Here is a 230,686-nt window from a genome sequence, read left to right on the forward strand (position 1 = left end):
GCTGGGCGTGGCGCGGGGCGACGGCGTCTACATTGCGAATGCGGTGAAGTGCCGGCCGCCCAACAACCGCACACCGGAAGCCGACGAGATCGAGGCCTGCTTTCCGTTCCTGCAACGCCAGATCGCATTGATCCAGCCGCGGGTGATCGTTGCGCTGGGGCGACCGGCGGCGCAGGCGCTCTTGAAGCAGGAAATCCGCATCGGTGCGGCGCGCGGCAAGCCATTCAGTTTCGGGGATATCCCGGTCGTGGTGACCTACCACCCGGCCTATCTGCTGCGCAATCCGGCCGACAAGGCCAAGGCGTGGGAAGACCTGTGTCTGGCGCGGCGGACGCTGGCTGCGCAGCCAGCGCGTCCGCAGGGTGCTGCACTCAGTGGTGACAGTCTTCCAGTTGGCTGACCGTATCCCGCTCGCGCTGGTTGGCTTCGTGACGCAGCTTGACCAGGTAGATGGTGCTGGCCACGAAGAGACCGAACAGCACGATCACCGTGTGCACCGATAGTCCGCCCCAGATCAGCAGGGCGTAGAGGCCGGTCATCGCAAGGATGCTCAGGTTTTCATTGAAGTTCTGAACCGCGATCGAATGGCCCGCACCCATCAGGATGTGGCCGCGATGCTGCAGCAAGGCGTTCATCGGCACGACGAAGAATCCGGCCATTATTCCGATCACCACCATCAGGAACATGGCGACCTTGATGTCGTAGACGAACACCATCACGTTCACGACGACGCCCATTGCGATGCCGATGGAGAGCACCTTGACCGAGCGGCGCATCGAGACGAATCGGGCGGCCAATACGGACCCCAGCGCCACGCCCACTGCGAAGACACCCTGGATCATCGATGCCTTGGATAGGCTCAGCCCGAGGTTCTGTTCGCCCCACTTGATCACGATGAACTGCAGCGTTGCGCCGGCTCCCCAGAACAGGGTTGTTACGGCCAGCGAAATCTGGCCAAGTCGATCGCGCCAAAGCAGCTTGCTGCAGTGGATGAATTCATGGACGAGGTACGAGGGGTTGCTGCGCAGCGGTTTGTGGTCGACGCCCGTGTCCGGAATGCGCAGGTTGATCATCGCCGCGACGAGATAGAGCACGCCGATCGTCGAGATCGCGAGTTCCGCCCGCGTATCGATGCCGGTATCGATGCCCGGCATGTCGAAGGCCAGCAACTTGTCGGCAAAGGCGGGTTCAATGAGTAGGCCGCCGAGCAGCGTGCCAAGCACGATCGCACCGACCGTGAGGCCTTCGATCCAGCCGTTGGCGATGACGAGATAGCGCGCCGGTAGCAGTTCGGTGAGGATGCCGTACTTCGCCGGCGAATAGGCCGCCGCACCAAGCCCGACGACTGCGTAAGCCAGCAGGGGATGCGCGTCGTAAAACATCATCGCGCAGCCGATCATCTTGATCGCGTTGCTGATCATCATCACGCGCCACTTCGGCATCGAATCGGCAAACGCGCCGACGAACGCGGCGAGCACGACGTATGAAACGGTGAAGAAGAGCTTCAGCAGCGGTTCATAGGCCGCAGGCGCGTGCATGTCACGCAAGATGGAAATTGCCGCAATCAGCAGGGCGCTGTCGCCAAGCGCAGAAAAGAACTGCGCGGCCATGATGATGTAGAAGCCTGGGGTCATCCGCTTACTTTGTTGTGGCCCCGAAGGGACCCGGCTTTATATCACGAACCTGCGTCAGTGCCGTGGCAGCCGGCCAGCCACGGCGTGCTCGCTGGCGGCCCTGCGCGATTTGTGATGCAATCGTGCGCTGCAAAAACCCCATTTGACGGGCATCTCGAAGGTATCGGCCGCGGCGCAGAACGTCGCATCCCGACCAAGGTGCCGGTCCGGAGCACTCACCATGGCAACCATGGCCGATCGCCGGCTTCAGGTCTTCCTGGCCGTCGCGAAACACCGATCTTTCACCCGTGCCGCCGAAGCGCTATACATGACGCAGCCGGCCGTCACCTTCCAGATCAAGCAGCTCGAAGAACACTTCAATACCCGCTTGCTCGATCGCGGCTATGGCAAGGTCACGCTGACCCCCGCGGGCGAAATCGTCCTCGACTACGCAGAGCGAATCCTCGGCATGAGCGCCGAGATGGAGGATCAGGTCGCCGGCCTGACGCAGGAGCCTAACGGTGTCGTGTCGGTCGGCTTGTCGCCGACCATCGCCTCGTACTGGTTGCCATCATTGCTCGATGGCTTCAAGCGGCAGTACCCCAAGGTCGTGCCGCGCGTGTTCGTCGGCAACTCGGAGTGGGTCGAGCGCCGCGTGGCAGACAAGGAACTGGATGTCGGCCTGGTCGAGATCGAATCGACCGACGCTGGTATCGAGTGCCGCGAGGTGGGTCGCGACGAGCTGTTCGCAATCGTGCCGCCGGGGCATGTGCTGGCGCGACATGTGCGCGTGCGTGCCGATGATCTGGTCGGCTTGCCCTTCATCGATCGGGACCCTGGTGCGGCGATCCGCGAGGCAGCCGAGCGCTTCTTCCGCGACGCCGGTTTCCCGCCGGAAAACCTCGATGTGACGGCGGAGCTGTCCAGCTTGTCGACCATCAAGCATCTGGTGCAGCAGGGCGTGGGCTTCGCCATCGCGGCCCGTGCGTCGATCGACAAGGACATCCAGAGTGGCCGGCTCGTCGCGCTGCCGCTCGAGCCGAATCTTTACGAGACGCTGTCGGTGCTGCTGCCCAAGGACAAGTTCCGCTCGCGCGTGGTCACCATCTTTGCCGATTTCGCGACCGAACACCTCAAGAGCAAGGGGTTCAAGCGCGATGCCTAGACCGATCCGCGCCGCGATCGATGTGGCGGCCTTTCGGCATAACTACCTGCGCGCGAAAGCGGCGGCGCCCGGGGCCCGTGCCTGGGCGGTGATCAAGGCGAACGCGTACGGCCACGGGCTGCTGCGCTGCGCACGCGCCGTCGAGACCGTGGCCGACGGCTATGCGATGCTCGACTTTGCCGAGGCGGCGACGCTGCGCGAAGCGGGCATACGGCAGCCGATACTGATGCTGGAAGGTGCGTTCGATCCGGCCGATGTGCGCCTTGCCGGCACGCTTGGGCTCGGGCTCACCGTGCACGATGCTGAGCAAATCCGCCTGCTCGAACTCGAAGTGCTTGCGCAGCCGCTGGACGTATTCCTCAAGCTCAACACCGGCATGAACCGCCTCGGTTTTGCGCCCGAGCGGGCGGGCGAGCTGGCTGCGCGACTCAAATCGATTAGCAATGTCGCCAGTGTGACGCTGATGACCCACTTTGCGCGCGCCGACGATGAAGTCGGTATAGCGGATCAGCTCGCGCGCTTCGATGCTGCCGCCAGCGGGCTTGGATTGCCGCAAAGTGTCGCCAACTCGGCCGCCTTGCTGCGCTTTCCTCAAGCGGCGCGAGACTGGGTGCGCCCCGGCATCATGTTGTACGGGGGCTCACCGATGCCCGGGCTTGCAAGCGCCGACGCGCTGGGTTTGCAGCCGGCGATGAACCTCGAATCGCGCCTGATTGCCGTGCAGACGCTGGCGCCGGGTGAAGCGATCGGCTATGGCGGTCGTTTCGTTGCGGAGCGCCCGACACGGGTCGGCATCGTCGCCTGTGGCTATGCCGACGGCTATCCGCGTCATGCGCCCAGTGGCACGCCGATCCTGGTCGCTGGCCAGCGCACTGGCACGCTCGGCCGCGTCTCGATGGACATGCTGGCGTGCGATCTCTCGGCGCTACCCGATGCGGGCGTCGGTTCGCAGGTCGTGCTGTGGGGCCGCGGCCTTCCTGCCGACGAGGTGGCGACCGCGGCCGACACGATCAGCTACGAGCTTTTCTGCGCACTGGCCAACCGCGTCCCGGTGACCGTCGTCGGCGCTGATTGATGGCGAAGATCAAGTCGGTCTACCAGTGCACCGAATGCGGCGGGCAGGCGCCGCGCTGGCAAGGGCAATGCCCGGGCTGCGGGCAGTGGAATACGCTGGTGGAAACCATCGCGACGCCCAGTGGCGCGGGCGCCAGTCGTTTCGCAGCACTGGCGGGCGAGGTAGGCCGGATCAAGAAGCTGGCCGACTTCACGCCACAGGAACATTCGCGTTTCGCTACCGGCATCGAGGAATTCGATCGCGTGCTGGGCGGGGGACTGGTCGCCGGCGGTGTCGTGCTGATTGGCGGTGACCCCGGTATCGGCAAATCGACGCTGCTGCTGCAAGCCTTGGCCAGCATGTCGCAGCAGTGCAGGGCGGTGTACGTCAGTGGCGAGGAGTCTGGCGAGCAGGTGGCGCTACGGGCGCAACGGCTTCAACTCGACGCTGGCGCCCTCGAACTGCTCCCTGAGATCAACCTTGAGCGCATTCTCGACACCCTGCGCGCCCAGAAGCCGCGCCTCGCGGTGATCGATTCGATCCAGACCATTTACTCCGAAGCCCTGCAGTCGGCGCCCGGTTCCGTCGCCCAGGTGCGCGAGTGTGCGGCGCAACTCACCCGATACGCGAAGCAGAGCGGGTGCGCGCTGGTGCTGGTCGGGCATGTGACCAAGGACGGCTCGCTCGCGGGGCCGCGAGTGCTCGAGCACATCGTCGATGCAGTGCTCTACTTTGAAGGCGATACCCAATCGAGCTTCCGGCTGGTGCGCGCGTTCAAGAACCGCTTTGGCGCGGTGAACGAGCTGGGTGTGTTCGCAATGACCGACAAGGGCCTGCGGGGGGTCAGCAACCCTTCCGCGATATTCCTGTCGCAGCACGAACAGGATGTGTCCGGCGCCTGCGTGCTGATCACCCAGGAGGGCACGCGGCCCCTGTTGGTCGAGGTGCAGGCGCTGGTCGATCCGGCGCATACGCCGAGTCCGCGGCGCCTCAGCGTCGGGCTGGAGCAGAATCGCCTGGCGATGCTGCTGGCGGTGCTGCATCGCCATGCGGGGCTGGTCTGCGCTGATCAGGATGTTTTCGTGAACGCTGTCGGTGGCGTGCGGATCGGCGAGCCGGCAGCGGACCTCGCGGTCTGCCTTGCGATCGTGTCCTCGCTGCGCAACAAGCCGCTGCGGCGCGATCTGGCGATGTTCGGAGAGGTCGGGCTCGCGGGCGAAATCCGCCCCGCGCCACGCGGGCAGGAACGTCTGAAGGAAGCCGCCAAGCTTGGTTTCAAGATCGCGCTGGTGCCCAAGGCGAACCTGCCCAAGCATGCGATAGCAGGGCTCGAAGTGATCGCTGTCGATCGCATCGAGACGGCGATTGCCAAAGCGCGCGAGCTTGAGGCCTAGCATCCCGAACAGGCGATTTGATCTGGCGGGTGTCGCTTCGCAACACGGCCCACTAAAATCGAATACTTTCCCCCTGCCGGCGCTGAGCCGGAAAATCGAAAACAAGGAGTTCCCATGCGCAAGACCTACGTCATCGGCAACTGGAAGTTGAACGGCTCGAAAGCCGCCAACAAGGCGCTGCTCGACGGCCTCAAGGCCGGTGTTCCCGCCGTCAAGGCCGGCGTTGCCATCGCCGTGTGCCCGCCGTTTGCCTATCTGGAATCGGTTGTCGCCGAAACCGCCGGTTCGGCGATCGGCGTTGGTGCGCAGGACGTGTCCGATCAGGACAAGGGCGCCTTTACCGGTGAAGTCTCGGTGTCGATGCTGAAGGACGTGGGGGCGACGTACGCCGTGATCGGCCATTCGGAGCGCCGTGCCATGTTTGGTGAAACCGACGCCTGGGTCGGCAAGAAGACGGCAGCGGCGCTTGCCGGCGGCCTGGTGCCGGTGGTGTGCGTGGGCGAAACCGAAGCGGAACGCGTCGGCAACCAGACTGAAGCGGTGCTGGCGACGCAACTCGACGCGATTCTCGCCGCGATCCCGAATGCCGCCCCGGGTAGCATCGTGATCGCCTACGAACCGGTGTGGGCCATCGGTACCGGCAAGACCGCGACGCCGGAAATGGCGCAGGAAACCCACGCCTTCATCCGCAACTACATCAAGAAGGCCGGCGAGGCGTTTGCTGCGGAAACGGCGATCCTTTACGGCGGTAGCGTCAAGGCCAGCAACGCGCTGGGACTGTTCGCAATGCCCGATATCGACGGTGGCCTGGTGGGCGGCGCGTCGTTGATCGTTGAAGAATTCGTTGGTGTGTACAACGGGGCTGCTGAAGCCTTCGCCAAACGCTGACGCAGAGGCGGGCTGTAACAAGAACGGGGCGCTCGTCAGCACGACGGGCGCCCCGTTTCATTGGCAACGGTGCTGGTTCAGGTCCCGGCGGATAGACGCTCAGCGTTGGCCAGCATGCGGCCCATCAGGCTGCGGAGCAGATCCACTTCTTCTACCGAGAATCCCTCGAAGTGCTGATTGAGCACATGTGCGGCGTATTCCGGCAGCTTCTTGTTCACCTCGGCGCCGCTTTCAGTCAGATGCAGGTACGCGGCACGACGGTCGTGATCGCTGCGGGCACGGCGGATCAGCCCTTTCTCTTCCAGGCGATCGAGCATGCGGGTCATCGATCCGGTGTCGTAGTGCACGCGGCGGCACAAGGCGGCCGCGGTAACGCCCGGTGTTTCCGCGACTTGTACCAGCACCGCCCATTGGGCGCTGGTGATGCCCAGGGGCGCGAGTTCCCGGTCCATCACCGCCATCATCCGCGCACGCAGCGCGTTGATCATGAACCCGAAGCTGTCCTGCAATCTGTATGTCTCCGCCGTGAACATCGGCGCTTCGTTCGCCATCGTTTCAGCCTTTCCTTGTGGTTGTGTTTTTTGCCTGCTCGTAAAGCGGCATGACTTCCGGGAGGCGACGCTCGATTTCCCGGATGCGATCCTTCCCTGCGGGGTGAGTGGATAGCCAGGCAAAGCCGCCGGAATCTCCAGCCTTTGCCATCTTCTGCCACAGTGAAACGCCGGCGCGCGGATCGTATCCGGCGCGCGCGGCAAGGTCGAGACCGACGACATCTGCCTCGCTCTCGTCTTCACGCGAGAATTTGAGCGTCAGCAGGTTGCCGCCGATGTTGAAGGCGTCGGCGTACTTGCCCTGGCCGACGAACTGGCCGAGCAGGCCGACGCCAAGTTGCGTCAGCTGGGTTTTTGCGATGCGTTCGCGGGCATGCTCGCGCAGCGCGTGCGCGATTTCGTGGCCCATGACGATCGCAATCTCGTCGTCCGAGAGCTTCAGACCATTGGTGAGGCCGGTGTAGAAAGCGATCTTGCCGCCAGGCATGCAGAACGCGTTGGCCTGTTTCGATCCGATCAGGTTGACTTCCCACTGCCATTGGCTGGCGCGCGGGTTGAAGCGCGGCGCGAAGGGAATGATGCGGCCGGAAATGCGTCGCAGGCGGAGCAGTTCCGGGTGGCCCTCCGGCGCGAGCGCGCGTTGTGCGTTCGCGCTGCGGAGCATCTGCGCGTACTGCTGGCGCGCCGAGTCCTCGAGTTGTTCGGCGGGTACCAGGCTACGCAGGCGTGAGGCCTCGCCGACGTTGACCCCGTCCGCACGCACGCCGGGTGCGGCCAGCAGCAGGGTCAGCAGCGCGGAGGTGGCAAGGCGACGGAGCATCTACAGTAACAGTCAGGGCAGTCAGCACGAGCGGCCGATCATACCGCCGCTCCGGGCGCAGGACTACTGTCGTGTGGGCTCAGCGCCGGTGCTTCGCGTGTTTTGAGCTGCGGGTGTGTGCCGACGATCGGGACTTGCTCGCGCCGTGTTTGCCCAGCCGCGGCGTCGGGGCCGGCGTCTGCGAGGCAAAAGCAAGTTTCGGCGCCAGCACCGGGGCGCTCTCGGCCATGGCGATCGCCTCGCCGGTCGGTACCAGCAGCGTGTAGCCCGGGCCCGGCCGCACGCGCGGTGCCAGTCCATTCACCTCGCGCAGCTTCGCGACGCTGATGCCAAAACGCGACGCCACCTGTTCGATGCGTTCGCCATGCTGCATGGCATAGGTCCGCCAGCTGAGCAATGGCCGGTCGTGGTTTTCGAGGTTGGCGACGAAGGCGTCGGCCTTTTCCTTCGGCACGATTACCTGATGGCCGGCCTGGCCGGGAATCACCGGGCGGTTGAACGAGGGATTGAGCTCGAGAAACTCTTTCATCGGCATCTCGGCCAGCTGCGCGGCGGTATGCAGATCCATGCCCACGGCCGTATTGATCGGCACGAAGTAGGGTTCGTTCGGAATTGGCGGCAACTTGAAACCGAACAATTCCGGATTGGCAATGATGTTCTTCAGCGCCTGCAGCTTCGGTACGTAGTAGCGCGTCTCCTGCGGCATCGAGAGATAGGCGAACTCGGTCGGCAGCCCCGCGGCCTTGTTCTTGGCGACCGCGCGGGCGACCGCATTCTCGCCCCAGTTGTACGAAGCCAGCGCCAGATGCCAGTCGCCGTGCATCTCGTAAAGCGCCTGAAGATAGGTGAGGGCGGCATTGGTCGACGCAAGGACGTCGCGGCGTTCGTCTACCCACCAGTTCTGGTCGAGATTGAAATCCTTGCCGGTCGAGGGGATGAATTGCCACAGGCCCGATGCCCGCGCGGGCGAATACGCCATCGGGTTGTAGGCACTCTCGACCAGCGGCAGCAAGGCCAGTTCGGTCGGCATGCCGCGCTTTTCGAGTTCTTCGACGATGTAGTACAGGTATTTGCGACCGCGCTCGAGCATCGTGCGCAACGCGCCCGGGCGGGCGAGGTACCAGATCTGGCGATCGGTGACCAGATCCATGGTCAGGTCGCGCATGGCAAAGCCCTGCCGCATGCGTGCCCACAGGTCGGACGATTCGGAGGTCAGATCCACGGTCGCCACCGAAGGCGTGCCGAGCTTCGAGAGATCGATGCTGGAGACTGCAGCGAGACCCGCGCCGGTGGTCGCGGCCACTGGCGCAGCGCCGGCGGTTTTGGCGGCGCCCGGCGGATCCATGTCGTCAGCGACGGCGATCCCGGTGGAAATGAGGGCCAGAGCGGCTGCAAAACAGAAGAGCGCAGCTGCCCGGCGCGCGATAGACTGCATGGGAAACGCTCGGCGACTTGCAAAGGCGCGATTGTATCGGGCTGCGGGTGTTAGGGTCAAAATGCTTTTGTATCATGGGCTTGCGGCGGAGTTTTGCAATCCGGTAGAACGGTGCCGGGAGGGGCGCGATGTCTGGGTCGGGTGAAGGCGGGCCATTTTCCCGTCGGGATGGCGGGATGAAAGCGCTGCTGATCGAGGATTCTCTGACCAGCGCAACACTGATCGCGCACCAGTTGCGCGCCATCGGTATCGAGCCCTTGCTGGCGCGCGAAGGCGAAGAAGGCATCGAGCTCTTCAAGGCCCATCGCCCGGATCTGGTGCTGCTTGACGTGATCCTGCCCGGCATGGACGGCTTCGAGGTCGCCAAGCGCATCCGGCAACTGGAGCAACACGGCGAGTGGACGCCGATCATCTTCCTCTCTGCCCGTACCGGCGACGACGACCTGCAGCGCGGCATCGAAGTCGGTGGTGATGACTACCTGTTCAAGCCAATCAGTTCCATCGTGCTGGCCGCCAAGGTGCGAGCGATGCAGCGCATCTCGCAGATGCGCTACTCGCTGGTGGTGCTGACGCGGCGCCTCGATGACGCGAATCGAGAGCTACAGCGGCTTTCTTCGATCGACGGGCTGACCGGCATTGCCAACCGGCGCCAGTACGACGCCGTGCTGATCCGCGAATGGCGGCGCGCGCAACGCCGCAGCGCACCGATTGCCTTGGTCGTGTGCGATGTCGATTACTTCAAGCGTTACAACGATCACTTCGGTCACCAGGGTGGCGACGAGTGCCTGCGGCAGGTCGCACGTGCGCTTGCGGGGCAGGCGAAGCGCCCTGCGGATCTGGTGGCGCGCTACGGCGGTGAGGAATTCGCGGTGATCCTGCCGGACACCGATGCCGAAGGCGCGCTGCTGGTTGCCGAGGGCATGCGGATCGCCGTCAACGAGCTGGAACTGCCGCACGCGCCGGCAGCGGGCCAACCCTTCGTGTCGATCAGTCTCGGTGTCGCTGCCGCCGTGCCGCCACGCGAGGCGCCAACGCCGGGCAGCCTGATGTCCGCCGCGGATGCTGCGCTTTACGAGGCCAAGCGCCTCGGCCGTAACCGCGTGCTGCTGGCCCAGCCGCTGCAGGCGTGAGCCTGCATCAGCGAAAGTCGTTCTTCCAGCCGCGCAGTGCGGCGAACACGCTCACAGGATCTTCCAGCGCCTGTTGTACGTAATGCGCAACGCTGCGCTGCACGCTCGCCTGGTCGCAACGCAGGAACGGGTTGATCGCACGCTCACGCCCGATCGTCGAGGGCAGCGTTGGCACGCCTGCTGCCCTCAAGGCGCGACAACTCGCGTGGTACGCCTGGGTCGCGGCGTTGTCGGGTTCCACGGTTTCGGCGAAGCGCAGGTTTGCCAGCGTGTATTCGTGGGCGCAGTACACCGCGGTGTCTTCCGGTAGCGCGGCAAGCTTGTCGAGCGAAGCGTGCATCTGCGCCGGCGTGCCTTCGAACAGGCGCCCGCAACCGGCCGAGAACAAGGTATCGCCGCAGAAGAGCGCGCCGTCCGCCACGTACGCAATGTGGCCGGCAGTATGGCCGGGCACATCCAGCACCGAGAGGCGCAGCGCGCCGTTCAGCAGGTTCAGACTTGATCCTTCTTCGACGCGCCGGGTCAGGCCGTCGATCGCCTCGTGCGCGGGGCCATAAATGACTGGCGAGCTGGTCTTCGCCAGTCGCATCAGTCCACCGACATGGTCGCCGTGGTGATGCGTCACCAGGATCGCATCCAGCGCGAGACCGCTTGCCTGCAGAAAGTGTTCGACCGGCGCAGCATCGCCCGGGTCGACGACAACGCAATGCCCGTCCGAGACGATCGCCCAGATGTAGTTGTCCGAGAAGGCAGAAAGCGGAACAATCTCCATCCCCGCAATTCTCGGCGCATGACTCACGATGTCAATTCCCGGATGTGCCGCGTGGCTTGAATCGCCATTGGGCCGCTACCTGATCGAGTGGGAATTGGCGCTGGTCGATGCGCGGGTGGCCGATGTCTTCGGTTTCCACGCGATCCAGATCGGTCTTCCCGAACGCGACTACCTCAGCCACAACCGCATCGGCTACAAGCTGCGCTGCGCCCGTTCCGGCGATGTAAAGCTGATCAGCGAGACTTTCGAGTTGCCGATCGCGTCGCAAAGCGTCGACTTGGTGGTGTTACCGCATGTGCTCGAATTCTCCGATCAGCCTCACCAGGTGCTGCGCGAAGTCGAACGGATCCTGGTGCCGGAAGGGCAGGTCGTCATCACTGGATTCAATCCGTTCAGCCTGTGGGGCATACGGCGCCTGATGGCGTCGAGCACGGGCGACTTTCCGTGGCAGGGTCAATTCCTCACCGTCAAGCGCCTCAAGGACTGGCTTGCGCTGCTCAGTTTCGAGAGCCAGCCCGCGAGCTTTGGCGCCTATGTGCCGCCGCTGACGGTTGCGCGCTGGATCGAACAGTGGGGATTCATGGACAATGCGGGCCCCCGTTGGTGGCCTTTCGCCGGCGGGGCCTATGTGATCCAGGCCACCAAGCGCGTGCGTGGCATGCGGCTCGTGGCGCCGGCGTGGCGCGATCGACTCGCGCGCGCCAAAGCCTTCGCGCCGGTTGCCCAGCGCGATCCGGTGCATACAGAACGAACGGGAACGAATGACTGATTCGATAGTGGACATCTATACCGATGGCGCCTGCTCCGGAAATCCCGGCCCCGGCGGATGGGGCGCCATCCTGCGCGCGGGCGGGCACGAGAAGGAGCTGTTCGGTGGCGAAGCCTCGACCACCAACAACCGCATGGAAATGACCGCCGTGATCCGCGCGCTGCAGGCGCTGACGCGGCCGGTGCAGGTGCGGGTGCATACCGACTCGCAGTACGTGCAGAAGGGCATTTCCGAGTGGATCCACGGCTGGAAGCGTCGTGGCTGGAAAACGGCCGACAACAAGCCGGTGAAGAACGATGACCTGTGGCGCGAACTCGACCAGCTCGCGGCGCTGCACAAGATCGAGTGGCTGTGGGTCAAGGGCCACGCCGGCCATCCCGAGAATGAACGTGCCGACGAACTGGCGCGCCGAGGCGTCGATCAGGTGAGGGGCAAGTGATGCGGCAGATTGTTCTCGATACCGAAACCACCGGCCTCGACTGGCGCAGCGGCGACCGTGTGATCGAAATCGGTTGCGTCGAAATGGTCGCGCGCAAGCTCACCGGGCGCCACTACCACGTCTACATCAATCCCGAGCGCCTGGTCGACCCGGGGGCGATGGCGGTGCACGGCATCACCGACGAATTCCTCGCCGACAAGCCGAAGTTCAAGGACGTGGTGGCCGATTTCGAGGCCTTTGTCGCTGACGCCGAGCTGATCATCCACAACGCGCAGTTCGACGTCGGTTTCCTGAACATGGAACTCGACCGCATCGGGCGCCCAAAGCTGGATGTGCTGTGTGGCGGCGTGATCGACACGCTGAAAATGGCCAAGGAGCAGAACCCGGGCAAGAAGGCCTCGCTCGACGCGCTGTGCCAGCGCTACGAGATCGACAACGGCCACCGCGAACTGCACGGCGCGCTGCTCGACTCCGAACTGCTCGCCGAGGTCTACCTCGCGATGACGCGCGGTCAGGACAGCCTGATCATGGATCTGGACAGCGAGCCCACAGTAGCGGCCGGCAGCGATGAGGCCGGCGCCCCGCTGGAGCGGCGCCCGCTGCGCATCCTGCGCGCTTCGCCCGAAGAACTGGCGGCGCATGATGAAGTGATCGCCGCGATCGCCAAGGCCAACAAGGGTAAGTGCCTGTGGCTGCCGCCGGAGCCGCCTGCCGCCTGATGCGTTTCCGCGTTCATCCGGTGACGATGTCGCTGACGCGCGCCGCTATGGCGAGCGATGCGGTCAGCCCCGGCGATTCGATGCCGAACAGGTTGATGACGCCCGCGACGCCATGGCTTGCCGGCCCGTCGATGCGGAAGTCCGCGGCGGCAGCTTCCGCCCCACCCAGTTTCGGACGCACGCCGGCATAGGCCGGTACCAGCCGTCCATCCGGCAAGCCCGGCCAGTATTGGCGGATCGCGCGTGCGAAGGCGTCGGCGCGCTCGACCGGCACAGTGTAGTCAGGCTGCTCGATCCAGGCGACGTCCGGCCCGAAACGAGCGCAACCGGCAAGGTCGAGCGTCAGGTGAATCCCCAGGCCGCCCGGTTCCGGCACCGGGTAGATCAAGTGGCTGAAGGGGCTGCGGCCGCTCAGCGAAAAGTAGTGGCCTTTGGCAAAGTGCAGCGCCGCAATATGCGCAGCCGGAAAGCCCGTTATCGCTGCCGCCAGCGGCTGCGCGCCAAGCCCTGCAGCATTGATCAGCCAATCCGCCCGAACTCGGTAGGGTGCAGCCCCCCCAACGTGCAGCGTGACGCCGCGTGCCGCGCACTCGCCATGCAGCACTGGCGCCGCAAACACCAGCATCGCACCGGCAGCCTCTGCGTCGTCGGCATAGGCCTGCATCAGCGCATGGCTGTCGATGATGCCGGTGTCCGGCGACCAGAGCGCGGCGCAGCAGTTCAGCGCGGGCTCCATCTCGCGCGCCGCTTCGCCGGTGATCAGTCGTGCGCGCTCGACGCCGTTGCCGCGTGCCTGGGCGGCGATGCGTTCGAGTGCTGCGAGGTCATCGGCGCGGGTCGCCACCACCAGCTTGCCGGTGCGGCGGTGTGCGACGCCGTGCGCCGCGCAGTAGGCGTAGAGATCGCGCGCGCCGGCTACGCACAGGGCAGCCTTCAGCGAGCCTTGCGGGTAGTAGAGCCCGGCGTGGATCACCTCGCTGGAGCGGCTGGAAATGCCCTGGCCGAAGCTGTGCTCACGTTCGAACAGGGCGACCTGCAGGCCACGCTCGGCGAGCCGTTTGGCGCAGGCCAGCCCGACCACGCCAGCGCCGACGATGGCGCAGTCGACGCGGACCTCGTCAGAGGCGGAGCAGTCCATCACCTTCCGCGGCCTGCAGCACCATGCGTTTCACCAGCCCGCGCAAATCGAGGCCTGTGTCGCGCCGCAGCGCCTCGGCGCGCAGATGCAATTCTTCGAAGCGCAGGGCGATCGCCTCGCCGGCATTGGCGATGGCGATGACGTTGCCCGTCTCGCATTGCGGCAGCGCGATCGCGCGGTCGTCGAAAGCGGCGCGTATGCGGCCAAAGCCCTCGCTGAAGCCCTTGCGGTGGCCGAACAGGTTGCTGACCATCAGCCCCTTGTCGTTCAGGGCCGCACGCGCCGCGGCGTAGAACGGCGCCTTGTCGAGCATGCCGGCGCGGGCATGGGCGTCGAAACCATCGACCAGGATCGCGTCCCAGTGCTGGCTGTCGCGGGTCACGATTTCGGCCCCGTCGGCGATCACGACGCGCAGCCGAGCATCTTCTTCCGGCAACTTGAAGTGCATGCGGGCGACGGCGACTACGCGTGGGTCGATCTCGGCCACGGTGAGCCGGCTCTGCGGCAGATAACGGTGGAAGAACTTGGTCAGCGAGGCAGCGCCCAGCCCGATCAGCAGCACCTTGCGCGGCCAGGGCGGCTCGCGCAGCAACAGCACCGCGATCATGTACTGGGTGTACTGCAGTTGCAGCGCGTAGGGGCGGCGAACCCGCATGGCACCCTGCACCCACTTCGACCCGAAGTGCAGGTAGCGGATGCCGGCCTCTTCCGATACATCAATCGAGTGCGCCATGCCTCAATCCTCTTTGCGCAGCGGGCGTGGGCGGATCCGGATCAGTTGCTCGGCTTCGGTATCCACCGTCACCTCAAGCCAGCCGGGGATCGGTGAGCCGAACACTTCGGCGCGGCGAAAACGCTCGATCGGCGCGCCATCGCTATCGACCAGCGGCCGGTCGATGCGCATGACATGGGTGTCGCCGTGGAAGACGACGACCTCGCCTTCGAATTCCATCACCTCCGATCGCAGCGCGTACAGCAGTTCCGAATACGCGCGCGCCGGCGAGCCGGCAGCGAAGGCCTCGAAGTCGGGATCGGCATGCATGAAGATCACAATGGCCCGCGCGCTGTCGCGGCGCGCCTTGGCGAAGCCATCGCCGAGCCAGCTGCGCACCGCGCTCATGCGCTGGCGGTATTCGTTGCTCGCTTCGCGCCCGCTGCCGAAGTTATTGTCGCTGCCCGGCACATTCAAGGTCAGGAAGGCCACCGGGCCGCGGCGCCAGCGCAGGTGTTCCTGGTAGGCGCCGTGCGAGAAGTCGACGTCGCTCTGCCGCTCCACCTTGAAGGGTTCAGCTCCGAGCGATTCGGCCTTGGGCTGGAAGAGGCTGCGCAATTTGTCGAGACGTTCGAGCGCGTCGAAACCGCCGGCACTGCGCCGGGTGCAGTCCACCCACTCGTTGTCGCCCGGCACATAAACGGTAGGGAAGGGCGCGCCGGCCAGCAGGTCGCGGATGTCGGTCAGCGTGATGTCATCGCAGGGCGTGCCGCCGGTCTTGATGTCGCCGACATGCACGCCGAACACGACAGCAGCCTCACGCATCGCATCGAGCAGCAGCGGGAACTCGGCGCGCTCAGCCTCGTTGTAGGGCAGATCGCCGAAGGCCGCGAAGCTGTATCGCTCGGCGTTTGCGGCCGGCGAGATCAACACGGCGAGCAGCACTGCGAGCACACGCATCATCGCGTAAGGGCTTTCAGCGCGTAGAGCCGTTCGAGCGCTTCGCGCGGCGACAGTGCATCGGGGTCGATCCCCGCGAGTTTTTCGAGCACCGGGTGCGGCGGCGCTTCTTCGGCTTCGGGCGGCAAGGCGGAGAACAGGTCGGCCTGCGGGCCGCCGGAGGCTTCACGGTTTTCCAGCGCACGCAGGCGGCGCCGTGCTTCGCGTACCACGGGCGCGGGGATGCCCGCGAGCGCGGCGACCTCGATACCGTAGCTCTGGCTGGCCGGGCCTTCTTCCACCGCGTGCAGGAAGACGATGCGGTGGCCATGCTCGACCGCGCCCAGGTGCACGTTGGCGCATTCCGGGTGCTCGACCGAAAGCCGGGTCAGCTCGAAGTAGTGGGTCGAGAACAGCGCCAGCGAGCGGTTCTTTTCGAGCAGGTGGCGCGCGATCGCGAAGGCCAGTGCCATGCCGTCAAAGGTGGATGTCCCCCGGCCGATCTCGTCCATCAGTACCAGCGAGCGCTCGGTGCCGCTGTTGAGGATCGCCGCCGCCTCGGTCATCTCGACCATGAAGGTCGAACGCCCCGAGGCGAGGTCGTCGGAGGCGCCAATGCGGGTAAAGATGCCGTCGATCGGCCCGAGCTCGGCGCGCCGCGCCGGCACGAAGGCGCCGCAGTGCGCAAGCAACACGATCAGCGCGATCTGCCGCATGTAGGTCGACTTACCGCCCATGTTCGGGCCGGTCACCAGCAGCATGCGGCGCGTGGCGGAAAAGTCGCAGTCGTTCGAGATGAAGCTGTCGACCTGGCGCTCCACCACCGGGTGACGACCCGCTTCGATGGCCAGCCCCGCTTCGCTGCGGAACACCGGCTTGCAGTAGTCGTAGCGCAACGCGATGCGGGCGAAGCTGGTGAGGCCGTCGAGCAGCGCGATCGCGCGTGCGATGCGCTGGAAGGCGAGGATGTCGGCGGCGAGCGTTTCGAGCAGCTCGTCCCACAAGCCCTTCTCGCGCGCCAGCGCACGTTCCTGCGCCGACAGGGCCTTGTCCTCGAAGGCCTTGAGCTCGGGGGTGATGTAGCGCTCTGCGTTCTTGAGCGTCTGGCGGCGGCGGTAGTCGTCCGGCACCTTGGTGGTGTTGGCGTGGCTGACTTCGATGTAGAAGCCGTGCACCTTGTTGAACTCGACCTTCAGGCTGGTGATGCCGGTGCGCTCGCGTTCGCGCGCTTCGAGTTCCATCAGGAAGGCGCCGCAGTTGGACTGAATGCCGCGCAGCTCGTCGAGCTCCGCATCGAAGCCTTCGGCAATCACACCGCCGTCGCGCACATTGGTGGCCGGTTCCGGTGCAATCGCGCGGGCCAGCAGCGTGGTCGGCGCCAGCGGCGCGTCGAGGTCGGCATGGATCTGCGCGAGCAGCGGCGTCTCGCCGCCGGGCACATGGCTGCGCAGTTCCGGCAGGCGGGCGAGCGTGTCGCGCAGCGCGGCGAGGTCGCGCGGGCGTGCGCTGCGCAGTGCGATGCGCGCGGTGATGCGCTCGACGTCGGCGATACCGCGCAGCACGCGCGCGAGGCCTTCGCCGGTGAGACCCTGGTCGGCGATGAGCGCCTCGACCGCCGCATGGCGGTGCGCGCACGCCACGCGGTCGGAGAGTGGATGGTGCAGCGCGTGGCGCAGCCAGCGCGAGCCCATCGAGGTCTCGCACAGATCGAGCAGCGAGAACAGCGTGGGCGCGGGCTCGCCGCGCAGGGTTTCGGTCAGTTCCAGGTTGCGGCGCGTGGCGGCGTCCATGCGCAGGAACTCGGCCTCGCGTTCGACGTGCAGGCCCGAGACATGCGACAGGCTCTGGCGCTGCGTGGCGCGCGCGTAATCGAACAACGCCGCGGCAGCGGCGAGCGCGACGTCGAATTCGTCGGCACCGAAACCCGAGAGGTCGCGCGTGCCGAAATGCTCGGGCAGCACGCGGCGCGCGGTGTCGGCGTCGAACTGCCAGTCGGCGAGGCGGCGCACGGCGGGCACGCGTTGTTCAAGGCCTTCGAGGGTGATGCCGTCCGGCACCAGGGCTTCGGCGGGGCGCAGGCGTTCGAGCTGCGAGCCCAGTTGTTCCGGCGCGCATTCGAGCAGGCGGAAATCGCCGTTGGCGAGGTTCAGCCAGGCGAGCCCGAGGCGGCCGCGAAGCTGCGTCGCGGCCAGCAGCGGGGCGTCGGTCTTGTCATCGAGCAGGGCCGAGTCGGTGAGCGTGCCGGGGGTGACGATGCGCGCCACGGCGCGTTCGACCGGCCCCTTGCTGGTCGCGGGGTCGCCTACCTGTTCCGCGATCACCGCCGACTCGCCCATCTTCACCAGCTTGGCGAGGTAGGGTTCGAGTGCGTGGAAGGGCACGCCCGCCATCGCGATCGGCTTGCCGGCCGACTTGCCGCGCGCGGTGAGCGTGATGTCCAGCAGGCGCGCTGCCTTCTCCGCATCGTCGAAGAACAACTCGTAGAAGTCGCCCATGCGATAGAACAGCAGGGTGCCGGGATGCTGCGCCTTGAGCGTCAGGTACTGCTGCATCATCGGCGTGTGGCCGTCGAGATCGGCGGAAGGGGGGAGCGGGGCGCGAGTGTTCAAGATCGGAGCGTGAGTGTTGAAACCGAATCGCCCGGATTGTCGCACGGTGCCTATGCTCGACGCGACAAGGCCCGGACGGTGCCGGGCCTTGTCTCAGTTGCTGCGTGTGCTCAGGCCTGGTCGGCGGCGAGTTCGCGACGGCGGTGCAGCCTGCGCCGGCACCACTCGCCGAAGTCGTCGAGGTAGGTGTAGACCACCGGCACCACGACGAGCGTAAGCAGGGTCGAGGCGATCACGCCGCCGATCACCGCGTGCGCCATCGGGGCACGCTGTTCGCCGCCTTCACCCAGCCCGAGCGCCACCGGCAGCATGCCGAAGACCATCGCGAAGGTGGTCATCATGATCGGGCGCAGGCGGGTGCGGCCGGCGTCGATGATCGCCTGGCGGCGGGGTTCGCCACGCTTCTGCGCCTGCTCGACGAAGTCCACCAGCAGGATCGCGTTCTTTGTCACCAGACCCATCAGCATGATGATGCCGATCACCGAGAAGATCGACAGCGTGCTGCGCGCGACGAGCAGCCCGAGGAACACGCCGATCAGCGATAGCGGCAGCGAGGTCATGATCGCCAGCGGGTGCAGGAAGCTGCCGAACTGCGAGGCGAGGATCATGTAGATGAAGATCACCGCCAGCGCCAGCGCGGATACCGCATAGCCGAAGGATTCCGCCATCTGCTGGTTCTCGCCGTCTTCGACGATGCGGTAGCCGGGGGGCAGCTTGAAGTCCTTGAGCACCTTCTGCACGTCCTTGCCGACTTCACCGGCTGAACGCCCCGAAACGCCAGCCAGCACCCAGATGTCGCGCATCAGGCTCTTGCGGTTGATGCGGGTCGGCGACGTGGAAGGCACCACCTTGGCGACCTGCGACAGCGCGATCATGTAGGGCAGGCCGGTGGCTGCATCGGTGCGGTTGCTGGCCAGCCACAACAGATCCAGATCCTGGCCATTACGGCGCAGCTCCGGCGGCAGGCGCACTTTTACATCGTAGGCATCGCCGTCCGGCGCCTGCCAGGTGGTCGCCGCCTGGCCCTCGATGAAGGGGCGCAGGGTGTTGCCAACGCGTTCGACCGAGATGCCCAGGTCTGCCGCCACCGCGCGATCGACCGCGATCTCCAGCATCGGGCGGGTGTCCTCCGCGGTGGTCAGCACGTCCACCGTGTTCGGGATGGCGCGGATCCGGGCGGCCAGGTCTTGCGACAGTTTGGTGAGCACGGCGAGGTCCTCGCCTTGCAGGCTCAGCGCGATCGGGTTGTCGCCACCGCCGCCGCCTTCGCCGATGGCGAGGTTCTTGAGCTCGACGCCGCCGATTTCCTTGAGCCGCGCGCGCAGTTTGACCAGCACCTGTTCCTGCGTTGCCTTGCGTTCGCGCTTGGGCACCAGCTTGATATTGAGGCCCAACTGTTCGGGGCCTTGCGCCTGCCAGCCGGAATTCACCGTGATGTAGCTGCGCTTGACTTCCGGGAACTCGCGCAGCGCCGCGTCGATCTGCTTGGCTTTGCCGAGCGTGTAGCTGAGGCTGGATCCGGTTGGCGTCATCATGCGGCCGCCGAGTTGGCCAAAGTCGCCCTTGGGCACGAATTCCGAGCCAATGAAGGGCAGCAGCAAGAAGCTGCCGACAAAGCTTGCCGTCGCTAGTGCCAGCACCGATTTGCGGTGGCCCAGCGCCCATGCGATGACGCGGCCGTAGCGTTCGGCGAGGCGTTCCTGAAAGCGCTCGAAGGCGTCGAGCCAGCGGCCGAGCAGGCCACCGCGCTTGGCGCCGTGGGCGTGCGGGTCGTGCCACACCGACGAGAGCATGGGGTCGAGCGTGAAGCTGACGAACATCGACAGCATTACCGCCGCGGCGACGGTGAGGCCGAACTGGTAGAAGTAGCGGCCGATGATGCCGCCCATGAAGCCGACCGGCAGGAACACCGCGACGATGGTGAGCGTGGTGGCCAGCACCGCGAGGCCGATTTCCTTGGTGCCATCCAGCGCGGCGTCGTAGGGTGACTTGCCGCGCAGGGCGTGGCGCACGATGTTCTCGCGCACCACGATCGCGTCGTCGATCAGCAGGCCGATGCACAGCGACAGCGCGAGCAGCGTCATCATGTTGAGCGAGAAACCCATGGCCTGGATCATGAAGATCGAGCCGAGCAGCGCCAGCGGCAGCGTGAGGCCCGTGATCACCGTGCTGCGCCAGGAGCCGAGGAACACAAACACGATGAACACGGTCAGGATCGCACCCTCGATCAGCGTCTTCTGAACGTCCGAGAGCGAGTCGCGGATTTCGTCGGAGCCGTCGAAAATCGTCTCGAGCTGCATCCCGTCCGGCAGGTTCTTGTTCAGGTCGGCAACCGTCTTGCGCACGCCGTCGGCGACTTCAACCGTGTTCGCCTTCGATACCTTGAAGATGTCGATCGATAGCGCCGGCTTGCCATTGATCAGCGCATGCGAGGTCGGCTCCGCTTCGCCATCTTCCACCGTCGCGATGTCGCGCAGGCGGATCGGCGCGTCGCCGCGCTGCACGATCACGATGTCTTCAAACGCGTGCGGTTCTTTCAGGCGGCCCTGCACCTGTACCTGCATTTCCTGACGCAGGTTCTTCAATGCACCGGCAGGCAGCATCTGGTTTTCGCGGCGCAGGGCATCGACCACTTGCTCCACGCCGACGTACAGCGCCCGCATGCGGAAGGGGTCGAGCCTGATCTGGATCTCGCGCTTGATACCGCCGACCAGCGACGCGCGGCCGACACCCTTGACCGTCTGGATGCGTTTGAGGATCAGTTTTTCGGCGCGCTCGGTCAGCTCCCGCGTCGTATGCCGATCGGAGACCAGGCTGATCGACATGATCGGCTGGTCGTCCGGGCCGAAGCTGGAGATCACCGATTGCTTCACGTCATCACGCAGCGAGGGGCGCACCTGGGCGAGCTTGTCGCGCGCATCGGCGGTGGCCTTGTCCGCATTGACCGTCAGCTCGAATTCGACAAAGACGAGCGAGTAGTCCTGGTACGAACGTGAGGTCACGCGCTTGACGCCGGCCAGCGTGTTCATCGCCTCTTCGATCTTGCGCGAGACCTCGACTTCGACCACCTCGGGCGTCGCGCCGGGGTAGGGCGTCTCGATCGCGACGGCGGGGAAGCTGACGTCGGGGAAGGCCTCGACCGTCAGGCGTTTGTAGGCGAACAGTCCGAGCACGGCGAGGCACAGCATCATCATCGCCGCGAAGACGGGGTTCTTGACCGATATGCGGGTCAGCCACATGGTTGGCGCTCCGGAATGTCAGGCCGCCGGCTTGAGCCGGACAGCGAGGTCGTCGGTGGCGCCCTTGAGCGGCATTGCGACAACCTGCTCGCCGCCCGTCAGCCCCTTGGTGATGCGCACTTGATCGACGCTCAGGCGCTCGTACTCGACGCCACGCCACCTGAGCTTGTTGTCGGCAATCACCCACACGCCACGGCCGTTCTTCGACGATTGCACGGCGGTCAAAGGCAGTTCGATCTGCTGCCGGGCGTTGCCGGTAGAGATCTCGCCGCTGACGTACAAGCCCACGCGCAGCCTTTCGGACGGATTCTCGACCGACACATAGGCGAGCACGTTACGGGTGCCGGCCTGGGTGCTCGGGTTGATGCGGGTGAGCGTGCCTTCGAAGGTTTCATTGCCATACCCCTCGGCACGCAACTTGACCTTCTGACCGGGCACCAGTTTCGCAAGGTGCTGGCTCGGGATCGCGGCTTCGACTTCGAGCTTGCGCAGGTCGACCAACGTAAACAGCTTCCGGTTCGCTTCGACCCACTGGCCCGGCTCCACTTGCCTGCTCGAAACGGTGCCGGCAAAGGGCGCCACCACATGTGCGTCCTTGAGCGCGCGCTGCACCAGCGCGAGCTGCGCCTTCTGTGAATCCAGCGCGGCCTGGCGTTCGGCGAATCCGCCCAGCGTGTTGTCGAAGGCGTTCTTGGAAATGAAGTTCTGGTCAAGAAGGGCGCGGCTCGATACACGGTTGCGCTCGGCCACCCGCATCTGTTCTTCAGCGCTCGCGACCGCGGCGGCCCGCTCGGCAAGGCGTGCGCGAAGGTCCGACTCGTCGAAACGGGCGAGCACCTGCCCGGCCGTGACCTTGTCACCGGGGCGCGCGCCGACCTCGGCGACCCGGCCCTCGAAGGGCGCAATCATCAGGATCTGCGTCAGCGGATTCAGCGTGCCGGCCAGCAGCACTGTCTCCTGATGAACCACCTGCCGGGCCTGCAGTACATCAGTCGGGCCGAGTTCGATCAACGCTGGCTTGGCATCGCCTTCCGGCGCCTTCGGGCCGGCATCCTTGCGTCCGCTGAGGGCATACACCGAGCCGACGGAAACAACTGCGACTGCCACGCCAGCGATGATCCAGCGACGCTGCGGAAGGGCGGGTCGGAAGCTCGATTTGGACATGATTCTTGGCTCCAGAGCGTTCCGGCATCGCCGGTCGCACGGTTGGGGATGCCTTCATATTAGGCGCCGCCCTCGGGGGCAGTTTGTCGGGTTTGTGTCACTCCGACGTACGCCGATACAAAGTAGATCGAGCGCAGCAGGCAGAATTGCGCGGCAGGAACGCGGCGGGTCGTTTCCGCCATGTCATGCGCCGCGCGTCGCGAATCGGAAAAAGGGGAGTTGGGGATGGCAGGGAAAGAACCAACGGGCGATCAGCAGGCCGACAAGCCCAAGCACACGCTGTTCTGGATCATCGTCGCCGTGTTCATCGTCGCATCGATCGCCGGAATGATGATCGGCGACATGTACGGGCAGGCCCGGATGGGCGACGCGGCAAAGGTGCGAGACGCAGCCGAGCAGTGAAACGCTGAGCTTGGGGGCTGCCCTGGCACCCGCTTAAGGGCTGGTCCTCGCAGAAGCCGACTCCGATGCACTTGAGTCGGCTGTTTGAGCGCGCAAAAGCAAAAAGAAAACGGCCCGCATGTGCGGGCCGTTTGCGTGTCTGGTGCTGCTGACCGGAATCGAACTGGTGACCTACTGATTACGAATCAGTTGCTCTACCGACTGAGCTACAGCAGCGAAGCCGCGCATTTTAGACGACCGCTATGCGTATCGGCAAGTAGCGTGTTGTGTAGATTTTCGAATCGGCGACATGTTCTGCTCTGAAAGCGTCACATATCCGACATTGGCGCGCGATTCAGGGGTTCTCAAGTTCTGTGGCGGATGCACTTTCCGGTCTGGTGCATCGCACCAATGCGGTGCAGAAATATCCTGAAATGACTGGAAATAGTTGGGCTTCGGGCGCTGTTTGCATGGCACAAGTCTTGCTGAAGCTGTTGCGGCAGCGGTTTTCATCACCACTGCAGGCATCGTTTGGGCCCTTGCGGCCGTTGGTCTTCGGGTGTGGCATCGCAACATGTCGGCAGATTGACACCCGGATTGACGTCCCGTGACAATGCGTCGCCCTCGAAAGGGGGTGGCATAACAATAGTTACAAAGTGCCTCGTGAGGGACAGGCGATCCATGCGGATGCTGCGGGATAAGCCCGCGCATCGATGAGTTTGCCCGTCGGAGACCCCGACGGGTTTGATTGGTACAAATACAAGGAGAGGCACCTATGGCACTTGCACTGAGACCCGGCTACCGGGCTCTGCTCCAGGCGTTCGGAACCACGATGGCGTTCGGCATGCTGCTGCAACCGGCGCTGGCTGACGAAGCTCCCGCAAAGGTTCAGAAGATCACCGTTACCGGTTCTTCGGTAAAGCGCATCCAGGGTGAAACCGCGCTGCCGGTTGAAGTCGTGACCCGTTCTGACATCGACAAGTCCGGCGTCAATACCGCCCAGGAACTGCTCGAGAAGATCTCGTCGAACGTCAACGGCTATAACACTTCGCAAGGTGTGGGTGACTCCGGTCAGCCGGGCTTCGCCGGCGCCAACATGCGCGGTCTGGGTGCCGGTTCGACGCTGGTCCTGATCAACGGCCGTCGTGTGGCGAACTACGCCTTCAACGGCGGCGCGGTCGACCTGAACTCGATCCCGATGGCTGCGGTTGAGCGCGTTGAAGTGCTGAAGGACGGCGCCTCGGCGGTCTACGGTACCGATGCGATCGGCGGCGTGATCAACTTCATTCTGCGTAATGACTATCAGGGTGTCGATGTCAGCGCCGGCTACGAAGCGACCGAAAAGGGTGGCGGCAATTCGACGAAGGCTGCGATCACCGCGGGTTACGGCGATCTGACCAGCCAGCGTTTCAACGTGTTGGCTTCGTTCAACTACGAGAAGGTTGAAGCCCTGCACGGCAAGGACCGTGATTTCGCGGCGACCGGTATCCGTCCGGACCTCGGCTTCACGAAGACCTCGGGTAACGCTTACCCCGCGAACTTCTACGACGACGTGGATGGCACCCTGTGGAACACCACCGCATACAAGGGTTGTATCCCCAGCGCAGGCTCTTACCAGATCAACACCACGACCGGTGCGCCGCAGCCGACGCGGAAGAACTGCCGCTACGACTACACCTCGGTGCTGGACATCATGCCGCCGTCCGAGAAGTACAACGCGGTGCTGCGTGGCGTCTTCAAGATCACTGAAGACCACGAAGCCTATGCCGAGTACATGCGTTCGGATACGAAGTACACCTTTGCGTCGTCCGAAACGCCGGTCAATGATTTCTCTGGCAATGGTCCATTCATCTACCCGGCCGGCGGAAAGTACTACCCGACGACCGTGACCCTGCCGGGTGGTAAGACGGCTACACCGTCGGGCGACCTTTCGCTGGCCTGGCGTCTGAAGGACGGTGGTCTGCGTACGAACGAATCGCACGCGACCCTGGATCGTATCCTCGCTGGCGTCAAGGGCACCTTCGGCGCGTGGGATTACGACACCGCTTTCAACTTCTCGAAGAGCCACGCTACCGATTCTTACGTCGATGGCTGGGTGTCCGAGAAGAAGCTCAAGGCCGCTCTGCTGACGGGCGAGATCGATCCGTTCTCCGGCAACGCGCAGACCGCGGTCGGCCAGAAGCTGATCAACGATGCCAAGATCATTCAGAAGGTGCGTGAATCCGAAGCCAAGGTCACCTCGTGGGATGCCAAGGCCAGTCGCGAACTGATGAAGGGTCTGAGCTTTGCAGCCGGTCTGGAAGTCCGCAAGGAAGAGCTGAAGGACACGCCGGATGCCATCATGAGCTCGGGCGACATCCAGGGCGGTGGCGGTGCTCTGCCTCCGGTGGCGGCTGATCGCACGGTGCAGGGCCTCTACGGCGAGTTGAACTACGAAGTGCTGAAGGGTCTCGAGACCCTGCTGCAAGTGCGTTACGACCACTACAGCGACTTCGGTGGTACGACCAACCCGAAGATCGGCGTTCGCTATGCGCCGACCAAGAGCCTGCTGCTGCGTGGTTCCTACACCACCGGTTTCCGTGCGCCGACGCTGTCCGACATGTTCCTGCCGAACTTCAAGGGCAACACTGCGAACAACTTCAGCGACCCGAATCGCTGCCCGGGGGGAACGGTTCCGCCGGCTTATTCAGGTTTCGTGAATGCTTCGCTTGAGTGCGACGCACAGCTGAACAACCTGCAAGGTGGTAACAAGGATCTGAAGCCGGAGAAATCCAACCAGTACACCCTGGGTCTGCGCTTCGAGCCGACGAACTTGCTGTCGGTTGGTCTGGATTACTGGAACATCGAGCGCAAGGACACGATCAGCGCGCTGGGTGATACCACGATCATGGACAACTACGCCAAGTACGACAACTTGTACATCAAGCACAAGCCTGTCGATAACACGCTTGGTGTGCCGGGCGCGATCGATTACATCGTCCAGACCGCGCAGAACCTGGGTACCTACAAGACCGATGGTCTTGACGTGACCTTTGCTGCTGCACTGCCGCGTGCCGAATATGGTCGTTTCCGTTTGAATTACGACGGTACTTACATCTTCAATTACAAGTACCAGCGTGAGAACGGCGGCGAGTACATCCAGAACGTCGGCAAGTACACGGACGACAACGGTGCGATCAGCCAGTATCGTCACACCCTCGCCCTGACCTGGGACTTCCAGGACTGGAGCGCGACCGTGGCGCAGAACTTCGTGCTGGGTTACCGCGACCAGGGCGACGAGCGTGATGTGTCCGACATCAGCACCTTCGATCTGCAGGGTAGCTGGAAGGGCATGAAGGGTCTGACCCTGACCGCCGGTATGCGCAACATCTTCGACCAGAACCCGCCGCAGTCGGTGCAGGGCCGCACCTTCCAGGTCGGTTACGACCCGCAGTACGCCGACCCGCGTGGCCGTTCGTACTACCTCCGCGCCGGTTACACCTTCAAGTAATCTGACGTGAAGCAAAGGGAGGGCCCCTCCGGGGTCCTCCCTTTTTTTGTGGTTCGCCGAGCGTGATAAAATCGTCGTCTTTTCGATAGCGTCGGTCGCACTGGCGTAACGGTAGTTGCGTCCTTGCACCCGACACTAGTCGAATCGTAGCCTTCGTCGCATAAGGATTTGGGTCTTCATGGCTCGGTATCCAGTGAGATGGACGGCGTCGCCGAAGTTTGAAGTTGCACGATCGGTTTTTCCAACCCCATAACCGAATGAAGGCGTGCCTGCGAAACGCTTTGCAGGTGTACGTCGGGGGAGGGTGTCGCGATCGCCTTACAAGGGCGTGAAACGTCGGCTTCCCACATTCCATAACTCAGGAAGTTTCGAATGCTTGAAACTGTTGTTGAATCCACTGTGATGCCGATGGGGTTCGGCCTCCTGATCCCAGAGGTTTGTTCATGAGTTACGCCCAACCCGCAGCCGCAGGCCGCAGGACGGTGGGTTTTGTCGTTGTCGTGGCACTTCACCTGCTGCTTGGCTGGGCGCTCGCGTCCGGTCTCGCACGCAAGGTGGTCGAGGTCATCAAGAATCCGCTTGAGACCAAGATCATTGAAGAAGTGAAGCCGCCGGAAGACAAGCCGCCACCTCCGCCTCCGCCCAAGCTTGCTCCTCCGCCAGCATTCATTCCGCCGCCGGAAGTTCGCGTTTCTACGGCCGCTGCGCCGGCAGAATCGACCATTACCACGGTCACGCAGACCAAGCCGACCGAACCGGCGCCTGCTCCAGCACCGGCGCCCGCGCCAAAGCAGTCAACGGTTCGCCATGCCGCGCAGTTTGTCAGCTGCGACCAACCGGAGTATCCCCGCGGTGCGGCTGATGCCGGTGAGCATGGAACCACCCGACTGGCCTTCCTGATCGACACGAACGGGCGGCCATTGGAGGGTCGAATCGAAAGCTCAAGCGGTTACCGTCGTCTCGACCAAGCGGCTTACAAAGCCTTTGGCCGATGCGTCTATAAACCCGCGATTGAAAATGGCCAGGCTGTGCAGTACTGGGTCATGTTCGACTTCGAATGGAAACTTGACGAGTGAGCGCCGAATCGTCGGCTCCTTGTGAACAGATCATCAACAACCGGAATTAATCACAAATGAATATTCGAATGACTACCCGCCGCGCTCTCGCCTCTGTCGCGGCTGCATTGTTCTCCCTCGCGTTCTTCGCCACCGACGCACTCGCCCAGGGCGAGAAGGTGACCGTCGATAACCCCTACGGCCTTGGCGCACTGTGGGCGCAGGGCGACCTCGTTGCCCGTGGCACCCTGATCATCCTCGTCATCATGTCGATGGGCACCTGGTACATCGCGATCGTCAAGATCATCGAGCAGGGCAAGATCTTCAAGCAGGCCAAGGAAGCCCAGGAAAAGTTCTGGAACGCGCCGTCGGTTGAAGCCGGAATCAAGGAACTCGATGAGGACAGCGCTTTCCGCTTCATCGCTGAAGAAGGCAACAAGGCCGCGCATCACCACGGCAATTCGATGACCTCGTCGGTTGACCTGAATTCCTGGATCGGCATGTCGATGCAGCGTGCGAACGACACGATCCACGGTCGTCTGCAAGGCGGTCTGGCCTTCCTCGCAACGGTCGGTTCGACCGCGCCGTTCGTCGGTCTGTTCGGTACGGTGTGGGGCATCCTGCACGCGCTGACCGCCATCGGCGTCGCTGGTCAGGCTTCGATCGACAAGGTTGCCGGCCCGGTGGGTGAGGCGCTGATCATGACCGCGATCGGTCTGGCGGTTGCGGTGCCGGCGGTGCTTGGCTACAACTGGCTGGTTCGCCGCAACAAGGCAGCCTCCGACTACGTCCGTCAGTTCAGCGGCGAGCTGCACATGGTGCTGCTCGGCGGCAAGAAGGGTTAAGAAATGGGCATGTCCGTCCCCTCGTCGGGCGGCGACGAAGACGAGGTTGTATCGGCGATCAACACGACGCCGCTCGTGGACGTGATGCTGGTGTTGCTGATCATCTTCCTGATCACGATCCCGGTCGTCACGCAGTCGATACAACTCGAACTGCCGCAGGAAAAGAACATACCGACGCAGACCAAGCCGGAAAACGTCGTCATCTCGGTCAACAAGGATGGCGACACTTTCTGGAACATGAAGCTGGTGCCTGACAACAACGCCCTGGTCGAGAAGCTCAAGGAAGTCTCGGTGAAGGATCCGCAGCCGGAGGTTCATATCCGGGGCGACGCCGGTGCGCGTTATGAGTTTGTTGGCAAGGTTGTCGTCGCGTGTCAGCGCGCCGGTATCGTGAAGGTCGGTTTCATCACCGAACCCTCCGCCGAAGAAGTCGTTCGCTGAACGGATAGGAGAACGACATGGGAATGAACGTAGGGGGTGGCGGCAAGTCTGGCGAGCCGGAGGTGATGGTCGACGTCAACACCACGCCGCTGATCGACGTGATGCTGGTGTTGCTGATCATGCTGATCATCACGATTCCGGTGCAGACGCACGCCACGAAGCTCAACATGCCGGTCAATGCACCGCCTCCGCAGACTAGCGAGGAGCCGGTGATTTACCGGGTCGACGTCGATTTTGACGGCACCATCCTCCTCAATGGCGAGGTGGTACCGGATCGCACCGCCCTTGAGCTCAAGATGAAGACGATTGCCGACATGCCGGTGCAGCCGGAAGTGCATCTGCGTCCCCACAAGCTCGTCAAGTACGACAAGGTGGCGATGGTGATGGCGACCGCGCAGCGATTGGGCGTGAAGAAGATCGGCTTGGTGGGTGCCGAGCAGTTCATGTAAGGAAGTGGTGGCGCGGCGGGATTCGATCCCGCCGCGTTTTTTGTTTTGTGCTTTAGATCAGGGTAACGAATGATCAAGGGATATCTTGCTGCCGCGATCCTTGCCGGGGTTGTGGGCACGGGTGTGTTGGCCCCGGTGACTGCAATGGCCGAAGAAGGTGCGAAGGCGGCGTCGGTGCGGCCGGAAGTGGGCAAACCTGTCCAATCCGCGCTCGATCTGCTCAAGTCCAAAAAGACGAAAGAGGCCTTGGCCAAGCTGAAGGATGCGGAAGCCGTCAAGGATCGCTCACCCTACGAGGTGTACCTCGTCGAGCGCGTCAAGGCGCAGGTGTACGCCACCTCGGGTGATTCGCTCGCGGCTGCGCGCGCGTTTGAATCTGCTGCGGCTTTGCCGGGTGCGCCGGCAGGCGAACGAGCCAGTCTGGTCTCGGCGGCGGCAGGCCAGTATTACAGCGGGCGTGATTACGCCAAGGCTTCTGCGATTGCCGGTCGTGCGATCAAGGAAGGCGCCGCGGATGCGTCGCTGCGCACGATCTATGTGCAGTCGATGTACCTGTCAGGGGATTTTGCCAACACCGCCAAGACGCTCAGCGCTGACATCCGCGCTGAAGAGCAGGCGCAGCGCAAGCCCAGCGAAGAGCAGCTTCAGATGCTGGCGACGGCGTACCTCAAGCTCAATGATCAGGCGAATTACGCCAAGAGCGTGCAGAAGCTGCTGAGCTACTACCCGAAGAAGGAATACTGGCAGTCGGTCATCTATGAAGCCAAGCAGCACGGCGGACTTGGCGATCGTCTGGGGCTCGACCTTGCGCGTTTGCAGCGTGCGACCGGCACCATCAAGACTTCGGCAGAGTATGAAGACGCGGTCGCGCTGGCGCTGCAGGCGGGTTACCCGATCGAAGCCAAGAAGGCGCTCGACGAAGGCTTGGCGGCCAAGATCATGGGGCAGGGCGCAGATGCCGATCGCCACCGCCGGCTTGGTGACATGACCAACAAGCAACTCGCCGAGGACAAGCAGCAACTGGGCTCGCAAGATGCGCAAGCGATTGCCGCCAAGGATGGCACCGCGCAAGTGAACCTCGGGTTCAACTATGTGCTGCACGGTCAGGCTGACAAGGGCTTGGCAATGATGGAAGCAGGGATCGCAAAGGGCGGATTGAAGCGCCCGGATGATGCCAAGCTGCGCCTTGGTTATGCCTACTACCTTGCGGGCAAGAAGGCCAAGGCGGTGCAGACGATGAAGACGGTTTCTGGTACCGATGGCGCAGCCGCGCTGGCCGGGCTGTGGGCCATCTTCCTGTCGCAGAACAACTGATCGGATCGCGCAGCGGATCCACCGCTGCACGTGTATTGCCCGAACGGGGAGCCGGAAACGCCTCCCCGTTTTGCTTGACGCTGCGCCTTCCGGCGCTCGCGGTATAGTTCGCACTATGGCAAACGAACCTCTCAAGATCGCAGTCGCGCAAATCAATTGCGTTGTCGGCGATGTCGATGGCAACGGCGAACGCATTCGTCAGGCGGCGTCGCAAGCGCGCGCTGCGGGTGCCCACATCCTTGTCACGCCGGAACTGAGCCTCTGCGGCTACCCTCCCGAAGATCTGTTGTTGCGCCCGGATTTTTATCGCAATTGCGATAAGGCGCTCGCAAGGCTCGCGGCTGAAACCGACGATCAGCTCGCGATCGTCGTAGGGCATCCGCTCCTGGAAGGGGATCATCGATACAACGCCGCATCAGTGCTGCGCGCCGGTGCGATTGTGGCGACCTATCGAAAGCTGCGGCTTCCGAACTACGAAGTGTTCGACGAGGAGCGCTATTTCGACGCAGGGACTTCCGCTTGCGTTTTCGAACACGGCGGCGTGCGCGTCGGACTGAACATTTGCGCCGATGTGTGGGAAGAAGGTGCGGCCGAGGCATCGCGCGCGGCGGGCGCCGAGCTGCTGCTGGCCATCAACGCATCGCCCTACCACATGGACAAGCTGCAGATCCGCCACGAGGTCTTGCGCGATCGGGTCAGCGGCACCGGCATCCCGGTGGTGTACTGCAACCTGGTCGGCGGTCAGGACGAGTTGGTGTTCGATGGCGCTTCGTTCGCACTCGGGCGCACCGGCGGCCTGCGTTACCAGGCGCCTTCGTTCGAGGAAAGCCTCGATGTCGTGACCTACGCCGATGGTGATGTCACGAGCGGAACCTTGGCAGCGCCCCGCGAGATCGAGGCCGACGTGTGGGACGCGCTGGTGCTCGGCGTACGCGACTACATTGGAAAGAACGGCTTCCCCGGTGTGCTGCTCGGGCTCTCCGGCGGGATCGACTCCGCGCTCACGCTGTGCATCGCGGTCGATGCCCTCGGTGCCGATCGTGTGCGGGCGGTGATGATGCCTTCCCCCTATACCGCGCAGATGAGCCTGGATGACTCCAGGCTTCTGGTCGAGCGGCTTGGGGTTCGCTACGACGAGTTGATCATCGCACCGGCCATGGACACTTTCAGTGCCATCCTGTCGCCGATGTTCGCGGGCCTGAAGGCGGATACGACCGAGGAGAACCTGCAAGCGCGCATCCGCGGCATGTTGCTGATGGCGTTGTCGAACAAGACCGGTTCGCTGGTTCTGACCACCGGCAACAAGTCAGAGATGGCGGTCGGCTACGCTACGCTGTATGGCGACATGGCGGGCGGATTCGCGGTCATCAAGGACATCTTCAAGACATTTGTGTACCGGCTGGCACGGTGGCGCAATCGCAACGGTGAAGTGATCCCGGATAACATCATCACGCGCGCACCGTCGGCCGAACTGAAGCCCGACCAGACCGACCAGGACACATTGCCGCCCTACGAGGTGCTCGATGCGATCATCGAAGCGTACATGGAGCGGGACGAGAGTCCGCGTGAGATCATCGCTGCGGGCTATCCCGAGCATGATGTGCGGCGGGTGGTGGGCATGTTGAAGCGCAATGAATACAAACGCCGGCAATCGCCGGTGGGCATTCGCGTGACGCGTCGCGGGTTCGGCAAGGACTGGCGTTACCCGATCACGGCGCGGTATCAGGACGAGTACTGATCACAATCCCGGAGGAGCAGCAGATGAAGAAAATCGAAGCGATCATCAAACCATTCAAGCTCGACGAAGTTCGCGAAGCCCTGTCGGAGGTTGGCATCACCGGTTTGACGGTGACCGAGGTGAAGGGTTTCGGCCGCCAGAAGGGCCATACCGAGTTGTATCGCGGCGCTGAGTACGTCGTTGATTTCCTGCCGAAAATCAAGATCGAAGTGGTGGTGGCGGATGCCGTGGTCGATCAGGCGATCGAAGGCATCATCAAGGCGGCACGTACCGGCAAGATCGGTGACGGCAAGATCTTCGTCACCTCGGTCGAACAAGTCGTACGGATTCGTACCGGCGAGACCGACGAAGCGGCCATCTGACCGTCGTATTCGAGCCTCGTCTCCACGCAAGGCCGCCTTCAGGCGGCCTTGTTTCATTTGAGGCTCCTGAACGTTCAGGCCGAAGGTTTGGGGGCGCGCAGCAGAACCAGCACGGCGCCGTCTCCGCCGTCGTGGGGCTTTGCCTGGCAGAACGCGAGGATCTCTTCACGCTGGGCGAGCCAGTTACGCGATAGCTGCTTGAGGACGCCGATGCGCCCCGGGGAGCCAAGTCCCTTGCCATGAATGACCCGCACGCAACGTTCGCCACGCGACAAGCGTAAGGCGAGAAACTGAGCCAGCGAGGTGCGGGCTTCCTCGCGGTCCATGCCGTGCAGATCCAGTTCCGCCTGCACCACCCAGCGACCGCGCCGCAGATCGGTCAGCACCCGTCGCGGGATTCCGGCGCGGATGAACACAGCCTCGTCTCCCATGTCGAGCCGGTCTTCGAAACTCAGCGGCGCGACGATGCTGTCGGCGAGCACCTGCTGGTCGTCAGCTTCACGTTGTCGTGGTTGCGGAGCCGGAGAAGGCGGGGCGAGGTGCACGCGTCCTGTGTCACGGAGCGGCGCCGCTGGGCCCACCGCATGCCTGAACAGTGCCGCCGGATCATGTGGGTGTTCGGCGCGGTCAAGCCAGGCGGCCAGTGTGTCTGTGCCGATTTCCTGCGTCGCCGGCATGCCTGTCGGCACGCGCCGACCAAGCCTGTCCGGATCTATCCGCCCGTCGTCGCGAAGTGCTACCACATCCTTCAAAGCATCGCGAAGCGCCGCTGCGTCAGACATCGGCACCGCCGGCTTCGCGCACGGTGCTTCCGGCGCGTCTTCTGCCGGCCGGGCACGCGGTATTGGCGCAGGCTTGGGCGTCGCGATCTCAGCACGGTTGTGCGCGCGAAGCGGCTTCGCGCCCCCGACGGCCGCTGCAAAGTCGATGTCGGCGTCGTCAGATTCCGGTGTGCGCGCTTGCGGCTTCTTCCTCATCAGCGCAGGGGCGGCCGGAAGCTGGGGCTTGAGCGCGCGCAGGGCATCTAACTGCCCCGCCTTGGGTGGTCGCTTGTTCATTGTCGTCGGGGGCGGTGCGCCCCGGTCTGTGCCGGGGTCTTCGCGTCGCTTAGGCGGTCTTGCCGTGGCTGTCGAGGAAGCGCTCGGCGTCCAGTGCAGCCATGCAGCCCGTGCCTGCACTGGTCACTGCCTGGCGATAGACGTGATCCTGCACATCGCCGGCCGCGAATACGCCCTTGACCGAGGTCTGCGTGGCGTTGCCATTGCGCCCGCCTTCGGTGATCAGGTAGCCGGTCTCGTCCATTTCAAGCTGACCCTTGAAGATGTCGGTGTTCGGTTTGTGACCGATCGCGATGAAAACGCCCTTGAGTTCGATGTCCTTGCTGGCGCCGGTCTTCACGTTCTTCACGCGCATCCCGGTGACACCCGTCTTGTCGCCGAGTACTTCGTCCAGCGTGGAATCGAGTTCGAGCACGATCTTGCCGGCCGCTACCTTTTCGTGCAGCTTGTCGATCATGATTGCCTCTGCGCGGAACTTGTCGCGACGGTGCACCAGCGTCACCTTGCTTGCGATGTTGGCGAGGTAGAGCGCCTCTTCGACGGCGGTGTTGCCGCCGCCAATGACGGCAACTTCCTGATTGCGATAGAAGAAGCCGTCGCAGGTCGCGCAGGCCGAAACGCCACGCCCGGCAAATGCCTCTTCGGACGGTAGCCCGAGGTACTTCGCGGTTGCACCGGTCGCGATGATCAGCGCGTCACAGGTATAGGTGCCTGAATCGCCGATCAGCGTGAACGGCCGCGCATCGAGTTTTGCCGTGTGGATATGATCGAACACCATCTCGGTGTTGAAGCGCGCGGCGTGTTTCTCGAAGCGCGCCATCAGGTCGGGCCCCATCACGCCGTCGGCGTCGGCCGGCCAGTTATCGACATCGGTGGTCGTCATCAACTGCCCGCCCTGGGCCATGCCGGTAATCAGCACCGGCTTGAGGTTGGCGCGTGCCGCATATACGGCGGCGGTATATCCCGCAGGGCCCGAGCCCAGAATGATGAGGCCTGCGTGGCGAGTGGTGGTGCTCATGGTCGTTTCTCCCTGTCCGATAGCCAAAAATTATAGCCGAGGGGGCTGGGCGCAAGCCCTGCGTTCGATTGGCATAGTCCTTGTGCGATAATCCGCGCGCTGAACGCTACTGCCGCAATTTCCGCGCGCAGATATGCGATACGCGCTGGCATCGCGACCCGGAGAATGTCATGAGCACAAGCCAACCCGTCTCGGTAACCGCCCTGAAGACCTTTCCGATCTTCCAGGGTCTGTCCGACGAAAAACTCCAGCCGATCGCGCGATGCGCCATCATGCGCCGGGCGCCACGTGGCACAAGCGTGGTGAGTGCCGGTGACCGCACCGATTACGTTTACTTTGTCCTCACCGGCAGCCTGAAAGTTCTCGTCTCTGACGAAGACGGCCGCGAAGTGATCCTGACCATGATCGGCCAGGGCGAATTGTTCGGCGAGATGGGCGTGGTGGATGAAGAGCCGCGCTCGGCTACCGTGGTCGCAGTAACGCCTGCCGATCTGGTGACGATCTCGAAGACAGATTTCCGCCGTATCCTGCAAGAGAATTTCGAGGTCGCGCTGCATCTGATGCGCAATCTTGCCCGCCGCTTGCGCGTCGCCGATCGAAAGATCGAAAGCCTTGCGCTGATGGATGTGTATGGCCGGGTTGCACGCTTGCTGCTCGACATGGCTGCCGAAGATGGCAGCGACCGGGTCGTGCGCCGCAAGATCTCGAAGCAGGACATTGCAAAGATGATCGGCGCCTCGCGCGAAATGGTCAGTCGGGTGATGAAAGACTTGCAGGTGCAGGGGCTGATTCAGGAAACCGACGACGGCATCGTGCTGTGTGATCGCATCGACGATCTCTGATCGGCCTTGTGGCGTGCAGACGCGCGCTGCCGAGCCCATCCAACTTTCTTAGCGGTTTCAGATGCTGTTTTCCGGTTCGATGCGCGCCCCGTCCCAACCCCTGCCAGAACGCATGGCAGGTCTGGTTCGTGAGGCGCGCTGGCTGTTTTTCGGCGCGCTGTCGATCTACCTCGGCCTGATCCTGTTCGGCTATCACAAGACCGACCCGGGTTGGTCGCACGCCGTGCGTGTCGAGCGGGTGCTGAATCCCGGTGGGCGGTTCGGCGCCTGGTTTTCTGACCTGCTCCTGTCGCTGTTCGGCATGTCCGCCTGGTGGTGGGTTGCACTGCTGGCGTGGGGCATCGTTGCCGGTTTGCGGCGCTGGCGGCAGGAACTCGCGAGCAGTCGCCGATCGGCCTTTCTGATCGTCGCCGGCTTCTTTGTTGTGCTGCTTGCGAGCGCAGCGCTTGAGGCGGTTCGCTTCTATTCCCATACCGCATCGCTGCCGGGAGACCCCGGCGGTGTGATCGGCATCGAGCTGGGTCGCATCGTGACCAACGAGCTCGGCTTTACGGGCGGGACGCTGGTGCTGCTCGCAGCCTGGGCGGCGGGCTTGAGCCTCTTCTTCGGTTTCTCGTGGATCAACGCGCTCGAACGTATCGGCTACTGGGTCGAGAACGGCGGGGGGGATTTGCGTTTGCGTATCCAGGCCTGGCAGGACCGGCGCGCCGGCCAGCAGGTCGCCGTGAAGCGCGAAGAGAAGGTCAAGCGCGAGCGCAAGAAACGTGAAGATGCGCCGCCAGTGCAGATCAAGATCGAACCACCGGTGGTCGAAGTAGTGCGTTCGGAGCGTGTCGAGAAGGAACGTCAGCAGGTGCTGTTTGCCGATCCCTCGGTGGGCGGTCTTCCGGCGCTTTCGCTGCTCGATCCGGCTTCGCACGATGTCGAACCGCCGTCGGTCGAGGCGCTTGAATACACATCGCGCCTGATCGAGCGCAAGCTCGCGGACTTCGGCGTCGAGGTCAAGATTCTCGCCGCCTACCCCGGCCCGGTGGTGACACGCTATGAGATCGAGCCGGCGGTGGGCGTCAAGGGCAGCCAGATCGTGAATCTGGTGAAGGACCTGGCGCGCGCCTTGTCGGTGATGAGCATCCGCGTCGTCGAGACGATTCCCGGCAAGAGTTGCATGGGGCTGGAACTGCCGAATCCGAAACGGCAGACGGTGCGGCTGTCGGAGATCCTCGGCTCGGCGGCCTATCACAACATGCACTCGGCGCTGACCGTCGGCCTCGGCAAGGACATCGGCGGCAACCCGGTGGTGGCCGATCTGGGCAAGATGCCGCATTTGCTGGTGGCCGGTACGACCGGTTCGGGCAAGTCGGTCGGCGTCAACGCAATGATCCTGTCGCTGCTCTACAAATCCGAGCCCGACAAGGTCCGCCTCATCATGGTCGACCCCAAGATGCTGGAGCTGTCGATCTACGAAGGCATTCCGCATCTGCTGGCGCCGGTCGTCACCGACATGCGCCACGCTGCCCATGCGCTGAACTGGTGTGTCGGCGAGATGGAGCGTCGCTACAAGCTGATGTCGGCGCTGGGTGTGCGCAATCTCGCCGGCTTCAACAAGCAGATCACTGACGCACAGAAGTCCGGCAAGCCGATCACCAATCCGTTCTCGATCACGCCGGAGAGCCCCGAACCGCTCGATACGCTGCCGGCGATCGTGGTGGTGATCGACGAACTGGCCGACCTCATGATGGTGGTCGGCAAGAAGATCGAAGAACTGATTGCGCGACTCGCACAAAAGGCGCGCGCGGCCGGTATCCACCTGATCCTGGCGACGCAGCGCCCATCCGTCGATGTAATCACCGGCCTGATCAAGGCCAACATTCCGACACGCATTGCCTTCCAGGTGTCGAGCAAGATCGACTCGCGCACGATTCTCGACCAGATGGGGGCAGAGGCTCTGCTTGGCATGGGCGACATGCTCTATCTGGCGCCTGGTACAGGCGTGCCGACCCGTGTTCACGGGGCCTACGTGGCGGACGAAGAGGTCCACAAGGTGGTGGAATTCCTCAAGCAGACCGGCGCGCCAGACTATGTTGAAGGCATCCTCACTGGTGCCGATGAAAGCAGCGGTGATCTGGTCGGCGAGGCGGGCGGCGCAGAGGCGGATGCGGAGTCCGACCCGATGTACGACCAGGCGGTCGATGTCGTGCTGAAGACGCGACGTCCGTCGATCTCGCTGGTGCAGCGTCACTTGCGCATCGGCTACAACCGCGCGGCGCGGCTCATCGAACAGATGGAGAAGGCTGGCCTGGTGTCGGCCATGGGGCCGAGTGGCGGGCGCGAAGTCATCGCCCCCAATCAGCAGCGCGAAGAGTGAGTGGACGCGTCAGACGCGACACCCGATGCCGCCGCGTCTTGACTCGCAACCGTCGTGCGTGACGCATTCAAAGGATATGCATGTCTAAACTGAAGGTGGCGGTGCTTGTTGCCGCTTTTTCGTTTCCCGGCGCGCTTGCGGCCGCGGGAATGGATGATCTGAAACTGTTCCTGTCGCAGACCAAGTCCGCGAAGTCGCGTTTTGCTCAAACGGTGGTGGCTCGCAATGGCAAGACGACACAGAAGGCGTCCGGCACCTTCGTTTTCCAGCGGCCTGGCAAGTTCCGCTTTGTCTATGAGCAACCCTATGCACAGGTGATTGTGGGCGACGGGCAGAAGCTGTGGACCTGGGACAAGGATCTGAACCAGGTGACGGTAAAGCCGATGACGCAAGCGCTCGGCGCGACGCCCGCCGCATTGCTGACTGGCGATGGCCAGCTCGAACGCAATTTCGTGCTGAAGGATGCGGGGGAGTCCGATGGACTTGCCTGGGTCGAGGCGACGCCCAAACAGCAGGATGCCGGTTTTGAACGGGTGCGGATCGGCTTCGGCGCCGGTCAGTTGCGCAACATGGAAGTGCGTGACAATTTCGGGCAGACAACGCTGATCCAGTTCACGAGCTTCGAGAGCAACCCCAAGCTCGATACGGCAGAATTTCACTTCACGCCGCCCAAGGGCGCGGACGTTGTTGGCGATTGAATCCGCACTGCCTTAGATCGCTTGAGTCGTGGGGCCCGCTCGTACGCAAGGCGCCTCCGACGCCAGATGCGCATGAGAGCCGGCCGTCGTGTCCGATTCCATGAACAGACCGGGCTCCGCCGCGATCTTCGTCGAGCGGCCGGTTGATCGTTGCCACATGATCCTGGCAAGAGCTGCGCGAGGGGCAAAGCAATGAGTGCCGATCTGTTTTCTCACCCTGACGCGGACAATGCACCGCTCGCAGAACGCTTGCGGCCGCGCGTTCTCGACGAAGTCGTCGGCCAGCGTCATCTGCTGGGGCCGGGCAAACCGTTGCGCTTGGCGCTTGAGGCCGGGCGACCGCATTCGATGATCCTTTGGGGGCCGCCGGGTGTCGGCAAGACCACGCTGGCGCGCCTGATGGCCACGCATTTCAACGCGGAATTCATTGCGCTTTCGGCGGTTTTCTCGGGCGTCAAGGAGATCCGCGAGGCGGTGCAGCGCGCCGAGATTTACAAGACTCAGGGGCGGCGCACGATTCTGTTCGTCGATGAAGTGCATCGCTTCAACAAGGCGCAGCAGGATGCCTTCCTGCCCTTTGTTGAATCCGGGCTCTTCACCTTCATCGGTGCAACGACCGAGAACCCGTCGTTCGAAGTGAATTCGGCCTTGCTATCGCGGGCTTCGGTGTATGTGCTGGAGAGTCTCACCACCGACGACATGCGTGCGCTGTTCGAACGTGCGCGGCGCGAGGCGCTCGCAGGGCTGGCCTTTGACGATCCGGCGCTTGAAAGGCTGATCGGTTGGGCCGACGGTGACGCGAGGCGTTTCCTAAATGTGCTGGAAACGCTCAAGACGGCGTCGGACGCCGCTGGCGTGCAGCAGGTCGACGCGGCCTTCGTCCAGAACACGCTGGCGCAGAACCTGCGACGCTTCGACAAAGGGGGCGACGCGTTCTACGACCAGATCTCTGCGCTCCACAAATCGGTTCGCGGCTCCAACCCCGATGCTGCGCTGTATTGGCTGGTGCGCATGCTCGACGGCGGCGCCGACCCGCTCTATCTCGGTCGCCGCATTGTCCGCATGGCAGTCGAGGATATTGGGCTGGCTGATCCGCGTGCGCTGACGATGTGCCTGGAGGCGTGCCAGACCTATGAGCGCCTTGGTTCGCCCGAAGGGGAGTTGGCGCTCGCGCAGGCGACGATCTATCTCGCGTGCGCAGCCAAGTCGAATGCCGTGTACATGGCCTACAAGGCGGCGCGCAAGTTCGTCGGCGAGGATCAGAGCCGCCCCGTGCCGCTGCATCTGCGCAATGCGCCAACCAAGCTGATGAAGGAACTCGGGCACGGCAAAGCCTACCGCTATGCCCATGACGAACCAGATGCCTATGCGGCGGGCGAAGACTACTTGCCTGACGGGATGCCCGCGGTCAGCTGGTACAACCCAACTGACCGCGGGTTGGAGGCGAAAATCGCCCAGAAGCTCGCTTACCTGAAGGGGTTAGACCGCAACGCACGCGAGGCGGAGGGTCAATGAGCGAGCGGGTGCGTGGCTTTGAACCGCGCATACACGTGTGAAACGTGTTCGGCTTTATCAAGCAGGCCGCTATGCCGCGCCTGCTCGATGAGATCTTCCATCACATGATCGATCAGCACGATGCCGTCCGGCGTCTGCACCAGACCGCACGCCACATGGGCCGCAACGTCGTGGGGCAGGTGCTCGTGTTCGGCGAGCACATCGACGTCTTCCTCGGTCAGATCGCAATAGTCCAGACAATCCCGCAATGACAGCATGGCGGCTCCTCTGTTGGTGTCGGCGGATCGTCTTGGTGCGATCAAGCCATGATTAAGGCTAGGCGAGTCGCACGCCAATGCAACCCATCAATTCCTATTGCGCGTTTGTAAGTGATTGAAATTGCTAATAAAATAGTGCGCCGCACCAATCGGTGTCGCAACGCCGAATTTCCTTGCGGATCATCCTCTTGCGAGCGCTTTCTCCGGTGCCGTGCGAGCTTCGGGGCATAATTCGCCCATAGCCAAGAAACACAGGACATACACATGCTTGATATCCAGCTTCTGCGCAGCCAACTCGATACTGTGGTGCAGCGCCTCGCCGCGCGCGGCCTTGCCTTCGATGCGGCGGCCTTCCAGTCGATGGAGGATGAGCGCAAGCAACTCCAGACCCGGACGCAGGAACTGCAGGCCAAGCGCAACAGCCTTTCCAAGCAGATCGGCATGCTCAAGGGCAAGGGCGAGGACGCCTCGGCCGTCATGGCCGAGGTGGCGGGCCTGGGCGACGAACTCAAGAAGAATGAATCTGATCTGGCGACCCTGCAGGAGCGTTTGAACGACTTCCTGATGCGCATTCCGAATCTGCCTCATGAATCCGTGCCGCATGGCAAGGACGAGTCCGGCAACGTCGAAGTCCGCCGCTGGGGCACGCCGCCGGCATTCAACTTCGAGGTCCGCGATCACGTGGACATTGGCGAGCGCCTCGGATTGGATTTCGACGGCGGCGCGAAACTTGCCGGTGCGCGCTTCTCGTTGCTGAAAGGGCAGGTCGCACGCCTGCATCGTGCGCTCGCGCAGTTCATGCTCGACACCCACACCGCGCGGCATGGTTACACCGAGTGCTATACCCCGTACATCGTCAATCCGGAAGTTCTTTACGGCACAGGCCAGCTGCCGAAATTTGCCGAGGACATGTTCCGTGTTGAAAAGGGCGGCGGCGAGAACGTGGTGACGCAGTACCTGATCTCCACCTCCGAAATCCCCCTGACCAACACGGTTCGCGATTCGGTGCTTCGGGCTGATGAACTGCCAATCAAACTGACTGCCCATTCCCCGTGTTTCCGCTCGGAAGCCGGGTCGTACGGCCGCGATACGCGTGGCATGATCCGCCAGCACCAGTTCGACAAGGTCGAAATGGTCCAGATCGCCCATCCGGACAAATCCTTCGAAGCGCTGGAAGAAATGGTCGGTCACGCCGAAACCATCCTGCAGTCGCTGGGGTTACCGTACCGCGTGATCACGCTGTGCACCGGCGACATGGGGTTTTCTGCGGCCAAGACCTATGACCTCGAGGTCTGGCTCCCGGCCCAGAACACCTATCGTGAAATCTCCAGCTGTTCGAACTGCGAGGCTTTCCAGTCACGGCGCATGCAAGCTCGTTTCAAGAACGAACAGGGCAAGAACGAACTTGTGCACACCCTCAACGGTTCAGGTCTTGCGGTCGGGCGTACGCTGGTCGCCGTGCTTGAAAACTATCAACAGCAAGACGGCTCAGTGACGGTGCCCGAAGTATTGATCCCGTACATGGGCGGCCTCACGGCGCTGCGCCCGTCGGCATGATTTTCATGAAGTACTGGCGCAAATTAAAAAGCGCTGTATAATGGCGGGCTAGATTTCGAGACCGCGGAGAGGTGGCAGAGTGGTCGATTGTACCTGACTCGAAATCAGGCGTACGTGCAAGCGTACCGTGGGTTCGAATCCCACCCTCTCCGCCATAACACCTGTCAATCCCTTGTGGGGCTTGGCATTCAAAAGAGCCGCTCAGCGGCTCTTTTGCTTTGGTGTTACAGAATGGTGTTACACGGCACCGGAAGCGTTCCTTCGACACATCAGGAGACGCTTCATGGCTTACCTTGTTCAGCACCACGGCACGTTCTGGTTTTCGATCCGCGTGCCGGTCTCACTTCACGGGCGCTTCGGCCGCAAGCGATCTAAGTGCTGTTTGCCGGTGGTCCAGTTCCCGAATTCCCGGCGTACGTCCGGTTCACTGCAATGACGCGACACAGTCTCAGGGGCGTTGAAGAAGGCCGTCACCGGGAATGTGATGGGCGAGATGCCGGAATTCGTCGCGCATTATTGGTTCTTCTGTTTGTATCAGTCGCGAAGATGAAAAAAACCGCCCCGACCGGAGGTGTTCGGTCGAGGCGGGTTCCGATGCAGCGATGTTCCTCCGCTGGGCCACAGGAGGTGCCGGTAACGCTCGCTGGTTCGTTTCCGACCCGGGGTGCTTGTGGCGGGGTCGGGCGATCGGCGATCCGGCGAGACGCCGGGCGGGCGCCGATGAGCGCCCGCCGCGGCGTTTAGAGCTTGCCGCGGAGGTTCAGGTAGAACTGACGACCATTGACGTAGAACGCGGTCGGCTGGTCTTCGTTGTTGGCGTAGTACTTGAGCTTCGGATTGTTCAGGTTCATGCCATCAAGCGACACCGCAAAGTTGTCCGAGAACTTGTAGCCAAACGAGGCTGCCAGCGTTCCCACACCTGCTTGGTACTGGGCCGTGCTGCGATCTAGGCCGTTATAGAACTCGGAACGGTAGTTGTAAGCAATACGGGCGTTCAGGAAATCATTCTCGAAGTAACCGGTCAGGTTGTAGGTGTTCTTCGAGGCGCCAACCAGCGGGCCACCACCCTTTTCCTTGGCGTTGGCGTAGGTGTAGTTTGCCAGCGCGCCGAAGCCGGCTCCGAAGGGCTGCTGATAGGCGAACTCGAACCCATTGACCTTGCCATTGCTGTTTGTCGGCGAGGTAACGTCGTAAACCTCGTACTGGTTCGTCTTGATGTTCAGGAAGGATTGCTTCGTGACACCGTAGCTGACGTAGTTGTCGAGGTTCATGTAGAAGGCGCCTGCTGACAGCAGGGCTTTTGGTGCGAAGTACCACTCGATCGACAAATCTGCATTGGTCGACAGGATTGGTTTGAGGCTCGCGTTACCGCCCGAACCTGTGTGGTTCGTATCGTCAAGTGATATTGCGCCACCCAGCGCCGAAAAGTCCGGACGGGCCATCGTGCGGGTCAGGGCGGCGCGGGCCACTAGATCCTTCGATAGGTCGAACTTCAGGTTCAGGCTTGGCAGGACGTCGTTATAGGCGTTGCTGACATCGTTGCGGTAGAAAGAGCCGAACGCTGAAGTGGTGATTGCTCCTGGCACGGCGGAGCAAGGCTTGAGTGGGGCGCAAACGGATGGGTCGATGCCGACGTTCTGCGTGACCTTTTCGTCGGTGCGGACGAAGCGCAGGCCAAGATTGCCCGACCAGCCCTTGCCCTCAAGTTGCCCCATCACGTACGCCGCGGTGGCGTATTCCTTAAGACTGAATTCTCCGGGGAAGTACTCGCGCTCCAGAGGGTCGCGGTTCGAGTGCGCGTCGCCCCAAGCTTCGAGGATCGCCGGATCGAGCTGCCACGGATTCTTAATGAAGTTACCGCCGAGGGAGTTGCCGAAGTTCGACGGATAGGTCGTGCCATTCCAGGCGGGCAGGTTGTTGAACGGGTCGCTCGACCAGAGCGGGCCTTGGGCGATCCACACCGCATCGCGCTTGTGCTGTGCACCGCGGATACCGAACTTGAGGGCGGTGAGCGGGCCCATATCGACCTGATACTCGCCATCGAACTGGAACCAGTTCTCTTCGTCATTCGTGCGGGCAGGGCTCGCGCCGAAGATCCAGTCGAGTTTCGTGCCGGTGAAGACCGAGGGATTGCCCTGCAGCAGACGCGAATCCGCGGGCTGGCCGATGCCGTGCAGCGTATAGGCGGCACCTGTGTCAAACACATCGCCCTCGAAGACCGCCTGCTTCGGCGTCTCGCCCTTGCCCTTGGAAGTGCCGATCTTGCCCTTGACCGTCAGCGTGTCGCTGAAGCGGTACTTGGCATCGAAGTTGAAGAACGAGGTTTCCGAATTTGCGCCTGGGCGGTAGATGTTGTCGACGATCGCATACTGGCTGCCAGGCTGGTTTGAGAACGTAGCGCTGGTCAGGGTGCCGTTCTGCACAACATAGCCGGGATCTGGTGCTTGTCCCTTGCCACCGTTGATGATGTGACTTGGCCAGACTAGGTAGTTACGGTTGTAGTTCGTCGCGTCCATCTGCGACGTGAAGCCGGTCAGATCCAGAGTCAAGTCGGCGAAGGGTTTCCATTGCACGTCGATCAGGCCGCCGGTGCGCTTGCGCTCCTGCTCGAACAGCGCGGACCCGATGGCGTTGGGGTAATACACCCCTGCAAGATCAGGGTGAGACAGAGCCATCGGGCTGGCCGGATCGATCTTGCTGTAGCCCAGCATCTCCTGGCCGTCGCGACGCAGGTGGCGCGTTTCAGAGAAGGCCTGCAGCATGACGCCGAAGCTGTTGTCTTCGTTTTTCCAGCTCACCAGGCCGCTGAACTGTGGATCGGTCTTCTCGGGCAGGTCAGCGTAAACCGCGCCTGCGCTGACTTCGGCGCTGAAGCGCTTCTTAAAATCAAGGGGTTTGCGAGTGATGATGTCAACGGTGCCGGCGACACCCCCCTCCACGAGGTCTGCGGTGGCGCTCTTGCGGACGATGACCTGACCCACGAGTTCGGACGGCAGCAGGGAGAAGCTCACGCTGCGGCCGACCGTGCCAACCTGGTTAAGGACAAACCAGTCGCCGGAGCTGACCATGTGACCATTGATCGTGGTCTGGGTGAGGCTGGGGTTGGTGCCACGCAAACTGACGCGGTCGGCTTCATCGAAACCACCTTCGCCTGCACCGGCCGAGCTGATCGTCACGCCGGGGAGGCGCTGCAGCGAGTCGGCGACGTTCTTATCCGGCATTTTGCCGATGTCTTCGGCAGTCACAACCTCGACTGCAGCCTCGGCATTGCGCTTGGCGTTAAGGGACTTCTGTAGGGATGCACGAATGCCAGTCACAACAATGGTGTTGAGTGTTTGGTCCTTCTCAGCGCCCTTGGTGGTGGCCTTGGCTGCCTTGGCGGGTTGCTGTTCCGCGGCGACCGGTGCTTCCTGCGCGAGCGCTGCGGCGCTGGCGCCCATCATCACGAGTGCAACTGCGGTCGCGATCGGCCTTCTCTTGAAATACATCCCCATCTCCTCGATTTTTGTGTTCGGACCCGTCTGCTCGCGGTCCGCTGCGATCAACGTAACGCCCCGGCCAGAACGGGGTGTCAACTGCCTCTCTTGGCATCCATCTGGTTATAACTCCAATGTGATACCAGTTGGTGCCAGAACACTACCACCGGAGCGCTGAGCCTTGCAATAGGGTAATTGCCTGTTTGCAACATCGTGAGCGATCGCCGATTTGGTTTGCCCTACTGGCATAGTCCGGCAAGACGCTTTGGGAAAGCCCTATTGGAGCGAGTGGAGCTTTATTGGTATTATTTGTCGCACCAAGGCGGGGCAATGCATGGCCCGTCCTGGCGCATCCCCCAGAACACGCGAACTTAAGCACCGAAGACATGAGCGATTTGTCCACGATCCTGCAGCGCCTCGATCCGCAGAATAGCCTTCCTCTCTATCAGCAACTCCAGCGCGCGCTGCGAGAAGCCATAGAAACCAACGTCCTGGCGCCGGACGATGCGCTGCCCTCCGAGCGACAACTCGCAAACGATCTGGGGGTCTCGCGGATTACCGTGCGCAAGGCGATTGACGGGTTGTCCGAAGAGGGCTTGCTGGTCAGTCGGCAGGGGTCGGGCAACTTCGTTCGTGCCCGGATCGACAAGAACTTCGCGAAGCTGACCTCGTTCTCTGAAGACATGCGTTCGCGCGGCCGTGTGCCGCACAGCGAATGGCTCAAGAAGGTTCAGGGCACGGTAACGCCGGATGAAGCGATGAAGCTTGCGTTGAGCCCGGGGACGCATGTCTATCGTTATCACCGTTTGCGCTACGCCGACGAAGCGCCGATGGCGATCGAGTACGCCACGGTCGTCGCCAGCTACCTGCCATCGCTGGACGCAGTCGACAACTCTCTGTACGAAGCGCTCGAAGCGGCGGGGCATCGTCCGGTACGCGCGCTGCAGCGCCTTCGTGCGCTGCTCCTGAACAAGGAGCAGGCCCGCCTGCTCGAAGCAAAGGAAGGTGATGCCGGTCTGCTGGTGGAGCGACTGGGCTACCTGCGCGACGGTCGTGCGGTGGAAATGTGCCAGTCCTTTTACCGTGGCGACACCTATGACTTCGTTGCAGAGCTGAGCGTGCCGGGCTGAACCGGCGGCCCTCCAATCGAGCGGACCGAGCGATCGGTCCGTTTGTTCGTCTGCAGCGCGCCGGACGGCGGTTCAGGGGGCGCGCGCTTGTCCCGTTCGCTTACGCAGCGCAGTGTGCCATGCGCTGCATGTGCACGTCAGCCACCTGCGGCGAGCTCACCGCATTCCGAACGCCAACCGGTTCGGGTTGTTCGCATCGACCACAGGCCACACCGTCCGGCGCCGGGCCTCAGATGTCGCACGCAGCGGGGAGGGGCGGAGTCGGCCCTGGCACCGTATCGACGCGGGCCGCGCCCGTCTGCCGATAGCGGCTCACTTCATCGAGTACCGCCTCCGGGCTCAGCACGCTGTTGCGTGCATGGAAGACCCAGTCGATCTGCTGGGCATAGCGGCGCAGACCGGCCGTCTCTGGCAGCAGTTGCCCTTCGGAGAACCACAGGCTGAAGTTGATCGACATCGGCACGACCGGGTAGTTGCGCCCGCCGTGCGTGGCGACCTGCCGGCCGTCGAGATACCAGCGTGTCCGCCCCTCGGCGACCTGCATCACCAGCACATGCCAGCCTGCGAGCTTTCCGGCAGTTTCCGTGGGCTGGTTGTAGGCCAGCCATGGGTCGATGCGGACGGTTTGCCAGGTAATGCTGTAGAGCCGCGTCTGCGGGCTGCCCCAGCCGCCGTTGGGCAGGTATTCCCAGTCGAGTTCGCTGAACTCGGGGTCGAAAGCAAAACGCAGCGGCGCGACCGCGTAGAAGGCCTGGATCACCGCATCGCCGCTCGGGCCGCTGACAGGCACGTCCACAAAGCGCAGCCGTGCGGCGTAGGTGCCTTCGAGGAACTTGCGTGCCTGACACACCTGGGCTTGCACCGTGCCGGCGGCACTGCCATCGGTCTGCGCGGTGAGCTCCAGTAGCTGGTTGCCGCTCGCCTCGCCATCGGCCTTGAAGCGCACCGCCTCTGGTCGCCAGGTCGCGCCCGGCACGCCGGGGTGCCCCGCGGCCGCGCGGACCTGCCAGCCTGCAGCCTCGAAGGCCGCTCGGTCGGCGTAGCTGAAATCGTCGAAAAAGCGCTCGTTGGTGGCGGCGCTCACGCTGGCTGCCAGCGGCAGCAGTAGGGTGGGCAGTAGCCGCCGCATCATGCCGCTTCGCCCGCCGGCGTGCCTTGCGGGTGCCTTTCGCGGGCCGGGATGCGGACGAACCACAGCAGCAGCAGCGGTGCAAAGCCGGCGATGACGGTCCATAGGAAGAATCGTTCATAGCCCAGCGCCAGCTGGATGTCGCCGCTGATGGTCTTCGACAGGATGAAGCCCAGTTGCATCACGCCGGTGCCCAGTGCGTAGTGGGCCGTCTGGTAGTTGCCTGGCGCGACTGCCTGCATGATGTACAGGATCATGCCGACGAAGCCGAAACCGTAGCCGAACATCTCGACGCTCACGGCGGCGCCGATGTGGAACAGGTCTGGCGGCAGGGCGCTGGCCAGGTAGTAGAAGGTGAAGTTCGGCACTGCCATGCCGAGGATCAGCCACGGCATCGCGCGCTTGAGCCCCAGCCAGGACGTGAAGTAGCCGCCGAGGATGCTGCCGACGAGAAAGGCCGCGGTACCCGCGGTGCCGTAGATGCCGCCGACCTGCTCGGTGGTCAGGCCAAGCCCGCCATGGTCACGCGCCTCGATCAGGAACAGCGGCCCGATCGTCTGCACCTGTCCCTCGGCGAAGCGGAACAGGATGATGAATAGGAAGGCCAGCGCGATGCCCGGCTTCTTCAGGAAATCACGGATCACCTCGACCAGCGTGCGGCCGATGCCGGCGGCGGTCAGGTCGCCGTGCGCGGTGTTGAGCGCGCCGGGCAAGGCGAAGGCGTTATAGGTCGCGAGCAGGCCCAGCAGCACGGCCAGCGCGGCGAAGATGATCGACCACGCCGGCTGCACGCCGACTGCGCGTTCCAGATGGCCAGCCAGCACCAGCAGGCCGCCCAGCGTCAGGAACTTGGAGGCATTGAAGAACGCGCCCTGCCAGCCCGCGTAGGCAGCCTGGGTCGCGCTGTCCAGACTCGCCATGTAAAGGCCGTCGCAGGCGATGTCGTGGGTGGCAGAAGCGTAGGCGAGCAGGAACAGCACCGCGATGCTGGCCGCAAAGTACATCGGCAGTTGCAGCGCGAGCGCCATCAGCAGCAGGCCGACGGCGCCGGTGAACTGCATCGCGACGACGACCAGCTTCTTGCTGCGGGCCAGTTCGAGGAAGGGACTCCACAGCGGTTTGAGCGCCCAGGCCAGGCCCAGCAGGCCGGTCCAGCGGGCGATCTGGTCGTTGGAAATGCCCATGTTCTTGTACATCAGGCCGGCAATCAGCATGACGACAAAGAACTGCATGCCCTGCACGAAGTAGAGCGTCGGCACCCAGCGGATCGGCGAAGTCACAGCCTTGGTAGTGCTTGTCATGGTCAGACTCCGTTGCAGACGTCCAGGCGCACGGGGGCGTGTGCCGTGGCGGTGACGCGGCCTTCCAGCCAGTCGTGCATGGCTTCGAGCGCGCCGGTGGCGTAACCCCAGGTCACGACAGAGGGGGCGGGCACGTCCAGCACCTGATAGGGGTTCCACAGCACCAGATGCAGGTCTGGCCGGCATCGGCGGGCATCGGCGCCATAACGCAGTCGCTGGTTCGAGACCAGCACGGTAAAGCGGCCGTCCTGCGGCAGATCGTCCGGGCGCAAGGCGCTCAGGTCGGGCAGCAGCGCGAATTCGACGTCATCGAAGCCCTCGAACAATGCTTCGACATCGCCCGCCGTGAGGCCGGCTTCCGAGACACCGTCGCTCGCCACGCTCTGCTGGGTGATGACGCGCAGGCGAGTCCCCTTCGCGGGCGCCTGCGCACCTGCCAGGGCCACCAGGCCGCGGGCCCAGGCGTCGCGCATCAGGGCTTCGTCGGCTTCACGCTGGCGCGGGTGATAGTGGCCGGGCAGGGCCGGGAAACGCGCCGCGAGTGCATCGATCCGGGCGCAGGCTTGCGCCAGTGCGCCTTCGTCAAGCTCGCCGGAAGCCAGTGCCGCGCCGATCGCAGCGATGGCCGCGGCCTGTTCGGCGCGCGAGCCCTGCGCCAGCGGCATGTCGGCCCCGGCGGCCAGCGCCAGCACGGCGGCGCGCGCATGGCCGTAGCGCTCATGCACCGCCTTCATCATCAGCGCGTCGGTGATCACCACGCCCTGGTAGCCCAGTGCGCCACGCAGTACGCCACCGAGCACCGCTTTCGACAGCGTCGCCGGATGCTCGGAGTCGAGCTGCGGGTACACGATGTGTGCCGTCATCACGGCGGGCGCTTCATCGGCGAGCGCCCGGAAGGGGATCAGCTCCAGCGCCTCCAGTTCGGCGAGCGACTTGTCGACCGTTGGCAGCGCATGATGCGAATCGACATGCGTATCGCCGTGTCCGGGGAAGTGCTTGACGCAGCAGGCAACGCCTTCGCGCAGCGAGCCGCGCATCCAGGCGCCTGCGAGCCGGGTGACCAGCGCCGGGTCTTCGCCGAAGCTGCGTTCGCCGATCACCGGGTTTGCCGGGTTGTTGTTCACGTCCAGCACCGGTGCGAAGTTCCAGTTGATGCCCAGGCTGCGCAGGCCACGTGCGACGCCGGCGCCAACCTGCTCGGCCAGCGCTTCGTCGCCGACCGCGCCCAGCGCCATCGCGGCGGGCGCCTGCGGCAGGAAGGTGGCGCGGATCACCGATCCACCCTCCTGATCGATGCCGATCAGCGACTTCGGGCCCATGACTTCGCGCAGGTCCGCGACCAGCTTGCGCACTTCCGCTTCGGTGCCGAGGTTCTTGCGGAACAGGCAGACCGCGCGGATGCGGTATTCGCGAAGGAAGGCCGCCGTTTCCGCAGAGAGGCTGGTGCCCTCGATATCGACCATCACCAGCTGGCCGGGGTGCAATGTACTCATTGGTGCGGCGCTCAGTGGGTCTTGGTGACCTTGGAGAGGTGACGTGGCGTATCCGGGTCCATGCCGCGGGCGCGAGCCAGTGCTTCGACCATCGGGTAGAAGCTCTGGATCGCTGCGATCGGGTCGAGATCCTCGTTGCCGGCCGTCACCAGCGGCAGTTCGGCGCCCGGCGTTCCGGCCGGCGCGGCCAGCAGCACCCGCGCGCCGCGGCGGCGCATGTCGTCCGCCAGCTGCAGCAGGCCGGCCTGGGCCGGGCCACGCGGCGCGAAGATCAGCAGCGGGAAGCCGTCGCCCACCAGCGCCATCGGGCCGTGTTGCACTTCGGCGCCGCTGAAGGCCTCGGCCTGGATGCCGCAGACTTCCTTGAACTTGAGCGCCGCTTCCATCGCGATCGCAAGCCCGGTGCCGCGGCCGAGCACGAACAGACGGTCAGCATCGGCGAGTGCCTCGACCGCCGGCGACCAGTCCTGCCGGGCGGCCTGCATCAGCACTTCCGGCAGTTGTTCGATGGCGACCTGCAAGGCGATGTCGTCCTGCCAGGCGGCGACCACGCGCGCCCCGGCGACCAGCTGCGCGATGTAGCTCTTGGTGGCGGCGACACTCTTTTCGGGTCCTGCATGCAGGCCGAACACCCACTTTGCGGCGTCGGCCAGCGGCGAGGCTTGCTGATTCACGAAGGCGGCGGTGCGCGCGCCCTGCTGGGCGAGGAATTCGGTCGGGATCACCAGGTCCGGGCTCTGGCCGGACTGCGAGAAGCCGAAGGACACCAGCCCCTCGCTCTGCAGCTTCGACTGGTACAGCGTCACCAGGGACATCGGCAGCGAGGTCACCAGGCGGCCCAGGCGCGCCATGATCAGGTAGGCCATGTAATGGGCGGCATGGTCCGAGCTGCCGCGCGCAATCGTCAGCAGCGAGGTCGGCGGGTGAACGCGCAGTTCGGCGCCGAAGGCCGCGTAGGCCTCACGGTCGGCTGCCAGCTGGCGCGTAACGGCGACGGGCGCTTCACGCGCCTCTTCAAGCATTCGCGAGATCAATCTCTTCTCCTTCTACGACAACGCGCTGCAACTGCAGATCGCGATCGAAAACGACGAGGTCGGCTACCTGCCCATTCGCAAGCCGCCCGCGGTCGCCCAGACCAAGGTAGTCGGCGGCGTGGGTCGAGGTGCGGTGCGCAGCTTCTTCCAGGGTGAGGCCGAGGCCGACCAGGTTTCTGAATGCCTGATCCATCGTCAGCGTGCTGCCCGCCAGCGTGCCGTCGGCCAAACGCACGCCGCCGAGGCACTTGGTGACGGTGTGGCGACCGAGGCGGTATTCGCCGTCAGGCATACCGGCGGCGGCCGTCGAGTCGGTGACGCAGAACAGGCAGGGTACGGCGCGCAGCGCGGCGCGAATGGCGCCGGGGTGCACATGGAGCAGGTCGGGGATGATCTCGGCGTAGCGTGCATGGGCGAGCGCTGCACCGACCATGCCCGGCGCGCGGTGGTGCAGGCCGGTCATGGCGTTGAACAGGTGGGTGAAGCCACCTGCGCCGCGCTCGAGCGCCGCGACGCCATCCTCGTAGCTGCCTGCGGTGTGGCCGATCTGCACGCGGAATCCGACGGTGCGCAGTTCGGTGATCAGGTCCAGGTTGCCGGGTAACTCGGGCGCCAGCGTGATCAGCCGGATCGGTGAGAGCGCGTTCAACGCGAGGATTTCCTCGGCCGATGCGGCGCGGACGAAGTCGGGCTGCGCGCCGAGCTTGCCGGCGTTGATGTACGGACCTTCGAGGTGGACGCCGAGCACGCGCGCAGCGCCGGCTGGCCGATCCTTGCAGACCGGACCGAGCGCGGCGATCGCGGCGCGGATTTCGTTCATCGGCGCGGTCATCGTGGTCGCCAGAAACGAAGTGGTGCCGCTGCGCGCATGGGTCCGGGCGATCGCGGCCACGGCCTCACCGGCTTCCATCGTGTCGTGACCGCCACCGCCATGTACATGCGTGTCGACGAAGCCGGGCATAACGATGGGCAGCGCTGAGGCGCGTACCTGCGCTTCGTCTGCGCGTTCGCCTTCGATTCGGGTGACGCGTCCGGCCTCATGTTCCAGCGTGCCGCACACGAAGCCCTGCGGTGTCAGGATGTGGCCTTCGATTCTACGAGTCATGGTGTTCCTGTTTTGGGGGCGGTTTGCCGCCCGGCATCGGCGGATGCGGACAGCAAATGCAGGGCGCCGTCGGTCGAATCACCCATCGGTTCGACGCAGCGCGCGGTGAAATCGGGTGCAAGGCGTGGCATGAGGCGGCGGCCGATGCTGCCAAGCAGGGCTAGCGGCAGCTCGCCGGCGGCATCGAGCGCGCGTGCGATGTCTTCGATTGCCTTGATCGCTTCCGTAATCAGCATCGCGGCGACCGGGTCGGCCCATTCCGCCTCGAACACGCGGGGGGCTAGCTGGGCGTAGGCATGTTGGCCGGCGCCCTCCATCCAGGCGAGCACGGCATCGACGCGGTCGCCGGTGACGGCAAATACGGAGCGCGCAAGCGCGCCGGCCTGTAGGCGTCCGTCCAGCACACGGTGCGCATGGCGCACCGCCTGAAATCCGAGCCAGGCACCGCTGCCCTCGTCACCGATCGGGAAGCCCCATCCGCCAACCGAGATACGCTGACCGTCGCGGCGCAGCGCTTCGCCGACGCTGCCGGTGCCCGCTGCGACCACTGCGCCGGGGCGCCCACCGTGCGCGCCGAGCAGTGTCGTCGTGCCATCCGTGTCGAGTACGAGGGCCGCATAGTCGGGTGCTTCGCGCAGGAAGGCGTCGCGGCGCGAGGCGACGCTGGCGCCAGCCAGGCCCAGGCCCAGCGCAAGCTCTTGCGGCCGTGGCTGCGCCAGCCCGGCTTCGGCAAACGCGCGCGCGATGGCCTCGGTGACATGACCCCAAGCCTGGCCTATGCCCTGACCCAGCCCGGACGGCCCGGCCTGGCCGCGCGCGAGCGTACGTCCGTCTTGCGCACAGAGCTGTGCGCGCGTGCCGCTACCGCCGCCATCAATGCCGACGTAGAACGTCGCGTGAGGCACGAAAGGCGGGCGTGAATGAGAGAAGTGGTCAGCGCTCATATAGAACCAATATAACACCAGCAATACCAGGTGGAAAGAGGAATCTTGTGTTGCCGCTTCCGAGCGTGCGACGAACGAGCGAAAACGGCCAGCGCGTTTGTGCGCACTGGCCGCGTGTGGCGCGGTTCTGTCGTCTCTACGCGGCGCTTAGCTTGTGCGCCGACGTACCGGCGGTGATTTCAGGATAGCTGGCTGGACGCGAGGGTCTCGCGCAGGCGCGTCGCAATTGCCGCGAGCCGTGCTTCTGCGGCGCCCTGGCCCTGCGTCAGATCCAGCAGTTCTTGCAGCAGCGCGCGGGTGAGGTCGCCGGGGGAGGAGTCGAGTTCCTGCTTGAGCCGTGCGTGCAGTGCACGGGCTGCGTCGTAGGCTTCGTTTGCCGCATCGGTTTCGCCCGCAACCTCGGCGTAGCGCGCCAGGTCGTAGTGGAGCTGGGCGGCAAAGCGCGTCGCGCCGGCGCCGCTTCCGAGCAGGGCGATGGCCTGACGCAATGTCGCCAGCGCGCTTGCCGCGCGCCCTTCGGCGAAATCGAGTTGGGCCAGCAGTGAAAGCGCATTGGTACGCACCCAGCGGCATTCAAGGGCGGCCGCCTGGGTCTCGGCGAGCGTCGCCTGCTCACGTGCGGCGGCATGGGCGCCCTCGGCGAGTTCGAGCTCTGCCAGGCGCATGTGCGCCTCGGCGGCAAAATCGGCAAGCCCGGCGCGCTCGCTGCGCATCAACGCATCGCGCAAATGGGTGCGTGCAGGCTGTGACTGACCCAGACGCATCTGGTTCACTGCCAGGTTAATGCCGCCCTTGGCGCGCAGATAGTCGTCGCCCGGGTCGGCATGGTCGTGGGCCGCCAGGTGGTGACGCAGTGCGGCCGCATAGTCGCCCTGCGCGTCGCAGATCTGGCCGAGGCCCATGGCCGCCTCCGCGGCGATCCGTCGCGCGGCAGGCACGCCGGCGCAGAGCGCTGCGCAATGTGCCCAGCGCCGTTTTGCTTCGCGGTAGTCGCCGCTGCTGTAGGCCAGGCGCCCGAACTGTTGCTCAAGCGCAGCTTCACCGAGCGTATCGCCAGCCAGACGCGCGGCGGCCAGCGCTGCCTCGAGGGCCGCGACGCCTTTTTCTGGCCGCCCGAAATGGTCCGCGAGTCGGGCGCATCGTTCGCTCGCCGCAACCAGCGCCGTTTCATCGCCGGCCTCGCGGGCTCTCGCCAGCAGGGCTTCGCTGAGCTCACGTGCCTCGGCAGGGCGGACATGCAGCGCAGCATCGATGGCGGCAAGCGCGGCGGGAAGATCGGGAAGAGACATGGTGAGCAATCCGGGAAAGGTGTCGCAAGTGTAACGATGGTGCGGCACCCCGCACAGCGGCCAAAGCCTTTGCCGGGGTGCTGCGGCGTGCTCGCACGGGGGAAGCTGTCGCGGCGCGTTTGGCGCCCGGCGGATCGTCGCCGCGCTGAGCGTCAGCGTCGGCGACGATCCGCCGCCTTGGGAGGGGGCAGGGCCGCGCGGCAGATGCCGCGCGGGATGTCATTCGACCTGAAAGACGAAGTCCTGCGTTGCGACGACGTCGTCGGCGCCGGAGACGCACCGATACTGCATGACGGCCTGTCTGACGGCGTTATGGAAGATCCGCGGACCGGAGAGGATCTGCACCTCGATGACTTTGCCATTGCGGATCAGCGCCTGGGCCTTCACCGTGCCACCGATACCGTCATCCAGCGCGCGCTGCGGCATCTCGGGGGCGATCTGTTGCGGGCAGGCGAGGCGCAGTTCGACCTTGGGCGGCAGCGCGGGTGCGGCCGGCGGCGGCGTGATGTGCGCCGGCTCGGGCGGCGGTGTGTTGGTCACAGCGGACACCACCGCCTCGGTCGCGGTCTGCGGCACCGGAACATCGGGCTTGGGCACGTAAGGTGTCGGCTCGCTGGCGGGCGGCTGTTCCTGCTTGATCTGCTTGGGTGGCGGCGGCGGCGGGGGAGGCAACTGCACCTCCTGCACCACCGTGGCCTCAAGCGGCTTCTTGATCAGGTTGACGGCCTTGCGTGCAAGACCGCTCACCAGTGCGTAGCCGACCAGCGCGTGCAGCAGCACCACGATGACGAGGCCCCGGGCCCGGCGAGGCGATTCCTCGACCGGATTGAGTGCGAACTCCATGTCTGTGCTCCTGCAGGGCTATTCGATGAATTGCTCGCTGCCAACGACAGCGATCTTCGACAGGCCGTCGCGTTGCGCGGTCGCGAGCACATGGGCGACGAGGTCGTACTTCGCATGCTTCTCCGGCCGCAGATGCACCTCCGGTTGCGGCATGCGCGCGGCCGCTGCTGCGATCCGGTTTTCGAGCTCGAGGCGGCTGGTGATCGGTTCCCCCTGCCAGTACAGCGTGCCGCCCTGGTCGATGTCGATCTTCACCACCTCGGGCTTGACGTCCGACGGGGGTGGGTTGCCGGTCGGCATGTTGAGGTTCACCGAATGCAACTGCACCGGAATCGTGATGATCAGCATGATCAGCAGCACCAGCATCACGTCGATCAGTGGCGTGGTGTTGATGTCCGCCATCACGCCGGCGGCTTCCGGCAGCGGTTTGCGCCGTTTCATGCGCGTAAGTGCCATGTTGTCTCCTCCTCCTTCGCGCCGGGCTTAGCTGCCGCGCGCACCCGGTTCGGTCACGAAAGCGACTTTCGCGATCCCAGCACGCTGGCAGGCATACAGCACCTTGCCGACGCCGTCGTAGTCCGCCCGCAGGTCGCCGCGGATATGCACCTCGGGCTGCGGCTTGATCGTCGAGATCTTCTTGAGCCGATCGACGAGCGCCTCGGTGTTCGCCAGCTTCAGGTCGTTCCAGTGGATCGCGCCCTGCAGGTCGACTGAGACCACGATGTTCTCCGGCTTCGTTTCCCGCACTTCGACGCGCTCCTTGGGAAGCTCCACCGGCACCGAGGTACGCACCACCGGAATCGTGATCAGGAAGATGATCAGCAAGACCAGCATCACATCCACCAGCGGCGTCGTGTTGATCTCGGAGACAACGCCCCCCTGGCTACCGCCTCCGACATTCATCCCCATGGCGTCAGGCCTTGGCGCGGGTCGTGCGCAGCAGGGTGCGGTAGAGCACGTTGCCGAAGACCTGCAGTTCGTCCATCGCCGTCTTGTTGCGGCGGACCAGATAGTTGTAGCCCAGCACTGCCGGCACCGCGACGGCGAGGCCGATCGCCGTCATGATCAGCGCTTCGCCCACCGGGCCAGCCACCTTGTCGATCGAGGCCTGGCCCGCGACGCCGATCGCCGTCAGGGCGTGGTAGATGCCCCAGACGGTGCCGAACAGGCCGACAAAGGGGGCGGTGGAGCCGACGGTGGCGAGGAAGGACAGGCCGCCCTGCATCCGCGCGTTGACCTGTTCGAGCGAATGATCGAGCGATGTCGTGATCCAGGTGTTCATGTCCATGTGGTCGTCCACATCGTTGTGCGAACGTGTCGCCTCGATGCCGGACTCGGCAATGAAGCGATAGGCGCTGCGCTCATGCAGCGCGCCGGCGCCTTCCTGGACGCTCGCTGCGCTGCGGAAGCTCTGCTGGGCTGCGCGGCCGTGCTTGCGCAGACGGGCCTGCTCGAGCGCCTTCACGACGATGATGTACCAGCTGCCCATCGACATGATCAGCATCATCACCAGCACCGAGCGGGCAACGAAGTCGCCGCCCTTCCACAGCGCGTCGAGGCCATAGGGGTTGTCGACGGCATCGCCCGTGGCGGCCTTGTGGGATGTGCCGGCGCCTTGGGCCAGTGCGGTGCCGAGGTTGGTGTCGGCAGCGGCGACCTGGACCGGCGCATTGTCGGGCGCCACGGCGGTGTCGGCGGCGATGGCCGGGTGGGTGAATGCAGCGCCGAGCGCGAGGCTCAGCGTGGCGAGCAGGTGGCGGAAGTTCATGGTTGCTCCTGACTTTGACGATGGTTTGCTGGCTCGAAATCGAACCTGGCATTTATTTGGTGTGATACCAGTCTAGAACCAGCAATAAGACCTGTCAATCGCCGCATCAGAAGTCCTGATCTGTCGAGGTCAGGGCGTGCGCACGAAGCGCCGGCGCTGCCCTGCGGCTGTTGCAACCGGAAGCGGACGGGGAGGCTCCGGCGCTTGGCAAGTCGCGGTGGCCCTCAGCGGGCGCGGAGTTGGGGGGGGGGGCGGCGCGGCGCATGCGCTCGCTCAGTCCTTGGTTTTCAGGTCGGGGACGCACTCGCAGTCGGATGCCCTGATGTCGCGCCGGTTGGCCGCTGTGTAATCGCCCATTGCAGGTGTCGTCCGCCCGAACCTTGCCTTCTCGGGGTCGGCTTACGAACGGATCGGGTCGTGCCGCGGAACGGTGGTGCCAATGCATGTGCACAGGATCGCTCTTGCCTGCAGGGCCTCGAGGCGCCGGCGCTTCCTTTCCCGCTTCGACCGACCGATCACGTTCCGCCGAGTCGTTAAAGTTTGTAACCGGGCCGCCGTTAAGGCCAGTGCGCCACCCCCCAGATGCGCTGCGTGTCGGAACCCAGACTTGTTTGGCCGTCAATCCGGTCTTTCGAACCGAATCGAGTTCAATGCAGATGACTCTTGGACCTTTGCGAGTAGTGCGCCTTCTCGGTTTGATGGCGGCAGTCTGGCTCAGTGGGCACGCCGTCGACGCGCTGGCCGCGAACCTTGGCCCTCAAACCAGTCAGTGTCTGGGCGCGTCTTGTCCGGCGACCTACACGCCGGTCGGTACCTGCGGGAGCTTTACCGGGCGTGACGAGGCTTACAGCGTCGTCGTCGGGGGGCGTTACTCGGTGATATCCGGGGCGGCCGAGGCAGAAGGCCGCATCTGGGTTGGCAACGGGCTGGTCCAGAGCAAGGGCGGGATTTTCAACGTCGCGCAGGTGGGTGTTGGCGCCTGTGTGGTGCCACCCGACGCAGGGGTTGATCCGCTGCCAGGCCACCTGCTGGTGAACGGCGGCATCACCCTCGGCGCCAGCGACACGCTGCTGGTGGGCCTGCCGAACATCATCTCGAATGTGGTGCTGAGCGGTTCGGTGAGCGCGACGGGCGTGGTGTCGACGCTGGGTACGGTCTCGTCCGGCGCTACGGTGCCGGCTTCGCCGGTCAATTTTGCTGCGATGCGCACGCAGGCAAGCTACTGGGCGGGGGTGAGTGCGAATGGCACCGTGATCCCCGGCGCGACCACGGTGTTCCAGGGCGACGGCAGCTCGAGCCTGCAGAAGTTCAATCTGCCCGCCGGCGGTTTGGGTGGCGTGGTCGTCCAGTTCAGCAATATCCCCGCGACGGCGACTGTGCTGATCAACGTGCCTGATAGCGGCACGGTGACGCTCAATACGCTGGATTTCGTCGATGCGAGCGGGTCTGGCGGCTTTGCGTTCTCGACCGCGCTGACACGGCGCATCCTGTGGAACTTCCCCAATGCGTCGCAGGCGAACTTCACCGGCTTCTCGCAGTTCCAGGGGAGCGTGCTCATCCCCAACGGCAATGCGTTGATGGCGGTGCCCGGTGTGAACGGGCGTTTTCTGGTCAGCGGCGATCTGACGCAGAACGGCGCGGAATTCCACAACTACGACTTCCTCGGCACGCTGCCCAATGCGGTTGGCACCCTGGCGACGACGAAGACGCTTTCTGCGGTCAATGGCGTGGCGGTTCCGGTCGGCTACCAGGCCAGACCGGGCGACGTGCTCACCTACAGCATCGCCGTGCGCGAGACCGGCGGGGCCGCGTCGGCGAGCACAACCCTGAGCGAGACCGTACCGGCAACCACCTCGTACAGCGGAAGCGGCGAGGGCTGGACGGGCGCGTGTGCGTCGGCGGGCTCAAGCTGCACGCAGACCGTTTCGGTCGGTGCCGGCGCGACAGTGACCAAGAGTTTCTCGGTCAAGGTTGCCAGTCCGATTCCGGATAACGTGACGAGCATCGCCAACACGGTGGCCAGCAGCGCGGGAAGCTGCACGAGCTGCACTGTGACGACGCCAACCGTACCCAAGCTCGCGGTGCAGAAGAGCGGGCCTGCAAGCTTCCTTGCAGGCGGGGCTGGAACCTATACGGTGACGGTCAGCAATCTGGGCGGCAGCAACACCACGGGGACGATCACCTTTACCGATACCCTGCCAGCGGGACTGAGCTTCGGGGCTCAGACGCTGGGCGCCACCAGTCTTGCGTGCACGGCGACAGGGCCGGTCGTGACCTGCAGTGGCACCCCGACGCTCGCACCGGGGGGCAGCGTGACGGTGGCCTATACCGCCGTAGCCGGGGTTGGCATCAGCGGCACGCTGACCAACGCGGTGACGCTGACGGCGCGCGGCGGCGACCCGCGCGTGCCGAGCTGCGACAACGCGGCGCCGGCAGCCGGCAGCAACAACCAGTCGACTGACAAGCTGTGCGCCAAGGCCAGCGCCGGGTCGGTCACCGGCACGCTGGTCACCACCAAGACCCTGACCACGGTGAACGGCGGGCCGGTTCCTGGCGGCTACCAGGCACGCGCCGGTGACGTGCAGATCTACAGCATCGCCGTCCAGGAAACGGGTGGCGTAGCCTCGGCGGCGACGACGCTTGGCGAGACAGTCCCTGCAAACTCAAGTTACTCGGGCAGTGGCGAAGGGTGGAGCGCGGGCTGTGCCGCGGCCGCGACGAGTTGCACCCAATCGGTTACCGTCGGGGCCGGCGCCACCGTCACCAAGCTGTTCACGATCACCCTGGCGGCCACCCTGCCGGATAACGTCACCAGCATCGCCAACACGGTGACCAGTTCCAGCGGCAGCTGTGCGGCGTGCACGGTTACGACACCGACCGTGCCCAAGCTCGCGGTCAGCAAGTCGGGGCCGGCAACGATCGCCGCGGGCGGGACGGCCAGCTACACCGTGACGGTGGCCAACATCGGCGGTGCAACGACCAGCGGCACGGTCAGTCTGTCCGATGCGCTGCCCAGCGGGCTGTCGCTCCTCAGTCAGACCGCCGGTGCACCAGGACTGGTCTGCAGCGGCACGACCACGGTGACGTGTAGCGGCACCCCGAACATCGCGGCGGGGGCCAGCGTGGTGCTGACTTACAGCGTGAGCGCAGGGGTCGGGATCAGCGGGACGCTGACCAACGCCGTGACGCTGACCGCGCGCGGCGGTGACCCGCGTACGCCGAGTTGCGACAACGCTACTCCTGCAGTGGGCGCCAACAATCAATCGTCCGACAAGCTGTGCGCCAAGGCGAGCGCAGCCACGACCAGCGGCTCACTCACCACCACGAAGACCCTCTCCTCGGTCAACGGCGGCGCTGTGCCCGGGGGGTATCAGGCCAAAGCGGGCGATGTGCTCGGCTATACGCTTGCGATTCACGAAACGGGTGGTCTGGCTTCGGCCTCGACGACCCTCGGCGAGACCGTGCCGGCCAACACCAGCTACACCGGCGTCGCCGAAGGCTGGAGCGCCGGATGTGCAGGCCCGGGCACAAGCTGCAGCCAGGCGGTGACCGTCGGTGCCGGTGCGACCGTCAGCAAGAGCTTCACCGTCACGGTAGCCAGTCCGATCCCGGATAACGTGACCCGTATCGCCAACACGGTGACCAGCAGCAGCGGCAGTTGTGGCAGCTGCACGGTGACTACGCCGACCGTTCCCAAGCTCAGCGTCCTCAAGAGCGGCCCGGCCAGTTTCGCGGCTGGCGGCAGTGGCGCCTATACGCTGACGGTGTCGAACACCGGGGGCAGCGTCACCAGTGGTGCTGTCACCTTGAGTGACGTGCTGCCATCAGGTCTGAGCTTCAGCGCACAAACGGCGGGTGCAGCAAGCCTGGTGTGCTCTGGCACCACCACGGTCACGTGTACAGGCACCCCCAGCCTTGCACCCGGCGCATCGATCATCGTTGGCTACACGGTGGCGGCAGGGGTCGGCATCAGCGGCACCTTGACCAACGCGGTGACGCTGACCGCGCGTGGCGGCGATCCGCGTACGCCCAGTTGCGACAATGCGGCGCCGGCGGCCGGCAGCAACAATCAATCGACTGACAAGCTGTGCGCGAAGTCCTCGGCGAACTCGACCTCCGGCAGTCCGGTTGTATCGAAAGCGCTGACCACCGTGACGCGGGGCGGTACGCCGCTGAGCGGGGCAAGCCTTCCGGCAACGGTGCGCGCTGGCGACGTACTCACCTACACGATCACGTCCCAGGAAGTGAGTGGCGGCGGCGCCATCTCGGTGACGCTGAACGAGACCGTTCCGGCCAACAGCAGCTATACCGGCAGCGCGGAAGGGTGGTCTGCGGGATGCACGACGGCAGGCTCCACATGTAGCCAGACCTTCCTGCTCGGGTCGAGCGCCACGGCGACGGTGAATTTCTCCGTCACCGTGGCATCGCCGATTCCCGACTCGGTGACTGCGATCACCAACACCGTCACGACAAGCCCAGGCGTCTGCACGACCTGTACCGTGGTGACGCCCACGGTACCGAAGCTCGCCGTGCAGAAGAGCGGACCGGCCTCGATCGCGGCCGGCGGCAGCGGCAGCTACACAGTCACGGTGTCGAATCTGGGCGGGACTACGACGAGCGGTGCAGTCAGCTTTACCGACACCCTGCCGTCCGGCTTGAGCTTCGGCGCCCAGACTGCCGGGGCGGCGAGTCTGGTCTGTTCGGCCGCCGGGCAGCTTGTGACTTGCACCGGTTCTCCCAGCATCGCTGCGGGCGCGAGCGTGGGGGTGAGTTACGGTGTCACGGCGGGTACCGGACTTTCGGCGACGCTGACCAATGACGTCACGCTGACGGCGCGCGGCGGTGATCCGCGCACGCCGAGTTGCGATAACAGCGCACCGGCCGCGGGCGCGAACAATCAATCGACCGACAAACTGTGTGCGAAGGCCACCGCGGTGACGACCAGTGGCACCCTGTCGACCGTCAAGACGCTCAGCCTTGTCAATGGCGTCGCGGTGCCGGGCGGCTACCGCGCCAAGGGCGGTGATGTGCTGACCTACAGCATCGCCGTTCAGGAAACCGGCGGCATTGCGGCAGGGACGACCACGCTCGGCGAAACAGTGCCGGCGAACACCAGCTACAGCGGTAGCGCCGAGGGCTGGAGCGCAGGCTGTGGCGGCGCCGGTACGACTTGTTCTCAGGCGCTGACGGTCGCCGCGGGTGCAACGGTGACGAAGACCTTCACCGTGACGGTGGCCGCACTGATACCCGATGGCGTCACGTCGATCGGCAACACGGTGACCAGCAGTGGCGGCACGTGCGGCGCCTGCACGGTGACGACGCCGACGCTGCCCAAGCTCACGGTGCAGAAGTCGGGCCCGGCCAGCTTTGCCGCCGGGACCAGTGCAAGCTACACCGTGACGGTGTCGAACGTGGGCGGCAGCGCGACCAGCGGTGCAGTGAGTTTCACCGATACGCTGCCGGCTGGGCTCACCTTCCTTTCGCAGAGCGCGGGGGCGGCGAGCCTGGTCTGCTCGACCGCCGGACAGACCGTGACGTGTTCCGGCACGCCGGCCATCGCACCGGCGGGGAACGTCGTAGTGGCGTACTCCGTCTCGGTCGGCCTCGGCGTTTCAGGCGTGCTGACCAACAGCGTCGTGATCAGCGCCGGAGGCGGCGATCCACGCACGCCGTCGTGTGACAACGCGGCGCCTGCGGCAGGTGCGAGCAACCAGTCGAGCGACAAGCTGTGCGCGAAGTCCAGCGGCACTGCCACCACCGGGACGCTGAGCACCACCAAGACGCTGAGCGCGGTCAATGGTGGCGCGGTCCCTGGGGGTTACCAGGCCCGCGGCGGTGATGTGCAGACCTATACCCTGGCGGTTCGCGAAACCGGCGGCGTCGCCTCCGCTGCGACCGTGCTGACCGAGACCGTTCCGCTGCATACCAGCTACAGCGGCAGCAGCGAGGGCTGGACCGGAACCTGCGCGGGTGCCGGCACCAGTTGCACCCAGAACGTCGTGGTCGCAGCGGGCGCGACGGTGTCGAAGACCTTCACCGTGACGGTAGCCAACCCGCTGCCAGACGGTGTGTCGGTGATTGCCAACACGGTGAGCAGCGACAATGGCCTTTGCGCAAGTTGCACTGTGGCGCCACCAACGGTGCCGAAACTGTCGATCCAGAAGGCGGGCCCGTCGACGCTCGCCGGCGGCGGTACGGCGACCTATACGGTAACGCTCGCCAACGTAGGGGGAAGTGCGACCAGCGGCACCGTGAGCTTTACGGATACCTTGCCGGCCGGGCTGAGCTATGTCGGGCAAGTGGCGGGCACGCCTGCGCTGGCCTGCAGCGCATCGGGTGCCGCAGTGACCTGTAGCGGCGCGCCGGCCATGGCGCCGGGCGCCAGCATCGTTGTCCGTTACCAGGTGGCCGTGGCGCTCGGAACGACTGGCATCGCTACCAATCCGGTGCGCTATGTCGCCACCGGTGGCGACCCGCGCACCCCGAATTGCGACAACACTGCCGACCCGGCGGCCGGAACCGGAAACACGTCGTCCGACCGCTTGTGCGCTAAATGGTCCGCCAATGTCGTAGCGGGGTCGCCGGCGGTGTCGAAAGCGCTGACGGCGGTGGTGCGCGGCGGCACGACGCTGAGTGGCGCCAGTCTGCCTGCGGCGGTGCAGGGCGGCGATCGACTTGTCTATACGATCACGGTTCAGGAAACCACGGGCACTGGCGGGGCGACGACGGTGCTGACCGAGGCGGTGCCAGCGAACACCAGCTACAGCGGAAGCGCCGAGGGCTGGAGCGGCTGCAGCGGAGCAGGCTCGAGCTGCACGCAGTCCGTTGGCGTGAGCGCGGGGCAGTCGGTCACCCGCAACTTCACCGTGACCGTGGCCAACCCCCTGTCGGTTGGCGTTGCGAGCATCGTGAACGGGATCACCAGCAGCGCTGGGATCTGCACCACTTGCACCGTGGTCACGCCGACGCTGCCGCGTCTGGCGATCAGCAAGAGTGGGCCACCCACGCTGGCGATTGGCGGGCAGGGCGACTACGTAGTGACCGTCAGCAACAGCGGCGGCGTGGCGACCAGTGGGGCCCTGAGCTTCACCGACACCTTGCCCACCGGCCTGAGTTTTGTCGCGCAGTCAGCGGGTGCTGCCAATCTGGTCTGCACAGCTGCGGGTCAGGTGATCACATGCAGCGGCGCGCCAGCGATTCCCAGCGGTGGAAGCATTGCGGTGGGCTATTCCGTGAGTGTCGGTGCGGGTGCGGTGGCCCCGGTGGTCAACCCGGTTCGCCTCACAGCGCTCGGTGGCGATCCGCGCACGCCGACGTGCGACAACACCAACCCCGGTACGGGCAGCGGCAATCAGTCTTCCGACCAGCTTTGTGCGAAGTGGAGCGCCAGCACCGTATCCGGCAACCCGGTCGTGACCAAGTCGATCGAACGCGTCGTACGCGGCGGCGTCACGCTCTCGGGCGCGAACTTGCCCTCCAGTCTCGCTGCCGGCGATATCGTGACCTGGGCGATACGGATCCAGGAAAGCACCGGCAGCGGCGGGATCTCGACCACGATCACCGAGACCGTTCCGAACCACACCACCTATGGTGGCAGTAGTGAGGGTTGGAGCGGCTGTAGCACGGCGACGACCACTTGCGCCCAGTCGGTCACGCTGAGCGCGGGCCAGATCCGCACCCTGGAGTTCACCGCGGTGCTTGCGACGCCGCTGCCTGCAGGTGTGACGTCGATTTCCAACTCGGTGACGACGTCAGTGGGATCGTGCGCGAACTGCACCGTTGTGGCGCCGACACCACCGCGGCTTGCCGTCAGCAAGAGCGGCCCGGCGACGCTGGTAGCCGGCAGTACGGCCAGCTACAGCGTGACCCTGACAAACGTTGGCGGCAGCTCGACGGTGGGGCAGGTCGCCTTCAGCGACACGCTGCCCAGCGGGCAGACCTTCGGGGCGCAGACGGCGGGCGTATCGACCATGGCCTGCAGTTCCGCCGGGCAGGTGGGGGCTTGTGTCGGCACGCCGAATCTTGCGCCAGGCCAGTCGCTCACGATCAGCTACAACGCGAACATCGACCCGGCTGCGCGGGGCTTGCTGACGAACGTGGTCAGACCGCTGCTGCCGCTGTCGCTCGGCGGTGATCCGCGTCCGCCCGTCTGCGACAACGCAGACCCGGCAGCAGGAACTGCCAACCAGTCCAGCGACCAGCTGTGCGCAAAGTTCACCGGCACCGCGGTGGCACCGGGGCTAAACACCACCAAGACGCTCAGTCTGGTCAACGGTGCGGCTGTGCCGGCAGGCTACCGCGCACGGGGTGGAGATCGCCTGACCTACTCGATCAGCGTGGCCGAAACCAGCGGGAGCGTCGGCGGCACGGTGGACCTGACCGAGGTGGTGCCGCAATACAGCAGCTACAGCGGCAGCGCCGAGGGCTGGGCCGGTTGCACTGCCGCCGGGTCGACCTGCGTGCAGACGGTCGCGGTTGCCGCGGGTGGCAGCACCACTCGAAGCTTCACCATTACCGTCGCGAATCCCTTGCCCGATGGCGCGGCCCGCATCATCAACAGTGTCGCAGCGAGCAGCGGTGCCTGCGCCAACTGTACGGTCATCACGCCGACGCTGCCGCGCCTTGAGATTGCCAAGGCCGGCCCCGCCACGCTGAGTGTAGGGGGTACGATCAGCTACACGGTGACCGTGTCCAATACCGGCGGCAGCAGCACCAGCGGTACCGTGAGTTTTGTCGACACGCTGCCGACGGCACTGACCTTCGCCGCCCAGACGGCTGGTGCGCCCGTGCTCACCTGCGCGCCGGGTGCGGGCAACACCGTTACCTGCAGTGGTACGCCCGATCTGGCGAGCGGCGCCTCGGCCTCGGTGAGCTACACGGTCAACGTTGCGGCGACGGTCGCCGGATCGCAGGTCAACGCGGTGCGCCTGAGCGCGCTCGGCGGCGATCCTGCTACGCCCGTTTGCGATAACGGCGACCCGGCGGGCGGGGCGAGCAACCAGTCCAGTGACCGCCGCTGCGCCAAACATGCTGTCGGCGCCAACGGGGTGGCCGCGACGCTCAAGCGTGTCATAGCGGTCGCGCGCGGGTCGCAGCGCTTCACGGCGGCTGCAGGCAACTTGCCGGCTGCCGTCAAGCCGGGCGACGTCGTGACCTACGCGATCGAAGTGAGCGAGACTTCCGGTACCGCCGGGGTACGCACCACGTTGACGGAACAGGTGCCGGCCGGGACCACCTACACCGGCAGTGGCGAAGGCTGGAGCGGGTGCGCGGCTGCGCTTTCGACGTGCAACCGCACGCTTGACGTCGGCGCGGGCCAGAAGGCGACGCTCAACTTTACCGTGACGCTGGATGCGGCGATCCCGAGCGGTGCCAGCGGTGTCACGAATACAGTCGCGAGCAGCAGCGGTACATGCAACCCCTGCACTGTGACCACGCCTTACTCGGCATCGCTGTCCGGAACGGTGTGGCTGGACGCGAACCATAACCGCAAGCTCGATTCGAACGAGAAGCCGGTGGCGGGCATCTCGGTCGTGCTGCTCGACGTCGATGGCAAGGCGCTGCCTGGCGTCGCGCCCGCTGTCACCGATGCTCGCGGCCAATACACGATCAGTGACCTCACGCCCGGCGTCACCTACCAGGTGACCTTCCGCGCAACGGGCGGCAGCATGCTTTACGGCGTGCCGACCTATGATGATCAGCGCGCAGGTTCGCAGCCTGGCGACCCCGTGCTCATTGTGCCCGAGGGCACCAGTCGCATCGCCGCGACGGCGGACCGTCTGGTGGTGAGCCTGACGCCGGGGCGCAATCTGATCAATCAGTCGCTTCCGCTCGATCCGGCCGGCGTGGTGTACGACAGCGTCTCGCGCCTGGCGATCGGTGGCGCCACTGTGCGCCTCAGCGCACCGGCGGGCTTCGATCCCGACAAGCATCTGGTCGGCGGTGCCGCTGCGATGACGCAGACAACCTCGCTGACCATCGGGGTGCCGGGCAGCTATCAGTTCCTGCTGCTGCGTGCTGCCCCGGCGGGTCGTTACTGCCTCGACGCGACGGCCCCCGACTACCGCCCGTCGGCGATGCTGCCGGTGGCCGGACCCGCCTTTGCGGTCCCCGCCGGATCCGGCGTTGTATCGATCAACCGTGATGGACTCACCGGTCTGCCGCCTCCGCAGCCAGGGCAGGATACGACCCACTATGCCTGTTTCGACATCACGCCCTCGAGCGCGGTCAACATCATCAACAACCACTTGCCGCTTGATCCCGCAACGATGCCGGTACTCGTATTGAGCAAGTCGGGTGACAAGTCCAAGGCGGTGATCGGCGATCTGATGAAGTACACGGTGGTTGTCCGCGTGGCGGAAGGTCGCAATCTGGCACAACTGCGGGTGCTCGATACGCTTCCGGCCGGCATGCGCTACATCGACGGCACCGTGACCGCACAGAAGACCGGTAGTGCGACGCTTGCAGCAACGCGCCTTGCCGAACCGGTCGATCCGGCCACGGGCAAGCCCACGCATGGCCTGCCGATGCAGATCGACTTGCCGGCAGCCTTCCTGCCGTTGAGCAAGGGGGATCAGGTGACGCTGACTTATCGCACCCGCATCGGCGTAGGTGCCCTGCAGGGCGATGGCACCAACCGGGCGAGTGCTACGTCTGGTGCGATCCGTTCCAATGAGGCCCGCTTCAAGGTCGAAATCGGCGGCGGCGTCTTCGAGACGGGGGCCTGCCTGGCCGGGAAGGTGTTCGTTGATTGCAACAACAACCAGGTGCAGGACGATGAGGAGGTCGGCATTCCGGGGGTTCGCCTCTTCCTTGAAGACGGCACCTACTTTGTGACCGACGTCGAGGGCAAGTACAGCTACTGCGGCCTGAGACCAATCACCCATGTGCTGAAGGTCGATCCGCTGACCTTGCCACGCGGCTCGCGCATGGTCACGACCAGCAGCCGCAATGCTGGGGATGCCGAGAGCCTGTTCCTCGATACCAAGTTCGGCGAACTGCTGCGCGGCGACTTCGCTGAGGGCTCGTGTTCGAACCGCGTCATGGAGCAGGTGATGGCGCGTCGCGCCAAGGGTGGCACGCAGGCGGTCGAAAGTGAGCGTCGGCGCGGTCCGGCCTTGCGCTTCGACAGTCGGCCCGAAGCGATTCCGCAGGAGGGCACCATCAGTGCCGACCAGGCCGTCATCCGGCTGCGCAGTTCCGATTCTCCGGCGGCGGTGAGGGCGGTTTCGGGTCCAAGCACCGGTCAGCCGCTGGTTGAACATCCGGAGCTGTTTGATCCACCGCCTCCTCCAGCGCAACCGTCGGATGCAAAGGAGGGTCGCCATGCACACTGATCGCGTGTCGCCCGCCATGTGGCCCGATGTTTCCCGCCCATCGTCGATCAGCCGGATCGCACTGGCGGTGGCGCTGGCCTTGCCCATGTTGGCACAGGCGGACGAAGAGCCGGCGCCGCGTCTGAAGATGAGTACCGAACTGGGCGCACTGCCGCATTTCGACAGCCGCCCGGCGCCGGGCGACTCGGTTCCGCCCGTCGATGGTCGCCTTGCGTTGCGACCGGCGGTGTTCTCCGGGCGTACCGGGGGCGTTGACTACGCACCCAATGCGGTGGTCGGGAGGATCGAGGTCGATGTCGATCGCAACAACATTCCCGCCGACGGGCAGAGCAGCGCCGAAGTCGAGATCCGCGTATTCGGGCGCGACGGCAAACCGCTCAACGAGCTGGTCGTTGCAACAGTTGAAGTGCGCGGTCGCGCACGACTGCTCTTGCCGGATGCCTCAACGGATGAACTCGGGGCCGCCGGACGCGACCTCGACCGCGTCACGCCTGGCGTGCAGGTGCGGGTGAAGGACGGCCTTGCGCGATTGAAGCTCGTTGCGCCAGCCGAGCCGCAGGACGTGCTGCTGCGCGTGACGGTCGGAGCGGAGCGCGCCGGCGGCGTGGTGACCTACGTCCCCGAATTGCGCGAGTTTGTTGCGGTAGGCATCGTCGAGGGCGTCATCTCGCTTTCGTCGGTGCCGTCTGGCTCGGTGACCGAATCCGGGCTCAATGACGGGTTCGAATACGAACTGCGCCGTTGGAGCCGGGACTTCGACAATGGCAAAGGCCGTATCGAGAGCCGCGCGGCGATGTACCTGAAGGGCAAGATCTCGGGCGATGCCTTGCTGACTGCGGCCTACGACAGTGACAAGGCGACCTACTCGCGCCTGATGCGTGACGTCAATCCGGACGCGTGGTACCCGGTCTACGGCGACGCCTCGACAACCGGATTCGATGCGCGCAGTTCCAGCCCCTTCTATGTGCGCATCGACAAGGATCGCAACTACATCCTGTGGGGCGATTACGTCACCGGCGACGGGTTCTCGCAGCTCACCGGTGGGGGTAACGTTGCCCCGCTGCAAACGCGCATGCTTGGTGCCTATAACCGCATTGCTACCGGGCTGCGGGGGCATGTCGATGAGGGCGCCCTCTACGGCAATGCCTTCGCGAGTTTCGATACGCTCAGTCACGTCGTCGAGCAGTATCCGCTCAATGGCACCTCGATTCTCCCCGGCGTGAGTCGCGGCGAAGCGGTCGTGAACTCCGAACGCGTGTCCATCGTCACCTACGACAAGGACATGCTGACGCGCGTGGTGTCCACGGTGCCACTGGAGCGCTACAAGGATTACATCTTCGAGCCCTTCAACGGCCGCATCCAGTTGCTCGGCGGCGACCTCAACTACCTCGATCCGAACGGAAACCCGCGCTATGTGCGCATCGAGTATGAGGTCCGCAAGGAGAGCGGCGACAAGTTCTGGATCTTCGGCGGCGACGCACAGTACCGGCTCGGCCCAAGCCTGGAGGTCGGCGGAAACGTCGTCGACGACCAGAATCCCGATGCCCGGTTCCGACTGTACAGCGGCAATGCACGTATCAAGCTCGGCGACAACACCGCCGTCGTGCTTGAGATGGCGCGCAGCGAGGCCGACCTGTACCTGCAGGCCGACGGTCATCTTTCCACGACGCCCGGGGCCGCCGGGGTCATGCCTGAAATGGCGGGCGGCAACGCGGTGCGGGTCGAGGCGCGCCATGACAGTGACTATGCGTCGGCCAGCCTGCGCTACCAGAAGACGGATGCGGCCTTCGTCAATCCGACGGCGGCGATCCTGTCGGGCAAGACCGACATCAAGGCGCGCGTGGCGGCGAAGACCGAGCTGGGGCTGGTGCCTTTTGTCGAGGCGACCCGCCTGCAGGACGATGTCCTGCCCAACAGCCCCAAACGAGAAGTGGGCGAGGTCGGCGTAACCTGGCTCGCCAACAAGGATCTGAGCGTCACCGTGGGGGTGCGGCGCATCGAGGAAGACGCCGGCCTGACATCGACCAGTACCCTGCCGCCAAACTACGGGACGGAGTACGGCGCGACGCCCGGTTTCGGGTCGAGTTCGCCGGGCGCCCTCGCGCCGATCAGCTCGACGCCGGTTGCCAATAGTCATGACATCAAGGCAACCACGGCGCGCGTGACCGCGCTCTACAAGCTGACCGACCGTGCATCGCTGATTGGCGAGGCCGAAACCGCCATCGCGAGCGAAGGCAGCGACGTGCGGCAGTCCCGCTGGCTGGCTGGCGCAAGTTACCAGCTGGCGGAACGGACACGGCTGTATGGCCGCTACGAGAATCAGACGGGGCTGGGCTCGGCGCTTTCGCTCAACCAGGGCGATCGCAGCAACGTGTTCAGCATGGGCGTGGAGTCGAGCTACTTCGCGGGTAGCCAGCTGTATTCCGAGTACCGCCTGCGCGACGCGATTTCGGGCGAGTCGCTGGCCGTGCATGACATGCAGTTTGCCAATGGCGTGCGCAGCCTCTGGGAAGTGGCGCCGGGCGTCGCGTTCACGACCAGTGCCGAATATCTCAAGGTGATGGAGGGTGGCGCGCGCGATGCGCTCGCCCTGGGCGCTGGCATCGACTACACGGCGCACCCGCTGTGGAAGGGCGCGACCCGCGTGGATTGGCGGCGACTTGCCGATGACCCGTCAGCGCCAGGCAATCAGGGGGAAGAACAGTACATGTGGACCATCGCCGGTGCGCGGAAGATTGACCGCGACTGGACCGCGCTGGTGCGCAACTACCTGCTCTACAACCGCTATCACGACAATGCGCAGGGCCAGGCCCGCGGCGATACGGTGCAAGACCGCTTCCAGCTGGGCGCGGCATGGCGCCCGGTCGACCACAACCGCTGGAACGCGCTCGGGCGGTATGAATACAAGGTCAGTCATGACCAGTCCGGGCTCGCACAGGAGGACTACCGGGTGCATCTGGTTTCCGCGCTTGCCGACTATCACCCGAGCCGACCCTGGTGGTTAACCGGGCGAGTCGCTGCGATGGATCGCGTCGATGTCATCCCCGAAACTGGCGCGCGCGACCGCTACCAGTCCGGCCTGTTGAGCGGGCGGGTGGTGTACGACGTCACCGAGCGCTGGGATCTGGGCTTCCTGACCTCTGTCATGTACAGCCCGCAAGGGAGCACGACGCAGTGGGCGCAGGGCCTGGAAGCGGGGTACCTGATCCAGACCAATCTGTGGGCCTCGGCCGGCTACAACTGGTCGGGCTTCAACGCCGGTGATCTGGCGGGGGGCGACTATCTCAAACGTGGTTTCTTCCTCCGCCTGCGCCTCAAGTTCGACGAGAAACTCATGCTGGGCGCCGACCGCGAGGTCAATCGAACGCTCGATCGGGACGGCACGCAGCCTGCCCGCCAGGAGGGACAGAAGTGATACAAGCGCAAGTCATCCGCAATAGCGTGATCCTGCTTCTCTTCGCAACCGCCTCGGCGGCGATGGCGCAGACAAGCCTGACGACACCGGCCGGAAGGATCTCCGATCCGGCAATCCGCGCCGATCAGGAGGTCTATGCGAGCACCCAGATGCGGCTGCGACGTATCAACGAAGCGGGCACGCCGCTCTCAGACGAACGGCTCGCCAAGGCGCAGTGCTGGCTGGATGTGAGCTTCCATGAGTACAGCCGCAACGACCGCAGCGACTTCCCGCAGCGCGCGCTGACCGAATCGGTTCGACTGGCGGAAGCACTGGAAACCCGATCGACTGCGCCTTTGCCGGAGGCAGACTTCGTGACCCGCTCGCGCAGCCTGAGACCCGACCTGTGGGCGCGCCTCGCCGCAATGCGTGGTGGGGCTGGATTCGACTGCGCCGCACGTCACGCCGCGTGTGCCGAAGTCGAACTGGTCCATGCGGCCAATGAAAATGAGCAGTTGGGCTGGCGCCATGCGACGCCCTACGTGCTCATCGCTGAAGACGCGGTGGATCGTGCTGCCAAGGTCATGGCCCAGTGTGCAACGGTGGCGCCGGCACCGGTGGCGACACGTGAGGCGCCTCAGCGAAATCTCGTTCTTGAACGCATCGAGTTGTCTGCGGATGCGCTGTTTGCCTACAAGCGTTCAGGACTTGCCGACATGTTGCCCGAGGGGCGCGCCAAGCTCGACGAAGTCATCGCGAAGATTGCGGCCCATGCCGCCCTGGTCGAGAAGATGCGCGTGGTGGGACACACCGACCGGTTGGGCGGAACTGATTACAACGACCGCCTCGCATTGCGGCGTGCACAGACGGTGGCGGATTACCTCGCCAAGGGCGGCATCTCGGTTCCGATTGCGGTGGCGAGCATGGGCAAGCGCGAACAGATCAAGGCGTGCGAGGGCAACAAGCGCACGCCAGAGCTGATTGCCTGTCTGCAGCCCAATCGTCGGGTCACCATCGACATTACCCGTGCGCGCGAGTAGCGGGAGCGCTGTGGCGGCCATGCCGGCACGGACGCCGCTCGATGCTAGGGCGCAGACAGTTCAGCGTCGCTCAGCGGGCGCGGTGCTGGCGCGCCCGGCGCGAGCTTGACGATCTCGATGAACACCGTGCCGCCGCGGATCGGTGCTCCGGGAAAAGTCTGAAAGGTCGCGTACGCTGCCGGATAACCGCGTGTGCGGTAGAAGTGCGTGATCTTCGCCGCGATTTCGTTGAGTGTCGCCGCGTCGCCGGTACGTCCGATGTATTCCGCGACGCTTGATTCCAGTGTCTCGGCCGGAATGCGGACCGATCCGGCGACGCGTATCGCCTGGATCTTTTGCAGACCTTCGACGATCTCGATCGTCACCACGCCGTTGGCAGGGTTTACCGATACCGCACCGATCCACGCCGCGACGCCGCGCGCTCGATAGCGTTCAAGCACGGCGCGCTTCGCTTCGGCCAGACCGGCGGCATCAGCCGGCCTTCCAATGAGCGATGACAGCCGTGATTCGAGGTCTGGGGCGGAAACGCTTTGCGCACCGCCCAGGCGGAAACCGCTGATGGATGTACGGGCTGCGTTGCTGTCAGCGGTGGCGACATCCTTCGACGGCGCGGCGCTCACGGGGGCGCACAGCATGAGCGAGGCGGCGAGGAAGACTGACAGGGTGCGATACATGGTCATCAGGACGTGCCCGCCGCGGCGGTGGGTGCAGACGCGATGGTGACGAAGAGGCAATGTGGAATCAAGCGATGCCGGCCGCATCGGGGGGCGCTCATCGTCGCATGCCGCCTACGTCTGGCACGTACTGGAAGCGCCAGGACTGGTAGTTCTGCGCTTCGCCGAATCCGGCGAAGTCGTTGCTGAACCCCACCCGCTTGATCGGTGTTCCCGGGGCAAGACTGTAGACGCCCATGATGCCGCCGTCTGGCGAGAGCACCAATCCCCACTGATTGAGGTCGCTCATCGGGTCTGGATATCCGCGGCGCAGGTAGCGGCGCGCGAAGGGTATGCGCGGATCCTGCAACAGGTCTTCGAGCGCGCGGGGGTAGCGGCTGCCCGTCCCCGGGTAGGCGCGGTAGTAGTCGCGAATCGCATGCTGATAGGCCAGTCCGACACGCATCAGTTGTTGTTCGCGCAGGCGGCGGTCTTCGAACGATGCAATGGTCGCGACCTTGACCAGATAAACGCCGAGCACCAGCACCGACGCCAGAACCCAGGCGTATGCGAAACCGCTCTGCGCGCGACGGTCAGTAGGTCTTGAATTCCTTGCCATCACCACCCTTGCCGTCGGCACCGCTGCGCACATCGAAAACCCCTTCGCCTTTCTCGGGGCGCACGATCTGCCAGGTATCACGCCGGTTGGTGATCGGGTCGAGCGGCACCTCGCGGATGTAGCGTTGCTGCGCCAATTCGTCGAGCGACTTGGGGTAACGGCCCCGATCTGCCTGGAATTTGTCGATTGCTTCGCGCATCACCATCAGGTCGTGTCGAAGCACAGTCTCCTTGGCGGTATCCACGCGCTCGAAGTAGCGCGGCACCACGAGCGTCAGCAAGGCGGCCATGATCGCCAGTACCACGAGCAGTTCTATCAGCGTGAAACCGCGCTTACCACTGTCGATACGGAATGCCATTGCTGCCAAGATCCAGGCTGAGTGAATGCACGTCGTAGACATCGCGACCGGGTTGCGGATTATCGGCCGTGCTGGCGTAGCTTCGCACGCCCCAGGTGTCGATGTTTGAACGTTCCGGACAATCGCAGGTGGGGTCGCGCGGAATGCGACGCACAAAGAAGATGCGCGGCCCGCGATTGTCGCGCTGGTCGGTGACGCCGGTTTCCAGCACCGCAAGCGAGGGCGGATATCCGGTGTCGTCCGCCGAGCGGCGGATGCGCCCTTCCTCAAAAGCGCGTTTGTAGGCATCAATGCCGTCGCGGATCGTCCACAATGCCCGGCGCAGTTCGTTCTCGCGGCTCCGCTTGGCCGCAACCTGCGTCAGCGGCAGGGCGACGCTGGCCAGCACGGCGAGGATGGTCAGTGTGACCATCAACTCGATGAGCGTGAAGCCGCGCTGCCGGTGCAACAGAAGCCGCATCATGCTGCCTACTGTGCCGCCTGCGGACCTTGCGCCGACGCGGCCGGCGGGGCGTCCCGCAGGCGCAGCGGCTTGACGTCCGGCGACTGTTCGACGCCGCTGCTGAAGTTGCCTACGTGGCCGGGCGGCAGGTTGAGATTGCGCACGATGCGCGGCGTTATCAGCAGGATGATCTCGTCCTGGCCATCCGTGTCCTTGCGGCTGCCGAAGATGCGGTCGAGTCCGGGCAGGTTACCCAACCCGGGAATCGCGTTGGATTCGATCGAGTGCGTGCGTTCGAGCAGTCCGCCGAGGGCCTGCGTCTCGCCGTCCTTTACGCCGAGAATGGTTTCCGCGCGCCGCTGTCCGATTTCATAGGCGATCAGGCCCGTCTTCGTAGTGATCGTGTTGACGATGTTGCTGACTTCAAGCCCGAGCTTGACCGTGACCTCGCCTTCGAGACTGATGTTGGGCTCCGCACGAAAGGTCAGACCGACATCCTGGTAGTTCACCATTTCGGTGGTGACCCCGTTGTTGGTGGTCGTCGTGACGACAGGTACGCGGTTCCCGATCTGGATCTGCGCCTTCTCGCGGTTCTTCACCCGGATGTTCGGATTCGCGAGGATCTTGTTGTGCCCCTTGTTGTAGTTGGCGCTGAGCTTGAAGGCGGGCGAACCAAAATTCACCAGGGTATTGCCGCGGTTGACGTTCGCGAGTTCCTCCAGCGTGAGTACGCCGGCAATACCTGCTGGCGTCAAACCGCCGTAGCCTGAGCCATAGGGCGTGATCTCGATCGGGCTCGGATACCGCAACCCGAGGTCGAGGATGTCGTTCCGGTTGACTTCCAGTACCTGGACTTCAAGCACGACTTCGGACTGGGGCAGGTCCTGCGCCGCAACAAGGCGTTCGATCACCGCCATGGTTTCCGGGCTGTCGCGCACGACGATGGTGTTGAGCCTGTCGTCGTTGTAGATCTCCTTTGGATGCACCATCTGCCGGATCATCGGGGCCACTGCCTTTGAGTCCGCGTTCGAGAGATAGAAGGTCCGCATCACCAGTTCGCGGTATTCCTTTTCCTTCTCCGGTGTTTTCGGATAGATCAGCACCGTGTTCTGGTTGAGCGTTTTGCGTGCGAGCTGGTTTGTGCGCAGCAGCAGGTCGATTGCGTCTTCCGTCGTGGTGTCGTTACCGTAGATGGTCGCTTTCAGCGATGGAGAAACATCCTTGTCGAAGATGAAGTTGATCTTCGTGATGCGCGAAATCATGTCGAACACCGACGACAGATTCTGGTCCCGGAAGCTCAGCGAAATTGGCTGGCGAAAGGCGGTGGCGAGCTTTGCCGGCGTATTGGTGTCTTTCGCCGCGGTTGCGTCGAGGCGTTCCAGCAGGGTACGGGCCGTCTTGTTGCGCGGATTCTCGGAAAGGATTTCCTTCAGGATCGCACGCGCGCCGTCAGGGTTCGAGGCAAACATGGCATCCACGCCGGCGAGCTGGGCTTCGTGCTTGCGCGCAAGCGTCACCTTCTGCAATCCGAGCTTGCCCGCAGGTGCAGTCTCATCGGTCAGAAGGATCTGGCGGTAGAGCGCCTCGGCCGTGTCGTACTGGCCAGCGGCGACCGCGCGGTCGGCGTCGGCCGCCCAGCGCTGGACCCAGCGCTCGCGCTCGCGCAGGCTGTAGGTGCGCAGTTCGATGCTGTCCGGATTCTTCACCAGCGCGTCATCGAGCAGCTTGAAAGCGTCGGCAGGTTTGCCCGCATCCATCAGCGTGCCCGCATCCCGGATCGCCTGTTGCGCGGCGCAGCCGGCCAGCGCAAAAAGCGCGGCGGCCATGATCAGCGTTCGGACGCTCATTGCATTTCTCCCAGGGGTAAGACCTGGCGGGTGTTCTTCGGCAGGTAAGTGAAAACAATCTCGCGCGGCTCGATGGCCTCAAGGCGCCAGGTCAGCAGGGTGTCGCCGGGTACGACGCGGCCGAGTGCATCGCATTTGTGGCAAAGCAGGAACTGGCTACCTTCGCCGTTGAGCACCCAATAGCTGTCCGTGGTGTCGCGCCAGTGGCCGGCAACGACGAAGGGCAGCGTTGGCACTGCCGGCGCCGGTGGGTGCTTTGGTGCTGGCGGCGCTGGCGGGGCCCAGCCCTGCGCGGGGAACAGGTCGACGGCTTCCGGCGCGGCCTGGCCGGCGGAGCCCGGTTCGCGTCGCTCCGGTGAAGCGGGAGGAGACTGGCTCTCCGCGGCGACCTCGCGTGCAGCCGGGCTCGCAGCAGCGACCGGCTCATCCGGGGTCGCGTTGTGTTCTTTCCACGCCGCATATCCAGTCAGCGCGATGGTGATGCCCAGCGCGATCTGCAAATTGCGGTTCATGGCGACTCGATCCGTGTCAGTGCGCTGAACTGGATCTGCGCGGCGAGTTCGCGATCCCCGACCTGGCCGCGTGTGAGCTGCAGCGATTCGAGCCGCACGCCCGGCAGTGACTCCGCAGCCAGTACGAAGCGGCGCAGACGAGGATAGTCCCCTCGCAGGGGCAAGGAGATGCGGTAGCGATTGAGTTTCTTCGGAATCTCGTTGGTAACGGCGTAGTCGCCGGTCTCCAGTGTCAGCGAGGCTTCTGTGGCCAGGCGGAACAACTGTTCCTGCAGGTGCACGAAATCCTTGTCGGCCGTGAGGCGCAACTCCGGTTCCTGCGTCTTGCCACCGACGGGCATGGCAAGGCTCGCGCGGAGTACGCGTTCATCGCGCGCATGATCGGCTTCGGCCTCGGCGAGTTTTGCGTACTGCGGCAGGATGTGTGACTGGTACGCCACCAGCGCGCCCAGGGTCATGATGATGCCAAACAGCCCTGGCGTACCCAGGTGCGTCGAGGCGCGTCGCAGATGCCAGCGAACAAGCGGCTGCAGTTTCATGGCTCGTTGCCCCATGAAAGCTCGAGCGACACGGCGATCGGTTTCTGAGGGTCGGCGCTCTTGACGTTGTGGCGCGTCAAGCGGGCGTCGGCAATGCTGCCACTCGCGCGCAGCCGATCGACAAACTTGACCACATCTTCGAACGTGCGCGATTCAAGTTCGAGCAGCATCCGGTGTTCGCCGGGCGACAGGAAGAGCTGCAGCAATGCGATGTCCGGACTCCATTGCATCTCGATCGCGCGCAACTGGGTGTCGCCACTGTCGGCCTGCGCCTGCACCAGTTCGCGCAGGTGGGAACTGTCCGGAGCGACGATCCGTGCCTCGCGCTTTTCGAGTTGGCGTTTGAGGCTGTCGAGTCGGTCGGATGTGATGTCCGCCTGTCGAGTGCGTTCCTGCAGCAGCGCTTCGCGAGAGGCGATCCACCCGAGTGCGGCGAAGCCTGCCAGCAGGGCCAGCGCGCCAGCCAGCGTCGCGCGCCGCCGCACTTGTCCGAAATCGAGTGAAAGGTACGCCATGGCAAGGCCTAACGCGGCCAAAGCAGCGCATGCGCGCCGCCGTGGCGGTGGTAGTTGTAAGTGCTGCCGGCGCTTTGGTGCGCGTTGGCGGGGCGCGCCTCGCAAACATGTACGACGCGTGGTGAAGGGCTGTCGCTCAGCATGACCGCTTGGGTGACGACGTGGTCGATATCGAAGCGCGGCGCGGTTGCAAGGGTGACGGCATTGGTCCAGCGCCTGCCGGCACTGGCGAGGAACGTGGCGAATCCGTCTTCGAGCAGCAGAAGTGGGGCGCGCCGGCTGCTGAAATGCAGGCTTGAACTGTTGTAGGCGTGCATGAGCATCGGTTGGATGCTGCCGATCGAGAATCCGGTGGCCTTGCCGACGCTCTGAAGCGTATCGATCAGCGATTGCGGCACGCACGACGCCAGTGGGCCCTCGCCGTACGCACCAAGGGCTACCCGAATACGCAGGGGGCCGGAAGGAATGCCGCTGCGACGCTCGAACTCCAGCCGTGCGAATGCCTCCCACTCGGCAGCAGTGTAGAGGCCCTCCTGCCAGGGGAGCACCAGATACTGCACCCAGGGCGCGCCGATGAGGATCGAGACCGAGCGGGCGGGCATCGTCTGGCGTGGCGAGCGTCCGAGCAGATCTGCGAGCCGCTCCGGCATCTTCGTCATGTCGCCTTCAAAAGCTTCCACCCAACGTGCCACGCGCGAGGGGCGCAATCGGTCTGCGCAAGCGAGAATCAACTCGTCTGCGCAAACGGCAAGTGCGTAGTCAACCCACAACGGTGACACGGTTGATTTCCTCCAGCGTGGTTTCGCCGCGCGCCACCGAGCGCATGGCGATGCGGCGCAGCGGCGCAAACCCTGCCCGCGCGGCAGCGGCGCGCAGATCGCCGATCGGGCGGTTGGATGACAGTACCTGGCGAATCTCGTCGTTGGTCCGCAGTACTTCCGCGATCGCTTTGCGGCCAAGATAGCCGGTGCCGCGGCACTGCTCGCAGCCCTTGCCCTTGCGGAAGCGCCAGTTCGCAACGCGTTCCGGCGGAATCCCGTTGGCGCGCAGCATCTCCTCGCTCGGTGCGTCGGTCTGGACGCAATGCGGGCAGACACGACGGATCAATCGTTGGGCGACAACGCCTATCAAGGCATCGGTGAAGCTGTGACGATCGATGCCCATGTTCATGAAGCGATCCATCACCGAGAAGGCGTTGTTCGCGTGGACAGACGCGAACACCAGGTGACCCGTCTGCGCTGCCTGAATGGCAATCGTCGCCGTTTCCGCATCGCGGATCTCGCCAACCAGGATCTTGTCGGGGTCATGACGCAGGATTGACCGCAAACCGCGCGCGAAGGTAAGCCCCTTCTTGTCGTTCACGGGAATCTGAAGAATGCCCGGCAGCTGATACTCGACCGGATCTTCGATGGTGATGATCTTCTCTTCGCCAGAGTTGATCTCGCTGAGCGTGGCGTACAGCGTCGTCGATTTGCCGCTTCCGGTCGGCCCGGTGACGAGCAGAAGGCCGTATGGCTCGGCGGCGAGCGAACGGATCTGGGCGATGGTGTCGGTGTCGAGGCCGAGAATGTCCAGCCGCAGGGTTTTCCACGCATCGTCGGCGCCCTGTTTGTCGAGCACACGCAGCACCGCGTCTTCGCCATGGATGCTCGGCATGATCGAGACGCGGAAATCCACTTCGCGCCCGCTGATCACGACCTTGAAGCGACCATCCTGCGGAATGCGTCGCTCGGATATGTCCAGTTCCGCGAGGACCTTGAGGCGAGAGATCACCTGTTCGGCGATCTGCACGCCGCCGGCTTGTCCGCCTGCCAGCAGCACCCCATCGATGCGGTACTTGATCTGGATGCCGGTGACAGTGCTTTCGAAGTGGATGTCGCTCGCCTTGTTCTTCAGCGCGTCATAGAGCGTTGAATTGACCAGCTTTACCACCGGCCGGGTGTCACCTGCGAGCGAAGCGAGCGAGATCGTGGTCGAGCCCTCGTCAACCCCGACCGAGTCGTCGCCGACCTCTACCTGATCCATCGCGCGATGCTTGCGCTCGTGTTTGGCGAGAAACACACGCATGTCGTCGGGATGCGCGATTGCGACCAGATGTCGCCGGTGCAGACGGTTGGCGATCCAGTTGCGCATCTCTGCCGAGAACGGGTCAGTCAGCACGACGACCGGCATGTTCGCGGCCATCTGGTGCAGCACATCCTTCGGATCGTCCATCACCAGGCAGTTGCGTTCGTAGCACTCTGCGAAGGGCAACAGGTCGAAGCGCGGCGTCATATGCTCGAGTTCGGGCAGATGCGCGGATTTGATGCCGAACAGGCGGCTGACTTCGTGCAGATAGCTGATCGGCCCGATGCCCAGCGCATCCTGTATCAACTGCGGCAGTACCACGGTGTTGCCGGCGTTCTCGCTGCGCAGGCGTTGCACGAGGTCGAGGGTCAGCGCCGAGGTCATTGCATGTTCCCCGCGAGCTCGAAGATCGGCATGTACAGAAGAAACACGATCACGCCGATCAAGGTGCCGACGCACAACATCAGCACTGGCTCGAAAAGCCGCGTCAGCAGGTCGATTGCCTTGTCGAGTTCTTCATCGCAGAACACCGCGATACGCTCGCTCATCTGTGCCAGCTCGCCGCTCTGTTCGCTGACGCGGAGCAAGCGTTCCGCCACCGGCGTCGTCAGGTGGTGACGGCTCAACACGGTTGACAGGGGCTGACCGCTGCGCAGTTCCTCGCGGGCTCGTGCGAGGTTGATGCGCATCGCGTCTGGCAGCAGGGGTTCGGTGAGTCGCATCGCCGCGACGACGGGCAAGCCCCCGGCGAGCAGCAGCGATAACGTCCGGTAGAAGCGGGCGAGGGCAAACAGGCGTCGATACTCGGAAAGGCGCGGCAGGCGCCAGAAGTGTTCGAGCAGGAGGTTGCGGATCGCCGGGGTACGCAGCGCCCATATCGCGCCCGCGATTGTCATTGCGATGCCGAGGCCGATCTTGTTGCCATGGGCGGCGACGATGCGGCCCCATTCGAGCATCAATTGCGCGGCAAACGGCAGGTGCCGCATGTTTTCGTAGATCGCGCTGAACTTCGGAATGACGTAGAAGAGCAGGAACAGCAGGATGCCGCCGCCGATCGTCACGATCACCATCGGGTAGATCAGTGCTGAAACGATCTTCTTGCGAAGCGCGGCGAGCCGGGTGTCGTAGTGGTGATAGCGGCGCAGCGCATCGGCGAGGTGGCCGGTGCGCTCGGAGGACGACACCGTTGCAATGTAGAGCTCGGGAAAATGCTGCGACTGCTGCGCCATTGCGACCGACAGCGGTTTGCCCTGTTGCAGGGCATCGAGTACATCGCCGAGCACCTGTTGCGTGAGTGGGTCGTCACTCTTCTGGCGCAGCGTATCGACCGATTCCACCAGCGAGAGGCCCGCGGTGAGCAGCGCGATCAGTTCCTGGGTAAACAGCGAAAGCGAGAACTGCGGGCGCTTGAAACTCAGGCCGAGGCGGCTTTCGGCGGAAACCAGCGACAGGCCGCGTGCCGAAAGCATGCGTTCGAGGTCGCGCCGGTCTGCGGCTTCGATCTCGAGTTGCTGGATGGCTCCGTTCGCGAGCGCCTTGACCGTGAATTTCATCAGAAGTAGCTGATATCGGCATCCTCGCCTGTGCCACCGGCCTTGCCATCGGCGCCGTAGCTGAGCAGCGAGTAGTCATGCCCGTCCTTGCCGGGGCGGGCGTAGACATAAGGGCGACCCCAGGGATCCAGCGGCAAGCCCTTGACCAGGTAGGGACCCGCCCAGGCGGGTTCGTCCGCGGGTTTTTCGACAAGGGCTTTCAGACCCTGCTCGGTACTCGGGAAGTGACCGGTCGCAAGGCGGTAGAGGTCCATTGCATCGGCGAGTGCCTTCAATTGGGCCTGTGCGGTCTGACCCTTCGCCTTTCCGACTTCGCCGAACAGCCGCGGGCCGACGTAGCCGGCAAGCAGTGCGATGATCAGCAGGACAACCAATAGTTCGAGCAGCGTGAAGCCGCGCGAGCGCACTCGCGGGGCATGCAACGCGTATGTCGGGCGGCGATTGGCTTGCGATGTGTTCACTGGGGTGTCCTCCGGCGCAGCGTGTCGAAACGGTCCAAAGACCGATCTACCGACTCACTGCGCCTCGTTAGCGTGGATCGTGCTGCAAATAACGGACAATCGAAGCGGGAAGTAAGGGCAAATTTGCCCGGTAATTCTTCGCCTTCATGGCAGCAGCGCCGCGCCGTACGAAAACTGGCGGGCGCCTGCACATGGCCAGAGACAAGGCAGGGACGAATCGTTTCTATCCCTTGAACGGGCGGCGGCCCGCAATGGGCCGGATCGTCCAATCTTCGACCGTCTGACGGCGGCGCAACGCGGGTATGCCGCGTGTGCGATCCAGCCCCCCGGCGCACAAGACTGTGGATCAGCCGGGTGGTCGGGGGCGCGTTGAGGGCGTGAGTCGCCGTGTTCCTCTGCGGGAACACGGCGCGGCATCATCAGAGGCCGACGTTGGTGGTCGCCGTGAATTTGGCGTTGAGCCCGGTCGAAAGGTTTGCGATCGCCGATTCCAACACCGCGAAGATTCTTGCCCGGTCGGTGGTGGTGCTCAGATCCAGCGAATCGGTAGTGCTGACGCTGTTGCTGGCGAGGGCCGCCTTGAACGCCGCATCCGCCTTGGCCGCCGGGATGTAGACGTAGCCCCCGTTGGCATCGACATAGGCGAGCGTCTGGAACACCTTCGAGAACACCGTCGCCAGGGTCGTCATCGGGAAGGCGACGTGGATGTTCGACGCGGCCAGGGTGGTCGGGCTGGAAGTGGGTACCGGCTTGCCATACAACTGGTCAAGGTAGTCGCGCACCTGATACGGGTACTGCTGGTAGGTGTCTTTCGACCCCCACACGCGGCTGTACTTGTTGAGGTCTTCAACCGTCTGCGCCGTCGCCGTCGCGGCGAGCTGGCTGTATTCCTTCATCAGTGGCCCATAGGAGCCCTGGTTGTAGGCCACGTTCAGCAGGATGTCGAGAAAGTTGCCCGGAAGCGCCTTGAAGCGTTCGATCCCCTGGTCAAAGTTGGGCTGCCACGGCGTGGTCCAGCCCCCCGGGCCCTTTCCGGTCTCGATCAGCGCGAGCAGATCGGTGTAGTGGAAGTAGGCAGTGACGACCGGCCCGTAGAACTTGTTATTGAACGAGGCGGGCGTCGGCTTCTGGAACTGTGTCGCCGCATCGGCCATCTTGTAGCCAATGTTCTTCTGCAAGGCGATGTAGTTGATCAGCGAGTGACCGGCCGGGGCATAGGAGCCCGACACCATGTCTGCCGCGTAGTTGTTGATCTGGTAAGGGCCGCCCTGGCCGACACCCATCACGCTCTGCTGATCCGCCGCCGGTGCCAGCAGATCGCTGGTCGGCTCGTACATCTGGGTGGCGATGTTTTCCTGCAGCAGTTGGCCGAGGATGGAACCGTACAGATAGTCCTTGTTGAACTGGATGCCGGGGATGTGTTCGCGGATCAGATGGCCGTACAGCACACCCGCGACCATGTTGGACATGATCAGATCGGTGTAGCGCTCCCCGTCGAGCACCAGTTGGTCTTGCGGCGTGCCGGCGCCGAGCAGGTAGTGGAACTGCAGGGTGCCGGAAGACTTCACCGCGCCGGTGGCAACGACCGGCGTCGTGGCGGTGCTGCCTGTCGTCGTGTTCGTGCCGCTGCCGGCGGAAGTGCCGCTATTCGATGCCGTGGCGTTGCTGGTCGAGGTGCTGGTCGAGTTCCCGGTGGCGGTGCCGCCGGTCGCGTTCGAGCTCGTGCCGCTGGTGCCGCTCGCAGCCGCCGGGGCCACACGCCACACGCCCCACTGGCCGGACTGAGACGGCACGTCGCCCTGCGTCCACCACTCGTTCCTGTACAGCGCGCCGTTGTAGCTGACGAGCGTTCCGGCGGTGGCATAGACCGTGGAGGCGGACCACGCGGGCGCCGCGGCAGCAGCGGTGCTGCCTGAGCTGGTGCCGGTGCCTGACCCGGCGGTGCCGCCCGTGCTGGTGCCGCTGCCGATCGTGCCGGTCGTCGTGCTGCTCGTCGAGCCGGTGCTGCCGGTGGCGGCGCCGCCCGTCGAAGCACTGCAGGTGCCGCCGGCCTTCCACAAGGTCGGCGATTTGTCCGGGTACCAGTTCGAGCCGGAGTAGCTCACGAAGCCGACGAGCGCGGTGTAGCTCGCACCTTTGTAGCTGACAACGTCACCGGCTTTGTAGGTGTTGCCGGTTTGCTGCCAGACCTGACAAGTGCTGCCGGAAGATGCGGTGCTGCTGCCGCCTGTGGCGGTGGAGCCGGCCGTCGAGCCGGTGCTGGCCGTTGAACCCGTGCTGGCGGTTGAGCCCGTGCTGGCGGTTGAGCCAGAGCTGCCCGTCGACCCGGAACTGCCGGTCGATCCGGCCGGATTGCTTGCCCCTGCGGTGCTGCTGGTAGCAATTGGCGCCGAAGACCCGTTGCCGTTGTTCAGGCCCAGCACCTTGAGGCGATTGAAGAGCCAGCCATTGTCGTCAAGCGCTGACGAGAGCCCGGCAACCGAGGTGGTCGAACCGCCGCCCCAGAGGATCGCGAACACGTTGGCCGCCGCCGCGTCGGCAAGATGGCCTTTCTGCCAGCAACCGGCCGCAGTGCTCGGGCAGGCGAGGTAATCGCGCACCGTCGCCGCGTTCGAACGGTAGGTCGGGTTGGTGGCCGGGTTCGGCATCGCCGTCGTCGTGATGTAGCTCGCGACGCTGGCCAGGTTGTCAGATACCGCAGGGTTGCCGAGGAAGTAGTCCGCCTCGGTCGAGCCATGGTTGAGGCGGGCGTCGATATCGCCGCTGGTTTGCAGGTGGCCGCCCGGAATCTGCCACAGCATCACCGGGATGTTGCTGAACGCACTTGAAACGCCCTTGACGTACTTCATCATCACGTCGAGGTCCTTGGTGCTGTACAGGTAGCCGTTGGACACCCCAGCGCCGCCAAGGCCCGCGTCGAAAACGTCGCGTTCCCATTTGTCGAAGGCAACAAAGCTGGGGTTGTACGCCGCATTGGCGTTGCCCATGACGTTCATCCGCTTCAGGAAGGCGACGGTGGCATCGACATGGGTCTGGATGGCGGTCGGATCCTGATTCGCCGCTTTGTGCAACCAGCCGTGGCCGGTTTCATCGCCGGCCCAGACGTTGACCTGCCAGCCAAACGGCACGCTCGGTGCAAAAGTGCGGCTCATCCAGTTGATGGCACGCAGGTAATCCTTGATGGTCGTGCCGGAAGCAAGGAATTCCGCTGGGATCCGCGACGGATCGAGGTTGAGGTAGGCAAATGCCTGCTTCATCGCGTCCGCTAGCGGGACCGCCATTTCCGGCGACACCGGGCAGTAGTACTGCTGGCACTGCTTGTGGAGTTCGCCGAGGAAATCGGGCGATAGCAGCAGCGTCGCGGGCACCGGGTGGTAGGTGTCCTTGTAACCCTCGAGCTGCTTGGCGATGCTGATGAAGTTGATGATGTGCTTCTGCAGCAGGGTGTCCGGCGCGCTGTTGCCCAGGTCGGCCACCAGCGGGTCGGTGCCGCCGCTGCCGTTGATGTTGTAGAACACCACGGTCAGCATCTGCTTGTTGCCGGTGTTCGCCTCCATCGAGCGCATCTGTTGCACGATCTGATCGATCTTCGAGTCGCGCGTGATGATGCGGCCGGGATCGCCGTCACCGCCGATGCCGGCGTACGTGAAAAGCGAGTCTACCGGGCGTTGCTGCAGCAGCGGCAGTTCGGTACCGCCGTTGATGACGCCGCCGTGGGCGATCCGGTTGCTCGGCCATCCGGCGACCGTGTTGACGGCGCCGGCGGGCGACGCGAACGCCAGCGCGAGCGCGGTGCTCAGCGTTGAAATGGCAAAACGGGCGACACAGACGGGGGTGGCGGTGGGCATGTTGCGTGTCCTGATGTGGGTAGGCGAAGCGCGCGCGTTCGCGTCAAATTACGAATATGGCAAATTTAACAGAAACGCCATTTCACGAATACCAAATGGACACCAGCAGACACTTGATTTGACACTCTGCAATCTTCTTGGTGAATTGCAGCATAAGGCATTGCGGCCGTGCGCAATGGTTTTTCGACGAAGTTAGATCAGGAACCACTGCAATACCAAAAATATCGGTGCGGTATTGCAGTGGCGCCACCAGGGGCCGGCAAGTGTGTCGTCCGGAAAGTCAGGCCTTGACCGCACGCGGGCGCAGCGGCACCGGGATGGCCGGTGCGTCAAGCACCGGCTGCCGCGTCATCGCGGCAGAGGCGAGCGCGTCGAACCGGGTGCTCCGTGCGACCAGACGAGCGCGATTCTTCAGCAACATCGCTGCCAGCGCCGACGATGAAACGCTGGTGGCCTGTGCCGACTCAAAGCTCGTGAAGACATGATGGTCGCCGGCCTTGCTTGTCCATACCAGGCGCTGCATGACTTCGGGCGCCCCGTCATCGCGAGCGAACACGACCCAATCGCCAGGTGCGAGGTTGCCAGCGGCGGCAAGTGCCTCCCTGGCGAGGCAATCGGTGATGTCATCAGGGCTTTGGTCAGGCACTTCGGTGACCTCGAAGACGCCAATCCGCTGCGGATGCTGGCCTGGCGCCTGCATTGCCGGCATGAGTGAGGGCAGATCACTGCATCGCGTTTCGATCGGGCGCCCTTGCAGGGCACGGATTTGCACGGGCAGCAGCGCGGCGAGAGGAACTGCCCAGACCTCCGCAGGCAGGTCGCTGGCTTCGAGTTGGAGCGTCACTTCTTCGATCAGCGCGCGTAGCCCGGCGCGAATCTCGGCGCGTTCGGCATCCGTTTGCGCCGGATCCACCGTGCGTACCAGGCGCGCTGCCATGCCGTGAAGAATGCCCAGTTCGCGTTCTCGCGCTCCGGACACGATGGCGGCCTGGATGATCGGAATCCAGGCATGAAGGAGGAAGTTGCGCATCTCTTCGGGCAGTGGCCCGGCACACAGCGGTCGCAGCAGATCGGTCGCGGATTTCAGCGCCGTGGCGTCGCGCGCGTTGCGCTCGATCGTCGCCAGCAGGCTGGCCGATGCGGCGGCTTCGGCGCGGTCGCGTGCCGCGGTGAAGGCTTCGAGCGAGGCCAGCGCTTCAACAAAGTGGGCCGAGCAAGGCGCCGTATCGGCATGCAGTTGTTGAACGATTGCGTTCAGGCGTGCGCTCACCTTGTCGCCACCGTCGACGCTTGCGTTGCAACGCCTGCTGGCATCCACGACGGCGTCGATCAGACGGATCGCGGGGTGTGTCGCGGTCGCGAAAAGTGCTTCATCGCTCAGCGCAAGGATCATCAGCGGACGTTTCAGCGCGGCGAGGAGACGACGCCCGATGGGCGGAAGATCCGGTGTTTCGAGCAAACCTGCGAAGACCTCGTCGGCGAGGCTCAGCAGGGTGCGAATCGGCGCACTTGCCGTGCTCAACGGGGCCGAGTTCAGCATCACGGCGAGCGGGGCTGCGTCGGTGCCCTGCGCAGGTTCGGCCAGTGCGTCGTGAAGGTAGCTGCAGATCTTCGACATTTCCGACGGCTTCCCCGTGGCCAGACGCTTGCGCTCGTTCACCTTGAGTGCGTCGTGCAGCGCGATCGCTGCGTTGCGGTGACGCTCGATGCTGGCGGGCGCGCCGCTGCCGAGCGTCGGATGCTTGCGGATGAAGCGTTCGCGGGTTCGTTCGATCCCCACGCCACGGGCAGCGAGTTCCGCGTTGATTTCCTGATAGACGGTTGGTAGATCGACCGCGAGGCGGTTCGCGACCACGCGGGCGAATGCGTCGCGCACGGCAGGCGGCGCGTCCACCACCTTGCAGCCTTCGATCAGCGCGTGACTCAGTCGCGTCGGACCCATCGGGTTGCCAAAGGCATGCTGCGCGCGCGGCAGTCCAAGCAGGCCGCCGATACGCTCATCGAGTGCGTGCAGTTCTTCGCCGGCGGCTTCGCGCAGCGGCCCGCTGACGGCATTGGCCAGACGCAAATTTTCCATCTCCGCGTCGTCGAACAGATAAAGGTCGCCAAAGGCGCGTTCGTCAGCGCGCGCGTGCGCCACACCGTTGCGTACATGACGCATGAATACGGCGGGGAATGCACTCCAGGTGCTCTCGAAGATCCGGCACAGCGCGATGGCGTCTTCCTGTTCGCGGGACGAGGTGGCGTTCGCGGCCTGTTCATAGAGGGCTACGAGTACCGGCGTGCGCACCTGAGCGAGCCAGTCCGAAAGATGGCGGCTGAAAAGATCCTGCATTTCGCGCACGAGCTGGCGTTGAGAGGCGCTGGCGCCCCCGGTGATCTCGACAATCTTGGTGTTCTCTAGGCGTGTCACGACAGTTGTTCCTGGGTTCGGCAAGACCTGCAGGGCGTCGATGGCCCATGTCACGTGCGCGCGGAGGCGCTGCAGGCTCGCTGTTTCGCCCGGCCGTGTCTGGCCAGGGCGGTGGTGCGAATACGGCGGGTGCGTTCAGGGCTCGCGCATGCCCTGGCGGCGGCTCAGTAGCGGCGCTCGCGCACCCACTTGGTCATGATCCACTTCTCGCCGGCGGTGACCGGTGCGCCCGCATGCAGGCTGAGCGGGTCCAACTGGCCCGCCGCATTGGCGTAGCGGAAGTACACCGCGCGGCCGCGACGCGGCGCGACTTCGATGCCTGCATCGGGGAAAACGGTGGCCCCGCCTGCCTCGACGTCATTGAGATAGAGGACCATCGTGGCGACGCGCTGCCCACCCGTCGCAAGGTGCGCTGCACTGCCCGGATCCTGTGGCGGGAAATAGTCGAAGTGGGGCGTGTACTGCGCGCCGACGCCGTAGCGCAGGACCTGCATCCCTTCGCCGTTTTCGAGCGGCCAGGCCATCAGCGCGGCAAGACGTCGCTCGATCCGTTCGATCAGTTCGTCTTCGCAACGGGCAAACGCTGCGCCGCTGCTGGTGCGTTCTGCGATCACCTGTTCAGCGCCGCTGTTCGGGTCGATGATGGTCGAGCGGTTCATGCGTGCCCGGCAGCGCGCGATGAGGGTCGCGCATTCTTCGTCGGTGAGCACCTTGTCGAACACCACCACTTGGGGCTTCGCGCAGCGCGCAATCACCTCGACCTCGCGGTCGTGCGCATAGATCCGGTTGCCGGCCGCTACCGGACAGGCGTCGTACTGATAGGCGGGCACGCCAGCGAAGCGCGCGTAGGTTGCCACCGACTGCTGCGCGAAGGCCGGTTCGAATCCGGCATCCAGCATGGCGATCACGATGCTCTCGTGGCTGCAGCCGCGCGCCAGATTGTCGAGCAACCAGGCATGCCAGCGGTCATCAAGCGAAGTCATGGATTTCTCCTTCGTGCCGTGCGGCGTTCCGGACGACACGATCACATTTGTGGACGCCACTTGTCTGACCGTCAAATCGGTCGCGCCATCGCGACGTGGCTTCGAAAGCGGTCGCGGGCGGCATGCGGCGGAATGCTGCGTAGAAGACGTTACCGGTGCGGGGTGGGCAGGCAGCGAGTGTGCGTATCCCGGCGCCGAATGCGGTGCGGTCTCTCGCGGTTTCAAACAGTCTCTGCGAGACCGCTTGAAACCGCGGGCGGTGGCATCGGCCACCACCCGCGAGACCTTGCTTACTGGCGAACCTTGCTCATCGCGTTGAGCAGCGTGCCGCTGGCGTCATCACCATCGACCGACCAGGACATCATGCCGCCCAGGCCGTTGGCCTTCACGTAATCGACCTTGGTGCCGATCACGGTGGTGTCGTCGTAGCTCCACCACTGCTTGTCGCTGGTGTAGAGGTACAGCTGCTTGGTCACCGGGTGGATCTTGCGGATACCCGACAGGTTCATCAGCACCTTGTAGTCGTTGATGCCCGCCTCATACTGGCCCGGAGCGGCACCGCCAGCGGCCGACTGGTACAGGCCGTCGCCGTTGGCGCCTGCCGGCACGTTCTGCCAGCCGCGGCCGTAGAACGGGATACCCATGACCAGCTTCGAGGCCGGTGCGCCGGCTGCGATCAGGTTCTTCACCGCGTTATCCACGGTGTAGGTGGCGAGCGCACCACCGGCCTTGATGTTCGGGCTGGCCGGATCCGCATACAGGTTCGACTGCGAGTCGGTCACCGACGATTCCCAGCCGCCGTGGAAGTCGTAGGACATCATGTTGATCCAATCCACGTACTGGGCGTACTTACCCGGTTCGGTCTGGTCGATCTTGTCCTTGCCCACGTTGATCGCCACGGTCAGCGGGTAGCTCTTGCCGGTCGTTGCCTTGAGGGCATCGAGCTGGCGACGGAACTCGGCGAGCAGCAGGGTGTAGTTCTGCTTGTCGGCGGTCGATACCGTGTTGTACGGCTGGCCACCACCACCCGGGTTTTCCCAGTCGATGTCGATACCGTCGAAGACACCTGCTGCTGCAGCGACGCCGCCGCGGCCATCGATGACCGGCAAATTGCCCTTGATGTACGTGTTGATACAGCTCGACACCAGTTGCTTGCGCAGCGCATCGGTCTGCGAGGCCGCCGAGAACCACTTCGACCAGGTCCAGCCGCCGAGCGAAATCATCACCTTCAGGTTCGGGTACTTGGCCTTCAGGTCGCGCAGTTCGCGGAAGTTTCCGGCCAGTTTGTCGTCCCACTTGATCGTGGTCGTCGGATCGACGCGACGAGCGGCCGTGCGACCAAAGTCAGCCCAAGCGTCGCCGCCGGTACCGGCGTCCGGTGCGTTCGGGTTGGTGGCGCCGGGTTCGGCCTTGTTCACGATGTCGCATTCGTAGCCACCGTTCTTCTGGTAGATGTTGCCGAACGCATAGTTCACGAACGTCAGCTTGGCGGCGGCGCCGCTGGTGACCATGTCGGCCACTTCATAACCACGGCCATACACGCCCCACTGCGTGAAGTAGGTGCCAACCTGTTTGCCCGAAACCGACGGCGCCGGAGCAGGTGCCGGGGCCGGGGCCGGAGCAGGTGCCGGAGCAGGTGCCGGGGCAGGAGCCGGAGCCGGAGCCGGAGCGGGAGCAGGTGCCGGAGCCGGAGCCGGAGCCGGAGCCGGGGCCGGGGCCGGGGCCGGAGCAGGTGCCGGGGCCGGGGCCGGAGCAGGAGCCGGAGCAGGTGCCGGAGCCGGGGCAGGTGCCGGAGCGGTCGTGCCGCCGCCGGTCGTCGTTACCAGCTTCCACACGCCCCACTGGCCGGACTGCGAAGGCACATCGCCCTGCGTCCACCACTGGCTCTGATAGACCTGACCGTTGTAGCTGACCTGGGTGCCGGCGGTGGCATAGACCGCCGACGCCGACCACGGTTGTACGCCGGTGACCGGCGCGGGGGTCGGAGCGGGAGCCGGAGCCGGAGCCGGAGCAGGTGCGGGGGCCGGAGCGGGGGCCGGAGCGGGGGCCGGCGTCGGCGCAGGCGTCGTTCCGGTGCAGCTGGCAACCGGCTTCCACAGCGTCGGCGTGGTGTTGGGATACCAGTTGGCGCCAGCGTAGTTGGTGAAGTTCACGATCGCCTGATAGAAGGCGCCGTTGTAGCTGACGACATCGCCCACAACGTAGGCATTGCCGGTCTGTGCCCACAGCGCGCACGCGCCGCTCGGTGCCGGAGCCGGGGCCGGGGCCGGAGCAGGAGCCGGAGCAGGAGCCGGAGCAGGAGCAGGAGCAGGAGCAGGAGCCGGAGCAGGGGCGGGAGCCGGAGCCGGAGTGGGCGTCGGCGTGATCGTGCTGGCGCTCTGACCGGTCTTGAAGATGTTGTAGAACTCAAGGTCGCTGTTGTTCACGCCACTGAACAGCGCAAGGTCGCCCTTGCCTGCCTGGTCGCGTTGCATCGCCCAGTACGACAAGAGGCCAACACCGTTCTGTTTGGCGAAGGCGGCCACCGTTTGGGCATGCGCCTGCGTGAAGACTTCGGCGGCCACGTCGTTGATGCCGATCATCGGCGTGATGCCGATCAGATCCCACAGCTGGGCCTCGCTATAACCGGGGAAGAGCGGACGCATCTGCTCGCGGGTGCGCACTGCGGCGTCGATGGCAAGCTGGCCGAGGTCGGTGCGGCCGTTGGTCGAGTACGAACCGTAGTCCATCGCCATGATGTTGACGCGCGAGACCTTGACGCCGGCGCTCACGGCCGACTGCACCACTGCCACCGAGTCGGCCGAGAGGCCGCCCGGATCGGTGCCCCAGCTGTAGGTAACCGGCGGCACAACCGCGAGGGTGAACGAAACCTTCAGATCGGGGTACTTGGATTGCAGGGTCTTGAGCGCGGCCGAGCGGACCGTGTTGGCCGCCTTGTTGCCGACGGCGCCGCCTTCAACGTCGAAATCCAGGGTCTTGATGCCCGAGCTGACGATCAGCGCATCAATCTGGGACACCATCTGGTCTGCGGTACAGGCCGCCTCAAGGTAGGTGCCGTTGGCGCCACCGAAGGAGATGATCAAGTTGCCGCCAGCCTGGCGGAACGACGCGATATCACTCTTCATCGCGCCAGTAATCGCGTTGCTCGAACCGTCAGTGGTGGCAACACAGCCGTTGCCGGCGATCACGAAGGCGAGGGTCGCGCTGTTTACGCCCTTGGCCTGCGCGCCCATCAGCGTGTTGGTCTTGTAAGCCGCGTTACCGAAGCCCCACGTATAGAAGTAGGGGGCCACATCGGTAGCGTGGGCGACGCCCGAGGCGATCAATGCGCTCGCAAGGAGAGTGCGTGCGACCGGTGCTGCATGCTTCCCTAAGGTGTTCTTCATTTGAAAGTCCTCTGTTTCCTGTGGCGGCGTCGCCGTCTGAAAGTGGTTAAACCTCGAATGACGAGAAAAATAACAAAATCGACAATTAAATACCAGTAAAGCGGCAGGTATTAACCATTTTTCACACTTGTTCGCGATTGGCGATGCCATTGGCATCAACATTGGAGTGTGGAGATGTCGAAAAAACAACGACTTAGCTTTTGCGTGCGGGTAACTACTTAGGTCGTGATCTTGCAGGGTTTCCGCGGACGCTGGTGTGAAGTGGTATCCCGCTGGGCTGTGAAGGGTTGTATTGGTCTGCTTGGAAATGACGTGAGGCTCACGGTGCAAGGAGTTTTCACGACCCGGCTCGCGAAAACTGCCATTCGGCGCGACGTGCTGGTGGCCTGCAGGAGGCGGGGGGCGCCACGAAAACAGCGACGTGGCTGCCGGGTTTTACGCACTCGGGCTGCAGCTAAACACTTACGTCGGCGCGTGCTACCCCAGCGATCCCTGGTCTTGAGTGAGGTGTCAAACGGTTTGCTTGCTGCGCTCAGCGTGTTCGCGCCGCGCATCCACTGCTGTCAGGGCCGGCAGGACTACGTTGCTGAGCCTTTCCTGCGCCGACGCCAACAGGTCAAAGGTGCCGCAGCTTTTGGACGGATGCTGTCCTGCCTGTGCCGGCGTTGAGTGGTACTAGCGGCGACGCCACATAAGTCTTGTGGCTGCTGCAGCGGATCCCCTTGATGGGTGGAGCAGGTGAGGCCTTGGCTCAGGCTTGGCGTGCGACGGAAAGTAAGCGGTGGCGCGACCAGGTCGGAGCTTATGCGTGGAAAAGGCGCGATTGGCCGGTATCGGTCGGGTTCAGAGTGGCTCGATTTCGTGCGGCCACGCCAAGGCGAGCAGCGGGGCCTTGCCGTGGCGATCGACAGCTACGTACCAGCCACCAAAGCGGTTGGGGCGCACCAGGGTGCCCAGGCGCTGCGCTTGCGCGCCGAGCGGGGATGTAAGAGGAGGCGAGCGCAGGATGCGGACACGCGCGCCTGCAGAAAGGATTTGAGGGGTGTTCATTGCTTGACTCACTGGACTTGGGGTTCATTGGCGGCCGTCGTCGACGGCAGTTGATGACGAATCAGTGGGCCAATGCGACCGCGGCGTTGCTGGAAATTACAGCGCTGGCCCAGCGCTCTGCTTCGGCGAGCGCCTCGGATGCGGCGCCGCTTTGGTGCAGATTGTTCGAGCGGACGTAGAACTCATTCACGCTGTGCGTGGCCATGCGCAGGTCGTGAGCGGTTTGCTTGGACTTGCGCGGCGCCACGGCGCTCTGTGGCTGCGGTTGCCGCGAAAGCGGGGGCTTGACCGTCACTTTGTGCAATTGATGTTGCTCGGCCCAGCTTGTGAGATTGTCGGTAAGCCAGTTGCGGTTGAAGGCGGTCACGATCGCAGCGTAGTGTTCGCGAAGCAGGCGAACCGCTGCCGGGGTGTGCTCCTTTTCAGTGCTTTCGTGACTCGGTCGTTCCCCAAGGCCGTCAATCCGCTCGCGAAGCGTCGGGATCGGCGATGCCTCGTTGGGCTGATCGGCCAGGGCGCGTGCAAGCGCGCGTTGTCTCTCGATGGGTGTCGATACATCCACTGCGACACGGATCCCGGTGTAAGGGAGGTACGCAGGGTGCGCCTCGGTGTTCGCGCGAGCCTTGTAGTTCGCCCAGAAGAAGTCGGCGAGCAGGCGCTCCTGAGTGCTCAGGTGTGCAATTGCGCGTGCGATCCGCCGGGTGCTCGAGCCGCGCGAGAGTTGGCGATCTACGCCAAGCGTCAGTTCCCGCAGCAGGATGGTGGTCTGAGCGACATGACTGGCAAGGGCGTGGGTCAGCAACGGACGGCACACGAGTGCATCAGGGCCCATGTGGGCGAGGCTCTGCTCGATCAAGGAGAGCGCGTTGCGCTGGCGCCCGAGCCAATTCAGGGTGCCCATCTTGCCGTGGCTGCTGACAAGGGCGTGCTGGATCGCAATCGCGAAAGTGCGCGTATCCACCGATTGCATCAATTCAATACCAATTGCCAAGCTGCGGCGACTGCGCGCGAACAGGCGCGGCACCTGGATCACGGCCACACCGAAGTCTGGCACCAGGACGATTGCGTCCACCGCCTGGGTTCCGGTACGCAAGCACGCCTTTTCGACGAGGCGATGGAGCGCTGGATAGGAGCCAGCATCAAGGCGTTTGCCATCGATTCGCGATGCGCGACGCAAGATGGCGTCACAGCGCAAGAGTGCAACCAGCAAGGCGCCGAGCAAAGCGACTAACCCCATAACGCCGTCGAATGTGGCGAGCGCGAACCCAACGATGGCGAGGGCAGTGGCGCTACACGTTGCGGCAAGCGCGACATAGAGCGCCAGAGTGTTCGCGGTGGCCTTGCGATGAGTGAGTTGTCTTTTCATGGTTTGCGCGTGGACTGCGACTGGTATGAATAAAAAGAATACCAATGGCGATTTCGAAGGCGCGCAGTGTATCTGAAATGCCTAAAACGCCAAAAGCGACATTTGTGATGAATTGCAAAATGCCGGAGGGATGGCGACTTGGCTTCGGTAACGGTGTCGTCGCGAAAGCAGAGGATGCTGTCCGCCGCCATCGGACATCTTGATAGCCCACTCTCCCGCCTTCGCGCTGCGAAGGCGGTGTCGGCAAGTGACATGGCGGTAACGCGCTTGTTCCGTACGCTGATGACCGTCGGATGCCGCTGGATGTCAACGGATCTTGGTGGGGTGTATTGGAGGCATGTCAGGTCGTAAGCCCTGGTGCCATTGAGATTTGCGGAAACTGCTGGATCAATCTGGAAGATCTATTGGTGCCCGAAACGGGACTCGAACCCGTACTCCTTACGGAAGCGGATTTTAAGTCCGCAGCGTCTACCGATTTCGCCATTCGGGCAGGCGGGCGGGCATTGTAGCGGATCAGGCGGGTGGCGCTTCGCCTTTGCGGGGGGCGATGCAGGGGAGCGTGATGTTGAAGCAGGTGCCAACACCGACGCTGCTGTCGACGGAAATCTGCCCGCCGAGGATGCCGGTGACGATGTTATGCACGATGTTCAGGCCCAGCCCGCTGCCTTGACGGCCGCGTTTGGTGGTGAAGAAGGGGTCGAAGATCTTCTTGATGTGTTCCGGCGGGATGCCGCAGCCGTTGTCACGCACGGTAAGCGTTGCCGCGCCGCCGTGTTCGCCGCGCCCGCTGACCGTGATCTCGCCGCTGCTGCGCCCCTCCAGACCATGGATGATCGCGTTGGCGATCAGATTGGTCAGCACCTGGCCAAGTGGTCCGGGGTAGCTATCGAAGCGGATGCCACTGGCGACGTCGGTTCGCACCTTGAAGGGGGTGGTACGGAAGGTGGGCTGCAGGGTGACGATGATGCCGTTGACCAGATCGTCGAGCAGGAAGTCACGGCGTTGCTCACTGGCCTGGTCTACCGCCACCTGCTTGAAGCTGGAGATCAGCTCTGCAGCGCGGTGGAGGTTGCGTAGCAGGATGTCGGTGGCCGAGTCCGCCTCATCGAGGTAGCTTTCCAGCATCGATCGGCGCATGCCGGTCTTCATGTGCGAGTGGATCCCCTCGGTGGAATCGCGCAGCGTGCTGGCCACCATCATGCTGTTGCCGATCGGCGTATTCAGTTCGTGCGCAACCCCGGCGACCAGGCCGCCCAACGCGGCGAGCTTTTCGGCGCGCACCAACTCGTCCTGCGCGAGTTGCAAGCGCTCGAGGGTCTGTTGCAGATCGCTGGTACGTTGTTCGACGCGCGCTTCGAGTGTGCGATTGAGCTCCTCGATCTGGCGCTGGATGCGGTGTTGCGCGGTGACATCGACGATGTTCACCAGCATCGTCCCGTCATTGGTGTTGGGCATGATCCGGGCCCAGGTACGTGTCTTCAGCGGTGTGCCGGTCTTGGTACGCATGTCCAGATCCGCGCCGGAAACAAAACCCTTCTGCGCGACCTCGCGCACCCAGGCGATGCGATCTTCCGCCTGTGCGAACAGGCCAAGATCGATTGCGTTCTTGCCCACGGCTTCTTCATGCGCGTAGCCGAAGAGGTCGGAAAACGCGCGGTTGACGTCCAGCAGCATGCCGTCGCTGATGCGGGCGATCGTCATGCCCACCGGTGCCTCGTTGAAGGCGAGCGAGAATTTTTCCTGGCTCTCGGTGAGGGCGCCCAGCGTTCGCTGGCGGGCATGTTCGGTTCCTGCGCGCAGCGCAAAAACGTCGCCGAGCGAGCGCGCGAGATCGGGGTTGGTAATCGGTTTGTCAAAGTGAGCGGTCAGCACGCCGACCACCTGACCGCCCGCCCCGGTGAGCGGTACCGCGAGATAGCCGCCAACGGGCTGTTCGCTGCTGCCGCTGCGATTGCTGGCGTTTTCGGCAAGGTCAGGCACCAGCACCTGCTCGCCTGCGAGAACATCGGCAAGCAGTGGGGAATCGAGCGCGGGCGAATCGTTTGCCGGGACCGTCGCCAGGATGTGCCAGGCGCCCGCGTCTTGCAGTGCCAGCGTGGCGTGCCGGGCGCCCACTGCATCGCAGAACAGCGAAAGCAGCGTCCGGTAGAAGTCGGGGTCATTTCCAGTGTCGCCCGCCTCGGCAAGCGCTCGCAGGGCATTGGCGGTGCGCCGCAGGTCAGAGACTTCGCGGAACAGCACCGCGACCCGATTCGGCGCGGTCTGGAAGGCGTGCGCATCGAAACTCAAGCTGCGATTGCCGACTTCGAAAGTGAAGTCGTCGCTGGCGAAACGCTCGCCGGTTTCGGCAACGCGCCGGAAGGTTGCCGGGATCTGCGTGCCCACGAGATTGGGGAAGGCGACTTCCAGCGTGATCCCGCGTAGCCGTGCGCAGTCGATGCCAAGAATGCGGTCGGCGGCCCGGTTGGTGGTGATCAGCACCAGCAGGTCGCCGTCGCCCAGTTCATATTCGAAGACGCCGAACGGGGCATAGTCGATGAGCGCGCGCAACCGCGCTTCGGACTGCGCCAGCGCTTGTTCCGCGGCCTTGCGATCGCTGATGTCGTCGTAGACGCCCAACACGCCAATCACACGATCGTCCGCATCGCGCAACGCGACCTTGCTGCTGCGCCGCCAGCGGGTGCTGCCATCCGCGGCGACATAGGCCTCTTCCTTGTGGATGCGCGGAACGCTGCTGGCCATGGTTGCGCGGTCGTCGGTTTCAGTCTCTGCGGCGCCGGCGCGGCCAAGGGTGGCGTCACTTTGGCCTATCAGGGCGGTAATTGGCAGTCCGGTATCGCGCGCGAACAAGGTGTTGGCGCCGAGGTAGCGTGACGCCGTGTCCTTCCAGTACACCCGGACCGGGATCGTGTCGAGCACGTTCTGCAACATGCGTCGCGATTCGCGAATGCGCAGTTCGGCTTTCTTGCGTTCGGTGATGTCGGTCTGGACTTCGATGAACTGCACGACAGCGCCGCGATCGTCGAATACCGGCTGGACGTCGACCTGGGCCCAATAGGACCGGCCGTCGCGCGCGTAATTGAGTATCTCGCTCTCGCGTACCGCCTGCCCACGCGCGAAGGCGGCCGCCAGCCTCTGTCGCGCCGCCGGGTCAGTATCGGCGCCAGAGAGCAGGGCGCCGATATGCTGACCCACCGACTCATGGATCAGCCAGCCTGTCTGGCGTGTAAAGGCTGCGTTCACCCAGGAGATGGCGCCTGCGGCGTCAGTGATGATGACCGGGTTGGTGGTGCGCTCGACCACTTGCGCGAGCAGCGTGTTCTCGCGCTCGGCGCGCAGGCGCTCGGTGATGTCCTCGGCCATGGCGACGATCAATTGAGGCAGGCCAGCGACGTCGCGAACGATGTTGTTGTGCCACTGGCAGGTGATGCGGGTACCGTCTTGCCGGATCACGTCGAGCACGCGACGCCAGCCGCCCGTGTCGTCGGTGTCGGCTCGCGTGAACCACGCGGCGCCGACATCCGTGTGGTCGGGCAGCAGGAAATCGATTCCGCGCCCGATCGCCTCACCCGCCGGCCAGCCAAACATGCGCTCTGCCGCGGTGTTCCAAGCCTGGATGCTGCCATCGAGCGTGATCTCGAGGATCGCGATCGGGCTTTGCGCCACCATCGAGCGGATCCGGGTTTCGCTGCGCTGCGCGGCGTCTTCTGCGCGACGTCGTTCGACCAGGTCGACTTCAAGCTGCAGATTCTTTTCACCCAATCGGGTCAGCAAGTCGTTGAGCGCGCGTCGGGTCGATTCGAGGCGGTTCTCGATTGCGCCGATTTCGTCGTCCGAGTGGGCGATGATCGGCGTGTCCAGCGACCCCGCCGCCAGCCGGTCGGCTTCCGCACCCACGCGCTTGAGCGGTTGGACGAGGCGACGTTCCAACACGATCGCAATCAGCACGAAGGCCAGGACGAATTGCGTGAGCAGCGTGAAGATGAAGGCAAACAGCTGCGCGTTCAACGCACGGGTGACCTGCACGTCGGAAATCTCGATGCGGACGGTGCCCAGCGGCCGCTCATCGTGGAAGATCGTGCGCGTGGTCTGGTACCGCGTTCCAGTCTTGCGTTCCGGGCGTTGTTCCTCGACGAATACGCCCAGGTTGCTGTCGAGCACCTGAACGTTCTCGACATCGGGGCTGCGCATGACCGCTTCAATGAGTTTGCGGGCTGCCTGAGGATTGAAGGCCCACAAGGGTTCCTGCAGGCCCAGCGCGAGCACGTCGCCGTACTGATTCAACGCCTCTTCGGTACGGGCGTGCAGCGTGTCGGCATAGATGCGCTGGCCACCTACGATGCCGACGAGTATGCCCGGCACCAGCAGACCGAACAGCACCGCAGCGAAAATCGCGCGGCGGACGTTCAGTCTGCGAGCCATGATCGGCACAGGGCGTCAGGTCGTGGCTTGGATCAAGGCGACTGTGTGCCCAACCAGTCGAGCAGGTTTGAGAACTCCATCGGCCGCCCGAAGTAGTAGCCCTGAGCCTCATGGCAGCCGAGCTTCTGCAGCATGTCGGCCTGGGCGAGTTTCTCGACGCCTTCGGCGATCACCTTGAGCCCGAGATTATTTCCGAGTTGAATCACCATTTCCGGAATCTGCGCGCCACGCTCGGATTCTCCAATTTCTTTGACAAACCCGCGATCAATCTTAAGGCGATCGACACTGAGGCGTTGCAGGTAGGCCAGAGACGAGAATCCGGTTCCGAAATCGTCAATAGCAACGGTGATGCCAGTCTCTTTGAGTTTTTCGAGTGTAAGAAGCAAGTAGTCCGCTTCGAGCATCGCCATCGACTCGGTAATCTCAAGTTCGATGCAGGTCGGGTCGCAACCGCTGTCGTCGAGCGCTCGTTTGAGCATAAACGGGAAGCGTGGATGACGGAACTGTGCAACAGAAATGTTGATTGCCATCCGCAGGTGCGGGTATCCGGCGCGCGCCAGTTCGGCCTGCTTGTGGCACGCGACCCGCATGACCCATTCGCCGATGCTCACGATCAGACCGGAATTTTCTGCCAAGTGGATGAAGCGATCAGGCGGAACAAACTCGCCATTGTCCTTCTTCCATCGGATCAAAGCCTCCATTCCGATCGGACTTCGAGTCACCAGGTCGACCTGGGGTTGATACATCAGGAATAGCCGTTCGTTGTCGAAGGCCTTGCGCAGCGCTTGCAACAGGTTGTGCTTTTCTTGGATCTCCTTGCTCATGTCCAGGGTGAAGTAGTTGATCTCGCCGCGGTTTCGCTCTTTCGCCCTATTGAGCGCGATGGTTGCGTTCTGAAGTGCATCAGCGCCACTCGGACCCGCGTCGGTGAGGCTTAGCACTCCGCAGGTGACCGACACCATCAGTTCCTGCTCGTCGATCATGAAAGGTTCGTCGAAGAGCGCCATGACCTGGTTCGGCGACAGTTTGTCGGTCGTGCCGAGCATACCGAACGTGTCGCCCGACACCCGTGCCACCACCACTTGCTCATCGAGCGCCTGCTTGAGCCGGGTCGCAACTTCCTGCAGCAACTTGTCGCCAAAACGGTGCCCGAGGGCATCGTTGGTCTCGGCAAAGTGATCCACATCGATCAGCGCGAGGATCTGGTCGCCGTGATCGGTGGCCAGTCGGCGGTCGATCTGGGTGATGAAATGTGTCCTGTTTGGCAGGCGCGACAACTGGTCGAAAAAGGCCAAGGCGTTCAAGCGCGAGAACAGGGCGGCGTTGTCGAAGCCAATGGCGATGTTGGTGCTGAAGACTTCCAGCAGGCGACGGTCGATGTCGTCGAGCGATTCACGCGTATCCAGGAAGGCGGCCACGTCACGATGGGTGTTGCTCTGAAAGAACAAGGTCGTACCTGGGCCATCGTAAAGGTTGCGCTGGTCGTGCAGGCAGCGCGTCAACGCGTCGCGAATTTCGGGATCGCTGATCGTGTCGAGGGGCTGATTGATCAGGGAGGCATAGCGCCCAGCTGCTGCAATGACGACTAAGTCGTCGGACGCGGGCCCTGAGCCGGTGCCGGTATCCTGGGCGCAGACCAAGCCTTCCGGCGTGAGCCTGAGCAGCGCGGCGATCTGGGTGATCACGCCAGTGGCGAAGTTGCGGACACCTTGCAGCGCCATCAATTCGGCGCTGGCCTGAACGATCATGTCGAGACCGCGGCGGCTGGCATTGATCGTGCAGATCTGTTCATAGGAGCGGATCGCCGCGGTCAGCGTCGTGTACAGCTTGTTGCGTGTGAGTTCGGACTTGGTCTTGTAGTCGTTGATGTCGTAGTCGCGGATCGCGTCGATTTCCGGCGCATAGCCCGGCTGGCCGGTACGCAGGATGATCCGCGTCTCGTTCATGCTGTGCTCTTCGCGGATGGTCTTGACCAGGCGCAGGCCTGCGTCCTCGTTCTCCATCACGACGTCGAGCAGGATCACCGCAATGTTGCTCTCGTGCTTGAGCAACTCACGGGTTTGACTTGCCGAATAGGTGTGCAGGAACTGCAGCGGACGGTTGATGATCTGGGTGTTTCGCAGCGCCAGGATCGTCGTGCTGTGGACGTCAGGATCGTCGTCTACGATCAGCACCCGCCACGGCTTGCGCGAGCCATCATGGCCTCCGCCGACGCCGGAACCCGGCTCGTCGTCGATGAACTCCAGTTCGTCATCAGACTGGTTCTGAGCCTCGCTCACCTTGATCTCCCGTGATTCAGCCCGGTCATCAGGCTGACCGGTGCAATGCCCGATTCCCGCGTTCACGGCATTTTCGCGAGGAACTGTAGTGAATTCTGCCAAGAAGGGCGTTGCTGCCGTTCCGGCTTGCCTTAAACGACGTGCAACGACCGCAGCAACAACCCCGGCGCGCAGTCGGGCCGGGGGTTTCAATGCGGTGCCAGGTCAGGTGTCCCGGCACCTCGAAGGCGATCACGCGCCGAAATTGGCGGCCGCGAAGTCCCAGTTTGCGAGGTTGTTGAGGAACACTTCAACAAACTTCGGGCGAGCGTTGCGATAGTCGATGTAGTAGGCGTGCTCCCACACGTCGATCGTCAGCAGTGCGGTGTCGGCGGTCGTCAGCGGGGTGCCGGCGGGGCCGGTGTTCACGATGTCGACGCTGCCATCCGGCTTCTTCACCAGCCAGGTCCAGCCCGAGCCGAAGTTGCCGACGGCGCTCTTTGTAAAGGCTTCCTTGAATGCATCGAAGCTGCCGAACTTGGCGTTGATCGCCTCGGCAAGAGCGCCAGTCGGGGCGCCGCCGCCGTTCGGCTTGAGCGAATTCCAGAAGAAGGTGTGGTTCCACACCTGCGCGGCGTTGTTGTAGATGCCGCCGGCGGGCGCCTTCTTGACGATGGCTTCGAGGTCGAGTGACTCGAACTCGGTGCCGGGGATCAGGTTGTTCAGGTTCGTCACGTAGGCCTGATGATGCTTGCCGTAGTGGTACTCGAACGTCTCGGCGGAAATGTGCGGGACCAGGGCGTCCTTCGCGAAGGGCAGGGCGGGAAGCGTATGTGCCATGTTTGCAAGCTCCTGTGGGTTGGATTCCGGATTCTAGTCGGGCAGGGGGTCGGGGTTCGACCCTTTTGCGAGCAGGGTTTCAACCTGCGCCGATATATGCGTGTCGTTTGTTTCAATCTTGATGCGTTCGCCGGGGGACAGCGTGCTGCCCAAGCGGACCACCTGCCCCCTCTGGTTGCGGACGATCGCATAGCCGCGGGCGAGCACCGCTGTTGGGTCGAGCTGACCAAGTTGCGCCCCGAGACTGTCGAGGCGCTGTCGTCCTTGCAACAATTGCCCTGCGACCCCGTGGTCGAGCCGACCTTGCAGCGCTGCAAGCACCTCGTGCCGCTTTGCCATGGCGGGCGCGGCGCGCCGCAAGCGTTGCGCGAGCGCACTGGCACGCAGCTTCATCAGGTCGGTGCGTACGTTCGCGGCGCGTTGCAACCGTGCGGTGAGCATGTCAACGCGCTCTTGCTGGCGCGCAAGGCGGTCGCGTGGATGGCGCAAGCGGGCGCGTGCGCGGTCGCTGCGTTCCCAGGCGCGGTCGACCTGCCGTTGGGCCAGACGCGGCAGCATCGCCGCGTAGCGCGTCAGTTCGCCCAAAGCTTCAACCGTGCCGGCGCTGACGAGTTCGGCTGCCGCGGTGGGGGTGGCCGCACGCACGTCGGCGACGAAATCGGCCAAGGTGAAGTCCGTTTCGTGTCCGATGCCCGTGACGACAGGAAGCGGGCACGCGGCGATCGTCCGCACCAAGGTTTCGTCATTGAAGGCCCACAGGTCTTCCAGGCTGCCGCCACCGCGGCACAGCAGCAAGACGTCGATGCCGTCCGCCTGCGCGCGACGTCCGGCGCTGGCAACGGCGTCGGCAAGGCGGTTGCCGGCTTCGGCACCCTGCACCGGGCTAGGGTAGATCACCACCCGCAGATTCGCTGCCCTGCGGCGCAGGGTGACCAACACATCGTGCAATGCTGCACCGGCGGTCGAGGTGACCACACCAATCCCGCGCGGCAAGGCCGGCAGCGGGCGCTTGCGGGCTTCATCGAACAGGCCTTCGGCTGCCAATCGTTCCTTGAGGCGCAAAAGGGCTTCGAAGAGTCGGCCGCAGCCGGCGGCGCGCAAGCCCTCCACCTGCAGCTGGAATTCGCCACGCGGCTCGTAGAGTGTGGTCAGCGCGCGCACCTCGACCTGCTGGCCCTCTTGCAGGCGGAACGGGATCAATTGAGCACGCGAGCGGTACATGACGCAGCGCACCTGAGCGTCGCTGTCGCGCAGCGTGAAGTAGACGTGGCCGGACGCGGCGCGGGTCAGGTTCACGACCTCTCCGCCGACCCATCCGAGCGGAAACGCGCCCTCAAGCAGGCGCCGTGCGTGTCGGACTAATTCCGACACGGCCAGCACTTGATCTGCGGGGAGAAACGGGCTTGCGGGGCGCGTAAACATTGGCTGCATTCTAGCGGAATCCACATCCCGCGCTGCCTGGCGGGCGATTCGTGCGGCGCGCAGACAAATATTCAATCCGGGCTTGTAAGTTACTGAAAAATATGATCTTTCATCGCAGCTTCATTTTTCATCGGAGCAGGAAAATCCCTTTCGGAACCGCTACTTAGTGGTGCCGCCGCAACTCAATTCACCGACTTATCCACAGATTCTGTGGATTGTGACAAGCGTCATCCAACTTGCCCGCGGTGGGGCGGCGCGATAAAGTCCAAAGCTTCGCGATACCACCGCATCTACAGGAGCTGTACCCGTGTTGGCGATCATTCAGGCTGCCGGTTGGCCGATTTACTTTCTGGTCGTGGCGTCGGTCATCGCCCTTGCGCTGATCCTCGAGCGCGTTGTTGCACTGCGTCGCAGCAAGATCGTGCCGGCCGGGCTGGTCGACAAGATCATCGGCGACCTGCGCCAGGGCGGCATTACCGACGAACTGATCCTGCGCGTTGCGAACCATTCGCCGCTGGGGCGGGTGCTCGCTGCCGGGCTGAAGAACGCCAAGGCGTCGCGCGACGTGATGAAAGAGTCGATCGAAGAAGCCGGCGGCGCGGTGGCGCACGAACTGGGTCGCTTCCTGACGACGCTGGGCACGATTTCCACCGTCACGCCACTGATGGGCTTGTTTGGCACCGTGATCGGCATGATCGAGATCTTCGGCTCGACCTCACCCTCCGGCACCAATCCGCAGCAGCTGGCGCACGGCATTTCGGTCGCGCTGTACAACACCGGTTTTGGCTTGATCATCGCGATCCCTTCGCTGATCGCCTATCGGCATTTCCGCGCGCAGGTCGACGATTTCGTCGTCGAGATGGAGCAGCAGGCGATCAAGCTGGTCGAAGTGCTGCACGGCGAGCGTCGCTGAGCCGCCGGGAGCCACGCAATGAATTTTCGCCGCGGCCGCCGCACCGAGGATGTCGAGATCAACCTGATCCCGCTCATCGACGTGATGCTGGTGATCATCATCTTCCTGATGCTTACCACCACGTACTCGAAATTCTCCGGGCTCGAGATCAACCTGCCGACGGCCGCATCGCCAGCGACCCAGAGCATTCCGAATGAAATCGACGTGATCATCACAGCCGCAGGCGATGTGCTCGTTAACCGCGCGCCGGTGGGTGGCCGCGAGCCTTCGGTGATCGCCGATGCCTTGCGTCGCGCACGTCCGCAAAGCGAGAAGGAGCCGGTGGTGATCATCAATGCCGACGCCAAGACGCCGCACCAGGCTGTCATTGACGTCATGCAAGCCGCGCAAGCGGCCGACCTCCCGCAGATCACGTTCGCGACCCAGGCTGCTCAGAACTGATCGTGCGTTCGGCGCCTCGTTTCTGGAAACGCCGCGGACTGACCGCGGCGTTTCTCTTTCCTGTGTCTCTGCTGTTCCGGCTGCTGGTTGCGCTGCGTCGCGCAGTATTCCGCCTGGGGCTGCTGCGCAGCTACAGCGCAGGCATTCCGGTGGTGGTGGTCGGCAACATCGCGGTCGGGGGAAGTGGCAAGACGCCGGTCGTGATCTGGCTTGTGGAGCGTTTGCGCGCGGCCGGGTTGCGGCCGGGGGTTGTCAGTCGCGGTTATGGCGGTAGCGCCGAAGGCGTGCATGGCGTCGAATCCGCTGCGGATCCGGCGGTCTGCGGCGACGAGCCCGTCCTGCTGGCGCGCCGGTGCAACTGCCCGGTGTGGATCGGGCGCGACCGGGTCGCTGCTGCACAGGCCTTGCGTGCCGCGCACCCGGAGGTGAATGTGCTGGTGACCGACGATGGCTTGCAGCACTACCGTTTGCGCCGCGACGTCGAGATCGTCGTGGTCGACGCCCATCAAATGGGCAACCGCTGGATGCTGCCAGCGGGCCCCTTGCGCGAGCCTGTCTCACGCCTGGCGAAAAGTCAGCTGGTGTTGGCCCATGGCGACCTGCCGCCGACGGTGCGCGCGAAGTGCCCGCCAGCCCCGGTGTTCTCGATGCGCCTGTGGCCGACCGCCTTCTACCGGCTCAGCGATCCGCGCCAGCGGCGTTCGCCGGGCGAATTCGCCGCGCTCAAGCTGCGGGCATTGGCCGGCATCGGGCGCCCGGAACGCTTCTTCACCACGCTGCACGATTTCGGTTTGCAGCCGGTCGCGGAAGAGGCCTACCCTGACCATCATCCCTTTACGGTCGACGACGTGGCCTTGCGCGATGCCGATGCGCTCGTGGTGACCGAAAAGGATGCGATAAAATTGCAAGCTTTTGCGCCCCGCGAAACCTGGGTCTTGCCAGTTGATGCCGAGATCCGCGAAGGGGCGTTCGAACGCGTACTGGAGCGCCTGAATGGACCCGAAGCTGCTTGAAATCCTCGTCTGCCCGCTCTGCAAGGGGCCGCTGGAGTTCCACAGGGCTGCCAATGAACTGGTCTGCAAACCCTGCCGACTGGCGTATCCGGTGCGCGACGGCATTCCGGTGATGCTCGAGGACGAAGCGCGCGCGCTGGGCGAGGATGAGGCGGGCGCCTGAGCATGGCGGCCAGCACTTTCCACGCCGTTGTGCCGGCGCGATTTGCCTCGACGCGCCTGCCGGGCAAGCCGCTCGCTGACATCGCCGGCAAGCCGATGGTGGTGCGCGTGATGGAGCGCGCGCAGGCCTCTGGCGCAGAATCGGTGTGGGTTGCAACCGATCATCCTGAGGTGGAAACGGCGGTTCGCGCCTGCGGCGGCGCGGTGCTGATGACGCGGCCGGATCATCCGAGCGGCACTGACCGGCTCGCCGAAGTCGTCGATACGCTCGGCTGGGCCGACGACACCATCGTCGTCAATGTGCAGGGTGACGAGCCGCTGATCGATCCGGCGCTCATTTCGGCCGTCGCACGCGCGCTGGCCGACACGCCCTCGGCGGCGATCGCCACGGCTGCGCACCGGATTCACGATGCGGCGGAGTTCTTCAACCCCGCCGTCGTCAAGGTGGTGTGCGATGCTGCCGGCAACGCGCTGACATTTTCGCGCGCGCCAATCCCCTGGGCACGCGACGCGTTCGCCCAGTCCCGCGACACGCTTCCGCCCGACCTTGGTGCGCTGCGTCACGTCGGGTTGTACGCCTACCGCGTTTCGTTCCTGCGCCGCTACGCCCAGTTGGCGCCATCGCCGCTCGAAACGATCGAGATGCTCGAACAGTTGCGGGCGCTGTGGCATGGCTACCGGATTCGCGTGATTACGCTGGATGCCGCGCCGCCGGCGGGCGTCGATACACCGGAAGATCTCGCCCGCGTGCGGGCCAGTTTCGAATCTGCCGCAATCGGGCTTTGAGCTCGGCGCGGTAAGTTCGGGGTAAGGGCGGCTGCCGATACTGGCGCTAGCCGCCACACATATCAGGAGAAGGGGAGATGCGTCTGATTCTGTTGGGCCCGCCGGGTGCGGGCAAGGGTACCCAGGCCAAGTTCATCACCGAGAAATACGGGATTCCGCAGATCTCGACCGGCGACATGCTGCGCGCGGCGATCAAGGAAGGCACGCCGCTCGGCCTCGCGGCCAAGCAGGTCATGGATGCCGGACAACTGGTGTCGGATGACCTGATCATCGGTCTCGTCAAGGAACGCCTGGCCCAGCCGGACTGCGCCAAGGGCTACCTGTTCGATGGCTTCCCGCGCACGATTCCGCAGGCCGAAGCGCTGAAGACTTCGGGCGTCGCGCTCGACTTCGTGCTGCAGATCGATGTGCCGGATTCCGAGATCGTCACTCGCATGAGCGGTCGCCGTGCCCACCTCGCGTCGGGACGCACCTATCACGTCGTGTTCAATCCGCCGAAGGTGGAAGGCATCGACGACGTCACCGGCGAGCCGCTGGTGCAACGCGACGACGACAAGGAAGAGACGGTCAAGAAGCGTCTTGACGTGTACCACTCGCAGACCGCACCGCTGGTGAAGTACTACAGCGACTGGGCCGCCACCGGCGATGCGAAGGCGCCGAAGTACCGCATGATTTCCGGGCAGGGCAGCGTCGACGCGATCACCACGCGCGCGCTCGAAGCACTCGCCTGACGCCGCAAGGGCGTGGCCGTTGCAGCGGTCACGCCCGGCGTTTCAATCCTCTGCCTCGCGCCACCACCGGCGCAACACCGCGCTGCCGGCCACAATCAATGCCAGCGTGATCCCCAGCAGTGCCAGCGTCAGCCCGTTCGGCCGGGCCACGGCACGCACGATCTGTTCGGCAAACAGTGCGCTGGCAAGCGTCATCGGTAGCATCCCCAGCAAATTTCCGATCAGGAAATGGCGCAGCCGGATCGCGCTCACCCCCGCAAGCATATTGACCACGGCAAAAGGGGCGACGGGCACGAGCCGGATCATCGTTGCGCTCAACACCCCGCGTCGGCCCAACTGGCGATCGATGTGGGCGAGGCGGGCGCCGGCGAGTTTCTGCATGGCACGGCGCCCGATCCTGCGACCGATCAGGAAACTCGTCGCGGCACCGATGGTGGCGCCGGTAACGCCATACGCGACGCCGAGCAGCGGGCCGAAGGCGAGAACGGTCACCAGCATCAGCACGCTCAACGGCACCGCGACGACGCAGGCCAGCGCGAATCCCCCGACTGCCGCGAGCGGGCCGATGCGTGCGGCGGCCTGACGGATTCCCATAATCAGGTCATCGAGCTTGAGCGCCTGCTTGAGGGGCGTGAACTGCCACGCGAGCGCCAGCGCCATCACGCCCGCGAGCAAGGCGATGAACAGGTGGCGACGGCGGCGCAGCGCGGCGAGTTCTTCCGGATCCAGGATGTGGGGGCGCATAGCCCTCAATTATCGCGGAACACTTCGGCGAGAAGTGCCGCAGCAAGGCCATCGACATGGTCCGCATCGAACACCGAGCCGTGCAGGCCGGCGATCTGGCGCACTGTCATGCGCTCGCCGGACAACTGCAGCCACGGGCGGAACAGCCAGCGATCCCAGTTGGCGAGCCCCGATGACTTGATGAGGCAAGCTCTGCCCGCAAAGGCTTGCGGCCGGTAGTCGTGCAGCGCCATGACCTGCGACACCAGCCCGGTGTCGGCGAACATGGCGCCAAGGCGGCGGCCATTCATGCTCAGTTCCTGCACGTACAGGCGCCGCGTCAGCCAGGCCAGCAGGCGCCAGAAGCGCGGGCGGCGCAGCATGCCGCTCGGGAAAACGGTGTCGATCAGGATCAGGCGCTCGACGGCGCGGCCTCGCGCCTGCAGCAGCCGTGCGGCCTCCAGCGCCGCAATGCCGCCCACCGAGAAACCTGCAATGTTGATGGCGCCCGAAGTGGTGTTCGCCATCTCGTCGGCGTAGCGCGCCGCGAGGTCGGACACCCCGGAGAACCCGTCCGGCGGCGGTTGCAGCATGAAGAGCCGGACGCGCGGCCCGAGTGCATGCGCCAGGGTCTGGAAGCGCAGCAGGTCGCCGTGCCCGGATGCCGCAAGGAACAGTGTGGTATCGCCCGACTGGGCTCCGAGTGGCAGCATCAGTCGCGACGGCTTGACGCCGCTCGCCAGTGCTTCCGCCAACTCGGCGACCGAAGGGTGTTCGGTCAGCGTCAGCAAGGATGCCTGCTTGCCGGTGAGGCGCTGCACGCCGGAAAGGATGTCGACGGCTGCAAGGGAATCGCCGCCGAGCTCGAAGAAGTCATCGTCGATGCCGATGTCGCGCCGGTTCAGCGTCGCCTCCCACAGGCCCAGCAGATCCTGCTCAAGCGGGCTGCGCGGCGCACGGCCGGGTTCGCCGACATGCAGCGTCAGCGGCTCCGGCAATGCCGTGTAATCGATCTTCCCGGTGTTGTTGAGGGGCAGCGCGGGCATCAGCGTGATGCCGCTCGGCAGCATGTAATCGGGGAGGCGGCTGCGCAGATGGCGGCTGATCGTGGCACTGTCCTGCAGGCCCGAACCGACCCAGGCATAAAGGCGCTGTCCCAACGCGGTATCGACCAGGCGCACCGCCGCCTGATTGACGCCATCAAACGCGAGCAGGGCAGCTTCCACCTCGGCTGGTTCGATGCGGTAGCCGCGCAGCTTGATCTGGCGATCGCTGCGCCCGAGGAAGTGCAGCGTCCCGTCCATCGCGATCTTGCCGCGGTCCCCGGTGCGGTAGAGCCGCCCGCCCGCCACGAACGGGTCGCCGCAGAAGGCTTGCGCATCGAGATCAGTGCGATTCAGGTAACCCCGCGCGAGCGTGCCGCCGCCCAGATACACGTCGCCCTGGCAGCCGAACGGCACCGGGCGGCGCTGTGCGTCCAGCACATAGACGCGCGAGTCGTCGACCGGGCGTCCCACCGGCAGTACGGCATCGCTGGTGTCGGCGCTGCATTCCCATGCTGTGGCGAAGATGCAGGCTTCGGTGGGGCCATAGACATTGAACAGCCGCGCCCCAGTCTCGCTGATGAAGCGACGCGCCAGCGCTGGCGTGAGTACATCGCCGCCACAGCAGGCCACGCGTAGTCGCAGATCAAGGCCGCGCGCGCCATCAAGGAAGCGACGCAAGGTCGAAGGCACGAAGGCCATCAACGTAACGCCGTGCTGTGCGGCGAAGGCTGCCGTCGATTCGGGCGCAAGGCGGCCGGAAGGCGGCAACGCAACGCTGGCGCCATGGGTGAGCGGCACCACCCATTCGATCAGGGCCGGATCGAAGGTCAATTGGGTCGATTGCGCCGCTCGGTCATCGCGGGTAATGGCCCAGGTCCTGCCGAGCCACGCGACACGCCGGGCGAGCGCTTCATGCGCCACCATCACGCCCTTGGGTCGGCCGGTAGAGCCGGAGGTAAACAGCACATAGGCCAGATCGCGCGCGCTAGGCGCGGGCCAGTCGGGCGCCTGTGGCGGGGCGATTGTGGTGGCGCCCACCACGATGACCTTTCCGTGCAGTGCGCTGAGTCGCTGACGCTCGCCCGGTGCCGTGAGCACCGCAATGGCCGCGCTTTCGGCCAGGATCAGCGCCAGGCGGGCGTCGGGGGCGTCCACGTCGAGCGGCAGGAATGCCGCACCGGCCTTGGCAACCGCCAGCATCGCGACGATCGCGTCGGCCGAGCGCCCCATGCACACTGCCACCACCGTATCCGCCCTGGCGCCGGCCCGGCGCAGCGTGTGGGCGAGGGCGCGTGCGCTGCGGTCGAGTTGGGCGTAGCTCATGCTGCCTTCGTCCCAGACCAGCGCCACCGCATCGGGGGTGCGCGCTGCGTGCGATTCGAACTGGCTGACGAAGGTTTGCGGATCGGCCGTGTGTCGCAACCGCGCATGTACCTGCGTCACCAGCGCGTCGCGTTCATCGCGCGGCACGATATCCAGCTCAGCGAGGCGGCGCTCGGGGGCATCTGCCAGTTCGCAGATCACATGGCGAAGGCGGCGGCTCAGCAAGTCGATCTCGCCCTCGTCAAAGCAGGCGCTGCTGCCTTCCAGTACCAGGTCGAGCGGGCCGTCTTCATCGAATTCGCAGACCGTCATCCCGAGCGGATAGCGGGCGACGCCGGGAAACAATTGCCAGGATCCAACCGCATGGGCCTCGCCAAAGGACACCGCGTAGCCCTGCCGTTCATACGACAGCAGCACGTCGAAAAGGCTGTCGCGGTGGCTGCGGATCGCGTGCAGATGGCGCGCAACTTCGCTCAGCGGGTAACGCGCATGCCGTAGCGCGGCACGCAGGTTGCGGCTGACGGTGGCTATCAGGCTGGCCGCGGTATCGTCGGGCGCTACGGCGATCCGCACCGGCATCACGCCCACGAACATGCCGGGCGTTTCCTTGTAGCGTTTGCCGTTGCGGTTGAGACTTGGTACGCCGATCACGACATCCTGCAGATCTCGCACGCGGCAGAAATAGAGCGCGAGCGCGGCGAGGAAGACACAGAAGGCGGTCTGGCCGGGGCCGCACGCTGCGTCGGCAATGCGCTGGTAGCTGGCTCGGTCGAGTGGCAAACGCGACAGGCGCGAAGCCGGCAGCCGGGTATCGGAAGGTACGTCGCGGGCCGCTGCCGGCGCATGCCGGTCGAACAGCGCAGCGGGCAGGCTGGGCAGCTGCGATTGCCAGAACGCGGCGTCCTTGTCGAATTCCGGGGCGTTGCGGTATGCGGTCGATTCCTCGATGAAGCGCAGGTAGTGGCCCTGCTGGGCCACCGGTGGCGCCTCACCCGATGCCAGCGCCGCATAGTGTTCGCTCCAGCGCCGGATGATCTGGGTGGTGCCCCAGCCGTCCATCACCAGATGGTGGAACTGGATCAGCGCGCAGTGCTCGAGCGGCCCGAAGTGCAGGACAGCAAAGCGCCACAGCGGCACATCATCGAGCCGGTAGGGCGTCTGCAGTGATTTTGCCCACCACGCCTGCACGGCGGTGCGCACGTCATCGGCGCCTGAAGCATCAACCTCGATCAGCGGCGCGCGGTAGCTTTCGAGCAGGTGCTGGCCGCCGCTCTCGTGCGGCACCAGGCGCAGCACCTCGTATTCGCAAACCATGCGATCGAGTGCTTGCTGCATCCGGGCGACATCCAGCGGGCCGCGCATATGCAGGCAGCCGCCGATCACCAGGTGGGCGTTGTCGGGCCAGGCACGCTGGTCCAGCCAGACTTCGTGCTGGCTCAGCGAGAGCGGCAGCAATGCATGAGCTACCGAATGATGCTCAGACGGTCCCACCGGCTGATTTCCTGTGTGGCGTAACGGTAGCCTGCCTCCGCAATTTCTACGGCGCGTCGGTAAGCCATGAGCGGGAACTCCGCCACCGGCGGCTCGAGGTAGTAGTCCGACAGGGCGATGGTGCGGCCCCGCTGGGTCAGACCGCCCATGTGGCTCGCGCGGTAGAGGATGTCGCCGATGCCGGGCATGCTGGGCGCGTCCGCTTTGAGGTGGCCCTTGATCTTGTTCCAGGGCGACAGGCGTTTAAGGTCGGCCTCGACCTGCAGCGCTTCACGCACGTCGACGTCGACGGCGATCACCGTGCCGTTGCCGCGGCGTTTCTCGAGTTTGGTGCCGAGCCGGGTGCGCATGGCCTCGACCGGCACGTTGTCGAGGATCGCGCCATCGACCAGCAGGTCGCCCTGATGCAGCACCGGCGGCAACAGGCCCGCGGGCGAGTTGCTGGCCAGCACCGCGCGCCAGAGCGGCCCGCTTTCCTGCACGGTGGTGCAGGCCTGGCTGAGATTGCATGCCGCTGCAAAGTAGGGGCGCCAGAGTCCGTCCACCGGGGTATCGCCGAACACCTTGCGCAGCTCCCGTTCGATGCGACGCCCGGAGAGGACCGAAATGACCGGCACCGCCGGCCGTTCGCCGGTGCGGGTGAAGCGCAGGATCATGTCGCGGATCGTGTCGAAGTCGAATCCGCAAGCGTACTGCGCACCGATCAGCGCGCCCATGCTGTTGCCACCGAGCAGGTCGATCGGAATCGCCGCTTCCTCGAGCGCCCGCAATACCCCCAGGTGGGCGAAGCCGCGTGCGCCGCCGCCGCCCAACACGACACCCACCGCGTGGCCGGTGAGGAAGCGGCTGAGGCTGTCGAAATCGGCGTCCGTGTCCTGTCGCAGCAAGTAGATGCGTTCGACGTCGCGGCCGCTGCGCCACGGCCCAGGAAGCGTCGGGTGTCGTGTGCCTGGCGGGTGCATCAGTACCAGGTGCTGGCGCTTGAAGCTCAGGCCCGGCTCTTCGCGCAGCCGCAATTCCAGTTCACAGGCCGTCGGCGTTTGCGAACTCGCCGATACGAAGATGACCTGATCAGCCTGGCGCACCGCGAATCGCGACCATGCCGAAAGCTCCGGCTCGGCCTCGTAGATGAGAAAGTCGGCGGACGTTTCCATGCGGTCGACCGTCGCGATGAAGTCGGCCAGTGCGCGCTCGTTCAGCGCGTGACCGTCAGCGCGCGGGGGTCGCAGGTGCTCGACGCGGCCGTGCGAGAGTGCTCGCGCCAGGCCATGTGCGAGCGTTCCGGCGTCGTCGCCCGGGTGCAGCGGCACCACCGCGAAAGCCTGTGCGCGCTTGCGCTCCGAGAGCTGCGGCAGGTGGCGCAGGTAATGGAAGATGGCCTGCGAAAAAATCTGGCTGAAGACCAGCGGGTTCTGCAGCAGCAGTGCCTCGTACCCCTCGCGCGACAGTTCCGCGACGCTCGAATCGCGCAGTGCGACGACGTCCGCCGTGCGCGGCTGACGCAGGATCATGCCGGTCTCGCCGATGCATTCGCCCGGGCACAGCTCGTTGTAGAGCAGCAGGTTGCCTTCCGGCGCCCGCCGTGACACGCGCAGTCGCCCCGCCAGCACGATCACCATGCTGACCGAAGCGTCCCTCTCGCGGTACACCACGTCGCCGGCCGCAACCCGATGCACGCTCAGACGCTCGATCAGCTGGGTCAGCGCGACATCGTCGATCTGGCCGAACAGCCTGCTCCCCCGCAGGATCTCGCGGACTTGCGGAGCCTCGTGGTGAGCGTCGCGCATGCAATCTCCGGCGAGTGGCGGGATCAAACCCGCTCAGAGCGTGACAGCGGGGTTCAAGGTGTAGCGGCCGGTGATGCTGGCCTGGGCGAGGACATGGCCGTCGATGGCCTTGCGCACGTCGGCACCAGTGAAACGACCCGCGACGTCGACATGTTCGATGTCCAGCGCGTACAGCGTGAACACGTAGCGGTGCGGGAGTTCATCATTCCAGGGCGGGCAGGGGCCGTCGTAGCCGAAATAGTCGCCCGCCATTGCCGCGTCGCCGGCAAACCACCCGGTGTAGTCGTTGAGCCCCTGACGGGTTTCGAGAGGTCCGGCGCTCGGCTTGCCGCGTGCCACGACACCGTCGCTGAAACTGCCGGCCATGATTTCACCGATGCCGGCCGGGATATCGACCACCACCCAGTGGAAGAAATCCACGCGCGGCAAGGTAAGTGGCACGGTGCGCCCTTCCTGATTGACGTCGTCGCCCCGACTTGGCACATCCGGGTCGTGGCAGATCAACGCGAAGGATTTCGTGCCGACGGGATTTTCCGCCCAGGCCAAGTGCGGGTTGCGGTTGGACGACAGTGCGACATGACCCGCACTGGCGGGGACGGCGAAGGCGAATTCGCCGGGGATCGGCGCGCCGTCGCGAATGCTGCTGCTCCAGAGCTTCATCGTGTGCCTCCAGAAGGATCAGGTCTCCGACCGCGCCGCCGCGGTCGGATTCAACCCATCGATGCCACCTTCGGCACGCCGCGTCCCTAGCCGCGTCGCCTGAAATCCGCGACGCGAAAGCCCAGCGCGAAGAGGGTGGCGAAATAGCTTGCCGCGCCACCGGTTACAACTGCCACCAGCCAGAGCGCCCGCTTCATCCCGCGCACTTCAAGCCACGTTGCTTCCTTGCCCATGCCGAACCACAACACCAGCGCCATCACCACCAAAGCCACTGCAAGGCGCAGTGCGAACCGCCGCCAGCCGGGCTGGGGTTTGAAGATGCCGCGACTGCGCAGACCATGGAACAGGAGTGCAGCGTTCAGACTGGCGGCAAGGCCGATCGACAGCGCGAGTCCAGCATGTTTCAACGGCCCGATGAAGGCAAGGTTGAGGGCTTGTGTCACGGCCAGCGTCAACAAGGCGATCTTCACCGGCGTCTTGATGTCCTGCCGTGAATAGAAAGCAGGCGCGAGGATCTTCACCAGAATGATGCCGGAGAGGCCGACTGCGTAGGCCGTCAGCGCGATGCTGGTCTTGCCGACGTCGTCTGGGCCGAACGAGCCGTGGTGAAAGAGCGTGGCAACCAGCGGCACAGAGAGGATCGCGATGCCCACGACGGCCGGCAGGGTCAGCATCAATGCCAGTCGCAGGCCCCAGTCCAGCAGCGACGAGAATTCCTCCCGATTGCCCTGTGCATGCAGCCGCGAGAGGCTGGGTAGCAGGATCGTGCCGAGCGCGACACCGAGCAGGCCGGAGGGGAACTCCATCAGCCGGTCTGCGTAGTAAAGCCAGGAGACGCTGCCGGTGGGCAGGAAGGAGGCGAAGATCGTATTGATCAACAGACTGATCTGCGACACCGACACGCCCAGCGTTGCGGGGGCCATCAATTTGAGGACGCGGCGCACACCGGGGTCGGACCAGTCCAGCCGGAAGCGCGGCAGCATGCCGATCTTCTTGAGCGCAGGCATCTGGATCGCCAGTTGCAGGATGCCGCCGATGAACACAGCCCAGCCCAGCGCCATGACTGGCGGATCGAAGTAGGGCGCGGCGAACAGCGCCATCACGATGAAGCTCAGGTTCAGCATGACCGGCGTGAAAGCCGGAATCGAGAACTCGCTCCAGGCATTGAGAATGCCGCCGGCGAGCGCGACCAGCGCCATGAACAGGATGTAGGGGAAGGTGATGCGGGTCAGCTCGACGGTGAGCGCGAATTTGTCCGGCGTGCTGGAGAATCCCGGCGCGGTGATCAGGATGACTGCCGGGGCAAAGATGATGCCGAGCAGTGCGACAAAGGCGACCGCGACCCCGAGCAGGCTGGCCACATGATCGATCAGGGCGCGCGTTTCCGCCTCACTGCGCTTGTTCTTGTATTCCGAGAGAATCGGAACGAAGGCTTGAGAGAACGCACCTTCTGCGAATAGGCGCCGCAACAGGTTGGGCAGGCGGAAGGCGACGAAGAAAGCATCGGTGGCGATGCCGGCGCCGAAGGCGCGGGCGATGACGAAGTCGCGGACGAAGCCAAGAATGCGCGATAGCAGCGTCATGCCGCTGATCGTCGCGAGAGCCTTAAGGAGATTCACAGGAGGAGCCGAGGGATGCCAAGTGGGCGATGATAGCCAGCCGACATGGCTGGCGGCAACTGAAGTACTTGCCTATTGTGGAATAGGTCGTTAAAATCGCCGGCTTTCTCTCGAATACAACTGGACGTTCCAACATGGCCAACACGGTACAAGCCCGCAAACGCGCGCGCCAGGCGCTCAAGGCGCGTGCGCACAACGCCAGCCTTCGTTCCCGCCTGCGCACCGCGATCAAGGCGGTGCGTAAGGCCATCGACGCGGGCGATCAGGCTGCTGCAAAGCAAGTCTTCGAACAGTCGATGAGCACCATCGATTCGATCGCTGACAAGAAGATCATTCACAAGAACAAGGCTGCTCGCCACAAGTCGCGTCTGTCTGCCGCGATCAAGGCTCTCGGCGCTGCTGCTTGAGTTCTTGCTGAACCGGTCGTAAGAAAGGGCGGCTTCCTTCGGGATGCCGCCCTTTCTGTTTTTGGGCAGACAAAATAGTAAGCCTGCGCTACGTGTTGCGGGTGTGCTGGTTCGCCGACTATTCGTCGCTCAGTGCTTCGACCTTGAGGTCGTTGTCCTTGGCGAAGTTTGCGAGGAAGTTGAATGCGAGCGGTTCGAGTTCGTACAGCCGCTTGTCGACGACGACGCACTTGTCGCCATTCAGCGTGCAGCCGGGTCGTACATAGGGCGAATAGCGCATGCGCTTTTCCGCACCAAAGGCGGACATGATGCCGCAAAGGCGGTCGGCCCAGTCGCTGGGGCGGAACGTGCGGCCCTCGCGCGTGAGGCCGACGATGACAAAACTCTCAATCGACATGGCTTGCTCCGGGGCCTGACGAGGGATTTTGGCCCCGTTGAACTACCCGAACGATGCTGTTTGTGGCGCCGATTCTAGCAGAGCGTTTGTGGCCTTCCGGCCCGGACGGTGTCGTATTGCGATCAATCGTTGTTGCGGCAGAAAGTTCCATTGGGTCGACGTGATTTAGCGGCTGCCGTAAAATTTAAGGTTCCTCTATGCGGCTGACGTCAGCCTGACTGCAGCGCATGGGACTCTTTCAAGCAATGCACGATACCCGTGCCGTGTCCGATCCGGATGTGGCCAAGCGAGACAACGATGGCGCCGAAGCATTTCCTGCAGTTCAACGATTTTTCGCGCGAAGAATTCGACTACCTCTTCGAACGCACCCGCTGGATCAAGGACAAGTTCAAGCGCTACCAACCGTATCACCCGCTTTTCGACCGCACGCTGGTGATGATCTTCGAGAAGGCTAGCACCCGCACACGGCTCTCGTTCGAGGCGGGCATGTTCCAACTCGGTGGATCGGCGATCTACCTGAATACGCGTGATTCGCAACTGGGGCGCGGCGAGCCGGTTGAAGACGCTGCGCAGGTCATGTCGCGCATGTCTGACGTGGTCATGATCCGCACCTTCGAGCAGGCGATCATCGAGCGCTTCGCGGCGCATTCGCGTGTTCCGGTCATCAACGGCCTCACCAACGAATACCACCCGTGCCAGATCATGGCCGACATCTACACCTGGATCGAGCGTCGCGGCCCGATCCAGGGCAAGACGGTGGCCTGGATCGGCGACTCCAACAACGTCTGCAACACCTGGCTGCAGGCGGCCGAGGTGCTCGATTTCAACGTGCACGTATCGACGCCACCGGGCTATGAGGTCGAGCCCGAGCGCGCCAATCTTTACGGCACCGGACATTTCGAACAGTTCGCCGATCCGATGGACGCGGCAAAAGGCGCCGACATCATCACGACCGATGTGTGGACCTCGATGGGCTTTGAGGCCGAGAACGATGCACGGATCAAGGCCTTTGCGGATTGGGAAGTCGATGCCGACATGATGCGCGTCGCCCATCCCGAGGCCTTGTTCATGCACTGCCTGCCGGCGCACCGCGGAGAAGAGGTTTCTGCCGAGGTGATCGACGGCCCGCACAGTGTCGTGTGGGAAGAGGCAGAGAACCGCCTGCACGTGCAGAAGGCGTTGCTTGAATACCTGGTGATGGGTCGGGTCGACGGCAAGTAAGCGATCGGAGGCTGCACCATGATCGACCACATGACCTTCCGCGTTGCCGACATCGAGCGCGCCAAGTCGTTCTATTCGGCGGCACTGGCGCCCTTGGGCTACGTGGCTGCGTACGATGCGGTGCATGACGGCGTCCGGGTGCTAGGGTTTGCCTCTAACAGCAAGATCGATACCTGGTTTGTCAGCGCGCCCGAGTCGACAACACGCTGTCACCTGGCGTGGCGGGCTGAGAGCCGTGCCAGCGTGGATGCGTTTCACGCGGCAGTCGTTGCCGCGGGTGGCACTGACAATGGTGCGCCAGGGCCGCGGCCCCATTACCATCCAGGCTATTACGGAGCCTTCGTGATCGACCCGGAAGGCAACAATATCGAGGCGGTTTTTCACGCGCCTGACTGAAAGGTTTTCTGGGCCTCCGAACGCCGGGCGGAGGCCGCGCAAGATCCTGTCCGCACATCGGCATGCTCGGTGCGGATGGTGACCTACCCGGCTTGTATGCACCACCTTGAGCACGCCGGTGGGGGGTGCGTCGGAAACATCGAGGAATCGAGATGAGTGAAGCAAAGAAAGTCGTTCTGGCCTACTCCGGTGGCCTGGATACGTCAGTGATCCTGAAGTGGCTGCAGGACACCTATCAGTGTGAGGTCGTGACTTTCACGGCAGACCTGGGCCAGGGCGAAGAGCTGGAGCCGGCGCGCGCCAAGGCGCTCAAGTTCGGTATCAAGCCGGAAAACATCTTCATCGACGATCTGCGCGAGGAATTCGTGCGTGATTTCGTCTTCCCGATGTTCCGCTGCAATACGGTTTACGAAGGTGAGTATCTGCTGGGTACCTCGATTGCGCGTCCGCTGATCGCCAAGCGCTTGATCGACATCGCGCGCCAGACCGGTGCAGAGGCGATCTCGCACGGTGCGACCGGCAAGGGCAACGATCAGGTCCGCTTCGAACTTGGCGCCTACGCGCTGATGCCCGGCATCAAGGTGATTGCGCCGTGGCGCGAGTGGGATCTGCTGTCGCGCGAAAAGCTGCTCGCCTATGCCGAACAGCACGGCATTCCGGTCGAAATGAAGCACAAGGCAGGTGGCGCGCCGTATTCGATGGATGCGAACCTGCTGCACATCTCGTTCGAAGGCCGTCACCTCGAAGATCCGAAGAACGAGGCCGAAGAGTCGATGTGGCGCTGGACGGTGTCACCGGAGGCTGCGCCTGATGCGCCCGAATATGTCGATCTCGAGTTCGAGCGCGGCGACGTGGTGGCGGTCAATGGAGTCCGCCTCGCCGCCCATGAAGTGCTTGCGAAACTCAATGAACTGGGTGGCAAACATGGTGTCGGCCGCCTTGATCTGGTCGAGAACCGCTATGTCGGCATGAAGTCGCGCGGTTGCTACGAAACCCCCGGCGGGACGATCCTGCTCAAGGCGCACCGTGGCATCGAGTCGATCACGCTGGATCGCGAAGTGGCGCATCTGAAGGACGACCTGATGCCGCGCTACGCCAGCCTGATCTACAACGGCTACTGGTGGGCGCCGGAGCGCCGCGCCCTGCAGGTGCTGATCGACCACACGCAGACCAACGTGAATGGCTGGGTGCGGGTCAAGCTCTACAAGGGTTCGGTGTCGGTGGTGGCGCGTGATTCGAAAGACACGCTGTTCGATCAGACGATCGCGACCTTCGACGATGACGGCGGCGCATACAACCAGGCCGATGCAGGAGGTTTCATCAAGCTCAATGCTTTGCGTATGCGGATCGCGGAGAATGCGCGTCTCAAGCGTGGTTCCTGAGCGTTGACATAGTCCAGGCCGCCTTCGGGCGGCCTTTGTGTATCAGCGACCCGCTTGTCGCCGCGAGCGGCGGAAACACCCCGCCAGGCGAAGTTGTACGGATTGACCCCCTAAGTTCGTTCAAGAATGAGGCACAACATGATCAAGAAAATCGGTGTCCTGACCAGCGGTGGCGATTCCCCCGGCATGAATGCGGCGATCCGCGCGGTGGTGCGGGCGGGCCTGTCGAGCGGGATTGAAGTGTTCGGTATCCACGACGGTTACCTGGGCCTGCACCAGGATCGCATCGAGAAGCTCGAGCGCTACAGCGTGTCCGACGTCATCAACCGCGGCGGCACCTTCCTCGGTTCGGCGCGCTTTCCCGCGTTCAAGGAAGAATCGGTGCGTCGCGAGGCAATCGAGAACCTCAAGCGGCACGCAATCGATGCGCTGGTCGTGGTCGGCGGCGATGGTTCCTACATGGGTGCCAAGAAGCTGACCGAAATGGGCTACCCCTGCATCGGCCTGCCGGGCACGATCGACAACGATATCGCGGGCACGGACTACACGATCGGCTTCGATACGGCGCTCAACGTGATCATCGACGCGATCGACCGCCTGCGCGACACCTCCAGCTCGCACAAGCGGATCTCGGTGGTTGAGGTGATGGGGCGCCACTGTGGCGACCTCGCGATGTCAGCCGCGGTGGCCGGTGGGGCGGAGTTCGTGGTGGTGCCGGAGCAACCCTTCGACAAGGAATCGCTGTTGTCGCAGATCGAGGCCGGTGTTGCCCGCGGCAAGCGCCATGCCCTGGTCGTGATTTGCGAGCATGTGACCGATGTGAATGCGCTCGCGAAGGAAATCGAGTCCCGCACCGAACTCGAAACCCGCGCGACGATTCTCGGCCACATTCAGCGCGGCGGTTCGCCGACCGCGCGCGACCGTATCCTGGCCTCGCGCATGGGGGCCTATGCCGTCGAATTGCTGCTGGCCGGTCACGGTGGCCGTTGTGTCGGATTGCAGCACAATGAGCTGGTGCATCACGACATCATCGACTGCATCGAGAACATGAAGCGCCCCTTCAATCAGGAACTTTTCGACCTTAGCGCGAAACTGTTCTGATCGGCGCCTACGCCGCTGCGAGGCCGCCTTCGGGCGGCCTTTTCATTGCTTGCGCCGCCGTGCCGGCCGGCAAGTGGTAAGCCCAAGTCGCTGAAACGTAGGAGATTTTCTGATTGTGCGGTGCGGATGCGCCGGCTAGAATTCGCATTATGGCGTTTGTCCAAAGCGGGTTCGGTGAGCCGGGCTTCGGACAAATCCCAATCTCAGAGAACCCATGGAATCCGTAACCCTGTTCGGTCTGACCGTTGCGCAGTTCGAAGACCTCTCGCTGAAGTTCTTCCTCACCGCGCTCATCGCTTACATGTTTTTCATCATCTGGAACCTGGCCAAGGAATCCAGGGCCGGCAAAACGGGCACAGCCGTGCTGTTCTTCGCGCTGGGAACGGGCATGTTCGGCTTCATGGCCAAGTCGGTGATCGCGAAGGTGCTCGGTATCGAGTAATCGTCGGCACCATTTGCGGCACTGCCAGCGAAAAGGCCACGGCTATAATCCGTGGCCTTTTTCATTTCTGAATCGAAATCCGGAGAGTCCGATGTCTGCAGCAGATCGCTTCGATGGTGTGTCCGTCGTCAAGAAAGCCAATGTGTATTTCGACGGTAAGTGCGTCAGCCACACCGTCCAGTTTGCCGATGGCACCCGCAAGTCTGTCGGCGTGATCCTGCCGTCCAGCCTGGTTTTCAATACCGGGGCACCGGAAATCATGGAAGTCATCGACGGCCGTTGCCGCGTGAAACTGGCGGGCAGTGACGCAGTCGTCGAATACGCCGCCGGTCAGTCCTTCAACGTGCCGGGCAACAGCAGCTTCGATATCGAGACGCTCGAGACCCTGCACTACGTCTGCCACTTCGGCTGAAAGGCTAGCGCCGCAAAAGAATCAGCGCTGCTCCGCCCCGCGGATCGCCACTGCGGGCAGGGGCAGCGAGTGCCGGTCATCCACCATGCCGGAGAAGTGCAGGCACTTGATGTTGGCGACCGGAAACGCCATTACCTCGTTTTCGGTTTCCACCACCACCCAGGGACTCTGAAGAAAGCCCTCGATATTCAGTTTTTTCGCGGCGTCGGAGGTCGTTTGTTCCGGGAAGGTGAAAGTCTCCTTCTTGCCGTCGATGAATTCGATGACGAGATAGCGCGTAGACATGGCGTGCTCCGATCGTGTGCGATTCTGCATTATGCTCGGCACGCACGCCAATGAAAAAGCCCGGATTTTGCCGGGCTTTCTCGTTTGGCAGACCCGCGCGAGGGGTCAGGCGATGTGGACGGGGATTTTGCCGATCTTCGCCTGCCACTCGGCCGGGCCGGTCTGGTGCACCGATGTGCCCAGCGAATCGACCGCCACGGTGACCGGCATGTCGACCACGTCGAATTCGTAGATCGCTTCCATGCCCAGATCGGCGAAGCCGACCACTTTGGCGGTCTTGATCGCCTTGGATACGAGGTAGGCGGCGCCGCCGACGGCCATCAGGTACACCGACTGGTGCTTCTTGATCGCCTCGATCGCCGCCGGGCCACGTTCGGCCTTGCCGATCATCCCCAGCAAACCGGTTTGCGCCAGCACCTGTTCGGTGAACTTGTCCATGCGCGTGGCGGTGGTGGGGCCGGCGGGGCCGACGGCTTCGTCACGCACCGGGTCGACCGGCCCGACGTAGTAGATGAAGCGGCCGGCCAGATCGACCGGTAGCGCCTCGCCCTTGTTGAGCATGTCGACCATGCGCTTGTGCGCGGCGTCGCGGCCGGTCAGCATCTTGCCGTTGAGCAGCAGCACGTCGCCCGGCTTCCAGGAGGCGACTTCCTCGCGGGTGACTGCGTTCAGATTCACGCGCTTGCCCTTGGAAGCGTCGTAGGTGAGGCTGGGCCAGTCCGCGAGCGAGGGCGGGTCGAGGAAGACCGGGCCGGAGCCGTCGAGCACAAAGTGCGCGTGGCGGGTCGCGGCGCAGTTCGGGATCATCGCCACCGGCAGCGAGGCGGCGTGCGTCGGGTAGTCGAGAATCTTCACGTCCAGCACCGTGGTGAGGCCGCCGAGACCCTGTGCGCCAATACCTAGCGCATTGACCTTCTCGTACAGCTCGATGCGCAGCTCCTCGATGCGGTTCTGCGGGCCGCGCTTAAGCAGCTCCTGCATATCGATCGGGTCCATCAGCGCTTCCTTGGCCAGCAGCACGGCCTTCTCGGCGGTGCCGCCGATACCGATGCCGAGCATGCCCGGCGGGCACCAGCCGGCGCCCATGGTCGGCACGGTCTTGAGCACCCAGTCGACGATCGAATCGGACGGATTGAGCATCACCATCTTCGACTTGTTCTCGGAGCCACCGCCCTTTGCGGCGACGGTGATGTCAACCTTGTCACCTGGCACCATAGAGTAGTGGATCACCGCCGGCGTGTTGTCCTTGGTGTTCTTGCGGGCACCGGCCGGGTCGAGCAGGATCGACGCGCGCAGCTTGTTGTCCGGATCGTTGTAGGCGCGGCGCACGCCTTCGTTGATGGCGTCGTCAATCGAACCGCTGAAGCCTTCCCAGCGCACATCCATGCCGACCTTGACGAACACCGTGACGATGCCAGTGTCCTGGCAGATCGGGCGGTGGCCTTCCGCGCACATGCGTGAGTTGATCAGGATCTGCGCCATCGCGTCCTTGGCTGCCGGGCTTTCTTCAAGCTCGTAGGCGCGCGCGAGGTTGGTGATGTAGTCCACCGGGTGGTAGTAGCTGATGTACTGCAGTGCGGCGGCGACGCTGTCGATGAGATCGCCTTGCTTGATGGTGGTCATGTGGTCTCTCCCCCCGGATTGATCAGTGGTCTTTGGTCATCAGCAGCGTGCTGTTCATGACCTTGTCTGTGTAGGCCATCACCAGCGCCGACACGACGAAGGTGACGTGAATGGCGATCTGGTACATCACCCCGTGCTCGATCACCATGAGCTGGAAAGCGTCGGTGGCCTGAGTCATCTTGTTGCCGACGTCGATGAAGACCTTCAGCAGGTGGATCGACGAGATGCCGATCAGCGCGGTCGCCAGCTTGATCTTCAGCACGCCGGCGTTGACATGGCTGAGCCATTCCGGCTGGTCAGGGTGATCGTCCAGGTCGAGCCGGGAAACAAAGGTCTGGTAACCACCGACGGTGACCATGATCAGCAGGTTGGCGACCATCACCACGTCGATCAAACCGAGAACGATCAGCATGATGTCGACTTCGGACAGTGAGGTCGCGTGCGACACCAGGTGGTAGAGCTCGGCGAGGAACTTGTAGACATACACGCCCTGAGCGAAGATCAGGCCCAGGTACAGCGGCGCCTGCAGCCAGCGGCTGGCAAAGATGAACTTCTCGAGCGCATTGATGGCTTTGTGGCTCATGGTCTTTTTGGGATCGTCATGTGAGGAATGGAAGGTGTTGCGGCACCTCGCAGTGCAGCGATCGATTCTAGCAGGGCCGCTCGCAGACTCCGTGCGGGTAAGCCCCAAGTCTTATGTAAGAGCTGCGTAAGGCGCTAAGGCTGTAATTCAGACTCATAAGAGCCGGATCGGTTCGCGTGCATCGAAGGCGCTGACCCGAATCAATGGCATTCAATCCAGTCCGAATCCGAGGAGGCTAGTGGCGATGTCTGACGTCGAAACCGCAACGCATGAGCACCGTGTCTTCCCGCCGTCCGAGGCGGTCGTCAAGGCCGCAGCCGTTTCGGGCGTGGCCGCCTACGAGGCGCTGTGCAAGGAAGCCGAGACCGATTACGAAGGCTATTGGGGCCGTCTGGCGCGCGAGCATGTCAGTTGGAAGCAGCCCTTCACCCAGACGCTGGACGAATCCGGTGCCCCGTTCTTCAAATGGTTTGCCGACGGCAAGCTGAACGTCTCCTACAACTGTCTCGATCGCAATCTCGAGGCTGGCCTTGGCGACAAGGTTGCGATCATCTTCGAGGCGGACGACGGCAAGGTCACCAAGGTCACCTACAAGCAGTTGCTCGCGCTGGTCAGCAAGTTCGCCAACGGTCTCAAGTCGATCGGCATCAAGAAGGGCGACCGCGTCCTGATCTACCTGCCGATGTCGGTAGAAGGCGTGGCGGCCATGCAGGCCTGCGCCCGCATCGGTGCGACGCACTCGGTGGTGTTCGGCGGCTTCTCCGCGAAGAGCGTGCAGGAGCGCATCCAGGATGCCGGTGCGGTGGCGGTGATCACCGCCGACGAACAGTGTCGCGGCGGCAAGAACATCCCGCTCAAGCCGATCATCGACGAAGCCTTTGCGATGGGCGGCTGCGAGTCGATCAAGAACGTCGTGGTCTACCAGCGCACCGGCGGCAACATTCCGATGACGGCGGGTCGCGACCTGTGGCTGCACGAGCTGATCAAGGACCAGTCCGAGACCTGCGAGCCGGAATGGGTCGATGCCGAGCACCCCTTGTTCCTGCTCTACACCTCGGGTTCCACCGGCAAGCCCAAGGGCGTGCAGCATTCCTCGGGCGGCTACCTGCTGCATGCCATCCTGACGATGAAGTGGACCTTCGACATCAAGCCGGATGATGTCTTCTGGTGCACCGCCGACATCGGCTGGGTCACCGGTCACACCTACATCACTTACGGCCCGCTCGCCTGCGGCGCGACCGAGATTGTCTTCGAAGGTGTGCCGACCTATCCGGACGCCGGCCGCTTCTGGAAGATGATCGAATCGCACAAGGTGTCTATTTTCTACACGGCGCCGACGGCGATCCGTTCGCTGATCAAGGCGGCCGATGTGAACCCGGCGGCCCATCCGAAGAACTACTCGCTGACGAGCCTGCGCCTGCTCGGCTCGGTGGGCGAGCCGATCAACCCGGCCGCATGGCAGTGGTACTACGACAACATCGGCGGCGGCCGCTGCCCGATCGTCGATACCTTCTGGCAGACGGAAACCGGCGGCCACATGATCACGCCGCTGCCAGGCGTCACCACGCTGGTGCCGGGCTCCTGCACCTTGCCGTTCCCGGGTATCCAGGCCGCGATCGTGGACGAGACCGGCAACGATGTGCCCTGGGGGCAGGGCGGTATCCTGGTCGTCAAGAAGCCGTGGCCGTCGATGATCCGCACCATCTGGGGCGACCCGGAACGCTTCAAGAAGAGCTACTACCCGCAGGATTTCCAGGGCAAGTACTACCTCGCGGGCGACGGCGCGATCCGCGACAAGGACAACGGCTACTTCACGATCACCGGTCGCATCGACGACGTGCTGAACGTCTCGGGCCACCGCATGGGTACGATGGAAATCGAATCCGCGCTGGTCGCCAACCCGCTGGTCGCCGAAGCGGCGGTCGTGGGGCGCCCGGATGAACTGACCGGCGAGGCGATCTGCGCCTTCGTGGTGCTCAAGGGTGAGCGCCCGACCGGCGATGCCGCGAAGAAGATGATCAAGGAGTTGCAGGACTGGGTCGGCAAGGAAATCGGTCCGATCGCCAAGCCCAAGGACATCCGCTTCGGCGAGAACCTGCCCAAGACGCGCTCCGGCAAGATCATGCGGCGTCTGCTGCGCGCACTGGCAAAGGGCGAAGAGATCACGCAGGATGTGTCGACGCTGGAAAACCCGGCGATCCTGGAACAATTGAAAGGCTGAGCACCGCGTTCGCGTTGCGCAGGCCGTACTGGTTGGCACGCAGGGGAAACGCCGGCGCCACGCGCTGGCGGCGTTAAAAACGGTAAGGGCGTTGGGGGACGCCCTTACCGTTCGTTTTCTTCCACGCAGAGCGGATTGATGTCGCACAATTCCGGGCTGAACCGCCAAGGGTTCAATGCACCGGTGATTCCGCCACGGCGGATCAAACGACAATCCTGCCTCGAAGCAAGGCGGGAGAGGAGGAGAGTAATGGCCAAGCGAGTCCTGATCCTCGATCCGGACGAGTCCATCGTTGTCTCGCTCGAATTCCTGCTTCACCGCGCCGGGTACACCGTGCTTGTGGCGGATGCAGCAAGCAGCCTTCTGGACCAGATCGTCAATGAGGCGCCCGACGTAGTGGTGCTGGCCGACGAGCAGCGCCAGGGTGCCGACGGCTTCGAGCTTTGCCGGGCGGTCTGCGCAGAACGGCCGGCCCCGCCGGTGCTGATGCTCGCGTCACGCGCACGCGACGCAGATGCGGCCAAGGCGCGCGCGGTGGGCGCGGCGGATTTCCTCGCCAAGCCCTTCCCGACGCGCGATTTTCTCGAACGCATCGCGCGGCTTGCTTCGGAGGTGGTCTGAGTACCCGATTGACGCGGGCGCTGTGGTGCGCCGCTGTGGCGGTGCTGCCCTTGCTCGCCATGCTGCTTGGTCTGGCCGCGGTACGCAGCGATTTGGACGACGCTCAGCGCGACACGCTCGCTGTGCTGATCCAGAACCAATGGCCACTGGCCATACTGATCGCGTGTGCGGTCGGCGCGCTCGCCGCCGCGCTGGTGTGGAAATACGGCGCGGGCTACGGGCCGGTAGCGCTGCGCATGGGTGACGATGTCGAACTCGTGCTCGGAGGTCAGCACGGCCGTGCCATCGCGCCACACGGCGCAGCCGAGATGGTCACGCTCGCGGGTCGGGTCAACAGACTGATCATTGCCTTTGAGGCTTCGCGCAGGGACGCAGAGTTGCGCGCCGAGCAGGCGCGCGCAAACGTTGAACGCGAGCGCAATCAGCTTGCCGCGCTGGTCAGCGAAATGCCGCAGGGCGTGCTGGCCTGTAATCGTGAAGGCCGCATCCTGCTCTACAACGGCCATGTGCGGGAACTGTTCGGCGGCAGTGGCGAGGCCAGCCTGATCGGACTTGGTCGTCCGGTCGATGCGGTGTTCGACCGGCGCCTGCTCGCGCACGCGCGCGACGGTTTGTGGCGCAAGCTGGAACGGCAGCGCGGCCGCGTCATGGTGAGCTTTGTCACCGCCACCGTGGCCGGCCGGCTGGTGCGGGCGCGCATCACGCCGGTGCTCGATTCCGACGCGACACGGCCGATCACCGAACGCTTGAACGGCTATCTGATCCTGACCGAGGACATTACCCGCGATGCCGAGCAGGCCGCACGGCGCGACCGGCTGGTGGAATTGCTGACGCAGTCTCAGCGTGGCGGGCTGGCGAGCATACGTGCCGCCGCCGAGAACCTGCTCGACTACGACGATCTGGATGCGACGCAGCAGCGCCGCTTCCTCGAAGTGATCCGCAACGAAGCGGTGCGCCTGTCGGACCGGGTGGTCGAAACGGCCCGCGAATTTTCCGACGTTTTGCGCTCGAACACAGCGCTCGAGGTGATGCACGGCGTCGATCTGGTGGGTGCCGCGCAGCGACGCATCGAAGCACGTACCGGGATGCTCACGAAACTCGACGATGTCGATCCGGACATCTGGGTCAACGTCGACAGCTTTGCAATCGTGCAGGTGATAACCGTGCTCGCGCAGCGCGTGCATGAATCGGTCGAACCGCGCGAAGTGCGCCTCGCGGTGCGTGGCGACGCGGGGACTGCTGTGGTCGAACTCTCTTGGGGGGGCACGTCGCTGTCGAGCGAATCGGCCGCCGGTTGGGAGATGGAGCCGATGCTGCTGGCCGGGGAAACCAGCCCGCGCTCGATCCGCGAGGTGCTGCACCGGCACGAGGGCGAACTGGTCTATGGTCGCGAGCGTGCCAGTGCGCGTTCCTGGTTCCGCGTGCTGTTGCCACTGGCCGTTGCCGGTGAGTCCGCAGCGGCAGACGAGGCGGGCGATGGCACGCGGCCGGAGTACTACGACTTCGACCTGTTTGCCTGGGGCGAACAGGGCAGGGCGCTGCAGGACCGCCCGCTGGCAACCCTCGCCTACACCGTGTTCGATACCGAGACGACGGGCCTGGACCCCTCCGGCGGCGACGAGATCATCCAGATCGGCGCGATTCGCATCGTGAACGGCCGCTTGCTTCGCGGCGAACGCTTCGAGCAACTAGTGGATCCGAAGCGCGACATCGACCCGGCGTCGGAGGCCATCCACGGCATCTCGCGCGAGCGGCTGCGGGGTCAGCCGGAAATCGGGGTGGTGCTGCCGCGTTTTCATGCCTTCGCGCGCGACACGGTGCTGGTCGGCCACAACGCGGCCTTCGACATGCGCTTCCTGCAGATGAAGGAAACCGTCACCGGCTTGCGTTTCGATCACCCGGTACTCGATACGCTGCTGTTGTCGGCCGTCCTGCACCCGAATCAGGAAACGCACAAGCTCGACGCAATCGCCGAGCGCTTCGGCGTACCGCTGCTCGATCGCCACGACGCATCGGGCGACGCGCTGGTGACCGGCCAGCTATTCCTGCGCATGATCCCGTTGCTGGCCGAACGCGGTATCGTGACGCTCGGTCAGGCCCGTGAAGCGTCCGAGAAAACCTACTATGCCCGCATCCGCTACTGAGCCAGCAGCCGCGCCAGACGACACCATCACCCCGGCGGCGTTTTCGCTGCATGCGCCCTTGCGCACGCTGGTTCGCCGGGTGCCGGTGACCGTATCGCCCGACGCGAGCATTCGCGAGGCGCTCGAGTTGATGGATGCAGGCCGCATCGGTTCGGTGATCATCGCGTCGGGCGACGGCGTGCCACAGGGCATCCTGACCTTCGGTGACGTGTTGCGGCGCGTAGTGCTGGCAGAGGAGGCCGATCTCTGGCGCCCGGTCAGCGAAGTCATGACACCCGGCGTGGTGCAGTTGGGCTTTGAGGCCAGTGCCTACGACGCGGTGTTGCTGATGGCGCGGCGCAACGTCCGCTACGTCACGGTGATGGATCGCGCCGGCCGGCTGGTCGGGGTCGTGTCGCGTGGCGACCTCTACAGCGCGCAGCGGATTGCCTCGGAAGAGGCGGTGAATGCGGTGCTGTCGGCGCGCGACCTGCCGCAACTGGTACTCGCGGCCGAGGCGGTGCGGGCGTTTTCGGCGCGCCTGGTGACGCAGGGCATGGCGGCGGAGCAGACGATTCAGTGGATCTCGTCGCTCAACGATCTGGTCGCGCTGCATGCCATCGACCTGGTGCGCGAACAGCACGCTCTGCCTGAGGTGCCCTGGTGCTGGCTGGCCTTTGGCTCGGAAGGGCGTTTCGAGCAGACGCTCGCGACCGATCAGGACAACGGGATCATCTTTGTCGCGCAGGACGAATCGGAAGCCGCAACCTTGCGCGCACGCTTCCTGCCATTTGCCCTGGCGGTGAACGAAGCGCTCGCGGCCTGCGGCTTTCCGCTGTGCAGCGGCCAGATCATGGCAAGCAATCCGAAGTGGTGTCTTTCAACGGTCGAGTGGCGCGCGCGTTTCCTTGACTGGATCACGCATGCCGAGCCGGTGTCCTTGCTCAACGCCAGCATCTTCTTCGACTTCCGCCCGCTGTATGGCGACACCCAGTTGTCGGATGCGCTGCGCGACTGGCTGCTTGATCACACCGTTGGCAGCGCGCTATTCCTGCGCCTGATGGCAGCGAACGCGCTGCAGAGTCGACCACCGCTCGGCCTGATCCGCGAATTCGTTTTTGACAAGAAGGGGCAGCACCCGCGTACCCTTGATCTGAAGCTTCACGGCGTGCGCCCCTATGTCGATGCGGCGCGCCTGTTTGCGCTGGAGCAGGGGCTGCGCGCCACAAACACTGCGCAACGCTTGCGCGACGCCTCGCGCCACGTATCCTTCGGCGGAGAGGACATCGCTGCAGTGATCGACGGTTATCACTTCATCCAGTTGCTGCGCCTGAAGAACCAGAAGGGCGAGGCGGAGTACGGCTCACCAAACCGGATCGACCCTGCGCGCAGCATCAACCATCTGGAGCGGCAGGTGCTCAAGCACGCCTTCCGCCAGGCCAATCGCCTGCAGGACCGCCTGCGCGCGGACTACCGCCTGTGACGCAGCGTCGTAGGGGCTTCGCTGCCGTGCACATGCGACTTTTGAGCCAGGCGCCTGACGGCCGCGCGTGATGGAAGCCTTCACCCGCCGGCTCGCCCGCCTCTCGATCTCGTTCGTACTCGGCTTCTTCGGTCTGGTGCTGTTGCTCTTGCAGGCAGAGCGTGCCGGTATGCCGACGCGCCTGATCGGCTACATCTTCCTGCTCGCCCCGATCCTGATCTATGCAGTGATCGGCGCGGCCTCGCGCACTTCGGATGTGGTCGAGTACTACGTCGCCGGCCGTCGCATCCCGGCCGTCTTCAACGGCATGGCGACCGCGGCCGACTGGATGAGCGCCGCAAGCTTTATCGGGCTGGCCGGCACGCTCTACTTCGCGGGCTTCGATGGCCTCGCCTTCGTGATGGGCTGGACCGGTGGCTACGTGCTGGTGGCCTTGTTTCTCGCGCCTTATTTGCGACGCTTCGGCCAATTCACGATTCCGGATTTTCTGGGTGCGCGCTACGAGGGGCATCTGCCGCGTGTGATCGGCGTCGTGATCGCGGTGATCGCCAGCTTCGTCTACGTGGTGGCGCAGATCTACGCGGTCGGGCTGGTCACCAGCCGATTTGCCGGCATCCAGTTCCAGATCGGCGTTTTTGTCGGGCTCGCCGGCGTACTGGTGTGTTCCTTCCTCGGCGGCATGCGTGCGGTGACCTGGACTCAGGTGACGCAGTTTCTCGTCCGCATCGTTGCCTACCTGGTTCCGGTCGTGATCCTGTCGTGGCAAGTCACCGGGCTCTTCGTGCCGCAGCTCAGCTACGGGCGTGTCCTGCAGAATCTGGCGCCAATCGAACGCAAACTCGCCGAGAGCCCGGATGAACGTGCAGTGCAGGCGCAGCGGCAGGCGCGCGCGGCGAGGTTCGAATCGGAAGTGGCAGGGTTGCCGGGTTCGCTGACGCGCGCACGAGAGGCTGCTCGCACCAATTTCGAAGCGCTCCTTGGTAAGCCCAATGTTCCCGGCCACGACATCGCGGCGGCCCAGCGTGCGCTGCGAGAGCTTCCGAAAACGCCAGCCGAAGCGCGCGAGCAGTGGGGGCGGATGCGCGCCGAAGAACTGGCACAGGCTGCGCCGTTGCGCCCCCATGCCGAGCCCTTTGTCGCCAAGACGCCCTCTGACTCGCGGGCCGCGAGGAATAACTTTCTCGCCCTGGTGTTCGTGCTGATGGTCGGTACTGCGGGAATGCCGCACATCCTGACTCGCTATTACACGACGCCCGGCGTCGCGGCGGCACGGCGCTCGGTCTTCTGGTCGCTGTTCTTCATCCTGATGCTTTACCTCGCGGCGCCTGCATATGCCGTTTTTGCCAAATGGGTTGTGTATACCCAGCTGGTCGGCTTGCCGGTGTCCGACCTGCCAGCATGGGTCGCCTCGTGGGGCAAGGTCGGTTTGGTGCGGGTGGAGGACGTCAACCACGACGGCATTCTCCAGCTTGCGGAGTTGTCCCTGAGCCCCGATGTCATCGTGCTCGCGTTGCCCGAAATCGCCGGTTTGCCATACGTGGTGACCGGGCTTGTCGCCGCTGGCGCACTCGCTGCAGCCCTGTCTACCGCCGACGGACTGCTTCTGACGATATCAAGTGCGCTGTCACATGATCTCTATTACCGGATGATCAACCCGTCGGCATCGATCCCGCGGCGACTGGTCATCTCGAAGGCCGTGCTGCTCTCGGTTGCCGTGCTCGCGGCGGCAATCGCATCGCTGCGACCGGAAAGCATCGTGCAGACCGTCGGTTTCGCATTCTCGATCGCAGCCGCCGGCTTCTTCCCTGCGTTGACGTTGGGCGTGTTCTGGCAACGCGCCAACAAATGGGGTGCCGCTGCCGGCATGATCGGCGGTATCGCGGTGACACTCGCCTACGCCGTGATGACACACCCGTTCTTTGGTGGTTCCATGGCCAACGCCTGGTGGGGCATCCAACCCATTGCCAGCGGCATCTTTGGCGTCATGGCCGGCTTTGTCGCGATCATAGCTGTCAGTTTGGTGACCCCCGCACCCAGCGAAGAGGCACGCTCGGTCGTGCTCTTCATCCGCATCCCGCGCGAACGCGCCATCGCTGCCGCGGACGCTGCTGGTTTGGAGAAGTAGACTGAAGTCTGATATAATTATCGGCTCACCGCGGAGAGGTGGATGAGTGGTTTAAGTCGCACGCCTGGAAAGCGTGTTTAGGTGAATAACCTAACGCGGGTTCGAATCCCGCCCTCTCCGCCAGAACACCAGCAATCAAGCACCTTCCGGGGTGCTTGTTTGTTTTCCTGATCAGTTACCCCATCAAAATCACGCGTGGTAGGGATTTCGCTGAGGCGGTTCTTCTGCCAAGTCCCTTCATAACCTGCGTCTTCAACCTGTTGCACTGTCAGGATCAGATTGCGATCAACATCCAACGCGTTTCGACGCGGGCTAATCTGAAGACTGCTTGGAGCGCGCCATCGCGTTGAGCATCATCTCATCGCCCAGTTTGTCGCCGGCCATCAGGACGCCAAAGAGGCGTTCCCTTCCGTTGGCTTGGCACACGAAGTAGAACTCGACGGCTTCTGTGATGCGGCCGGCGGCGCGGGTGCGATCGTAGAAGGCCACCAGGGCGTCACGCAGTGCTTGCGTCTCTGGCGAGCTCGCAATCTCTTGTGCCGCGAAGCCGGCGCACGGGTTAAGGCCATCCGCCACAACAAGGCTCACGTCGATCTCACATTTTTCATTCGTCACCGTGGGGCTTGCTTTGCTTGCTCTCGGATAGGGTGTCCGCAGGTATGGATAGGGTAGCGATACCGTATTGACGCCCCCGGTGCGCGATCGTCTCTGCGTTTCCGCGCTACATCATCGCTAAGCACCCTCAGCCATCGCTGCATTCTTCCAGTGCCATAGCGCGACCGTCGCATCGACGTAACGGTGGTTCGGCAACTCCTGTTCCATGAAGCGCACGACGGCGCTCGCTTCCGCTTTCAGCCCGACCAGGGATAGCGACTCAATCATCCGCGAGATGCGGTAGTCGTGATCGCCGCTGCGGTTGGCCCACCAGTCGAAGCGGTGCTCCCAGTTGCCGGCTTTGCACACTTCGCCTTCCACCCATTCGAGTCCAAGCACGGCCAGAGTTCGCGCAAACGAGCGGCGCATTGCATCGATGACCGCGGCGTCCTGCGCGAAGATCGCGAAGTCTTCCGGCGTCGGTGCCGGGCCCAAGGGGCAATTGCGCCCCTTTCGTGGCAGCGGAAACTGCCAGCCGGCCAGATCCGGTGCAACCGCGTAATCAACATCCGACATCTCGATCATGCGCTGCAGGGTTCGGCCCGCATGATCCTTGCCACAGCCGGCGAGGAAGGCGTGCGCGGCGGCGCCGTCCGGGCTCAGTTGCACGTCGGAAGAGACTGGGTCCGCCTTTTGCGCGAGGCGTTCTATCAGTCGGCGCACCACATGCAGCGATCCCCCGAGCACGCATTCGTCCACCAGATCCATGCTCGATTGCGGGCCGGAACCGAGCATCACGATCGTCGCGCCACGGACCCGCGCCTTTTCGATCAGGGACCGCGTCGGGGAAAGCGTCAGATCACTCTCGAGCACCAGGACCAGATCGGCGCGCTTCGCCCGCAGTTCCGCTTCATAGAACGCGCCGAACTCGAGCCCTTCGTTCAGCAAGGTGATCGCCGGTCGGCGCAGGGGCGAGTGCGCGCGGCATTGGGGGCAAACGTCTGCTTCAGCGCCCAGCGGCGCTGCACAATGACCGCAGGCATCCTTGAACAAGGAACCAAACATTTCGATCGGCGCCGGAATGCCTGCACGCTGAAGCCACTCGTCCGTACGCTCGGTGATGAGCGTGGGGGAGGGCAGCGCGCGATAGAGTGTGGCGACTTCATTGAACAAGGCCGGCACCGGCTGCTTCTCAAGTTCCTCGCGCAGTCGCTTCCAGTACGCGAGAAAGCTGGTGGGCTGCGTTCGCAGCGCTGATGCATCGGCGAATCGCTGGCGGTCGGCCGCCCGCCACGCGGCGAAGTTCTCGCCGCTCGCCAGACCATTCTGGCTCAGGGCGTAGCCAGAGCCCACCAGCACGGTTACCGTCTTGGCGCGCTGCAGATGACGCACGACGCGCTCGACCTGGATCGGAGAGACCGCTTCCTCGTCGCGATCGCGGTAGACCCCGTACAGATGCTTGCGTGCGCGCTTACGCCGGTACATGTCTTCGTCCGCACGCGCGAGGAAACTCGCGACGGTGTCGTCCCGCTGCACTTCGGCAACGCCGATCGACAGGCTCACCCGCAGGCCGCTCTTTACTCCCGCCCAGTCAAAGCTTTTGACGTCGGCTTCGATCCGGTCGCAGATCAAGCGCGCGACATCATCGGTGGTGCCACGCAAGAGGATCGCAAATTCGTCGCCACCGATGCGGGCCGCCAGATCGCGTTCGCGTACGTTGGCACGCAGCACCGCGCCGACCTGCTTGAGCACGAGGTCTCCCACCTCATGCAAGAACTGGTCGTTGATCTGCTTGAAGCGGTCCAGGTCGATCAATGCAACGGAGAGCGGCTCGCCTGCGTCACGGCCCTGTGCCCGCCATTCTTCAATGCGGTCAGCAAAGCGACGTTTGTTGGCAACGCCGGTCAGGGCGTCTTCATAGGCCAGTTTCTCAAGTTCCAGCCGGTTGGCCCGCAGCTCGCGATTGGCATCGGCGTTGGCACGCGCTTCGATCTGATCCGTCGTGAAGCGCCGGCGGTCTCCAAGGTCGCGACTCAAGCGCTGGTGTTCAAGTTGGCTGAGTTCGAGCATCACTTCGATCGCGGACTCTCTGGCATTGAGTGCCAGCAGCGCCGATAAGGCCGCGCGGCGCGCGAGAACGCCGAGTGCTTCGCTTTCCATGTTCGTGGCCGCAATGCACGCATTCGACAGATGCAGAGAAATCGCCTCGGTCTTGCGGGCCAAAAGGGCCCGCTCAATGCCGATCAATCCGGCCAGGATCTGGCCCAAGCCTTCGATACGCGCACTGCCCATTGCGCTCAGCGCATCCGGCAACGGGTCGTGCGCCGAAGCTTTGGCGGCGTCCCCCGCGGCGTGCAGCGCGCGGGCGAAGCAATTCATCAGGGCAAGGGAGACCTGTTGCCCGGGGAAAACGCACGCGCCTCGCGCTTGCGGTGGCGATTCCGTGTCGGCGCTGTGGCGGAAGCCATCGATACTCATCGCCCCTGGGTGAGAGGCACGGCCCGCGTTGACCCATTCGCAGTAGTCAATCCAGACATTGAGCTCCGAGAGTTCGCCCGGCATTTCAGTGGCCGCGAAGGGGGCCTCGTGCGCGGTGAGCCGCGCGAGCGTGCGTCGCGCCATCGCTGTGTTGGCGTTCCACAGGTAGGCGTTGGCGAGTGCAATCTCTGCCCGAAGTGTCCAGACGCCAGGGTCGAACCGCGCAGCCAGTTCGGAGGCCAACAACGCGAGTTCCACTGACTCGACCGGGCGTCCCATGCGCGCGCCCGCCAGCGCTTGCGCGGCGAGGGCGCTGATCTCGGTAGCAAGGTCGCGCGCTTCACGTGCCGCTTCCACGGCAAGGCCTGCCGCATCGTAGGCGCGTCTGAGGCGTCCGAGCGCCAGGTCAAGCATGGACTGCAGGAACGCCATGCTGGCGCTGTCCTTGGCGGTCTGACTCCCGGACGGCTCTGCCCGCCAGCGCTGAAGGCAAGACTCCACTTCGACGAACTGGCCCGTCGTCAGCAGATGCTCGATATGCGGTGCGAAGGCTTGTTGGTCAGGGGTTCCGATGGGCGTATGGGTGTTGTCGTTGGCGGGAGGCGTGACAGTCATGGTCAAAGTGGCGCAGGTCGACATAAAAAGGGGATTGCGCAGTCATCCGCACCCGATGCGCAGCACGCGTGCGCGACGGAACGGGGGAGGGCGGCATCAGATTGCGCGGCATGCACGAAATTACGGCCGCTTGAGCGCACACTTGAGGTGACTGCCTGATCAGGCGTCTGTTTCGTTGGCGATGCCATAGAGCACCTGCCCGGTCGGGCCGGCGCTGACTGCGCCTTCGCAATGCCCCGCCTGGTCGTCGAAGAAGAAGTCTGGTTCGAACGCCTTGAGGAAAGGGCCCTTGGGCAGACCGCCGAGAAAGCAGGCCTCATCGACCTCGATGCCCCAGTGCAGCAGGGTGCGGATCGCGCGCTCATGCGCTGGGGCGCTGCGGGCGGTGACCAGTGCGGTACGAATCTGCACGGTGTTTTCGCGCGCACGCGACTGCAAGCCATGCAGCGCGGCGAGGAAGGGTTTGAAGGGCCCCGCCGGCAGCGGCTCGTTGATGCGGATCACCTCGTGCTCGACAAAGCGCGCCAGGCTCTCACCCTTGAATACCCGCTCGGCCTGGTCGCTGAAGAGCACCGCGTCACCGTCGAAGGCGATGCGGATCTCGTCCGGGTTGCGCGCCGCATCGGCGGCGGAGGCGGGATAGACCTGGGCGGCCGGATAGCCAGCGAGCAAGGCTGCACGCACGTCCTGCGGATTGGCCGAGAGGAACAGCGAGGCATTGAGCGGCGCTAGGTAGCGGTGCGGCGAGCGCCCGCGGGTGAAGATGCCGCGTTCTATCGACAGCCCGTAGTGTTTGGCGGCGCGGAAGATGCGCAGGCCGCTGACTGGGTCGTTGCGCGACGCGATCACTACCTCCACCGGCTGTGTCGCCGCGCTGTTCAGACGCAGCAGCTTCTGCACCAGCGGATACGCGACCCCGGTCGGCGGGGGATCGTCGAGGCGTTCGAGCTGCAAGGCCCGATAGGCGCCATCGTCACCCGTTTCAAAGACCGCGTTCTCTGATTCCAGGTCGAAGAGCGCGCGCGACGAAATGGCAACGACGAGTTTTCCATCAAGGGTCGGGGACATCGCTGCGCCTCTCAGTTCGTGTTCGCTTGATCCGTCATCGCCACGGCATCGCCCGCAGGCGTCGCCAGCCCTCGGGGATCCAGAAGAGCGCGGGCAACGCGAGCACCAGGCACAGCGCTTCGGTGCCTTCCCACGACAACGCGCCTTGCAGCGGATTGGCGTCGGTCAGTGGCCACCATGGCTGGATGTCGTGATGCACGATACCGTCGAGCAGCAGGTGGCTTAGCGTACCGGCCAAGGCCCCGGCGAGCGCCGAGCGGGCGGAGATGCGGATGCCCAATGCCCGTTCCGGCCATCGTTTGAGGGCGACACAGATCAGCGTGATCAGCAAGGCGCCGGCCAGGGTATGCGAATAACCATGCAGCACGCTCGCGCCACGTAGCATGCCGATACCCGGTTCCAGGTCGATCAGGATCTGAGCGCAGGTGAAGCTTGCAAGGCTCATGCGCGGGCCTGCCACGCGCTTGAGCGTAACGCCGGGGCCAAGGTGGAAGGGCGTGAAAGGCATCGCTGTCTTCGGCGGGCGTTCGGTGATGAAAGTCGGGTGTCCAGGCGATCAGGGCGTCCAGTCCCAGGCGAGTCTAGTCCAGTCCAGCGCGTCGATCTGCGTGAGCACCAAGGGCTCGGTCGGAACACCGAAGGCGTCCTGGAACCACACGGCCACAAGGGATGAGTAACACTCCCCCGGGTCACGTGCGACCTCGGACGATTCGAACACCCCGATGCAGGTGACAAAGCCGACGCGTTGCCAGCGTTCGCTACTCCCGTCGCTTCGTGTGACCTCGCCCACGAAACGCTGAGGCGTCAGCAACACAGGCGTTCCGAAATGGGGAGGTAACCGGCCGCGCGCGCTGCGCAGGGCTTCCTTGCCGCGATATTCGATTTCATCCCAGAACTGACCGGGGAGGCCACACAGCATGCCATCGTAAGTACCGAACTGAATCAGCTTCGTCAGCGCGATCACACGCCCATCGGCAAGCGTGCGCGTCCAGCGCTGATGCGTCAGTGGGTGACCTTTCGTGCGGCCGGTATCGATGACCGGCGCATTGGTGCTGCAGCGCTTGGCCTGTATGTCGAACATCTCGCGTTCCGCTTCGTTCAGATCGCCGTGCATGGACAGTCTCCAGTAGGGACTTCGGGTCGGGGCAGGCTCAGAGGGCCTCGTAGAGCTCGCGCAGCGACGCGGCACCGGGGCGGCAGCGATCCATGAAGGTCACGATCTCAGCAGGGGCAAAGCGGCTGGTCACCAGCGGCAGCACAGCGTCGAACGGCCGGCCTGATGCGCGTGCCCAGCGCAGCAAGGCTTCCAGCGCGACATCGGCATCGTCAGCGGTGTAGGACGGAGCGCTTGCGCAGGTCGGCAAAGGGGAGGGGTAGGCGGGGCGCGCAGTGGCGAGCAGGGGTTTGGAGAACATGCGAGGACCTCGCGAACTTGATGAAACGCATTCTTGCGCGCGCCAGGCTCACCCGGTGAGCTACCCATGCGGCAAGATGCACGTCATCCTCACAAGACCCTGATCCGTCATGGACCGCACCGAACGCTTCTACAAGATCGAACGCCTGATCGCCGAGCGGCGGGTGGTGACCCGCGACGAGCTGCTGGCGGAGCTGGAAGTGTCGCTTGCGACCCTCAAGCGCGATCTGGAGTACCTGCGCTCGCGCCTGGAGGCGCCAATCATCTGGGATCGGGACGCCGGCGGGTATCGCTACGAAACTGACCCGAACACGCCATCCTTCGAACTGCCCGGGATGTGGTTCTCGGCGGCCGAGATTCACGCGCTGCTGTCGATGGAGGCCTTGCTCGAGAGCCTCGGCCCGGGGCTGCTGACGCCCCATGTGCAGCCGCTGCTCACCCGGCTGCGCGCGATGCTCGATCGCGAGGACATTCCGCTCGAGGCGGTGAACAAGCGCATCCGGGTGATGCGATCGAGCGGCCGGCGTTATGAGCCGCGCCACTTCACCCCGATCGCCCATGCGGTGCTCAAGCGCCAGCGCCTGATGATCGACCACCGCCATCGCGGGCGCAATGAAGTCACGCGACGGGAGGTGTCGCCCCAGCGCCTGACCTATTACCGCGAGAACTGGTACCTCGAAGCCTGGTGCCACCTGCGCAATGAGTTGCGCAGCTTCGGGCTCGATGCGATCGAAGGGGTGTGGAGCAGCACCGAGGCCGCGAAGGAAGTCTCCGAGCAGCGTCTGAAGAAAGTGCTCGATGCCGGTTATGGCATTTTCTCGGGCGAGAAGGTCGAATGGGCTGAACTGCGCTTCGCGCCCGAGCGCGCGCGCTGGGTCAGCAAGGAAACCTGGCATCCGGACCAGGAGGGCGCGTTCGATGACGCGGGGTACTACACCCTGCGCATTCCCTACAGCGCACCCTTCGAACTCGCGATGGATGTGATGCGCCATCTGCCGGAAGTGGAAGTCATCGCCCCCGCTTCCCTGCGCGAAGAAGTCCACGCGAGATTGACCCAAGCGCTGCAAGCCATGCAGACACCGCAGCGTTGACGCAGTCAGACGCCGCAGACCCGATATACACGCGCAGGAGCCCCCATGGCCGACGTGATGAACCGCGACAACCTCTACGCCGCCCCGCGTGCCGCGCTGCACGAGGACCGACTGTCACCGCGCCACTGGCTGGTGGAGTGGGGATGCGCGGCCGTTCGCGCCGTGCTCGATCTTGCGATCCTGCTGCTGATGCTGCTCGCTCTGACAGACGTATTCGATCTGCTGCAGGGCGAACCGCGCGCAACCTGGATCGCCCCGGCGGCGTTCGGTGCCGGATTGGTCGTGGCAGTTCTCGTTCGCAGGCTGTTCGTTACGACAGATGACGACACGCCCGTGCGAGGTCGTTGGCGCGCGCGGCAATGCGCGCGTCGCACGCGATGATGCCGGCGGTGAGGCAACTGCTGGAACTGCTCGCCCCCGGCGAATGGCGCCGGCCGTGGAAACTTGCCACGTTCGCTGTGGGCATGGCATGGCTGCTCTGGGGCGCGCTGACACTCGAGATCGGGGATTGGGATGTCGGCGTGTCGATTCTGATGGGCGCCTTCACCTACCTGCTATCGCCCATGGCTGCGCGTATCCTGATGCGACGTCAGTGGCGCTGGCTACCGCTGAGTCTGCTCGCCTGGTGGTGGTGCGTCGACGGCGTGTACATGGCCTGGCATCTGTCGATGGGCAACCCGATCTACCGCGAGGCAAACGCCTACGCGTCGACGTGTCTGTTCTGGCTGTGCGGGTTTATCTGGTCGCCGCGCGCGGCGCTGGTCGAAGTCTTGCACAACCGTCGAAGCGTCGGGTTCTAAATCGGCCAAGCGAGCAACGTATTCACCGACATCGTAATGTTGTTCAGTGGCTACGGTCATCATGAGGACGGCAACGGGCCGTCTACGCATACTTCGAGGCGCCTTTCTTTTAGACAAGCTGAATGAAGTCTTGGTTTATTGGCCAAGCGCAGCGAGGTGTTGTTGTGCTTCAGCGACGTCCTTGCCGAATTCCTTCAGGTAGCGTTCTTTCTGTTCGCTTTGCCACTCGACGTTCGCAAAACTGCTCAAGGCGTACTGCGCGCTTGTCAGCACCTTGCCTTCCAGGCGCGGCATCAGCAGGCGATCGGGGTGGCCTTGCTCGCGCAGCAGGTAGCCATCGACATCGCGCACCTGCAGCGGGAAGGTCGGTTTGCTGTCGTGGATCAGCTTCCCGAACACGGTCAGCGTGACCGGCTGGGAGCCCGCCGCCAGTTCGTCGTTGAAGGTGACGAGCGCCAGCGGCGTGCCGCTGGCGTCGTCGACCCGCGCGTTGATGACATAGCGCCCCGCCTGCTTCACATCGACCGGAACGCGCAGCACCAGCGAACCGTTTTCCTGCGCATCGCGGAAAGGGCCCGCCCATGTGGCCGGCACCTGCGGCGAATAGACCACGTCAAACAGATGTCGCCCGCTCTTGCCACCTGCCGTGAATGCCACTTCCACCCGGATTGTGCCGTCGAAATCCGCGAGCGACGTGCCGCTCGGGTCGAGCGTCGCCGACTGTGTGCCATCGCCCGCCTGCGCGTCGCCCGCCTGCCCTTGGTCGTTGAACGCGACCGGCGCGCTGCGGCTGCCGCCATTCGTCGTCGGGTTCATGCCGATCGCACGCGCCGCCTGTACCGCGACCGGCAGCGGATGTCCATCCTGGTCGTGCGCGGCGATCGTGAACAGCACCGATTCGCCGCTGGCCATGAAGACCCGGCTTTGGCTGGTGACGACTTCGACCGAGGTGTCGGCCTCGTCACTGCCGTTGTTCAGGGGACGCGCTTCGATCACCGGCCGGTTGGGGTAGAGCTGGTCGGCGTGCTCGCTCGCCGGGCGGGAATTGAACGGGTATTCGCTGGCCTTGCGATAGCTCACCAGCGTCGCGCGCGCGCGTGCCAGTCGCTCTGCCCACAGCGCACGCTCGGCCTCGATGCCTTGCGCGGTCGCAGCCCCCGCGCTGTCTGCAGGCCGCGCCGTCAGAAACGCGGTGCCACCCGCAGCCCCTGCGGACGTTGCGGCGCGCACGGTGCCGGCGCTGTCGGCGAGTTTCGCGGCGACATCGGGCCAGATCAGCCAGCCGACGCCGGCGAGGCCGACCAGCGCAAGCGATACCGGCAAGGCCCAGCGGCGGCGGTCTGGCTTGCCGCCCCCCGGATCGTCAGCGCGCATTGTTGACGACGTTGGTACGCACGACCGAGACGATGCCGCCCCACGCGCCGTTGGTGTAGTGGTTGTAGGCCTCGCCGTCGTCGCGGAAGCTCACCGAGTGGTAGCTCCACTTGGTGCGGCCACCCTCGTTCGCGGCAGTACCCAGCGTCAGGTCATTGCAGAACCAGTCCGACGGGTTGCAGAACGATGCGCCCGCGCTGCCCGAGACGCCGCCGGTCGAGTGGTAGGCGACCACCTCGTCATCCTGACCCGGCAGGATGCCCGAGTACAGCGTGCCCTTGGCGCCGGCGTACATGTAGAACCAGACGCCCTGCGTGGCGTTGTGGTTGTAGAGCGCACGGGCGGTGGTGGTTTTCAGGTCCTGCGTCAGCACGTCCGACACCGCCCACGAGCCAACATCGGCCAGTTCAGAGCCACCGCCGGCGCCCGAGGCGACGTTCACCCACTTGATGTTCCAGCCGGTCTGGGTGGTGCCGTCGGCGTTGCTGCATTGCCCGGACGCGTTCGGCTGCGGCGTTTTCTTGTAGCGGGTCGAACTGCCGTAGTTCGCCATCGTGTAACCCATCATCAGGTCGCCGGCGCTATGTACGGCCACATAGCACCAGTTGTTGCCGGTACAGAAGCAGTCCAGGGCGTTGCGGACGAGGTAGTTCTGGTCGGCGATATGGCTTTTGCCATCCCAGTTCACGGCCTTCTTGTTAACGCCGGCGGCGGTGCTCGCCGGGCCCCAGTAGGTGAAGGAATCGTAGTTGCCGATTTGCCCGCCGCCATTGCGGCCGTTGATCCACAGCGTGAAGTTGTCGGCCAGGGCCGGCAGCGCCAGCAAGGCGAGGGCGGTGGCAAGGAGGGCGGCAAGCGTTCTGCGATGCGTGTGCGACATGGTGCGGTCTCCGTGGATGAGTGACACGATGCGATGCATGTCGGGCCGTGATCCCTCCCTCGTTGCGGTAGCCCGAGGTCGCACCCGGTTCGAAGCCCTGTCCGGGGAGATGCCTGAAGGAGGTGTTCCCCTTTGCCAGCCGGGGAACGCGCGGACTATAGCCGCCGTATCACGGGGCACAATGGCCCCTGTGGCGGTGCTGCCAGCGCACAAAATGCCCATACCGCCACGTATGGCGAAATGACAGCGGCAATGCGGCTCGGTGGCTTGTCGATACTGGCGGCCGCGGCAGTTTTGGGGTGTTCGTGGGCGCTGCAGCACGGGCATCGTCAAGGGGACGAAGTGCTACGACGGTACAATTCCGTCGTGCGCTACCTTCCGCTGCCCGCAAGATTTCCCCCGCAACTCATTGCGCTCATCGGCGTCATGCTGTTCGGGCATATTGCTGTCGCGGGCGGACGTGTCACGGCATCGCTGTTCCTGCTGCGCCACGGTTACGGGGAAGCGGCGGTCGGGGTATTGATTGCCCTTTACAGCGTCTTGTCGGTCGCCTTCGGTATGCACTTCGGCCGCTGGAGCGACCGTTACGGGCCGCAGCCGGTGATCCGCGGCGGGCTTGCAGCGATCCTGCTCGGCATCCTGTTGCCGGCCGCCTGGCCGGCCTTGCCCGCGATGATGGTCGGTGGGGTGCTGTGCGGCACGGGCATCACGATCGTCTCGGTCGCGATCCAGCACGCCGTCGGCAACCTGCCGGTGGCCTCGCCGACCCAGCGCGTCGCGCTATTTGCCTGGCTCACCCTGGGCCATTCGACCTCTTCGGTGATCGGTCCCTTTATCGCCGGGACGGTGATCGATACTGCCGGTTTTCGTGCCGCGTTCGCCGTCCTCTGCGGCGGGACGCTGCTGGCTTTGCTGCTGAGCACCCAGTTGAGGGGCGATGCGGTTGCGGCCGATCCGCAAGCCGCCACAAGTACAACGAAGGCTGGCTGGCGCGGCCTGTTGCAAAGCCCGACCCTGCGCCGTGTGTACCTGCTCACCACGATCAATGCCATCGCCTGGGATGCCTTCACCTTCTTTGGCCCGGTGCTTGGCCATCGCGCCGCGCTGTCGGCGACCGCCATCGGTACCGTGATGTCGGCCTTCGCACTCGGCACGCTGGCGATTCGGCTGGTGGTGTCGGCGGCGGGGCATCGCTTCAGCGAGTGGCGCATGCTCGCCGCAGCGCTGGCGCTCGAAGCGCTGGTGTGGAGCGCATTCACGGTCGCCCGCGGCGCCTCGGCGCTGATGGCGCTGGCCTTCCTGCTCGGGTGTGGGGTTGGCTGCGGGCAACCGAACGTGCTTTCACTGCTTCATCGCCACGCGCCGCAGGGCCGGGCGGGCGAGGCGATCGGTCTGCGGTCCCTGCTCGGCAACGTTTCCGGGCTCGGGGTGCCATTGCTGTTCTCGGCAACTGTTGCGCTGGCGGGCGTTTGGCCCGTGTGTGCTGCGATTGCGTTGGCGGCTGGCGTCGCGTCGGTGGTCGGCGCGCAAACAAGCGACTGACGCGCACACGGCGGCTGGCAGTCGGTATCCTTGCGAGACCAAGAATATTGACCTCGCCACGGGAATCAGCAGAAAGCTGGAATAGCGAGGCAGACATGAAAACAATGCAATGGCTGTGGCCCCTGCGGGTCGCGACGATGGGCGCGGTCATGGTGGCCGGGTGTGGGGGCGGAGCCGCGGGCACTGCGCCAGCGACCCCGGTGCCGGATATCGCGAGCTACCCGCCGGTGGCCAACAACGCTGCACCTGGCGCATCGGCGCGGGCGGTAGCGGCAGCCGCGTCGATCGGGCGCGGCGTGAACTTCGGCAACATGCTCGAAGCCCCGACCGAAGGCGCCTGGGGGATCAGCGTCACCGACGACTTCATCGACAAGGCCTGGGCGGCAGGTTTCCGCTCGGTACGCTTGCCGGTGCGCTGGAGCAACCACGCGAGTGCCGAAGCCCCGTACACGATCGACGCTGCCTTCATGGCGCGTGTCGAGTCGGTGGTGGACAAGTTGCTCGCCAAGGGCTTCGTCGTCGTACTCAACATGCATCACTACCGCCAGCTCGACGGGGATGCGCTCGATTCGGGTGAACTCGCGGTGGCCAGCGCCGCGCTCGACGTGCGCTTCGTGATGCTGTGGGAGCAGATTGCGGCGCGTTTCCAGACTCGCAGCGAGCAATTACTGCTGGAGCTCTACAACGAGCCGCACGGCCGGCTCAATGGCGAGCCTTGGAACGTGCTGGCGGCGCGGGCGCTTGGCGTGGTGCGCAAGTCCAACCCGCAGCGGGTGGTGGTGATCGGCCCGACGCACTGGAACAACGCGAGCGATCTGGCGCAGTTGAAAATGCCGAACGACGCCAACCTGATCGCGACGGTGCACAACTACGAACCCTTCGACTTCACGCATCAGGGTGCCGAGTGGATCAGCCCGCCCAAACCCACCGGCGTGACCTGTTGCAGCAGTGGGCAACTGTCGGCGATGACCTTGCCGCTGGATACCGCCAGCGCGTGGTCGGCGCGAACGCGTTACCCGGTCTTCGTCGGTGAGTTCGGCGCCTACAGCAAGGCCGACGAGGCCTCACGGATCCGCTTCAATCGCGCGATGCGGACGGCGATGGAGGCGCGCGGCATGAGCTGGACTTACTGGGAGTTCGCCTCGGGATTCGGCGTCTACGACCCGGTCGCGTTGAGCTTCAAGCAAGCCCTGCTCGATTCGCTGCTGGGGAGTTAGTCCCGACAGGGGGGGCCGGGGGGCGGGGAGGGGGTCGGTATAATCAGGGCGATGAATTCGACCCCAGTCGCCAGCGCTCCGCCGGCCCTCGACACCCTGCGCCATGTCTTCGGCTACCCGGCTTTCCGCGGGCAGCAGCAGGCGATTGTCGAGCATGTCGCGGGCGGCGGCGACGCGCTGGTGCTGATGCCGACCGGCGGCGGCAAGTCGCTGTGCTACCAGATCCCCTCGCTGTTGCGCGACGGCTGCGGCATCGTTGTGTCGCCGCTGATCGCGCTGATGCAGGATCAGGTCAGCGCGCTCAAGCTGCTCGGCGTGCGGGCTGCCTTCCTCAATTCCTCGCTGCCGCTCGAACATGCCTCGGTGATCGAGCGCGAACTGCTCGAAGGCGAGCTGGACATGCTCTACGTCGCGCCCGAAAGGCTGATGACGCCGCGCTTCCAGCAACTGCTCGGTCAGGCGCGGATCGCGCTGTTCGCGATCGACGAAGCGCACTGTGTGTCGCAATGGGGCCACGACTTCCGCCCCGAATACATCCAGCTCTCGGTGCTGCACGAGCGCTTTCCGGACATCCCGCGCGTCGCGCTGACGGCCACTGCAGACAATGCTACCCGCGCCGAGATCATCGAACGCCTGCAGCTGCAGCACGCCGAGGTCTTCCTCTCCAGTTTCGATCGGCCGAACATCCGTTACACGGTGGTGGAGAAGGACAACCCGCGCAAGCAGTTGCTGCGCTTCATCCGCAGCACGCACGACGGCGATTCCGGCATCGTATATTGCCTGTCGCGCAAGAAGGTCGAAGAGACCGCGAAGTGGCTGCGCAGCGAAGGGCTCAACGCGTATCCGTATCACGCAGGGCTGGATGCGGAAACGCGTGCGACGCACCAGCACAAGTTCATCCGTGGCGAGGGCGTGATCATGGTGGCGACCGTGGCCTTCGGCATGGGCATCGACAAGCCGGACGTGCGCTTCGTTGCCCACCTCGATTTGCCCAAGTCGCTCGAGGCCTACTACCAGGAGACCGGCCGCGCGGGGCGCGACAGCCTGCCGAGCAATGCATGGATGGCCTACGGGCTGCAGGATCTGGTGCTGCAACGCGAGATGATCGAGCAGTCGCAGGCGCCGGATGAAGTGAAGCGGGTCGAGCGGCAGAAGCTCGATGCGCTGCTCGGCTACTGCGAGGCGCCGGCCTGTCGTCGCGAGGTGCTGCTGCGCTACTTCGGCGAAGAATCCACCCCCTGCGGCAACTGCGACATGTGCCTGAACCCGCCGCAAACCTGGGACGCCAGCGTCGCCGCGCAGCAGGCGCTCTCCACCATCTACCGAAGCGGACAGCGTTATGGCGCCGCCCACCTCATCGATATCCTGCAAGGGCGTGAAACCCCGAAGGTGATCGAACGCGGGCATCAGCACCTGAGCACCTTCGGCATCGGTAAGACGGTGAGCGATGTGCAGTGGAGCTCGCTCTTGCGCCAGATGGTCGCGCAGGGCCTGATCGGCGTGAACGAGCACGGCGGCCTGCTGCTGCTCGAACCTTGCCGGCCGATCTTGCGGGGCGAGGCGAGCTTCATGGCGCGCAAGGTGCGCGAGGCGACACCCGGTGGCGCCACCAGCGTGCGTCGCGAGATCGAGTTCGCGAGTGACGAAGCGCGCACCCTGTGGGCGGCGCTGCGCCAGTGCCGGCGCCAACTCGCCGAAGAGAACAACGTCCCCGCCTACATTGTCTTTGGCGATGCCACACTCAAACAGATGCTCGAACGCCGCCCCGCGTCGCTGGCCGAGATGGCTGAGCTTTCCGGCGTCGGCGACAAGAAACTTGAACGTTACGGCGCCGAGTTCCTTGCTGTGATTCGCGCGCACGAGGTCGAATCATCGTGACGGTGGAAACCGTGGACCCCGCTCCTGCTTTTCCGTCACTCACGACGCCACGTTTGCGTTTGCGCGAACTGACTCCCGATGACACACCGGAGGTCTTCGAGATTCATTCGGACGCGGAGGGTATGCGATGGTTCGGCAGTGATCTGCTTACCCGGTCGGAACAGGCGCTTGGTTTGATTGAAACCTTTGCTGCCTGGCGAAAGATGCCGAATCCAGGCACGCGGTGGGGTATCGAACGAAAGGAGAATGGCCATCTGATTGGAACCTGCGGGCTGTTCAAATGGAATCGTGCCTGGCGCAGTTGCACGATCGGCTACGAACTTGCGCGCAGTGCATGGGGCGTCGGCTACATGCGCGAGGCGCTGGTCGCGATGCTGCAATGGGGCTTCGACAACATGGCACTGAACCGAGTCGAAGCCTTGATTCATCCTGAAAATCAGCGCTCGCGCCGGACTGTGGCGCGACTCGGTTTCGCCTTTGAAGGCCGGATGCGCGAAGCAGGTTTCTGGAACGGCGAGACACAGGATCTTGAACTTCACGCCTTGCTCATGCGTGACTGGCCGCCTGGGCGGTTGGGCTAAGGAAACGAGGGCAAAAATGGAATGGCTGTGGATTCTGGCGATCGGGCTAATGGTGATCGGCCTTGCGGGCATCGTGCTGCCAGTGTTGCCAGGCACGCCTCTGCTGTTCGGCGGCATGCTGCTGGGGGCCTGGATCGATCACTTCGAGAAGGTGGGCGTGATCGCGGTGGTGGTGCTGGGTGTGCTGGCGGCACTCGCGTGGGCGATTGATTTCGTCGCCGGCATCCTTGGCACGAAGCTGGTCGGCGCGAGCGGCTATGCGATGGCGGGGGCCGGCATCGGCGGCGTGATCGGGCTGTTCGGCGGCATTCCGGGGCTGATCTTCGGGCCGGTGATCGGTGCGGCGGCGGGCGAACTCTATGCCCGTCGCAATGCGGGGCAGGCCGCGCGGGCGGGGGTTGCCGCGGGCCTGGGCTTCGTGCTGGCGATGGCGGCCAAGTTGGGTATCTCGGTTGCAATGCTTGCAGTATTCGTTTTTGCCTACTTCGTCTGAGACGGCCGCCCCGGCTATGATGAGGAAACACCCGTGACGTTCTAGCTCCGCTTCTGGCAGGAGGCCGTGCCATGCAACGCAACAGCCCGCCCGCTCATGCACAGCACCATGCGCGTTTGCACGAAGATGCGCTGGGTATCGAGGAGTCGGTCGTGATGGGGGTGGCCGGCACCGCGCCGGCATTCAGCGTAGCGGCCACGACGGCGACGCTGGTGGCGGCGGTCGGCATCCTTTCGGCGGGTAGCCTGCTGTATTGCGGCTTGATCATGTTCGGCGTGACCTTCGCCTTCATGCATCTGAACCGCGTCATCACGAATGCGGGCGCGTCTTACGCCTGGGTGGGCGAGGTCTTCGGGCCGCTGTTCGGTTTCATCGCGGGCTGGTCGCTGCTGGTGGCGTCCGCGGTGTTCATGGTGTCGGGCACGATACCGGCAGCGACCGCGACGCTGATCCTGATCAGCCCGGAGCACGCGGCCAATCCGACCACTGTTTCTTTCGTTGCGGCCGGCTGGTTGCTGGCGGTGAGCAGTGTCATCGTCAAGGGCATCAAGCCGACCAGCTACACGCAGATCGTCATGACCGCCATCGAGGTGGGCGTGCTGGTCATCGTGATCGTCGCCTCGGTGTGGCAATACGCGGCGCATCCGGCCCATCCGTTTTCATGGAAGTGGCTGTCGATTGCCGAGTTCACGCCCTCGCTTTTTGCCACCGGGGCGTTGACGGCGCTGTTCTTCTTCTGGGGTTGGGATGTCACGCTCAACCTCAACGAGGAAACACGCGACGCGGCGCATGCACCCGGTCGCGGTGCGGTCGTGGCGATGGTCATCGTGCTGCTGCTGTTCATCAGCTTCGCGATCGCGGCGCTGCTGGTGTTGAGTGACGAAGAGATCGCACAGTCGAGCACCAACGTCGTGTTCGCGCTGGCCGAAAAGCTCCTGCCGCGGCCCTGGAGCTACCTTGCAGTGGTGGCGGTGATGCTCAGCTCAGTCGGCACGCTGGAAACCTCGATCCTGCAATTCACGCGGACCATGTATGCCAAGGGGCGCGACGGCGCGCTGCACCCGCGTTACGCCGTGCTGCACAAGAGCTGGCGCACGCCCTGGGTGGCGACCAGCGTGATCGTGGTGCTCGGGCTGCTGTTGCTGTTCCTCTCGTCCTACTTCCCGACGGTGAACGACATCATCAAGGACTCGGTCAACGCGATCGGCTTCCAGGTCGCTTGCTACTACAGCCTGGCCGGACTGGCGTGCGTGTGGCACTTCCGCAAGACGGCGCTGCGTTCGGCGGACAACTTCGTCTTCCTGTTTCTCTGGCCGGGGCTCAGCGCCGCGTTCCTGATCTTCATTGCGCTCTACAGCGTGCCGACCTTCGATCTGGCGACCAACATCGTCGGTATCGGGGGGATCGCGCTCGGCGTCATCCCGTGGGCGCTGAATCGCCGTCGTGCTCGCGTCGCTGTGCGGCCGCGCCAGAAGTGAGGTGCTCGCGCGGCTCGTTGTTGTCGGTCGCGGAGAGTGTTGGAACGTCCGCATCCACCGCGTTGTCCTCTTGCCCGGTTGTGCGCGGGATGAGGCGCGGACAGCGGATCGTGAATTGCGTGCCGTACCCGGGTGCGCTCTGGACGCTGATCGTGCCCTTGAGCACATTGGTGACCAGGCTGTGCACGATGCTCAGGCCAAGCCCGGTGCCGCCCTTGCCCATGCGGGTGGTGAAGAAGGGGTCAAAGATCCTAGGCTGTACCTCGGCAGACATGCCGCGCCCGTCGTCCGCTATGCTCAGTTCCACCGTGTCGTCGCGCAGCGCACCCGTGATACGGATGCTGCCGGATCCGTTTTCGTCGTAGGCATGCGTGAGAGCGTTGCCGACCAGGTTGGTGATGATCTGGGCAATCGCGCCCGGGATGCTGTCCATGACGATGGGGGATGCGACCGTGCAATCGACGGTGATCGGGCGGTGTTTGAACGAGGGGCGCAGCGATACGAGGATTTCGTTGAGCAGGCCGCCCAGCTCGAATTCTCGCCGCCGGTCGCTGGTCTGATCCGCGGCCACCTGTTTGAAGCTCTGGATGAGTTCGGCGGCACGCAACAGGTTGCGCTGTGTGATCTGCTCGGTCTCGGTGAGATCTGCCAGCAGCGCATTGAACTGGCGCTTGGTCAGCGACTCGTTCGATTTCTGACTCAGTTCGACGACGCGACGGTGGAGCGTCGACGAGGCCAGCAGCGCGTTGCCGATCGGCGTGTTCAGCTCATGGGCGATGCCGGCGACCATGTTGCCCAGGGCGACCATCTTCTCCGCCTGCACCAGCTCCTGCTGTGCCAGTGTGAGCGTGGCGAGCGCCTGCGACAGTTCGTCGTTGGTACGCGAGAGTTCGGCGGTGCGTTGCGAAACGCGTGCCTCAAGGGTTTCGTTCGCGCGCACCAGCGCGGCTTCGCGCTGCGAAAGCGTGTTCGCCATGTTGCGCAAATCGCGCGAGAGCATGTCGACTTCCGCAATGCCGCTGTGCGGCCACTCGCTGCCCGGTCGGCCATCGGCGATCTGGTGGGCGCCCTCGGTCAGCCTTAGCAGCGGCCGCGCGAAGCGGCCGGCGGCATAGGTGCCCAGCGCCAAGGCGAGCAGCGCCGAACCGCCGAGCGCGACCGCAATGACAAGGATCGTGCGCTGGTAGATCGGATTGGTGGCGCCGGATGGCACCGCGATGATGTAGCGCCAGCTCAGGCGCGCCGACGACGCCGCCGCAAAGGCGTACTTTCCGCGGCCTTCGAAGTCGGCCTCGGTGAACGCCACGCCGCCGAGCAGGGCGCGGATGGCCGGCACGGTGCCGTAGTTGCTCATGCGTTCGCCGAAGAAGGCGGAGTTGCTGGAGATCCAGTCGCCGCGACCGTCGACCACCAGCAGGTCCTGCGAAACCGAGCGGGTGGATTCCGTGAGCGCGCGGTGGACGCGCTCGGGCGCGATTTCTGCGATCAGCACTTCACCGTCGATCCGGGTCATCGCGGCGATCACGATGTTGCCAGTGACGATAGAGAGCAGGCGGTCGCTCCAGACGAAGTCGGCGTCACGCAGCGTGGCCGGCATGGTCTGCGCATTCAGGTAGTTGATTTCGCCGGCTTTCTGCGTGTTCGGGTCGCGGGCGAAGGCGGTGACCTTGCCCTGCGCGCCGACGGTATATACCGCAAGGTACTGGCCGGAGCCGGCCATGATCGCGTCGAGCAGCGCCTGGCGCGGGAGTCGGTCGGACTTGCCCGCCGCGACGGCAGTGCGCAGCGGGGCTTCGAAGGCCGCAAGCGCATGGTCGACCGAAATCGCCGCTGCCTGGGCCGATTCGACGGCGCGTTGGCGCTGCTCGCGCTCGATCTCGGGCAGGCGCAGTGTCAACAACAGCAGCGCCACGAAGGCGGTGATGGCCGTGGTGCTGCCGAGCAGGACGAGGACGAGTGCGGTGCGGAGTTTCACGTGTCGGGCAGCGGCCGTTCAGCGGATCACCTTGAACTGGCCGTTCTCAACGCGCACGATCACCGCCTTGCGGTGCGCATCGCCGAAGCGGTCGAAGCGGATCTCGCCCTGCACGCCAGCGAAACGCGCCACGCGAACGATCGCCGCCTTGAGCGATTCGCCGGATTCGCGATGCGCGAGGCCTTCGAGGGTCACGCGCGTCGCGTCGTAGCTGGCGATCGCTTCGAAGCCGGGTTTTGTCTTGAAGCGCTGCTCGTAGGCGGCGACGAACGCGGCATAACGCGGCGACGGGTCGTCGCGGTCAAAGGTCTGCGTGGCGACAAGGCCTTCGACCGCTGCACCGCCCAGCTGTATCACCCGTTCTTCGGCGGTGTCGCCAAGCAGGCGGACTTTCTCGTTGCGGCTGCGGACGACCTGGCTGATGCGTGCGGTATCGACCGGGTTTGAAATCATCAGGATCGCCTCGGGCGAGGCGGCCAGCAGACGCTCGGAGGTGGAGGTGGCGTCCTTCGCGTCGAGCGGGGTGATCAGCACGACCTTGCCGCCGAGGTCTTCGAATGCCTTGCGAAAGGCATTGGCAAGGCTCTCGGAATAGGAGCGGTTGGCTTCCTCGAAAGCGATTGCGAGCGTGCGTACGCCGAGCGTCTGCCAGGCATAGCCCGCCAGTTGCAGCGCGTACTCGGGATCGGACGAGAGGATGCGGAAGAGCGGGTCGTCTTTGCCTTCCAGCTCGGAGCTGGTGGCGGTAGGGCTGATCAGCGGAACGTCGGTGCCGGTGAGCACCGGGATCACCGCCTTGGCCATCGCGCTGGTCATCGGGCCCACGACCGCACGTACCTGCTGGGCGAGCAATTCGCGCGTGGCGTCCGCCGCCTTGGCATCGTTGTGCTGGTCATCGCGAATGACGGCTTCGATACGGCGCCCATCGACGCCGCCGGCAGCGTTGATTTCCTCGAGCGCGAGCAGGAATCCGTTGCGTCCGCCTTCACCCAGGTAGGCGTACTTGCCGGTGAGGCTGCCGAGAAAGCCGATGCGGTACGGCGATCGATCGCCACATCCGGCCATCAGCAAGGCTGCGCCAAGCAGGGTGCTTGCGGCGACGGCGGCAAGTCTGCGTGCGCGCTTGAGGGGGAATACCGATGCCGTGTCGCCGCGTTCGATCCAGCCCATGGTGCGTAATCCTCGAGGTGAGCCTGCGCAAGGGGCGTCTGCCGGCCTTGACCGGGAATGGGGTAGCAGCCCGCAGACACGCGCGCAAATTCAAAGCCTGGCCGCTACGTGTTTCAAGCGGACGAGGCTGCAGTGGACTTTTACGGATCTGCGCGGCCGAGCTTGAACCCAGCCGGCAGTAAGTCGTTGCGTCAGGCGGCGGTGCGCCAGCCCTTGGCGAGGAAGAGTTCGAGGTAGTCGTCGGGGACGTACAGGCGGTCTTCCGGGTTTTCGACCGTGTAGTAGCGCTGCGGGTCGATCAGCAGATCGTCTGATCGTGAGAGGTCGATGACCCAGCGGTTGGGCGCCTTGCGCTGCGTCAGGTAGCGCAGCTCGAAGGCCTGCAGGCGCAGCGGATCTTCACTGTCGAAGACGCCGACGCCCGCTTCGCGGTTGGCGCGGAACCACTCACGCGCCTGCTTCAGACGCATGTCGGTCTCGGCAATGCGGGCCTGGCTGCCAGGGATGGGGATCGCCTCGCGCAGCGCGCCGATGCGCCGCCACGGGGCAACGTTGGGCCAGATGAAGTAGGGCAGCGCGAGGCCCTTGAGCATCATGCGGTGGTTGTAGGTCGGCGGGCGATCGTCGGAGGCTTCCTCGCGGTTGATCCAGCCGAGCAGGCGGCCGTAGCCGTCGATCGCCTCGCGGGAAAAGCGAACGTAGAAGCGGAAATCTTCGGGTGCCAGCCCGGTCGCGGCAAGGTCGGCGAGGATCTCGCCTTCCAGCCCGCGCTCGGCCGCTTCCGCATGGCGGTGGTGGTTGGCGGCACAGCCCGGCCCGATGCGGCCCTGCAGGTATTCGCGCAGCCCGTCCGCGAGCCGGATCGGCGGCAGATGCGGTGCGAACGGGTCGGTCAGAAAGGCCTCCCACGCCGCGTGGTCGGTCTTCACGAAGGCGCTGGAGCCGGGCAGTGGCAGGCTTACTTCCGGGGTGTCGACGCCAAGAAAGCGCACCGCGATGTTGCCCAGCGGCCGCACCAGCACGGTATCGCCGTCATGCACCAGATTGCGCACGCTGCCGATGCCACCGCCGTGCCCGCCCAGGCCCATGTGGCCCACCGTGATGTTGCCGATCCGCTCGAATGCCTTGGTCATGCTTTCCCCCTTGCCGCTGCGCTCAAACCGCAAGCCTAGTCGTCATCATCCTCAGCGCCCTGCGCTGGATCAAGCCGACAGGGCTGCCGGCGGCTGCACTGTCGACACTCAATGCTCGGTGAAACCGATGTCCGAATACCAGGCGTCGACGCTCTCGCCGGTATTGTCGGTGTCGGTGAGCACGCCGTAGGCGAGCATCCGGCCCGGTGCTTCGCCGAAACAGTGCCGGAAGTCCTCGACCCAGTTGCGGCGCACCGTTTGCCACGCGCCACCGGGGCCGCTGGCCGCGACAATCATCTTGACCCGGCCAGTGTGCGGGTTGTCGATGACGGTGCCCACCGGATCATGCGCCGACCAGATGTACATGAGCGTTGCGTAGGCCATCTCGCGACCCGAGAGATGGCTGCTGATCGCCAGCGCAGCTTGGTCGAACAGGCCGAGCGCGCCCTTGTCTCCGTCGAAACTCAGCACCACGCGCGCGGCAGCGTCTTCCTTGGCGCCGACGCGGTTGTCGGCCGATTCAAGCGCGTGCGAGACCTTCCAGCGCCAGCGCAGGATCGGCCGCTGCGTCGCGTCGTCCGGCGCGGTGTGCGCGAGCGCCATTGCGGCGGCTTCTGCGTGCGCGTGGATGACGTTGCGCGCCCCTTCGTGCTCGAAGCTGTACGCCGTCGGTTTCTTGTCGGCCGTGAGCGGAATCGCGTGCCAGCCAGCCGGCAAGGCGGTGTCCTGCGCCGCGGTAATCGCGGAGACTGCCGACAGCGCGAATGCGAGCGCAATTGTGGTGGCGCGACGTGGCGAGGTGAGCGGGGCGTGGGTCAAATGTGTGAGTGCCAGAAAAAAGAGGGGGTCGCCAGCTTGACGCCCCCCTAACCACAGTAACTACGAGGTGCTGCAAATTGCTCAGACGTCGAAACGGATACCCTGCGCCAGTGGCAGTGCGTCGCCGTAGTTGATCGTGTTGGTGGTGCGCCGCATGTAGGCCTTCCAGGAATCGGAGCCGGACTCACGCCCGCCGCCGGTCTCCTTCTCGCCGCCGAAGGCGCCGCCGATCTCGGCGCCAGAGGTGCCGATGTTCACGTTGGCAATGCCGCAATCCGAGCCGGCCGCCGCCATGAAGCGTTCTGCCTCCTGCATGCGTTCGGTAAAGATTGCGGACGACAGACCTTGCGGCACGCCGTTGTTCAGCGCGATGGCCTCGTCCAGCTCGCGGTAGGTCATCACGTACAGGATCGGGGCGAAGGTCTCGTGGCAGACAACCTTGAGGTTGCCGGGCACTTCGACGATCGCAGGCTGCACGTAGAAGCCCCCGGCCGGCACGTTGTCGGCGATGCGCCGGCCGCCGCAGACGATACGACCACCCTGGATCTTGGCGTCGTCCAGCGCGAGCTGCATCGCTTCGAACGAGGCGGCATCGATCAGCGGCCCGACAAGGGTGCCGGGTACGCGCGGATCGCCCACCGGCAGGCTCTCGTAGGCTTTGACGAGCTTGGGCAGCAGTTCCGGCAGCACCGATTCGTGCACGATCAGGCGGCGCAGCGTCGTGCAGCGCTGGCCAGCAGTGCCCGCCGCGGCGAAGACGATCGCGCGCAGGGCAAGATCGAGCCGCGCCGTCGGCGTCACGATCATCGCGTTGTTGCCGCCCAGTTCCAGCAGGCTGCGGCCCAGCCGCGCGCCCACCGTGGCCGCGACGCGCTTGCCCATGCGTACCGAGCCGGTGGCGGACACCAGCGGTACGCGGGTATCGGCGGCGATGGCTTCGCCGACATCGGCGAGGCCCACGACGAGTTGCGACAGGCCGGCCGGCGCTTCATCCATCGATGCAATCGCCTGCCCCACCAGGGTCTGCACGGCGAGCGCGCAGAGCGGCGTCTTCTCCGACGGCTTCCAGATCACCGAGTCGCCGCAGACGAAGGCGAGCATCGCATTCCACGCCCACACCGCCACCGGGAAGTTGAAGGCGGTGATGACGCCGACCGGCCCGAGCGGCAGCCACTGCTCCATCATCCGGTGGTCCGGCCGCTCGCTGGCGATGGTGAGGCCGTGCAACTGGCGCGAGAGGCCGACGGCGAACTCGCAGATGTCGATCCATTCCTGCACCTCGCCTTCGGCTTCAGCAGGGATCTTGCCGGCCTCCAGCGTGATGATGCGGGCGAGTTCGCGTTTGTTCTGGCGCACTGCTTCGCCGATGCGGCGTACCAGCTCACCGCGGCGCGGCGCGGGCACCGTGCGCCAGGCCATGAAGGCCGCCTGCGCGCGCTCGACCGCCTCGGCGGCGAGTGCGGGGTCAGCCAGCAACTGGCTGCCGAGCGGGGCGCCATCGAGCGGGCTCTTCAGCGCGCGCGCGGGCGCCCCTTCCGGGAAGCGTGCTTCGCCGTCGATGATGGCAGCGGGGTAGGTGGAGCCGCGCACCGGCGGCTGAACGCCGGCGAGCACCGGCAGGGTGTTGTCAGTCATGCAGCGTCGTCCTCAAAGCGTCACGCGCTCGGCGTGATGCGATTCGGTGGAGTAGTAGCGGCCGAAACGGTTGGCCAGGAAGTGTTCGAGGTCGACCTGCTCCTGCCGCACGAAGCCCTTGTTCGGCAAGCGGCCCTCACGGTGCAGATCGACCGCGGCGCAGGCGCCGGCCGCGGTGGTGAGCTGGATCGAGCTCCACGCTTCGCCGAACAGATTTTGATGGTAGATCTTCCGGGCGTCGGTTTCCTGCCAGTAGTGGCCATCCTTCCAGCCGGATACCGCGCAATACACCAGCACTACGTCCTGCTTGGTGATCGGCAGGGCGGATTCCATGATCTCGCGCAGCTCGTGGCGGCGCTCAAGGCTGTGGCCCATCTTCAGCCCGTTGATCAGGAAGTCCATCAGGTACTGGTGGCCGGGGTAGCGCACGGTCTTGTAGTTGAGGTCGTTGATGCGGCCTTCCAGGGTTTCGCACAGCGTGCCGAGCCCGCCCGAGGTATTGAACGCCTCGTACTCAAGACCATCGAGCGAGAAGCGCTCGAGCCCTTCGAGCGCCAGCACTTCCATGCGGCGCCCCTTGTGGATCACCTCGCAGGGGTTGCAGTACTCGTTGATGACCCCGTCGGTGGACCAGGTCAGGTTGTATTTCATGTGGTTGTGCGGGTACTGCGGCAGCGCGCCGACGCGCATCTTGATGCTGTCGAGCCGGTCAAAGCGGCGGCTCATCGCGTGCGCAATGATGCCGATGAAGCCCGGCGCCAGCCCGCATTGCGGCATGAAGATCTGGCCTTCGCGCGCATCGGCCGAATACTGACGCACGCGGCGGGTGGTCTCGACGTCTTCGGTCAGGTCGAAGTACGAGACGCCGGCTTCCAGCGCCGCTTGCGCGATCGCCGGGTTGACGTCGAAGGAACACGCCGAGAACACCGCGCGCTGACCGACCAGCGCTTGTCGCAGCTGTTCGGGCTGCGACAAGTCGATCAGCTGCGTCGTGACATGGAGTTGCTTGGCGAGGCGTTCCAGCGTCGCAGCGTCGCGGTCGGCAACGGTGACCTGGTAGTCGCCGCTCATGTGCAGCAGTTTGGCGATGGATGCGCCAATCTTGCCGGCGCCGAGGATCAGGATCGGATACATCGTTTGTCTCTCTCCGTTGTGGGTTGGAGGTGCGCCGCCTTGGTGACGGTCGTCGGATATCGCCCGCTACGATCGTGTCGTGCGGTGACTAGTGCGGGTATCGGATGAAACGGGAAGGCGTCTCGCTGGCTGGTCGCGTGCTGCGGGGCCATCGGTCATGCCGGGTGTCGAGTCGCTGCAGGCCGCGACGCGGCTGGTGGTGAAAAGAAGGGCGGACGCGCGACCCGGGATCCCGGCATTCGTGCGTAAAGCCAACATGCGCATAGTCAAACTGCAGCAACCCACTCGCATTCCCCCCAGAAGCGAAGTGGCTTCGTCCCGAGGAGAGACGAAGCGGGGGGATCGTGTCCCCCCACATGTTGGGCGTGCGCACCGGGGTTGCCGATACGCGCGTCCGCTCACCGGAAGCCGTGATGCGGTGTCTTCCGGTGCTCGCATTAGAGACTGAGGCGACCGGGCAGGCTTGCGGGTCTGCGGCGCGTGTTGTCAAAAACGGGACGCTCTGTCGGGCAAACACGTGTTGCCGTGCGAGTGGTCACGTCGCGCGCACCGGCACATCGTCGCGGCCTGCAAGTTGGCGCGCCGATACTCCGGTGACGGGAAGCGAGAACCCTGTTTGCTTGTGACTACTTCTGGCCGGTTTTCTTGGCCGAGTAGAAATGATCCGACACGGTAGCGAGGAACTCGGGCGTCATTTCGTTCCAGTTGCGCCAGGTCGGTACGCCGTCGAGTCGCATGAACGGAACCGTGATGCCGAGCGAGCGGGAGCGTTCCATCAATTGCCGGTACTGCGGCGGCGCGCAGCCTTCGGTGGTGCAGAAGAGGTGCAGGCGGAAGGGTTGCTTGTCCAGCTGACCGGCGATGACGGCATCGTTGAAGGTCTCATTCATCGGCACCACCAGGCTGAAAGCCTTCGGGTGCGCGAGCGCAACGGCGAGCGGCCCGAATTCGCTGATCGACATGCCGCCGATGGCCCGCTGGGAAGTCTCGTTGGTGACCGGCTGCTGCTTGGCGAGCCACGGCAAGGCAGTCTGAACGACCGCTTCGGCGTACTTGGGCATCGCGTGACCAGCGTGGCCGCCGGGCAGGAACACCGCAAACGGCCGCAGCAAACCTTGCGCGAGGAGATTGTCCATGTACTGCTTGATGCGGCCGTTGGTGGCCCACTGGTTGGCCCGCATCTGATGGCCGTGCATCAGCACCAGCAGCGGCAGCTTGTCGTTTTCCCTCGTGCCGGGTGGCAGATAGAGCTGGCCGGGCAGCGAGCCGCCGAGCTTGGAGCAGGGAATGTGCAGATCGAGGAGTTCGCCGCGCGGTACCTTTGGCTTGTCGAGCCAGTCGCCTTCGCCGAGGAACACGTAGGAATGGCACTCACCCATGCCCATGCCGTCTTCGGCCAGCAGTGGGTTGAGCGGATCGGGGATGCGGCGCGTGTCGACGTCGAACTTGTAGTGCCACTGGCCGCGACGGAGCTGGAGCTTGAGGTGCCAGACGCCGTCTTCCCCGCGCGTCATGGGTAGCTTGCCGTCTTGCCAGTGCGTCATGTCGCCAAAAAGGAAGACCTCCTTCGCAGACGGTGCATACAGCGAGAACTCGCAGGGCGATAGCGACCCGGCGAGATCCGACTGCGTGAGGATGAGCGAGTGAAGTCCGAATGGCATGCATACCTCCTGGGTGCGCGATTTTACACGCCGGAGATGTGATCTCTGGTGCAGCGTGATGTGGGCGCATCATCCCGTGGATTCGGCGCAACAGCCCTTTGCGCCGATGCGGGCTCTGGATGAGCGTGCGAGTCGTGCTGCCCTGTGTTGCGTCGGTGGCGCGTTCGGCTGCTTCAGGCGTGTCCGTTTCTCGCTTGCATTGCGCTTGTAAGCTCGTTGCGAAGCATGCGGTACTGCGCGAAGCGTGAGGCGGCGATGGCGCCATCGGCGAGCGCTGCGAGCAACGCGCAGCCAGGCTCGGCATCGTGGTGACAGTCGCGGAACCGGCATTGGCCCAGATGCGGACGGAACTCGCGGAATGACCACGCAAGCGCGTCGTGCGACAGTTGTGCGAGCCCGAACATCTGCAAGCCCGGGCTGTCGATCAACGTACCGCCGCCGGGCAGGCGGTAAAGCCGCGAGAAGGTCGTCGTGTGCCGTCCGGAATCCAGGGCGGTCGAGATTTCCGCGGTAACGGCCGCCGCATCGGGAATCAACGCGTTGGTCAGTGTGGACTTGCCCATTCCCGACTGCCCCACCAGCAGGCTGACCTCGCCGGCGAGCCGCTCGAGCAACGGCGCTACCGATTGCTTGGCGCAGGTTTCGAGCACTTCGTAGCCGACATCCAGGAACGGTCTGAGGAGCGCGCGTGCGTCTGCAAGCCGGTCTGACAGATCCGCCTTGTTCAACACGATCAGGGCCTTGAGTTCCTGATCTTCGACTGCGCACAGGCAGCGCGTAAGCAGTTCAGGACTGAAGCTCGGTTCCGTCGCCACCACGATGACCACTTGGGTCAGGTTGGCGGCGATCAGCTTCTGCTTGAAGGCGTCTTCGCGGTACAGCAGGCTTGTGCGCGCGTGCAGCTTTTCGATGACGCCCTGGTCCGGCGCGGTGGCGCTGACTTCGACGTGATCGCCGCAGGCAAAGGAACTCTTCTTGGCGCGGGTAAAGCAGAGCAGGCGGGTACCGTCTGCAAGTTCGACCTCGTACTGGCGCCCGAAGGCTGCGACGATGGTTCCGTCAATGCCGTTTTTCATGCAGCGCGCAGACGCGCCACGCGGATCGGTGCGGGCGGGTGGGAGTCGTAGAACGCTGAGTACAAGGGGTCGGGTGTCAGCGTGCCGGCATTGTCGCGATAGAGTTTCACCAACGCCGAGACCAGGTCCTCCGCCCGTGCGTGGTGGGCGGCATAGGCGTCAGCCTGGAATTCGTGGCGGCGCGACCAGAGGCTGGTCAGCGGCGTCAGCGGGAACGTGAACACCGGCAAGGCGAACATCACCAGTGCGAGCGCTGGCGCTTCGCCAGTCGCCTGCATGCCGAGCCCGTTGAAGAACCAGGCTTGCCCCATCAGCCAGCCGAGCAAGGCGAGGATTGCGAGGCTCATCAGCGCCATGACGCCGACCCGCTGCCACAGGTGGCGCAGTTTGAAATGCCCGAGTTCGTGGGCCAGCACTGCCTCGACCTCTTCTGGTGCAAGTTTCTCGATCAGCGTATCGAAGAACACGATCCGTTTGGCAGCTCCAAGCCCGGTGAAGTAGGCATTGCCGTGGGCCGAACGCTTCGATCCATCCATCACGAAAAGACCGGAGCTGCGAAAGCCGCAGCGCACCAGCAGTGCTTCGATGCGCTGCTTGAGGCTGCCGTCTTCCAGCGGCACGAACTTGTTGAAGATCGGCGCGATGACGATCGGATAGAGCACCATGACCAGCAGGTTAAAGCCAAGCCAGAACGCCCACACCCATACCCACCAGTTCGGGCCGGTACGCTGCATCATCCATAGCACAACGGCGATCAGCGGTATGCCAACGATGGCAGCCACCAGTACGCCCTTGATCAGGTCGGAAACGAAGGTCGCGGGGCTGGTCTTGTTGAAGCCGAAGCGGGCCTCGGTGACGAAGGTGCGCCAAACCGAAAAGGGCAGCCCGACCGAGAACGATGCGATCGAGATCAGTGACAGGAACGCGATGCCGTGCCAGATGCCGCCAGCCTGCAGGTACGGGCTCGCAAGGTCGTACAGCCACTGCAGCCCTCCGCCGAGCGTCAGCGTTACGAGGAAGGCCGTCTCGACGATCAGCTCGATTCCGCCTACACCCAGGCGGGCGCATGTGTAGTCAGCGGCTTTCTGATGGGCGTCGAGCGGAATCCGGTCGGCAAAGGCCGCGGGCACTGCTGCACGATGCTTTGAAACGTGTCGCGATTGCCTGAACGACAGCCAGAGTCTCAGACCCAGGGTGAGTGCGACGACAAGCAGGAAAAGGGTGCTGAATCCGGAGGCTGTCATGAATCTGGAAGGCGCGCCGTACTAGTGACGGCAAGGCCTGTGAGAGAATGGGATTTTGAATCAGGAGCTTGCGATTATGGCACAGGACCCCAACCGTCTCGTCTGGGTGGACATGGAAATGACAGGCTTGGAGCCGGATCGCGATCGTATCCTTGAAATCGCGGTCATCGTCACCGATGCCGATCTGGTGACTGTGGCCGAAGGGCCCGTGCTGGTGGTCCATCAGAGCGACGCAGTACTGGATGGGATGGACGACTGGAACAAGAACACGCACGGCAAGAGCGGTTTGATCGACCGGGTGCGTGCATCAACCACCGACGAAGCTGAGGTCGAGCGGCAGTTGCTGGCCTTTCTGAACGAGTTCCTGCCTGCGCGCGCGACGCCGATGTGCGGAAATTCGATCGGACAGGATCGCCGCTTCATGGTGCGTTACATGCCTGCTCTCGAGGCGTGGTTCCATTACCGCAATCTGGACGTGAGCACGCTCAAGGAACTCGCCAAACGCTGGAACCCAGCGGTCTTCGCCGGACTCAAGAAGCAGGGTGCCCATACCGCACTTGCCGATATCCGTGAGTCGATCGAAGAGCTCCGCTACTACCGCGAGAACTTCCTGCGCTTGCCCTGAACGCCGCTAATTGCGACGCGGATTCAGATACGCCGATAGAGCGTGAAATGCTCTGCGGTCCGGCGCCGTCCGCGTTGCAGGTTCCACACTTGGGTCCAGCCCGATCCGGGTTCCAGACCCTCACCGCTACTGCCGCGATACACAACCAGCCATTCGCAGCGGGTGATTCCGCGTTCAGCAGGTTCGAAGCGCAGGTTCTCGAAGTAGAGCAAGGTTGCCAACTGCGCTTCGCCCATTCCGCTCTCGGCGATACAGGCGTGTGGCTGTGCAGCGATCTGCGCCGAAAGGTCGCGCGCAATGTCGTTGTAGCGCTTGTCGTGGTCGACGAAGGGCATGAATAGCGCGACAACCAGCGCCCACAGGAAGCTCGTGCCGACTGCCCACGACAATGCACCGCGAAGCGGCGAGCGGGGCGGTCGTGCTACGAGCGCGACCCATCCGATGGTGAGTAAGGCGCCCGCGACAACCGCAACAGGGGAAATACTGGGCACGAAGTCCGGCACGATGCGTGCGACGTTTCGTGCCAAAGGGGCAGGCCAGCCGAAATGCTGTGCGTACCAGGCGAGCCAGACGAACACGCCGACCGCAAGGTAGGTCATGCGACCGAACCAGTCGAATGCACTCGCTGCGCCGCGCCGCAAACTCATCACGCCGTGGGTGGCGAGCAGAACCAGTGGTGGAATCAGCGGCAGCGCGTGCGCCGGACGCAGCGGGCCGGTAGTCACGACGAGCAGCCCGGCGAGCAGCAGCGCGGCCAGTGGAAGCGTGATGCGCGTTTCCTTGAGTTGCTTGCGCTCGTACCAGATCGTCCACAGCATGATCGGCCAAAGGGGCCACATGAACCAGCCAAGCAATTCGAAGAGCCGGCCCAGGTTGGCAAGATGCCCGCTGTGCGGCGTGATCGAAAAGACTTCACTGGCCCACCAGATCTTCAGGTGCGTCGGTTCAAAAGTGGCGAGCAGGATCGGCCAGATCGACGCCACCGCGAGCGCAATCGCGGCACCCATCCACAACGCCCGGACGCGCTCTGTTGTGCGGCATTCGCTGCATAGGCCGGGCAGCAAGACCCACAAGGGCATCAGGATCAGCATTGCCGGCAAGCCGGCGGCGAGTGCAGCCAAACCGATAGCGCTGCCGGCAATCACTGCGCCGCGACGCGGGGCATCTAGGAATTCGGCGAAGCCGAGAAACGCGCCGGCAATGCTGGCGAGAAGGGCGAGTTGCGGCTGGAATTCGTGTGCGTGGGTCAGTAGTCCGAGCGTGCCGAGTCCAAGCAGCACGGCCGCGCGGTCTGCTGGACTCCCGTAGAAGCGCCGCGCGGCGCGGGCCAGACAGTAAAGCGTGATGGCCACGCAGGCTGCGGATGCCAGGCGTGCGGCGCTATGGAGCGGAAGTGCCCAGCCAAGCGCCTTTGCTAGTACAGCGCCAAGCCAGAAATAGAGTGGGCCGAAATCGAAGGTAGGACGATCTGCGACTGCGAGTGTCAGCCAGTCACCGGTGCGCAGCATCTGGTGGATCACGCCGAAGTAGGCGCCGTCGTCGCCGCGCCAGGGCGTATGGTCGATCAGGCCGGGCAAAGCATAAAGCGCGAAAAGGGCCCAAAGCGCCCAGATGGGAAGCGTGAGCGTCGAGGGTGGTCTTGGGGCGTGGGCCATGCTTCGTTTTCTTTGGAGAGCCCGGAGAATCGCGCAATTTTAGCTGCAACGCGATGACTAGGGAGGTGGCGGGGCGATATCCCGCCGCGCGAAAAACAAAAAAGGCAGCCGAAGCTGCCTTTTTTGGGGCTGATCGGAGATCAGCGGCCGTACTTCTGGCGGAAACGCTCGACACGACCGGCGGTATCGACGATCTTCTGTTTGCCGGTCCAGAACGGGTGGCATTCCGAGCAGACTTCAACGTGGTAGGCGTCTTTGGCCATCGTCGAACGGGTGGTGAAGGTGTTGCCGCAGGAGCAGGTGACCTTCAATTCGTTGTACTTCGGATGCGTATCGGCTTTCATTTCTGAATCCTTTGTGCGCGGCCGGCGGATGTGACCGGCCAAGTCGAATAAACGAACATGATGCCATGCGGCGTGTCAACGAGTCAAGGATTCCCCGGCTGGCATAATCGACGACTCTCCAACGGCGGGATTGTCCGATGCAGTATCGACCTTTAGATCCGGGGCGCGAGTTCCTTGTGGCCTGTCTCTGCGCCGAGTGGTGCGGCACCTGTCGCGATTACCGGGCAGGGTTCGAGGCGCTGCAGGCCCATTTTCCGCAGATGGGATTGATCTGGGTGGACATTGAAGACAGCGCAGATCATTTGGGCGATATCGACGTCGAGAACTTCCCGAGCATCCTGATTCAGCGCGGTGAGCATGTGGTCTTCTTCGGGACCGTACTGCCGGACCATGGACTCTTGCGGCGCCTGCTGGAGACCTTCGCGGCCCAGTCTGTCGAAGAGAGTGCGGCGTATGCGGCGGCGACCCCGGAGCGTCGCGGATGGCAGACCGGGCACAATCTTCGTGCCTTGCTTCGAGAGGCCTGAATCACGCAATGAAAAACGGGGCCGAAGCCCCGTTTGTGTTCTGACTGATCGTGGATCAGGCTTTCATGACGGTCGCCAACGCATCGGCGACATAGTCGATGTTCTTGCTGTTCAGCGCGGCGACACAGATGCGCCCGGTCGAGACGGCATAGATGCCGAACTCGTTCTTCAGCACTTCCACTTGTCCGGCTGAGAGGCCGGTATAAGAGAACATGCCGCGCTGACGCGTCACGAAGGACAGGTCACGCGTCACGCCGCGAGCGGCGAGGCGCTCGGCCAGACCCTTGCGCATTTCGCGGATGCGCACGCGCATGCCGGCCAGCTCGTCTTCCCACTGCTGGCGCAGTTCCGGGCTCGACAGCACGGCCGCGACGACCGCGCCGCCATGCGTCGGTGGATTGGAGTAGTTGGTGCGCACAACGCGCTTCACCTGCGACAGCACACGGGCCGACTCTTCCTTCGAAGCGGTGACGATCGACAGTGCGCCGACGCGCTCGCCGTACAGCGAGAAGGACTTCGAGAACGAGCTGGAGACGAAGAACTGCAGGCCGCTGGCCGAGAAGGCGCGCACCGCGACGGCGTCGGCATCGATGCCATCGGCGAAGCCCTGGTAGGCCATGTCGAGGAAGGCGACGAGGCCCTTGGCACGGCAGACGGCCACGACCTCTTCCCACTGTGCATCGGTGATGTCGGCGCCGGTGGGGTTGTGGCAGCAGGCGTGCAGCACAATGATCGAGCCGGCCGGCAGGCTTTCGAGCTTGGCCTTCATGCCAGCGAAGTTGGCGCCGCCGGTTGCTGCGTCGTAGTACGGGTAGGTGTCGACCGGGAAGCCGGCGGACTCGAACAGGGCGCGGTGGTTTTCCCAGCTTGGGTCGGAGATGTACACCGTCGCATCCGGGTTCAGACGCTTCAGATAGTCTGCGCCGACCTTCAGTGCGCCGGTGCCGCCGAGGGCTTCGACGGTGATCACCTGGCCGTTGGCGATGAGTGCCGAATCCTTGCCGAACAGCAGCGCCTGCACCGCGTTGTTGTAAGCGGCCAGACCCTCGATCGGCTGGTAGCCGCGTGCCGGCATGGCTTCCAGGCGTGCCTTTTCGGCGGCCTTCACAGCGCCCAGCAACGGGATCTTGCCGTTGTCGTCGTAGTAGACGCCGACGCCGAGGTTCACCTTGGTGGCGCGGGTGTCGGCGTTGAAGGCTTCGTTGAGGCCGAGAATCGGGTCGCGCGGGGCCATCTCCACCGCGGCAAAAATCGAGGCAGTCATCGGAACTCCAGGTCGTTTGGTCGCGACGTTTCGGGGGGAAAGTCGCTGGAAATCAAGCTTTTAAGTTTAGCACGCACGCTGAAGCGCAGTCGCCGCCAAGCGCACGTGGGGGATGTCATCAGAGGATCAGGTTCTTGATCGCGTCGTCCTTGCGCGCAAGGTAATGCGTCGAATGGATACGGCGGATCGTGCGCGATTTGCCGCGGATCAGCAGCGTTTCGGTGGTCGCGAAGGTGCCGTCACTGGTGACCCCTTCGAGCAGATCGCCCTTGGTGATGCCGGTGACCGCGATGATCACGTTGTCCGTGCGGGCCATCTCGTCGAGCGTCAGCACCGTGTCGACCGCGATGCCCATCTTTGCGCAACGTGCGCGCTCTTCGGCGCCGAGCGCCACGTTTTCCGGTGTCGCGCCCTTGGCGATGTCGCGCGGGATCAGGCGGCCCTGCATGTCGCCATCGAGCGCGCGGGCGACTGCGGCGGAGACAACGCCTTCCGGTGCGCCGCCGATGCAGTACAACATGTCCACTTCGTTGTCGGGCATGCAGGCCATCACCGACGCGGCGACATCGCCGTCGGGGATCGCGAAGACCTTGCAGCCAAGCGCATGCATTTCCTTGATCGCGGCCTCATGGCGCGGCTTCGCCAGCGTGATCACGGTCAGCCGGTTGAGCGGCTTGCCGAGTGCGGCTGCGACCGAGCGCAGGTTGTCTTCGAGCGGCTTGTGCAGATCGATCGCGCCCTTGGCCGGGTTGCCGACGATCAGCTTCTCCATGTACATGTCCGGCGCGCGCATGAAGCTGCCCTTGTCGCCCGCGGCCAGCACCGCTACCGCGTTGTTCTGGCCCATTGCGGTCATGCGGGTGCCATCGATCGGGTCGACCGCGATATCCACGCCGTCGCCGCCACGACCGACGTGTTCGCCGATGTAGAGCATGGGGGCCTCATCGATCTCGCCCTCGCCGATAACGATCTCGCCGTCGATCTGGATCTGGTTCAGCACGAAGCGCATCGCCTCGACGGCAGCGCCGTCTGCCTTGTTCTTGTCGCCGCGGCCGAGCCATTTATAGCCGGCCAGTGCGGCGGCTTCGGTGACTCGGGTGAATTCGATCGCAAGTTCGCGTCTCATGCTCTGGGATTCCTGTCGTGGTCCTATGCGCTCGTGGCGCGTCGGTAAGTCAATTCAGGGGCGGGATTGTAAACGGATGGGCGTGTCAGTGCCCGGCCAGACGAAACGAGGCGGCGGCGAACTTGCAGAGCGGCATACAATCCAAGGTTCGGCCTGTTTCCCGGAGCGCCCTTGTGATCGTTGAATTCCCTGGTAGTCCGTTCCGTCTGCATCAGCCGTTCGAGCCGGCCGGCGATCAGCCTACGGCGATCAGCAAACTGGTCGAGGGCGTTGAAGATGGCCTGATGTACCAGACCCTGCTCGGCGTCACCGGCTCGGGCAAGACCTACACGATGGCCAACGTCATCGCGCGCACCGGCAAACCCGCGCTGGTGCTGGCGCCGAACAAGACGCTGGCGGCCCAGCTCTATGCCGAGTTCCGCGAGTTCTTCCCGGAGAACGCGGTCGAGTACTTTGTCTCGTACTACGACTACTACCAGCCGGAAGCCTATGTGCCCAGCCGCGACCTCTTCATCGAGAAGGATTCGGCGATCAACGAGCACATCGAGCAGATGCGGCTGTCGGCGACCAAGAGCCTGCTGGAGCGTCGCGATGTGGTGATCGTCGCGACCGTGTCCTGCATCTACGGTATCGGCGACCCGGTGGATTACCACTCGATGATCCTGCACCTGCGCGAGGGCGAGAAGATGCCGCAGCGCGACGTGGTGCAGCGTTTGGTCGGCATGCAGTACACCCGCTCCGATCTCGATTTCAAGCGTGGCACCTTCCGCGTGCGCGGTGACGTCATCGATATCTTCCCGGCCGAGAATGCCGAAATGGCGGTGCGGCTGGAGCTCTTCGATGACGAGATCGAACACATCACGCTTTTCGACCCGCTGACCGGGCATCTGAAGCAGAAGCTCGGGCGTTTCACCGTGTTTCCGTCCAGCCATTACGTGACGCCACGTGCGACGGTGCTGAAAGCCATCGAGGGCATCAAGGAAGAGCTTCGGGAGCGCATCGACTTCTACGTGCGGGAACACAAGCTGGTCGAGGCGCAGCGGATCGAGCAACGCACCCGTTTCGATCTGGAAATGCTGACCGAGGTCGGTTTCTGCAAGGGGATCGAGAACTACTCCCGGCACCTCTCGGGCCGCGCGCCGGGTGAGCCGCCGCCGACCTTGATCGATTACCTGCCGCGCGATGCGCTGATGTTCATCGACGAATCACATGTCGCGATTCCGCAGGTGGGCGCCATGTTCAAGGGCGACCGGGCGCGCAAGGAAAACCTCGTCGGTTACGGCTTCCGGCTGCCCTCAGCCGTGGATAACCGGCCGCTGAAGTTCGATGAGTTCGAGCGGCTCATGCCCCAGTCCATCTTCGTGTCGGCGACCCCCGCGGCGTATGAGGAGCAGCACCAAGGCCAGGTGGTGGAGCAGGTGGTACGGCCGACCGGGTTGGTGGACCCGGTCATCGAAGTACGCCCGGCGATCACGCAAGTCGACGACCTGCTGACCGAAATCCGCAAGCGCACCGCAGTTGAGGAGCGGGTGCTGGTGACGGTACTGACGAAGCGGCTTGCCGAAGAACTGACCGATTACCTGAGCGAGAACGGCATCCGCGTGCGCTACCTGCATTCGGATATCGACACCGTCGAGCGCGTCGAAATCATCCGCGACCTGCGCCTGGGCGAGTTTGATGTGCTGATCGGCATCAACCTGCTGCGTGAGGGGCTGGATATTCCGGAAGTGTCGCTGGTGGCGATTCTTGATGCGGACAAGGAAGGCTTCCTGCGCTCCGTGCGCAGTCTGATCCAGACAATCGGCCGCGCCGCCCGTCATTTGCACGGTACCGCGATCCTGTACGCCGACCGCGTGACCGATTCGATGAAAGCGGCCATCGGCGAGACCGAACGGCGCCGCGCCAAACAGATCGCCTACAACGAGGCGCACGGCATCGTGCCGAAGTCGGTGCACAAACGCATCAAGGACATCATCGACGGCGTGTACCACGAGGATGAGAGTGGCAAGATCCTGAAAGCCGCCGAGGCTTCCGCCGACTATGCGGTGATGGACGAAAAGGCGCTCGCGAAGGCCATCAAGAAACTCGAGAATGAGATGCTCGAGCACGCGCGGAACCTGGAGTTCGAGAAAGCCGCGGCGGCACGTGACGAACTGTTCCGCTTGCGCCAGCGCGCGTTCGGTGCGGATCAGCACGATTCCCCATGAACTGAACAAGCTCAGCCAGAGAACAACCAAGCATGAAGCGCGTACTTTTTGTCTGCACGGGAAACATCTGCCGCTCGCCTACCGCTGAGGGCGTTGCGCGCCATCTGGTCGCGCAGCATGGGCTGCCGATCGAGGTGGATTCGGCCGGAACGCAGGGCTACCACGTCGGCGAGCCGCCCGATCCACGTGCGCAGCGCGTTGCGCGCAAACGCGGTTACGACCTGTCGAAGCTGCGCGCGCGCAAGTTGATCGCCGCCGACTTCGGGTTGTTCGACCTGCTGCTGGCGATGGACCGGGGGCACCTGCAGCAGATGCAGCGCATGTGCCCGCCAGAATTCGCCGACCGTGTTCATCTGTTTCTGGATTATCTGCCCGGCCCGAAGACCGAGGTGCCTGACCCCTACTACGGCGGCGAAGCTGGTTTTGAACATGTCCTCGATCTTTGCGAGGACGGCGTCAATGCCCTGTTTGCCGCACTGCGCAAACAGGGCATGTGAGCGGTGGATCGCGCCGCGCCGGCTTAGCTCAGCGTGCCGCCATTCTTGGACATGACCGAGGTATCGGCGTAGTGCGACCAGCGGTTATGTTCGCGCGCGGAGAGTTGCCAGCCACCGAAGTCGAATCCGTCCAGCGAACGGAGCGAAGCGGCCAGCGTGGTGGCGCGCGGATCGCTGTTTTTCTTCAGCGTTGCAACCAGCGCACGGGCTGAAAGGTAGCCTTCCAGGCTGCTGGCCGAAGGGGCTTCGTCGAGGTAACGCTCCAGCGTCTTGACGAATTCACGAACCACGGGCGTGGTTGTCTTGTTGGGCTCCGGCACGACGCGAGACACCACCACGCCGGATACGACTTCCGGCGGCAGCAGTTGGCGCAGTACAACCTGGTTCACGTTCGACAATGCACAGATGAAGACACCCGGATTGCGTGCGCGCATTTCACGCGTCAGCATTGCCATCGGGATCGTGTCGGCGAGAACAACCAGGGCCTGCGGCGCGCGACGCGCCACTTCGGCGGCCACCGAAGCGGCATTGCGGGCATCGTCCGCCAGCGGCACCAAGGCGGCGGGCTGCAGATTGCGCGCCTTGAGCAGCGCCTGTGCCGCGTCCAGACCGGCACGGCTGGTTTCGCTCTGCGTGTGCGCGATCATCACTGACTTCATTCCGATGCCGTGGAACTGCGTCAGGATCATCGCAAGTTCTTCACCATAGGTTGCGCGCAGATAGAACACCCGTTCGTGGCCGACATCCATGCCGCTCATCGGGGCGAACAGGGCGCGGTCTGAACGCGAAAAGGCCTTGCTCTTGATGACGCGAGCCACCGAAGCGTCTCCGGTCAGTCCGAACAGGACATCCGCGCGTTCCGAGTCCAGCAGTTTTTCGGCGTTGGCTTCGGCACGCGCGGCGTCGCCACCATCGTCCAGCGACAGGAACTTGACTGGCCTGCCGTTGATGCCGCCGGCTGCGTTGGTCGCGTCAAAGCAGAGCTTCGCACCGGTGAAATAGTCCCGGCCGATGTCCTGGGTGGGGCCGGACAAGGCGCAGGTCTGTCCGACGATGATCGGGGGGGGCACGTTTGCCGCACGGGCGACGGAAGGCAAGGAACTCAGCAGGAGCGGAGCGGTGGTGCTGAAAAGAAAACGGCGTCGATCCATGAGGCATGTCGTCACAAAATCGCAAAATGCGATAGTGCCAATGGATCATTGTGAGATTTTTACAAAGCCGCCCTTTCTGCTGCTTTTTAGCTGGCGGCCAAAACAAAGAAGCCGCGCGGGCGGCGCGGCTTCTTCATTTACAGCAATGACCTGCAATTACGGGCGACGGGTTTCGACCTGTTGCAGAGACTCTTCAGCCGGCACCTGCGTCGGCGTGCGCGGCTGACGACGGCGACGCGGCGATGCAGCCTGTTGCTCGGATACTTCGACGCTTGGGAGTGTCGGCGCACTGCTGGTCGAACGCGTTTCGATCATGACCAGATCGTTGCTGTCGATCAGCGCCGCCAGATCGAAGGGAAGCTGAGCCTGGCCACGCGCAGCCGCGGCGCGCACGACGAGCGGTTCCTCTGCCGGGGCCACCGTCGCGGCGCTCGCGGGTGACGCTTCTTGCGCATCAGCGGCAGGCGCAGCCGGCGCATGTGATTCGCTGACTGCAGTTTCCTGAGCATCGGAGGCTTGCTCAGCTACCCGTGCTTCTGGCGCGGCGCGTGATTCGAGCACTGGCGAAGCGGCGGTCACTTCCGCGACCGGCTCCGACGCTGCTTGGACCGCAGCACTGGATGCTTCGGCTGCGGCCGCTGCTGCTGCCTCGGGCGTCGGATAGAAGACCGTTTCGACCGGCGCCTGACGCTGACGGCGTTCGCGATTGGCTTGGCGTTCGGCGTCGCGCTCTGCGCGGCGAGCCTTGGCGGCTGCACGGCGCGCTGCGTCTTCGGCGGCTTTGGCTTCTGCGGCGGCGGCTGCTGCTTCCGGCGTCGGGTAGAAGACGATTTCGACCGGCGCTGCCACGCCCGCTTCGGTCACGTTGTTCGCGCCAGCTTCGCCGTTGCGACGCTCGCCTCCGCGGCGCCCACGACGATTGCGGCGGCGGCTGCCGGTGTCTTCGCCAGACTGGCTTGCAGCAGTATCGACTGCCGGGACGTTCGACTCCGCAAGCGTCTCAACCGCGACGTCCACATTCTCGACTTCCGGCGCAACCTGCTTCGGCTGACGCGGCTCGCGCGGCTGGCGCTCGCGGCGTTCCTGCGGCTGCGCCTCGCGCTTCTCCTGGCGTTCTGCGCGCGCTTCATCGCGCCGACCGCGTTCGGCGCCATCCCGCTGGGGTTTGACCTGCGGCTCGATCGTCGTTTCGGTCTTCTGCGGTTGACGGTCGCGGTTCTTGCCTTCCGCGCGCGACTCGTTGCGGTTGCGCTGGTCGTCACGACCCTTCTGGCCGTCGCGATTGCGTTCTTCGCGATTGCCGCGCTCTTCCCGATTGCCACGGGCGCCGCGTTCGCCGCGATTGCGGTCGTTGCGACGAGGCTCGCGGCCCGCACTCTTTGCTTCGGGCGCGGGTGTCGCGGCGGGTGCGGCTTCGTTTGCGTCGCCGCCGCGCAGCCAGTTCATGACGCGCTGGAAGAAACCAGGGCCGGCTGGGGCGGCGGGTGCCGCGGCGACCGGGGCGACCGGTTTGGGTTCGATGACCGGCGCAGGCTGATCCGGCGTGAAGGAACGAATCGCCGCTTCCTGGCGTGCGGGTTTGCCTTCGGTATTGGCCGATGGCGGCTCGTAGGTCGCATCGGCCGGCATCTGCGCCATCTTGTAGCTGGGCAGGTTCAGTTCTTCCGAATTGAGCTGGTCGTGACGCAGGCGGATGATCTCGTGGGCCGGTGTTTCCAGATGGCGGTTCGGGATCAGCAGCAGGTTGACCTTGTGGCGCAACTCGATCTTCGCGATATCCACCCGCTTTTCGTTGAGCAGGAAGGTCGCGACATCGACTGGGACCTGGCAGTGCAGGGCGCCGGTGTTTTCCTTCATCGCCTCTTCTTCGAGGATGCGCAGGATGTGCAGCGCAGCCGATTCGGTCGAGCGGATATGGCCGGTGCCGGTACAGCGGGGGCAGGTGATGTAGCTGGTCTCGGCAAGCGCCGGGCGCAGGCGCTGACGCGAGAGCTCCAACAGGCCGAAGCGGCTGATCTTGCCGGTCTGAACACGGGCGCGGTCATGGCGAAGGGCATCGCGCAGGCGGTTTTCCACCTCGCGCTGGCTCTTCGGGTTTTCCATGTCGATGAAGTCGATGACGATCAGGCCGCCCAGGTCGCGCAGGCGCAACTGGCGGGCCACTTCGTCGGCGGCTTCGAGGTTGGTCTTCAGTGCGGTCTCTTCGATGTCCGCGCCGCGGGTAGCGCGACCGGAGTTCACGTCAACCGCCACCAACGCTTCAGTGTGGTCGATCACCACGGCGCCGCCCGAGGGCAGGTTCACTTGGCGTGAGTAAGCCGATTCGATCTGGTGCTCGATCTGGAAGCGCGAAAACAGCGGCACATCGTCGCGGTAGCGCTTCACGCGATGCACGTTGGCCGGCATGACGTGGGCCATGAACTGCTTGGCCTGTTCGTACACGTCGTCGGTGTCGATCAGGATTTCGCCGATGTCCGACGAGAAGTAGTCGCGGATCGCCCGGATCACCAAGCTGCCTTCCTGATAAATCAGGTAGGCGCCGCTTTGCTCCTTGGACGCGCCTTCGATGGCTTTCCAGAGCTGGGCGAGATAGTTCAGGTCCCACTGCAGTTCTTCCGCTGCGCGTCCGATCGCCGCCGTACGGGCGATCATGCTCATGCCCTGCGGGACGTCCAGCTGATCGAGCGCCTCGCGGAGTTCGGCGCGGTCGTCGCCTTCTACCCGGCGCGAGACACCGCCACCACGCGGATTATTCGGCATCAGGACGAGATAACGACCGGCGAGCGAGATGAAGGTGGTGAGGGCAGCGCCCTTGTTGCCACGTTCGTCCTTCTCAACCTGGACGATCAGTTCCTGGCCTTCCTTGATGGCGTCCTGGATACGGGCGCGCGAAGCCTCGACACCTTCCTTGAAGTAGATGCGCGAGATTTCCTTGAACGGCAGGAAGCCGTGGCGCTCAGCGCCGTAGTCGATGAACGCGGCTTCGAGGCTGGGCTCGACGCGCGTGACAACGCCCTTGTAAATGTTGCTCTTGCGTTGTTCTTTCGAGGCCGATTCGATATCGAGATCGATCAGTTTCTGACCATCTACGATCGCGACGCGCAGTTCTTCGGCCTGCGTCGCATTGAAAAGCATGCGCTTCATTTCTATTGTTCTCCCGCGCGCCAGCGGGCAGAACGAACCTCGCACCTTGGGGTGCGTACGCCGACTTCAGGTGGCGAATCCTCCCGCCCCACGGGCGGAATGTTCGCGACCGAACGGATCTGGTGCGCTCGACGCCCAGCACGAGCCCGACTCCCGGTCGGAGCAGGCGATGCGGCATGGAGAGGTCTGGCGCAAAGTCATTCGATAGTTCGGATCAACGAGAGTCACGGGGTTCGTACAGGAGGCCCTGAAAGTCCGGCAAGAAACTGCCGGTGATGCAGGGCATCGCATTCTGCGAGTTGCGCGCCAACTATGTGGTCAAGTGTTTTTTGGGTACCATCGCGAGCTTTTGTGCTCCAGCGACGGTTGGCTTGGCGTTCTGCCGGGAGCTGAGCTCATCGCCGACCGTCCCGCGCATGCATTCTGCGAAGCGCGGTCCGAGCCAGACGTACCGGACGAACCCAAGCAGTATATTCAACATGGTGTTGCAAGGCAAAACCCCGTCCGCCCCTCCTGCCGTCCAGCGCCTCGTCATCGATGAGCATGACGCTGGCCAAAGGATCGACAACTTCCTCATCCGGGTCTGCAAGGGCGCACCCAAAAGCCTGATCTACAGGATTCTTCGCAGTGGCGAAGTGAGGGTGAACAAGGGGCGGATCGATCAGACCTATCGGCTGGCGCTCGGCGACGAAGTTCGCATTCCACCGCTGCGACTGGCGGAGAAGGCTGACAAGTCGGCTGTGCCCGGTCGTGAATTTCCGGTCCTGTTCGAAGACGATGCGCTGCTGGCAATCAACAAACCGGCAGGAACGGCGGTGCATGGCGGCAGCGGCATCAGCTTCGGGGTGATTGAACAGTTACGGCAGCAACGGCCGGAGCAGCGTTTTCTCGAGCTGGCGCATCGCCTGGATCGCGAGACCTCCGGAATCCTTCTGATCGGCAAGAAGCGTGCGGCGCTGAGCCGATTGCACGATGTGCTGCGCGAGGGCGGCCTCGATAAACGATACCTGGCTCTGGTGTCGGGCAAGTGGCCCAATCCGGTTCAGCACATCAAGCTCGCGTTGACCAAGTACCTGACCGAAGACGGCGAACGTCGCGTGGCGGTCGACAAGGATGGCAAGGCGTCGCACAGCATCGTCCGACTCGTTGCGCGCTGGGAGCGATTCAGTCTGGTCGAGGTGCAGATCAAGACCGGCCGCACCCATCAGATCCGCGTCCATCTGACGCATCTGGGTTTTCCGCTGGCAGGCGATGACAAGTACGGAGATTTCGCCTTGAACAAGGCGTTGCAGAAAGAAGGTCTGAAGCGGATGTTCCTGCACGCAGCCAGTCTTGTCGTGCCGCACCCGGTGAGCGGCGAGCCGCTTGAGCTTGCTGCGCCGCTTCCCGACGAACTGGCGCAGTTCGTGGCCCATCTGGACGCCAGCGAGGCGCGCAACTATGGCTGAGCGCCGTTTTGACCTGATCGTTTTTGACTGGGACGGCACCCTGATGGATTCAACGGCGTCCATCGTCAGTGCGATTCAGGCGGCTTGCGCGGATCTGGGTCTGCCGGTGCCCACGCGCGAAGCGGCGAGCCATGTGATCGGGTTGGGTCTGAGCGATGCTTTGCACACGGCGGTGCCGGAACTCGACCCGGCGGACTACCCGCGCATGGTGGAACGTTATCGCTACCACTACTTCGCCCGCGACGGGCAATTGGTGCTGTTCGACGGTGCAGAGGAACTGGTCAGCCAACTGCGGGCTGCGGGTTACATGCTTGCCATTGCAACCGGGAAGAGTCGAGCTGGCTTGGATCGGGCGCTGGCGTCGACCGGTATCGGTCCGCTATTCCAGGGCTCCCGTACAGCGGACGAAACCCACTCCAAGCCGCATCCCGCCATGTTGCTTGAGCTAATGGATGAATTTGCGGTGCCGGCCGCTCGTGTGCTGATGGTGGGGGATACGACGCACGATTTGCAGATGGCGCAGAACGCCGGCACGGCGGCTTTGGGAGTCAGCTATGGCGCGCACCCGGCAGAACAACTTGTAGCTGCGGCGCCGCTGGCCCTGCTGCATTCGGTCGCGGAGCTTGGCGAATGGCTGGCAGCGAACGCCTGATCTGCGCCAGCGACGCGGTGCTGGAGGGGGGCGACGGCGTGCGCTTTCCGATCGAAACCGCGTGGGGCGACCGCACCGGGTTCGTGGTTCGTTACCGCGGCCAGGTCCGCGCCTATGTAAACCGCTGCGCGCATGTCCCGGTGGAGCTGGACTGGCAGCCGGGCAAATTCTTCGACGACAGCGGCCTATACTTGATCTGCGCCACGCATGGCGCCCTCTACGACCCGGCAGGCGGTTACTGCCTTGCAGGGCCTTGTCGTGGAGGTCGATTGCCTCAACTTGAAGTCGTCGAGCGCGACGGAAACGTATTTCTCATCGAGCAGGGTGAATGAGCGAACTTAACTGGGAACGAAAGCTGGTCGAAGATCTGGCGACCGAGGCACTCAAGGAGCAGCGTCGGCGCCGACGCTGGGGCATCTTCTTCAAGTTCCTCGGTGTCGCCTACTTTGGCGTGTTTTTGTGGATCATGTGGTCGGGCCGCAGCCCGGACGGTGTCGACGGACACCCGCACACCGCAGTCATCGAGCTGGATGGCGTTATCGCGGCAAACAACCCGGCAAGCGCTGCAAGGGTGAATTCCGCGTTGCGCGAGGCGTTCAAGAGCGATGCCGTCAAAGGCGTAGTTCTCAAGATCAACAGCCCGGGCGGGAGCCCGGTGCAGGCCGGAGCGATCTACGATGAGATTCGCCGGCTCAAGGCGGGCAAGCCGTCGCTGCCGGTGTACGCGGTCGTCGAGGAGTTGTGTGCGTCCGGCGGTTACTACGTCGCGGCGGCGGCCGACAGGATTTATGTCGACAAGGCCAGTCTGGTTGGCTCGATCGGCGTGATCATGGATGGCTTCGGCTTCACCGAAGCGATGCAGAAATTCGGCGTCGAACGGCGCGTGTATACCGCTGGCGACAACAAGGCGTTTCTTGATCCATTCTCGCCTTCCGTGCCCAAACACGTTGAGCACGCGAATTCGATGCTGCAGGAAATCCACGCTCAGTTTATCGACGCCGTTCGCAAGGGACGCGGCAAGCGTCTGAAGGAAACGCCCGAGATGTTTTCCGGGCTGGTCTGGACCGGCGCGAAGAGCATCGAACTCGGGCTCGCGGACGCTACTGGCACCGTCACTTCGGTGGCGCGCGACGTGATCAAGGCGGAAAAGCTGCGCGACTATACCGAGCGTGAGCCGGCATTCGAGCGCTTTGCGCGACGCTTTGGTGCTGTGGCTGCAGAGGCACTGTCCAGCGGATTGGCTGAGACGCGCTACCGCTGATCTTGGCGCCGCTGACAGGCGGTGGTGGGCCGTTGGTCAGCTGTCGGCCAGCAACAGGAACACCGTGGGGCGACGATCAAGTTCTGGCGGCGAGCGGTGTTTCCACTCCGAGACGCGCCGGGTTTCGATCCATTCGCCTGCGGTTGTGACTTCGCGCGCGACACACAGGCGCGTATTGGGTGCGAGGCTGGCAAGCAGCGCCGCGAACATTGCTTCGTTCCGGTAGGGCGTTTCAATGAAGATCTGCGTTCGGCGGAACTTGCGCGATTCTTTCTCCAGATCCTTCAGTGCTGCCTGCCGCTCGGCTTCCTTGATAGGCAGGTAGCCGTGAAACGCAAAGCTTTGTCCGTTCAGCCCGGAAGCCATCAAGCCTAGAAGCAGGGATGACGGACCGACCATCGGAACGACTCGGATGCCGTGCTTGTGCGCCGCTTCAACGAGCGCCGCGCCCGGATCCGCCACTGCGGGGCAACCGGCCTCGGACATCAGGCCGATGTCGTGCCCCTGCAGGGCGGGCGCCAGCAGCGACTCCAACGAATTGCCCGTCGCGTGTTTGGGTAACTCCGCGATGGACAGTTGCTGGAGCGGCGTCGGGTGTTCCAGGCGTTTCAGGTCCACGCGTGCCGTTTTGGCGTTCTCGACCACGAAATGCGTGATGCGCCGCGTTGTTTCGAGCGCACCGGGGGGGTGGAGGTGGGCGGAATCCGCTGGTCCAAGCCCCACAGGAATCAGAATCAGCCGGCCGTGCATCAGACGACCTGAACGCCCGCGTCGCGCAACAGCCTGCTCAGCGCGATCAGTGGCAATCCGACCAGCGCATTCGGGTCGTCACCCCGGATATGCTCAAGCAGCGCAATTCCGAGGCCCTCGGACTTCGCGCTGCCCGCACAGTCGAGCGGCATTTCGCGACCCACGTAGCGTTCGATCTCATCGTCGCTGAGGGTCCTGAATCCGACTTCGGTCGGTACACAGAGTGTCGTTGCCTTGTCGCTTTGAGTGTCCAGCAAACAGACGGCAGTGTGGAACGTGATCGATCTTCCGCTCATCTGCCGCAGTTGGGCTTGTGCGCGTTCGGCGGTACCCGGTTTCCCGAAGCGTTCGTCGCCAACACTGGCGACCTGGTCTGAGCCGATGATCAATGCATCGGGGTGTCGCGAGGACACTGCGCGCGCCTTCTCTTCCGCCAGACGAATGGCGGTGCTTGCCGGCGCTTCTCTGGGTAGCGGGGATTCGTCGGTCTCTGGTTTGTCCGTTTCAAACGGCAGGCCCAGTTTTTCCAGCAGTTCTCGCCGATAGCGAGACGTGGAGGCGAGGATGATTTTGCGCATCGGGGCTGGCGGACGGTTGCTGCACGGCACGTCGCCTTTGACAGGGAAGGGGAACGATAATATCATTGCACGTTTATGTCGCAATAGCTGGACGACTTCTTCATGACGCTCATTGCCGATCCGCTTGAATTTGCTCAGCGCGGCGAGCGTCTGCAGGGAAGTGTCGAGCTGAAGGCGTTGTCGCGGTTGGCCGACGAGTTGGTCGATCGTGAGGGTTCGGTCAAGTTCGAAGTGTTTGGGGTTGTGGTCGGTGATGATCACTTCCTTGAAGTGTCGATCGAGGCCCAGCCCCGCGTGCAATGTCAGCGTTGCCTGCAGTCGCTTGCTCTTGATCTGGCGCTTCAAGTGCGTTTCCTGCTGGTGCCGCCGGGTGAGGTGATTCCGGACGACGAGTTGGAGGAGGATTCCTTCGACGCGATCGCAGCAGAGCGAAATCTTGATGTGCTGGCTTTGATCGAAGACGAGTTGCTGCTCGCGCTGCCGATCTCGCCGCGACATGAAGTGTGTGATACCCCGCAACCCCGCGAACGGGACGACAGCGCGTCGCCCTTCGCCGCGCTGGCGAGCCTGCGCGGGGCCGGAAAGAAGAGTTGAGCCCGTTCTGCTAAGTCAGACGGGCCGGGTTTTTGAACAATTGAGCGAAGGAGCATCAACATGGCTGTTCAACAGAACAAGAAGTCGCCGTCGAAGCGCGGTATGCATCGGTCCCACGATTTTCTGACCGGCCCGGCAATCGCTGTCGAAGCGACCTCTGGTGAAGTGCATCTGCGTCACCACGTGTCGCCGTCCGGCATTTATCGTGGCCGCAAGGTCATGAAGGCCAAGGGCGAATAAGAAGTTGATTCGAACGGACGGCGCCAGGGTGCCTGGCGCCGTTTTTGTTCGTCTATTCACTCCAGTCCCATTTCGATGCAGGTAACTCTCGCGATCGACTGTATGGGCGGTGACTTTGGCCCGTCGGTCACACTGCCAGCAGCCCGCCAGTTCCTGCGCGATGATCCATACGCCAGCGTACTGCTGGTTGGTCGCCCGGATGCCATCGAGTCCGAGGCGAAAAAGCTAGCCTCTGAGTTTTCTGGGCGTGTGCGATTCGTGCCGGCGACGCAAGTCGTCGAAATGCACGAGGCGCCTGCCACCGCTTTGCGATCCAAGAAGGACTCGTCCCTGCGTGTGGCGATTGACCAGGTCAAGACTGATCAGGCGCATGCCGCCGTCTCTGCGGGAAACACGGGCGCGCTGATGGCGATCGCGCGCTTTGTGCTTAAGACCCTTGACGGCATTGACCGTCCCGCGATTGCAACGATTCTGCCGGCCTTGAAGGGCCAGACCTATGTTCTGGATCTTGGGGCAAATGTGGATTGCTCGGCCGAGCATTTGCTGCAATTCGGCATCATGGGATCCATGCTCGTGTCCGCGCTTGAGCATAAGGAGCGGCCGACCGTCGGATTGCTCAACATCGGGGAAGAGGCGATCAAAGGCAATGAGGTTGTCAAACAGGCGGCCGAATTGCTCCGGGCGAGTGGGCTGAACTTTTACGGCAACGTTGAGGGCGATGACATCTTCAAGGCGACGACTGATGTCGTCGTGTGCGATGGCTTCGTCGGAAACGTTGCGTTGAAAGCCTCCGAAGGCGTTGCCCAGTTCATGGCAACGACGCTCCGTGAAGAGTTCACGCTGAACTGGTACGCGAAGGTGATTGCGTTCCTGGCGCTGCCGGTCCTCAAGCACTTCAAACAAAGAATTGATCACCGCCGCTATAACGGTGCAGCGTTGCTTGGCCTGCGTGGCGTAGTGTTCAAGAGCCATGGCTCGGCCGACGCATTCGCTTTTGAACACGCACTGCGACGTGCTGCCGAAGCAGCGCGGAATCAGGTTGTTGAACGCATTGCTGAGCGGATGACCGCGCACCGAGCCGCAGAGGGAGTTACGCCTTGATTTATTCGCGCGTAGTGGGTACCGGCAGCGTTTTGCCTGGGAATCCGGTTTCGAACGATGAACTGGTGGCTCGCGGAATCGAGACGTCGGATAGCTGGATCATCGAGCGCACCGGTATCCGCTTTCGCCATATTGCCGAATCGGGGCTCACCTCCAGCATGCTTGGCGCCGAGGCTGCCCGGCGCGCGCTGGATGCGGCGGGGCTTGCGGCATCCGATGTTGATCTCATCATCGTTGCCACGTCGACGCCGGACAAGGTGTTTCCGAGCACGGCTTGCTTGGTGCAGGCGGCGCTGGGTGTATCCGGGTTTCCTGCATTTGACGTGCAGGCGGTCTGCTCCGGATTTGTTTACGCACTGACGATTGCAGACAAATTCATTCGTTCTGGATCGCATCGCCGCGCCTTGGTGATCGGCGCCGAAGTTTTCTCGCGGATCATTGATTGGGAGGACCGGCGGACCTGCGTCTTGTTTGGAGATGGCGCTGGTGCTGTGGTGCTGGAGGCTTCAGAGCAGCCAGGCATTCTCGCCACCGCCCTTCGCGCGGACGGGAGCCAGCACGAGATTCTCGAAGTGCCTGGCAACATCCGCAATGGTCATGTCGAGGGATCGCCCTTTGTGCACATGGATGGCGCGGCGGTATTCAAGCTCGCCGTCAGGGTGCTGGGCGATGTTGCGCAAGAGGTGCTGGATCAAGCGGGCCTCACCACCGAGCAACTCGACTGGCTGATTCCGCATCAAGCCAATATCCGGATCCTCCAGGCGACGGCAAAGCGACTGCAGTTGCCGACCGAGAAAGTCGTCGTCACCGTAGATCGTCACGGGAATACCTCGGCCGCTTCAGTGCCGCTTGCGCTTGATACCGCTGTGCGTGATGGACGTGTCAAGGCCGGCCAAAACGTGATGCTGCAGGGTGTTGGCGGCGGATTCACTTGGGGCGCAGCGCTGCTGCGCATGTAAGGACTGCACGGGGTCAGAATGAATTTTGCATTTGTGTTTCCAGGGCAGGGATCTCAGTCCGTCGGCATGATGGCGCCGTATGGTCAGGCAGACGTTATCCGTGCCACATTCGACGAAGCTTCGGCTGCGCTTGGGGAAGACCTTTGGGCGATGGCCGCTGAAGGGCCGGTTGAGCGTCTCGCGCAGACGGTCAATACCCAGCCCCTCATGTTGACGGCGGGTGTCGCAGTCTGGCGCGCGTGGTGCGCTGCGGGTGGGCCCGCCCCTGCGGTTGTTGCAGGTCACAGTCTTGGTGAGTACTCAGCACTGGTTGCGTCGGGTGTACTCGATCTCAAGCAAGCGGTGCCTCTTGTGCGCTTGCGCGCTCAGGCAATGCAGGACGCAGTGCCTGCGGGCACCGGGGGCATGGCGGCCATTCTCGGTCTGGCGCCGGAACTCGTGGCGCAAGCGTGTGCGCAAGCAGCTGGCGATGAGCAAGTGGCCGCAGCCAATCTCAATGATCCCAATCAGATCGTGATCGCAGGTCACGCTGGTGCGGTGGCGCGCGCGTGTGACGCAGCCAAGGCGCTCGGTGCAAAGCGAGCCCTGCCTTTGCCCGTCAGCGCACCGTTTCATAGTGCGCTGATGCGTCCTGCGGCAGAGCGTCTCGCATCTGCGCTGGAGGTCATCGAATTTCGCACGCCTGCAATCCCGGTGGTCAATAATGTGGACGTCGCGATTGAGACCGATCCCGCGCGAATCAAAGACGCGCTCGTGCGTCAGGCTTACTCGCCGGTACGCTGGATCGAAACGGTGCAGAAAATAGCGTCGCTTGGATCGAGTCATGTTGTCGAGTGCGGCCCCGGCAAGGTATTGATGGGCTTGGTAAAGCGCTGCGGCGCCGGACCCGACGCGCTGGGCATTTTTGATGCCGACAGCTTTGCAAAGGCTCTGGATCTGGTGAATGGGGTGGCTGTATGACGCTGCTTGAAGGTCAGGTTGCGCTCGTAACGGGCGCGAGTCGAGGCATTGGTCGGGCAAGCTTGCTGGAGTTAGGGCGCCAAGGTGCTGTCGTGGTTGGCACGGCGACTTCGGATACGGGCGCCGCTGCGATTTCCGCGGCCCTGGCCGAGGCGGGCGTGCGCGGTGCAGGAATGCGCCTCGATGTGACGAACGCTGAAGAGTGCGAAGCCACGATCAGTGCCATCGAGAAGGAGTTCGGGGCGGTTTCGATTCTAGTAAACAATGCCGGCATTACTCGCGACAACATTGCGATGCGAATGAAGGACGACGAGTGGGATGCGGTGCTCGACACCAATCTCAAGGCGGTGTTCCGCATGTCAAAGTTGGTGATGCGTGCCATGATGAAGGCGCGCTATGGTCGGATCGTCAATGTGACCTCAGTGGTTGGGTCGTCCGGCAATGCAGGTCAAGCCAACTATGCCGCTGCGAAGGCCGGCGTGGCGGGGATGACCCGCGCGCTTGCACGGGAATTGGGTAGCCGCAATATCACCGTCAATTGTGTTGCACCCGGGTTCATCGATACCGACATGACTAAGTCGCTCGGCGACGCGCAACGGGATGCCTTGCTCGGACAGATTGCGCTCGGCCGTTTGGGGCGACCGGAGGAAATTGCGGCGACAGTTGCCTTTCTGGCATCCCCGGCCGCCAGTTACCTTACCGGAGTTACGCTACATGCCAACGGTGGCATGTATATGGCCTGAACATCAATTAGGTGTCTAGGCAGGATGGGCTTTTGCCCGTTTCTTGTGGTTACTTTTTGATAAAATGTGGCGGTTTTTACGCCCGTAAATAGAGAAGGAGTAGTGTCAATGGAGAACATCGAACAACGCGTCAAGAAGATCGTTGCCGAGCAACTCGGCGTCAACGAAGCTGACATCAAGAACGAGTCTTCCTTCGTGGATGATCTGGGCGCTGACTCGCTGGATACCGTTGAACTGGTCATGGCGCTCGAAGAGGAATTCGAGGTCGAGATTCCGGACGAAGAGGCCGAGAAGATCACCACGGTTCAGCAGGCAATCGACTACGTCGTTGCCAACAAGAAGTAATCAGATTTTCTAATTGAAACTGGATCCGGAGCGCACTTTGGGCGGTCGTAGAGTCGTCATCACCGGTCTCGGCATTATCAGCCCGGTCGGTAATTCCATCTCCGAAGCCTGGGACAACATCCTTAATGGGCGTTCCGGCATCACTCATGTCACGCGTTTTGATGCTTCGGTCTTGCCGGTGCAGATTGCCGGCGAAGTAAAGAACTTCGACGTAACGACGTACGTCTCTGGCAAGGAGGCGCGTCGCTACGACAAGTTTGTGCATTACGGTGTCGCAGCGGCAATCGATGCGCTCAAGGATGCGGGCATCGGCGAGCATCCTGAAAATGCCGAACGTATCGGCGTTTGCATCGGTTCCGGCATCGGTGGTTTGCCGATGATCGAGGACACCTTGCGCGCAGCATTTGAGGGCGGTGCGCGCAAGATCTCGCCCTTCTTCGTGCCTGGGTCGATCATCAACATGATCTCAGGGCTGTTGTCGATCCAGTACGGTTTCAAGGGGCCCAATTTCGCCACAGTCAGCGCTTGTGCGACTGGCAATCATGCTATCGGCGAGGCGCAGCGTCTGATCGAGTACGGTGATGCTGATGTCATTGTTGCCGGTGGGGCTGAGGGCACCGTGTCCTTCCTTGGAATGGGTGGCTTCTGTGCGGCACGCGCGCTTTCGGGGAGAAACGACGATCCCGCCGGTGCCAGTCGTCCGTGGGATGAGGGCCGTGATGGGTTCGTGCTGGGCGAAGGCGCCGGTGTGCTCGTGCTCGAAGAGTACGAACATGCAAAAGCGCGTGGCGCAAAGATCTATGCAGAGCTTGCCGGCTACGGCATGAGTGCAGACGCCAACCACGTTACGGCACCGTGCGAGGATGGCGAGGGCGCATCGCGCAGCATGCGCAACGCGCTCCGCAACGCGAAGACCGACGTTGCCGAGATCGACTACATCAATGCGCATGGCACTTCGACGCCGCTCGGTGATCTGGCCGAAACGGTGGCGGTGAAGCGTTGTTTTGGTGATCACGCGTACAAGCTCGCAGTGAGTTCGACCAAGTCGATGACTGGGCACCTGCTAGGCGCCGCTGGCGGCATCGAGGCGGTGTTCACGACCCTTGCAATTCGCGATCAGATCGCGCCGCCGACGATCAATCTCGATTCGCCCAGCGAGGGGTGTGACTTGGATTACGTGCCAAAGGTGGCCCGCAAGATGAAGATCGATGTTGCTATGTCGAATTCATTCGGTTTTGGCGGCACCAACTCGACACTGGTGTTCCGCAAAGTCTGAAGACCGGGCTGGGAATCACGATGAGGCTTGCCGGCGAAATTCGTCCGCAAGCCTCAGTCTTTTTCTGGGGCTTGCTTGTCGGGCTTCATGCGTGCGCCTTGCTGCTTTTGAACTTCCCAGGCGTTTCGGGCGTGGCACTCGGGCCTGGGTTGGTCGCGGTTTGCGCGTCTGCAATGCTCGCATACCGTGCTTGGTCCGCGGCTCGTGGGCTTGTCATCACACTCACCGATGAAGGCCAGATCCACGTCCGCGGTCCGGGCTGCGAACCGCAGGCGATAGCGCTCAATCGCGAATCGAAGGACTACGGTTTCTTTGTCGTGCTGTGTTGGCGGCGTCCCGCGTCCGGAGGAATGCTGCGGCTGTGCTTGACGAAAGCGGCGCTGACTGATGCCGAATGGCGCTTGCTGCGTAGCTGGTTACGTTGGCGCGCGTTTAACGCTGATTCGTCCAGCGCTCCATATCCTTCGGCCAGCGAGCATTTCTGAGTATCGTCGGCTTCCCCTTGGGGAGCATATCGGGATAGTCGCGGCTGTAATGCAGCCCTCGGCTTTCTTTGCGCAGTAGTGCACCGCGCACGATCAGTTCAGCGCTGACAACTAGATTCCGCAGTTCAATCAGGTCGTTGCTGACGCGGAAGTTGGCATAGAACTCGTCAATTTCCCTGTGCAGCAGCGCGATGCGGTGCTGTGCGCGTTGAAGGCGTTTGGTAGTGCGGACGATGCCGACGTAATCCCACATGAAGCGGCGGAGTTCGTCCCAGTTGTGCGCGATCACCACTGATTCATCTGCGTCGGTCACCTTGCTCTCGTCCCATTCCGGAAGGTCGTCAGCGATCGTGCGCGGATGATCAATGATGTCCTGTGCCGCGGCTTCTCCAAAGACCACGCATTCGAGCAAAGAGTTGCTCGCGAGGCGGTTCGCACCATGCAATCCGGAACACGCGGTTTCTCCGACTGCGTATAGACCGGGGAGGTCGGTCCGTGCGCGTAGGTCGGTGAGGACGCCGCCGCAGGTGTAGTGCGCAGCGGGAACGACCGGAATCGGTTCGCGCGTGATGTCTATGCCCAACTCCACACAGCGGGCGTAGATGTTGGGGAAATGTCCCTTGATGAAGTCTGCCGGCCGGTGACTGATGTCCAGGTAGACGCAATCGAGGCCGTGGCGCTTCATCTCGTAGTCGATTGCGCGGGCAACGATGTCGCGCGGCGCAAGTTCGCCGCGCGGGTCGTGATGCGGCATGAATCGGGTGCCATCAGCCAAACGGAGCAACCCGCCTTCCCCCCGAACGGCCTCGGAAATCAGAAACGATTTCGCCTGCGGGTGGTACAAACAAGTCGGATGAAACTGGATGAACTCCATGTTCGCGACCCGACAGCCCGCACGCCACGCCATCGCGATGCCATCGCCGGTCGCTGTGTCAGGGTTGGTGGTGTAGAGGTACACCTTGCCGGCGCCTCCAGTCGCAAGCACGGTATTGCGGGCCGCAAAGGTACTCACCCGATCAGCAGCGATGTCCAGAATGTAGGCGCCAAGGCAGCCAGCGTTGCCGCGCCCGATGCGGTGTCCGACGATCAGATCAACCGCAATGTGATGTTCGAAGACCCGAATGTTCGGATGAGCGCGCACTTTCTGGGTCAGCGTCTCCTGCACCGCAGCGCCGGTCGCGTCGGCGACGTGCACGATCCGGCGATGGCTGTGTCCGCCTTCGCGCGTCAGGTGCATGTGCAGCGGACCTTCTTCTGCGGGTGTGAAGGGGACGCCTTGAGAGGCGAGCCACTGGATAGCTTCACGACCGTGCTCGACAACGAAGCGCGTGGCATCGTCATCGCAGATGCCGGCGCCGGCGATATGCGTGTCCTTGACGTGCGCCTCGATCGAATCCATCGGATCGACCACCGCAGCAATACCGCCTTGTGCCCATGAACTGGCGCTGTCTTCGAGTTGGCACTTGGTGACGAGGGCGACCGAATGGTGATCTGCGAGCCGCAGAGCAAGCGATTGGCCAGCAAGACCGCTGCCAAGGATCAGGACGTCGAACTGAAGCACGGGAATGACGGCGCGGGGCGCGCTACCGTGAGAAAGGGGATGCGCAAATATAGCACGTGGCCGTCGCAGGGCATCCCGTGCGGACGCGACAAATGACCCTGCTGTTGACTGAACTATTTCCATTCTGCCGGGTCTTTGCAAGCGTAAGCGGCCGCCTTCAGGGGCTGGGGTATACTGGTTTTTGCGCCACTCAGAGCGCGAACCACTGTTCTCACTACCCATTCCCATGAGCGACCGTCAGTTGGATTTGCAGTTGGTTGAGCGTGCGCAGCGCGGAGACAAGCAGGCCTTTGGTCTCTTGGTTTCCAAGTATCAGCGCAAGCTCGCGCGACTGCTTTCGCGGATGATTCGAGATCCGGCAGAAGTCGAGGATGTGACGCAGGAAGCCTTCATCAAGGCATACCGTGCCCTGCCTGCTTTTCGCGGCGACAGTGCGTTCTATACCTGGCTGTACCGGATCGGGATCAACACTGCAAAGAATTACCTGGTGTCGCAGGGTCGTCGCGCCCCGACATCGACGGATATTGATTCGGAAGAGGCGGAAGGGTACGAAGAAGGCGACTTGCTGCGCGACAACGACACGCCCGAAAGGCTGTTGTTGACCAAGCAGATCGGTGAAACCGTTAACGTGGCGATCGAGGCATTGCCGGAAGAGTTGCGAACAGCAATCGTCTTGCGGGAAATAGAAGGATTGAGTTACGACGAGATCGCCACCGTTATGGGGTGTCCGATCGGAACAGTGAGATCACGGATTTTTCGGGCGCGCGAAGCTATAGCGGAGCGCTTGCGGCCGCTGCTCGATACGAATCCGGAAAAACGATGGTGAGCGAGACATGAAAGAGCAGTTGTCGGCATTGATCGATGGTGAATTGGATGCGGACCAGGTATCGCGTTCTTGCGATGCCATCAAGGTCAATCGCGATTTGCGCAAGTGCTGGAACGAATATGCCCTGATCGGCGACGTGATGAGGGGCGAGCTGGCGCTCCGCAGTGATTTCACCGACGATGTACTGCGAAGACTGGAGCAGGAGCCGACGGTGTTGGCGCCCAGTGTCCGCGCGACCACGGCACGATCAAAAAGCGCATGGGACCGTTACTTGCCCATCGCCGCCACCATCGCCGGTGTGGCCGTCGTGGGCTGGATGGGCGTGCGCACGGGCCTGCCGGCAACGGCGCCAGCATCTGCCCATCCGACACTTGTGCGGCAACAGGCGCCCGCGCAGGATACCGAGCGCGCATACCTGTTGGCGCATCACGGCTACGCGGGGGCGCAGGCGGTGCCCGGTGTGGGCTACTACATGCGAACGGCTGCCGATGTGCAGAACGGAGAGATGGCACGATGAGGCGCGCGCTGGTCGCGTGCTGTTGCGCCATTGCCGTCATGAGTCCCGCGTCCGCGGCAGATCGCCCGGACGCTATTGCATGGCTGGGTAAAGTCAGCAGCGCCGCTGCGTCGCTGACTTTTTCTGGGACCTTTGTCTACCAGGCCGGGAAATCGTCCGAAACGTCGCGCATTGCCCACATCACTGATGCGACGGGCGACTACGAGCGACTCGAAACGCTCGACGGGCCCCCACGGGAAATCGTGCGCAGTAATGGCGAGGTCCGTTTCTACCTGCCACAAGAGAAGATCGTCATCTCTGACCATGCCATGCCGCGTCGATTCCCGGCGTGGTCACATTTTTCGCCGGATCAATTGGCCGGAAACTATGGCGTACGCATGGGGTCGCTCGACCGCGTAGCTGGCTTGCCTGCGCAGCAGGTGCTGCTCGATGCGCGTGATGGCTTGCGATATAGCCACGTATTCTGGATCGAGCCGGCCAGCGGTCTGCTGCTGAAGTCTCGCATGCTCGACGCGAATGGTGGGTCGGTCGAACAGTTTGCCTTTTCTGAAGTCACGATTGGTGGTTTGGTCGAGCGTGACAAGGTGCGTTCATCCTATGCAGTTCTCGCAAAGGACTGGCGCGAGATCAATGCGCGCGGCGAGGTCGTCAAGCCGGAAGAGAACTGGGTGACCTGCGGTGCGCATGTCCCGGGCTTCAAGCAGATCAGTGCTGTCCGGCGCAGGATCAAGGCCGGCGGCGCCGAGGCTTTGCATCTTGTTTTCTCCGATGGCTTGGCGACCATTTCGGTATTCGTAGAGCCTACATCGGGCAGTTCCACAGCGACCCTTGGAGAGAGCAGCACAGGCCCAACTCGCATATTCAAGCGTGCGCTGACGGGGCAGTATCTGGTGACTGCGCTGGGAGAAGTGCCGCCGGAAACTGTACGCAGACTGGCCGAAGCCATTGAGATCAAGCGCAAATGACGACTCGCAAGGCAATTGTTCTTCGCGTAGAAGGCGGAGCCGCGATCGTCAAGGTCGGCGCCGAAGGGGGCTGTGGCCGTTGCAATGAAACCGGGGGATGTGGCTCGGATGTCCTGGGCAAGATCTTCGGCGGGCGTTGCACGACGTATGCGGTGGAATCGGACGCTGCGCTGCAGGCTGGCGACGAGGTGGAGGTCGTCGTAAATCCGCGTGCGCCGCTCCTGGCTGCGGGCGTCGCCTATGGCTTGCCGCTTGCCGGGATGTTGCTGGGGGCGGTAATCGGATCCATCGCCGCCAACGATGCAGGCGCAGTGGCTGGCGCGCTGACCGGCTGCGTTGCGGGCGCCCTGCTAGCAAAGATGCTGGCGAAAAGGTGGGTGGCGCAGTTCAACGTTCAGGTCGTCGCGTCGAGTCCGGAAGCACTATCGGGAAGGGCGACATGAGCGTGCGCACGAACGTATTTGGAATGCTGCTTTGCCAGTTGGTCCTTGCGCTGGGTGTCTGGTCTGGTTCCGTTGCCGCTCGCGACTTGCCGGAGCTGGCGGATCTGGTGGACCGCTCGGCGCCGGCGGTCGTTAACGTAAGCACCGAGCAGATCCGTACTCGTGGCAAGCGTGCCGATTCGGATGCCAAGGATCCGATGCAGGAATGGTTTCGACGTTTCATGCCGAAGCATCCCCGGATTCCGCGCGATGAAGATGAAGGCGATTCGATGGGCTCTGGCTTCATCATTTCCGCCGACGGCTACATCCTGACCAATGCGCATGTCGTGGAGGATGCCGATAGCATCCTTGTGCGACTGACCGACAAACGGGAATTCCGTGGTCGCCTGATTGGCGCGGACAAGCGATCGGATGTGGCGCTGATCAAGATCGATGCCGTGGGCTTGCCAAGAGTTCCGGTAGGCGACAGCAGCAAGTTGCGGGTTGGCGACTGGGTCATGGCTATCGGTTCGCCATTCGGTTTCGATCACACCGTGACCGCGGGCATCGTGAGTGCCAAGGGGCGCTCCTTGCCCGACGAGTCTTTGGTCCCATTCATTCAGACTGACGTTGCGATCAACCCGGGCAATTCCGGTGGGCCGCTGTTCAATCTGAAAGGCGAAGTCGTGGGTATCAACTCGCAGATCTACAGCGAGACCGGCGGCTTCATGGGGCTTTCCTTTGCCATACCGATTGAAGTGGCAATGGACGTTCAGAATCAGCTGCGAACCTTTGGTCGGGTGACCCGCGGGCGAATCGGCGTGGTCATCCAGGAGGTCACCAAGGATGTGGCCGACAGTTTTGCCTTGAAGAGCCCGGTCGGGGCGCTGGTCAGCAGTGTGGAAAAAGGTGGACCCGCGGAGCGCGCGGGCGTTGCGATTGGCGATGTGATCCTGAAATTCGATAACAAGCCGGTCGCCACATCTTCCGACCTGCCTCGTCTGGTCGGGGCAACCCGGCCCGGCTCGCGCTCGTCAATGCAGGTTTGGCGCCGTGGCGCGGTCAAAGATGTGGCTTTGGTCGTTGAAGAGTTCGCCGATGAAGCGCCAGAACCGCGCCGCGTGCCACCCAAACGCGTGGAAGGCGCGGGGACCAATCGCCTCGGCTTGGTTGTGGCGCAACTTTCATCCGAGCAGCGACGCCACTATCGCGGCGAAATCGGGGTTTCCGTCAAGGATGTCCGAGGGGTCGCGGCGAGAGCGCAATTGCAGGGCGGGGACGTGATCCTGTCCGCCGCGCGCAAGGGGGCTCCGGTGGAGTTCCGCAACGTCGAGCAGTTCAACCGCTTTGCCGCCTCGATCGAGCAGGGCGAAAGTGTCTCGCTGCTGGTGCGTCGGGGCGATACACAGAGTTTTGTCAGTCTGCGGGTGCCAGAGTAGTCCTGAACCGCCGATCAATGGGCGTATCGGCTATACTCGCGCGTTCTCAAACCCGATGAATTCCTGAGAAGGGTGCGGCAACGCACCCTTTTTTCGTGGCATGCAGCACATCAGAAACTTTTCGATCATTGCCCATATCGACCACGGCAAGTCTACGCTTGCCGACCGGCTCATCCAGCGTTGCGGCGGCCTTTCCGACCGTGAAATGGAGGCTCAGGTGCTCGATTCGATGGATATCGAGCGCGAGCGGGGCATCACGATCAAGGCACAGACAGCCGCGCTGTCCTACCGCGCAAAAGATGGACAGGTCTACAACCTGAACCTCATCGATACGCCCGGACATGTTGACTTCTCTTACGAGGTCAGCCGATCGCTTGCTGCGTGCGAAGGTGCACTGTTGGTGGTCGACGCTTCGCAAGGTGTTGAAGCACAGACCGTGGCCAACTGCTACACGGCAATCGAGCAGGGTGTCGAAGTGGTGCCTGTTCTGAACAAGATGGATCTGCCCTCGGCGGATCCCGATAGCGCACGTCAGGAAGTCGAAGACGTCATCGGGATCGACGCAACCGAGGCGATCCCCTGTTCCGCCAAGACCGGCATGGGCATCGACGAAATCCTCGAAGCGATCATCAGCAAGGTGCCCGCTCCGCGCGGCACGGTCGATGCACCGCTCAAGGCGCTGATCATCGATTCCTGGTTCGACAACTACGTCGGCGTCGTGATGCTTGTGCGAGTCGTCGATGGCGCGCTGCGCCCCAAAGACAAGATCCTGTTCATGAGCAACGGTGCGCAGCACCTTTGCGAGCAGGTAGGTGTATTTACGCCGAAATCGGTGTCGCGGGATCAGTTGTCCGCGGGCGAAGTCGGTTTCGTGATTGCCGGCATCAAGGAGCTGACCTCTGCGAAGGTGGGCGACACGATAACCATCGCCAACAAGGCGGCGTCTGAACCGCTTGAAGGCTTCAAGGAAATCAAACCACAGGTCTTCGCAGGCCTCTATCCGGTCGAGGCGAGCGAATACGATCAACTGCGCGAGTCGCTTGAAAAGCTCAAACTCAACGACGCCTCGCTCCAATATGAGCCGGAGGTGTCGCAGGCGCTGGGGTTCGGTTTCCGTTGCGGTTTTCTTGGCCTGTTGCACATGGAGATCGTGCAGGAGCGTCTGGAACGCGAATTCGACATGGACCTGATCACGACTGCGCCGACCGTGGTGTATGAGGTCGTGCTCAGCAGCGGCGAAGTGATCAAGGTCGAAAATCCGTCGAAGCTTCCTGAAATCTCGAAGATTGAGGAGATTCGGGAACCGATCATCACCGCGACAATCTTCGTGCCGCAGGACTATCTCGGCCCGGTCATCACGCTTTGCAATCAGAAGCGCGGCAATCAGGTCGATATGCACTATCACGGCCGTCAGGTGAAGTTGATTTACGACATGCCCATGGCCGAAGTCGTCATGGATTTCTTCGATAAATTGAAGTCGGTATCTCGTGGCTATGCATCGCTTGACTACGATTTCAAGGAATACCGCACGGCAGACGTCGTGAAGCTCGACATCCTCGTCTCGAGCGAAAAGGTCGACGCCCTGTCGGTGATCGTCCATCGCGCCAATGCCCAATATCGCGGTCGTGAACTCGCGGCAAAGCTGCGCGAGTTGATTCCGCGCCAGATGTTCGATGTGGCGGTGCAAGCGGCAATCGGCTCGCACATCATCGCGCGCGAAACCATCAAGGCCTTGCGCAAAAACGTGCTAGCGAAGTGCTACGGCGGCGACATTACCCGGAAGAAGAAGCTCCTCGAGAAACAGAAAGAGGGCAAGCGCCGCATGAAACAGGTCGGAAACGTTGAAATCCCGCAAGAGGCCTTCCTGGCTGTCCTGCGAGTCGAAGACGGCAAGTAACCCTCGAATTACCAGGAGTGAATGTGGATTTCGCGTTGATTCTGTTCGTGCTTTCGGTGGTGACCGGCGCACTTTGGTGTGCGGACCGCTTTGTTTTCCGCAAGAAGCGCCCGGAAGGATCGCCGGAGCCGGTGTGGGTTGAATGGGGCGCGGGATTCTTTCCGATTCTGTTGGCGATTTTTTTGCTGCGTTCGTTTCTGGTTGAGCCGTTCCGAATTCCTTCTGGCTCGATGATTCCGACGCTTTTGGTCGGCGATTTCATTCTGGTCAATAAGTTTGCATATGGCATCCGTCTTCCTGTGATCGACAAGAAGATCGTCGATACCGGTTCTCCCAAGCGCGGCGACGTGGTGGTTTTTCGCTACCCGCAGAACCCGTCACAGGACTACATCAAACGGGTTGTCGGACTGCCCGGCGACTCGATTGAATACATCAACAAGCGCCTGCGCGTAAACGGTCAGGAAATTGCGGTTCGTCAGGTCGAGGATTACCTTCATACCGATCGGCTTCAGTACTCGCACCGATATGTCGAAAAACTTGGCGAAACCGATCACCAACTCCTGAACGACGCCGACGCGCCGCCTTTCGTGGCCCAAACGCTGCCTTATCCTGGTCGCGAGAACTGTGTCTATACTGTGGAAGGCGTTCGTTGCAAGGTGCCGCCCGGCCATTACTTCATGATGGGTGACAACCGGGATCAGAGTTCCGACTCTCGCGTCTGGGGCTTTGTGCCTGATGAAAACCTGCGCGGCAAGGCGTTCTTTGTCTGGTTCCATTTCGGGGATCTGTCCCGGATTGGATCGTTCCACTGAACCACGGAGTGATCTATGCGGAAACAACAGCGTGGGATTTCCTTGATTGGCACCTTGATTGCGGCGATCCTCATTATCGGCGCGATCATCATGGCCATGCGAATGGTGCCCGTCTATAACGAGTATTTCGCGGTTAAGAAGGCGTTGACTGCAATTGCATCTAGCGGCGACGCGTCAAGTCCCGAAGCAATTCGGAGTATGTTCAATCGCAAAGCAAGTGTCGAAGACATCAATTCTGTAACGATGAATGACCTCGCGATCAGCAAGGAGAACGGTCGTTGGATTGTCACCGCAGAGTGGCAGCGAACGATTCCACTCGTCGCGAACATAAGTTTGCTGTTCCAGTTTTCGGCTTCAAGCGCAGCAGATCCTGCAGCTGCACAATAGCAACACGATGAGTCGTGTCGCATTGCAGGCTGCGCTCGGTTATCGATTTGCCGACGAGGCATTGCTGACGCAAGCCTTGACGCACCGCAGTTTTGGCGCCATGCATAATGAAAGGCTCGAGTTCATTGGCGATGGTGTGCTGAATTGTGTTGTCGCGCGAGCCCTTTTTGAGCGTTTCCCGGAGCTGGATGAGGGGGCTCTATCCCGTTTGCGAGCGGGGCTGGTGAAGCAGGACGCCTTGCACGCACATGCAATCGCTCTTGATCTGGGTGCTTTGCTTCGACTCGGCGAGGGCGAACTGAGAAGTGGCGGGCATGCCAGACCATCAATCCTCGCAGATGCGCTGGAAGCGATCTTTGGCGCGGTGTTTCTTGATGGCGGATTCGATGCCGCAAGTCAGGCGATCAATCGACTCTATCGGGATTCGATTGCGGCGATTGACCTGAAAACGGCAGGCAAAGACCCCAAGACCGCACTGCAAGAGTGGTTGCAGGCACGGCGTCACCCCCTGCCGCAATACGATATGGCGCAGGTTCGCGGTGAAGCGCATTCACAGGAATTTGAGGTGACTTGTCGCATCCCTGCGCTGATGCTTGAAACCAAGGGGCGTGGTACGAGTCGTCGCGCCGCGGAACAACAAGCTGCGCGTGCTGCGCTGGATCGGATCGAATCGCTATGACAGATATCGCAGAGCCAGACTCCAATGGTTTTCGCACAGGCTTTCTGGCGATCGTTGGGCGGCCGAACGTTGGCAAGTCCACCTTGCTGAATCATCTGATCGGTCAGAAGATCAGCATCACGTCGAGAAAGGCGCAAACCACGCGCCATCGCGTTACCGGTGTATTGACCAATGATACGCACCAGTTCGTCTTTGTAGATACGCCCGGATTCCAGAAGCAACACTCCAATGCTTTGCATCGCGCAATGAATCGCAGCGTCACCCAGACGCTGTCCGATGTCGATGTTGTGTTGTTTGTCATTGAAGCGGGCCGTTTCACGGCGCCAGACAGGGTTGTCCTTGAATTGCTGCCGGCAAACGTGCCGGTCGTGCTGGTGATCAACAAAGTCGATCGCATCGCCGATAAAGCGCAATTGCTTCCGTTTATTGCAGCTATGGCTGGCGAGAGGGATTTTGCTGCGATCGTTCCGCTCTCGGCGGAGACTGGCGCGAATGCCGACGAATTGCTCAAGGCCTGCGGTCCTCTGCTTCCTGAACAGGCGGCCATATTCGATGCGGACGACATCACCGATCGCAGCGAACGTTTTCTCGCTGCCGAATTCATCCGCGAAAAGCTGTTCCGCTTGCTCGGCGAAGAGCTCCCCTATGGCCTTGCGGTAGAAATCGAGAAATTTGAACTCGATGGCCCGGTAAGGCGCATCTTTGCGGCAATCATTGTCGATCGGCCAAGCCACAAGGCGATGGTGATCGGCCGGGGCGGCGAGAAACTCAAGCGGGTATCGAGCGAAGCGCGAGTTGATCTGGAAAAGCTCTTTGATGGCCCGGTCTATCTTGAAGTCTGGGTCAAGGTGAAGGGTGGCTGGGCCGACGACGAACGTGCGCTCAAGAGTCTGGGCATCGAGTGATAGGGCGAACTCGCAGCCCGATCTGAGCAGCGACGATGGCCAACAAGCGAGTCGAACAACAACCCGCCTTCGTGTTGCACTCGCACCCTTGGCGTGAGACGAGTTATGTCGTCGATGTGCTCTCTCGTGATCACGGTCGTGTCGCGCTGGTGGCAAAAGGCGCACGCCGACCGCGCTCCGCACTCCGCGGTGTACTGCTGGCATTTCAACCGCTTGATGTGAGCTGGAGCGGTAGCGGCGAGTTGAAGACCCTGGTCGCGGCGGAGTGGTCAGGCGGACAGCCCATGCTTTCCGGCAGTGCGCTGATGTGTGGCTATTACGCCAACGAGTTGCTCGTTCGTTTGCTGCCCCGTGAAGATCCGCACCCAGGCTTGTTCGACGGCTATGCTGCGCTTTTGGCGGGGCTTTCCCGGGGCGAGCCGCAGGATCAATTGCTGCGCAGCTTCGAACTGAGCTTACTGAGCGAACTCGGCTACGCCCCAACGTTCGATACCGACGAACAGGGTCTGCCGGTCAGGCCGGAAGCTTTCTACGTCTTTATAATCGAGCGAGGGCCCGTGCTTGCCGATCGTGAAATGCAAGGTGAGCACGTGCTTTCCGGGCGTGTATTGCTAGACCTCGCACGCAGTGATCTCTCGAATCCCGAAACGCTGTTGCAGGCCAAAACACTGATGCGACGCCTGATCGGCAACCTGGTCGGTGCGCGTCCGCTCGAATCCCGACGAATTTTCTTGGAGTTGCAGGAACTGTGATCGAACTCGGCGTCAACATTGACCATATCGCCACCTTGCGCCAGGCGCGCCGCACCTATGAACCCGATCCGGTGTGGGGCGCCGTAGAAGCCCACCTGGGCGGGGCGGACGGCATTACCGTCCATCTGCGCGAAGATCGCAGACATATTCAGGACGAGGATGTGCGCCGGCTGCGTGAGCTCACCCACATCAAACTCAATCTCGAAATGGCGGCAACCGATGAAATGGTCGCGATTGCCTGCCGCTTGAAGCCCGAGATGGCGATGCTGGTGCCGGAAGGCCGCCAGGAAGTGACCACCGAAGGCGGTCTGGATATTGTCGCCAACGAATCGCGGATCCGCGATTCGATCTCGCGGCTGGCGGATGCCGGTATTCAGTCCAGCGTATTCATCGACGCGGAACTCGACCAGGTCGAGGCTGCGGCGCGCGTCGGCGCCCGCGTCTGCGAAATCCACACCGGCCCCTACGCCGAGGCATTCCACCTGAAGGGGCGTGATGCCCGCAGCCCGGCGGTCCTCGCCGAGCTGGAGAAGATCCGCACAGCAGGCGCCGCGATTGTCGGGCTCGGAATGCGCTTCAATGCCGGCCATGCGCTCAACTACTTCAACGTTCAGCCAGTGGCGGCCCTCGCGGGGGTCCGCGAGCTTCACATCGGCCATGCAATTGTCAGCCGTGCGGTCTTCGTTGGCCTGCGGGAAGCAGTGGGCGAAATGAAGCGGTTGATGCGCGAAGCCGCCGCGGCACCGCATCTCTACGCTTGACGCAGGCGCCATGATCGTCGGCATTGGCACCGATATTGTCGCGATTGCCCGTGTGCGGGCCTCCCTTGAACGGCATGGCGATGCCTTTGCCGAACGTATCCTCGCTGCCAACGAATTCGACGACTATCGCGCAGTGCGAGATGGCGCTCGCTTTCTCGCCAAGCGGTTTGCCGCCAAGGAGGCTTTCGCGAAAGCGTTTGGCACCGGGCTGCGCCCCCCGGCAACACTGCGTGCGATCTCGGTCGCCCATGACGATCTGGGCAAACCGGTCTATGCCTTCGATGTTCCCCTTGCACAGGCGATGCATGCCCGGCAGTGGGTCGCGCATCTGTCGATCAGCGATGAAAAAGAATCTGTCGTGGCCTTTGCCTTGATCGAACATCGCGGCCAGAGCGCAGATGCGGCCTAGCCGAGCTCCTGGTTCGGCCCGACGCTTGCACATTCAGGATAATCATTCATGACCCCGCTTGAGTTGCCACTTGGACCCGTGATGTGCGACGTCGCGGGCGTCTCCTTGACCGACGATGAGCGCCAGCGGCTGCGCCATCCGCTCGTCGGGGGCGTGATTCTTTTCGCACGCAATTTCGAGTCGCCTGAGCAACTCGCGGCACTCGCGCGCGACATTCATGCGCTGCGCTCGCCGGCCCTGATCATTGCGGTCGACCATGAGGGCGGCCGCGTACAACGCTTTCGTAGTGGCTTTACCCGCTTGCCGCCGATGCGCGCGCTCGGCGCTGCCTGGCTGCGCGATCACGTCGAGGGGCTGGAACTGGCGCGCCACACGGGCTACGTGTTGGCCGCAGAGCTGCTGGCTCACGGTGTTGACCTGAGTTTCACCCCGGTGCTCGATCTGGACCATGGTCGCAGTTCGGTCATTGGCGATCGCGCGTTCTCCGGTGACCCCGCTGTTGCGGCTTCATTGGCGCAGGCGCTTGTGGTCGGGCTGCGCGAAGCCGGTATGGGCGCGGTCGGCAAGCATTTTCCCGGTCATGGTTGGGCCGAAGCCGATTCCCACGTCGCGCTGCCGCAGGACGAGCGCGGTTTCGACCAGATCTGGGAGCAGGACATTGCGCCTTACCGGCACCGCCTTGGGCGACAGCTTGCTGGCGTCATGCCGGCGCATGTGATCTACACCCAGGTCGACCCGAAGCCGGCGGGGTTTTCGCACTACTGGCTTCAGGAAGTGCTACGTCAGCGCCTGGGCTTTACCGGGGTCATCTTCTCGGACGACCTCACGATGGAGGGGGCGACCGTCGCCGGAGATATTGCCGCACGCGCTGACGCCGCGTATGCGGCGGGGTGCGACATGGTGCTCGTCTGCAACCGGCCTGATCTGGCGGATACGCTTCTGGCGAAATGGCACCCGCAGGTCTCTGCGTCCAGCACCGCACGCATTCAGGCTCTTCGCCCGAGCGTAGATCGCGACGCTTTCGACCTCGCGGTGGAAGCGAAGTACGTCAGCGCCCAGCGCGCCGTATCCGATTTCAACGCCACGCTTGCCTGAGCCGCTCATGGCATTTGATGCGCGGGAGTTCCTGAGGACGCTGACCGAATCCCCGGGGGTCTACCGCATGATCGGCGCTGACGAAGAGGTGCTCTACGTCGGCAAGGCCAAGAACCTCAAACGTCGCGTATCGAGCTACTTCCAGAAAAACCACCCGAGTCCGCGCATCGCGCTGATGGTGTCGCGGATTGCGCGGGTGGATACGACGGCAGTGCGCTCCGAGACCGAAGCGCTGATCCTCGAAAACAACCTCATCAAGGCCCTCAAGCCGCGGTACAACATCCTCTTTCGCGACGACAAGAGCTACCCGTACATCATGCTCAGCGGCGATGCGTTTCCGCGCATTGCTTACTATCGGGGGGCATTTGCCAAGGGTTCGCGCTACTTTGGACCTTTCCCCAGTTCCTGGGCGGCGCGTGAAAGCGTCAACCTGATTCAGAAGATGTTCCGCCTGCGTACCTGTGAAGAGAGCGTCTTCGCCAATCGCTCGCGGCCCTGTCTGCTGCACCAGATCAAACGCTGCTCCGCCCCCTGCGTTGCGCTGATCTCGCCTGAGGATTACGCACGCGATGTTCGGATGGCGAGCATGTTTCTCGACGGGCGCCATAGCGAAATCATCGATCAGCTTGGCGTGCAAATGCAGCAGGCGGCAGAGCGATTCGCATACGAAGAAGCAGCCTTTTTCCGCGACCAGATCCGATCCCTGCAGACTGTTCTGCACAAGCAGTTCGTCGACTCCGGTCGTGACGAAGATGTGGATGTCGTGGTTGCGGTCGAAGTTGCGGGCGTCGTCTGCGTAAACCTTGCGATGGTCAGAGGCGGACGCCACCTTGGTGATCGTCCGCAATTTCCGCAAGGCGGCGAGACGCTGGGCGCCGGCGATGCATTGCTGGCCTTCATCGAGCAGCACTACCTCGAACATCCTGCGCCAACCCGTTTGGTGGTGTCGGGGGTGGTGCCCGAAGATGCCCGCCGTTTTGTCGATGAGACACTTGAACTCCGGATTGCCGTGGTCGCCCCGCGTTTCGAGGCCGAAAGAGCGTGGGTCGAGATGGCCGAGCGCAATGCCCGTGAGGCAATCGAAATCCGCCTGCGCGAATCCGGGCGCGTTGCGGACCAGCTGGACGCATTGAGATCGGCGCTCGAACTTCAGGATGCGCCACAGCGCATCGAATGTTTCGATATCAGCCATACGATGGGCGAGGCCACGATCGCGTCCTGCGTGGTGTGGGAAGACGGCGGAATGAAGAAGTCCGAGTACCGTCGATTCAACATCGCGGGTGTCGAACCCGGCGACGACTACGGCGCGATGCGACAGGCCCTGGAGCGACGCTATGGCAAGGTGGCTGCGGGGGAGGGGGCACGGCCCGACCTCATCCTCATCGACGGCGGTAAGGGGCAGGTCAGCGTGGCTTACGAAGTGCTCGTCGAACTGGGTCTGGAAACGATCGCCATGCTGGGGGTTGCGAAAGGCGAGGCGCGCAAGGCAGGGCTGGAGCAATTGGTATTCCCCGACAATCGGGCGCCGCTGGTGCTCGGTGGCGAGCACGCCGGGCTTCACCTGATCCAGACCGTGCGCGACGAGGCACATCGTTTCGCGATCACCGGAATGCGCGCGAAGCGAGCCAAAGCGCGCGTCGGATCTCGTCTCGACGATATCCCCGGAATTGGGCCGACGCGTCGCAAGAAACTCATCGAGACGTTTGGCGGGCTCGCTGGCGTCAAGGAGGCGACGGTCGAAGACCTCTGTCGCGTCAGCGGCGTCAATCGAAAACTCGCGGAAGCGATCTACAATGCGCTACGCGACTGAATCGCTGGCGCCTCATCCAACCCGCACATGCAGCTAAATATTCCGAACACCCTGACCTGGGCCCGCATCGTTCTCATTCCGTTGTTTGTCGGCGTCTTCTATCTGCCCGAAACCTGGCTCTCGATGCCGGAAAAGAATATCTGGGCGTGCGTCATGTTCGTTGCGGCGGCCGTAACTGACTGGTTTGACGGCTATCTGGCGCGCAAGCTGGGTCAGACGTCGGCATTTGGCGCATTCCTCGATCCGGTGGCCGACAAACTCATGGTCGGCGCGGCGTTGGTAATGCTCGTGGAGTTGGGGCGCGTCGATGCATTGATCGCGTTTGTCATCATCGGGCGCGAAATCACGATTTCCGCGCTGCGTGAATGGATGGCCCAGGTCGGCGCCTCACGCAGTGTCGCGGTTTCGTTTATCGGCAAGCTCAAGACGACCGCGCAGATGATTGCCATTCCCGTGCTGCTGTTTAATGGAAACCTGTTTGGCTTCTCGGTCAATCCTGTCGGAATGTTGTTGATCTGGGTGGCTGCGGTGCTCACCCTGTGGTCCATGGGCTATTACCTGAAGCGGGCCGCCGTTGCGCTGTCCGAGGCAGGAAAGGGTTGACGCTGGCAGAAAGTCGGCTATAATTCATCTCTCTGCGACGCGGGAGTAGCTCAGTTGGTAGAGCGCAACCTTGCCAAGGTTGAGGTCGCGAGTTCGAGACTCGTCTCCCGCTCCAGCCGAAATTTGGGGAAAGCCCGGTGCTTTCCCCTTTTAGTTAGGCTGCGGGTCGTCACAGGTTGATCCGCACACGGCGCGGTAGCAAAGCGGTTATGCACCGGATTGCAAATCCGTGTAGGTCGGTTCGACTCCGGCCCGCGCCTCCAGAGTACTGCGGGAGTAGCTCAGTTGGTAGAGCGCAACCTTGCCAAGGTTGAGGTCGCGAGTTCGAGACTCGTCTCCCGCTCCAGGCACAGAAGGGGAAGGCTTTTAGCCTTCCCCTTTTTTGTTTGCTTTCCTGGGTCGTTGGGTGTGGTTGCGCGTCAGCCGACGTGCACGGACGACTGAGCGCTCCCGGTTGGGCGCGGGTACGTACCGAAGCCCACCCTGCAAATCCGGGACTGGCCTGCTGGGATGATCTTGAGAACTGCAGGCATTACGGCGTCAGAGAGTTCCTGCTGACTTTCGCGTCAATCACGGGTATGCTGCGCCCACCCAGCGTTTTCCAATCTTCGCTGCGGTCTCTGATTACCACCCGATCGCACGGCCCAAGGCCTTTTCGCCGATCTCATTCTCGTCAGCCTGGATTGGTGTCGCTCGATTTCGAGAGACGGGCCGTCGCTGGAGCAGTTTCATGAATTCCGAAGTTACGTTTGCCAGCTTGGCGCTGGCCGAACCCCTATTGCGTGCAATCGGCGAGGCCGGTTACACGCACCCGACGCCGATCCAGGCGCAGGCGATTCCTCTGGTGATGCAGGGGGGTGACCTGATGGCTGCCGCGCAAACCGGCACCGGCAAGACGGCCGGATTCACATTGCCGATCCTCCATCACCTCGTGACCAAGCCCAAGGGCGCGACGCCTGGCAAGCCGCGCTGCCTGATCCTGACCCCGACGCGCGAACTCGCCGCGCAGGTGGAAGAGTCGGTGCAGACCTATGGCAAATATGTGGACGTGACATCGATGGTGATGTTCGGTGGCGTCGGCATGAATCCGCAGATCGCGGGGCTCCGCAAGCCTCTCGATATCCTTGTTGCGACTCCCGGACGTCTTCTGGACCACATCGGCCAGAAGACGCTGTCCTTGTCCGACGTTGAGATCCTCGTGCTGGACGAGGCGGATCGAATGCTCGACATGGGCTTCATTCGCGACATCAAGAAGGTGCTCGCGCTGTTGCCCAAGCAGCGCCAGAACCTGCTGTTCTCGGCTACGTTCTCGGATGAGATCAAGGCGCTCGCCGATGGGCTGATGAACAAGCCCGGCTACGTTGAAGTGGCGCGGCGGAATACGGCGAGCGAACTGGTGGAGCAGTCGGTGTTCCTCATTGGCCAGAAACAGAAGCGGCACCTGTTGGCGCATCTGATCAAGAAACACCAGTGGTTCCAGGTGCTGGTCTTTACCCGCACCAAGCACGGCGCCAACCGCCTGGCAGAGCAGCTGGACAAGGACGGCATACCCGCCTTGGCGATCCACGGCAACAAGAGCCAGAACGCGCGCACCCGCGCTTTGTCCGAATTCAAGTCGGGGGATCTGCAGGTGCTGGTGGCGACCGACATTGCCGCCCGCGGCTTGGATATCGACCAGCTCCCGCAGGTTGTGAATTTCGAGTTGCCAAACGTGCCGGAAGACTATGTCCACCGAATTGGTCGTACCGGTCGTGCCGGGTCGAGTGGTGCAGCAATCTCGCTGGTCGACGATGAGGAGATGAAGCATCTGGTGGCAATTGAGCGCCTGATGCGGCGCAAAATCGATCGGGTCAACGATCCGGACTTTGTGCCGGTTGCACTCCCGGTGGGCGGCGAAACGCATGCACGCCCGGCTCATCCCGCGCCAGCGCATACGCGTGGTGGTCGCGGTAGCGGTGGTGGGCGTGGCGGCAATGCTTCGCCGCAACAGCATCCGGCCCGCGGGCAGCAGCCCGGCCCCCGGCACGGGAAGCCCGCCGCAGTGACCGCGCAAGCGCCCAAGCGGCACGCTGCCCCGGCCAAGCCCGCTGCTGCCGGTGGGCAGCCGGCCGACGGCGCTCCAGCGCGGAGCGGCCGGCCGGCCAGGCCGCAAGGGGAGGGCCGCCGTCCGGGCGCTGCCGCGCCGCGTGGCGACGGTGGTCGCCGTGGGCAAGGCGAGGGCAGCAGGAATGCGCCGCGTAGCCCCGCCGCACAGCACACGCCGGCAACGCGCCCAGCGCAACCGGTTGAAGAAAGCGGTGCTCGGCGCGCACTCAAGGCGGTAGCGGCGTTGCTTGGTGGCAAGCGCGACAAGAACTGACCGGATCGGCGGCTTCGATGTCGCCGTTCCGGCTACCCGAATGAGCACTCTTCAGCGCCGGAAACGCAGACGTGCTGCAAGCTTATTTGACGACCGGGCGGTGTCTGTGTATATTCTCGCCCTCTCGGGGTGTAGCGCAGTCCGGTAGCGCGCTTGCTTTGGGAGCAAGATGTCGGGAGTTCGAATCTCTCCACCCCGACCAGCAAGTTTGGATAAACGTTCGGACAGAACCCGCCCGTAGCTCAACCGGATAGAGCACCGGCCTTCTAAGCCGGGGGTTACAGGTTCGAGTCCTGTCGGGCGGGCCAAACCTTGCAGAGTAGTACCCAGTGGCGGCATTAGCTCAGTCGGTAGAGCACTGGATTGTGATTCCAGGTGTCACCGGTTCGATCCCGGTATGTCGCCCCAAGCTTTCCCAAGAAAAACCCGCCTTCTGGCGGGTTTTTCGCTTTCCGGGGCGCCGCGGGCATGGGCTCCTTACTTCGGCGCTGCGTGAGTCCCCGTCAAAAATGCTCGCCCGGTTTCCTTCCCCTCCTGGCCGCTGGCGGTGTGCCCATCCTGGCCTTGCACCTGCAACGCAATTTGCATTCCCTGCTGCTTGCAGCGACGCAGGTGGGAGTCGTGCTGCTGGCGCGCTGCGACACTGGTAAGGCGGACGTCACCTTGTTACCGTGTGTGAAATCGATCGTCGATAAAGAATGCTTCACTCGGCGCCGATAAGCTGGGTGTTCGCGCAGACCTTGCCTGGCAGCTTGGCCGGCTTGCCGTCTAAAGCGAAGAAGAGATGCCGGTTGGCGCAAGTCGCCGGGACCAAATCTTGACTTCAAGTCGTACCCACACAGGAGAGCCCTTTCATGACGATTTCCCGCAAGCTGGTGATTGCCGCATTGAGCTGCTGTTTTGCCGTCACCGCAATGGCCGCTTCACAGAAGAAGCCGAATCTCAACAGCGCCAAAGCGGCTCCGACACCAGCCACTGCCGCGGTCGACAAGATTGCGACGGCCCATGCGCTGGTGCGTTACGGCAATGCAAATGGCGATCCGCTTGCCTTGATCACCGCGGCCAAGATCATCAAGGAGGCCGGCACTGTCGAGTCCCCCGCCAAGCGCACCGGCGGCAAGCCTGGCGCAGACAAGGGCCGGCCCGATGGCTATTCGCCCGACGTGATCCTCGCGCATGCGCGGGAACTGGCTGCGGGCCGCCCGGACATCATTGCGCTGGCCGACGACGTGGCCAAGACCGGGTCGCGCGGGCGTGATCGTGGCCCGGGCCGTATCCATACCGTGGTCGGTTCCGGCGAAGTGGATTCGTTCGACGTTGTCTTCACCGGCGGCGAGCCCGCCAGAATCCTGGTGAGCGGTGATGGCGACTCCGATCTCGATCTGTACGTCTACGACGAGAACGGCAACCTGATCTGCAAGGACGACGACAACTCCGATGACATGGTCTGCGGCTTCACCCCCGCGTGGACCGGCAAGTTCAACGTGCGCGTGCGCAATCGTGGCATCGCAAACGAATATGTCCTGATCACGAACTGATTGCTACAGTCACGCCTCCCGGTCACTGCCGGGGGGCGTTTTCATTTCAGGGGCGCCCTGAACCGCCCGATCCAGATTTGCCGCGTATCCGGAGACTGTTCGTGAAACGCATTGCGTGCGTAATCCTGTTTGCCGTAGCTGCCCTGATGCTGCCCTTGAAGGCCTTGCACGCGCGCGAGATGCGGGCGCTGCTGGTGGGCGTGTCCGAGTATCCGGTGCTCGACAAGAATTTCCAGCTCGAGGGCCCGCGCAACGACATCCAGCGCCTGCGCGATCTATTGCAGCAGCGCAGTTTCGCTGCGAACCACATGACCGTGCTGGCCGATGGTGTTCCCGGGGCCAGCGGCCTTCCTACCCGCGCGGCGATACTGAACGCGCTTGACCAACTGGCACTGCAGTCGGCCAAGGGCGACTATGTGCTGCTGTATTTCTCCGGGCACGGCAGTCAGCAACCGGCCGATCGCAACACGCCCGAAGGGCGCGACGAGGCCGACGGTCTGTTCGAAATCTTCCTGCCGCGCGACATCGGTGCCTGGAACGACGAAGGCCAGACGGTGCAGAACGCGCTGGTCAGCCACGAGTTGCGGCGCGCGGTAGACCGCATCATCGACAAGGGGGCCTTCGTCTGGGCGATCTTCGATTCCTGTCACAGCGCGACCATGGTTCGTGGCGCGGGCGACAGCAGCGAAGTGCGCTATCGCTACATCACGCCGGATGCGCTGGGCATTCCTGCGAAGGTAATCGACCGCGCGAATGCCGATGCAGTGCGCTCCCGCGGCAAGGCTGATGCGGCGTCCGCCGACCCGGTGGCGAGCACCAAAGGCATGGCCGGTGGCGTGTTCTTCTACGCCGCGCAGACGACCGAGCTTGCGCCTGAGATGCGACTGCCGCTCGGTCACCCGGACCGCAAGCCATTCGGCTTGTTTGGCTTCACACTGATGCAGGCGCTCGAATCCGGCGCGCCGATGACGTATCGCCAGCTGGCGCAACATGTGCTCAGCCAGTACGGCGGCATGAACCAGAGCCGCGTTACGCCCCTGTTTTCCGGTACCCGCCTCGATGACCTGTTGTTCGGTCAGGAAAGCGTGCCGATCCGCCAGTGGAAGGTCGACCGGGGTGCGACGCCGTCGATCCCGGCCGGTGCGCTGGCGCAAGTGACCGAAGCGTCTCTGCTGGCGATCGTTGCCAGCCCGCTCGACAAGGACGACGCGGCGATAGGCTATGCCGAGGCGCGCAACGTCGCGCTGGCCTCGAGCACGCTGGTGCCGCTGGCGCACGGCGGCAAACCGGCGCTCGATCCGAAGGACATCCCCCCCGCCGCCCATGCCCGCCTGATCCGCAGCGCCGGCGAATACACCCTGCGGGTGGTCGCGGACTTCACCGATTGCGATAGCGCCTGCATCGCGCGCGGCCCGATCGACGCCTTGAAGAAATACGGCGTTCCTGGCGCACAAATCAACTGGTTTTCCTTGCCCGAGACCGGCGATGTTGCAGTCAAGGCCTACCGTGACCGCGTGCAGCTTGTCCCGCCCGCGCTGCAGGGTCTTAACTGCGCGGCACGCAAGAAGGCCGCCGAGCGCACGCAATGCGAAGAAGAACTGCGCACCGGCTCGCTCACGCTGCAGTGGAACGCCGCCAAGGGCGCACCGGCCCTGCGCGAAGAGTTGGCCTCTGCGCTGCACAGCGTTGCGCGTGCCACCAACCTGATGCGCATCGCCAGCCAGTTGGGCGATGCCGCCGGCGGCAAGCTGGCCGTCACGATGAAACAGGTCACCGCGGCCGGCAAGACGCTGCCGATTACCGCAGAACGCAGCCCGGTGCTGCATGCGGGTGACAAGGTCGAGGTCAGCCTCGTTAACCAAGGCAACCTGCCACTCGATGTGACGGTTCTCTACCTCGATGCCGGCTATGGCGTGTCGGCACTGTTCCCGAGCAATGGCGAGAGCAACCGTTTCGAGGCCAAGGCCTCGCGTACTTTCACCCTCGACATTGATGACGAAACCACCGGGCTGGAGCGACTTGTAACGATTGCCGTGCAGGCGCGCGGGCTCGCCGAGCGCGTAGACTTTTCCTTCCTCGCACAGCCGCCGCTCGCGCAGGCGAACCGCACGCGCGGGGCAGAAGACGACGAGACGACGGCTTTCCGCGACGCAGGCTTCGCGGACTACGCCACGCGCGGTGCAAAGCTCACGCCGGCGACACCCGGGCAGCGCACCGCGATGCAGGTGTTCAACTGGACCGTGCGCAAGTAAGGCCGACCGCGATATGGAAATCGCCGAACGCAACGCCCGCGACCAGCGCTGGCTTGACGACATCGCCGCCGGTGGCAAGGCGGGTGAACGCGGGGTGGCCGGGCTCTTCCGTGAGTACCGGCGACCGCTGCTGGCCTTCCTGATTCGCCACGGCGTGCAGGCGGATCTGGCGGAAGATGCGCTGCAAGATGTCTTCGTGCGGGTTGTCAGGCACGCGGCCAGCTTCCGCGGCGACTCGGCCGTGTCGAGCTGGATCTATCAGATCGCGCGGAACCTTGCGGCGGACATCACCCGCGCGCCACGCCGCGAGGAACAGCTCGACGACGAAGGCTGGCAGCGGGTGTCCGACGCCACTGTGTGCGACAGCGACAGCAGCGATCAGCAAGCGCTCGATGACTGCGTGCAGGGCGGCTTTGCGGCGTTCGGCAGGGCCCACCCCGAGCGCGCCGAGGCGCTGCGCCGCGCCGCGCTCGATGGCTGGAGCGTGCGCGATGTGGCAGCTTTCCTTGATCGCACCGAGGCAGCCACGCGCGAGTACCTGTCGCAATGCCGCAAGCGCCTGCGCGAATTCCTGCTGCCATGTCGCGAGTTGATCGCGGAGGATGAGTGATGGCCGAGCGCCCTGAGCAGATCGACAGCTGGCTGGCAGAGGTCGCCGGGCAGCAGCCTGGCCGCAGCAATCGCAGCGAAACGCAGGCCTTGCGGCGAGCGATCCTTGCCGAGGCGGCGGCGGATCAAGCCGGCGATGCCGCCGACGAAGCGCGCGCGCTCGAGCGCCTGCAATTTCGCCTGCGGCGCGAGCGCCTCTTGCCGCGCAACGCGCTACCGACCTGGTCTTACGCCGTGGCGGCGACGCTGGCAGCGGTGGCGATCGGCCTGGTGGTGATGCGGCAGGCGCCGCCACCTGCGCCGGAGGTCGTGGCTTACGCCGAACCGCCGATCTGGCGTGGCGCCTTTGTGCGTCTTGATGTGCATACCCCCACACCGCGCGCCGCGGCCGAGCGTCTCGTCAGTGCCCTGCGCAAGGAAGGCGTCGCCGCAGACATCTACGCGTCCGGCAATGTGTTCAGTGTCGACTGCGAACTCGTCGCGCCACTGTCGCCCGGCGTGACGCAAGCCTTCTCCGCGCTCGCTCTGGAAGCCACGCCCGGCCGTGTCCGCATCGAATTCAAACCGTGAGGCGGCGACCCTTCCGCTGCAGTCGCCCGATCAGCCTGATGGAGTGTGCATGTTCAAAGTGTCCCTGACCCTCACTGCGTTGCTGCTGTGTCTTGCAGCCCGCGCCGACGTGCTGCCACCGCAGGCGCCCGATGTCGCGCAGCGCTATCGCAACAATCCTGGCGCTTTCGACCGCACCGATGCCTGGTGCGAAGGGCTCCGTGTCGGTGCGGCCTGCCTGATTCCCGGCACCCCCTTCGAGGGCGGTGGCAGCGGTACCTGCGAGCGCGAGGTGCACAGGCGCGACTTCCAGATCGATCTGCTGTGCACCCGCAAACCCGCGCCCCGCATCGAACGCGGCTTGCCGGAAGGGCCGTGGCGGGCCGACGAGCAATTGTGCGAGGTGGCCGCACGCAATGCCGAGATGGCACAGACCCTGCAGTCGCATGGCTGGCTGTGTGCCGAACCGCCGCTTGCCGCCGACCGCTTCTGCAAAGGGCTGGAAGCAGGCAAGCCTTGCACCGCCGAAGTTTCGATAGGCGCCGACACGCGCCGCTTCGACGGCGTGTGCGCCGTGCAGCGCGCCGAGATGGGGGCCTATTTTCAGGGCCGTCGCACACTGACACGGCCGGTCATCACCTGCGAGCCGGAACGACCAGCACCCGCGCTCACGCTCAAACCGGTCAGTGCCTGGCGCAAGCTGTTCCAGTAGACGATGTTGTCGCAGGGCGTCGCGCTGGGCGTCACGCTGCTGATCGAAGCACCCATCGTCTGGTTCGCGAGCGCCCGGTCGCGGCGTGGGCCTGCGTGGCGCGCCGCCGCCGCGCTGTTGCCAAGTTGCGTCACGCATCCGTTCGCCTGGCAGGCAATCGGCCACTTTGGCGCACACGACTATCTGGTCGGCCTGGTGCTGATCGAGGCCCTGGTGGTGCTCGCCGAAGCGGTGATGGTGGCGGTACTGGCCGGGCTGACGCCGCGCGTTGCCTTGTTGATGTCACTTGCCGCCAACCTTGCTTCCGCCCTGTTGGGCGGCCTGCTGGCATGAGGCGCGTCCGCGAATCCGCCTGGATCGCGTTGGCCGCGGTGCTGGGGCTACTCGCGCTGTGGCAGCCGCAAGGGCTCTACCTCTTCGCGCTTGCGCTATTCGGGCTGCCTCATGTGCTGTGGGAACTTGCCTGGGTACGGCAGGTCTGGGGCGCAGCGCTGCCACGTATGCTGTGGATGCCCTTGCTGGGCGTGCTCACGATGCAGGCGCTGGCGAGATTCGGCCTCTGGTCGGGGCGGCTTGACGCAGCCACGGCCGCGGCCTGCGATGCGGCCAGTCTGGCCGTGTGTCTGTTCGTTACCGTGTTCATGACGCCGCGCCTGCCGCGTCCGCGGCGCTACGCCTTCGTTGCGGTGGGCCTTGCCGTGCCAGCAGGCTTGATCGCCGTGGCCGATACGCCCTACGTGGTGGGTGTGCTCGCGGCGCTGGCGATCGCCCACAACTTCACGCCGCTCGGCCTGATGCCCTCGGATGCCCGCATCGGGCGCTGGCCGGCACGTCCGCTGCTCGGTGTCATGTTCCTTGCGCCGCTGCTGTGCTGCGGGCTCCTGTGGGGGGCGCATTCAGGCGTCGCGACAGGATCGACTCCGCCATCGGAGATCGGCTGGCTGCAGGGCCGCTCGACACAGCTCGCTGCGGCGGCGCTGCCCGCGCTGGTGTGGGCACAGTGTCTGCACTATCTGTCCGTGCTGTATCTGATGCCGCGCGCGATCGGGCCGGCGTGGCGCGGCTTGCCGATGCGGCCCCTCGCGCTGCTGCTGTGCGCCGGCCTTAGCCTGTATTTCTTCACCGACTACAAGTCGGCGCGCGGGCTCTATGCCGTGGCGGCCGGCGTGCATGCGTGGCTGGAGTGGCCGCTGATCCTGTTGGGCGTGGCGGGCCTGCCGCTGCACGCGCCTGACGATTCAGTCGTCGCGACGTCGTAGTGCAAGGGCCGCGCGTCGTCGGTCCGACGCATACAGGAGGCGCTTGTGGAGGGACTGTTCGTTCGGGTGACGTTGGGGCTGTGTGTCGCGGGCACGCAGGCCGCGGCGCAAGTGCACGCGGCTCCGCAAGCACCCGCGCCGGTGGGTGCCGCGCGAGCGGTGAATGGCGAGCCTGTGGCGAACACGTCTGCGAAACGCTGGGATCTGCGTATGCCGCGCCTGGATTCGCTACAGTTCCTGAGCGGGCTGGATGCTGCCCTCAAGCCTCTGCGAACGCTTCCGCTCGGGTCTTGCGGCCTGGTGATGCAGCACGACGGGCAGTCGAAACCTGCGTCGCCAAGCCCGACACCGTGACGGACCTGCCCCCATCCACAGATTCGGAATCGAACTTGAAGAACATGACGCGCGGCGTTCGATCAGTCTCCTTGCTCCTGTGCCTGGCCTCCGCGAGTGCGTCGGCCAGCGATGCCGCTGATGCCGCCGCGCGCAAGGCTCGCGACGACGCGCGCGCGGTGGTGTCAGGTGCCGAGGCTGCCACGGGCCCGGAGCAGTCGGCTGACGATGCGCGTCGCGCTGCGGCGATGGCAGCCGAACAGGCGCGTGCGCGACAGGCCGCGGCAGCGGCCGGGCATCCGGACGAATCGCCGCATGCGTTGAGCCTTGTGCTCGAATCGGCGTTTCCGGCCGACGCGAACCAGTTGTCGGCGGATGCCATGCGGCGTCTCGATGAACTCGCTGCGTTGGTGCTGGCGCACACCTTGCTGTCGCCGATACGCGTAGAAGGCCACGCCAACGAGCCGGGCACCGATGAATATCGGCTTGCGATCGCGGCGCACCGGGCCGATCTCGTGCGCGATTACCTCGTGGCGCGCGGGGTGCCGGCGGGGCAGATCGAAACCATCGGTTCGACCGAGCGGACCGGGCCGCTGTCGGCTGCTTGCGATTCCGGTGGCAAACGGCAGCGGGCGAGCGACTGCGCGGACCCCGGTTCGCCCGTGATCACTTCGTTCAAACTTCTGCATGCACAGTGATGCGCAGCCCGCCTTGTTCGCTTGGTTTGCGCGTCATTGCCTGGGTACTGGCGACGGGCGCTGTCACAGGAGTGGCATTCGCCGACACGGAGTGCGCCAAGGTGGAGGCCGCAGCGGCAGCGGGCCGCGGGGGCATGCTCGCGCTCTACGACAAGGGTTGCTACGACGCCGCGCTGCAGCGCGCGAACGCGCTGATCGAGGCTGCCGGTAGCGGCGACGCCCGCACGCGCGCGGTGCTGCTCAACGACGCCGCCGCGATCAGCGAAAAGCTCGGCCGCTATGCCGAGGCGAACGAGTTCTATGCGCAGGCTGTTGGCCTGTTGCGCAGCGGCCCGGATGCGGCATTGGGCGGCACGCTTGCCGGCAATCGCGCGGTGCTGCTGTACCGTGTCGGCGCGTACGACGAAGCGCTGAAGAGCTACACCGAAGCGATCGCGATCCTCGAAACGGCGTCGGGTGCCGATCCGTCTGCCTTGAGTGCGGCGGTGGGCGGGCTCGGTCTGGTCGAGCAGACGCTCGGTCGCTACCAGGACGCGGCGATCCATCTCAAGCGCGCGCTCGAACTGGACGAGAAGCTGCGCGGCAAGGTGCATGCCGATGTGGCGACCGATCTCTCGAACCTTGGCGACCTGTATCGCGCGCTGGGCGATTTCGACCATGCGCTGCCGACCTATCGGCGCGCCTACGAGATCCGCCGCAAGGTATTGCCACCCGATCATGCCGACACGACCAACAGCCTCAGCAAGCTGGCCTATGCACACGAAAACCTCGGGCAGAACGAGGTGGCGCTCAAGCTCTACGAGGAGGCGCTTGCGATGCGCCAGCGCGTGCTGCCCGCCGGCCACCCCTTCATTGCCAGCGCACAGAGCAGCATCGGCGACATCTTGCGGCGCGGCGGGCAATTCGACGCGGCCCGACCGTGGTACGACCAGGCGCTGGCGATCCGCCGCGCGGCACTGCCGCCGGGGCATGCCGACATCGCCGATACCCTGCACAACCTGGGCTGGCTGCTGCAGTTGAAAGGGGACTTCGCAGCCGCCGAGGCGCACTTCCGCGAGGCGCTCGCGATCCGCGAACAGGCGCTGGGTGCTGGCCACGCGCGCACGGCCGACACGATGGCGCGACTGGCAAGCGTCGTTGCCGCGCGTGGCGACTCGACGCAGGCCCTGGCGCTGTCGCTGCGTGCATTCGCGATCGCGCGCGCAGCCGGCGTGCCGCAGGTTGAATTCGAGTCCGGCGTGTTGCTCGCGACGCGCTATCACGCGGCAGGTCGCCCCGAGCAAGCGGTTTTCGTTGGCAAACAGGCGATCAATGCGATGCAGCGCATCCGCGGGCAATCGCGCACGCTCGATCCGGCACTGCAGCGCAGTCTGATGCAGGAAAACGGCGGGGCCTATCGCGAACTGGCGAGCTGGCTGGTCGACCTTGGGCGGCTCGCGGAAGCCGAACAGGTGCTGACCATGCTCAAGGAGGTCGAGCTTGCCGATCTCGTGCAACGTTCCGATGTCCAGCGCACACAGGCGGAATTCGTTGGCGCGGAAAAGTCCGCGGCGCAGCAGGGCGATGCGCTGGTGGCCACTGGCGTGGCCGAGGCGAGCGAACTGGCGGCGCTGCAACGACGCCAGCGGGCCGGCGAGAAGCTCGACGAGGCGGCGCAACAGCGGCTGCAGGCGCTCAAACAGCGCCAGCTGCAATGGCAGATCGATTTCGAGAAATGGGTGTCCGCGCTGAAGTTCGTCAGCGATGCTACGGAACTGCGTGCCGAGGTGCTGCACCGGGGCAGCGATCTGCAGACGCTGGTGCGGCCGGATCCCGGTGCGGTGGGCGTGTCCTACGTGGTGGGCGAACAGCGACTGGCGATAGTTGTGTCGACCGGGCGCGGCAGCTTCGGGCGTGAGGTGGCGATCGGGCGTGTCGAACTCAATCGCCGGGTCGCGGCACTGCGGCAGGCGATCGAAGCGCGCGCCGACGTCTTGCCGGCAGCGCAGGCCTTGCATCAGGTGCTGGTCGCGCCGATCGCAGCGGACCTTGCAGCGGCCAAGGCCACCACGCTGGTGCTGGCGCTGACCGAATCGCTACGCTATCTGCCGTTCGCTGCCCTGCACGACGGCAAGCAGTTTCTGGTCGAACGCTACGCGCTGGTGCATTGGCTGCAGGCGGGCGGAACGCCGTCCGGTGGGCCTGCGGGCGAGTGGCAGGTCGCCGGGCTCGGCGCCGCGCGCGGGGCGTCCGGCTTCAAGCCTTTGCCGGCGGTGCCGGGTGAATTGGGGCGCATCGTGCGCGACGCCAGGCATCCGGACGGCACCCTTCCAGGCGAGGTGCTGCTCGATGGCGAATTCGATCGTGGCGGGCTGGAGGATGCCTTATCCGGCCGCTTCAACGTGGTGCACATCGCCAGCCATTTCGATTTCCGACCGGGCGACGCGGAACGTTCGGTGCTGCTGCTCGGCGATGGCAACACCCTGAGCCTGCGGGAACTGGCCGCACTCGACTATCTCAACGTGCAGTTGCTGACGCTGTCCGCCTGCAACACCGCCAGCGGCGGCGGCACAAACGAGAACGGCGCGGAAGTGGAAGGGCTCGCCGCCGCAGTGCGGCGCCAGGGCGCCCGCAGCGTGCTGGCGAGCCTGTGGCCTGTTGCCGATGCCAGTACTGCGGCGCTGATGCAGCGTTTCTATTCGGCGCGCGCGGAGGGCCGCGGGAACGCGCTGCGCACGGCACAACTGGCGATCTTGCAAGGCGCCGCTGTCGCCGCAGACGAGAGCGAGCGCGGCGCCAAGCTGGCGGGCGGTGGCACCATGAAGGCAGTCGGGATCGATCCGGCACGCCCCTGGGCGCATCCCTACTTCTGGGCGCCCTTCGTACTGAGCGGAGACTGGAGATGATGGCTGCAACTTCCTGGCGAAAGGCTCGTGCGGCGCTGATTGGCGTGTTGGCATTGCAGACCCTGCCGATCTGCGCTGTGGTGCGTGCGGAGTCGCCCGCCGTGTCGCTGGTCGAGGCGCCGGGGCAGTGGAAGTCCGGGCCTTGGACATTGATCGAGCGCGACGCGTCAGACGGCTGGGTGACGCTGCGCTGCGAGGGCCCTCCGGAATGCAACGAGGCGCTGCTGGCGGCCGCGGCACGCTGGCCTGAGGCGCAGCAGCGCCTGGAGCAGGGGGCGCTGTCGGTGCGCGCCGACTATTGGCGACGAGAGGTGTTTCCGTATTTCGGCGCCTTCCGTGCAGTCGAACCCACCGCGGATCTGGCTTTGCCTTCGAGGATCTGGCTCGACGACCGGTATGCGGGACTCCGTTGCAGCTGGCGCGACGCCGCCGGTGCACACACTGCGGACTTGTCTGGCGGCGATCGCGCGCGCTATTCCGGCCCCGACTCGGCCTCAAGCGAAATGGTGCTGATATCGGCGAAGGCGTGTTCCCGCTGCCGCGCACACTATCTGCACCTGCAATTGAAGGGCAGCGGAGAAGGTGCTGCGCCGGCACTGTTCCTCAACTGGAGCGGGGTGGAGTTCCTGCCGATCGAAGGCGCGCTGATGCAAGGGTTTGCATCACTGGGGGGGAAGGCTCCGGTAAGAATGCGCTGCACGGGCCGCTGAATCTGGGCCGCAATGCCTGTCGATGAATTGGCGAGCGTACCCCGGGCACTGTTGCGGACGCCCGGGGTGCATCGTTGAGCCCGATGCTCAGGTGCGCTGTGTGCGTCGCCGGGCCAGTGCCAGCACGCCAAGACCTGCCAGCATCATTGCCGTCGTTCCGGGTTCTGGCACTGCGGCGACTTCGGCGCCGGTCAGAGCGTGGTCATACACCGCGATGTAATCGACCTTGCCGCGTGAGGCTTCGCCCTGACCGGTCGCGAAATCGTCGATGAAGAAATTGACTGTCCGGTTTGGCGTGCTGAACACGAAGATGTTGCTGCTGTCCGTGTAGGTCGCACGCAGCGCGCCATTGACGTAGCCGTTGACGACCTGGGTCGTCGCGTCGCGCGTCAGCGTCACGCGCAAGGTCTTGTCGGCGATGAAATCATTGGCCGGGCCATTGATCTGGGTGCTGCAATCGCAGATCTGCAGCGCGGAGTTGAAGTTGTAGAGCCCTGCGTCACTTGTGAGCCCCTTGAAGTCGAGCACTTTGCGCCAGCTGCTGGTGGCGCCGAAGCTGAACGACAGATCCAGCGTGTAGTTGCCGGCCGGCAGTGCGCCGTCCAGGCTCAGGCCTTGATTGGCTTCAAAGCTGTAGCTGGTGGCGCCGAGTACGCCGCCGTGGGCTACCAGACTCGGGCCGCCGAAGGCATCGGCCAGGCTGCCGTCGAGCTGATACAAGTGGGTCGGGTCGGCAGAGGCGATTGGCGCGGCAAGGGAAACCAAGGTCGCGCAGACCAGCAAGCGCAAGTGATGATGCATGGGTCTTCTCCGGAGTGGGTAGGGGAGCCCCGGCATCATAGCAAGGTGCTTGCATATGTCATATTGCAGGTTGCCGCGTGTAGCCGGATTTCTCTGCGTTGCCACAGCGCACATCGTGCCCGCAAGGGTGACGCAGTGCTATCGGCGTGGCGTCGATCGCGGTGTTCCGGGCCGGATCCAGCGCCCGATGCGACCGACCAGCCGGTCCGGAAAGTGCGAAACCGCCCACGCGACGACGCTGTACTTGATGGCCTTGCCGGCGGCGACGGCCAGGAAGACGCCGAGGTAGTCATGCCGTACCGCGGACAGCACGATCAGCGCCGGGGTTTGCGGCAGTGGCAGGGCGGCGACAAGCAGCAGGGCGGCAAGGCCATAGGCCTGCGTCCATTGTGTGACGAGGTGCCAGCGCGGGTGCGTGCCAAGTGCCGGGAAGTGGGCGTAAAGCTGTTCCCAAGCCATGTGGTGGAAGAGGATGACCAGGGCGCAGGCGCCCAGCGCGCTGCCCAGCGTGGACACTGCAGCGATGCTGCGCCAGCGCTTCGGAGCGATCAGCACGGCGGTGCTGATGATCAGCGTGATCGGGTAGGCGGCGGTCAGCGTGCCGGCGGCCGCCAGTCCGAGGCAAGCCAGAAGCAGATGCTGGCTCGCTTCGGCCCGCGCGATCAGTTTGAGGATGCGTTCGCTGAGTCGGGCTGACATCGGCGCTCGGTGGCGTCGCCGTGCCCCGTCCGAGGCACGGTCACTGGGGCTACTGGCGGCGCTGGTCGATCTGCACCGCGAGCGCGCTCTGGTTGGCATCGCGGACCTGCACGATGCCGAAGAGGTCGCCTGGGGCCGACTGCGGCGTGCCGGACGCCGATACGCGAGCCTCGATCTCGATCGCCGGCACGCTGGAAAGCGGGCGGTTGGCGTTGAGCGAGGCGCTGTCGTCGAGGGTGATCGTGGCCGGCAGACCTTCGGTGCCACGCTTGATCACGGCCAGTGGCATGCGCTCGCCCGGCGCGCGGGCGATCACGAACAGTGTCTTGCCAGCGGCGTCGGCCTTGAGCGCAGGTGCGATGCCAATGGCGAGGGCAATCGAGCGTTGCGTGGCGGCGGCCGGTGCGGTGGTCGCTTCGGCCTTGGCGGTGGCGCTCGGCGCCGCGGCCGGTGCTTCAACCAGCGGTGCTTCGCCGCTGCGGCTGCGCAGTTCCGCCAGCGCGTTCTTGAGGAAGCCGGCATCTTCGGATTCGTCCGGCACCTTGCTCAAGGCGTGCTGCAGGTAGGTGATCGCGGTCTTGTTGTCGCCGCGCTCGGCCGCGGCGGACCCGGCGAGCATCAGCGCCAGCAAATGTTCCGGATCGAGCTTGAGCGCCTTGAGGGCGAAAGCCTCCGGCTTGCCGGCGAGCTTGCCGCCGGTGGTCATCGCAAGCGTGTCGGCGTATTCGGCGAGCCAGTCGGCGCTCTCTTCCAGCGCGGGGCCGATGCGTTCGAAGGCGGCGGCGGCGTCGTTGAAACGCCCCATCACCTTGTAGGACCGACCGAGCATCGCCCAGCCCTTGGGATTATTCGGTTCGGCCTCCAGCTTGGCGGCCAGGTTGGCGACCATCTTGTTCACGTCCGGCTGTCCGGCCGCGGCTTGCGGTGCGATGCCGGTGACGGCCGCGGGGGTGCCCAGTTTGGCGTAGATCGCACCGGCGACCAGCGGCAGCAGCAATACTACCGGGATCACGGTCCAGCGCGGCCGAGTGGTACGGGCGGCGGCTGGCGTGGCGGTGCCGGCATCGTCGATCAGGCGGCGATGCACGTCGTCACGCGCGGCGGCGAATTCTTCCGCGGTCAGCGCACCACTTGCATGTTCGCGTTCGAGCGCGGCGATCTCGTCACGCAGGATGCTGGCATTGAGCCGGCCCATGTCGACCGCGGCGGCTTGGCCACGCCGGAAGATGAACGGGCGGGTGAGGAGGCCGAGCACCAGAACGGTCAGCGCGGCGGTGGCAATGATGAAAGTGGTCATTCGGTGACGTTCCGTTTCTCGGCGTCCGCGATCAGGGCTTCAGCCTTGCGGCGTTCGGCCTCGTCCAGCGGTTGTTCGACGGCAGCGTTACGCTGGCGCAGGTAGATCAGCAGGCCGGCGATGCCGCCCAGCAGCAGCACGAAGGGGCCTCCCCACAGCAGCAGGGTGGTGGCCTTGAGCGGCGGGCGGTAGCGCACGAAATCGCCGTAACGCTGCACGAGGAAGTCCATGATCTCGGCGTCGGTCTTGCCTGCCTTGATCATCGTGCGGATCTCGCGGCGCAGGTCCTCGGCGAGTTCGGCATGCGAGCCGGCCAGCGATTCGTTCTGGCAGACGAGGCAGCGCAGTTCTTCGCTGATCGCGATCATGCGTTGTTCAACGGCTTCGTCTTCGGCCAGCGGGCGGGCGTCCTTGGCCAGCACCGCGCCGCTCAGGCACAGCGCTGCGAAGAGCAGGGCGAGTCGTTTCATGTCGAGAGTTTCTTGATCAGCGGAAGGATGGTCTGGTCGAGCACTTCCTGGGTCACCGGGCCGATCTGCTTGAAGCGGATCACGCCGTTGCGGTCGATCACATAGGTTTCCGGCACGCCGTACACGCCGTAGTCGATGCCGACGCGGCCATCCGCATCGACCGCGACCAGCGAATACGGATTGCCGAACTGGCCGAGCCAGCGCTTGGCGTCGGCGGGCTGATCCTTGTAGTCGAGCCCGACCAGCGGAACGGTGTTGGTGCGCGAGAACGCGACCAGGACCGGATGCTCGTCACGGCACGACACGCACCACGACGCCCACACGTTCAGCATCCAGACCTTGCCGCGCATGTCTTCGGGGCTGAAGGTCTTGCTGGCGTCGCCGAGCTGCGGCACGCGGAAGGCCGGCGCCGGCTTGTCAATCAGTGGCGAGGGGATGCTGTGCGGGTCCTTGTTCAGGCCGACGGCGAGAAAGCCGAGCAGCACGACGAACAGGACGATGGGAATCCAGACGATGCGCTTCATGCGCGGACTCCTTCCAGGCCGGTGGCGGCGCTTTTCGCGCGCATGCGGTAACGGCGGTCACTTGCCGCAAGGATGCCGCCGAACGCCATCAGCAGGGCGCCGCTCCAGATCCAGATGACCATCGGTTTGTAATACACACGCACGGCCCAGGCCTTGCCATCGAGTGGCTCGCCCAGCGACACATAAAGGTCGCGGAACAGGCCGGAGTCGATCGAGGTCTCGGTCATCGGCATCGCCGAGCTGTTGTACTGGCGCTTTTCCGGGTGCAGGGTGTCGAGCAGCTTGCCGTCGCGCGATAGTTCCACTTCCCCGACCGCCGCGCGGTAGTTCGGGCCCATGCGCTCGGTGACGCTCTTGAGCGTGAAGCTGTAGCCGCCGACCACGGTGGTCTCGCCCGGCTCCATGCGTACGTCGCGCTCGGCTTCGTAATGCTTCACGAAGGCGACGCCGAGGATGCTGATGGCGAGCCCGAAGTGGGCGATCTGCATGCCCCAGTAACCGGCCGGCGGCATGCCGCTGCGCAGGCGCTCGCGCAACTGCGCGACCATCGATGTGGCGAGCCATAGCGCGCAGAAGCTGCCGAGTGCGGCGCCGAAGGTCCACTTGCCGGCGATCAGCGGCAGCGCGACCGCCGCCACGAGGCCTACCACGGCGGGCAGGCGCAGGCGCGGCAGCAGGTCGGCCTTGGACGACTGCTTCCACCGCAGCAGCGGGCCAATTGCGGCGAGCAGGAAGATCGGGATCACCACCGGCACGAAGACCGAGTTGAAGTAGGGCGGGCCGACCGACAGCTTGCCCAGGCCCAGCGCGTCGATCGCCAGCGGGTACAGGGTGCCAAGCAGCACGCAGGCCGCGGCGACCACCAGCAGCACGTTGTTGCAGAGCAGCAGCGTTTCGCGCGACAACAGTGCGAAGCGGCCGCCGAGTCCGCTCTTCGGCGCGCGCCAGGCGAACAGCGCGAGCGAGCTGCCGATCACCAGCGCGAGCAGGATCAGGATCATGATGCCGCGGCGCGGGTCGGTGGCGAAGGCGTGCACCGAGGTCAGCACGCCCGAGCGGACCAAGAAGGTGCCCAGCAGCGACAGCGAGAAGGCGCCGATCGCGAGCAGTACTGTCCAGTTGCGGAAGCTGCCGCGCTTCTCGGTGACCGCCAGCGAATGGATCAGCGCGGTGCCGACCAGCCAGGGCATGAACGATGCGTTCTCGACCGGGTCCCAGAACCACCAGCCGCCCCAGCCCAATTCGTAATACGCCCAGTAGGAACCGAGCGCGATGCCCAAGGTCAGCGAGATCCACGCGGCCAGCGTCCACGGCCGTGACCAGCGCGCCCAGGCGGCATCGAGCCGGCCGGCGAGCAGCGCGGCGAGCGCGAAGGCGAAGGCCACCGAGAAGCCGACGTAGCCCATGTAGAGCATCGGCGGGTGCACCACCAGGCCCGGATCCTGCAGCAGCGGGTTGAGGTCGGCGCCGTCCGGCGCAGCCGGGATCAGGCGGTCGAAGGGGTTCGAGGTGACCAGCACGAAGAGCAGGAAGCCGGCGGCGACCAGACCGAGCACGCCGATCACGCGGGCGACCATTTCATCCGGCAGGCTGCGCGAGAACAGCGACACCGCCAGCGTCCAGCCCGACAGCATCAGCAGCCACAGCAGGAAGGAACCCTCGTGGCCGCCCCACACCGCGGCGAACTTGTAGATCGAGGGCAGTTGCGAGTTCGAGTGCTCGGCGACATAGCGCACCGAGAAATCGTCGCCGACAAAGGCAATTGCGAGGCACACGAAGCTCGTCGCCAGCAGCAGGAAGAGCGCCTGTGCCGCGGGGCGAGCGAGCGCGATCCAGGTGCGGTCGCCGCGGTGCGCGCCAAGCAGTGGAAGGATGCCCTGCAGCAGGGCGACGGGGAGCGCGAGGATCAGCGCAAAGTGTCCGAATTCCGGGTTCATTGTTTGAGCGTCGTCCCTGCCTTGTGGGCCTGTTCCACCGCGTGCTTGGCTTCCGGTGGCATGTAGTTTTCGTCGTGCTTGGCGAGCACTTCGGTGGCGGTGAACTTGCCGGTCGGATCGAGCTTGCCCTGCGCGACCACGCCCTTACCCTCCTTGAAGAGGTCGGGCAGGATGCCGGTGTAGGCGACCGGGATTTCCTTGGCGGTATCGGTGACGACGAAGTTTGCGGTAAGGCCGTCGCGCTGCAGGCTGCCCGGCTTGACCAGCCCGCCGATGCGGAAGGCTGCGCCGCTCGGCGCCTTGCCGGCGACGACGTCGCTCGGCGTCACGAAGAGCGCGATGTTGCTGTTGAGCGCGTTGAGGATCAGCCCCGCGGCGATGGCGAGCGATGCCAGCGCGCCGAGGATGATCGCAAGACGTTTGTGACGAGCCTTCATGTTGCCTTTCCTTCTGCTTCGATTTCGTCTGCCCGGTGTTCGCGGCGCAGACTTGACAGGATTTCGCTGCGCCGATTGCGCACCAGCACCACTTCGACGATCACCGCCAGCACGCAGGCGGCAAAGCTGCCCCACACGTAAAGGGCGTAGCCGCCCATCGCGAAGAATTCAGCGGGTGAGTTCCAGTTCATGCGTTCAGCTCCGGCAGTCGGACAACCCAATCGGCGTGACGTTCCCGCTCGAGGATGATGGCGCGCGCGCGCACCAGTGCGACGGCGATGGTGTACATCCACGCTGCCAGCGCCATCAGCAGCATGCCCCACAGCATCGTGTGCGCCATCGAAGGCGAGCGGGTCATCGACACCGACGACCCCTGGTGCAGCGTGTTCCACCACTGCACCGAGAAATAGATGATCGGGATGTTCACCACGCCGACCAGCGCCAGCACCGCGCAGGCCTTGTCGCCGCGGCGCGGGTCGTCGATCGCCGAGCGCAGCGCGATGTAGCCCAGGTAGAGGAAGAACAGGATCAGTTCGGAGGTCAGCCGCGCGTCCCAGATCCACCAGGTGCCCCACATCGGCTTGCCCCACAGCGCGCCGGTCCACAGCGACAGCGCGGCCATGATCGCGCCGGTGGGCGCCAGCGCCGTGGCCATCACGCCCGACAGCCGCGTGTTCAGCGTCAGCCCGACCGCCGACCAGAAGGCCATGACCAGGTAGATGAACATCGACATCCACGAGGTCGGCACATGCAGGAAGATGATGCGGTAACCCTCGCCCTGCTGGAAGTCGGTGGGTGCGACGAAGAAGCCGATCCACAGGCCGGCGACGCAGAAGATCACCGCCAGTGCGGTAAACCACGGCACCATCTTGCCGGCGAGCGGGTAGAAGGTGGCGGGGCTCGAGTAATGGAACCAGTTGATGAGGCGGTTGCTCATTCGAGTGCAATCCTGATGGCGGCCGTCACGGCCAGAGGGGCGAAGAATATCGAAAGTGCCAGCATCGCCGCGAGCAGCGACAGATGACCGCCGGCCGCGAGCCCCTGCAGGTGCGCTTCCACCGCGCCGGCGCCGAAGATCAGCGCGGGCACGTAGAGCGGCAGCACGATCAGCGACAGCAACGCGCCGCCCCCGCGCAGGCCCAGCGTCAGCGCAGCGCCGATCGCGCCGATCATCGACAGCAGCGGGGTGCCGATCAGCAGGCCCAGCGTGAGCAGGCCCAGCGCGTCGGGCGGCAGGTCGAACTGCAGCCCCAGCACCGGCGCCAGCACCACCAGCGGCAGGCCGGACACCATCCAGTGCGCGAAGATCTTGCCGCCGACCAGCCAGCCCATCGGCGTCGGCGATACGGCCATCTGTTCCAGCGTGCCGTCGTGGAAGTCGTCGGCGAACATGCGGTTGAGGCCCAGCAGCGTGGCCAGCAGTGCCGACACCCACAGGATGCCGGGGCCGATCTTGCGCAGCAGGTGCGGATCTGGCCCGATGCCGAGCGGGAACAGGCTGGCGACGATGACGAAGAAGAACAGCGCGGTCAGCGCCTCGCTCTTGCGGCGCACCGCCAGTAGTAGATCGCGCCGGATCACGGCCATCAGCGTGTTCATGGCGCGCCCTCCAGCATCAGTTCGCGGCTACCGGGCAGCGGGATCGCCTGGTGGCTGGTGAGGATCGCGATGCCGCCGCGCGCAAGGTGGCCGGCCAGCAGTTCGCCGAGCAGGTCCACCGCCTTCACGTCGAGCGCCGCGAGCGGTTCATCGAGAATCCACAACTGCGCTTCGCGCGTCAGCAGACGGCTCAGCAGCACCCGGCGGCGCTGTCCCTGTGACAGAAACTTCACCGGCAGGTCTTCGCGACCACGCAGGCCGAAGCGCGATAGCGCAGACAGCGCTGCCTTCTCGCTCAGGTGCCCGCCATCCAGCGCCGAAGCAAGGCGCAGGTTTTCCAGCGGCGTCAGTTCTTCCTTCACGCCGGCGTGGTGGCCGAGGTACAGCAGGGCCTGGCGGTAGGTGTCGCCAGCGGCGCCGATTTCCTGCGCGTTCCACAGCACCCTGCCTTCGGCCGGGTGCGAGAGGCCCGCGAGCTGGCGCAGCAGGCTGGTCTTGCCGGCGCCGTTGCTGCCGCGCACGTACATCCACTCGCCCGCGTCGAGGCTGAAACTCAACCCGGTGAAGAGCGTGCGGTCGCCGCGGATGCAGGAGAGGCGGTCGGCGCTCAGTTGGCTGGCGCTGTGGCGGATAGGGGCTTGCGTCATGCAGGCAGCTTCCCGTCCCGGGTGGGGCAGGCGCGGCCTGACGGTGGTGTGGCGCGGGAACTGCGCAAGACTTGCCTGACGATCATGTTTCTATTTACCAACGTGTCGTGATTGTCGTACCGGGGTCGGGTCGGGCCGGCTCTTTGTCCGGCGCCAGAACGCAATGGTAATTCATTCGCCCCGACCTGCCGGGTCGGGTTGGCGGGTCGCGCGACCAGACGCGGCCGTATGGTGGGGGAGTCGGCCCTGGTTTGGAATGCGCTGCGTCAAGTTCCGTTTGCGCATGGGTGTGCTGTGCGGCACGAGGCGCTCGCCGTGCATCAGTGTTCGGTCAGCGTCATCAGGATGTCGGCGTACCACGCGCAGTTGAGGCCCAGCGCCTCGTCGAGCTTGAGGTCGCGTGTGCCGACATCGAGCCGCGACGAATGCACGCCCAGCAGCAGCCAGGGCAGGTCGTCGCGCTGGCGGGCAGGGTCGGTGATGCGCATCACCACAGGCGCGCCGCTGCCGCCGCGGTGGGTGCGCGCATCGGTCAGGAAGTAGCCCTCGCCCTGGAAGCGCAGGCCAAAGGACGAGGCGATGCCCGCCTGCCGCACCACCGGCAGGTGGTGCAGCGTGTCGTGAAAGCCGAGCGGGTAGCCCACCACCAGGATCGACGAACCCACCTCGATGTGGTCTTCGCGTTGTTGCAGGTGCTGCGGCCCGAACGCGTAGTACACCGTGCCGGGCGGCAGGGCATTGCGTTCGAGTTCGATGATCGCGACATCCACCTCGCCGGCCGAATCCTTGCCCTGCCGCCACAGGCTGCGGCCGTTGCGGAACAGGGGCACCGAAAAGCCGGTGGAGCGCGCCATGTTGCTCGCATCGATGTGCAACTCGATCTCGATGCGGTCTGGGTTGTGGCCGCTGTCTTCATCGCACATCACATGGCGGCTGGTGACGAGGAACAGACGGGAGCCGCGCTCGAAGAAGAAGCCGCTCGCGTTGGTCAGAAGGCGATCACCGTCGAAGGTCCATACCGGTACGGCGCACAGCAGAATCGGTTCGATCATCAGGTACTTTCCGTTGGGGGGCAGGCCCAGCATGCGCGCAATGTTGCGGCAGTGCACGCCTTGCCCGGTGCAATTGTCTGGCGGGCCCGGCGTCAGGCTTCGAGGTGGGGCGCCATCACCTCGCCGAGCCAGGCCATGAAGACCTGCACCCGCTTCGGGATATGGCGCCGGTTGCCGACCAGCAGCGATACCGGCATCGACGCCGCGCGAAAGTCCGGCAGCACTTCCACCAGCAGCCCTTGTTCGATCAGCGGGCGCACGCCGGCGGCCGGCACCTGGATCAAGCCGAGCCCGGCCAGGCAGGCGGCCTGATAGGCGTCTGAGTTATTGACAGTGACGGCGCCCGCCATCGTCACGAAGCGGGCCTCGCCGCTGCTCGCATCGTGGTATTCAAAGCCCTGCGACTTCGTGCCCAATGTCGGCACATAGTGGATCAGACTGTGGCGGGCGAGGTCGGCCAGCGTGCGCGGTGTGCCGTGCGCGGCGAGGTAGGCCGGGCTGGCGCAGTTGATCAGCCGGTAGCGGCCGAGTGGTCGCGCGACCAGGCTCGAATCGGCGAGCGGCCCGACGCGAAGCACGCAGTCGAAACCCTCGCGCACCAGATCTACCCGGCGGTCCGTACTGCTGAATTCGATCTCCAGCCCCGGATGCGCCCGCAGGAACGCGGGCAACTGCGGCATTACCACCGAGCGCGCCACGCCCAGCGGCAGATCCACCCTCAGGCGCCCCTGCAGTGCCTGATCGCCCAGCCGGAACATGCCCTGCAGTTCCTCAACGTCGGCGAGCAGATCCTTGCTGCGCTCGTAGAAGGCCTGCCCGTCGTGCGTCATCTGCACCCGGCGGGTGGTGCGGTGGAGCAGCCGCGTGCCCATCTGCAATTCAAGGCGCTGCACCGCGGTCGAAATGCTCGCCTTGGGCAGGCCCAGACTTTGCGCGGCCTGCGTGAAGCTCGCCATTTCCGCCACCCGTACATAGATCCGCAACGTGTCGAGCTGATCCATCCGCCGCCCTTTGATTGTTCTGCGTTGGCGAACAGTTTAATCGATTGCGGCCAGTTTATCTTGTGAAGGGCAGTCAATAGGATGCGTTCCATCGCGCTGGTTCCGGCGCGCCCTGACCCCAGAAGGAGCCTCACATGACCCGCAGGATCGCACTCATCACCGGCGGAAGCCGGGGCCTCGGCCGCAACGCCGCACTCAAGCTCGCCGCCCGTGGCGTCGACCTGATCCTGACCTATCGCAACCAGCGGGCCGAAGCCGACGCCGTGGTCGCCGAAGCCCAAAAGCTCGGCGCCCGCGCCGTCGCGCTGCAACTGGATGTGGCGGACGCTGCGTCCTTCCCCGTCTTCGCGGCGCAGGTCAAGGCGCAACTGCAAAGCGTCTGGCAACGCGAGCAGTTCAACTACCTGCTCAACAACGCCGGTTCCGGCGCGCATGCGGCCTTCGCCGACACCACCGAGGCGCAGTTCGACCAGATGATGGCCATCCACCTCAAGGGCGTGTTCTTCCTCACCCAGGCGCTGCTGCCCCTGCTGGCAGATGGCGGCCGCATCCTCAACGTATCCACCGGCCTCACCCGTTTCGCGCTGCCCGGCTACGCCGCCTACGCCAGCATGAAGGGCGCGGTCGAAGTGCTGACAAAGTACCTCGCCAAGGAACTCGGCCCGCGCGGCATCGCGGTGAACGTGCTCGCCCCCGGCGCCATCGAAACCGATTTCGGCGGCGGCGCGGTGCGCGACAACGCCCAGCTCAACGCCTTCGTCGCCGCGCAAACCGCCCTCGGCCGCGTCGGCCAGCCCGACGATATCGGCGACCTCATCGCTGCGCTGTTCTCGGATGATGCGCGGTGGATCAACGCGCAACGCATCGAAGCCTCGGGCGGCATGTTCCTCTGAGCGGCGGGCTCGCTTGGGCAGGGGCGGCGGCAATACGCATCAGGCCACCGCACCCGGCGCAATGAGCTTGGCTATCTGCCGTTCAGCCAGGCAGGCGGCATCTTGGTCTTTCTCCTGCCAAGCAATCTCTTAGTGATTACGAAAAGCCTCGGTACTTCAGAGTGGGGCAGCGTCCAAGATGAAACATTCTTCTTAACAACTCGCCATGTCCAGATTCCGAGTTTCGGGAGCCCCGACTGACTCCCGCGTATCTACGGGGGCGAAATCTGGTGCGTCCACGCCTGTCTGAACATTTGCATTGCCTCGGGACGATTTAAAGCTCAGCGTCCTGTGCCATTTCACCAAATCCGGCGACGCCAAAGAAAAAGGGCTCGGCGCGTCACGCCAAGCCCTTGATCTGAATAAGAATTCTGTGGTGGAGAGGAGGAGGATCGAACTCCCGACCTCCGCATTGCGAACGCGGCGCTCTCCCAGCTGAGCTACCCCCCCACAAGAGGGCGCAATTATAGCTTCGGGTTTTTGATTCTGCCAATACCTTCGGGCGGGGCTTGCGTGGGGGTGGTGGCATAATTCGCGGTTTCCCTGAATTCGCGGCGCGCCCGCCGTTTCTGCGCCGGATGGAGTTTCCGCATGTCCCAGGTTCCCGCTTACCTCCGCTTTCCGACTGTGGCCGGCGATACGCTGGTCTTCGTCACCGACGATGACTTGTGGTCGGTGCCGCTGGCGGGTGGGGTGGCGCGGCGGATCTCGGGTGGGCGCGGGCTGGTGGGTTTTCCGCGTTTCTCGCCGTGCGGCACCTGGCTGGCCTTCATCGCGACGGACGAGAGCCATTCCGAGTTGTATGTAATGCCGGCGCAGGGGGGCGCTGCGCGGCGATTGACCTGGTTGGGCGCGCAGACCGCGGTGGCGGGTTGGACGCCAGACGGCCGGGTGGTGATTGCAAGCAACGCGGACCAGCCCTTCCACCACATGCGCCGCTTGTTCACCGTGGCACTGGATGCGCCGCTGCCGGTGTTGCTGCCGTGGGGCATGGCGAGCGAGATTGCGTGGGGTGGCGACGGCGGCTGTGTGCTCGGGCGCAACACGAGCGACCCGGCGCTTTGGAAGCGATACCGCGGCGGCACTGCCGGGCATCTGTGGGTCGACACGACGGGCAGCGGCGAGTTTGCCCAGCTCGATCCTTTCGGCGACGTGCGCAAAGCCGGCAACATGGCGTGCCCGATGTGGATCGGCGCGCGGATCTGGTTCATATCCGACCATGAAGGCATCGGCAACCTGTATTCGTGCGAGCCCGGCGGTGCGGATCTGCGCCGTCACACCGAACATGGCGAACACTATGTGCGCCATGCCTCCACTGACGGTCGCACGATCGTCTATCAATGCGGTGGTGAGCTTTATCGGTTCGACCCGGCCAGCGGCACCGTCGCGGCGATCGACGTCGAAGTGCCCGCGGCGCGGCCGCAACTGGCGCGCAAATTTGTCAGCGGTGACGCCGAACTCGATGCCCTGAGCGTGCATCCGGACGGCCACACGCTGGCGCTGTCGGTGCGCGGCAAGGCAGTGAGTCTGCCCTTGTGGGAAGGAGCGATGCGCCAGCTCGGGCAGGAGCAGGGCGCGCGCTACCGCTTGCCGGTGTGGCTGGCGGAGGGCGCCGGCGTGGTGGTGATCTCCGACGCCAGCGGCGAGGAGCGGCTCGAACTGCACACCGACGATGGCGTGCAGGTGCTGGACGCTGATTTCGGCCGCGTCACCGGCATCGTTGCCGCGCCGCACGGGCGGCGGCTGGTGGTGACCAATCATCGCAACGAACTCTGGTTTGCCGACTTCGAGACGCGCGAATCGCGCCTGCTCGACCGCTGCGACTACCGCCGTATCGACGAACCGGCGTTCTCGCCCGATGGTGCGTGGCTCGCCTACGACTTTTCGGTCAGCCGTGCGGCGCGCGCGATCAAGCTGCTGGAGATCGCTACCGGCCGCAGTGGCATGGCGAGCGGTGAGGATTTCGACGATTTTTC

The 230,686-nt window shown here is 64.1% G+C and carries 197 protein-coding genes and 11 tRNA genes (2 of these 208 running past the window's edge); 109 read left to right on the forward strand and 99 right to left on the reverse strand.

Annotation, left to right across the window (positions count from 1 at the left end):
* Nucleotides 1-400: the final stretch of a uracil-DNA glycosylase gene (locus GGR36_RS00250; RefSeq protein ID WP_183630648.1), read on the forward strand. 422 nt of this gene lie to the left of the window's left edge; 400 of the gene's 822 nt are visible here — the last part of the coding sequence; its start codon lies off the left edge, out of view; the stop codon is at nt 398-400.
* On the opposite strand, the gene lplT is transcribed toward GGR36_RS00250, so the two are convergent.
* Nucleotides 372-1,634: a lysophospholipid transporter LplT gene (gene lplT / locus GGR36_RS00255; protein WP_183630649.1), complete on the reverse strand. Its 1,263-nt coding sequence runs from the start codon at nt 1,632-1,634 to the stop codon at nt 372-374. The two genes, GGR36_RS00250 and lplT, sit on opposite strands and share 29 nt — an antisense overlap.
* 229 nt (nt 1,635-1,863) lie before the next feature.
* Here lplT and GGR36_RS00260 point away from each other — a divergent pair, with 229 nt between their 5' ends.
* The 4 genes from GGR36_RS00260 to tpiA all read left to right on the forward strand — a co-directional run bounded on the left by GGR36_RS00260 (nt 1,864) and on the right by tpiA (nt 6,114).
* Nucleotides 1,864-2,778 carry a LysR family transcriptional regulator gene (locus GGR36_RS00260; RefSeq protein WP_183634831.1) on the forward strand — a complete coding sequence of 305 codons (915 nt, stop codon included), beginning with the start codon at nt 1,864-1,866 and terminating at the stop codon, nt 2,776-2,778.
* Nucleotides 2,771-3,853: an alanine racemase gene (gene alr / locus GGR36_RS00265; RefSeq protein WP_183630651.1), complete on the forward strand. Its 1,083-nt coding sequence runs from the start codon at nt 2,771-2,773 to the stop codon at nt 3,851-3,853. Before GGR36_RS00260 ends, alr begins: the two co-directional genes overlap by 8 nt.
* Nucleotides 3,853-5,226 carry a DNA repair protein RadA gene (gene radA / locus GGR36_RS00270; protein ID WP_183630653.1) on the forward strand — a complete coding sequence of 458 codons (1,374 nt, stop codon included), beginning with the start codon at nt 3,853-3,855 and terminating at the stop codon, nt 5,224-5,226. The genes alr and radA overlap by 1 nt, the downstream gene beginning before the upstream one ends.
* Nucleotides 5,227-5,340: 114 nt before the next feature.
* Nucleotides 5,341-6,114 (forward strand): triose-phosphate isomerase, encoded by a 774-nt coding sequence (tpiA, locus tag GGR36_RS00275; RefSeq protein ID WP_183630656.1) that lies wholly within the window; start codon nt 5,341-5,343, stop codon nt 6,112-6,114.
* A 77-nt stretch (nt 6,115-6,191) separates the two neighbouring features.
* On the opposite strand, the gene GGR36_RS00280 is transcribed toward tpiA, so the two are convergent.
* From GGR36_RS00280 to GGR36_RS00290, 3 genes are all read right to left on the reverse strand, one after another.
* Nucleotides 6,192-6,665: a MarR family winged helix-turn-helix transcriptional regulator gene (locus GGR36_RS00280; protein WP_183630658.1), complete on the reverse strand. Its 474-nt coding sequence runs from the start codon at nt 6,663-6,665 to the stop codon at nt 6,192-6,194.
* 4 nt (nt 6,666-6,669) lie between these two features.
* Nucleotides 6,670-7,485: a M48 family metallopeptidase gene (locus tag GGR36_RS00285; protein WP_183630660.1), complete on the reverse strand. Its 816-nt coding sequence runs from the start codon at nt 7,483-7,485 to the stop codon at nt 6,670-6,672.
* Between the two features lie 79 nt (nt 7,486-7,564).
* Nucleotides 7,565-8,920 carry a transglycosylase SLT domain-containing protein gene (locus GGR36_RS00290; protein ID WP_183630662.1) on the reverse strand — a complete coding sequence of 452 codons (1,356 nt, stop codon included), beginning with the start codon at nt 8,918-8,920 and terminating at the stop codon, nt 7,565-7,567.
* 176 nt (nt 8,921-9,096) lie between these two features.
* Here GGR36_RS00290 and GGR36_RS00295 point away from each other — a divergent pair, with 176 nt between their 5' ends.
* Nucleotides 9,097-10,050: a diguanylate cyclase gene (locus GGR36_RS00295; RefSeq protein WP_183630664.1), complete on the forward strand. Its 954-nt coding sequence runs from the start codon at nt 9,097-9,099 to the stop codon at nt 10,048-10,050.
* Nucleotides 10,051-10,057: 7 nt separating this feature from the next.
* On the opposite strand, the gene gloB is transcribed toward GGR36_RS00295, so the two are convergent.
* Nucleotides 10,058-10,822: a hydroxyacylglutathione hydrolase gene (gloB, locus tag GGR36_RS00300; protein WP_183630666.1), complete on the reverse strand. Its 765-nt coding sequence runs from the start codon at nt 10,820-10,822 to the stop codon at nt 10,058-10,060.
* A 28-nt stretch (nt 10,823-10,850) separates the two neighbouring features.
* On the opposite strand from gloB, the gene GGR36_RS00305 reads away from it, so the two are divergent.
* From GGR36_RS00305 to dnaQ, 3 genes are read left to right on the forward strand one after another with little or no spacing between them, the layout of a single operon-like run.
* Nucleotides 10,851-11,591: a methyltransferase domain-containing protein gene (locus GGR36_RS00305; RefSeq protein WP_183630668.1), complete on the forward strand. Its 741-nt coding sequence runs from the start codon at nt 10,851-10,853 to the stop codon at nt 11,589-11,591.
* Nucleotides 11,584-12,030: a ribonuclease HI gene (gene rnhA / locus GGR36_RS00310; RefSeq protein WP_183630670.1), complete on the forward strand. Its 447-nt coding sequence runs from the start codon at nt 11,584-11,586 to the stop codon at nt 12,028-12,030. The genes GGR36_RS00305 and rnhA overlap by 8 nt, the downstream gene beginning before the upstream one ends.
* The gene (gene dnaQ / locus GGR36_RS00315) at nt 12,030-12,749 is read left to right on the forward strand and encodes a DNA polymerase III subunit epsilon (protein ID WP_183630672.1); all 720 of its coding nucleotides are present in this window, start codon (nt 12,030-12,032) and stop codon (nt 12,747-12,749) included. Before rnhA ends, dnaQ begins: the two co-directional genes overlap by 1 nt.
* Before the next feature lie 13 nt (nt 12,750-12,762).
* Here dnaQ and GGR36_RS00320 read toward each other — a convergent pair whose 3' ends face one another.
* The 6 genes from GGR36_RS00320 to GGR36_RS00345 all read right to left on the reverse strand — a co-directional run bounded on the left by GGR36_RS00320 (nt 12,763) and on the right by GGR36_RS00345 (nt 22,550).
* Nucleotides 12,763-13,887: an NAD(P)/FAD-dependent oxidoreductase gene (locus tag GGR36_RS00320; protein ID WP_183630674.1), complete on the reverse strand. Its 1,125-nt coding sequence runs from the start codon at nt 13,885-13,887 to the stop codon at nt 12,763-12,765.
* Nucleotides 13,868-14,620, reverse strand: coding sequence for a fused MFS/spermidine synthase (locus tag GGR36_RS00325; protein WP_183630676.1), 753 nt, complete (start codon nt 14,618-14,620; stop codon nt 13,868-13,870). Before GGR36_RS00325 ends, GGR36_RS00320 begins: the two co-directional genes overlap by 20 nt.
* A 3-nt stretch (nt 14,621-14,623) precedes the next feature.
* On the reverse strand, nt 14,624-15,562 hold the full coding sequence (locus GGR36_RS00330; protein ID WP_183630678.1) for a metallophosphoesterase: 939 nt from the start codon (nt 15,560-15,562) through the stop codon (nt 14,624-14,626).
* Nucleotides 15,559-18,090 (reverse strand): DNA mismatch repair protein MutS, encoded by a 2,532-nt coding sequence (gene mutS, locus GGR36_RS00335; RefSeq protein ID WP_420847484.1) that lies wholly within the window; start codon nt 18,088-18,090, stop codon nt 15,559-15,561. Before mutS ends, GGR36_RS00330 begins: the two co-directional genes overlap by 4 nt.
* Nucleotides 18,091-18,257: 167 nt before the next feature.
* Entirely contained in the window at nt 18,258-21,386 is a 3,129-nt protein-coding gene (locus GGR36_RS00340) for an efflux RND transporter permease subunit (protein ID WP_183630680.1), read from the reverse strand.
* 18 nt (nt 21,387-21,404) lie between these two features.
* A complete protein-coding gene (locus tag GGR36_RS00345) occupies nt 21,405-22,550 on the reverse strand; it encodes an efflux RND transporter periplasmic adaptor subunit (protein WP_183630682.1) in 1,146 nt (381 codons plus the stop codon).
* A 180-nt stretch (nt 22,551-22,730) separates the two neighbouring features.
* On the opposite strand from GGR36_RS00345, the gene GGR36_RS00350 reads away from it, so the two are divergent.
* Nucleotides 22,731-22,952: a hypothetical protein gene (locus GGR36_RS00350; protein WP_183630684.1), complete on the forward strand. Its 222-nt coding sequence runs from the start codon at nt 22,731-22,733 to the stop codon at nt 22,950-22,952.
* 140 nt (nt 22,953-23,092) lie between these two features.
* Here GGR36_RS00350 and GGR36_RS00355 read toward each other — a convergent pair.
* Nucleotides 23,093-23,168 (reverse strand) — tRNA-Thr (locus tag GGR36_RS00355).
* Between the two features lie 538 nt (nt 23,169-23,706).
* Here GGR36_RS00355 and GGR36_RS00360 point away from each other — a divergent pair.
* The 8 genes from GGR36_RS00360 to GGR36_RS00395 all read left to right on the forward strand — a co-directional run bounded on the left by GGR36_RS00360 (nt 23,707) and on the right by GGR36_RS00395 (nt 32,625).
* Nucleotides 23,707-26,421 carry a TonB-dependent receptor gene (locus GGR36_RS00360; RefSeq protein WP_183630686.1) on the forward strand — a complete coding sequence of 905 codons (2,715 nt, stop codon included), beginning with the start codon at nt 23,707-23,709 and terminating at the stop codon, nt 26,419-26,421.
* A gap of 554 nt (nt 26,422-26,975) precedes the next feature.
* On the forward strand, nt 26,976-27,497 hold the full coding sequence (locus tag GGR36_RS00365) for an energy transducer TonB (protein WP_221229467.1): 522 nt from the start codon (nt 26,976-26,978) through the stop codon (nt 27,495-27,497).
* A gap of 68 nt (nt 27,498-27,565) precedes the next feature.
* Nucleotides 27,566-28,321 carry a MotA/TolQ/ExbB proton channel family protein gene (locus tag GGR36_RS00370; RefSeq protein WP_242533123.1) on the forward strand — a complete coding sequence of 252 codons (756 nt, stop codon included), beginning with the start codon at nt 27,566-27,568 and terminating at the stop codon, nt 28,319-28,321.
* A gap of 9 nt (nt 28,322-28,330) precedes the next feature.
* A complete protein-coding gene (locus tag GGR36_RS00375) occupies nt 28,331-28,762 on the forward strand; it encodes an ExbD/TolR family protein (RefSeq protein WP_244971032.1) in 432 nt (143 codons plus the stop codon).
* Nucleotides 28,763-28,779: 17 nt separating this feature from the next.
* Nucleotides 28,780-29,211 (forward strand): ExbD/TolR family protein, encoded by a 432-nt coding sequence (locus GGR36_RS00380; RefSeq protein ID WP_183630694.1) that lies wholly within the window; start codon nt 28,780-28,782, stop codon nt 29,209-29,211.
* 69 nt (nt 29,212-29,280) lie between these two features.
* Nucleotides 29,281-30,525: a hypothetical protein gene (locus GGR36_RS00385; protein ID WP_183630696.1), complete on the forward strand. Its 1,245-nt coding sequence runs from the start codon at nt 29,281-29,283 to the stop codon at nt 30,523-30,525.
* A gap of 115 nt (nt 30,526-30,640) precedes the next feature.
* Complete coding sequence (locus tag GGR36_RS00390; protein WP_183630698.1) at nt 30,641-32,263, forward strand: NAD+ synthase; 1,623 nt, start codon at nt 30,641-30,643, stop codon at nt 32,261-32,263.
* 23 nt (nt 32,264-32,286) lie between these two features.
* The gene (locus tag GGR36_RS00395; protein WP_183630700.1) at nt 32,287-32,625 is read left to right on the forward strand and encodes a P-II family nitrogen regulator; all 339 of its coding nucleotides are present in this window, start codon (nt 32,287-32,289) and stop codon (nt 32,623-32,625) included.
* A gap of 74 nt (nt 32,626-32,699) precedes the next feature.
* Here the strand turns inward: GGR36_RS00395 and GGR36_RS00400 are convergent, their stop codons facing one another.
* Together GGR36_RS00400 and trxB are read right to left on the reverse strand one after the other, a co-directional pair.
* Nucleotides 32,700-33,602, reverse strand: a complete 903-nt coding sequence (locus GGR36_RS00400) for a Smr/MutS family protein (RefSeq protein ID WP_183634833.1) — start codon at nt 33,600-33,602, stop codon at nt 32,700-32,702.
* 130 nt (nt 33,603-33,732) lie between these two features.
* Nucleotides 33,733-34,701, reverse strand: coding sequence for a thioredoxin-disulfide reductase (trxB, locus tag GGR36_RS00405; RefSeq protein ID WP_183630702.1), 969 nt, complete (start codon nt 34,699-34,701; stop codon nt 33,733-33,735).
* Between the two features lie 170 nt (nt 34,702-34,871).
* On the opposite strand from trxB, the gene GGR36_RS00410 reads away from it, so the two are divergent.
* The 4 genes from GGR36_RS00410 to GGR36_RS00425 all read left to right on the forward strand — a co-directional run bounded on the left by GGR36_RS00410 (nt 34,872) and on the right by GGR36_RS00425 (nt 40,121).
* A complete protein-coding gene (locus tag GGR36_RS00410; RefSeq protein WP_183630704.1) occupies nt 34,872-35,543 on the forward strand; it encodes a Crp/Fnr family transcriptional regulator in 672 nt (223 codons plus the stop codon).
* Between the two features lie 61 nt (nt 35,544-35,604).
* Entirely contained in the window at nt 35,605-37,908 is a 2,304-nt protein-coding gene (locus tag GGR36_RS00415) for a DNA translocase FtsK (protein ID WP_183630706.1), read from the forward strand.
* A gap of 80 nt (nt 37,909-37,988) precedes the next feature.
* The gene (lolA, locus tag GGR36_RS00420; RefSeq protein WP_183630708.1) at nt 37,989-38,606 is read left to right on the forward strand and encodes an outer membrane lipoprotein periplasmic chaperone LolA; all 618 of its coding nucleotides are present in this window, start codon (nt 37,989-37,991) and stop codon (nt 38,604-38,606) included.
* Between the two features lie 192 nt (nt 38,607-38,798).
* Entirely contained in the window at nt 38,799-40,121 is a 1,323-nt protein-coding gene (locus GGR36_RS00425) for a replication-associated recombination protein A (protein WP_183630710.1), read from the forward strand.
* Here GGR36_RS00425 and GGR36_RS00430 read toward each other — a convergent pair.
* Complete coding sequence (locus tag GGR36_RS00430; protein ID WP_183630712.1) at nt 40,115-40,378, reverse strand: hypothetical protein; 264 nt, start codon at nt 40,376-40,378, stop codon at nt 40,115-40,117. The genes GGR36_RS00425 and GGR36_RS00430 overlap by 7 nt on opposite strands.
* 264 nt (nt 40,379-40,642) lie before the next feature.
* Between GGR36_RS00430 and serS the strand changes: the two genes are divergently transcribed.
* Both serS and GGR36_RS00440 read left to right on the forward strand, forming a co-directional pair.
* Nucleotides 40,643-41,935, forward strand: a complete 1,293-nt coding sequence (gene serS, locus GGR36_RS00435) for a serine--tRNA ligase (RefSeq protein ID WP_183630714.1) — start codon at nt 40,643-40,645, stop codon at nt 41,933-41,935.
* A 65-nt stretch (nt 41,936-42,000) separates the two neighbouring features.
* Nucleotides 42,001-42,090, forward strand: a tRNA-Ser gene (locus GGR36_RS00440).
* A 585-nt stretch (nt 42,091-42,675) separates the two neighbouring features.
* Here GGR36_RS00440 and GGR36_RS00445 read toward each other — a convergent pair.
* Nucleotides 42,676-45,423 carry a TonB-dependent receptor gene (locus GGR36_RS00445; protein WP_207064351.1) on the reverse strand — a complete coding sequence of 916 codons (2,748 nt, stop codon included), beginning with the start codon at nt 45,421-45,423 and terminating at the stop codon, nt 42,676-42,678.
* Between the two features lie 374 nt (nt 45,424-45,797).
* Between GGR36_RS00445 and GGR36_RS00450 the strand changes: the two genes are divergently transcribed.
* On the forward strand, nt 45,798-46,541 hold the full coding sequence (locus tag GGR36_RS00450; RefSeq protein WP_183630716.1) for a GntR family transcriptional regulator: 744 nt from the start codon (nt 45,798-45,800) through the stop codon (nt 46,539-46,541).
* 229 nt (nt 46,542-46,770) lie between these two features.
* On the opposite strand, the gene GGR36_RS00455 is transcribed toward GGR36_RS00450, so the two are convergent.
* From GGR36_RS00455 to GGR36_RS00505, 11 genes are all read right to left on the reverse strand, one after another.
* Nucleotides 46,771-47,673, reverse strand: a complete 903-nt coding sequence (locus tag GGR36_RS00455) for a glycoside hydrolase family 16 protein (RefSeq protein WP_183630718.1) — start codon at nt 47,671-47,673, stop codon at nt 46,771-46,773.
* Nucleotides 47,670-48,971, reverse strand: coding sequence for an MFS transporter (locus GGR36_RS00460; protein WP_183630720.1), 1,302 nt, complete (start codon nt 48,969-48,971; stop codon nt 47,670-47,672). The genes GGR36_RS00455 and GGR36_RS00460 overlap by 4 nt, the downstream gene beginning before the upstream one ends.
* Before the next feature lie 2 nt (nt 48,972-48,973).
* The gene (gene nagZ / locus GGR36_RS00465) at nt 48,974-50,464 is read right to left on the reverse strand and encodes a beta-N-acetylhexosaminidase (RefSeq protein WP_207064350.1); all 1,491 of its coding nucleotides are present in this window, start codon (nt 50,462-50,464) and stop codon (nt 48,974-48,976) included.
* An 11-nt stretch (nt 50,465-50,475) separates the two neighbouring features.
* Entirely contained in the window at nt 50,476-51,498 is a 1,023-nt protein-coding gene (locus GGR36_RS00470) for an SIS domain-containing protein (protein ID WP_207064349.1), read from the reverse strand.
* Nucleotides 51,479-52,603, reverse strand: a complete 1,125-nt coding sequence (gene nagA, locus GGR36_RS00475; protein ID WP_183630722.1) for an N-acetylglucosamine-6-phosphate deacetylase — start codon at nt 52,601-52,603, stop codon at nt 51,479-51,481. Before nagA ends, GGR36_RS00470 begins: the two co-directional genes overlap by 20 nt.
* Nucleotides 52,600-53,508 (reverse strand): glucosamine kinase nucleotide-binding domain-containing protein, encoded by a 909-nt coding sequence (locus GGR36_RS00480; RefSeq protein WP_221229468.1) that lies wholly within the window; start codon nt 53,506-53,508, stop codon nt 52,600-52,602. The genes nagA and GGR36_RS00480 overlap by 4 nt, the downstream gene beginning before the upstream one ends.
* A 218-nt stretch (nt 53,509-53,726) precedes the next feature.
* The gene (locus tag GGR36_RS00485) at nt 53,727-54,836 is read right to left on the reverse strand and encodes a tetratricopeptide repeat protein (RefSeq protein WP_183630726.1); all 1,110 of its coding nucleotides are present in this window, start codon (nt 54,834-54,836) and stop codon (nt 53,727-53,729) included.
* A gap of 219 nt (nt 54,837-55,055) precedes the next feature.
* Complete coding sequence (locus GGR36_RS00490) at nt 55,056-55,679, reverse strand: energy transducer TonB (RefSeq protein WP_183630728.1); 624 nt, start codon at nt 55,677-55,679, stop codon at nt 55,056-55,058.
* 18 nt (nt 55,680-55,697) lie between these two features.
* Entirely contained in the window at nt 55,698-56,135 is a 438-nt protein-coding gene (locus tag GGR36_RS00495) for an ExbD/TolR family protein (protein ID WP_242533121.1), read from the reverse strand.
* A 27-nt stretch (nt 56,136-56,162) separates the two neighbouring features.
* Entirely contained in the window at nt 56,163-56,588 is a 426-nt protein-coding gene (locus GGR36_RS00500) for an ExbD/TolR family protein (RefSeq protein ID WP_183630729.1), read from the reverse strand.
* Nucleotides 56,589-56,592: 4 nt separating this feature from the next.
* Nucleotides 56,593-57,447 carry a MotA/TolQ/ExbB proton channel family protein gene (locus GGR36_RS00505; protein WP_183630731.1) on the reverse strand — a complete coding sequence of 285 codons (855 nt, stop codon included), beginning with the start codon at nt 57,445-57,447 and terminating at the stop codon, nt 56,593-56,595.
* 680 nt (nt 57,448-58,127) lie between these two features.
* Here GGR36_RS00505 and GGR36_RS00510 point away from each other — a divergent pair.
* The 3 genes from GGR36_RS00510 to GGR36_RS22200 are packed head-to-tail and all read left to right on the forward strand — an operon-like array spanning nt 58,128 to nt 73,217.
* The gene (locus GGR36_RS00510; RefSeq protein ID WP_183630733.1) at nt 58,128-68,783 is read left to right on the forward strand and encodes a collagen-binding domain-containing protein; all 10,656 of its coding nucleotides are present in this window, start codon (nt 58,128-58,130) and stop codon (nt 68,781-68,783) included.
* The gene (locus GGR36_RS00515; RefSeq protein ID WP_183630735.1) at nt 68,773-72,198 is read left to right on the forward strand and encodes a hypothetical protein; all 3,426 of its coding nucleotides are present in this window, start codon (nt 68,773-68,775) and stop codon (nt 72,196-72,198) included. The genes GGR36_RS00510 and GGR36_RS00515 overlap by 11 nt, the downstream gene beginning before the upstream one ends.
* Nucleotides 72,195-73,217 (forward strand): OmpA family protein, encoded by a 1,023-nt coding sequence (locus tag GGR36_RS22200; protein WP_183630737.1) that lies wholly within the window; start codon nt 72,195-72,197, stop codon nt 73,215-73,217. Before GGR36_RS00515 ends, GGR36_RS22200 begins: the two co-directional genes overlap by 4 nt.
* A gap of 44 nt (nt 73,218-73,261) precedes the next feature.
* Here the strand turns inward: GGR36_RS22200 and GGR36_RS00525 are convergent, their stop codons facing one another.
* From GGR36_RS00525 to xseA, 23 genes are all read right to left on the reverse strand, one after another.
* Entirely contained in the window at nt 73,262-73,897 is a 636-nt protein-coding gene (locus GGR36_RS00525; protein WP_183630739.1) for a POTRA domain-containing protein, read from the reverse strand.
* 91 nt (nt 73,898-73,988) lie between these two features.
* On the reverse strand, nt 73,989-74,489 hold the full coding sequence (locus tag GGR36_RS00530) for a type II secretion system protein (RefSeq protein WP_183630741.1): 501 nt from the start codon (nt 74,487-74,489) through the stop codon (nt 73,989-73,991).
* On the reverse strand, nt 74,464-74,847 hold the full coding sequence (locus GGR36_RS00535; RefSeq protein WP_183630743.1) for a type II secretion system protein: 384 nt from the start codon (nt 74,845-74,847) through the stop codon (nt 74,464-74,466). The genes GGR36_RS00530 and GGR36_RS00535 overlap by 26 nt, the downstream gene beginning before the upstream one ends.
* Entirely contained in the window at nt 74,822-75,310 is a 489-nt protein-coding gene (locus tag GGR36_RS00540; RefSeq protein WP_242533120.1) for a type II secretion system protein, read from the reverse strand. Before GGR36_RS00540 ends, GGR36_RS00535 begins: the two co-directional genes overlap by 26 nt.
* A 5-nt stretch (nt 75,311-75,315) precedes the next feature.
* Nucleotides 75,316-77,136: a secretin N-terminal domain-containing protein gene (locus GGR36_RS00545; protein ID WP_183630745.1), complete on the reverse strand. Its 1,821-nt coding sequence runs from the start codon at nt 77,134-77,136 to the stop codon at nt 75,316-75,318.
* Nucleotides 77,133-77,648: a hypothetical protein gene (locus tag GGR36_RS00550; RefSeq protein WP_183630747.1), complete on the reverse strand. Its 516-nt coding sequence runs from the start codon at nt 77,646-77,648 to the stop codon at nt 77,133-77,135. The genes GGR36_RS00545 and GGR36_RS00550 overlap by 4 nt, the downstream gene beginning before the upstream one ends.
* Entirely contained in the window at nt 77,645-78,187 is a 543-nt protein-coding gene (locus GGR36_RS00555) for a hypothetical protein (protein WP_183630749.1), read from the reverse strand. The genes GGR36_RS00550 and GGR36_RS00555 overlap by 4 nt, the downstream gene beginning before the upstream one ends.
* Nucleotides 78,184-78,702 (reverse strand): hypothetical protein, encoded by a 519-nt coding sequence (locus tag GGR36_RS00560; RefSeq protein WP_183630751.1) that lies wholly within the window; start codon nt 78,700-78,702, stop codon nt 78,184-78,186. The genes GGR36_RS00555 and GGR36_RS00560 overlap by 4 nt, the downstream gene beginning before the upstream one ends.
* 8 nt (nt 78,703-78,710) lie before the next feature.
* Entirely contained in the window at nt 78,711-79,361 is a 651-nt protein-coding gene (locus GGR36_RS00565; protein WP_183630753.1) for a hypothetical protein, read from the reverse strand.
* A gap of 100 nt (nt 79,362-79,461) precedes the next feature.
* Nucleotides 79,462-81,153, reverse strand: a complete 1,692-nt coding sequence (locus GGR36_RS00570; protein WP_183630755.1) for a GspE/PulE family protein — start codon at nt 81,151-81,153, stop codon at nt 79,462-79,464.
* Nucleotides 81,150-82,322 (reverse strand): type II secretion system F family protein, encoded by a 1,173-nt coding sequence (locus tag GGR36_RS00575; RefSeq protein WP_183630757.1) that lies wholly within the window; start codon nt 82,320-82,322, stop codon nt 81,150-81,152. Before GGR36_RS00575 ends, GGR36_RS00570 begins: the two co-directional genes overlap by 4 nt.
* Complete coding sequence (gene gspG, locus GGR36_RS00580; protein ID WP_338086601.1) at nt 82,322-82,783, reverse strand: type II secretion system major pseudopilin GspG; 462 nt, start codon at nt 82,781-82,783, stop codon at nt 82,322-82,324. The genes GGR36_RS00575 and gspG overlap by 1 nt, the downstream gene beginning before the upstream one ends.
* A gap of 419 nt (nt 82,784-83,202) precedes the next feature.
* A complete protein-coding gene (locus tag GGR36_RS00585; protein ID WP_183630759.1) occupies nt 83,203-86,631 on the reverse strand; it encodes a carbohydrate-binding protein in 3,429 nt (1,142 codons plus the stop codon).
* Nucleotides 86,632-86,911: 280 nt separating this feature from the next.
* Nucleotides 86,912-89,044, reverse strand: coding sequence for a DUF1631 family protein (locus tag GGR36_RS00590; protein WP_183630761.1), 2,133 nt, complete (start codon nt 89,042-89,044; stop codon nt 86,912-86,914).
* A gap of 164 nt (nt 89,045-89,208) precedes the next feature.
* Entirely contained in the window at nt 89,209-90,027 is an 819-nt protein-coding gene (locus GGR36_RS00595) for a 2OG-Fe(II) oxygenase (protein WP_183630763.1), read from the reverse strand.
* Between the two features lie 290 nt (nt 90,028-90,317).
* Nucleotides 90,318-93,413 carry a glycosyl hydrolase family 18 protein gene (locus GGR36_RS22050; RefSeq protein ID WP_207064347.1) on the reverse strand — a complete coding sequence of 1,032 codons (3,096 nt, stop codon included), beginning with the start codon at nt 93,411-93,413 and terminating at the stop codon, nt 90,318-90,320.
* Between the two features lie 843 nt (nt 93,414-94,256).
* Nucleotides 94,257-94,463 carry a hypothetical protein gene (locus tag GGR36_RS00605; RefSeq protein ID WP_183630765.1) on the reverse strand — a complete coding sequence of 69 codons (207 nt, stop codon included), beginning with the start codon at nt 94,461-94,463 and terminating at the stop codon, nt 94,257-94,259.
* Nucleotides 94,464-94,524: 61 nt separating this feature from the next.
* Nucleotides 94,525-95,829 (reverse strand): hypothetical protein, encoded by a 1,305-nt coding sequence (locus GGR36_RS00610; protein ID WP_183630767.1) that lies wholly within the window; start codon nt 95,827-95,829, stop codon nt 94,525-94,527.
* Between the two features lie 405 nt (nt 95,830-96,234).
* A tRNA-Leu gene (locus GGR36_RS00615) sits at nt 96,235-96,319 on the reverse strand.
* 23 nt (nt 96,320-96,342) lie between these two features.
* Nucleotides 96,343-100,251 carry a PAS domain S-box protein gene (locus tag GGR36_RS00620; RefSeq protein WP_183630769.1) on the reverse strand — a complete coding sequence of 1,303 codons (3,909 nt, stop codon included), beginning with the start codon at nt 100,249-100,251 and terminating at the stop codon, nt 96,343-96,345.
* 32 nt (nt 100,252-100,283) lie between these two features.
* Entirely contained in the window at nt 100,284-102,530 is a 2,247-nt protein-coding gene (locus GGR36_RS00625) for an EAL domain-containing protein (RefSeq protein WP_207064346.1), read from the reverse strand.
* Nucleotides 102,531-102,761: 231 nt separating this feature from the next.
* Nucleotides 102,762-103,349: a superoxide dismutase gene (locus GGR36_RS00630; protein ID WP_183630771.1), complete on the reverse strand. Its 588-nt coding sequence runs from the start codon at nt 103,347-103,349 to the stop codon at nt 102,762-102,764.
* Nucleotides 103,350-103,382: 33 nt separating this feature from the next.
* Nucleotides 103,383-104,771, reverse strand: a complete 1,389-nt coding sequence (xseA, locus tag GGR36_RS00635; protein ID WP_207064345.1) for an exodeoxyribonuclease VII large subunit — start codon at nt 104,769-104,771, stop codon at nt 103,383-103,385.
* A 307-nt stretch (nt 104,772-105,078) separates the two neighbouring features.
* Between xseA and GGR36_RS00640 the strand changes: the two genes are divergently transcribed.
* The 6 genes from GGR36_RS00640 to adk all read left to right on the forward strand — a co-directional run bounded on the left by GGR36_RS00640 (nt 105,079) and on the right by adk (nt 108,817).
* On the forward strand, nt 105,079-105,684 hold the full coding sequence (locus GGR36_RS00640; protein ID WP_183630775.1) for a MotA/TolQ/ExbB proton channel family protein: 606 nt from the start codon (nt 105,079-105,081) through the stop codon (nt 105,682-105,684).
* An 18-nt stretch (nt 105,685-105,702) separates the two neighbouring features.
* Complete coding sequence (locus GGR36_RS00645; protein WP_183630777.1) at nt 105,703-106,125, forward strand: ExbD/TolR family protein; 423 nt, start codon at nt 105,703-105,705, stop codon at nt 106,123-106,125.
* Nucleotides 106,126-106,127: 2 nt separating this feature from the next.
* Complete coding sequence (gene lpxK, locus GGR36_RS00650) at nt 106,128-107,138, forward strand: tetraacyldisaccharide 4'-kinase (protein ID WP_338086602.1); 1,011 nt, start codon at nt 106,128-106,130, stop codon at nt 107,136-107,138.
* Nucleotides 107,119-107,301, forward strand: a complete 183-nt coding sequence (locus tag GGR36_RS00655; protein WP_183630779.1) for a Trm112 family protein — start codon at nt 107,119-107,121, stop codon at nt 107,299-107,301. Before lpxK ends, GGR36_RS00655 begins: the two co-directional genes overlap by 20 nt.
* Before the next feature lie 2 nt (nt 107,302-107,303).
* Nucleotides 107,304-108,086 carry a 3-deoxy-manno-octulosonate cytidylyltransferase gene (gene kdsB, locus GGR36_RS00660; protein WP_183630781.1) on the forward strand — a complete coding sequence of 261 codons (783 nt, stop codon included), beginning with the start codon at nt 107,304-107,306 and terminating at the stop codon, nt 108,084-108,086.
* Between the two features lie 77 nt (nt 108,087-108,163).
* The gene (gene adk, locus GGR36_RS00665; protein WP_183630783.1) at nt 108,164-108,817 is read left to right on the forward strand and encodes an adenylate kinase; all 654 of its coding nucleotides are present in this window, start codon (nt 108,164-108,166) and stop codon (nt 108,815-108,817) included.
* A gap of 42 nt (nt 108,818-108,859) precedes the next feature.
* Here adk and GGR36_RS00670 read toward each other — a convergent pair whose 3' ends face one another.
* The 5 genes from GGR36_RS00670 to murJ all read right to left on the reverse strand — a co-directional run bounded on the left by GGR36_RS00670 (nt 108,860) and on the right by murJ (nt 117,466).
* Nucleotides 108,860-109,561, reverse strand: a complete 702-nt coding sequence (locus tag GGR36_RS00670; RefSeq protein ID WP_221229469.1) for a TVP38/TMEM64 family protein — start codon at nt 109,559-109,561, stop codon at nt 108,860-108,862.
* A 5-nt stretch (nt 109,562-109,566) separates the two neighbouring features.
* Nucleotides 109,567-113,400 (reverse strand): non-ribosomal peptide synthetase, encoded by a 3,834-nt coding sequence (locus tag GGR36_RS00675; RefSeq protein WP_183630787.1) that lies wholly within the window; start codon nt 113,398-113,400, stop codon nt 109,567-109,569.
* A complete protein-coding gene (locus GGR36_RS00680; RefSeq protein WP_183630789.1) occupies nt 113,373-115,187 on the reverse strand; it encodes a cyclic nucleotide-binding and patatin-like phospholipase domain-containing protein in 1,815 nt (604 codons plus the stop codon). The genes GGR36_RS00675 and GGR36_RS00680 overlap by 28 nt, the downstream gene beginning before the upstream one ends.
* Nucleotides 115,188-115,220: 33 nt before the next feature.
* Nucleotides 115,221-115,847 carry a YbhB/YbcL family Raf kinase inhibitor-like protein gene (locus GGR36_RS00685; protein ID WP_183630791.1) on the reverse strand — a complete coding sequence of 209 codons (627 nt, stop codon included), beginning with the start codon at nt 115,845-115,847 and terminating at the stop codon, nt 115,221-115,223.
* Nucleotides 115,848-115,933: 86 nt separating this feature from the next.
* Nucleotides 115,934-117,466, reverse strand: a complete 1,533-nt coding sequence (gene murJ, locus GGR36_RS00690) for a murein biosynthesis integral membrane protein MurJ (RefSeq protein ID WP_183630793.1) — start codon at nt 117,464-117,466, stop codon at nt 115,934-115,936.
* A gap of 134 nt (nt 117,467-117,600) precedes the next feature.
* Here murJ and rpsT point away from each other — a divergent pair, with 134 nt between their 5' ends.
* Nucleotides 117,601-117,873, forward strand: coding sequence for a 30S ribosomal protein S20 (gene rpsT / locus GGR36_RS00695; protein WP_183630795.1), 273 nt, complete (start codon nt 117,601-117,603; stop codon nt 117,871-117,873).
* A gap of 118 nt (nt 117,874-117,991) precedes the next feature.
* Here rpsT and GGR36_RS00700 read toward each other — a convergent pair whose 3' ends face one another.
* Nucleotides 117,992-118,270, reverse strand: a complete 279-nt coding sequence (locus tag GGR36_RS00700; protein ID WP_183630797.1) for a DUF3579 domain-containing protein — start codon at nt 118,268-118,270, stop codon at nt 117,992-117,994.
* 297 nt (nt 118,271-118,567) lie between these two features.
* Here GGR36_RS00700 and argF point away from each other — a divergent pair, with 297 nt between their 5' ends.
* From argF to ppnP, 6 genes are all read left to right on the forward strand, one after another.
* Entirely contained in the window at nt 118,568-119,491 is a 924-nt protein-coding gene (gene argF / locus GGR36_RS00705; protein WP_183630799.1) for an ornithine carbamoyltransferase, read from the forward strand.
* A gap of 18 nt (nt 119,492-119,509) precedes the next feature.
* Entirely contained in the window at nt 119,510-119,887 is a 378-nt protein-coding gene (locus GGR36_RS00710; protein WP_183630801.1) for a VOC family protein, read from the forward strand.
* A gap of 152 nt (nt 119,888-120,039) precedes the next feature.
* Nucleotides 120,040-121,269, forward strand: coding sequence for an argininosuccinate synthase (locus tag GGR36_RS00715; protein ID WP_183630803.1), 1,230 nt, complete (start codon nt 120,040-120,042; stop codon nt 121,267-121,269).
* 138 nt (nt 121,270-121,407) lie between these two features.
* A complete protein-coding gene (pfkA, locus tag GGR36_RS00720) occupies nt 121,408-122,370 on the forward strand; it encodes a 6-phosphofructokinase (RefSeq protein ID WP_183630804.1) in 963 nt (320 codons plus the stop codon).
* 214 nt (nt 122,371-122,584) lie between these two features.
* Nucleotides 122,585-122,812: a DUF2788 domain-containing protein gene (locus tag GGR36_RS00725; protein WP_183630805.1), complete on the forward strand. Its 228-nt coding sequence runs from the start codon at nt 122,585-122,587 to the stop codon at nt 122,810-122,812.
* A 91-nt stretch (nt 122,813-122,903) separates the two neighbouring features.
* Nucleotides 122,904-123,224 (forward strand): pyrimidine/purine nucleoside phosphorylase, encoded by a 321-nt coding sequence (ppnP, locus tag GGR36_RS00730; protein ID WP_183630806.1) that lies wholly within the window; start codon nt 122,904-122,906, stop codon nt 123,222-123,224.
* A gap of 21 nt (nt 123,225-123,245) precedes the next feature.
* Here ppnP and GGR36_RS00735 read toward each other — a convergent pair whose 3' ends face one another.
* The 3 genes from GGR36_RS00735 to GGR36_RS00745 form a co-directional block, all read right to left on the reverse strand.
* Nucleotides 123,246-123,509 carry a hypothetical protein gene (locus GGR36_RS00735; RefSeq protein WP_183630807.1) on the reverse strand — a complete coding sequence of 88 codons (264 nt, stop codon included), beginning with the start codon at nt 123,507-123,509 and terminating at the stop codon, nt 123,246-123,248.
* Nucleotides 123,510-123,614: 105 nt separating this feature from the next.
* Complete coding sequence (locus tag GGR36_RS00740) at nt 123,615-125,132, reverse strand: fumarate hydratase (protein WP_183630808.1); 1,518 nt, start codon at nt 125,130-125,132, stop codon at nt 123,615-123,617.
* A gap of 22 nt (nt 125,133-125,154) precedes the next feature.
* Nucleotides 125,155-125,715 (reverse strand): TIGR00645 family protein, encoded by a 561-nt coding sequence (locus GGR36_RS00745; RefSeq protein WP_183630810.1) that lies wholly within the window; start codon nt 125,713-125,715, stop codon nt 125,155-125,157.
* 244 nt (nt 125,716-125,959) lie between these two features.
* Here GGR36_RS00745 and acs point away from each other — a divergent pair, with 244 nt between their 5' ends.
* The 6 genes from acs to GGR36_RS00775 all read left to right on the forward strand — a co-directional run bounded on the left by acs (nt 125,960) and on the right by GGR36_RS00775 (nt 134,411).
* Nucleotides 125,960-127,936 (forward strand): acetate--CoA ligase, encoded by a 1,977-nt coding sequence (gene acs, locus GGR36_RS00750; RefSeq protein WP_183630812.1) that lies wholly within the window; start codon nt 125,960-125,962, stop codon nt 127,934-127,936.
* A gap of 249 nt (nt 127,937-128,185) precedes the next feature.
* On the forward strand, nt 128,186-128,557 hold the full coding sequence (locus GGR36_RS00755; RefSeq protein WP_183630814.1) for a response regulator transcription factor: 372 nt from the start codon (nt 128,186-128,188) through the stop codon (nt 128,555-128,557).
* A gap of 8 nt (nt 128,558-128,565) precedes the next feature.
* Nucleotides 128,566-130,701 carry a 3'-5' exonuclease gene (locus GGR36_RS00760; protein WP_242533118.1) on the forward strand — a complete coding sequence of 712 codons (2,136 nt, stop codon included), beginning with the start codon at nt 128,566-128,568 and terminating at the stop codon, nt 130,699-130,701.
* Nucleotides 130,682-132,163, forward strand: a complete 1,482-nt coding sequence (locus GGR36_RS00765; RefSeq protein ID WP_183630821.1) for a DUF294 nucleotidyltransferase-like domain-containing protein — start codon at nt 130,682-130,684, stop codon at nt 132,161-132,163. The genes GGR36_RS00760 and GGR36_RS00765 overlap by 20 nt, the downstream gene beginning before the upstream one ends.
* 70 nt (nt 132,164-132,233) lie before the next feature.
* Entirely contained in the window at nt 132,234-134,288 is a 2,055-nt protein-coding gene (locus tag GGR36_RS00770) for a sodium:solute symporter family protein (protein WP_183630823.1), read from the forward strand.
* Nucleotides 134,289-134,320: 32 nt separating this feature from the next.
* Nucleotides 134,321-134,411: transfer RNA gene (locus tag GGR36_RS00775), tRNA-Ser, on the forward strand.
* Nucleotides 134,412-134,600: 189 nt separating this feature from the next.
* On the opposite strand, the gene GGR36_RS00780 is transcribed toward GGR36_RS00775, so the two are convergent.
* From GGR36_RS00780 to GGR36_RS00805, 6 genes are all read right to left on the reverse strand, one after another.
* Entirely contained in the window at nt 134,601-134,876 is a 276-nt protein-coding gene (locus GGR36_RS00780; protein WP_183630825.1) for a hypothetical protein, read from the reverse strand.
* A 144-nt stretch (nt 134,877-135,020) separates the two neighbouring features.
* Nucleotides 135,021-137,975, reverse strand: a complete 2,955-nt coding sequence (locus tag GGR36_RS00785; protein WP_183630827.1) for a diguanylate cyclase — start codon at nt 137,973-137,975, stop codon at nt 135,021-135,023.
* Nucleotides 137,976-138,134: 159 nt separating this feature from the next.
* Nucleotides 138,135-139,043, reverse strand: coding sequence for a 5'-nucleotidase (locus tag GGR36_RS00790; protein WP_183630829.1), 909 nt, complete (start codon nt 139,041-139,043; stop codon nt 138,135-138,137).
* Between the two features lie 34 nt (nt 139,044-139,077).
* Nucleotides 139,078-139,551, reverse strand: a complete 474-nt coding sequence (locus GGR36_RS00795; protein ID WP_183630831.1) for a metal-dependent hydrolase — start codon at nt 139,549-139,551, stop codon at nt 139,078-139,080.
* Nucleotides 139,552-139,599: 48 nt separating this feature from the next.
* Nucleotides 139,600-140,157 (reverse strand): hypothetical protein, encoded by a 558-nt coding sequence (locus GGR36_RS00800; protein WP_183630833.1) that lies wholly within the window; start codon nt 140,155-140,157, stop codon nt 139,600-139,602.
* Between the two features lie 37 nt (nt 140,158-140,194).
* Nucleotides 140,195-140,458: a hypothetical protein gene (locus tag GGR36_RS00805; protein WP_183630835.1), complete on the reverse strand. Its 264-nt coding sequence runs from the start codon at nt 140,456-140,458 to the stop codon at nt 140,195-140,197.
* A 109-nt stretch (nt 140,459-140,567) separates the two neighbouring features.
* Here GGR36_RS00805 and GGR36_RS00810 point away from each other — a divergent pair, with 109 nt between their 5' ends.
* The 3 genes from GGR36_RS00810 to GGR36_RS00820 are packed head-to-tail and all read left to right on the forward strand — an operon-like array spanning nt 140,568 to nt 142,348.
* Nucleotides 140,568-141,548, forward strand: a complete 981-nt coding sequence (locus tag GGR36_RS00810) for a helix-turn-helix transcriptional regulator (protein WP_183630837.1) — start codon at nt 140,568-140,570, stop codon at nt 141,546-141,548.
* Nucleotides 141,549-141,593: 45 nt separating this feature from the next.
* On the forward strand, nt 141,594-141,929 hold the full coding sequence (locus GGR36_RS00815; RefSeq protein WP_183630839.1) for a hypothetical protein: 336 nt from the start codon (nt 141,594-141,596) through the stop codon (nt 141,927-141,929).
* On the forward strand, nt 141,908-142,348 hold the full coding sequence (locus GGR36_RS00820) for a hypothetical protein (protein WP_207064344.1): 441 nt from the start codon (nt 141,908-141,910) through the stop codon (nt 142,346-142,348). Before GGR36_RS00815 ends, GGR36_RS00820 begins: the two co-directional genes overlap by 22 nt.
* A 135-nt stretch (nt 142,349-142,483) precedes the next feature.
* On the opposite strand, the gene GGR36_RS00825 is transcribed toward GGR36_RS00820, so the two are convergent.
* Together GGR36_RS00825 and GGR36_RS00830 are read right to left on the reverse strand one after the other, a co-directional pair.
* Nucleotides 142,484-143,722 (reverse strand): hypothetical protein, encoded by a 1,239-nt coding sequence (locus GGR36_RS00825; protein WP_183630843.1) that lies wholly within the window; start codon nt 143,720-143,722, stop codon nt 142,484-142,486.
* Nucleotides 143,712-144,602 carry a hypothetical protein gene (locus GGR36_RS00830; RefSeq protein WP_183630845.1) on the reverse strand — a complete coding sequence of 297 codons (891 nt, stop codon included), beginning with the start codon at nt 144,600-144,602 and terminating at the stop codon, nt 143,712-143,714. Before GGR36_RS00830 ends, GGR36_RS00825 begins: the two co-directional genes overlap by 11 nt.
* A 366-nt stretch (nt 144,603-144,968) precedes the next feature.
* On the opposite strand from GGR36_RS00830, the gene GGR36_RS00835 reads away from it, so the two are divergent.
* The 6 genes from GGR36_RS00835 (at nt 144,969) to GGR36_RS00860 (ending at nt 151,791) form a co-directional block, all read left to right on the forward strand.
* On the forward strand, nt 144,969-146,144 hold the full coding sequence (locus GGR36_RS00835) for an MFS transporter (RefSeq protein WP_183630847.1): 1,176 nt from the start codon (nt 144,969-144,971) through the stop codon (nt 146,142-146,144).
* Nucleotides 146,145-146,239: 95 nt separating this feature from the next.
* A complete protein-coding gene (locus GGR36_RS00840; protein ID WP_183630849.1) occupies nt 146,240-147,361 on the forward strand; it encodes a glycoside hydrolase family 5 protein in 1,122 nt (373 codons plus the stop codon).
* A gap of 51 nt (nt 147,362-147,412) precedes the next feature.
* Nucleotides 147,413-149,239 (forward strand): DNA helicase RecQ, encoded by a 1,827-nt coding sequence (gene recQ / locus GGR36_RS00845; protein ID WP_183630851.1) that lies wholly within the window; start codon nt 147,413-147,415, stop codon nt 149,237-149,239.
* Between the two features lie 2 nt (nt 149,240-149,241).
* Nucleotides 149,242-149,820: a GNAT family N-acetyltransferase gene (locus GGR36_RS00850; protein WP_338086605.1), complete on the forward strand. Its 579-nt coding sequence runs from the start codon at nt 149,242-149,244 to the stop codon at nt 149,818-149,820.
* 16 nt (nt 149,821-149,836) lie between these two features.
* On the forward strand, nt 149,837-150,313 hold the full coding sequence (locus tag GGR36_RS00855) for a DUF456 domain-containing protein (protein WP_183630853.1): 477 nt from the start codon (nt 149,837-149,839) through the stop codon (nt 150,311-150,313).
* A gap of 71 nt (nt 150,314-150,384) precedes the next feature.
* Nucleotides 150,385-151,791, forward strand: coding sequence for an APC family permease (locus GGR36_RS00860; protein WP_207064342.1), 1,407 nt, complete (start codon nt 150,385-150,387; stop codon nt 151,789-151,791).
* Here GGR36_RS00860 and GGR36_RS22205 read toward each other — a convergent pair.
* From GGR36_RS22205 to GGR36_RS00905, 9 genes are all read right to left on the reverse strand, one after another.
* Entirely contained in the window at nt 151,730-153,766 is a 2,037-nt protein-coding gene (locus GGR36_RS22205; RefSeq protein WP_183630860.1) for an ATP-binding protein, read from the reverse strand. The two genes, GGR36_RS00860 and GGR36_RS22205, sit on opposite strands and share 62 nt — an antisense overlap.
* A gap of 18 nt (nt 153,767-153,784) precedes the next feature.
* Entirely contained in the window at nt 153,785-154,936 is a 1,152-nt protein-coding gene (locus GGR36_RS00870; protein WP_183630862.1) for an ABC transporter substrate-binding protein, read from the reverse strand.
* A 191-nt stretch (nt 154,937-155,127) separates the two neighbouring features.
* A complete protein-coding gene (locus tag GGR36_RS00875) occupies nt 155,128-156,069 on the reverse strand; it encodes a hypothetical protein (RefSeq protein WP_183630864.1) in 942 nt (313 codons plus the stop codon).
* A gap of 108 nt (nt 156,070-156,177) precedes the next feature.
* Complete coding sequence (locus tag GGR36_RS00880) at nt 156,178-156,888, reverse strand: DUF3047 domain-containing protein (RefSeq protein WP_207064341.1); 711 nt, start codon at nt 156,886-156,888, stop codon at nt 156,178-156,180.
* An 81-nt stretch (nt 156,889-156,969) separates the two neighbouring features.
* Nucleotides 156,970-158,523 (reverse strand): L-piperidine-6-carboxylate dehydrogenase, encoded by a 1,554-nt coding sequence (gene amaB, locus GGR36_RS00885; protein WP_183630866.1) that lies wholly within the window; start codon nt 158,521-158,523, stop codon nt 156,970-156,972.
* 12 nt (nt 158,524-158,535) lie between these two features.
* Entirely contained in the window at nt 158,536-159,657 is a 1,122-nt protein-coding gene (locus GGR36_RS00890) for a saccharopine dehydrogenase family protein (protein WP_183630868.1), read from the reverse strand.
* Between the two features lie 626 nt (nt 159,658-160,283).
* Nucleotides 160,284-161,318: an alpha/beta hydrolase-fold protein gene (locus tag GGR36_RS00895; protein ID WP_183630870.1), complete on the reverse strand. Its 1,035-nt coding sequence runs from the start codon at nt 161,316-161,318 to the stop codon at nt 160,284-160,286.
* 173 nt (nt 161,319-161,491) lie between these two features.
* Entirely contained in the window at nt 161,492-162,394 is a 903-nt protein-coding gene (gene rsgA / locus GGR36_RS00900) for a ribosome small subunit-dependent GTPase A (RefSeq protein WP_183630872.1), read from the reverse strand.
* Nucleotides 162,391-163,638 carry a M48 family metallopeptidase gene (locus tag GGR36_RS00905; protein WP_183630874.1) on the reverse strand — a complete coding sequence of 416 codons (1,248 nt, stop codon included), beginning with the start codon at nt 163,636-163,638 and terminating at the stop codon, nt 162,391-162,393. The genes rsgA and GGR36_RS00905 overlap by 4 nt, the downstream gene beginning before the upstream one ends.
* Nucleotides 163,639-163,714: 76 nt before the next feature.
* Here GGR36_RS00905 and orn point away from each other — a divergent pair, with 76 nt between their 5' ends.
* Nucleotides 163,715-164,263, forward strand: coding sequence for an oligoribonuclease (orn, locus tag GGR36_RS00910; protein ID WP_183630876.1), 549 nt, complete (start codon nt 163,715-163,717; stop codon nt 164,261-164,263).
* Nucleotides 164,264-164,286: 23 nt separating this feature from the next.
* On the opposite strand, the gene GGR36_RS00915 is transcribed toward orn, so the two are convergent.
* Together GGR36_RS00915 and rpmE are read right to left on the reverse strand one after the other, a co-directional pair.
* Nucleotides 164,287-165,918, reverse strand: a complete 1,632-nt coding sequence (locus tag GGR36_RS00915; RefSeq protein ID WP_183630878.1) for an ArnT family glycosyltransferase — start codon at nt 165,916-165,918, stop codon at nt 164,287-164,289.
* 140 nt (nt 165,919-166,058) lie between these two features.
* Nucleotides 166,059-166,262, reverse strand: coding sequence for a 50S ribosomal protein L31 (rpmE, locus tag GGR36_RS00920; protein WP_183630880.1), 204 nt, complete (start codon nt 166,260-166,262; stop codon nt 166,059-166,061).
* Nucleotides 166,263-166,399: 137 nt separating this feature from the next.
* On the opposite strand from rpmE, the gene GGR36_RS00925 reads away from it, so the two are divergent.
* Nucleotides 166,400-166,789, forward strand: coding sequence for a thioredoxin family protein (locus tag GGR36_RS00925; protein WP_183630882.1), 390 nt, complete (start codon nt 166,400-166,402; stop codon nt 166,787-166,789).
* Nucleotides 166,790-166,844: 55 nt separating this feature from the next.
* On the opposite strand, the gene GGR36_RS00930 is transcribed toward GGR36_RS00925, so the two are convergent.
* Nucleotides 166,845-168,053 carry an amino acid aminotransferase gene (locus GGR36_RS00930; protein WP_183630884.1) on the reverse strand — a complete coding sequence of 403 codons (1,209 nt, stop codon included), beginning with the start codon at nt 168,051-168,053 and terminating at the stop codon, nt 166,845-166,847.
* 118 nt (nt 168,054-168,171) lie between these two features.
* Nucleotides 168,172-169,179 (reverse strand): class II fructose-bisphosphatase, encoded by a 1,008-nt coding sequence (gene glpX, locus GGR36_RS00935; RefSeq protein ID WP_183630886.1) that lies wholly within the window; start codon nt 169,177-169,179, stop codon nt 168,172-168,174.
* 176 nt (nt 169,180-169,355) lie between these two features.
* Here glpX and uvrB point away from each other — a divergent pair, with 176 nt between their 5' ends.
* Both uvrB and GGR36_RS00945 read left to right on the forward strand, forming a co-directional pair.
* Entirely contained in the window at nt 169,356-171,386 is a 2,031-nt protein-coding gene (gene uvrB / locus GGR36_RS00940) for an excinuclease ABC subunit UvrB (RefSeq protein ID WP_183634847.1), read from the forward strand.
* Between the two features lie 32 nt (nt 171,387-171,418).
* Nucleotides 171,419-171,883: a low molecular weight protein-tyrosine-phosphatase gene (locus GGR36_RS00945; RefSeq protein ID WP_183630888.1), complete on the forward strand. Its 465-nt coding sequence runs from the start codon at nt 171,419-171,421 to the stop codon at nt 171,881-171,883.
* A 23-nt stretch (nt 171,884-171,906) separates the two neighbouring features.
* Here the strand turns inward: GGR36_RS00945 and GGR36_RS00950 are convergent, their stop codons facing one another.
* Together GGR36_RS00950 and GGR36_RS00955 are read right to left on the reverse strand one after the other, a co-directional pair.
* Nucleotides 171,907-172,953 carry an ABC transporter substrate-binding protein gene (locus GGR36_RS00950; RefSeq protein WP_221229470.1) on the reverse strand — a complete coding sequence of 349 codons (1,047 nt, stop codon included), beginning with the start codon at nt 172,951-172,953 and terminating at the stop codon, nt 171,907-171,909.
* A gap of 237 nt (nt 172,954-173,190) precedes the next feature.
* Nucleotides 173,191-176,178, reverse strand: coding sequence for an Rne/Rng family ribonuclease (locus tag GGR36_RS00955; protein WP_183630890.1), 2,988 nt, complete (start codon nt 176,176-176,178; stop codon nt 173,191-173,193).
* A gap of 479 nt (nt 176,179-176,657) precedes the next feature.
* On the opposite strand from GGR36_RS00955, the gene GGR36_RS00960 reads away from it, so the two are divergent.
* From GGR36_RS00960 to GGR36_RS00975, 4 genes are read left to right on the forward strand one after another with little or no spacing between them, the layout of a single operon-like run.
* Nucleotides 176,658-177,626 (forward strand): RluA family pseudouridine synthase, encoded by a 969-nt coding sequence (locus GGR36_RS00960; RefSeq protein ID WP_183634848.1) that lies wholly within the window; start codon nt 176,658-176,660, stop codon nt 177,624-177,626.
* Nucleotides 177,619-178,278 carry an HAD-IIIA family hydrolase gene (locus tag GGR36_RS00965; protein WP_183630891.1) on the forward strand — a complete coding sequence of 220 codons (660 nt, stop codon included), beginning with the start codon at nt 177,619-177,621 and terminating at the stop codon, nt 178,276-178,278. The genes GGR36_RS00960 and GGR36_RS00965 overlap by 8 nt, the downstream gene beginning before the upstream one ends.
* Nucleotides 178,257-178,610, forward strand: a complete 354-nt coding sequence (locus tag GGR36_RS00970) for a Rieske (2Fe-2S) protein (RefSeq protein WP_183630892.1) — start codon at nt 178,257-178,259, stop codon at nt 178,608-178,610. Before GGR36_RS00965 ends, GGR36_RS00970 begins: the two co-directional genes overlap by 22 nt.
* Entirely contained in the window at nt 178,607-179,539 is a 933-nt protein-coding gene (locus GGR36_RS00975; protein ID WP_183630893.1) for a S49 family peptidase, read from the forward strand. Before GGR36_RS00970 ends, GGR36_RS00975 begins: the two co-directional genes overlap by 4 nt.
* 36 nt (nt 179,540-179,575) lie before the next feature.
* Here the strand turns inward: GGR36_RS00975 and GGR36_RS00980 are convergent, their stop codons facing one another.
* Nucleotides 179,576-180,289, reverse strand: coding sequence for an SAM-dependent methyltransferase (locus GGR36_RS00980; protein WP_183630895.1), 714 nt, complete (start codon nt 180,287-180,289; stop codon nt 179,576-179,578).
* Complete coding sequence (locus GGR36_RS00985; RefSeq protein ID WP_183634849.1) at nt 180,289-180,867, reverse strand: Maf family protein; 579 nt, start codon at nt 180,865-180,867, stop codon at nt 180,289-180,291. The genes GGR36_RS00980 and GGR36_RS00985 overlap by 1 nt, the downstream gene beginning before the upstream one ends.
* A 102-nt stretch (nt 180,868-180,969) precedes the next feature.
* On the opposite strand from GGR36_RS00985, the gene GGR36_RS21765 reads away from it, so the two are divergent.
* From GGR36_RS21765 to GGR36_RS22315, 9 genes are all read left to right on the forward strand, one after another.
* Complete coding sequence (locus GGR36_RS21765; RefSeq protein WP_242533117.1) at nt 180,970-181,461, forward strand: YceD family protein; 492 nt, start codon at nt 180,970-180,972, stop codon at nt 181,459-181,461.
* Nucleotides 181,462-181,521: 60 nt separating this feature from the next.
* Nucleotides 181,522-181,701: a 50S ribosomal protein L32 gene (gene rpmF, locus GGR36_RS00995; protein ID WP_183630929.1), complete on the forward strand. Its 180-nt coding sequence runs from the start codon at nt 181,522-181,524 to the stop codon at nt 181,699-181,701.
* 75 nt (nt 181,702-181,776) lie between these two features.
* The gene (gene plsX, locus GGR36_RS01000; protein WP_183630931.1) at nt 181,777-182,802 is read left to right on the forward strand and encodes a phosphate acyltransferase PlsX; all 1,026 of its coding nucleotides are present in this window, start codon (nt 181,777-181,779) and stop codon (nt 182,800-182,802) included.
* Nucleotides 182,799-183,761 (forward strand): beta-ketoacyl-ACP synthase III, encoded by a 963-nt coding sequence (locus GGR36_RS01005; RefSeq protein WP_183630933.1) that lies wholly within the window; start codon nt 182,799-182,801, stop codon nt 183,759-183,761. The genes plsX and GGR36_RS01005 overlap by 4 nt, the downstream gene beginning before the upstream one ends.
* A gap of 18 nt (nt 183,762-183,779) precedes the next feature.
* A complete protein-coding gene (gene fabD, locus GGR36_RS01010) occupies nt 183,780-184,721 on the forward strand; it encodes an ACP S-malonyltransferase (RefSeq protein ID WP_183630935.1) in 942 nt (313 codons plus the stop codon).
* Entirely contained in the window at nt 184,718-185,464 is a 747-nt protein-coding gene (gene fabG / locus GGR36_RS01015) for a 3-oxoacyl-ACP reductase FabG (protein ID WP_183630937.1), read from the forward strand. Before fabD ends, fabG begins: the two co-directional genes overlap by 4 nt.
* 108 nt (nt 185,465-185,572) lie before the next feature.
* A complete protein-coding gene (acpP, locus tag GGR36_RS01020) occupies nt 185,573-185,809 on the forward strand; it encodes an acyl carrier protein (protein WP_183630939.1) in 237 nt (78 codons plus the stop codon).
* A 37-nt stretch (nt 185,810-185,846) separates the two neighbouring features.
* Complete coding sequence (gene fabF, locus GGR36_RS01025; RefSeq protein ID WP_183630941.1) at nt 185,847-187,085, forward strand: beta-ketoacyl-ACP synthase II; 1,239 nt, start codon at nt 185,847-185,849, stop codon at nt 187,083-187,085.
* Nucleotides 187,086-187,105: 20 nt separating this feature from the next.
* Complete coding sequence (locus GGR36_RS22315; protein WP_207064340.1) at nt 187,106-187,570, forward strand: protein YgfX; 465 nt, start codon at nt 187,106-187,108, stop codon at nt 187,568-187,570.
* On the opposite strand, the gene nadB is transcribed toward GGR36_RS22315, so the two are convergent.
* The gene (gene nadB / locus GGR36_RS01030; protein WP_242533116.1) at nt 187,518-189,272 is read right to left on the reverse strand and encodes an L-aspartate oxidase; all 1,755 of its coding nucleotides are present in this window, start codon (nt 189,270-189,272) and stop codon (nt 187,518-187,520) included. The two genes, GGR36_RS22315 and nadB, sit on opposite strands and share 53 nt — an antisense overlap.
* A gap of 85 nt (nt 189,273-189,357) precedes the next feature.
* Here nadB and rpoE point away from each other — a divergent pair, with 85 nt between their 5' ends.
* The 34 genes from rpoE to GGR36_RS01200 all read left to right on the forward strand — a co-directional run bounded on the left by rpoE (nt 189,358) and on the right by GGR36_RS01200 (nt 217,314).
* On the forward strand, nt 189,358-189,957 hold the full coding sequence (rpoE, locus tag GGR36_RS01035; protein ID WP_183630943.1) for an RNA polymerase sigma factor RpoE: 600 nt from the start codon (nt 189,358-189,360) through the stop codon (nt 189,955-189,957).
* A 7-nt stretch (nt 189,958-189,964) separates the two neighbouring features.
* Nucleotides 189,965-190,474, forward strand: a complete 510-nt coding sequence (locus GGR36_RS01040; RefSeq protein WP_183630945.1) for a sigma-E factor negative regulatory protein — start codon at nt 189,965-189,967, stop codon at nt 190,472-190,474.
* Complete coding sequence (locus tag GGR36_RS01045) at nt 190,471-191,439, forward strand: MucB/RseB C-terminal domain-containing protein (RefSeq protein WP_183630947.1); 969 nt, start codon at nt 190,471-190,473, stop codon at nt 191,437-191,439. Before GGR36_RS01040 ends, GGR36_RS01045 begins: the two co-directional genes overlap by 4 nt.
* The gene (locus tag GGR36_RS01050) at nt 191,436-191,882 is read left to right on the forward strand and encodes a SoxR reducing system RseC family protein (RefSeq protein ID WP_183630949.1); all 447 of its coding nucleotides are present in this window, start codon (nt 191,436-191,438) and stop codon (nt 191,880-191,882) included. The genes GGR36_RS01045 and GGR36_RS01050 overlap by 4 nt, the downstream gene beginning before the upstream one ends.
* Nucleotides 191,879-193,300, forward strand: coding sequence for a DegQ family serine endoprotease (locus tag GGR36_RS01055; RefSeq protein WP_183630951.1), 1,422 nt, complete (start codon nt 191,879-191,881; stop codon nt 193,298-193,300). Before GGR36_RS01050 ends, GGR36_RS01055 begins: the two co-directional genes overlap by 4 nt.
* Nucleotides 193,301-193,400: 100 nt before the next feature.
* A complete protein-coding gene (lepA, locus tag GGR36_RS01060) occupies nt 193,401-195,197 on the forward strand; it encodes a translation elongation factor 4 (RefSeq protein ID WP_183630953.1) in 1,797 nt (598 codons plus the stop codon).
* Between the two features lie 23 nt (nt 195,198-195,220).
* Nucleotides 195,221-196,009, forward strand: a complete 789-nt coding sequence (lepB, locus tag GGR36_RS01065; protein ID WP_183630955.1) for a signal peptidase I — start codon at nt 195,221-195,223, stop codon at nt 196,007-196,009.
* Between the two features lie 15 nt (nt 196,010-196,024).
* Nucleotides 196,025-196,396, forward strand: a complete 372-nt coding sequence (locus tag GGR36_RS01070; RefSeq protein ID WP_183630957.1) for a DUF4845 domain-containing protein — start codon at nt 196,025-196,027, stop codon at nt 196,394-196,396.
* 7 nt (nt 196,397-196,403) lie between these two features.
* Entirely contained in the window at nt 196,404-197,075 is a 672-nt protein-coding gene (rnc, locus tag GGR36_RS01075; protein WP_183630959.1) for a ribonuclease III, read from the forward strand.
* The gene (era, locus tag GGR36_RS01080) at nt 197,072-197,980 is read left to right on the forward strand and encodes a GTPase Era (protein ID WP_183630961.1); all 909 of its coding nucleotides are present in this window, start codon (nt 197,072-197,074) and stop codon (nt 197,978-197,980) included. Before rnc ends, era begins: the two co-directional genes overlap by 4 nt.
* A 35-nt stretch (nt 197,981-198,015) precedes the next feature.
* On the forward strand, nt 198,016-198,732 hold the full coding sequence (recO, locus tag GGR36_RS01085; protein WP_183630962.1) for a DNA repair protein RecO: 717 nt from the start codon (nt 198,016-198,018) through the stop codon (nt 198,730-198,732).
* On the forward strand, nt 198,729-199,493 hold the full coding sequence (locus tag GGR36_RS01090; protein WP_183630963.1) for a pyridoxine 5'-phosphate synthase: 765 nt from the start codon (nt 198,729-198,731) through the stop codon (nt 199,491-199,493). Before recO ends, GGR36_RS01090 begins: the two co-directional genes overlap by 4 nt.
* Before the next feature lie 10 nt (nt 199,494-199,503).
* A complete protein-coding gene (gene acpS, locus GGR36_RS01095; protein WP_183630964.1) occupies nt 199,504-199,902 on the forward strand; it encodes a holo-ACP synthase in 399 nt (132 codons plus the stop codon).
* A 48-nt stretch (nt 199,903-199,950) separates the two neighbouring features.
* Nucleotides 199,951-200,997 (forward strand): beta-N-acetylhexosaminidase, encoded by a 1,047-nt coding sequence (nagZ, locus tag GGR36_RS01100; RefSeq protein ID WP_183630965.1) that lies wholly within the window; start codon nt 199,951-199,953, stop codon nt 200,995-200,997.
* A 7-nt stretch (nt 200,998-201,004) separates the two neighbouring features.
* A complete protein-coding gene (gene uvrC / locus GGR36_RS01105; RefSeq protein ID WP_183630966.1) occupies nt 201,005-202,807 on the forward strand; it encodes an excinuclease ABC subunit UvrC in 1,803 nt (600 codons plus the stop codon).
* Between the two features lie 27 nt (nt 202,808-202,834).
* Nucleotides 202,835-203,410: a CDP-diacylglycerol--glycerol-3-phosphate 3-phosphatidyltransferase gene (pgsA, locus tag GGR36_RS01110; protein WP_183630967.1), complete on the forward strand. Its 576-nt coding sequence runs from the start codon at nt 202,835-202,837 to the stop codon at nt 203,408-203,410.
* Nucleotides 203,411-203,449: 39 nt separating this feature from the next.
* Nucleotides 203,450-203,525, forward strand: a tRNA-Gly gene (locus tag GGR36_RS01115).
* Between the two features lie 74 nt (nt 203,526-203,599).
* A tRNA-Cys gene (locus tag GGR36_RS01120) sits at nt 203,600-203,673 on the forward strand.
* 7 nt (nt 203,674-203,680) lie between these two features.
* Nucleotides 203,681-203,756, forward strand: a tRNA-Gly gene (locus GGR36_RS01125).
* A gap of 384 nt (nt 203,757-204,140) precedes the next feature.
* Nucleotides 204,141-205,769 (forward strand): DEAD/DEAH box helicase, encoded by a 1,629-nt coding sequence (locus tag GGR36_RS01130; RefSeq protein WP_183630968.1) that lies wholly within the window; start codon nt 204,141-204,143, stop codon nt 205,767-205,769.
* 125 nt (nt 205,770-205,894) lie between these two features.
* Nucleotides 205,895-205,971: transfer RNA gene (locus GGR36_RS01135), tRNA-Pro, on the forward strand.
* A gap of 29 nt (nt 205,972-206,000) precedes the next feature.
* Nucleotides 206,001-206,077: transfer RNA gene (locus tag GGR36_RS01140), tRNA-Arg, on the forward strand.
* 24 nt (nt 206,078-206,101) lie between these two features.
* A tRNA-His gene (locus GGR36_RS01145) sits at nt 206,102-206,177 on the forward strand.
* Between the two features lie 446 nt (nt 206,178-206,623).
* The gene (locus GGR36_RS01150) at nt 206,624-207,307 is read left to right on the forward strand and encodes a hypothetical protein (protein ID WP_183630970.1); all 684 of its coding nucleotides are present in this window, start codon (nt 206,624-206,626) and stop codon (nt 207,305-207,307) included.
* A 101-nt stretch (nt 207,308-207,408) separates the two neighbouring features.
* The gene (locus tag GGR36_RS01155; protein ID WP_183630972.1) at nt 207,409-209,559 is read left to right on the forward strand and encodes a caspase family protein; all 2,151 of its coding nucleotides are present in this window, start codon (nt 207,409-207,411) and stop codon (nt 209,557-209,559) included.
* A 13-nt stretch (nt 209,560-209,572) separates the two neighbouring features.
* Nucleotides 209,573-210,169, forward strand: coding sequence for an RNA polymerase sigma factor (locus GGR36_RS01160; protein WP_183630974.1), 597 nt, complete (start codon nt 209,573-209,575; stop codon nt 210,167-210,169).
* Nucleotides 210,169-210,738 carry a hypothetical protein gene (locus tag GGR36_RS01165; RefSeq protein WP_183630976.1) on the forward strand — a complete coding sequence of 190 codons (570 nt, stop codon included), beginning with the start codon at nt 210,169-210,171 and terminating at the stop codon, nt 210,736-210,738. The genes GGR36_RS01160 and GGR36_RS01165 overlap by 1 nt, the downstream gene beginning before the upstream one ends.
* Before the next feature lie 49 nt (nt 210,739-210,787).
* On the forward strand, nt 210,788-211,429 hold the full coding sequence (locus tag GGR36_RS01170) for a hypothetical protein (protein WP_183630978.1): 642 nt from the start codon (nt 210,788-210,790) through the stop codon (nt 211,427-211,429).
* Between the two features lie 3 nt (nt 211,430-211,432).
* Nucleotides 211,433-211,762, forward strand: coding sequence for a hypothetical protein (locus tag GGR36_RS01175; protein WP_207064339.1), 330 nt, complete (start codon nt 211,433-211,435; stop codon nt 211,760-211,762).
* The gene (locus GGR36_RS01180; protein ID WP_183630982.1) at nt 211,759-212,688 is read left to right on the forward strand and encodes a hypothetical protein; all 930 of its coding nucleotides are present in this window, start codon (nt 211,759-211,761) and stop codon (nt 212,686-212,688) included. Before GGR36_RS01175 ends, GGR36_RS01180 begins: the two co-directional genes overlap by 4 nt.
* A 45-nt stretch (nt 212,689-212,733) precedes the next feature.
* Entirely contained in the window at nt 212,734-213,042 is a 309-nt protein-coding gene (locus GGR36_RS01185) for a hypothetical protein (protein ID WP_183630984.1), read from the forward strand.
* A 44-nt stretch (nt 213,043-213,086) separates the two neighbouring features.
* Entirely contained in the window at nt 213,087-213,719 is a 633-nt protein-coding gene (locus tag GGR36_RS01190; protein WP_183630986.1) for an OmpA family protein, read from the forward strand.
* Between the two features lie 71 nt (nt 213,720-213,790).
* Complete coding sequence (locus GGR36_RS01195) at nt 213,791-216,604, forward strand: CHAT domain-containing tetratricopeptide repeat protein (RefSeq protein WP_221229471.1); 2,814 nt, start codon at nt 213,791-213,793, stop codon at nt 216,602-216,604.
* Nucleotides 216,601-217,314 (forward strand): hypothetical protein, encoded by a 714-nt coding sequence (locus GGR36_RS01200; protein ID WP_183631006.1) that lies wholly within the window; start codon nt 216,601-216,603, stop codon nt 217,312-217,314. The genes GGR36_RS01195 and GGR36_RS01200 overlap by 4 nt, the downstream gene beginning before the upstream one ends.
* An 87-nt stretch (nt 217,315-217,401) precedes the next feature.
* Here the strand turns inward: GGR36_RS01200 and GGR36_RS01205 are convergent, their stop codons facing one another.
* The 13 genes from GGR36_RS01205 to GGR36_RS01265 form a co-directional block, all read right to left on the reverse strand.
* On the reverse strand, nt 217,402-218,115 hold the full coding sequence (locus GGR36_RS01205) for a PEP-CTERM sorting domain-containing protein (protein WP_183631011.1): 714 nt from the start codon (nt 218,113-218,115) through the stop codon (nt 217,402-217,404).
* Nucleotides 218,116-218,253: 138 nt separating this feature from the next.
* Nucleotides 218,254-218,814 carry a hypothetical protein gene (locus tag GGR36_RS01210; RefSeq protein ID WP_183631013.1) on the reverse strand — a complete coding sequence of 187 codons (561 nt, stop codon included), beginning with the start codon at nt 218,812-218,814 and terminating at the stop codon, nt 218,254-218,256.
* Between the two features lie 49 nt (nt 218,815-218,863).
* Nucleotides 218,864-220,111: a c-type cytochrome biogenesis protein CcmI gene (gene ccmI / locus GGR36_RS01215; RefSeq protein WP_183631020.1), complete on the reverse strand. Its 1,248-nt coding sequence runs from the start codon at nt 220,109-220,111 to the stop codon at nt 218,864-218,866.
* Nucleotides 220,108-220,581, reverse strand: a complete 474-nt coding sequence (locus GGR36_RS01220; protein ID WP_183631022.1) for a cytochrome c-type biogenesis protein — start codon at nt 220,579-220,581, stop codon at nt 220,108-220,110. The genes ccmI and GGR36_RS01220 overlap by 4 nt, the downstream gene beginning before the upstream one ends.
* Nucleotides 220,578-221,105 carry a DsbE family thiol:disulfide interchange protein gene (locus GGR36_RS01225; protein WP_183631024.1) on the reverse strand — a complete coding sequence of 176 codons (528 nt, stop codon included), beginning with the start codon at nt 221,103-221,105 and terminating at the stop codon, nt 220,578-220,580. The genes GGR36_RS01220 and GGR36_RS01225 overlap by 4 nt, the downstream gene beginning before the upstream one ends.
* The gene (locus tag GGR36_RS01230) at nt 221,102-223,042 is read right to left on the reverse strand and encodes a heme lyase CcmF/NrfE family subunit (RefSeq protein ID WP_183631026.1); all 1,941 of its coding nucleotides are present in this window, start codon (nt 223,040-223,042) and stop codon (nt 221,102-221,104) included. The genes GGR36_RS01225 and GGR36_RS01230 overlap by 4 nt, the downstream gene beginning before the upstream one ends.
* Entirely contained in the window at nt 223,039-223,479 is a 441-nt protein-coding gene (ccmE, locus tag GGR36_RS01235; RefSeq protein WP_183631028.1) for a cytochrome c maturation protein CcmE, read from the reverse strand. Before ccmE ends, GGR36_RS01230 begins: the two co-directional genes overlap by 4 nt.
* Complete coding sequence (gene ccmD / locus GGR36_RS01240) at nt 223,476-223,670, reverse strand: heme exporter protein CcmD (protein ID WP_183631030.1); 195 nt, start codon at nt 223,668-223,670, stop codon at nt 223,476-223,478. The genes ccmE and ccmD overlap by 4 nt, the downstream gene beginning before the upstream one ends.
* Nucleotides 223,667-224,416, reverse strand: coding sequence for a heme ABC transporter permease CcmC (gene ccmC / locus GGR36_RS01245; protein WP_183631038.1), 750 nt, complete (start codon nt 224,414-224,416; stop codon nt 223,667-223,669). The genes ccmD and ccmC overlap by 4 nt, the downstream gene beginning before the upstream one ends.
* A complete protein-coding gene (gene ccmB / locus GGR36_RS01250; protein WP_183631041.1) occupies nt 224,413-225,078 on the reverse strand; it encodes a heme exporter protein CcmB in 666 nt (221 codons plus the stop codon). Before ccmB ends, ccmC begins: the two co-directional genes overlap by 4 nt.
* Nucleotides 225,075-225,725, reverse strand: coding sequence for a cytochrome c biogenesis heme-transporting ATPase CcmA (gene ccmA, locus GGR36_RS01255; protein ID WP_183631042.1), 651 nt, complete (start codon nt 225,723-225,725; stop codon nt 225,075-225,077). Before ccmA ends, ccmB begins: the two co-directional genes overlap by 4 nt.
* A gap of 320 nt (nt 225,726-226,045) precedes the next feature.
* The gene (locus GGR36_RS01260; RefSeq protein WP_244971033.1) at nt 226,046-226,810 is read right to left on the reverse strand and encodes a S1 family peptidase; all 765 of its coding nucleotides are present in this window, start codon (nt 226,808-226,810) and stop codon (nt 226,046-226,048) included.
* 59 nt (nt 226,811-226,869) lie between these two features.
* The gene (locus GGR36_RS01265; RefSeq protein ID WP_183631043.1) at nt 226,870-227,778 is read right to left on the reverse strand and encodes a LysR family transcriptional regulator; all 909 of its coding nucleotides are present in this window, start codon (nt 227,776-227,778) and stop codon (nt 226,870-226,872) included.
* Between the two features lie 134 nt (nt 227,779-227,912).
* On the opposite strand from GGR36_RS01265, the gene GGR36_RS01270 reads away from it, so the two are divergent.
* Complete coding sequence (locus GGR36_RS01270; RefSeq protein ID WP_183631044.1) at nt 227,913-228,671, forward strand: SDR family NAD(P)-dependent oxidoreductase; 759 nt, start codon at nt 227,913-227,915, stop codon at nt 228,669-228,671.
* A gap of 413 nt (nt 228,672-229,084) precedes the next feature.
* Here GGR36_RS01270 and GGR36_RS01275 read toward each other — a convergent pair.
* A tRNA-Ala gene (locus GGR36_RS01275) sits at nt 229,085-229,160 on the reverse strand.
* A 141-nt stretch (nt 229,161-229,301) separates the two neighbouring features.
* Between GGR36_RS01275 and GGR36_RS01280 the strand changes: the two genes are divergently transcribed.
* Nucleotides 229,302-230,686, forward strand: partial view of a S41 family peptidase gene (locus GGR36_RS01280; RefSeq protein WP_183631045.1) — the beginning only. The gene runs 1,894 nt beyond the window's last position; only the first 1,385 of its 3,279 coding nucleotides appear in the window; it begins with the start codon at nt 229,302-229,304; the stop codon falls past the right edge of the window.

The organism is Niveibacterium umoris, assembly GCF_014197015.1.
GTDB lineage: Bacteria > Pseudomonadota > Gammaproteobacteria > Burkholderiales > Rhodocyclaceae > Niveibacterium > Niveibacterium umoris.

Bases quoted from the DNA above. Each gene is read 5' to 3' on its own strand.
- lplT (WP_183630649.1), bottom strand. From the start codon at position 1,634: ATGACCCCAGGCTTCTACATCATCATGGCCGCGCAGTTCTTTTCTGCG.
- GGR36_RS00260 (WP_183634831.1), top strand. From the start codon at position 1,864: ATGGCCGATCGCCGGCTTCAGGTCTTCCTGGCCGTCGCGAAACACCGA.
- alr (WP_183630651.1), top strand. From the start codon at position 2,771: ATGCCTAGACCGATCCGCGCCGCGATCGATGTGGCGGCCTTTCGGCAT.
- radA (WP_183630653.1), top strand. From the start codon at position 3,853: ATGGCGAAGATCAAGTCGGTCTACCAGTGCACCGAATGCGGCGGGCAG.
- tpiA (WP_183630656.1), top strand. From the start codon at position 5,341: ATGCGCAAGACCTACGTCATCGGCAACTGGAAGTTGAACGGCTCGAAA.
- GGR36_RS00280 (WP_183630658.1), bottom strand. From the start codon at position 6,665: ATGGCGAACGAAGCGCCGATGTTCACGGCGGAGACATACAGATTGCAG.
- GGR36_RS00285 (WP_183630660.1), bottom strand. From the start codon at position 7,485: ATGCTCCGTCGCCTTGCCACCTCCGCGCTGCTGACCCTGCTGCTGGCC.
- GGR36_RS00290 (WP_183630662.1), bottom strand. From the start codon at position 8,920: ATGCAGTCTATCGCGCGCCGGGCAGCTGCGCTCTTCTGTTTTGCAGCC.
- GGR36_RS00295 (WP_183630664.1), top strand. From the start codon at position 9,097: ATGAAAGCGCTGCTGATCGAGGATTCTCTGACCAGCGCAACACTGATC.
- gloB (WP_183630666.1), bottom strand. From the start codon at position 10,822: ATGGAGATTGTTCCGCTTTCTGCCTTCTCGGACAACTACATCTGGGCG.
- GGR36_RS00305 (WP_183630668.1), top strand. From the start codon at position 10,851: ATGTCAATTCCCGGATGTGCCGCGTGGCTTGAATCGCCATTGGGCCGC.
- rnhA (WP_183630670.1), top strand. From the start codon at position 11,584: ATGACTGATTCGATAGTGGACATCTATACCGATGGCGCCTGCTCCGGA.
- dnaQ (WP_183630672.1), top strand. From the start codon at position 12,030: ATGCGGCAGATTGTTCTCGATACCGAAACCACCGGCCTCGACTGGCGC.
- GGR36_RS00320 (WP_183630674.1), bottom strand. From the start codon at position 13,887: ATGGACTGCTCCGCCTCTGACGAGGTCCGCGTCGACTGCGCCATCGTC.
- GGR36_RS00325 (WP_183630676.1), bottom strand. From the start codon at position 14,620: ATGGCGCACTCGATTGATGTATCGGAAGAGGCCGGCATCCGCTACCTG.
- GGR36_RS00330 (WP_183630678.1), bottom strand. From the start codon at position 15,562: ATGATGCGTGTGCTCGCAGTGCTGCTCGCCGTGTTGATCTCGCCGGCC.
- mutS (WP_420847484.1), bottom strand. From the start codon at position 18,090: ATGCAGCAGTACCTGACGCTCAAGGCGCAGCATCCCGGCACCCTGCTG.
- GGR36_RS00340 (WP_183630680.1), bottom strand. From the start codon at position 21,386: ATGTGGCTGACCCGCATATCGGTCAAGAACCCCGTCTTCGCGGCGATG.
- GGR36_RS00345 (WP_183630682.1), bottom strand. From the start codon at position 22,550: ATGTCCAAATCGAGCTTCCGACCCGCCCTTCCGCAGCGTCGCTGGATC.
- GGR36_RS00350 (WP_183630684.1), top strand. From the start codon at position 22,731: ATGTCATGCGCCGCGCGTCGCGAATCGGAAAAAGGGGAGTTGGGGATG.
- GGR36_RS00360 (WP_183630686.1), top strand. From the start codon at position 23,707: ATGGCACTTGCACTGAGACCCGGCTACCGGGCTCTGCTCCAGGCGTTC.
- GGR36_RS00370 (WP_242533123.1), top strand. From the start codon at position 27,566: ATGACTACCCGCCGCGCTCTCGCCTCTGTCGCGGCTGCATTGTTCTCC.
- GGR36_RS00375 (WP_244971032.1), top strand. From the start codon at position 28,331: ATGTCCGTCCCCTCGTCGGGCGGCGACGAAGACGAGGTTGTATCGGCG.
- GGR36_RS00380 (WP_183630694.1), top strand. From the start codon at position 28,780: ATGGGAATGAACGTAGGGGGTGGCGGCAAGTCTGGCGAGCCGGAGGTG.
- GGR36_RS00385 (WP_183630696.1), top strand. From the start codon at position 29,281: ATGATCAAGGGATATCTTGCTGCCGCGATCCTTGCCGGGGTTGTGGGC.
- GGR36_RS00390 (WP_183630698.1), top strand. From the start codon at position 30,641: ATGGCAAACGAACCTCTCAAGATCGCAGTCGCGCAAATCAATTGCGTT.
- GGR36_RS00395 (WP_183630700.1), top strand. From the start codon at position 32,287: ATGAAGAAAATCGAAGCGATCATCAAACCATTCAAGCTCGACGAAGTT.
- GGR36_RS00400 (WP_183634833.1), bottom strand. From the start codon at position 33,602: ATGAGGAAGAAGCCGCAAGCGCGCACACCGGAATCTGACGACGCCGAC.
- trxB (WP_183630702.1), bottom strand. From the start codon at position 34,701: ATGAGCACCACCACTCGCCACGCAGGCCTCATCATTCTGGGCTCGGGC.
- GGR36_RS00410 (WP_183630704.1), top strand. From the start codon at position 34,872: ATGAGCACAAGCCAACCCGTCTCGGTAACCGCCCTGAAGACCTTTCCG.
- GGR36_RS00415 (WP_183630706.1), top strand. From the start codon at position 35,605: ATGCTGTTTTCCGGTTCGATGCGCGCCCCGTCCCAACCCCTGCCAGAA.
- lolA (WP_183630708.1), top strand. From the start codon at position 37,989: ATGTCTAAACTGAAGGTGGCGGTGCTTGTTGCCGCTTTTTCGTTTCCC.
- GGR36_RS00425 (WP_183630710.1), top strand. From the start codon at position 38,799: ATGAGTGCCGATCTGTTTTCTCACCCTGACGCGGACAATGCACCGCTC.
- GGR36_RS00430 (WP_183630712.1), bottom strand. From the start codon at position 40,378: ATGCTGTCATTGCGGGATTGTCTGGACTATTGCGATCTGACCGAGGAA.
- serS (WP_183630714.1), top strand. From the start codon at position 40,643: ATGCTTGATATCCAGCTTCTGCGCAGCCAACTCGATACTGTGGTGCAG.
- GGR36_RS00445 (WP_207064351.1), bottom strand. From the start codon at position 45,423: ATGTATTTCAAGAGAAGGCCGATCGCGACCGCAGTTGCACTCGTGATG.
- GGR36_RS00450 (WP_183630716.1), top strand. From the start codon at position 45,798: ATGAGCGATTTGTCCACGATCCTGCAGCGCCTCGATCCGCAGAATAGC.
- GGR36_RS00455 (WP_183630718.1), bottom strand. From the start codon at position 47,673: ATGATGCGGCGGCTACTGCCCACCCTACTGCTGCCGCTGGCAGCCAGC.
- GGR36_RS00460 (WP_183630720.1), bottom strand. From the start codon at position 48,971: ATGACAAGCACTACCAAGGCTGTGACTTCGCCGATCCGCTGGGTGCCG.
- nagZ (WP_207064350.1), bottom strand. From the start codon at position 50,464: ATGAGTACATTGCACCCCGGCCAGCTGGTGATGGTCGATATCGAGGGC.
- nagA (WP_183630722.1), bottom strand. From the start codon at position 52,603: ATGACTCGTAGAATCGAAGGCCACATCCTGACACCGCAGGGCTTCGTG.
- GGR36_RS00485 (WP_183630726.1), bottom strand. From the start codon at position 54,836: ATGTCTCTTCCCGATCTTCCCGCCGCGCTTGCCGCCATCGATGCTGCG.
- GGR36_RS00490 (WP_183630728.1), bottom strand. From the start codon at position 55,679: ATGGAGTTCGCACTCAATCCGGTCGAGGAATCGCCTCGCCGGGCCCGG.
- GGR36_RS00495 (WP_242533121.1), bottom strand. From the start codon at position 56,135: ATGGCACTTACGCGCATGAAACGGCGCAAACCGCTGCCGGAAGCCGCC.
- GGR36_RS00500 (WP_183630729.1), bottom strand. From the start codon at position 56,588: ATGGGGATGAATGTCGGAGGCGGTAGCCAGGGGGGCGTTGTCTCCGAG.
- GGR36_RS00505 (WP_183630731.1), bottom strand. From the start codon at position 57,447: ATGAACTTCCGCCACCTGCTCGCCACGCTGAGCCTCGCGCTCGGCGCT.
- GGR36_RS00515 (WP_183630735.1), top strand. From the start codon at position 68,773: ATGCACACTGATCGCGTGTCGCCCGCCATGTGGCCCGATGTTTCCCGC.
- GGR36_RS00525 (WP_183630739.1), bottom strand. From the start codon at position 73,897: ATGACCATGTATCGCACCCTGTCAGTCTTCCTCGCCGCCTCGCTCATG.
- GGR36_RS00530 (WP_183630741.1), bottom strand. From the start codon at position 74,489: ATGGCAAGGAATTCAAGACCTACTGACCGTCGCGCGCAGAGCGGTTTC.
- GGR36_RS00535 (WP_183630743.1), bottom strand. From the start codon at position 74,847: ATGGCATTCCGTATCGACAGTGGTAAGCGCGGTTTCACGCTGATAGAA.
- GGR36_RS00540 (WP_242533120.1), bottom strand. From the start codon at position 75,310: ATGATGCGGCTTCTGTTGCACCGGCAGCGCGGCTTCACGCTCATCGAG.
- GGR36_RS00545 (WP_183630745.1), bottom strand. From the start codon at position 77,136: ATGAGCGTCCGAACGCTGATCATGGCCGCCGCGCTTTTTGCGCTGGCC.
- GGR36_RS00550 (WP_183630747.1), bottom strand. From the start codon at position 77,648: ATGAACCGCAATTTGCAGATCGCGCTGGGCATCACCATCGCGCTGACT.
- GGR36_RS00555 (WP_183630749.1), bottom strand. From the start codon at position 78,187: ATGAAACTGCAGCCGCTTGTTCGCTGGCATCTGCGACGCGCCTCGACG.
- GGR36_RS00560 (WP_183630751.1), bottom strand. From the start codon at position 78,702: ATGGCGTACCTTTCACTCGATTTCGGACAAGTGCGGCGGCGCGCGACG.
- GGR36_RS00565 (WP_183630753.1), bottom strand. From the start codon at position 79,361: ATGACGAAGATGCCGGAGCGGCTCGCAGATCTGCTCGGACGCTCGCCA.
- GGR36_RS00570 (WP_183630755.1), bottom strand. From the start codon at position 81,153: ATGACCTCGGCGCTGACCCTCGACCTCGTGCAACGCCTGCGCAGCGAG.
- GGR36_RS00575 (WP_183630757.1), bottom strand. From the start codon at position 82,322: ATGAAATTCACGGTCAAGGCGCTCGCGAACGGAGCCATCCAGCAACTC.
- GGR36_RS00585 (WP_183630759.1), bottom strand. From the start codon at position 86,631: ATGCCCACCGCCACCCCCGTCTGTGTCGCCCGTTTTGCCATTTCAACG.
- GGR36_RS00595 (WP_183630763.1), bottom strand. From the start codon at position 90,027: ATGACTTCGCTTGATGACCGCTGGCATGCCTGGTTGCTCGACAATCTG.
- GGR36_RS22050 (WP_207064347.1), bottom strand. From the start codon at position 93,413: ATGAAGAACACCTTAGGGAAGCATGCAGCACCGGTCGCACGCACTCTC.
- GGR36_RS00605 (WP_183630765.1), bottom strand. From the start codon at position 94,463: ATGAACACCCCTCAAATCCTTTCTGCAGGCGCGCGTGTCCGCATCCTG.
- GGR36_RS00610 (WP_183630767.1), bottom strand. From the start codon at position 95,829: ATGAAAAGACAACTCACTCATCGCAAGGCCACCGCGAACACTCTGGCG.
- GGR36_RS00620 (WP_183630769.1), bottom strand. From the start codon at position 100,251: ATGGCTCGCAGACTGAACGTCCGCCGCGCGATTTTCGCTGCGGTGCTG.
- GGR36_RS00630 (WP_183630771.1), bottom strand. From the start codon at position 103,349: ATGGCACATACGCTTCCCGCCCTGCCCTTCGCGAAGGACGCCCTGGTC.
- xseA (WP_207064345.1), bottom strand. From the start codon at position 104,771: ATGTTTACGCGCCCCGCAAGCCCGTTTCTCCCCGCAGATCAAGTGCTG.
- GGR36_RS00645 (WP_183630777.1), top strand. From the start codon at position 105,703: ATGAATTTTCGCCGCGGCCGCCGCACCGAGGATGTCGAGATCAACCTG.
- GGR36_RS00655 (WP_183630779.1), top strand. From the start codon at position 107,119: ATGGACCCGAAGCTGCTTGAAATCCTCGTCTGCCCGCTCTGCAAGGGG.
- kdsB (WP_183630781.1), top strand. From the start codon at position 107,304: ATGGCGGCCAGCACTTTCCACGCCGTTGTGCCGGCGCGATTTGCCTCG.
- adk (WP_183630783.1), top strand. From the start codon at position 108,164: ATGCGTCTGATTCTGTTGGGCCCGCCGGGTGCGGGCAAGGGTACCCAG.
- GGR36_RS00670 (WP_221229469.1), bottom strand. From the start codon at position 109,561: ATGCGCCCCCACATCCTGGATCCGGAAGAACTCGCCGCGCTGCGCCGC.
- GGR36_RS00680 (WP_183630789.1), bottom strand. From the start codon at position 115,187: ATGCGCGACGCTCACCACGAGGCTCCGCAAGTCCGCGAGATCCTGCGG.
- GGR36_RS00685 (WP_183630791.1), bottom strand. From the start codon at position 115,847: ATGAAGCTCTGGAGCAGCAGCATTCGCGACGGCGCGCCGATCCCCGGC.
- rpsT (WP_183630795.1), top strand. From the start codon at position 117,601: ATGGCCAACACGGTACAAGCCCGCAAACGCGCGCGCCAGGCGCTCAAG.
- GGR36_RS00700 (WP_183630797.1), bottom strand. From the start codon at position 118,270: ATGTCGATTGAGAGTTTTGTCATCGTCGGCCTCACGCGCGAGGGCCGC.
- argF (WP_183630799.1), top strand. From the start codon at position 118,568: ATGGCGCCGAAGCATTTCCTGCAGTTCAACGATTTTTCGCGCGAAGAA.
- GGR36_RS00710 (WP_183630801.1), top strand. From the start codon at position 119,510: ATGATCGACCACATGACCTTCCGCGTTGCCGACATCGAGCGCGCCAAG.
- GGR36_RS00715 (WP_183630803.1), top strand. From the start codon at position 120,040: ATGAGTGAAGCAAAGAAAGTCGTTCTGGCCTACTCCGGTGGCCTGGAT.
- pfkA (WP_183630804.1), top strand. From the start codon at position 121,408: ATGATCAAGAAAATCGGTGTCCTGACCAGCGGTGGCGATTCCCCCGGC.
- GGR36_RS00725 (WP_183630805.1), top strand. From the start codon at position 122,585: ATGGAATCCGTAACCCTGTTCGGTCTGACCGTTGCGCAGTTCGAAGAC.
- ppnP (WP_183630806.1), top strand. From the start codon at position 122,904: ATGTCTGCAGCAGATCGCTTCGATGGTGTGTCCGTCGTCAAGAAAGCC.
- GGR36_RS00735 (WP_183630807.1), bottom strand. From the start codon at position 123,509: ATGTCTACGCGCTATCTCGTCATCGAATTCATCGACGGCAAGAAGGAG.
- GGR36_RS00740 (WP_183630808.1), bottom strand. From the start codon at position 125,132: ATGACCACCATCAAGCAAGGCGATCTCATCGACAGCGTCGCCGCCGCA.
- GGR36_RS00745 (WP_183630810.1), bottom strand. From the start codon at position 125,715: ATGAGCCACAAAGCCATCAATGCGCTCGAGAAGTTCATCTTTGCCAGC.
- acs (WP_183630812.1), top strand. From the start codon at position 125,960: ATGTCTGACGTCGAAACCGCAACGCATGAGCACCGTGTCTTCCCGCCG.
- GGR36_RS00755 (WP_183630814.1), top strand. From the start codon at position 128,186: ATGGCCAAGCGAGTCCTGATCCTCGATCCGGACGAGTCCATCGTTGTC.
- GGR36_RS00765 (WP_183630821.1), top strand. From the start codon at position 130,682: ATGCCCGCATCCGCTACTGAGCCAGCAGCCGCGCCAGACGACACCATC.
- GGR36_RS00770 (WP_183630823.1), top strand. From the start codon at position 132,234: ATGGAAGCCTTCACCCGCCGGCTCGCCCGCCTCTCGATCTCGTTCGTA.
- GGR36_RS00785 (WP_183630827.1), bottom strand. From the start codon at position 137,975: ATGACTGTCACGCCTCCCGCCAACGACAACACCCATACGCCCATCGGA.
- GGR36_RS00790 (WP_183630829.1), bottom strand. From the start codon at position 139,043: ATGTCCCCGACCCTTGATGGAAAACTCGTCGTTGCCATTTCGTCGCGC.
- GGR36_RS00795 (WP_183630831.1), bottom strand. From the start codon at position 139,551: ATGCCTTTCACGCCCTTCCACCTTGGCCCCGGCGTTACGCTCAAGCGC.
- GGR36_RS00800 (WP_183630833.1), bottom strand. From the start codon at position 140,157: ATGCACGGCGATCTGAACGAAGCGGAACGCGAGATGTTCGACATACAG.
- GGR36_RS00805 (WP_183630835.1), bottom strand. From the start codon at position 140,458: ATGTTCTCCAAACCCCTGCTCGCCACTGCGCGCCCCGCCTACCCCTCC.
- GGR36_RS00810 (WP_183630837.1), top strand. From the start codon at position 140,568: ATGGACCGCACCGAACGCTTCTACAAGATCGAACGCCTGATCGCCGAG.
- GGR36_RS00815 (WP_183630839.1), top strand. From the start codon at position 141,594: ATGGCCGACGTGATGAACCGCGACAACCTCTACGCCGCCCCGCGTGCC.
- GGR36_RS00820 (WP_207064344.1), top strand. From the start codon at position 141,908: ATGCGCGCGTCGCACGCGATGATGCCGGCGGTGAGGCAACTGCTGGAA.
- GGR36_RS00825 (WP_183630843.1), bottom strand. From the start codon at position 143,722: ATGCGCGCTGACGATCCGGGGGGCGGCAAGCCAGACCGCCGCCGCTGG.
- GGR36_RS00830 (WP_183630845.1), bottom strand. From the start codon at position 144,602: ATGTCGCACACGCATCGCAGAACGCTTGCCGCCCTCCTTGCCACCGCC.
- GGR36_RS00840 (WP_183630849.1), top strand. From the start codon at position 146,240: ATGAAAACAATGCAATGGCTGTGGCCCCTGCGGGTCGCGACGATGGGC.
- recQ (WP_183630851.1), top strand. From the start codon at position 147,413: ATGAATTCGACCCCAGTCGCCAGCGCTCCGCCGGCCCTCGACACCCTG.
- GGR36_RS00855 (WP_183630853.1), top strand. From the start codon at position 149,837: ATGGAATGGCTGTGGATTCTGGCGATCGGGCTAATGGTGATCGGCCTT.
- GGR36_RS00860 (WP_207064342.1), top strand. From the start codon at position 150,385: ATGCAACGCAACAGCCCGCCCGCTCATGCACAGCACCATGCGCGTTTG.
- GGR36_RS00870 (WP_183630862.1), bottom strand. From the start codon at position 154,936: ATGGGCTGGATCGAACGCGGCGACACGGCATCGGTATTCCCCCTCAAG.
- GGR36_RS00875 (WP_183630864.1), bottom strand. From the start codon at position 156,069: ATGACCAAGGCATTCGAGCGGATCGGCAACATCACGGTGGGCCACATG.
- amaB (WP_183630866.1), bottom strand. From the start codon at position 158,523: ATGACTGACAACACCCTGCCGGTGCTCGCCGGCGTTCAGCCGCCGGTG.
- GGR36_RS00890 (WP_183630868.1), bottom strand. From the start codon at position 159,657: ATGTATCCGATCCTGATCCTCGGCGCCGGCAAGATTGGCGCATCCATC.
- GGR36_RS00895 (WP_183630870.1), bottom strand. From the start codon at position 161,318: ATGCCATTCGGACTTCACTCGCTCATCCTCACGCAGTCGGATCTCGCC.
- rsgA (WP_183630872.1), bottom strand. From the start codon at position 162,394: ATGAAAAACGGCATTGACGGAACCATCGTCGCAGCCTTCGGGCGCCAG.
- GGR36_RS00905 (WP_183630874.1), bottom strand. From the start codon at position 163,638: ATGACAGCCTCCGGATTCAGCACCCTTTTCCTGCTTGTCGTCGCACTC.
- orn (WP_183630876.1), top strand. From the start codon at position 163,715: ATGGCACAGGACCCCAACCGTCTCGTCTGGGTGGACATGGAAATGACA.
- GGR36_RS00915 (WP_183630878.1), bottom strand. From the start codon at position 165,918: ATGGCCCACGCCCCAAGACCACCCTCGACGCTCACGCTTCCCATCTGG.
- rpmE (WP_183630880.1), bottom strand. From the start codon at position 166,262: ATGAAAGCCGATACGCATCCGAAGTACAACGAATTGAAGGTCACCTGC.
- GGR36_RS00925 (WP_183630882.1), top strand. From the start codon at position 166,400: ATGCAGTATCGACCTTTAGATCCGGGGCGCGAGTTCCTTGTGGCCTGT.
- GGR36_RS00930 (WP_183630884.1), bottom strand. From the start codon at position 168,053: ATGACTGCCTCGATTTTTGCCGCGGTGGAGATGGCCCCGCGCGACCCG.
- glpX (WP_183630886.1), bottom strand. From the start codon at position 169,179: ATGAGACGCGAACTTGCGATCGAATTCACCCGAGTCACCGAAGCCGCC.
- GGR36_RS00945 (WP_183630888.1), top strand. From the start codon at position 171,419: ATGAAGCGCGTACTTTTTGTCTGCACGGGAAACATCTGCCGCTCGCCT.
- GGR36_RS00955 (WP_183630890.1), bottom strand. From the start codon at position 176,178: ATGAAGCGCATGCTTTTCAATGCGACGCAGGCCGAAGAACTGCGCGTC.
- GGR36_RS00960 (WP_183634848.1), top strand. From the start codon at position 176,658: ATGGTGTTGCAAGGCAAAACCCCGTCCGCCCCTCCTGCCGTCCAGCGC.
- GGR36_RS00965 (WP_183630891.1), top strand. From the start codon at position 177,619: ATGGCTGAGCGCCGTTTTGACCTGATCGTTTTTGACTGGGACGGCACC.
- GGR36_RS00970 (WP_183630892.1), top strand. From the start codon at position 178,257: ATGGCTGGCAGCGAACGCCTGATCTGCGCCAGCGACGCGGTGCTGGAG.
- GGR36_RS00975 (WP_183630893.1), top strand. From the start codon at position 178,607: ATGAGCGAACTTAACTGGGAACGAAAGCTGGTCGAAGATCTGGCGACC.
- GGR36_RS00980 (WP_183630895.1), bottom strand. From the start codon at position 180,289: ATGCACGGCCGGCTGATTCTGATTCCTGTGGGGCTTGGACCAGCGGAT.
- GGR36_RS00985 (WP_183634849.1), bottom strand. From the start codon at position 180,867: ATGCGCAAAATCATCCTCGCCTCCACGTCTCGCTATCGGCGAGAACTG.
- GGR36_RS21765 (WP_242533117.1), top strand. From the start codon at position 180,970: ATGACGCTCATTGCCGATCCGCTTGAATTTGCTCAGCGCGGCGAGCGT.
- rpmF (WP_183630929.1), top strand. From the start codon at position 181,522: ATGGCTGTTCAACAGAACAAGAAGTCGCCGTCGAAGCGCGGTATGCAT.
- plsX (WP_183630931.1), top strand. From the start codon at position 181,777: ATGCAGGTAACTCTCGCGATCGACTGTATGGGCGGTGACTTTGGCCCG.
- fabD (WP_183630935.1), top strand. From the start codon at position 183,780: ATGAATTTTGCATTTGTGTTTCCAGGGCAGGGATCTCAGTCCGTCGGC.
- fabG (WP_183630937.1), top strand. From the start codon at position 184,718: ATGACGCTGCTTGAAGGTCAGGTTGCGCTCGTAACGGGCGCGAGTCGA.
- acpP (WP_183630939.1), top strand. From the start codon at position 185,573: ATGGAGAACATCGAACAACGCGTCAAGAAGATCGTTGCCGAGCAACTC.
- GGR36_RS22315 (WP_207064340.1), top strand. From the start codon at position 187,106: ATGAGGCTTGCCGGCGAAATTCGTCCGCAAGCCTCAGTCTTTTTCTGG.
- rpoE (WP_183630943.1), top strand. From the start codon at position 189,358: ATGAGCGACCGTCAGTTGGATTTGCAGTTGGTTGAGCGTGCGCAGCGC.
- GGR36_RS01040 (WP_183630945.1), top strand. From the start codon at position 189,965: ATGAAAGAGCAGTTGTCGGCATTGATCGATGGTGAATTGGATGCGGAC.
- GGR36_RS01045 (WP_183630947.1), top strand. From the start codon at position 190,471: ATGAGGCGCGCGCTGGTCGCGTGCTGTTGCGCCATTGCCGTCATGAGT.
- GGR36_RS01050 (WP_183630949.1), top strand. From the start codon at position 191,436: ATGACGACTCGCAAGGCAATTGTTCTTCGCGTAGAAGGCGGAGCCGCG.
- GGR36_RS01055 (WP_183630951.1), top strand. From the start codon at position 191,879: ATGAGCGTGCGCACGAACGTATTTGGAATGCTGCTTTGCCAGTTGGTC.
- lepA (WP_183630953.1), top strand. From the start codon at position 193,401: ATGCAGCACATCAGAAACTTTTCGATCATTGCCCATATCGACCACGGC.
- GGR36_RS01070 (WP_183630957.1), top strand. From the start codon at position 196,025: ATGCGGAAACAACAGCGTGGGATTTCCTTGATTGGCACCTTGATTGCG.
- rnc (WP_183630959.1), top strand. From the start codon at position 196,404: ATGAGTCGTGTCGCATTGCAGGCTGCGCTCGGTTATCGATTTGCCGAC.
- era (WP_183630961.1), top strand. From the start codon at position 197,072: ATGACAGATATCGCAGAGCCAGACTCCAATGGTTTTCGCACAGGCTTT.
- recO (WP_183630962.1), top strand. From the start codon at position 198,016: ATGGCCAACAAGCGAGTCGAACAACAACCCGCCTTCGTGTTGCACTCG.
- acpS (WP_183630964.1), top strand. From the start codon at position 199,504: ATGATCGTCGGCATTGGCACCGATATTGTCGCGATTGCCCGTGTGCGG.
- nagZ (WP_183630965.1), top strand. From the start codon at position 199,951: ATGACCCCGCTTGAGTTGCCACTTGGACCCGTGATGTGCGACGTCGCG.
- uvrC (WP_183630966.1), top strand. From the start codon at position 201,005: ATGGCATTTGATGCGCGGGAGTTCCTGAGGACGCTGACCGAATCCCCG.
- pgsA (WP_183630967.1), top strand. From the start codon at position 202,835: ATGCAGCTAAATATTCCGAACACCCTGACCTGGGCCCGCATCGTTCTC.
- GGR36_RS01130 (WP_183630968.1), top strand. From the start codon at position 204,141: ATGAATTCCGAAGTTACGTTTGCCAGCTTGGCGCTGGCCGAACCCCTA.
- GGR36_RS01150 (WP_183630970.1), top strand. From the start codon at position 206,624: ATGACGATTTCCCGCAAGCTGGTGATTGCCGCATTGAGCTGCTGTTTT.
- GGR36_RS01160 (WP_183630974.1), top strand. From the start codon at position 209,573: ATGGAAATCGCCGAACGCAACGCCCGCGACCAGCGCTGGCTTGACGAC.
- GGR36_RS01165 (WP_183630976.1), top strand. From the start codon at position 210,169: ATGGCCGAGCGCCCTGAGCAGATCGACAGCTGGCTGGCAGAGGTCGCC.
- GGR36_RS01170 (WP_183630978.1), top strand. From the start codon at position 210,788: ATGTTCAAAGTGTCCCTGACCCTCACTGCGTTGCTGCTGTGTCTTGCA.
- GGR36_RS01175 (WP_207064339.1), top strand. From the start codon at position 211,433: ATGTTGTCGCAGGGCGTCGCGCTGGGCGTCACGCTGCTGATCGAAGCA.
- GGR36_RS01180 (WP_183630982.1), top strand. From the start codon at position 211,759: ATGAGGCGCGTCCGCGAATCCGCCTGGATCGCGTTGGCCGCGGTGCTG.
- GGR36_RS01190 (WP_183630986.1), top strand. From the start codon at position 213,087: ATGACGCGCGGCGTTCGATCAGTCTCCTTGCTCCTGTGCCTGGCCTCC.
- GGR36_RS01200 (WP_183631006.1), top strand. From the start codon at position 216,601: ATGATGGCTGCAACTTCCTGGCGAAAGGCTCGTGCGGCGCTGATTGGC.
- GGR36_RS01205 (WP_183631011.1), bottom strand. From the start codon at position 218,115: ATGCATCATCACTTGCGCTTGCTGGTCTGCGCGACCTTGGTTTCCCTT.
- GGR36_RS01210 (WP_183631013.1), bottom strand. From the start codon at position 218,814: ATGTCAGCCCGACTCAGCGAACGCATCCTCAAACTGATCGCGCGGGCC.
- ccmI (WP_183631020.1), bottom strand. From the start codon at position 220,111: ATGACCACTTTCATCATTGCCACCGCCGCGCTGACCGTTCTGGTGCTC.
- GGR36_RS01220 (WP_183631022.1), bottom strand. From the start codon at position 220,581: ATGAAACGACTCGCCCTGCTCTTCGCAGCGCTGTGCCTGAGCGGCGCG.
- GGR36_RS01225 (WP_183631024.1), bottom strand. From the start codon at position 221,105: ATGAAGCGCATCGTCTGGATTCCCATCGTCCTGTTCGTCGTGCTGCTC.
- GGR36_RS01230 (WP_183631026.1), bottom strand. From the start codon at position 223,042: ATGAACCCGGAATTCGGACACTTTGCGCTGATCCTCGCGCTCCCCGTC.
- ccmE (WP_183631028.1), bottom strand. From the start codon at position 223,479: ATGAAGGCTCGTCACAAACGTCTTGCGATCATCCTCGGCGCGCTGGCA.
- ccmD (WP_183631030.1), bottom strand. From the start codon at position 223,670: ATGAACTGGAACTCACCCGCTGAATTCTTCGCGATGGGCGGCTACGCC.
- ccmC (WP_183631038.1), bottom strand. From the start codon at position 224,416: ATGAGCAACCGCCTCATCAACTGGTTCCATTACTCGAGCCCCGCCACC.
- ccmB (WP_183631041.1), bottom strand. From the start codon at position 225,078: ATGAACACGCTGATGGCCGTGATCCGGCGCGATCTACTACTGGCGGTG.
- ccmA (WP_183631042.1), bottom strand. From the start codon at position 225,725: ATGACGCAAGCCCCTATCCGCCACAGCGCCAGCCAACTGAGCGCCGAC.
- GGR36_RS01260 (WP_244971033.1), bottom strand. From the start codon at position 226,810: ATGCTGGGCCTGCCCCCCAACGGAAAGTACCTGATGATCGAACCGATT.
- GGR36_RS01265 (WP_183631043.1), bottom strand. From the start codon at position 227,778: ATGGATCAGCTCGACACGTTGCGGATCTATGTACGGGTGGCGGAAATG.
- GGR36_RS01270 (WP_183631044.1), top strand. From the start codon at position 227,913: ATGACCCGCAGGATCGCACTCATCACCGGCGGAAGCCGGGGCCTCGGC.